Annotated in this window: 234 protein-coding genes, 4 tRNA genes, 2 pseudogenes and 3 riboswitches (2 of these 243 running past the window's edge); of the genes and pseudogenes, 190 read left to right on the top strand and 50 right to left on the bottom strand. The window is 41.9% G+C overall.

The window, feature by feature from the left end:
• From RCG21_RS02490 to rlmH, 26 genes and pseudogenes are all read left to right on the top strand, one after another.
• A protein-coding gene (locus tag RCG21_RS02490; RefSeq protein WP_133332797.1) for a mechanosensitive ion channel family protein crosses the window boundary here: on the top strand, window positions 1-224 show its final stretch. The gene continues 649 nt to the left of window position 1, outside the view; the window shows 224 of its 873 coding nt (coding positions 650-873); its start codon lies off the left edge, out of view; its stop codon occupies window positions 222-224.
• A gap of 18 nt (window positions 225-242) precedes the next feature.
• The gene (locus tag RCG21_RS02485; protein ID WP_133332798.1) at window positions 243-440 is read left to right on the top strand and encodes a DUF951 domain-containing protein; all 198 of its coding nucleotides are present in this window, start codon (window positions 243-245) and stop codon (window positions 438-440) included.
• Between the two features lie 64 nt (window positions 441-504).
• Window positions 505-2,509: pseudogene (locus tag RCG21_RS02480) on the top strand (molybdopterin-dependent oxidoreductase).
• A 133-nt stretch (window positions 2,510-2,642) separates the two neighbouring features.
• Entirely contained in the window at window positions 2,643-3,743 is a 1,101-nt protein-coding gene (gene ychF, locus RCG21_RS02475) for a redox-regulated ATPase YchF (protein WP_026573816.1), read from the top strand.
• A gap of 177 nt (window positions 3,744-3,920) precedes the next feature.
• Window positions 3,921-4,208 carry a 30S ribosomal protein S6 gene (rpsF, locus tag RCG21_RS02470; RefSeq protein ID WP_133332800.1) on the top strand — a complete coding sequence of 96 codons (288 nt, stop codon included), beginning with the start codon at window positions 3,921-3,923 and terminating at the stop codon, window positions 4,206-4,208.
• A 72-nt stretch (window positions 4,209-4,280) separates the two neighbouring features.
• Window positions 4,281-4,796: a single-stranded DNA-binding protein gene (gene ssb / locus RCG21_RS02465; RefSeq protein ID WP_133332801.1), complete on the top strand. Its 516-nt coding sequence runs from the start codon at window positions 4,281-4,283 to the stop codon at window positions 4,794-4,796.
• Window positions 4,797-4,843: 47 nt separating this feature from the next.
• Complete coding sequence (gene rpsR, locus RCG21_RS02460; protein WP_007088219.1) at window positions 4,844-5,083, top strand: 30S ribosomal protein S18; 240 nt, start codon at window positions 4,844-4,846, stop codon at window positions 5,081-5,083.
• Between the two features lie 129 nt (window positions 5,084-5,212).
• A complete protein-coding gene (galU, locus tag RCG21_RS02455) occupies window positions 5,213-6,100 on the top strand; it encodes a UTP--glucose-1-phosphate uridylyltransferase GalU (RefSeq protein WP_133332802.1) in 888 nt (295 codons plus the stop codon).
• Between the two features lie 118 nt (window positions 6,101-6,218).
• The gene (locus tag RCG21_RS02450) at window positions 6,219-7,160 is read left to right on the top strand and encodes a YybS family protein (RefSeq protein WP_133332803.1); all 942 of its coding nucleotides are present in this window, start codon (window positions 6,219-6,221) and stop codon (window positions 7,158-7,160) included.
• Window positions 7,161-7,184: 24 nt separating this feature from the next.
• Window positions 7,185-9,158, top strand: a complete 1,974-nt coding sequence (locus RCG21_RS02445) for a DHH family phosphoesterase (RefSeq protein WP_133332804.1) — start codon at window positions 7,185-7,187, stop codon at window positions 9,156-9,158.
• The gene (gene rplI / locus RCG21_RS02440; protein ID WP_133332805.1) at window positions 9,155-9,604 is read left to right on the top strand and encodes a 50S ribosomal protein L9; all 450 of its coding nucleotides are present in this window, start codon (window positions 9,155-9,157) and stop codon (window positions 9,602-9,604) included. Before RCG21_RS02445 ends, rplI begins: the two co-directional genes overlap by 4 nt.
• Before the next feature lie 143 nt (window positions 9,605-9,747).
• Window positions 9,748-11,103: a replicative DNA helicase gene (dnaB, locus tag RCG21_RS02435; RefSeq protein ID WP_133332806.1), complete on the top strand. Its 1,356-nt coding sequence runs from the start codon at window positions 9,748-9,750 to the stop codon at window positions 11,101-11,103.
• 189 nt (window positions 11,104-11,292) lie between these two features.
• Window positions 11,293-12,585 carry an adenylosuccinate synthase gene (locus tag RCG21_RS02430; protein ID WP_133332807.1) on the top strand — a complete coding sequence of 431 codons (1,293 nt, stop codon included), beginning with the start codon at window positions 11,293-11,295 and terminating at the stop codon, window positions 12,583-12,585.
• 283 nt (window positions 12,586-12,868) lie between these two features.
• Window positions 12,869-12,944: transfer RNA gene (locus RCG21_RS02425), tRNA-Lys, on the top strand.
• Between the two features lie 18 nt (window positions 12,945-12,962).
• Window positions 12,963-13,034, top strand: a tRNA-Glu gene (locus RCG21_RS02420).
• A 69-nt stretch (window positions 13,035-13,103) separates the two neighbouring features.
• Window positions 13,104-13,180 (top strand) — tRNA-Asp (locus RCG21_RS02415).
• Window positions 13,181-13,332: 152 nt separating this feature from the next.
• Window positions 13,333-13,405 (top strand) — tRNA-Phe (locus RCG21_RS02410).
• A 240-nt stretch (window positions 13,406-13,645) separates the two neighbouring features.
• On the top strand, window positions 13,646-15,082 hold the full coding sequence (locus RCG21_RS02405; RefSeq protein ID WP_308912876.1) for a peptidoglycan DD-metalloendopeptidase family protein: 1,437 nt from the start codon (window positions 13,646-13,648) through the stop codon (window positions 15,080-15,082).
• A gap of 157 nt (window positions 15,083-15,239) precedes the next feature.
• Window positions 15,240-15,950, top strand: coding sequence for a response regulator YycF (yycF, locus tag RCG21_RS02400; RefSeq protein ID WP_026573807.1), 711 nt, complete (start codon window positions 15,240-15,242; stop codon window positions 15,948-15,950).
• Window positions 15,951-15,958: 8 nt separating this feature from the next.
• Complete coding sequence (gene walK / locus RCG21_RS02395; protein WP_133332809.1) at window positions 15,959-17,785, top strand: cell wall metabolism sensor histidine kinase WalK; 1,827 nt, start codon at window positions 15,959-15,961, stop codon at window positions 17,783-17,785.
• Window positions 17,782-19,104, top strand: coding sequence for a YycH family regulatory protein (locus RCG21_RS02390; protein WP_308912875.1), 1,323 nt, complete (start codon window positions 17,782-17,784; stop codon window positions 19,102-19,104). The genes walK and RCG21_RS02390 overlap by 4 nt, the downstream gene beginning before the upstream one ends.
• Window positions 19,091-19,885: a two-component system regulatory protein YycI gene (locus tag RCG21_RS02385; protein WP_133332811.1), complete on the top strand. Its 795-nt coding sequence runs from the start codon at window positions 19,091-19,093 to the stop codon at window positions 19,883-19,885. The genes RCG21_RS02390 and RCG21_RS02385 overlap by 14 nt, the downstream gene beginning before the upstream one ends.
• Before the next feature lie 6 nt (window positions 19,886-19,891).
• Window positions 19,892-20,686 carry an exodeoxyribonuclease YycJ gene (gene yycJ / locus RCG21_RS02380; RefSeq protein ID WP_026573803.1) on the top strand — a complete coding sequence of 265 codons (795 nt, stop codon included), beginning with the start codon at window positions 19,892-19,894 and terminating at the stop codon, window positions 20,684-20,686.
• A 192-nt stretch (window positions 20,687-20,878) separates the two neighbouring features.
• Window positions 20,879-22,111 (top strand): S1C family serine protease, encoded by a 1,233-nt coding sequence (locus RCG21_RS02375; RefSeq protein WP_133332812.1) that lies wholly within the window; start codon window positions 20,879-20,881, stop codon window positions 22,109-22,111.
• Between the two features lie 67 nt (window positions 22,112-22,178).
• Window positions 22,179-22,403 (top strand): CxxH/CxxC protein, encoded by a 225-nt coding sequence (locus RCG21_RS02370; RefSeq protein ID WP_308912874.1) that lies wholly within the window; start codon window positions 22,179-22,181, stop codon window positions 22,401-22,403.
• Window positions 22,404-22,504: 101 nt separating this feature from the next.
• Window positions 22,505-22,984, top strand: coding sequence for a 23S rRNA (pseudouridine(1915)-N(3))-methyltransferase RlmH (gene rlmH / locus RCG21_RS02365; RefSeq protein ID WP_133332813.1), 480 nt, complete (start codon window positions 22,505-22,507; stop codon window positions 22,982-22,984).
• Window positions 22,985-23,053: 69 nt separating this feature from the next.
• Here the strand turns inward: rlmH and RCG21_RS02360 are convergent, their stop codons facing one another.
• Window positions 23,054-24,427: an aminotransferase-like domain-containing protein gene (locus tag RCG21_RS02360; protein ID WP_133332814.1), complete on the bottom strand. Its 1,374-nt coding sequence runs from the start codon at window positions 24,425-24,427 to the stop codon at window positions 23,054-23,056.
• Window positions 24,428-24,586: 159 nt separating this feature from the next.
• Between RCG21_RS02360 and RCG21_RS02355 the strand changes: the two genes are divergently transcribed.
• The gene (locus RCG21_RS02355; protein WP_308912873.1) at window positions 24,587-25,501 is read left to right on the top strand and encodes a DMT family transporter; all 915 of its coding nucleotides are present in this window, start codon (window positions 24,587-24,589) and stop codon (window positions 25,499-25,501) included.
• Window positions 25,502-25,715: 214 nt separating this feature from the next.
• Here RCG21_RS02355 and RCG21_RS02350 read toward each other — a convergent pair whose 3' ends face one another.
• A complete protein-coding gene (locus RCG21_RS02350) occupies window positions 25,716-25,874 on the bottom strand; it encodes a hypothetical protein (RefSeq protein WP_165976155.1) in 159 nt (52 codons plus the stop codon).
• Between the two features lie 248 nt (window positions 25,875-26,122).
• Here RCG21_RS02350 and RCG21_RS02345 point away from each other — a divergent pair, with 248 nt between their 5' ends.
• The 3 genes from RCG21_RS02345 to RCG21_RS02335 all read left to right on the top strand — a co-directional run bounded on the left by RCG21_RS02345 (window position 26,123) and on the right by RCG21_RS02335 (window position 30,125).
• Window positions 26,123-27,031 carry a LysR family transcriptional regulator gene (locus tag RCG21_RS02345; RefSeq protein ID WP_133332816.1) on the top strand — a complete coding sequence of 303 codons (909 nt, stop codon included), beginning with the start codon at window positions 26,123-26,125 and terminating at the stop codon, window positions 27,029-27,031.
• On the top strand, window positions 27,028-28,269 hold the full coding sequence (gene fabF, locus RCG21_RS02340; RefSeq protein WP_133332817.1) for a beta-ketoacyl-ACP synthase II: 1,242 nt from the start codon (window positions 27,028-27,030) through the stop codon (window positions 28,267-28,269). Before RCG21_RS02345 ends, fabF begins: the two co-directional genes overlap by 4 nt.
• A gap of 299 nt (window positions 28,270-28,568) precedes the next feature.
• Window positions 28,569-30,125, top strand: coding sequence for a malate:quinone oxidoreductase (locus RCG21_RS02335; RefSeq protein ID WP_133332818.1), 1,557 nt, complete (start codon window positions 28,569-28,571; stop codon window positions 30,123-30,125).
• Window positions 30,126-30,240: 115 nt separating this feature from the next.
• On the opposite strand, the gene RCG21_RS02330 is transcribed toward RCG21_RS02335, so the two are convergent.
• The gene (locus tag RCG21_RS02330) at window positions 30,241-31,203 is read right to left on the bottom strand and encodes a hypothetical protein (RefSeq protein WP_308912872.1); all 963 of its coding nucleotides are present in this window, start codon (window positions 31,201-31,203) and stop codon (window positions 30,241-30,243) included.
• Window positions 31,203-32,147, bottom strand: coding sequence for an ABC transporter permease subunit (locus RCG21_RS02325; protein WP_133332820.1), 945 nt, complete (start codon window positions 32,145-32,147; stop codon window positions 31,203-31,205). Before RCG21_RS02325 ends, RCG21_RS02330 begins: the two co-directional genes overlap by 1 nt.
• Before the next feature lie 197 nt (window positions 32,148-32,344).
• Between RCG21_RS02325 and psiE the strand changes: the two genes are divergently transcribed.
• Complete coding sequence (gene psiE, locus RCG21_RS02320) at window positions 32,345-32,788, top strand: phosphate-starvation-inducible protein PsiE (protein WP_133332821.1); 444 nt, start codon at window positions 32,345-32,347, stop codon at window positions 32,786-32,788.
• 63 nt (window positions 32,789-32,851) lie between these two features.
• Here psiE and RCG21_RS02315 read toward each other — a convergent pair whose 3' ends face one another.
• The 3 genes from RCG21_RS02315 to RCG21_RS02305 form a co-directional block, all read right to left on the bottom strand.
• Complete coding sequence (locus RCG21_RS02315; RefSeq protein WP_133332822.1) at window positions 32,852-33,586, bottom strand: anti-sigma factor; 735 nt, start codon at window positions 33,584-33,586, stop codon at window positions 32,852-32,854.
• Window positions 33,576-34,160 carry an RNA polymerase sigma factor gene (locus RCG21_RS02310; protein ID WP_133332823.1) on the bottom strand — a complete coding sequence of 195 codons (585 nt, stop codon included), beginning with the start codon at window positions 34,158-34,160 and terminating at the stop codon, window positions 33,576-33,578. The genes RCG21_RS02315 and RCG21_RS02310 overlap by 11 nt, the downstream gene beginning before the upstream one ends.
• Window positions 34,161-34,273: 113 nt before the next feature.
• Window positions 34,274-34,747 (bottom strand): COG4315 family predicted lipoprotein, encoded by a 474-nt coding sequence (locus RCG21_RS02305; protein ID WP_133332824.1) that lies wholly within the window; start codon window positions 34,745-34,747, stop codon window positions 34,274-34,276.
• A gap of 260 nt (window positions 34,748-35,007) precedes the next feature.
• Between RCG21_RS02305 and RCG21_RS02300 the strand changes: the two genes are divergently transcribed.
• The 7 genes from RCG21_RS02300 to RCG21_RS02270 all read left to right on the top strand — a co-directional run bounded on the left by RCG21_RS02300 (window position 35,008) and on the right by RCG21_RS02270 (window position 42,758).
• On the top strand, window positions 35,008-36,057 hold the full coding sequence (locus RCG21_RS02300; protein ID WP_308912871.1) for an LLM class flavin-dependent oxidoreductase: 1,050 nt from the start codon (window positions 35,008-35,010) through the stop codon (window positions 36,055-36,057).
• 81 nt (window positions 36,058-36,138) lie between these two features.
• Window positions 36,139-36,218, top strand: a riboswitch (ZMP/ZTP riboswitch).
• Window positions 36,219-36,359: 141 nt separating this feature from the next.
• Window positions 36,360-37,559, top strand: coding sequence for a phosphoglycerate dehydrogenase (locus RCG21_RS02295; RefSeq protein WP_133332825.1), 1,200 nt, complete (start codon window positions 36,360-36,362; stop codon window positions 37,557-37,559).
• Window positions 37,560-37,707: 148 nt separating this feature from the next.
• The gene (locus RCG21_RS02290; RefSeq protein ID WP_133332826.1) at window positions 37,708-39,081 is read left to right on the top strand and encodes a polysaccharide pyruvyl transferase family protein; all 1,374 of its coding nucleotides are present in this window, start codon (window positions 37,708-37,710) and stop codon (window positions 39,079-39,081) included.
• A gap of 77 nt (window positions 39,082-39,158) precedes the next feature.
• Window positions 39,159-40,322: a M20 family metallopeptidase gene (locus RCG21_RS02285; RefSeq protein ID WP_308912870.1), complete on the top strand. Its 1,164-nt coding sequence runs from the start codon at window positions 39,159-39,161 to the stop codon at window positions 40,320-40,322.
• Window positions 40,323-40,553: 231 nt separating this feature from the next.
• Entirely contained in the window at window positions 40,554-41,330 is a 777-nt protein-coding gene (locus tag RCG21_RS02280; RefSeq protein ID WP_133332828.1) for an ABC transporter substrate-binding protein, read from the top strand.
• Window positions 41,331-41,383: 53 nt separating this feature from the next.
• Entirely contained in the window at window positions 41,384-42,043 is a 660-nt protein-coding gene (locus RCG21_RS02275) for an amino acid ABC transporter permease (protein ID WP_133332829.1), read from the top strand.
• Window positions 42,036-42,758 carry an amino acid ABC transporter ATP-binding protein gene (locus RCG21_RS02270; RefSeq protein ID WP_026573790.1) on the top strand — a complete coding sequence of 241 codons (723 nt, stop codon included), beginning with the start codon at window positions 42,036-42,038 and terminating at the stop codon, window positions 42,756-42,758. The genes RCG21_RS02275 and RCG21_RS02270 overlap by 8 nt, the downstream gene beginning before the upstream one ends.
• 43 nt (window positions 42,759-42,801) lie before the next feature.
• Here RCG21_RS02270 and RCG21_RS02265 read toward each other — a convergent pair whose 3' ends face one another.
• Together RCG21_RS02265 and RCG21_RS02260 are read right to left on the bottom strand one after the other, a co-directional pair.
• Window positions 42,802-42,942 carry a hypothetical protein gene (locus RCG21_RS02265; RefSeq protein ID WP_165976156.1) on the bottom strand — a complete coding sequence of 47 codons (141 nt, stop codon included), beginning with the start codon at window positions 42,940-42,942 and terminating at the stop codon, window positions 42,802-42,804.
• A gap of 142 nt (window positions 42,943-43,084) precedes the next feature.
• Window positions 43,085-43,972, bottom strand: coding sequence for a DMT family transporter (locus RCG21_RS02260; protein ID WP_133332830.1), 888 nt, complete (start codon window positions 43,970-43,972; stop codon window positions 43,085-43,087).
• Window positions 43,973-44,198: 226 nt separating this feature from the next.
• Here RCG21_RS02260 and RCG21_RS02255 point away from each other — a divergent pair, with 226 nt between their 5' ends.
• The 4 genes from RCG21_RS02255 (at window position 44,199) to queF (ending at window position 49,699) form a co-directional block, all read left to right on the top strand.
• On the top strand, window positions 44,199-45,848 hold the full coding sequence (locus RCG21_RS02255; RefSeq protein ID WP_308912869.1) for an ATP-binding protein: 1,650 nt from the start codon (window positions 44,199-44,201) through the stop codon (window positions 45,846-45,848).
• A gap of 1,324 nt (window positions 45,849-47,172) precedes the next feature.
• Complete coding sequence (locus tag RCG21_RS02250) at window positions 47,173-48,348, top strand: ParM/StbA family protein (protein ID WP_133332832.1); 1,176 nt, start codon at window positions 47,173-47,175, stop codon at window positions 48,346-48,348.
• 14 nt (window positions 48,349-48,362) lie between these two features.
• Complete coding sequence (locus RCG21_RS02245; protein ID WP_133332833.1) at window positions 48,363-48,959, top strand: hypothetical protein; 597 nt, start codon at window positions 48,363-48,365, stop codon at window positions 48,957-48,959.
• Between the two features lie 115 nt (window positions 48,960-49,074).
• A riboswitch (PreQ1 riboswitch) is annotated at window positions 49,075-49,121 on the top strand.
• A 77-nt stretch (window positions 49,122-49,198) separates the two neighbouring features.
• Window positions 49,199-49,699 (top strand): preQ(1) synthase, encoded by a 501-nt coding sequence (gene queF, locus RCG21_RS02240; protein ID WP_133332834.1) that lies wholly within the window; start codon window positions 49,199-49,201, stop codon window positions 49,697-49,699.
• 62 nt (window positions 49,700-49,761) lie between these two features.
• Here the strand turns inward: queF and gdhA are convergent, their stop codons facing one another.
• Window positions 49,762-51,141 (bottom strand): NADP-specific glutamate dehydrogenase, encoded by a 1,380-nt coding sequence (gene gdhA / locus RCG21_RS02235; RefSeq protein WP_308912868.1) that lies wholly within the window; start codon window positions 51,139-51,141, stop codon window positions 49,762-49,764.
• A 148-nt stretch (window positions 51,142-51,289) separates the two neighbouring features.
• Between gdhA and gltC the strand changes: the two genes are divergently transcribed.
• A complete protein-coding gene (gene gltC, locus RCG21_RS02230) occupies window positions 51,290-52,195 on the top strand; it encodes a glutamate biosynthesis transcriptional regulator GltC (RefSeq protein ID WP_133332836.1) in 906 nt (301 codons plus the stop codon).
• Window positions 52,196-52,236: 41 nt separating this feature from the next.
• Here gltC and RCG21_RS02225 read toward each other — a convergent pair whose 3' ends face one another.
• Window positions 52,237-53,493 carry a GGDEF domain-containing protein gene (locus RCG21_RS02225; RefSeq protein WP_133332837.1) on the bottom strand — a complete coding sequence of 419 codons (1,257 nt, stop codon included), beginning with the start codon at window positions 53,491-53,493 and terminating at the stop codon, window positions 52,237-52,239.
• Between the two features lie 438 nt (window positions 53,494-53,931).
• On the opposite strand from RCG21_RS02225, the gene RCG21_RS02220 reads away from it, so the two are divergent.
• The 5 genes and pseudogenes from RCG21_RS02220 (at window position 53,932) to RCG21_RS02195 (ending at window position 59,792) form a co-directional block, all read left to right on the top strand.
• A complete protein-coding gene (locus RCG21_RS02220) occupies window positions 53,932-55,116 on the top strand; it encodes a carboxylate--amine ligase (protein ID WP_133332838.1) in 1,185 nt (394 codons plus the stop codon).
• Between the two features lie 114 nt (window positions 55,117-55,230).
• Window positions 55,231-56,712 carry a UDP-N-acetylmuramoyl-L-alanyl-D-glutamate--2,6-diaminopimelate ligase gene (locus RCG21_RS02215; RefSeq protein ID WP_133332839.1) on the top strand — a complete coding sequence of 494 codons (1,482 nt, stop codon included), beginning with the start codon at window positions 55,231-55,233 and terminating at the stop codon, window positions 56,710-56,712.
• A gap of 72 nt (window positions 56,713-56,784) precedes the next feature.
• Window positions 56,785-58,685 (top strand): annotated as a pseudogene (asnB, locus tag RCG21_RS33445) (asparagine synthase (glutamine-hydrolyzing)).
• Window positions 58,686-58,730: 45 nt separating this feature from the next.
• Window positions 58,731-59,456 carry a cysteate racemase gene (gene cuyB / locus RCG21_RS02200; RefSeq protein ID WP_235824699.1) on the top strand — a complete coding sequence of 242 codons (726 nt, stop codon included), beginning with the start codon at window positions 58,731-58,733 and terminating at the stop codon, window positions 59,454-59,456.
• 36 nt (window positions 59,457-59,492) lie between these two features.
• Window positions 59,493-59,792, top strand: a complete 300-nt coding sequence (locus RCG21_RS02195) for a hypothetical protein (protein WP_133332841.1) — start codon at window positions 59,493-59,495, stop codon at window positions 59,790-59,792.
• A 49-nt stretch (window positions 59,793-59,841) separates the two neighbouring features.
• On the opposite strand, the gene RCG21_RS02190 is transcribed toward RCG21_RS02195, so the two are convergent.
• Window positions 59,842-61,491 carry a M20/M25/M40 family metallo-hydrolase gene (locus tag RCG21_RS02190; RefSeq protein WP_308912866.1) on the bottom strand — a complete coding sequence of 550 codons (1,650 nt, stop codon included), beginning with the start codon at window positions 61,489-61,491 and terminating at the stop codon, window positions 59,842-59,844.
• Between the two features lie 185 nt (window positions 61,492-61,676).
• Window positions 61,677-61,858, top strand: a riboswitch (Lysine riboswitch).
• Between the two features lie 91 nt (window positions 61,859-61,949).
• On the opposite strand from RCG21_RS02190, the gene RCG21_RS02185 reads away from it, so the two are divergent.
• The 5 genes from RCG21_RS02185 to RCG21_RS02165 all read left to right on the top strand — a co-directional run bounded on the left by RCG21_RS02185 (window position 61,950) and on the right by RCG21_RS02165 (window position 65,662).
• Window positions 61,950-62,729 carry an ABC transporter substrate-binding protein gene (locus RCG21_RS02185; protein WP_133333214.1) on the top strand — a complete coding sequence of 260 codons (780 nt, stop codon included), beginning with the start codon at window positions 61,950-61,952 and terminating at the stop codon, window positions 62,727-62,729.
• Window positions 62,730-62,800: 71 nt separating this feature from the next.
• On the top strand, window positions 62,801-63,439 hold the full coding sequence (locus tag RCG21_RS02180) for an amino acid ABC transporter permease (protein WP_133333215.1): 639 nt from the start codon (window positions 62,801-62,803) through the stop codon (window positions 63,437-63,439).
• Entirely contained in the window at window positions 63,436-64,158 is a 723-nt protein-coding gene (locus RCG21_RS02175; protein ID WP_133332843.1) for an amino acid ABC transporter ATP-binding protein, read from the top strand. The genes RCG21_RS02180 and RCG21_RS02175 overlap by 4 nt, the downstream gene beginning before the upstream one ends.
• A 206-nt stretch (window positions 64,159-64,364) precedes the next feature.
• On the top strand, window positions 64,365-64,667 hold the full coding sequence (locus tag RCG21_RS02170) for a hypothetical protein (RefSeq protein WP_133332844.1): 303 nt from the start codon (window positions 64,365-64,367) through the stop codon (window positions 64,665-64,667).
• A gap of 86 nt (window positions 64,668-64,753) precedes the next feature.
• Window positions 64,754-65,662 carry a phosphotransferase gene (locus tag RCG21_RS02165; protein ID WP_235824700.1) on the top strand — a complete coding sequence of 303 codons (909 nt, stop codon included), beginning with the start codon at window positions 64,754-64,756 and terminating at the stop codon, window positions 65,660-65,662.
• Between the two features lie 33 nt (window positions 65,663-65,695).
• Here RCG21_RS02165 and pepT read toward each other — a convergent pair whose 3' ends face one another.
• Together pepT and RCG21_RS02155 are read right to left on the bottom strand one after the other, a co-directional pair.
• Window positions 65,696-66,928, bottom strand: a complete 1,233-nt coding sequence (gene pepT, locus RCG21_RS02160; RefSeq protein WP_133332846.1) for a peptidase T — start codon at window positions 66,926-66,928, stop codon at window positions 65,696-65,698.
• Between the two features lie 628 nt (window positions 66,929-67,556).
• Window positions 67,557-68,534 carry a nuclease-related domain-containing protein gene (locus tag RCG21_RS02155; protein ID WP_308912865.1) on the bottom strand — a complete coding sequence of 326 codons (978 nt, stop codon included), beginning with the start codon at window positions 68,532-68,534 and terminating at the stop codon, window positions 67,557-67,559.
• Window positions 68,535-68,708: 174 nt separating this feature from the next.
• On the opposite strand from RCG21_RS02155, the gene RCG21_RS02150 reads away from it, so the two are divergent.
• The 15 genes from RCG21_RS02150 to RCG21_RS02080 all read left to right on the top strand — a co-directional run bounded on the left by RCG21_RS02150 (window position 68,709) and on the right by RCG21_RS02080 (window position 86,497).
• On the top strand, window positions 68,709-69,332 hold the full coding sequence (locus RCG21_RS02150) for a TetR/AcrR family transcriptional regulator (RefSeq protein WP_133332847.1): 624 nt from the start codon (window positions 68,709-68,711) through the stop codon (window positions 69,330-69,332).
• Window positions 69,333-69,345: 13 nt separating this feature from the next.
• Entirely contained in the window at window positions 69,346-70,224 is an 879-nt protein-coding gene (locus RCG21_RS02145; RefSeq protein WP_133332848.1) for an ABC transporter ATP-binding protein, read from the top strand.
• Between the two features lie 4 nt (window positions 70,225-70,228).
• Window positions 70,229-71,026, top strand: a complete 798-nt coding sequence (locus RCG21_RS02140) for a DUF2705 family protein (RefSeq protein WP_308912864.1) — start codon at window positions 70,229-70,231, stop codon at window positions 71,024-71,026.
• Window positions 71,027-71,038: 12 nt separating this feature from the next.
• Window positions 71,039-71,839, top strand: a complete 801-nt coding sequence (locus tag RCG21_RS02135) for a DUF2705 family protein (RefSeq protein ID WP_308912863.1) — start codon at window positions 71,039-71,041, stop codon at window positions 71,837-71,839.
• Between the two features lie 350 nt (window positions 71,840-72,189).
• Complete coding sequence (locus tag RCG21_RS02130) at window positions 72,190-73,548, top strand: immune inhibitor A domain-containing protein (RefSeq protein ID WP_308912862.1); 1,359 nt, start codon at window positions 72,190-72,192, stop codon at window positions 73,546-73,548.
• Window positions 73,497-75,728 carry an Ig-like domain-containing protein gene (locus tag RCG21_RS02125; RefSeq protein WP_308912861.1) on the top strand — a complete coding sequence of 744 codons (2,232 nt, stop codon included), beginning with the start codon at window positions 73,497-73,499 and terminating at the stop codon, window positions 75,726-75,728. Before RCG21_RS02130 ends, RCG21_RS02125 begins: the two co-directional genes overlap by 52 nt.
• Window positions 75,729-75,851: 123 nt before the next feature.
• A complete protein-coding gene (locus RCG21_RS02120) occupies window positions 75,852-76,193 on the top strand; it encodes an ASCH domain-containing protein (protein WP_133333216.1) in 342 nt (113 codons plus the stop codon).
• Between the two features lie 166 nt (window positions 76,194-76,359).
• Window positions 76,360-78,084 (top strand): ABC transporter ATP-binding protein, encoded by a 1,725-nt coding sequence (locus RCG21_RS02115; RefSeq protein WP_308912860.1) that lies wholly within the window; start codon window positions 76,360-76,362, stop codon window positions 78,082-78,084.
• Window positions 78,085-79,947 (top strand): ABC transporter ATP-binding protein, encoded by a 1,863-nt coding sequence (locus RCG21_RS02110; protein WP_308912859.1) that lies wholly within the window; start codon window positions 78,085-78,087, stop codon window positions 79,945-79,947.
• A gap of 402 nt (window positions 79,948-80,349) precedes the next feature.
• Window positions 80,350-81,552 (top strand): MFS transporter, encoded by a 1,203-nt coding sequence (locus RCG21_RS02105; protein ID WP_308914238.1) that lies wholly within the window; start codon window positions 80,350-80,352, stop codon window positions 81,550-81,552.
• Window positions 81,553-81,851: 299 nt separating this feature from the next.
• Window positions 81,852-83,039: an ABC transporter substrate-binding protein gene (locus tag RCG21_RS02100; RefSeq protein WP_133332854.1), complete on the top strand. Its 1,188-nt coding sequence runs from the start codon at window positions 81,852-81,854 to the stop codon at window positions 83,037-83,039.
• A gap of 125 nt (window positions 83,040-83,164) precedes the next feature.
• Entirely contained in the window at window positions 83,165-84,043 is an 879-nt protein-coding gene (locus tag RCG21_RS02095; protein ID WP_133332855.1) for a branched-chain amino acid ABC transporter permease, read from the top strand.
• A gap of 14 nt (window positions 84,044-84,057) precedes the next feature.
• Window positions 84,058-85,011 (top strand): branched-chain amino acid ABC transporter permease, encoded by a 954-nt coding sequence (locus RCG21_RS02090; protein WP_133332856.1) that lies wholly within the window; start codon window positions 84,058-84,060, stop codon window positions 85,009-85,011.
• Window positions 85,008-85,790, top strand: a complete 783-nt coding sequence (locus tag RCG21_RS02085) for an ABC transporter ATP-binding protein (RefSeq protein WP_133332857.1) — start codon at window positions 85,008-85,010, stop codon at window positions 85,788-85,790. The genes RCG21_RS02090 and RCG21_RS02085 overlap by 4 nt, the downstream gene beginning before the upstream one ends.
• Complete coding sequence (locus tag RCG21_RS02080; protein WP_133332858.1) at window positions 85,790-86,497, top strand: ABC transporter ATP-binding protein; 708 nt, start codon at window positions 85,790-85,792, stop codon at window positions 86,495-86,497. Before RCG21_RS02085 ends, RCG21_RS02080 begins: the two co-directional genes overlap by 1 nt.
• Window positions 86,498-86,771: 274 nt before the next feature.
• Here RCG21_RS02080 and RCG21_RS02075 read toward each other — a convergent pair whose 3' ends face one another.
• Entirely contained in the window at window positions 86,772-88,559 is a 1,788-nt protein-coding gene (locus RCG21_RS02075) for a TIGR04190 family B12-binding domain/radical SAM domain protein (RefSeq protein WP_308912858.1), read from the bottom strand.
• Between the two features lie 184 nt (window positions 88,560-88,743).
• Here RCG21_RS02075 and ybaK point away from each other — a divergent pair, with 184 nt between their 5' ends.
• Window positions 88,744-89,220 carry a Cys-tRNA(Pro) deacylase gene (gene ybaK / locus RCG21_RS02070; RefSeq protein WP_133332860.1) on the top strand — a complete coding sequence of 159 codons (477 nt, stop codon included), beginning with the start codon at window positions 88,744-88,746 and terminating at the stop codon, window positions 89,218-89,220.
• A gap of 206 nt (window positions 89,221-89,426) precedes the next feature.
• Window positions 89,427-90,536: a PRK06851 family protein gene (locus RCG21_RS02065; protein ID WP_133332861.1), complete on the top strand. Its 1,110-nt coding sequence runs from the start codon at window positions 89,427-89,429 to the stop codon at window positions 90,534-90,536.
• An 84-nt stretch (window positions 90,537-90,620) separates the two neighbouring features.
• Here the strand turns inward: RCG21_RS02065 and RCG21_RS02060 are convergent, their stop codons facing one another.
• Window positions 90,621-90,779 (bottom strand): hypothetical protein, encoded by a 159-nt coding sequence (locus tag RCG21_RS02060; protein WP_165976157.1) that lies wholly within the window; start codon window positions 90,777-90,779, stop codon window positions 90,621-90,623.
• A gap of 134 nt (window positions 90,780-90,913) precedes the next feature.
• Between RCG21_RS02060 and RCG21_RS02055 the strand changes: the two genes are divergently transcribed.
• Both RCG21_RS02055 and RCG21_RS02050 read left to right on the top strand, forming a co-directional pair.
• Window positions 90,914-91,588 carry a DNA alkylation repair protein gene (locus RCG21_RS02055; RefSeq protein WP_133332862.1) on the top strand — a complete coding sequence of 225 codons (675 nt, stop codon included), beginning with the start codon at window positions 90,914-90,916 and terminating at the stop codon, window positions 91,586-91,588.
• A gap of 156 nt (window positions 91,589-91,744) precedes the next feature.
• Complete coding sequence (locus tag RCG21_RS02050) at window positions 91,745-91,978, top strand: hypothetical protein (protein WP_133332863.1); 234 nt, start codon at window positions 91,745-91,747, stop codon at window positions 91,976-91,978.
• Between the two features lie 18 nt (window positions 91,979-91,996).
• Here the strand turns inward: RCG21_RS02050 and RCG21_RS02045 are convergent, their stop codons facing one another.
• The 11 genes from RCG21_RS02045 to RCG21_RS01995 form a co-directional block, all read right to left on the bottom strand.
• Window positions 91,997-92,653, bottom strand: a complete 657-nt coding sequence (locus RCG21_RS02045) for a TetR/AcrR family transcriptional regulator (RefSeq protein WP_133332864.1) — start codon at window positions 92,651-92,653, stop codon at window positions 91,997-91,999.
• Between the two features lie 28 nt (window positions 92,654-92,681).
• Window positions 92,682-93,788 (bottom strand): ABC transporter permease, encoded by a 1,107-nt coding sequence (locus RCG21_RS02040; protein WP_133332865.1) that lies wholly within the window; start codon window positions 93,786-93,788, stop codon window positions 92,682-92,684.
• Window positions 93,785-94,507, bottom strand: coding sequence for an ABC transporter ATP-binding protein (locus RCG21_RS02035; protein WP_308912857.1), 723 nt, complete (start codon window positions 94,505-94,507; stop codon window positions 93,785-93,787). Before RCG21_RS02035 ends, RCG21_RS02040 begins: the two co-directional genes overlap by 4 nt.
• A 212-nt stretch (window positions 94,508-94,719) precedes the next feature.
• On the bottom strand, window positions 94,720-95,037 hold the full coding sequence (locus RCG21_RS02030) for a hypothetical protein (RefSeq protein ID WP_308912856.1): 318 nt from the start codon (window positions 95,035-95,037) through the stop codon (window positions 94,720-94,722).
• Between the two features lie 29 nt (window positions 95,038-95,066).
• Window positions 95,067-95,621, bottom strand: a complete 555-nt coding sequence (locus RCG21_RS02025) for a FixH family protein (RefSeq protein WP_308912855.1) — start codon at window positions 95,619-95,621, stop codon at window positions 95,067-95,069.
• A complete protein-coding gene (locus RCG21_RS02020) occupies window positions 95,618-96,295 on the bottom strand; it encodes an ABC transporter ATP-binding protein (protein WP_308912854.1) in 678 nt (225 codons plus the stop codon). Before RCG21_RS02020 ends, RCG21_RS02025 begins: the two co-directional genes overlap by 4 nt.
• Entirely contained in the window at window positions 96,292-97,089 is a 798-nt protein-coding gene (locus RCG21_RS02015) for an ABC transporter permease (protein ID WP_165976158.1), read from the bottom strand. The genes RCG21_RS02020 and RCG21_RS02015 overlap by 4 nt, the downstream gene beginning before the upstream one ends.
• Window positions 97,053-98,279, bottom strand: coding sequence for a nitrous oxide reductase family maturation protein NosD (gene nosD / locus RCG21_RS02010; RefSeq protein ID WP_235824702.1), 1,227 nt, complete (start codon window positions 98,277-98,279; stop codon window positions 97,053-97,055). The genes RCG21_RS02015 and nosD overlap by 37 nt, the downstream gene beginning before the upstream one ends.
• 112 nt (window positions 98,280-98,391) lie before the next feature.
• Window positions 98,392-98,970, bottom strand: coding sequence for a hypothetical protein (locus RCG21_RS02005; protein ID WP_133332871.1), 579 nt, complete (start codon window positions 98,968-98,970; stop codon window positions 98,392-98,394).
• A gap of 210 nt (window positions 98,971-99,180) precedes the next feature.
• Window positions 99,181-101,052, bottom strand: coding sequence for a Sec-dependent nitrous-oxide reductase (gene nosZ / locus RCG21_RS02000; RefSeq protein WP_133332872.1), 1,872 nt, complete (start codon window positions 101,050-101,052; stop codon window positions 99,181-99,183).
• An 18-nt stretch (window positions 101,053-101,070) separates the two neighbouring features.
• Complete coding sequence (locus RCG21_RS01995; protein WP_308912853.1) at window positions 101,071-101,523, bottom strand: cytochrome C; 453 nt, start codon at window positions 101,521-101,523, stop codon at window positions 101,071-101,073.
• 265 nt (window positions 101,524-101,788) lie between these two features.
• On the opposite strand from RCG21_RS01995, the gene RCG21_RS01990 reads away from it, so the two are divergent.
• Window positions 101,789-102,532 carry a Crp/Fnr family transcriptional regulator gene (locus tag RCG21_RS01990; protein WP_308912852.1) on the top strand — a complete coding sequence of 248 codons (744 nt, stop codon included), beginning with the start codon at window positions 101,789-101,791 and terminating at the stop codon, window positions 102,530-102,532.
• Between the two features lie 144 nt (window positions 102,533-102,676).
• Here RCG21_RS01990 and bshB2 read toward each other — a convergent pair whose 3' ends face one another.
• On the bottom strand, window positions 102,677-103,348 hold the full coding sequence (gene bshB2 / locus RCG21_RS01985) for a bacillithiol biosynthesis deacetylase BshB2 (protein ID WP_133332875.1): 672 nt from the start codon (window positions 103,346-103,348) through the stop codon (window positions 102,677-102,679).
• Between the two features lie 158 nt (window positions 103,349-103,506).
• Window positions 103,507-103,854 carry a YojF family protein gene (locus RCG21_RS01980; RefSeq protein WP_133332876.1) on the bottom strand — a complete coding sequence of 116 codons (348 nt, stop codon included), beginning with the start codon at window positions 103,852-103,854 and terminating at the stop codon, window positions 103,507-103,509.
• A gap of 286 nt (window positions 103,855-104,140) precedes the next feature.
• Here RCG21_RS01980 and mobA point away from each other — a divergent pair, with 286 nt between their 5' ends.
• The 6 genes from mobA (at window position 104,141) to RCG21_RS01950 (ending at window position 107,634) form a co-directional block, all read left to right on the top strand.
• Window positions 104,141-104,740: a molybdenum cofactor guanylyltransferase gene (mobA, locus tag RCG21_RS01975; protein ID WP_308912851.1), complete on the top strand. Its 600-nt coding sequence runs from the start codon at window positions 104,141-104,143 to the stop codon at window positions 104,738-104,740.
• 75 nt (window positions 104,741-104,815) lie between these two features.
• Window positions 104,816-105,280: a molybdenum cofactor biosynthesis protein MoaE gene (locus RCG21_RS01970; RefSeq protein ID WP_133332878.1), complete on the top strand. Its 465-nt coding sequence runs from the start codon at window positions 104,816-104,818 to the stop codon at window positions 105,278-105,280.
• Window positions 105,273-105,506: a molybdopterin converting factor subunit 1 gene (gene moaD / locus RCG21_RS01965; RefSeq protein WP_026572624.1), complete on the top strand. Its 234-nt coding sequence runs from the start codon at window positions 105,273-105,275 to the stop codon at window positions 105,504-105,506. The genes RCG21_RS01970 and moaD overlap by 8 nt, the downstream gene beginning before the upstream one ends.
• 21 nt (window positions 105,507-105,527) lie before the next feature.
• The gene (locus RCG21_RS01960) at window positions 105,528-106,547 is read left to right on the top strand and encodes a MoeB/ThiF family adenylyltransferase (RefSeq protein ID WP_133332879.1); all 1,020 of its coding nucleotides are present in this window, start codon (window positions 105,528-105,530) and stop codon (window positions 106,545-106,547) included.
• Between the two features lie 106 nt (window positions 106,548-106,653).
• Window positions 106,654-106,974, top strand: a complete 321-nt coding sequence (locus RCG21_RS01955) for a YwdI family protein (protein WP_308912850.1) — start codon at window positions 106,654-106,656, stop codon at window positions 106,972-106,974.
• Between the two features lie 288 nt (window positions 106,975-107,262).
• Complete coding sequence (locus tag RCG21_RS01950; RefSeq protein ID WP_133332881.1) at window positions 107,263-107,634, top strand: DUF423 domain-containing protein; 372 nt, start codon at window positions 107,263-107,265, stop codon at window positions 107,632-107,634.
• A gap of 291 nt (window positions 107,635-107,925) precedes the next feature.
• Here RCG21_RS01950 and gerQ read toward each other — a convergent pair whose 3' ends face one another.
• Together gerQ and hemQ are read right to left on the bottom strand one after the other, a co-directional pair.
• Entirely contained in the window at window positions 107,926-108,390 is a 465-nt protein-coding gene (gene gerQ, locus RCG21_RS01945) for a spore coat protein GerQ (RefSeq protein ID WP_133332882.1), read from the bottom strand.
• Window positions 108,391-108,624: 234 nt separating this feature from the next.
• Window positions 108,625-109,368 (bottom strand): hydrogen peroxide-dependent heme synthase, encoded by a 744-nt coding sequence (gene hemQ / locus RCG21_RS01940; protein WP_133332883.1) that lies wholly within the window; start codon window positions 109,366-109,368, stop codon window positions 108,625-108,627.
• Window positions 109,369-109,612: 244 nt separating this feature from the next.
• Here hemQ and pta point away from each other — a divergent pair, with 244 nt between their 5' ends.
• Complete coding sequence (gene pta / locus RCG21_RS01935; protein WP_308912849.1) at window positions 109,613-110,584, top strand: phosphate acetyltransferase; 972 nt, start codon at window positions 109,613-109,615, stop codon at window positions 110,582-110,584.
• A gap of 166 nt (window positions 110,585-110,750) precedes the next feature.
• Window positions 110,751-111,584: an octanoyl-[GcvH]:protein N-octanoyltransferase gene (gene lipL, locus RCG21_RS01930; protein ID WP_308912848.1), complete on the top strand. Its 834-nt coding sequence runs from the start codon at window positions 110,751-110,753 to the stop codon at window positions 111,582-111,584.
• A gap of 230 nt (window positions 111,585-111,814) precedes the next feature.
• Here the strand turns inward: lipL and RCG21_RS01925 are convergent, their stop codons facing one another.
• Complete coding sequence (locus RCG21_RS01925) at window positions 111,815-112,558, bottom strand: RsfA family transcriptional regulator (protein WP_308912847.1); 744 nt, start codon at window positions 112,556-112,558, stop codon at window positions 111,815-111,817.
• 289 nt (window positions 112,559-112,847) lie between these two features.
• Here RCG21_RS01925 and RCG21_RS01920 point away from each other — a divergent pair, with 289 nt between their 5' ends.
• From RCG21_RS01920 to RCG21_RS01910, 3 genes are all read left to right on the top strand, one after another.
• Window positions 112,848-113,069: a YuzB family protein gene (locus RCG21_RS01920; protein ID WP_026572633.1), complete on the top strand. Its 222-nt coding sequence runs from the start codon at window positions 112,848-112,850 to the stop codon at window positions 113,067-113,069.
• A 143-nt stretch (window positions 113,070-113,212) separates the two neighbouring features.
• Window positions 113,213-114,511, top strand: a complete 1,299-nt coding sequence (locus RCG21_RS01915) for an HD domain-containing protein (protein WP_308912846.1) — start codon at window positions 113,213-113,215, stop codon at window positions 114,509-114,511.
• 32 nt (window positions 114,512-114,543) lie between these two features.
• A complete protein-coding gene (locus RCG21_RS01910) occupies window positions 114,544-115,053 on the top strand; it encodes a YwgA family protein (RefSeq protein ID WP_133332888.1) in 510 nt (169 codons plus the stop codon).
• Between the two features lie 25 nt (window positions 115,054-115,078).
• Here RCG21_RS01910 and thmT read toward each other — a convergent pair whose 3' ends face one another.
• Complete coding sequence (gene thmT, locus RCG21_RS01905) at window positions 115,079-115,270, bottom strand: 2-hydroxymuconate tautomerase (protein WP_133332889.1); 192 nt, start codon at window positions 115,268-115,270, stop codon at window positions 115,079-115,081.
• A gap of 372 nt (window positions 115,271-115,642) precedes the next feature.
• Between thmT and RCG21_RS01900 the strand changes: the two genes are divergently transcribed.
• The gene (locus tag RCG21_RS01900) at window positions 115,643-116,236 is read left to right on the top strand and encodes a site-2 protease family protein (RefSeq protein WP_133333218.1); all 594 of its coding nucleotides are present in this window, start codon (window positions 115,643-115,645) and stop codon (window positions 116,234-116,236) included.
• An 8-nt stretch (window positions 116,237-116,244) separates the two neighbouring features.
• On the top strand, window positions 116,245-116,760 hold the full coding sequence (locus RCG21_RS01895) for a YwhD family protein (protein WP_308912845.1): 516 nt from the start codon (window positions 116,245-116,247) through the stop codon (window positions 116,758-116,760).
• 150 nt (window positions 116,761-116,910) lie between these two features.
• On the opposite strand, the gene RCG21_RS01890 is transcribed toward RCG21_RS01895, so the two are convergent.
• Complete coding sequence (locus tag RCG21_RS01890; RefSeq protein WP_308912844.1) at window positions 116,911-118,977, bottom strand: transglycosylase domain-containing protein; 2,067 nt, start codon at window positions 118,975-118,977, stop codon at window positions 116,911-116,913.
• Window positions 118,978-119,272: 295 nt separating this feature from the next.
• Between RCG21_RS01890 and speE the strand changes: the two genes are divergently transcribed.
• The 5 genes from speE (at window position 119,273) to RCG21_RS01865 (ending at window position 123,661) form a co-directional block, all read left to right on the top strand.
• Entirely contained in the window at window positions 119,273-120,100 is an 828-nt protein-coding gene (speE, locus tag RCG21_RS01885; RefSeq protein ID WP_133332892.1) for a spermidine synthase, read from the top strand.
• A 76-nt stretch (window positions 120,101-120,176) separates the two neighbouring features.
• Complete coding sequence (speB, locus tag RCG21_RS01880; RefSeq protein WP_133332893.1) at window positions 120,177-121,049, top strand: agmatinase; 873 nt, start codon at window positions 120,177-120,179, stop codon at window positions 121,047-121,049.
• Window positions 121,050-121,200: 151 nt separating this feature from the next.
• The gene (locus tag RCG21_RS01875; RefSeq protein WP_308912843.1) at window positions 121,201-121,620 is read left to right on the top strand and encodes a YwiB family protein; all 420 of its coding nucleotides are present in this window, start codon (window positions 121,201-121,203) and stop codon (window positions 121,618-121,620) included.
• Window positions 121,617-123,275: an arginine--tRNA ligase gene (gene argS, locus RCG21_RS01870; protein ID WP_308912842.1), complete on the top strand. Its 1,659-nt coding sequence runs from the start codon at window positions 121,617-121,619 to the stop codon at window positions 123,273-123,275. Before RCG21_RS01875 ends, argS begins: the two co-directional genes overlap by 4 nt.
• Before the next feature lie 203 nt (window positions 123,276-123,478).
• On the top strand, window positions 123,479-123,661 hold the full coding sequence (locus RCG21_RS01865) for an H-type small acid-soluble spore protein (RefSeq protein WP_133332895.1): 183 nt from the start codon (window positions 123,479-123,481) through the stop codon (window positions 123,659-123,661).
• 43 nt (window positions 123,662-123,704) lie between these two features.
• Here the strand turns inward: RCG21_RS01865 and RCG21_RS01860 are convergent, their stop codons facing one another.
• On the bottom strand, window positions 123,705-123,827 hold the full coding sequence (locus RCG21_RS01860; protein WP_081810635.1) for a DUF4023 family protein: 123 nt from the start codon (window positions 123,825-123,827) through the stop codon (window positions 123,705-123,707).
• Between the two features lie 140 nt (window positions 123,828-123,967).
• Between RCG21_RS01860 and RCG21_RS01855 the strand changes: the two genes are divergently transcribed.
• Entirely contained in the window at window positions 123,968-124,594 is a 627-nt protein-coding gene (locus tag RCG21_RS01855; RefSeq protein ID WP_308912841.1) for a YitT family protein, read from the top strand.
• Here RCG21_RS01855 and uvsE read toward each other — a convergent pair.
• Both uvsE and cls (RCG21_RS01845) read right to left on the bottom strand, forming a co-directional pair.
• On the bottom strand, window positions 124,584-125,540 hold the full coding sequence (uvsE, locus tag RCG21_RS01850; RefSeq protein ID WP_308912840.1) for a UV DNA damage repair endonuclease UvsE: 957 nt from the start codon (window positions 125,538-125,540) through the stop codon (window positions 124,584-124,586). The two genes, RCG21_RS01855 and uvsE, sit on opposite strands and share 11 nt — an antisense overlap.
• 24 nt (window positions 125,541-125,564) lie before the next feature.
• Window positions 125,565-126,767: a cardiolipin synthase gene (cls, locus tag RCG21_RS01845; protein ID WP_133332898.1), complete on the bottom strand. Its 1,203-nt coding sequence runs from the start codon at window positions 126,765-126,767 to the stop codon at window positions 125,565-125,567.
• A gap of 194 nt (window positions 126,768-126,961) precedes the next feature.
• Here cls (RCG21_RS01845) and RCG21_RS01840 point away from each other — a divergent pair, with 194 nt between their 5' ends.
• The 10 genes from RCG21_RS01840 (at window position 126,962) to pyrG (ending at window position 141,345) form a co-directional block, all read left to right on the top strand.
• Complete coding sequence (locus tag RCG21_RS01840; protein ID WP_133332899.1) at window positions 126,962-129,073, top strand: 4Fe-4S dicluster domain-containing protein; 2,112 nt, start codon at window positions 126,962-126,964, stop codon at window positions 129,071-129,073.
• 390 nt (window positions 129,074-129,463) lie between these two features.
• Window positions 129,464-130,651, top strand: a complete 1,188-nt coding sequence (locus RCG21_RS01835; RefSeq protein WP_308912839.1) for an acetyl-CoA C-acetyltransferase — start codon at window positions 129,464-129,466, stop codon at window positions 130,649-130,651.
• Window positions 130,652-130,829: 178 nt separating this feature from the next.
• Window positions 130,830-131,681, top strand: coding sequence for a 3-hydroxybutyryl-CoA dehydrogenase (locus tag RCG21_RS01830; RefSeq protein WP_308912838.1), 852 nt, complete (start codon window positions 130,830-130,832; stop codon window positions 131,679-131,681).
• Window positions 131,682-132,006: 325 nt separating this feature from the next.
• The gene (locus RCG21_RS01825) at window positions 132,007-133,137 is read left to right on the top strand and encodes an acyl-CoA dehydrogenase (RefSeq protein ID WP_133332902.1); all 1,131 of its coding nucleotides are present in this window, start codon (window positions 132,007-132,009) and stop codon (window positions 133,135-133,137) included.
• 68 nt (window positions 133,138-133,205) lie between these two features.
• The gene (locus RCG21_RS01820; protein ID WP_133332903.1) at window positions 133,206-134,345 is read left to right on the top strand and encodes an acyl-CoA dehydrogenase; all 1,140 of its coding nucleotides are present in this window, start codon (window positions 133,206-133,208) and stop codon (window positions 134,343-134,345) included.
• A gap of 127 nt (window positions 134,346-134,472) precedes the next feature.
• Window positions 134,473-135,120 (top strand): TetR/AcrR family transcriptional regulator, encoded by a 648-nt coding sequence (locus RCG21_RS01815; protein ID WP_235824705.1) that lies wholly within the window; start codon window positions 134,473-134,475, stop codon window positions 135,118-135,120.
• On the top strand, window positions 135,104-138,364 hold the full coding sequence (gene icmF, locus RCG21_RS01810) for a fused isobutyryl-CoA mutase/GTPase IcmF (protein ID WP_308912837.1): 3,261 nt from the start codon (window positions 135,104-135,106) through the stop codon (window positions 138,362-138,364). Before RCG21_RS01815 ends, icmF begins: the two co-directional genes overlap by 17 nt.
• 124 nt (window positions 138,365-138,488) lie before the next feature.
• Window positions 138,489-138,698, top strand: a complete 210-nt coding sequence (locus tag RCG21_RS01805; RefSeq protein ID WP_133332905.1) for a hypothetical protein — start codon at window positions 138,489-138,491, stop codon at window positions 138,696-138,698.
• Between the two features lie 236 nt (window positions 138,699-138,934).
• Window positions 138,935-139,507, top strand: coding sequence for a DNA-directed RNA polymerase subunit delta (rpoE, locus tag RCG21_RS01800; RefSeq protein ID WP_308912836.1), 573 nt, complete (start codon window positions 138,935-138,937; stop codon window positions 139,505-139,507).
• Between the two features lie 245 nt (window positions 139,508-139,752).
• A complete protein-coding gene (gene pyrG, locus RCG21_RS01795; protein WP_133332907.1) occupies window positions 139,753-141,345 on the top strand; it encodes a CTP synthase in 1,593 nt (530 codons plus the stop codon).
• A 345-nt stretch (window positions 141,346-141,690) separates the two neighbouring features.
• Here the strand turns inward: pyrG and RCG21_RS01790 are convergent, their stop codons facing one another.
• A complete protein-coding gene (locus RCG21_RS01790) occupies window positions 141,691-142,212 on the bottom strand; it encodes a DUF2529 domain-containing protein (protein WP_133332908.1) in 522 nt (173 codons plus the stop codon).
• 162 nt (window positions 142,213-142,374) lie between these two features.
• Between RCG21_RS01790 and RCG21_RS01785 the strand changes: the two genes are divergently transcribed.
• The 38 genes from RCG21_RS01785 to RCG21_RS01600 all read left to right on the top strand — a co-directional run bounded on the left by RCG21_RS01785 (window position 142,375) and on the right by RCG21_RS01600 (window position 176,064).
• Window positions 142,375-142,746, top strand: coding sequence for a response regulator (locus RCG21_RS01785; protein WP_133332909.1), 372 nt, complete (start codon window positions 142,375-142,377; stop codon window positions 142,744-142,746).
• A 233-nt stretch (window positions 142,747-142,979) separates the two neighbouring features.
• Window positions 142,980-143,834, top strand: coding sequence for a class II fructose-bisphosphate aldolase (locus tag RCG21_RS01780; RefSeq protein ID WP_133332910.1), 855 nt, complete (start codon window positions 142,980-142,982; stop codon window positions 143,832-143,834).
• A 148-nt stretch (window positions 143,835-143,982) separates the two neighbouring features.
• Window positions 143,983-144,633 carry a fructose-6-phosphate aldolase gene (fsa, locus tag RCG21_RS01775; protein ID WP_026572660.1) on the top strand — a complete coding sequence of 217 codons (651 nt, stop codon included), beginning with the start codon at window positions 143,983-143,985 and terminating at the stop codon, window positions 144,631-144,633.
• Window positions 144,634-144,837: 204 nt separating this feature from the next.
• Window positions 144,838-146,124: a UDP-N-acetylglucosamine 1-carboxyvinyltransferase gene (gene murA / locus RCG21_RS01770; RefSeq protein ID WP_133332911.1), complete on the top strand. Its 1,287-nt coding sequence runs from the start codon at window positions 144,838-144,840 to the stop codon at window positions 146,122-146,124.
• Between the two features lie 100 nt (window positions 146,125-146,224).
• Complete coding sequence (gene glpX, locus RCG21_RS01765; protein ID WP_026572662.1) at window positions 146,225-147,187, top strand: class II fructose-bisphosphatase; 963 nt, start codon at window positions 146,225-146,227, stop codon at window positions 147,185-147,187.
• A 293-nt stretch (window positions 147,188-147,480) separates the two neighbouring features.
• Complete coding sequence (rho, locus tag RCG21_RS01760) at window positions 147,481-148,746, top strand: transcription termination factor Rho (protein WP_026572663.1); 1,266 nt, start codon at window positions 147,481-147,483, stop codon at window positions 148,744-148,746.
• A 314-nt stretch (window positions 148,747-149,060) separates the two neighbouring features.
• Complete coding sequence (gene rpmE / locus RCG21_RS01755; protein WP_133332912.1) at window positions 149,061-149,273, top strand: 50S ribosomal protein L31; 213 nt, start codon at window positions 149,061-149,063, stop codon at window positions 149,271-149,273.
• A 104-nt stretch (window positions 149,274-149,377) separates the two neighbouring features.
• The gene (locus tag RCG21_RS01750) at window positions 149,378-149,992 is read left to right on the top strand and encodes a thymidine kinase (RefSeq protein ID WP_133332913.1); all 615 of its coding nucleotides are present in this window, start codon (window positions 149,378-149,380) and stop codon (window positions 149,990-149,992) included.
• Window positions 149,993-150,110: 118 nt separating this feature from the next.
• Complete coding sequence (locus RCG21_RS01745; RefSeq protein ID WP_308912835.1) at window positions 150,111-150,350, top strand: EexN family lipoprotein; 240 nt, start codon at window positions 150,111-150,113, stop codon at window positions 150,348-150,350.
• Entirely contained in the window at window positions 150,347-150,559 is a 213-nt protein-coding gene (locus tag RCG21_RS01740) for a hypothetical protein (RefSeq protein WP_308912834.1), read from the top strand. The genes RCG21_RS01745 and RCG21_RS01740 overlap by 4 nt, the downstream gene beginning before the upstream one ends.
• A 125-nt stretch (window positions 150,560-150,684) precedes the next feature.
• Window positions 150,685-151,758 (top strand): peptide chain release factor 1, encoded by a 1,074-nt coding sequence (prfA, locus tag RCG21_RS01735; RefSeq protein ID WP_133332915.1) that lies wholly within the window; start codon window positions 150,685-150,687, stop codon window positions 151,756-151,758.
• Window positions 151,751-152,605, top strand: coding sequence for a peptide chain release factor N(5)-glutamine methyltransferase (gene prmC, locus RCG21_RS01730; RefSeq protein ID WP_308912833.1), 855 nt, complete (start codon window positions 151,751-151,753; stop codon window positions 152,603-152,605). The genes prfA and prmC overlap by 8 nt, the downstream gene beginning before the upstream one ends.
• Window positions 152,606-152,831: 226 nt before the next feature.
• Window positions 152,832-153,842, top strand: a complete 1,011-nt coding sequence (spoIIR, locus tag RCG21_RS01725; protein WP_133332917.1) for a stage II sporulation protein R — start codon at window positions 152,832-152,834, stop codon at window positions 153,840-153,842.
• Window positions 153,843-154,213: 371 nt separating this feature from the next.
• On the top strand, window positions 154,214-154,660 hold the full coding sequence (locus tag RCG21_RS01720; RefSeq protein WP_308912832.1) for a GNAT family N-acetyltransferase: 447 nt from the start codon (window positions 154,214-154,216) through the stop codon (window positions 154,658-154,660).
• A gap of 185 nt (window positions 154,661-154,845) precedes the next feature.
• A complete protein-coding gene (locus RCG21_RS01715; RefSeq protein ID WP_308912831.1) occupies window positions 154,846-155,901 on the top strand; it encodes an L-threonylcarbamoyladenylate synthase in 1,056 nt (351 codons plus the stop codon).
• Window positions 155,902-155,932: 31 nt separating this feature from the next.
• A complete protein-coding gene (locus tag RCG21_RS01710) occupies window positions 155,933-156,085 on the top strand; it encodes a hypothetical protein (protein WP_308912830.1) in 153 nt (50 codons plus the stop codon).
• 130 nt (window positions 156,086-156,215) lie between these two features.
• Window positions 156,216-156,773 (top strand): manganese efflux pump MntP, encoded by a 558-nt coding sequence (locus RCG21_RS01705; protein ID WP_133332920.1) that lies wholly within the window; start codon window positions 156,216-156,218, stop codon window positions 156,771-156,773.
• Between the two features lie 48 nt (window positions 156,774-156,821).
• Window positions 156,822-157,268 carry a low molecular weight protein arginine phosphatase gene (locus RCG21_RS01700; protein WP_133332921.1) on the top strand — a complete coding sequence of 149 codons (447 nt, stop codon included), beginning with the start codon at window positions 156,822-156,824 and terminating at the stop codon, window positions 157,266-157,268.
• Between the two features lie 114 nt (window positions 157,269-157,382).
• Window positions 157,383-157,829, top strand: coding sequence for a ribose 5-phosphate isomerase B (gene rpiB, locus RCG21_RS01695; RefSeq protein ID WP_026572672.1), 447 nt, complete (start codon window positions 157,383-157,385; stop codon window positions 157,827-157,829).
• Between the two features lie 25 nt (window positions 157,830-157,854).
• A complete protein-coding gene (locus RCG21_RS01690) occupies window positions 157,855-158,421 on the top strand; it encodes a TIGR01440 family protein (protein ID WP_133332922.1) in 567 nt (188 codons plus the stop codon).
• 129 nt (window positions 158,422-158,550) lie between these two features.
• Window positions 158,551-159,792, top strand: a complete 1,242-nt coding sequence (gene glyA / locus RCG21_RS01685) for a serine hydroxymethyltransferase (protein WP_308912829.1) — start codon at window positions 158,551-158,553, stop codon at window positions 159,790-159,792.
• A 120-nt stretch (window positions 159,793-159,912) separates the two neighbouring features.
• Complete coding sequence (upp, locus tag RCG21_RS01680) at window positions 159,913-160,542, top strand: uracil phosphoribosyltransferase (protein ID WP_026572675.1); 630 nt, start codon at window positions 159,913-159,915, stop codon at window positions 160,540-160,542.
• Between the two features lie 179 nt (window positions 160,543-160,721).
• A complete protein-coding gene (locus RCG21_RS01675) occupies window positions 160,722-162,923 on the top strand; it encodes a S8 family serine peptidase (RefSeq protein WP_308912828.1) in 2,202 nt (733 codons plus the stop codon).
• A gap of 331 nt (window positions 162,924-163,254) precedes the next feature.
• A complete protein-coding gene (locus RCG21_RS01670) occupies window positions 163,255-163,479 on the top strand; it encodes an AtpZ/AtpI family protein (RefSeq protein WP_133333221.1) in 225 nt (74 codons plus the stop codon).
• Between the two features lie 2 nt (window positions 163,480-163,481).
• A complete protein-coding gene (locus tag RCG21_RS01665) occupies window positions 163,482-163,856 on the top strand; it encodes an ATP synthase subunit I (protein WP_026572678.1) in 375 nt (124 codons plus the stop codon).
• A gap of 23 nt (window positions 163,857-163,879) precedes the next feature.
• Entirely contained in the window at window positions 163,880-164,593 is a 714-nt protein-coding gene (gene atpB / locus RCG21_RS01660; RefSeq protein ID WP_133332925.1) for a F0F1 ATP synthase subunit A, read from the top strand.
• A 51-nt stretch (window positions 164,594-164,644) separates the two neighbouring features.
• Window positions 164,645-164,857 (top strand): F0F1 ATP synthase subunit C, encoded by a 213-nt coding sequence (atpE, locus tag RCG21_RS01655; RefSeq protein ID WP_026572680.1) that lies wholly within the window; start codon window positions 164,645-164,647, stop codon window positions 164,855-164,857.
• Window positions 164,858-164,980: 123 nt separating this feature from the next.
• A complete protein-coding gene (locus RCG21_RS01650; protein ID WP_133332926.1) occupies window positions 164,981-165,511 on the top strand; it encodes a F0F1 ATP synthase subunit B in 531 nt (176 codons plus the stop codon).
• Window positions 165,508-166,044, top strand: a complete 537-nt coding sequence (locus RCG21_RS01645) for a F0F1 ATP synthase subunit delta (RefSeq protein WP_133332927.1) — start codon at window positions 165,508-165,510, stop codon at window positions 166,042-166,044. The genes RCG21_RS01650 and RCG21_RS01645 overlap by 4 nt, the downstream gene beginning before the upstream one ends.
• A 24-nt stretch (window positions 166,045-166,068) precedes the next feature.
• The gene (gene atpA, locus RCG21_RS01640; protein WP_133332928.1) at window positions 166,069-167,577 is read left to right on the top strand and encodes a F0F1 ATP synthase subunit alpha; all 1,509 of its coding nucleotides are present in this window, start codon (window positions 166,069-166,071) and stop codon (window positions 167,575-167,577) included.
• A gap of 48 nt (window positions 167,578-167,625) precedes the next feature.
• The gene (gene atpG, locus RCG21_RS01635) at window positions 167,626-168,483 is read left to right on the top strand and encodes an ATP synthase F1 subunit gamma (RefSeq protein ID WP_133332929.1); all 858 of its coding nucleotides are present in this window, start codon (window positions 167,626-167,628) and stop codon (window positions 168,481-168,483) included.
• A gap of 173 nt (window positions 168,484-168,656) precedes the next feature.
• A complete protein-coding gene (gene atpD, locus RCG21_RS01630; RefSeq protein ID WP_133332930.1) occupies window positions 168,657-170,057 on the top strand; it encodes a F0F1 ATP synthase subunit beta in 1,401 nt (466 codons plus the stop codon).
• Window positions 170,058-170,078: 21 nt separating this feature from the next.
• Window positions 170,079-170,486 carry a F0F1 ATP synthase subunit epsilon gene (locus RCG21_RS01625; protein WP_026572686.1) on the top strand — a complete coding sequence of 136 codons (408 nt, stop codon included), beginning with the start codon at window positions 170,079-170,081 and terminating at the stop codon, window positions 170,484-170,486.
• 399 nt (window positions 170,487-170,885) lie between these two features.
• Window positions 170,886-172,163 (top strand): ABC transporter substrate-binding protein, encoded by a 1,278-nt coding sequence (locus RCG21_RS01620; RefSeq protein WP_133332932.1) that lies wholly within the window; start codon window positions 170,886-170,888, stop codon window positions 172,161-172,163.
• 96 nt (window positions 172,164-172,259) lie between these two features.
• Window positions 172,260-173,135 carry a carbohydrate ABC transporter permease gene (locus RCG21_RS01615; RefSeq protein ID WP_133332933.1) on the top strand — a complete coding sequence of 292 codons (876 nt, stop codon included), beginning with the start codon at window positions 172,260-172,262 and terminating at the stop codon, window positions 173,133-173,135.
• 2 nt (window positions 173,136-173,137) lie between these two features.
• Window positions 173,138-174,058 (top strand): carbohydrate ABC transporter permease, encoded by a 921-nt coding sequence (locus RCG21_RS01610; protein ID WP_308912827.1) that lies wholly within the window; start codon window positions 173,138-173,140, stop codon window positions 174,056-174,058.
• 89 nt (window positions 174,059-174,147) lie between these two features.
• Window positions 174,148-175,161 (top strand): SIS domain-containing protein, encoded by a 1,014-nt coding sequence (locus RCG21_RS01605; protein WP_165976161.1) that lies wholly within the window; start codon window positions 174,148-174,150, stop codon window positions 175,159-175,161.
• A gap of 45 nt (window positions 175,162-175,206) precedes the next feature.
• Window positions 175,207-176,064 carry a PfkB family carbohydrate kinase gene (locus RCG21_RS01600; protein WP_372512739.1) on the top strand — a complete coding sequence of 286 codons (858 nt, stop codon included), beginning with the start codon at window positions 175,207-175,209 and terminating at the stop codon, window positions 176,062-176,064.
• A 209-nt stretch (window positions 176,065-176,273) separates the two neighbouring features.
• Here RCG21_RS01600 and RCG21_RS01595 read toward each other — a convergent pair whose 3' ends face one another.
• Complete coding sequence (locus RCG21_RS01595; protein WP_133332937.1) at window positions 176,274-177,260, bottom strand: SIS domain-containing protein; 987 nt, start codon at window positions 177,258-177,260, stop codon at window positions 176,274-176,276.
• A 205-nt stretch (window positions 177,261-177,465) separates the two neighbouring features.
• On the opposite strand from RCG21_RS01595, the gene RCG21_RS01590 reads away from it, so the two are divergent.
• The 13 genes from RCG21_RS01590 to nuoN all read left to right on the top strand — a co-directional run bounded on the left by RCG21_RS01590 (window position 177,466) and on the right by nuoN (window position 190,511).
• Window positions 177,466-178,302 carry a TIM barrel protein gene (locus RCG21_RS01590; protein WP_308912826.1) on the top strand — a complete coding sequence of 279 codons (837 nt, stop codon included), beginning with the start codon at window positions 177,466-177,468 and terminating at the stop codon, window positions 178,300-178,302.
• Window positions 178,303-178,368: 66 nt separating this feature from the next.
• A complete protein-coding gene (locus RCG21_RS01585; RefSeq protein ID WP_133332939.1) occupies window positions 178,369-179,085 on the top strand; it encodes a GntR family transcriptional regulator in 717 nt (238 codons plus the stop codon).
• A 466-nt stretch (window positions 179,086-179,551) separates the two neighbouring features.
• Complete coding sequence (locus tag RCG21_RS01580; protein WP_026572695.1) at window positions 179,552-179,926, top strand: NADH-quinone oxidoreductase subunit A; 375 nt, start codon at window positions 179,552-179,554, stop codon at window positions 179,924-179,926.
• Window positions 179,917-180,429 (top strand): NuoB/complex I 20 kDa subunit family protein, encoded by a 513-nt coding sequence (locus RCG21_RS01575; RefSeq protein WP_026572696.1) that lies wholly within the window; start codon window positions 179,917-179,919, stop codon window positions 180,427-180,429. The genes RCG21_RS01580 and RCG21_RS01575 overlap by 10 nt, the downstream gene beginning before the upstream one ends.
• 3 nt (window positions 180,430-180,432) lie before the next feature.
• Window positions 180,433-181,902 carry an NADH-quinone oxidoreductase subunit C gene (locus RCG21_RS01570; protein ID WP_308912825.1) on the top strand — a complete coding sequence of 490 codons (1,470 nt, stop codon included), beginning with the start codon at window positions 180,433-180,435 and terminating at the stop codon, window positions 181,900-181,902.
• A gap of 3 nt (window positions 181,903-181,905) precedes the next feature.
• The gene (locus RCG21_RS01565) at window positions 181,906-183,006 is read left to right on the top strand and encodes an NADH-quinone oxidoreductase subunit D (protein ID WP_133332941.1); all 1,101 of its coding nucleotides are present in this window, start codon (window positions 181,906-181,908) and stop codon (window positions 183,004-183,006) included.
• On the top strand, window positions 183,006-184,010 hold the full coding sequence (nuoH, locus tag RCG21_RS01560; RefSeq protein WP_026572699.1) for an NADH-quinone oxidoreductase subunit NuoH: 1,005 nt from the start codon (window positions 183,006-183,008) through the stop codon (window positions 184,008-184,010). The genes RCG21_RS01565 and nuoH overlap by 1 nt, the downstream gene beginning before the upstream one ends.
• 162 nt (window positions 184,011-184,172) lie before the next feature.
• On the top strand, window positions 184,173-184,592 hold the full coding sequence (nuoI, locus tag RCG21_RS01555) for an NADH-quinone oxidoreductase subunit NuoI (protein ID WP_026572700.1): 420 nt from the start codon (window positions 184,173-184,175) through the stop codon (window positions 184,590-184,592).
• Window positions 184,589-185,107, top strand: coding sequence for an NADH-quinone oxidoreductase subunit J (locus tag RCG21_RS01550; RefSeq protein WP_026572701.1), 519 nt, complete (start codon window positions 184,589-184,591; stop codon window positions 185,105-185,107). Before nuoI ends, RCG21_RS01550 begins: the two co-directional genes overlap by 4 nt.
• The gene (gene nuoK / locus RCG21_RS01545) at window positions 185,104-185,418 is read left to right on the top strand and encodes an NADH-quinone oxidoreductase subunit NuoK (protein WP_133332942.1); all 315 of its coding nucleotides are present in this window, start codon (window positions 185,104-185,106) and stop codon (window positions 185,416-185,418) included. Before RCG21_RS01550 ends, nuoK begins: the two co-directional genes overlap by 4 nt.
• 195 nt (window positions 185,419-185,613) lie before the next feature.
• On the top strand, window positions 185,614-187,485 hold the full coding sequence (gene nuoL, locus RCG21_RS01540; protein ID WP_308912824.1) for an NADH-quinone oxidoreductase subunit L: 1,872 nt from the start codon (window positions 185,614-185,616) through the stop codon (window positions 187,483-187,485).
• Complete coding sequence (locus RCG21_RS01535; RefSeq protein ID WP_308912823.1) at window positions 187,482-188,993, top strand: NADH-quinone oxidoreductase subunit M; 1,512 nt, start codon at window positions 187,482-187,484, stop codon at window positions 188,991-188,993. Before nuoL ends, RCG21_RS01535 begins: the two co-directional genes overlap by 4 nt.
• 6 nt (window positions 188,994-188,999) lie before the next feature.
• A complete protein-coding gene (gene nuoN, locus RCG21_RS01530; protein WP_133332945.1) occupies window positions 189,000-190,511 on the top strand; it encodes an NADH-quinone oxidoreductase subunit NuoN in 1,512 nt (503 codons plus the stop codon).
• Window positions 190,512-190,544: 33 nt separating this feature from the next.
• Here nuoN and RCG21_RS01525 read toward each other — a convergent pair whose 3' ends face one another.
• A complete protein-coding gene (locus RCG21_RS01525; RefSeq protein WP_035423704.1) occupies window positions 190,545-190,715 on the bottom strand; it encodes a CsbD family protein in 171 nt (56 codons plus the stop codon).
• A gap of 140 nt (window positions 190,716-190,855) precedes the next feature.
• On the opposite strand from RCG21_RS01525, the gene RCG21_RS01520 reads away from it, so the two are divergent.
• Window positions 190,856-192,346, top strand: a complete 1,491-nt coding sequence (locus tag RCG21_RS01520; RefSeq protein WP_308912822.1) for a mechanosensitive ion channel — start codon at window positions 190,856-190,858, stop codon at window positions 192,344-192,346.
• A gap of 194 nt (window positions 192,347-192,540) precedes the next feature.
• Here RCG21_RS01520 and RCG21_RS01515 read toward each other — a convergent pair whose 3' ends face one another.
• Complete coding sequence (locus RCG21_RS01515) at window positions 192,541-193,248, bottom strand: TrkA C-terminal domain-containing protein (RefSeq protein WP_133332947.1); 708 nt, start codon at window positions 193,246-193,248, stop codon at window positions 192,541-192,543.
• Between the two features lie 47 nt (window positions 193,249-193,295).
• Window positions 193,296-193,562, bottom strand: a complete 267-nt coding sequence (locus RCG21_RS01510) for a YbyB family protein (RefSeq protein ID WP_235824706.1) — start codon at window positions 193,560-193,562, stop codon at window positions 193,296-193,298.
• 114 nt (window positions 193,563-193,676) lie between these two features.
• Between RCG21_RS01510 and RCG21_RS01505 the strand changes: the two genes are divergently transcribed.
• The 3 genes from RCG21_RS01505 to RCG21_RS01495 all read left to right on the top strand — a co-directional run bounded on the left by RCG21_RS01505 (window position 193,677) and on the right by RCG21_RS01495 (window position 196,226).
• Window positions 193,677-194,585 (top strand): magnesium transporter CorA family protein, encoded by a 909-nt coding sequence (locus RCG21_RS01505; protein ID WP_133332948.1) that lies wholly within the window; start codon window positions 193,677-193,679, stop codon window positions 194,583-194,585.
• 151 nt (window positions 194,586-194,736) lie between these two features.
• A complete protein-coding gene (locus tag RCG21_RS01500) occupies window positions 194,737-194,946 on the top strand; it encodes a hypothetical protein (protein ID WP_133332949.1) in 210 nt (69 codons plus the stop codon).
• Between the two features lie 137 nt (window positions 194,947-195,083).
• Complete coding sequence (locus tag RCG21_RS01495; protein WP_133332950.1) at window positions 195,084-196,226, top strand: fused response regulator/phosphatase; 1,143 nt, start codon at window positions 195,084-195,086, stop codon at window positions 196,224-196,226.
• Window positions 196,227-196,318: 92 nt separating this feature from the next.
• Here the strand turns inward: RCG21_RS01495 and RCG21_RS01490 are convergent, their stop codons facing one another.
• A complete protein-coding gene (locus RCG21_RS01490) occupies window positions 196,319-196,783 on the bottom strand; it encodes a Dps family protein (protein WP_133332951.1) in 465 nt (154 codons plus the stop codon).
• Window positions 196,784-196,985: 202 nt separating this feature from the next.
• On the opposite strand from RCG21_RS01490, the gene RCG21_RS01485 reads away from it, so the two are divergent.
• Together RCG21_RS01485 and RCG21_RS01480 are read left to right on the top strand one after the other, a co-directional pair.
• Window positions 196,986-199,712, top strand: a complete 2,727-nt coding sequence (locus RCG21_RS01485; protein WP_235824707.1) for a CHASE3 domain-containing protein — start codon at window positions 196,986-196,988, stop codon at window positions 199,710-199,712.
• The gene (locus RCG21_RS01480; protein WP_133332953.1) at window positions 199,709-200,560 is read left to right on the top strand and encodes a CheR family methyltransferase; all 852 of its coding nucleotides are present in this window, start codon (window positions 199,709-199,711) and stop codon (window positions 200,558-200,560) included. The genes RCG21_RS01485 and RCG21_RS01480 overlap by 4 nt, the downstream gene beginning before the upstream one ends.
• Window positions 200,561-200,587: 27 nt before the next feature.
• On the opposite strand, the gene RCG21_RS01475 is transcribed toward RCG21_RS01480, so the two are convergent.
• Complete coding sequence (locus RCG21_RS01475; protein ID WP_133332954.1) at window positions 200,588-200,767, bottom strand: hypothetical protein; 180 nt, start codon at window positions 200,765-200,767, stop codon at window positions 200,588-200,590.
• A gap of 270 nt (window positions 200,768-201,037) precedes the next feature.
• On the opposite strand from RCG21_RS01475, the gene RCG21_RS01470 reads away from it, so the two are divergent.
• Genes RCG21_RS01470 through sigB form a run of 3 tightly spaced genes read left to right on the top strand, consistent with a single transcriptional unit; the run spans window position 201,038 to window position 202,590 of the window.
• Window positions 201,038-201,352: an anti-sigma factor antagonist gene (locus RCG21_RS01470; protein ID WP_133332955.1), complete on the top strand. Its 315-nt coding sequence runs from the start codon at window positions 201,038-201,040 to the stop codon at window positions 201,350-201,352.
• Window positions 201,353-201,365: 13 nt separating this feature from the next.
• Window positions 201,366-201,848, top strand: a complete 483-nt coding sequence (gene rsbW, locus RCG21_RS01465) for an anti-sigma B factor RsbW (RefSeq protein WP_133332956.1) — start codon at window positions 201,366-201,368, stop codon at window positions 201,846-201,848.
• Window positions 201,814-202,590, top strand: coding sequence for an RNA polymerase sigma factor SigB (sigB, locus tag RCG21_RS01460; protein WP_133332957.1), 777 nt, complete (start codon window positions 201,814-201,816; stop codon window positions 202,588-202,590). Before rsbW ends, sigB begins: the two co-directional genes overlap by 35 nt.
• A 120-nt stretch (window positions 202,591-202,710) precedes the next feature.
• On the opposite strand, the gene RCG21_RS01455 is transcribed toward sigB, so the two are convergent.
• Complete coding sequence (locus RCG21_RS01455; protein ID WP_308912821.1) at window positions 202,711-203,580, bottom strand: SDR family oxidoreductase; 870 nt, start codon at window positions 203,578-203,580, stop codon at window positions 202,711-202,713.
• Between the two features lie 349 nt (window positions 203,581-203,929).
• On the opposite strand from RCG21_RS01455, the gene RCG21_RS01450 reads away from it, so the two are divergent.
• On the top strand, window positions 203,930-204,319 hold the full coding sequence (locus tag RCG21_RS01450; protein ID WP_133332959.1) for a KGG domain-containing protein: 390 nt from the start codon (window positions 203,930-203,932) through the stop codon (window positions 204,317-204,319).
• An 81-nt stretch (window positions 204,320-204,400) separates the two neighbouring features.
• Window positions 204,401-205,900, top strand: a complete 1,500-nt coding sequence (gene cls / locus RCG21_RS01445; RefSeq protein ID WP_308912820.1) for a cardiolipin synthase — start codon at window positions 204,401-204,403, stop codon at window positions 205,898-205,900.
• Window positions 205,901-205,940: 40 nt separating this feature from the next.
• Here cls (RCG21_RS01445) and RCG21_RS01440 read toward each other — a convergent pair whose 3' ends face one another.
• On the bottom strand, window positions 205,941-206,198 hold the full coding sequence (locus RCG21_RS01440) for a GlsB/YeaQ/YmgE family stress response membrane protein (RefSeq protein WP_308912819.1): 258 nt from the start codon (window positions 206,196-206,198) through the stop codon (window positions 205,941-205,943).
• Between the two features lie 155 nt (window positions 206,199-206,353).
• On the opposite strand from RCG21_RS01440, the gene RCG21_RS01435 reads away from it, so the two are divergent.
• A complete protein-coding gene (locus RCG21_RS01435) occupies window positions 206,354-206,704 on the top strand; it encodes a hydrolase (RefSeq protein ID WP_308912818.1) in 351 nt (116 codons plus the stop codon).
• 300 nt (window positions 206,705-207,004) lie between these two features.
• A complete protein-coding gene (locus tag RCG21_RS01430) occupies window positions 207,005-207,223 on the top strand; it encodes a YczO family protein (RefSeq protein WP_133332963.1) in 219 nt (72 codons plus the stop codon).
• 39 nt (window positions 207,224-207,262) lie between these two features.
• Here RCG21_RS01430 and RCG21_RS01425 read toward each other — a convergent pair whose 3' ends face one another.
• Together RCG21_RS01425 and RCG21_RS01420 are read right to left on the bottom strand one after the other, a co-directional pair.
• Window positions 207,263-207,517: a GlsB/YeaQ/YmgE family stress response membrane protein gene (locus tag RCG21_RS01425; protein WP_133332964.1), complete on the bottom strand. Its 255-nt coding sequence runs from the start codon at window positions 207,515-207,517 to the stop codon at window positions 207,263-207,265.
• A gap of 36 nt (window positions 207,518-207,553) precedes the next feature.
• Window positions 207,554-207,937 (bottom strand): IDEAL domain-containing protein, encoded by a 384-nt coding sequence (locus RCG21_RS01420; RefSeq protein WP_308912817.1) that lies wholly within the window; start codon window positions 207,935-207,937, stop codon window positions 207,554-207,556.
• Between the two features lie 197 nt (window positions 207,938-208,134).
• Here RCG21_RS01420 and RCG21_RS01415 point away from each other — a divergent pair, with 197 nt between their 5' ends.
• The 10 genes from RCG21_RS01415 (at window position 208,135) to RCG21_RS01370 (ending at window position 214,901) form a co-directional block, all read left to right on the top strand.
• Window positions 208,135-208,461, top strand: coding sequence for a YflT domain-containing protein (locus RCG21_RS01415; RefSeq protein ID WP_308912816.1), 327 nt, complete (start codon window positions 208,135-208,137; stop codon window positions 208,459-208,461).
• A 231-nt stretch (window positions 208,462-208,692) separates the two neighbouring features.
• Window positions 208,693-208,872, top strand: coding sequence for a hypothetical protein (locus tag RCG21_RS01410; protein ID WP_133332967.1), 180 nt, complete (start codon window positions 208,693-208,695; stop codon window positions 208,870-208,872).
• A gap of 147 nt (window positions 208,873-209,019) precedes the next feature.
• A complete protein-coding gene (locus RCG21_RS01405; protein ID WP_133332968.1) occupies window positions 209,020-209,250 on the top strand; it encodes a DUF1146 family protein in 231 nt (76 codons plus the stop codon).
• A 264-nt stretch (window positions 209,251-209,514) separates the two neighbouring features.
• The gene (locus RCG21_RS01400; RefSeq protein ID WP_235824708.1) at window positions 209,515-210,264 is read left to right on the top strand and encodes a YwmB family TATA-box binding protein; all 750 of its coding nucleotides are present in this window, start codon (window positions 209,515-209,517) and stop codon (window positions 210,262-210,264) included.
• Window positions 210,265-210,296: 32 nt separating this feature from the next.
• Entirely contained in the window at window positions 210,297-211,601 is a 1,305-nt protein-coding gene (murA, locus tag RCG21_RS01395; protein WP_133332969.1) for a UDP-N-acetylglucosamine 1-carboxyvinyltransferase, read from the top strand.
• A 414-nt stretch (window positions 211,602-212,015) separates the two neighbouring features.
• Window positions 212,016-213,044 (top strand): stage II sporulation protein D, encoded by a 1,029-nt coding sequence (spoIID, locus tag RCG21_RS01390; protein WP_133332970.1) that lies wholly within the window; start codon window positions 212,016-212,018, stop codon window positions 213,042-213,044.
• A 68-nt stretch (window positions 213,045-213,112) separates the two neighbouring features.
• A complete protein-coding gene (locus RCG21_RS01385) occupies window positions 213,113-213,349 on the top strand; it encodes a hypothetical protein (protein WP_308912815.1) in 237 nt (78 codons plus the stop codon).
• Between the two features lie 22 nt (window positions 213,350-213,371).
• A complete protein-coding gene (locus tag RCG21_RS01380) occupies window positions 213,372-213,536 on the top strand; it encodes a hypothetical protein (RefSeq protein WP_308912814.1) in 165 nt (54 codons plus the stop codon).
• Between the two features lie 20 nt (window positions 213,537-213,556).
• Window positions 213,557-213,712, top strand: a complete 156-nt coding sequence (locus RCG21_RS01375; protein ID WP_308912813.1) for a hypothetical protein — start codon at window positions 213,557-213,559, stop codon at window positions 213,710-213,712.
• Between the two features lie 169 nt (window positions 213,713-213,881).
• A complete protein-coding gene (locus tag RCG21_RS01370) occupies window positions 213,882-214,901 on the top strand; it encodes an NERD domain-containing protein (RefSeq protein ID WP_308912812.1) in 1,020 nt (339 codons plus the stop codon).
• Here RCG21_RS01370 and RCG21_RS01365 read toward each other — a convergent pair.
• Window positions 214,826-215,248 carry a VanZ family protein gene (locus tag RCG21_RS01365; RefSeq protein WP_133332972.1) on the bottom strand — a complete coding sequence of 141 codons (423 nt, stop codon included), beginning with the start codon at window positions 215,246-215,248 and terminating at the stop codon, window positions 214,826-214,828. The genes RCG21_RS01370 and RCG21_RS01365 overlap by 76 nt on opposite strands.
• Window positions 215,249-215,367: 119 nt before the next feature.
• On the opposite strand from RCG21_RS01365, the gene spoIIQ reads away from it, so the two are divergent.
• The 9 genes from spoIIQ to RCG21_RS01320 all read left to right on the top strand — a co-directional run bounded on the left by spoIIQ (window position 215,368) and on the right by RCG21_RS01320 (window position 226,738).
• The gene (spoIIQ, locus tag RCG21_RS01360; RefSeq protein WP_133332973.1) at window positions 215,368-216,231 is read left to right on the top strand and encodes a stage II sporulation protein SpoIIQ; all 864 of its coding nucleotides are present in this window, start codon (window positions 215,368-215,370) and stop codon (window positions 216,229-216,231) included.
• Between the two features lie 279 nt (window positions 216,232-216,510).
• Window positions 216,511-218,505 (top strand): penicillin-binding transpeptidase domain-containing protein, encoded by a 1,995-nt coding sequence (locus tag RCG21_RS01355; protein WP_133332974.1) that lies wholly within the window; start codon window positions 216,511-216,513, stop codon window positions 218,503-218,505.
• A 187-nt stretch (window positions 218,506-218,692) separates the two neighbouring features.
• Complete coding sequence (locus RCG21_RS01350; protein ID WP_133332975.1) at window positions 218,693-219,022, top strand: hypothetical protein; 330 nt, start codon at window positions 218,693-218,695, stop codon at window positions 219,020-219,022.
• A gap of 14 nt (window positions 219,023-219,036) precedes the next feature.
• Entirely contained in the window at window positions 219,037-220,200 is a 1,164-nt protein-coding gene (locus RCG21_RS01345; protein ID WP_133332976.1) for a hypothetical protein, read from the top strand.
• Window positions 220,201-220,231: 31 nt separating this feature from the next.
• On the top strand, window positions 220,232-220,567 hold the full coding sequence (locus RCG21_RS01340; protein ID WP_133332977.1) for a hypothetical protein: 336 nt from the start codon (window positions 220,232-220,234) through the stop codon (window positions 220,565-220,567).
• Between the two features lie 179 nt (window positions 220,568-220,746).
• Window positions 220,747-221,547, top strand: a complete 801-nt coding sequence (locus RCG21_RS01335; protein WP_308912811.1) for a YfjC family protein — start codon at window positions 220,747-220,749, stop codon at window positions 221,545-221,547.
• A gap of 61 nt (window positions 221,548-221,608) precedes the next feature.
• Entirely contained in the window at window positions 221,609-221,857 is a 249-nt protein-coding gene (locus tag RCG21_RS01330) for a hypothetical protein (protein ID WP_308912810.1), read from the top strand.
• A 71-nt stretch (window positions 221,858-221,928) separates the two neighbouring features.
• A complete protein-coding gene (gene essC / locus RCG21_RS01325; RefSeq protein WP_308912809.1) occupies window positions 221,929-226,494 on the top strand; it encodes a type VII secretion protein EssC in 4,566 nt (1,521 codons plus the stop codon).
• A complete protein-coding gene (locus RCG21_RS01320; RefSeq protein WP_133332981.1) occupies window positions 226,487-226,738 on the top strand; it encodes a ubiquitin family protein in 252 nt (83 codons plus the stop codon). The genes essC and RCG21_RS01320 overlap by 8 nt, the downstream gene beginning before the upstream one ends.
• 12 nt (window positions 226,739-226,750) lie before the next feature.
• Here RCG21_RS01320 and RCG21_RS01315 read toward each other — a convergent pair whose 3' ends face one another.
• Window positions 226,751-226,933 carry a hypothetical protein gene (locus RCG21_RS01315; protein ID WP_308912808.1) on the bottom strand — a complete coding sequence of 61 codons (183 nt, stop codon included), beginning with the start codon at window positions 226,931-226,933 and terminating at the stop codon, window positions 226,751-226,753.
• A gap of 84 nt (window positions 226,934-227,017) precedes the next feature.
• On the opposite strand from RCG21_RS01315, the gene RCG21_RS01310 reads away from it, so the two are divergent.
• From RCG21_RS01310 to RCG21_RS01290, 5 genes are all read left to right on the top strand, one after another.
• Complete coding sequence (locus RCG21_RS01310; RefSeq protein ID WP_026572740.1) at window positions 227,018-227,320, top strand: WXG100 family type VII secretion target; 303 nt, start codon at window positions 227,018-227,020, stop codon at window positions 227,318-227,320.
• A gap of 33 nt (window positions 227,321-227,353) precedes the next feature.
• The gene (locus tag RCG21_RS01305) at window positions 227,354-227,656 is read left to right on the top strand and encodes a pore-forming ESAT-6 family protein (protein ID WP_051590913.1); all 303 of its coding nucleotides are present in this window, start codon (window positions 227,354-227,356) and stop codon (window positions 227,654-227,656) included.
• Between the two features lie 99 nt (window positions 227,657-227,755).
• Window positions 227,756-228,820 carry a DUF6382 and FHA domain-containing protein gene (locus RCG21_RS01300; protein WP_308912807.1) on the top strand — a complete coding sequence of 355 codons (1,065 nt, stop codon included), beginning with the start codon at window positions 227,756-227,758 and terminating at the stop codon, window positions 228,818-228,820.
• 111 nt (window positions 228,821-228,931) lie between these two features.
• Window positions 228,932-229,699, top strand: coding sequence for a PP2C family protein-serine/threonine phosphatase (locus RCG21_RS01295; RefSeq protein ID WP_133332983.1), 768 nt, complete (start codon window positions 228,932-228,934; stop codon window positions 229,697-229,699).
• A 19-nt stretch (window positions 229,700-229,718) separates the two neighbouring features.
• Window positions 229,719-230,686 carry the 5' portion of a protein kinase domain-containing protein gene (locus RCG21_RS01290; protein WP_308912806.1) on the top strand. Its footprint extends 967 nt past the window's final position, so 968 of the gene's 1,935 nt are visible here — the first part of the coding sequence; the start codon lies at window positions 229,719-229,721; its stop codon lies off the right edge, out of view.

Here is a 230,686-nt window from a genome sequence, read left to right as displayed (position 1 = left end):
ACCATTATGAAGATATAATTAAAACGCCAGAGCTTTTGGGAATTCAAAATATGAGCTCAACAGAGGTAATTTTAAGAATAGTGGCAGAAACTCTGCCAATGAAGCAAGTCTATATATCAAGAATGATTCGCAAGGAAATCAAGCTCTTATTGGATCAGCATGGAATTGAAATTCCCCTTCCTAAACTTGTTGCCTATTCAAATAGTACAGAGCCTAAGAAATAAGGAAAGGAGTATTAAAACATGGAGCAAAAGGAATTTGCCCTCAATGATGTGGTCGAAATGAAAAAGCAGCATCCATGCGGAACCAATCGTTGGAAAATTATCCGAATGGGAATGGATGTAAGGATTAAATGTGAAGGCTGCGGGCACAGCGTATTAATCCCAAGAAAAGAGTTTTCCCGTAAAATGAAGAAAATTTTGGTGAAGCATGAGGAATAGTTCATGCTTCTTTTTTTTGTTATATTAATCTATAAGATAAAGAGATAAATTGGGGGTGGATAGTTTGGCAAAAGTTTATCAATCGGCTTGTCCGTTGAATTGCTGGGATAGCTGCGGCTTCCATGTGACAATTGAAGAAAATAAAGTCATCAAGGTGGACGGAGACCCAGCCCATCCCATTACAAAAGGGAAAATTTGCGGGCGCGGAAGGATGCTGGAAACAAGGACAAACTCACCGCAGCGCTTATTATATCCCTTGAAAAAAATAAATGGTGAATTCCAACAGATTTCTTGGAAACAGGCACTTGATGAAATTTCAAATAAATTAAAGGATATTAAAGAGACCTATGGGTCTAAAGCTGTATTTCACAGCCATGATTACGCCAATAACGGGATTCTAAAGAACCTTGATCAACGATTTTTTAACTGCTATGGAGGAGTTACGGAAATTGTAGGTTCTCTGTTGGGGGGCAGGAATTGAAGCCCAGGGCTGGGATTTTGGTGAAGCATGGAGCCATGAACCCAATGATGTATTAAACAGTAAAAACATTGTCATTTGGGGCAGAAATGTCACACGCACCAATATGCATTTTTTTGAAAAATTGCAGGAAGCAAAAAAGCAGGGTGCGAAGGTATTTGTGATTGACCCAATTTATAACGCGACGGCAAAAATGGCCGATGAATATATTTCGATAAAGCCCGGAATGGATGGCCTCCTCGCTGCCGGTATTATGAAAGAAATCCTTAGATTAAGCTTAGAAGACCGCAAATTCATCGACAGTTTCACATATGGGTTTGATGATGTACTCGTGCTTCTTAATGGTATTACTTTAGAAAAACTAAGCAAAATGACCGAGGTACCAATCGAGGTGATGACCAGGTTAGCAAAGGTATTTGCGGATAAACCAACAGCTGTGTTTATGGGGCTTGGAATGCAAAGGTATGAAAATGGAGGTAATTCGGTTCGGTTAATTGATGCACTTGTCGCCATTAGCGGTAATATTGGAATAGCTGGAGGCGGTGCCAACTATGCGAATCGTCAAGTGGGTCAAAGCTTTGCCTTTGATGAACTGACCCTTGCTGACCGAAAACAACAGCACCGACAGTTTCCGATTATGAAGCAGGCGGAGGAAATTCTAACGGCAAAAAACCCCGCCATTCAAATGATTGTCGTTACCTGTGGGAATCCGTTGACACAGGTTCCGGATTCTAATACGGTTTCTAAAGCTTTTGCCTCTGTTCCAACACTTGTCGTGATTGAACAATTTATGACGGACACAGCTAAACTAGCGGATTATGTGTTACCGACAACAACTGTTTTTGAGGAAGAAGATTTTTATTATTCCTCTATGTACCATCATTACGTGAATTACGGTCCGAAGCTTGTTGACGCTCCCGGGGAAGCGAAGTCAGATCTGTGGATTTGGACCCAATTAGCTGAAAGACTCGGCTTCGGTGAGGAGTTCCATTTAACAAGGGATCAATTTTTTGCAATGGCCCTTAAACCTTTAGAAGAAAAAGGGATTACCATTGAAAAACTAAAGGAAGAACAAACAGTAGAACTGCCGGTCAAAATGATACCATGGCAGGATCGTAAATTTAAAACGCCTTCAGGTAAGTTTGAATTCACCTCGACCTTAGAGAGGTTAAAAGGTAATAGTGGCTTATTAAAGTTGTCCGTACCGGATGAGTCGAAATGGAGCAATCCAGATTTAGCTAATCGATATCCATATCAATTATTGACGATCCACCCATTGCGTTCCAATCATTCACAAAACTATCAGGTGTGGAAGCAAACACCAAAGTTGAAAGTAGAAGTGGCTCAAAATATTGCAACACACTTGCAGCTTGAGGAAGGAGATTATGTCCGGATTTGGAACGACCGTGGTGAAGTGAAAGGGTATGTTTCGATTTTACAAAAATCCCATCCAAATGTAATCAATATCGATGAAGGAATTTGGAAAGAATTTGGCGGGTCTGTTAATAATCTGACCTCCAGCAGACCATCCGATAATGAACTAGGAAGTACGCTGTATGATTGTCTCGTTAATATTGGAAAAATAAACTAACTGCTGCTATGCCTGCGGCAGTTTTTCTTGTCCTTGTTTTTTTGCCGGTAGTTGCCTATAATTGTTAGAGGCTTTTTAATTAATTTTGAACTAATTTTTTATTATAGATAACATTTTTTGAGGAGTGACATGAATGGCTTTAACAGCTGGTATCGTTGGATTGCCGAACGTTGGTAAATCCACTTTATTTAATGCGATCACACAGGCAGGAGCGGAATCGGCAAACTATCCTTTCTGCACAATTGATCCAAATGTCGGAATTGTTGAGGTTCCAGACCACCGCTTAACAAAATTAACAGAGTTAGTACAACCCAAAAAGACGGTTCCAACGGCATTTGAATTTACCGATATTGCCGGAATTGTAAAGGGTGCGAGCAAAGGTGAAGGCTTAGGTAACAAATTCCTTTCCCACATCCGTGAAGTTGATGCAATCTGTCAGGTAGTGCGCTGCTTTGCTGATGAAAATATTACCCACGTATCTGGAAAAGTGGATCCGATTTCGGATATTGAAACAATCAATTTAGAGTTAATCCTTGCCGATATGGAAAGCGTTGAAAAGCGGATCAGCCGGGTTGAGAAATTGGCCAAGCAAAAAGATAAGGATGCGGCAGCTGAATTTGAGGCTCTTTCCATGCTTCGTGAAGCTTTTGAAGCGGAAAAGCCAGCTCGTACCGTTGAATTTACGGAAGAACAAATGAAATTTGTTAAGCAATTGCATCTTCTTACCATTAAGCCTGTTCTTTATGTGGCGAACGTTGGGGAAGACGATGTTGCTGATCCATCTGAAAATGAATATGTTCAAAAGGTTCGTGAATTTGCCGCTGCTGACAATGCAGAAGTGATTGTGATTTGTGCCAAAATTGAAGAAGAAATTGCGGAGCTTGAAGGGGAAGAAAAGCAAATGTTCCTTGAAGAGCTTGGAATTGAAGAGTCCGGATTAGACCAGTTAATTCGTGCAGCTTACAGCCTGCTTGGCCTAGCTACTTATTTTACAGCAGGTGTTCAGGAGGTTCGGGCCTGGACATTTAGAAACGGCATGAAGGCACCACAATGTGCCGGAATTATCCACTCGGATTTTGAACGCGGCTTTATCCGTGCGGAAATAGTTGCATATGAAGACCTGTTAGCAGCTGGCAGCCATAACGCAGCAAAAGAAGCAGGAAAAGTCCGCTTAGAAGGTAAAGATTACGTAGTAAAAGACGGAGACGTTATCCACTTCCGTTTTAATGTATAATTGAAGCTTGAAAATTTGACCCCGCACCTTTTGGCGGGGTTTTGTCATTCCAAATTTGGACAAACTGTGAAGGCCGTTGCTTTTAATGGACAGCTATGCTATAATCTTAACTTGTGAGTAATGAATAATTGCTCCTTGCCCTATTAGGGCCGTTTAGACCAAAAGGAGGTGACTGTGATGAACAAGTACGAAGTTATGTACATCATCCGCCCAAATATTGAAGATGAGGCTAAAAAAGCTCTTGTTGAGCGTTTTAACACAATTCTTCTTGAAAATGGCGCGGAAACTGCTGAATCAAAAGATTGGGGTAAGCGCCGTCTTGCATACGAAATCAATGATTTCCGTGACGGATACTACCAAATCGTTAAAACAACATCTTCAGCTGATGCAGTTCAAGAATTTTCTCGTCTTGCAAAGATCAGCGAAGATATCATTCGTCATATCGTAATTAAAGAAGAAGCGTAAGATTGATTTATATATATTTCTGGTACAAATGTTTCACATGAAACATAACCGGGAGAAAAGGAGTTGATTCTGATGATGAATCGTGTCGTTCTTGTGGGCCGTTTAACAAAGGATCCTGATTTGCGTTATACGCCAAGTGGAGTTGCTGTTGCTACTTTTACCTTAGCTGTGAATCGTCAATTTTCAAATCAGTCAGGTGAACGTGAAGCGGACTTTATTAATTGTGTTGTTTGGCGTAAACCTGCTGAAAATGTGGCGAACTTCTTGAAAAAGGGCAGCCTCGCAGGTGTGGATGGTCGTATTCAAACTCGCAACTATGAAGGTCAAGACGGAAAACGTGTTTACGTTACTGAAATTGTAGCAGAGAGTGTTCAATTCCTTGAGCCTAGAAATGCATCAGGTGGCGGCAGCAACAGAAACGATAACGATCTCTATGGAGCTCCTCCAAGGGAACCGCAAGGAAATCCTTATGGCGGTGGCAATCAGAATCAACGTCAAAACAATAATCAAGGTTTTACACGTGTGGATGATGATCCGTTTGCAGGTAATGGTCAAATTGACATTTCTGATGACGATCTTCCATTCTAAAGTAAACCTTAAGGTATGACTAATAAAACATGAAGGAGGGAATTTTCATGGCAGGAGGACGCAAAGGCGGTCGTGCGAAACGCCGTAAGGTTTGTTATTTCACAGCAAACGGCATCACTCGCATCGATTATAAAGATGTAGATTTACTTAAAAAATTCATCTCTGAGCGTGGAAAAATTTTACCACGTCGTGTAACTGGTACTAGCGCTAAATATCAACGTAAATTAACAGTTGCCATCAAACGTGCACGTCAAATGGCATTACTACCATTCGTGGCTGGAGAATAATAATATGAAGGCAGCAGGGGTTTCCTCCCTGCTGCCTTTTTTAATGTCTAATTTCTTTAAGAAAATATTAATGAAACAATGCTATGATAGAATATAATCAGATAAAGCGCTGCGAAGGAGGAGAAAAAGTTGAAAGTACGAAAAGCCATTATTCCGGCTGCTGGTTTAGGGACGAGGTTTCTGCCGGCAACAAAAGCGCAGCCAAAGGAAATGCTGCCAATTGTAGATAAGCCAACACTTCAATATATAATTGAAGAAGCAGTAGCGTCAGGAATTGAAGAGATTTTAATTATTACCGGAAGAAATAAAAAATCGATTGAGGACCATTTTGATAAATCGGTAGAACTGGAGCTTGAATTAGAAGCAAGAGGTAAATTTGATTTGTTAGCTGAGGTTCGACGAATTTCTGAAATGGTCAATATTCATTATATCCGTCAAAAAGAACCAAAAGGACTTGGGCATGCGATTTATTGTGCTAAAAGCTTTATTGGCAATGAACCTTTTGCTGTCCTCCTTGGAGATGATATTGTCTACTCTGAAAAACCGTGTTTAAAGCAAATGATTGAAAAATATGAAGAGTATAAAACGACCATTCTGGGCGTCCAAGAAGTGGCTGCTGAAGATACCGACAAATACGGCATTATTGAAGGCAAAGAAATTGAAGAGCGAATTTACAAGGTTAAGGGTTTAGTAGAAAAACCTGCTTCAGATTCTGCTCCTTCAAACATTGCCATTTTAGGAAGATATATTATTAACCCGGCAATCTTTGAACTTTTAGAGAAGACGGAACCAGGGAAAGGCGGCGAAATTCAGTTAACCGATGCCCTAAAAGAGCTCGCCCAAAAAGAAGCGATGTATGCCTATGTCTTTGAGGGAAAAAGGTATGATGTGGGTGACAAGCAAGGATTCCTCCAGGCTACCGTTGAATTTGCCTTACGCAGAGATGACCTTCGGGAAGAATTTCTAAATTACTTAAAGAAAGAACTAAAGTATCAGGATTTACTAACGATTAAATAAAATCTTTGAAAAGGCCGGAGAAATCCAGCCCTTTTTTATTTATCTTGATTTATTGAATTGATTTGTTTTACTAGCTAAAATAAAAGGTAAAGGTTTGAGAAATATTAGGGGTGAAGAAGTGAAAAATGCTCGTATTTTAACAGAGGGTGCAATCCTTTTAGCAGCCTTTACCGTTCTATTGTTATTAACGATTTATGTACCATTGCTTGCCGTTATCATTAACTTTGTTTTACCGCTGCCTTTTATCATGTTTACAGCGAAGAATCAGATTAAGTTTACGGCAGCATTCTTTGTTGCAGCCCTTTTTATTTCCTTTATTGCCGGTTCTTTAATGGGCTTGTCAATAACGCTGATATATGGAACAACTGGCGCTGTTATGGGATATTTTATTCAAAAAAATAAAGGGCGGACAAGTATCTTAATTTCAGGCACACTTACCTTTATGATTGGTGCAGTCATCCTTTATGTAATTAGCGTTGCCTTTTTCCAGTTCGATCTGTTTCATGAGCTGCTGAAGGCCTTTAAACAGTCAACCATCCAATCACAGGAATTACTGAAATCAGGGATGACTGAAGAGCAATATAAAAAAATCGTAACCCAAAATGAGAACATGCTGGACATGCTTCAGGTCTTAGCCCCAAGTGTGTTAATCATGAGTTCGATTTTTTCCGTATTTGTTATCCAACTCCTTTGCTTTCCGATTGCTAAAAGGTTCGGCATTCCGACGCCAACATGGGGGAAATTCAGGGAGCTTTCTTTACCGAGAAGCCTGCTTTGGTACTATTTAATCGTACTGGCGGCAAATTTATTATCTCATCCTCAAAAGGGTACTTACTATTATGCTGCCTTAATCAATTTAACGTACATATTAGAATTGTTCATGGTGTTACAGGGATTTGCCTTTTTATATTTTCTTTTTTATCAAAGGAATATTTCAAAAGGTGTCCGTGTCGTCGTAACTATACTGGCGTTCATTCCAATTTTTCTTTCTATTATAAGAATTTTAGGTATAATTGATTTAGGTTTGGATTTAAGAAAGCGATTTGAGAAAAAAGAGTGATGACTACTGTTAGGAGCTGAAAAAATGCCTGCATTTTTGGAAAAACGTTCCATCCGTTATCCCTTTTACGGGTTAATAGCCGTTACAGTGGTGCTGCTCATAATCCTGTTTTTATATAATTGGATTCTAAGTTTGGCCGGGCTGTTATTGATGCTTTTTCCGTTATACTTTATGTTTGTCATTGACATTCGACAAAGAAAAGAAATAGAAGAGTATATCTCCACCCTATCGTATCGAGTGAAAAAAGTCGGCGAAGAGGCGTTGATGGAAATGCCGATTGGAATTATGCTCATTAATGAAGACTATTACATTGAGTGGGCTAATCCCTTCCTATCATCTTGTTTTGATGAAGATACACTAAATGGGCGCTCCCTTTATGATATTGCCGATGCACTCGTTCCGTTGGTAAAGCAGGAAGTTGAAACTGAAATTATTACTCTTCATGACCGGAAGTTCAGGGTTATCCACCGGCATGAAGAACGTCTTCTTTATTTCTTTGATGTAACAGAGCAAACAGAAATTGAGAAGAAATATCATGATGAGCGAACTGTGATTTCTGTTATCTTTTTGGACAATTACGATGATCTTACTCAGGGAATGGATGATCAGATGCGCGGCAGCATCAATAATTTAGTTACCTCGATTCTAAATAAATGGGCTCATGATAATGGGATATTCCTAAAAAGGATTTCTTCCGAACGGTTTATGGCTGTCTTTAATGAAAGTATTTTACATATCCTTGAAAAAGGAAAGTTTTCAATTCTTGATGAAGTAAGAGAAATGACCTCCAAGCATAATGTATCCTTTACCTTAAGTATTGGCGTAGGTGCTGGGGTCTCCTCCCTTCCTGAACTGGGGTCTCTAGCACAATCCAGCCTTGACCTGGCACTTGGAAGAGGCGGTGACCAAGCGGCCATCAAGCAGCCAAATGGGAAGGTGAAATTCTTTGGCGGCAAGACGAATCCGATTGAAAAACGAACGAGGGTTAGAGCTCGGGTGATTTCTCATGCATTGAAGGATTTGATTCTGGCTAGTGATAAAGTCATCATTATGGGGCATAAAAATCCTGATATGGACTCAATTGGTGCCTCAATCGGTATTTATAAAGTCGCACAGATGAATCAGAAAGATGCCTATATTGTCGTGAACACTCAGGCGTTAGAAACAGGTGTCAGCCGACTGATGGAGGAAATTCGTAACCATGAACGGCTTTCGTCCCGTTTTATCGGACCGGAAGAGTCATTGGAGATTGCAACGGATAAAACGCTTCTTGTGGTGGTTGACACCCATAAGCCTTCTCTTGTGATGGAAGAACGGCTGTTAAATAAAATCGATAATGTGGTGGTTATTGACCACCATCGCCGCGGGGAAGATTTTGTCCATAATCCAATTCTGGTCTATATGGAGCCATATGCCTCCTCTACCTCCGAGCTTGTGACGGAGTTTCTTGAATACCAGCCCAAGCAGGTCAAAATCGAAATGCTTGAGGCTACAGCATTACTGGCGGGAATCATTGTGGATACGAAGAGTTTCACCTTGAGAACAGGATCGCGAACCTTTGATGCAGCCTCTTACCTTCGGGCACACGGAGCAGATACTGTGCTTGTACAGAAGTTTTTACGAGAAAGCATCGAAACGTATGTTAAAAGGTCCAAGCTAATTGAATCGGTATCCTTTTACAGGGATGGAATCGCCATTGCTGCCGGGGAAGAAAATGAGATCAATGATCAGGTTCTTATCGCCCAAGCTGCCGACACATTATTAGCCATGGAAGGCGTCATAGCCTCCTTTGTGATTTCCAAACGGGGTGAAGGAACGATTGGGATTAGTGCCAGATCATTAGGAAATATAAATGTCCAAATTATTATGGAAATCATGCAGGGCGGCGGACATTTAACAAATGCGGCAACACAGTTGAACGGTGTTACAATAGAGGAAGCAGAAAAACAATTGAAGCTAGCAATTGATGAATATCTTGAAGGGAGTAAGAAGGAATGAGAGTAATCTTTTTGAAAGATGTAAAAGGAAAAGGTAATAAAGGGGACGTCAAGAATGTAGCCGATGGCTATGCACAAAACTTTTTAATTAAACAGGGGTTAGCGATTGAAGCAACACAAGCGAATGTTAGTACATTAGAAGGTCAAAAGAAAAAAGAAGCTAAGGTTGCTGCTGAAGAGCTGGCAGAAGCAAAAAGATTAAAAGAACAATTGGAAAAGGTAACGGTTGAATTAACCGCAAAGGCCGGCGAGGGCGGCAGACTGTTTGGTTCGATTACCTCCAAGCAAATTGCTGAGGAATTACAGAAAAGGCATGGAATTAAAATTGATAAACGCAAAATGGAATTGGGTGATGCAATTCGTACACTAGGCCATACAAAGGTACCTGTGAAGCTGCATCATGAAGTTTTGGCTACATTGGATGTTCATGTAAAAGAAGTAAACTAATTTTTGACAGTGCGAACTCATCCATAAACATGTTAGAATAGAAAACGTGATGAAATGTTGTGATCGGTTTTTTACTGGTCACTTTTTTCTTTGTAAGATAAAATATTGTAAAAATATCCTTCTCTAAATAGGAGGTTTAATAGATGAGTGATTTATTTGCAGATCGTCTTCCGCCACAAAATATTGAAGCTGAACAGGCTGTTCTTGGGGCAATATTTCTAGAGCCTGCTGCTTTAACCTTAGCATCAGAAATTTTAATTCCAGAAGACTTCTACCGTGCCTCCCACCAAAAAATCTTTAATGTCATGTTAAAACTTAATGACCTTGGAAAAGCTGTTGACTTAGTCACGGTTTCAGAGGACCTTGCTGCTTCTAAGCTTTTAGAGGATATTGGCGGGGTAAGTTATTTAAGTGAATTAGCTGGTTCGGTTCCAACGGCAGCTAATATCGAATATTATGCGAGGATCGTAGAAGAAAAATCATTGCTGCGCCGGTTGATTCGCACAGCTACGACGATTGCCTCTGATGGGTATTCACGTGAGGATGAAGTGGAAACACTATTAAGTGAAGCCGAGAAAAGTATTCTTGAAGTGGCCCAAAGAAAAAACGCGGGTGCTTTTCATAATATTAAGGATGTCCTTGTACGGACGTATGACAATATTGAAATCATGCATCAGCGCGCCGGTGAAATTACAGGGCTGGAGACAGGTTTCGTTGATCTTGATCAAATGACGGCAGGCTTCCAGCGAAATGATTTAATCATTGTCGGTGCCCGTCCGTCTGTAGGTAAAACGGCGTTTGCGCTAAATATAGCGCAAAACGTTGCCCATAAAACGGGTGAAAATATTGCGATTTTTAGTCTTGAGATGGGTGCAGAACAGCTGGTAATGCGTCTGCTTTGTGCGGAAGGGAATATTGATGCGCAACGGCTTCGTACCGGCTCCCTGACAGAGGATGACTGGGGTAAGCTGACAATGGCAATGGGCAGCTTGTCAAGCGCCGGGATTTTTATTGACGATACCCCAGGTGTCCGGGTTGGTGATATCCGTTCGAAGTGCCGCCGTTTAAAGCAGGAACATGGCTTGGGAATGATCCTGATTGATTACTTGCAGCTTATTTTAGGAAGTGGCCGCTCTGGCGAGAACCGTCAGCAAGAAGTATCGGAAATCTCGCGTTCCTTAAAGCAGCTTGCTCGTGAGCTTCAAGTTCCGGTCATTGCCCTTTCTCAGTTATCCCGTGGTGTCGAACAGCGCCAGGATAAACGTCCGATGATGTCTGATATCCGTGAATCAGGAAGTATCGAGCAGGATGCCGATATCGTTGCCTTCTTGTATCGTGATGATTACTATGATAAAGAATCAGAGAATAAGAATATCATTGAAATCATTATTGCCAAGCAGCGTAACGGCCCGACTGGAACCGTACAATTAGCCTTTGTAAAAGAATACAATAAGTTCGTAAACCTGGAGACACGCTATAATGATCCGCCAGGTGCGTAATATATGGTTAGCCTTTTTATGGGGCTAGCCTTTTTATTTTTTACTAGATTACTATTTTATTACGAACATATTTTATTAAGTATATATAAAATGTTCGTGTTTCGTTTGATTTTTCCTCGGTAAATTGTTAAACTGTGTGATGGGATAAATAAAATAATTAATGGTAGTAAATATTCGGAGGTGCCTTACATGTCATCAGTAGTAGTTGTTGGTACACAATGGGGAGACGAAGGAAAAGGGAAAATTACCGATTTCCTTTCTGAAAATGCAGAAGTAATTGCTCGTTATCAAGGTGGAAATAATGCTGGTCATACGATCCAATTTAATGGCGAAACCTACAAATTGCACTTAATTCCATCCGGGATATTTTCAAAAGAAAAAATTAGCGTGATTGGTAATGGGATGGTTGTTGACCCAAAAGCCCTTGTGACTGAACTTGCTTACTTACATGAAAGAGGGATTGCAACCGATAATCTTCGCATCAGTAACCGTGCGCATGTCATTCTTCCTTATCATATTAAATTGGATGAAGTGGAAGAAGCCAGCAAAGGCGATAATAAAATTGGAACAACGAAAAAGGGAATTGGCCCTGCTTATATGGATAAGGCTGCACGTGTGGGTATTCGGATTGCTGATCTTCTCGACCGTGAGGTTTTTGAAGAAAAGCTTGAGAGAAACCTTGCAGAAAAGAACCGCTTATTTGAAAAGATCTATGAAACAGAAGGATTCACAAAAGAAGAAATCCTTGATGAATACTATGAATATGGACAACAGTTTAAACAATACGTCTGCGATACTTCTGTTGTGCTAAATGATGCATTGGATGAAGGCCGCCGTGTTCTTTTTGAAGGTGCTCAAGGTGTTATGCTTGATATTGACCAAGGAACATACCCGTTTGTTACCTCTTCAAACCCTGTTGCAGGTGGAGTAACGATTGGTTCCGGCGTTGGCCCGTCTAAAATTACTCACGTAGTGGGGGTATGTAAAGCATATACTTCTCGTGTTGGTGATGGTCCTTTCCCAACAGAATTATTTGATGAAATCGGTAACCAAATCCGTGAAGTCGGCCGTGAATACGGTACGACAACAGGACGTCCACGCCGTGTAGGTTGGTTTGACAGTGTTGTTGTTCGTCACGCTCGCCGTGTCAGCGGTTTAACTGATTTGTCGCTAAACTCCATCGATGTGTTAACAGGCATTGAAACATTAAAAATTTGTACGGCTTATCGATATAAGGATGAGTTAATTACCGAATATCCTGCAAGCTTAAAAGTATTGGCACAATGTGAGCCGGTATATGAAGAATTACCAGGCTGGACAGAGGACATTACAGGCTGCAAATCATTAGATGAACTTCCTGCCAATGCCCGCCACTATGTTGAGCGTGTAACGCAGCTAACAGGAATTCCTTTATCAACTTTCTCTGTGGGCCCAGATCGTAATCAAACAAATATTGTCCGCAGCCCTTGGAGACAAATCTAAAATGGTTATGAAAAGTCCTCCTCTTTAGGGGGACTTTTCAATTTTATAAAATTTTTTTAAAAAAAGTATTGCTTATTTTATAGAGTACATGATATTATAAAAAGCGTCGTCACGAAAGGTAACAACCCGATATTATAAATTAGTTTGAGCCATTAGCTCAGTTGGTAGAGCAGATTGCTTACATCATTCGAATTAGCTTCTGCGGCAATCTGCGAGAAAGAACGAAAGTTCTTTTGAGCATCTGACTTAAACTAGTATTTGTTTAGGGGACAAGCCCAAATACGAGCCATTAGCTCAGTTGGTAGAGCATCTGACTTTTAATCAGAGGGTCGAAGGTTCGAGTCCTTCATGGCTCACCATTCTATAATTTTTTATATGGCCCCTTGGTCAAGCGGTTAAGACACCGCCCTTTCACGGCGGTAACACGGGTTCGAATCCCGTAGGGGTCATTGGCATTTAGTGGTCAGTGAGTGACTGGCAAGGACGGTTTCCTTGCTGACTGCTATTAATATAAAATTGGTCCGGTAGTTCAGTTGGTTAGAATGCCTGCCTGTCACGCAGGAGGTCGCGGGTTCGAGTCCCGTCCGGACCGCCATATTATTTCCTCAGTAGCTCAGTCGGTAGAGCACGATCGAATAAGCTATTTTGAATCAGCATCAGCGCACCCATCGTACTGCTGCTTGAATAAGCGTTCTGAGATGGGGACGAAGGACTACAGCTATTTTGTTGTAGGGATAATATTAATATGGCTCAGTAGCTCAGTCGGTAGAGCAAAGGACTGAAAATCCTTGTGTCGGCGGTTCGATTCCGTCCTGAGCCATCCCAAAGAAGTTTGCGAAAGCAAGCTTCTTTTTTATTCCCCAAAAAGTAAAAATGTTCCTAACTACTACACACCCTATGTAGAAAAATGTCAGCAATTATACAATTTTGTTACATTACCAAGAAGAATCTCCTTTTTTACCTATATTATGGTAAGGTAAAGAAGTCGAAATTTGTAAGAAAATTTTTATTGATAAATAAATTTAAATAGTGATTGTTTTTGTGATTTAGGGGGTATTACATGTTTCATCTCAATAAAAAATTCCGAATACTTAAAATGGCTGCGATATCAGCTATTGTTACATCCTCTTTGCTCCTTGCAAATGGGTCCAATACTTTTGCCGATTCCTCAAATTTAACAACCATACACTACGTATACCTAAACAATACATATATTGGTACAGTTTCAGACCAATCAATCATTGAAAAATCCATTTCGGAAAAAATAAAGGACTTGAAGAAAACCTACAAGGACCTTGATTTAAAAATCAATCCGCAAATTGAGTACATATCTGAAGAAGTTTTCCATTCAACGGCAAACGATCAAGAGACCATTAGCAATCTTGAAAATAGCAATCTATTACAGGCCGATTCCGCTGTAATTTTAGTAGAAGGAACACCAGTGGCCTATTTAGACAGCACCAAAGCGGCTAAAAATGTCATCGAAAAGCTTAAACTACAATATGTATCAAAGGATCAATTGAAAAAGTTAGAGAAAAAAAAAGCTTCAAGGAAGGCCTCTCTTTCTCCATTAAAGCAAAATGAAACTCGGTTACTCGATGTACACTTTGCCGAGAATGTCTCCATTCATGCAGAAAAGGCAGCACCGGAAAAAGTGTTAACTGCGAAAAAGGCAGTTACCTTTTTGCAAAAGGGGAACGTTGAAGAAAAAAAGTATGAAGTTAAAAAAGGCGATGTCCTTGGTTCGATTGCCAATGACCATAAGCTAAAGCTTGAAGATCTTTTAGCCCTAAATCCAAAGCTGCAAGACGATTCTGTATTAAAAATAGGTCAAAGGGTGGACATCACTGTACCCAAGCCTTATATAAATGTGGTGGTTGAAAAAGAAATAAATAAGAAGGAAACCATTCCATATAAGAGTGAAGTTGTTACCTCCTCCTCTCTGCCTAAAGGGGAAACGAAGGAAAGACAAAAAGGTAAAAAAGGTTCACGAGCTGTAACGTATCAAATCTTATTAAAAAATGGAAAGCCCCTTAAAAAAGCGGTTATTGAACAAAAGGTTCTCCAAAAACCAGTAAAGCATATTGTTGTAAAAGGGACAAAGGTAATCCCTTCCCGCGGCGAGGGCAGTTTCGCCTGGCCAACCGTTGGGGGCTATATTTCCAGCAAGGTGGGATATAGATGGGGACGCATGCATAAAGGGATTGACATTGCCCGTCCTAGCAATCGAACCATTAAAGCGGCAGATAATGGTGTAGTTATTTTCGCAGGCATCGATGGAAGTTTCGGAAATAAAATTGAAATTGATCATCGTAATGGCTTTCATACCATTTACGCGCATATGTCCTCCCTTAAGGTAAGCGCAGGTCAAACGATTGAAAAGGGCCAAGCAATCGGCATAATGGGGGCAACAGGCGATGCAACAGGGGTCCACCTGCATTTTGAAGTATATAAAAATGGTGCATTAGAAAATCCTCTATCTTATTTAAGAAGATAAATTGAGAAATGGTCTCTAGTGGTCTAGAGGCTTTTTCTATTTTTGCCATTAATGATGGCATTTGTAGCAAATACTACTAATAGATGATTTAAAACGGATTACATGATAAAGTAAAATAGAGTATATATGACTTTATTTAGATAAAGGAGCAATGGGTATGGAGAAAAAAATTCTAGTCGTGGATGATGAAAAGCCGATTGCGGATATTCTACAATTCAACTTAAAAAAGGAAGGCTACAATGTCTATTGTGCCTATGATGGTAATGAAGCAATTAAAATGGTCGAGGAAATCCAGCCGGATTTAATTCTTCTTGATATTATGATTCCTCAAAAAGATGGTATGGAAGTCTGCCGGGAAGTCCGCAAAAAATATGAAATGCCGATCATCATGCTGACAGCTAAGGACTCGGAAATTGATAAGGTACTTGGGCTTGAGCTTGGTGCGGATGATTATGTAACAAAACCTTTTAGCACAAGGGAACTAATTGCCCGTGTAAAAGCAAATTTACGCCGGCATCAGCAGTTTAACACGCCGTCGGAGGAAGAATCCGAAACAAATGAAATTGAAATTGGCTCGTTGGTGATTCATCCTGATGCCTATGTTGTTTCGAAACGCGGCGAAACCATTGAGCTGACACATCGTGAATTTGAACTGCTCTATTATTTGGCTCAGCATATTGGCCAGGTAATGACAAGAGAACATTTATTACAAACCGTTTGGGGTTACGATTATTATGGCGATGTTCGAACCGTTGACGTAACTGTCCGGCGCTTGCGGGAAAAAATTGAGGATAGCCCAAGCCATCCAACTTGGATCGTGACGCGAAGAGGAGTTGGATATTATTTGCGCAATCCTGAACAGGAGTAATGGCCTTCATGAGAAAGGTTGGTTTCTTTCGATCTATAAATGTTAAATTTGTCATCATCTATGTGCTGTTGATTTTAGTTGCGATGCAAATTATTGGTGTTTATTTTGTGAAGCAATTAGAAGAAACACTAAGGACCAACTTCCAAACCTCTTTAACAGAGCGTGTCAATTTGCTTGCTTATAATATTGTTGAAGAAATGGAAAAGGAACGGACACCTGAGGACCCAACACTTGAAGAAGATATAAAAAAAATCCTCAGGGACTTCTCAGCAGTGGATATATCAGAGGTGCGTGTCATTGATGGGCGGTCGATGAAAATTCTTGGGACCTCTGACCCCAATAATCAGGGGGTCGTCGGTCAGCGTTCGACAGAGCTTCGGGTGAAACAAACCCTCACATTAGAAGAGGAACAAAGCAGTATTTTAATTGATCCGCAATCAGGGCACAGAATTTGGGTCCTCTCGAAGCCGATTAAATCGGGAAAAAAAGTGATTGGAGCCATTTATCTTGTTGCGAAAATTGAAAATGTCTTTGAACAAATGAAGACAATCAATGGCATTTTTGCAACGGGGACTGGTATTGCCTTAGCGATTACCGCTGTTTTAGGGGTTTTACTGGCTCAGACCATTACACGGCCAATTTCAGATTTGAAGAAGCAAGCCATAGCCATGACTAAAGGGAATTTCTCACGAAAGGTTAAAGTGTACGGAAATGATGAAATTGGTACATTAGCGATGACCTTTAATAATTTAACGAAGAAACTCCAAGAAGCTCAGGCGATGACTGAAGGTGAACGCAGGAAGCTCTCCACCGTTTTATCGTATATGACAGATGGAGTAATCGCGACAGACCGGAAAGGACGGGTAATTTTAATCAATGAACCAGCAGCCGAGATGTTGGATGTTTCACGTGAAACAGTTCTTTCGCAGCCGATTGTATCACTTTTAGGGTTAAGTGACACGAATACCTTTGAAGATCTGCTTGAGGAAAAGGATTCGTTAATTTTGGATTATAGTACAAAAACAAAGCCCTATATCCTTCGGGCAAATTTCTCAGTGATTCAAAAAGAGACAGGCTTTGTTAATGGATTAATTGCTGTACTGCATGATATCACAGAACAAGAAAAAATTAATACAGAGCGAAGGGAATTTGTGGCGAATGTGTCGCATGAGTTAAGAACTCCGCTTACAACGATGCGTAGTTACCTTGAGGCATTGGCGGATGGGGCATGGAAGGATGAGGAGATTGCCCCGAACTTCTTAGAGGTTACACGAACGGAAACTGAAAGAATGATTCGGCTTGTGAACGATCTTCTCACTTTATCGAAAATGGATAGCACGGATTATATGCTTTCTCCTGAGTGGGTAAATTTTGTAAGCTTCTTCCACAGCATCATCGATCGCTTTGAAATGTCGAAGGAACAAAATGTCACCTTTAAAAGGATGCTTCCATCTAATCCAATTTTCGTGGAAATCGACGAGGATAAATTAACACAAGTACTCTATAACATTATTTCCAATGCTCTAAAGTATTCCCCTGAAGGCGGACAAGTCACGTTTTCCATTCAGGAGGAAGAAGGTAGAATTATTGTGAGCATATCCGACCAAGGGATGGGGATTCCGAAAGAAAATATCGGGAGGATATTTGATCGTTTTTATCGTGTTGATAAAGCAAGAACCCGAAAATTGGGCGGTACCGGTTTGGGCCTTGCCATTGCAAAGGAAATTATTAATGCACATGGCGGGGGAATTTGGGCGACCAGCCAAGAAGGAAAAGGAACGGTTATCTCTTTTTCACTACCGTACGATGGGTCCGAAGAGGATGAGTGGTCATGAGATACGAAAATATAAAGTCTGTTATTTTAACGCTTTTGATCTTAATTAGCATTGTGTTAACTTGGAATTTATGGACATATCAGCCCAATTATGAAACGATGAAAAATGCGAATACGGTTGAGGAAGTATCGTTAAGTGAGAAGCAGGAAGTTCAAAAAATCCTAAGACCCGATCAAATTTTATATCATATCAGCGGTCATCATTATGGGACCTCTAACACAGATGAACTAGAGGAAATCATGAAACAGTTAGGTCAGTGGACCTTTTTAGATGTTGGAAATTATACGGAAAAGGCAGGAAATATAAATAATCTCGTTCATGGAAATGGCAAGACAGAAATTATTTTTCCTGGAGAGATTCCGATCGCCTTATACCGGAGCGTTCTTAATTTTGAAGGGCGTAAAATTCCATCCTTTAACTTTGATCGAATTGTAATTAATGTGGAAAATTCCAGCAAGGACTTCGGAACTGTTTACTTTGTTTCTTCAGAACATCAACAGGTGTTTATCAGTCATATTTCATCTGCATTATTGAAGGGATTTCAGAAGGACTTTTATAAAAAGGCAGTGAATTTACCGAGGTATTTTGCCTATAAGCCTACAGCAAAACGGACGATTTTTTTACCTGAAAGTGAAACGGAAATGATGGAGTATCGTTATTTACCAATCACTCTTGATTCCAATGAATTTAAAGAGGCATTGTTCAGCGACCCAAGCTTTGTGCAAAAAAGCATGCTTCCGCACGGTGAAGAATACACGAATGATTCAAGTAAAATGAATGTCTATTATGACAGCAATATGCTGGTATATGTAAATCCGACAGTAGAAAGCGAATATACGTCCAATTCCTATGATTTAGTAAAAAAGAGCATTGATTTTGTGAATGAACATGGCGGCTGGACGGATCCTTATCGTTATGTTTCAAAGGATGATTATGAACAATCCGTCGTCTTTCGGTTATACAGTATGGACGGATATCCTGTCCATAATGATCAGGGTGCATCAGAAATTAAGGAAGTTTGGGGAAAAAATGAAATTATGAAATATATAAGACCGAATATTTCCCTGGATTTGCCGCTTCGTTCTGAAACGAAGAAAATGATTCTTCCTTCCGGACGAGAAGCATTAAAGTTTTTAGAAGACAGGAAGAATTTTAATCCTGAATTATTGAAAAAGATTGAGCTGGGATACCGGATGGAACGGGATTCAAAGGAAAACAAAATAATCCTCTTAGAACCTGCCTGGTTTTATCAATATGATGATACTTGGGTGCAGATCACGATGGAAGACCAGGGAGGATTCAAGCATGGATTGGAGTAAAATAAAAACCATTTTTATTATAACCTTCCTAATTTTGGATGTTTATCTGCTCTTTCAATTCTTGAAAATCCGTGATGCGAACAAATATGAATTAATTACGGAAGCAACCTTTGAGGAAAAACTAAAGGCTGATGAAATTAAATATGGGGATTTGCCGAAAGCACCCATAAAGGCTCAATATTACAGTGCAAAGCCAAAGAAATTCAAGAAGAGTGATTTAAATCGTTTAGACGGAGAAGCCGCTGTTCTAAAGGATGAGACGACGATCCAGGCGAAACTCGAAAAACCATTAAAGCTGAGCTCAAAATTTGAACCAGCTGATCTTTCTGCTTTTTTAAAAAGCGATGTTCTTTACGGGGACCAGTATCAATTTTGGGAAGAAAATGATAAACAAAAAACGATTACCTATTTCCAACAATATGATAGTTACCCTTTATATCATAATATTAATGGTATGATTACGTTTCATTTGAATAAAGACAATCAAATTGTCTCCTACGAGCAGACTTATTTGGAGGGAATCGAAAAACTTACGGCTAAAGAGGAAATCCTCCCTCCTTTAAAGGCAATCGAAACCCTGCATCAAAAAGGGATTCTTAAACCAAAGAGTACGATTACAAAGGTTGAACTGGGATATTCCACCTTAATACAGCTTGCGGCCTCTCAAGTGCTGGCACCGACATGGCGCTTTGTTGTCGATGATAAAGAGAGCCTGTTTGTAAATGCATTTGAAGGACAGATTATTCAATTTAACAGCGACGAAAAAAATGTAGTGGAGTGAAATAGAATGTCATTGCGTTATAGCATATTAGCGAGTGGAAGTACGGGGAATGCACTATATGTTGAGTCCGATGAACATTCCTTTTTGGTAGATGCCGGGTTTAGCGGAAAACAGATGGAAAGCCTATTTGGGCAAATTGACCGGGATATAAGTAAACTTTCAGGGATATTTGTTACCCATGAGCACAGTGACCATATTAAGGGAGTCGGTGTCCTTGCACGTAAATATAAGCTCCCTGTTTACGCAAATGAAAAAACCTGGCGGGCAATGGATGGTTTAGTAGGAGAGATTCCAACTGAGCAAAAATTTGTGTTTAACATGGAAACGGTAAAAAGCTTTGGGGCCGTAGAGATTGAATCCTTTGGTGTTTCACATGATGCAGCAGAACCAATGTTTTACGTTTTTCACCATTCCGATAAAAAGCTTGTGTTGATTACAGATACAGGTTATGTCAGTGACCGGATGAAGGGAATTATCACGAATGCTGATGCGTATATATTTGAATCCAATCATGATGTACAAATGCTGCGGATGGGCAGATATCCTTGGAATATTAAGCGGAGGATTTTAAGCGATGTCGGCCATGTCTCCAATGAAGATGCAGCGGTGGCAATGAGTGAAGTGATTGGTGATAAGACGCGCAGGGTCTATCTTGCTCATTTAAGCCTTGATAATAACATGAAGGATTTAGCGCGGATGTCCGTGTCGCAAACATTACAAGGCCGCGGTTTGATTGTTGGGGAGCAGTTTGAACTTTATGATACCGACCCGAAAACCCCTACCACTTTAACTGCCGTATAGAATAGTTAATTAACAAGAGAGCGAGGCAACCCTCGCTCTTTTTGTGTAGAGATTAAGTCTAAAATGTGTCTAATAATGGAAAAATACTGTAAGAAATTGCATTTTTTTATAAATCGCTGTTTAGAAGAGTATAATTGTACATATAAGCCAAAATAAACGATAGCAGCTTTTCGAAAGAGAGGGAATCGGTAAATGGGTTATTATGATGATCATTCAAATGGACGTTATCGAGAAAAAAGAGGCAGAGGCGGCTTTTTCTTCTCCAGTTTGATTGGAGCGGTTATAGGAGCTGTTTTGGTAGTTATGTTCATTCCGAACTTAGCAAATTCGGGCGTTCTTCCCTACGATATTCAACCTAAAAATCAGGTTTCAACAGAAACAGGCACTAATAACCAACAAGGTTTTGTACAGCAAAATGTGTCCTATAATGTGACCACCAATACAACCAAGGCCGTTGATCAAGCAGGTCCGGCAGTTGTAGGAATTACCAATATTCAATCGACTCAATTTTGGTCTGACAATGGGAAAAAGTCAGAAGAAGCAGCTGGGACCGGCTCAGGTGTCATTTATAAAAAGGCTGGAAATAAAGCTTTTGTCGTCACGAATCACCACGTGGTGGAAGGGGCTACAAAACTTGAAGTGAGTCTTACAGACGGGACCAAAATCCCTGCAGACCTTCTGGGCAGTGATATTTGGACAGATTTAGCCGTTCTTGAAATTGACGCCACCCATGTTAAAAAAATTGCTCAATTCGGAAATTCCGATGAATTAAAAATGGGCGAACCGGTTATTGCGATTGGGAACCCGCTTGGTCCTACCTTCTCCGGTTCTGTGACACAGGGAATTGTTTCAGGATTAAAACGGACAATCCCGGTAGATATCAATCAGGATGGGATTATTGATTGGCAGGCAGAGGTTTTACAAACAGATGCCGCCATCAACCCTGGTAATAGCGGCGGTGCCTTAGTCAATATTGGCGGTCAAGTGGTTGGAATCAATTCGATGAAAATATCTCAAGAGGCAGTTGAAGGAATTGGTTTATCGATTCCGATTAATTCCGCAAAACCAATTATCAATGATTTAGAGCAGTATGGAAGTGTAAAACGGCCATATATGGGTGTTGATTTAAAATCCGTTTCTGAAATTCCAGCTTACTATCAAGAGGAAGCCCTCAAATTGCCGAGGAATGTAAACTATGGTGTAGCCCTTCGTGAGGTTGTACCAAATTCTCCTGCCGATCAGGCAGGCCTAAAGGAACTAGATGTCATTGTAGAAATGGATGGAAAGAAGATAAATGATGTCTTAGACTTGAGGAAACATTTGTATCAAAGTAAGAAGATTGGTGAGCAAATGAAAATTAAGTTTTACCGAAGTGGGAAATTAGACGAAACAACGTTAAAACTGGTCAGTGATAAAACACAGTAAGTTGTAAGGCAGGAGGTGAAGGACCACCCTCCTGCTTTATTTTGTGGTAACATGGATGAGGTTCAGTATGACTGATTGGTTTAAAGTAAAAAATAAGGTAAGAGAAAATATTTTTCAAAGGGTGAAGTTAGAGATGATTTATTGCTGCGAGGAACATGTGGATATTGCATTGGATACGGTTGTGAACGAACATGAAACATTTCCGTTATTAACAAAACTGGATGTGGATAATTTATCAACAAGCTGTGAATATTGTCGAAATAGCGCTGTATATATAGTGGCGAACAAGTGATTCCATACAAGATGTGGATAAAAATTGTGTATATGTGGATAACTTCTGTGGATATCTTGTTTGTAAGCTGTTTGTAATCAATTTGAAAAGGGCTGTGGATTGTGAATATCTCGATTGTGACGGTTGGCAAATTAAAAGAGAAATATTTGAAGCAAGGAATTGATGAGTATTTAAAGCGATTGTCCGCCTATGCAAAGGTGGAAGTAATTGAGGTTGCGGATGAAAAGGCACCGGAGGAATTAAGTGAATCGGAAATGCTTCAGGTCAAGGAAAAAGAAGGCGAACGAATTTTGGCGAAAATCAGCCAAGATGCCTATGTGATCGCCTTAGCAATTAACGGTAAAATGCAATCTTCGGAGCAACTTGCGGATACATTAGATAAGTTAGCTACATATGGAAAAAGTAAAATTGCTTTTGTGATCGGTGGTTCGTTAGGGTTGAGTGATGAAGTATTGCGGAGATCGAATGAACAGTTGTCTTTTTCAAAGATGACTTTCCCCCATCAACTGATGAGGTTGATTTTGGTGGAGCAGATTTATCGGGCGTACCGAATAAATCGAGGAGAACCGTATCATAAGTAAATGAGGTTTTTTAAAGGAGTTAAAGCAGCACCAGTCCTGTTTCGGATTGGTGCTGCTTTTTAAATTTTATCAAATGAGAGAGGTATGATTATGAAAATAATTCTTTTTATTTTTTAATAAGGCAATGGTTTGGGCTATTTTTTCTACTCCAAATTTTATTTGATGGTTTTGTACTTGAGAAATACATAAACGAATGAGATTATCTTTCTTATATTCAGCTAAGAACATTCTATCTGTATCATCAATTAAAATTAGTTCTTCAGATAATAAAAGAGCAAGTTTTTTTGCTGATACATTTTCAGGTAAATAAATTGAAAGATAAAATCCGCTATCAGGTTTAGTGAAATATGTGTCTTGGGGAAGTAATTCTTCGCAAGAACTCTTGAGTAGTTGCAACTTATTAAAATAAACTTCTTTTATTTTTTTTAAATGACTATTATACATACCACTTTTTAAATAGATATCTAATGCACCTTGTGAAAGGACGGAACTGTTAAAATCTGCACTAAATTTATAACGTAAGAAGTTTTTTATCATAATTGTTGGCAATACCACTCCAGCAATTCGTAGCCCAGGAAGAAATACTTTTGAAAAACTTTTAATATAAATGACTCTACCGGATGTGTCAAAAGAGAATAATGGATCGGATTTTTTATCTCGGTCTAATTCACCTAAAAAGTCATCCTCAACAATATAGACATCATATTTATTTGCTAACTCTACTATTTTCTTCTTCTCATTATTTGTATAAGAATGTCCAAGAGGATTATGAAATCTTGGAATGATATAGAAAAACTTAATATCATTATTTTTAAAAATATATTCGAGACGATCTAAATCGATTCCATTCATCGATAATTCAACTCCAAAGGTTGTAATTTGATGTATCTGGAGAGATTCAATCATGCCAAAATAGGTTGGTTGTTCAATAAGAATATTTTTTTTGCCATTTGGAAATGGGAGTGCTGCCAGTAAATGTATAGCTTGTTGTGAGCCTGAAACGATTACTACACGGTCGGGCTCGGTGAATACTTGTGAATTTTGAAGGTTTTTAACTATTTCTGTACGTAATGAGTGAAAACCTTGGTGATCTGAATAAGTGAAAATATCCTTCTTATACTTTTCGATTGCTTGATTTAAGCAATGTTGAAATTCAATATATGGTATTAAATTTATATCTGGTCCAGCAGATAAAAAATCAATAATAGTATGATCATTAGCAGAGATATTAAATTCATTTACGATATAATAGCCACTTTGAGGTATAGCATAAACTAAGTGTTCTTTTTCTAACTCACTGTAAGCCTTAATAACAGTATTTTTACTACAGCAAAACTTTTCAGATAGTTGTCGAACAGAAGGAAGTTTACTGCCGGCAACTAGGGTCCCATCAGTAAGTTGATTCTTAATTTCTTCTACGATTTTTAAGTATTTAGAACTCAAATAAACTCCAACCTCCTTAAACTGTACCATGACAGATTTAGAAAATAGAGATTTAATTTCATTTCTGTGTCCAGTATTATCTGAATTATAACAAAACTGTCATTGGATTTGATTTTCTTAAAACAGATTAAATAAGAAAATAGTTGAGGAGGAAAATGAATGAAAAGGGAAAAATCAGGATTATTGTTAGGCTTAGTAGGAGTAATTTGCTTTAGCCTAACCTTACCATTTACAAGTATTTCTGTTGAATATTTCGGTACTACGATAGTTGGGTTAGGAAGGACAGTTATTGCAGCGATTTTAGTTGGTATTCTCCTTATTGTTCGAAACGAGAAAATTCCAACTCGGCCTCAATTTAAAAGTATTCTAACTGTCACTGTAGGAGCTGTCCTTGCATTTCCACTACTTACTTCATGGGCAATGGAAACACTACCAGTTTCGCATGGAGCAGTTGAAGTAGCATTATTGCCATTAGCAACGGCAGGGATTGCGATGTTAAGGGCCGGGGAAAAACCTTCATTGAAATTTTGGATTTCAAGTTTAATTGGGGCAGGGGCAGTAATTTTGTATGCAATGGATTTAGGTTTTGGAAAGCTTCAATTTGCAGATTTTGCACTCTTGGCTGCAGTAATTATTTTAGGATTTAGTTATGCCGAAGGGGGCAAACTGTCAAAAGAAATAGGAAGTTGGCAAGTAATAGCGTGGGCAATTGTTATAGGCGCACCATTTTTCGTCATTCCAGTAGCTATGAATTTTTCCGTTGAAATGTTAAATGCACCAATTCAAGCTTGGATTAGTTTACTCTATTTAGCCATTGTAAGTCAGTTTTTAGCATATGTTGCTTGGTATGGCGGTATGGCTTTAGGGGGGGTTGCGAGGGTTAGTCAACTTCAATATATCCAACCATTTTTAATGATTGTATTTGCCACTATCTTTTTAGATGAGTCAATAACTATAGTAACAATGATAACAGCGATAATTGTAGTTATTTTAGTAATTGTTGGTAAAAATGCTCCGATATCTAAAAAGGAGTCACCAGCAGAAAAAATAAAAAATATTGATTTGATTAAATGAAGTAAAGAAGGAATCTGTTAATAGAAAACCGCACTTAGGCTAATTACGGTGAGCCGTATCATAAATAGAGGCTATTAATTTTTCCAACATAATAAAAAAACAAAATGATTAGACCAGCGGTAACTTTAAAATTATTTAAGCAAAAAGCCTCTCTGCAAATGCAGGGAGGCGAAAAAATTAAATAAATATATACTAATATTTTACTGTATTATCTTTAAGCGATTTCCTGCTGAAAACAAGGGTCGTTGAAATATACAACCTCAGAGATAATTTTACAGCCCTTCATGTTCTTAAGAGCCTCTCTTGCTTCTTCTTCCGTTTCAAATTCAAACATGGAAATATTTGAATCTAAATAACGAGTTATAATCCACATAAAAATTCCTCCTATTTTTTAAATTATTTCTGTCCCCCAGACAGGACATCTATAAATATGGTTAAAGAGAAAATATGCTATGTTAAACCATAAAGGTGATTGGGTTATTATGAATCTCAATCTAGGGTATAAAGACGATTATTAATTGCTACGGGTCAATGATAATGCAATAATGGAAATAAATAAAATGCTAAAAATTTATAATAAGATATAAAAAAAATCTATATGGCAAAAATTAGGAGGAAATCGTGGATTACCGTGATTGGGAGATACTGAAAGTCCTCTATAGTGAGAAGAACCTAACGAAAGCAGCAAGGCTTTTGTTTATTACCCAGCCTGCATTAACTAATCGATTAAAGCAAATGCAGGAGGAATTAGGTGTCAAAATTGTAACCCGTGAAAGCAGAGGGATCCATTTCACCCCAGAGGGAGAATATCTTGTTCAGTGTGCCGATAATATCCTTGCTCAATATAACAAAATAGTAGAGCATGTCCGGAATATGAGTCAAACGTCTGGCAATGAGGTTGTAGGAACAATGAAATTGGGAGTATCCAACTTCTTTGCCAATTATGAACTGCCCTATATTTTGAAATTATTTAAAAACCAGTATCCTCATGTGGAATTTAAAGTGATTACAGGCTGGAGTAAAGATGTAACGAAACTTATACACAATAAGGATGTTCATATCGGATTTGTTCGCGGTGACTATAACTGCAGAGGACTGAAGAAGCATTTATTATTTGAAGAAACCGTTTCTGTTACATCGAAGGAAGCAATTGATATTGCCGATTTGCCAAATCTACCCAGAATTGACTATAACGGAGATTTCTTATTAAAATCATTAATTGATAATTGGTGGGCCGAAAATTATTCACAGCCGCCGTTTATCAGTATTGAAGTGGACCAGGTTGATACTTGTAAGGAAATGGTTATAAATGGATTAGGCTATGGCTTCTTGTCCAGCCGTATACTTAATGAAATAGATGATTTATATAAAATAGTTTTAACCAGCCAAAAAGGAAATCCTATATTACGGAGAACATGGATGTATTACCATAAGGAATCCTTGGAATGGAATGTTGTGAAGGCTTTTGTGAACTTTATTGAGGGATTGAATGATCATTTGAATAATGAATTAAGGGAGAGCAATAGATGAATCGAAGAATAGTGGTTACTGGTATTGGGGCTGTCACTCCCTTGGGGAATGATGTGAATGCAACATGGAATAATATCAAAAATGGTGTATCCGGAATTGGTCCGGCAACGATATTGGATGCAGAAAAAGTTGATATTAAAATTGCTGCAGAAGTAAAAAACTTTGCACCGGAAGAATTTATGGATAAAAAAGAAGCAAGAAGAATGGGCCGTTATAGTCAGTTTGCTGTTGCTGCAAGCAAAATGGCTGTTACGGATGCAGGGATTCAGATCGGTGTGGATATTCAGCCCGAACGGGTCGGAGTTTGGATTGGGTCAGGAATTGGTGGTTTAGGTGAATTTGAGGAACAACATCGAAAATTTATCGAAAAAGGTCAAAGAAGGGTGAATCCGTTTACGATTCCAATGTTTATCCCAGACATGGCAGCAGGCCAAGTCTCTATCGAACTTGGAGCAAAAGGAATCAACAATTGTTCCGTCACAGCTTGTGCATCAGGCGCTAATTCAATTGGTGATGCCTTCCGAGTGATCCAAAAAGGCGATGTTGACATGATGATTGCCGGCGGGACAGAAGCAACGATTACAGATATGACCGTTGCCGGATTTTCGAATATGACTGCACTTTCGAAAAATCCAGATCCAACATCAGCAAGCCGGCCATTTGATAAGAATCGTGATGGATTTGTTATCGGGGAAGGCGCTGGAATTTTGGTATTAGAAGAATTAGAGCATGCCCTAGCTCGTGGTGCTCACATATATGGAGAACTGATTGGATATGGTGCTACAGGAGATGCTCATCATATTACAACACCTGCACCTGAGGGAGAGGGGGCACAACGGGCCATGAAACTAGCATTAGCGGATGCCGATATCCCTCCGGAGCAGGTGGACTATATCAATGCTCATGGCACATCCACGTATTATAATGATTTGTATGAAACATTAGCGATCAAGGAAGTTTTCAAAGAACATGCGTATTCTCTTTCGGTAAGTTCGACAAAATCGATGACAGGACATTTGCTTGGAGCAACGGGTGCTATTGAGGCGATCTTTTCATTATTAGCCATCAAGGAAGGGATCCTCCCTCCAACGATTAATTATGAAACCCCTGATGAACAACTTGATTTGGATTATGTCCCCAATTTTGCTAAGAAGAAGGATATTCAGGTCGTGCTTTCAAACTCATTAGGATTCGGCGGACATAATGCCACATTAATTTTTAAAAAGTTTAGTAAATAGGACAAATTAATACAGATGAAAAGACCAAGGACACAAACCTGGCAAGAAGCTGGGTTTAAACCTTGGTTTTTCTGCCTTCATAAGTCATGTGGATGGACTTTCCTCTTTTTACAAGCTTTTAAACACCTTAAAACCTATCAAAATATTTTAATCTTTAAATATTAGTGATACACTATAAATAGGTTATAAATGAAATCATCCAGAAAAGATGTGCGACTAGGTGCGCAGGCTTGCTGTAATGCCTAAGCGGAACCACCTACATCCTTTCTGCAATTCTTAGGGGATAAGGGACGGTAATAATGAGTAACAAACAAACTAATACAGACGTTATCTTAATTGGTGCCGGAATTATGAGCGCTACTTTGGGGACACTTTTGAAAGAATTAGTACCGGACTGGAAGATTACAGTGTTTGAAAAGCTCGACAAAGCGGGAGAGGAAAGCTCTAACGAGTGGAATAATGCAGGAACAGGGCACGCCGCTCTGTGTGAGCTTAACTACACTGTTGAAAAACCAGACGGATCAATAGATATTAGCAAAGCAATCAGAATAAATGAACAGTTCCAGCTTTCAAGACAGTTTTGGTCCTATCTTGTAAATAAAAATCTCATAGATAATCCGCATGACTTTATCATGCCATTGCCTCATATGAGTTTAGTACAAGGGGAAGAAAATGTAGAGTTCTTGAAAAAACGTTTTCAAGCGCTTTCACACATTCCACTGTTCGAAGGGATGGAATTTTCTGAGGATCCGGAGAAATTAATGGAATGGATTCCACTTATTATGGAAGGCCGTACATCGCAGGAAGCAATCGCGGCCACTAAAATCGACTCTGGAACGGATGTCAACTTTGGTGCTTTAACCCGCATATTGTTTGATCACTTAAAGAATCAAAACGTTGATATTAAATACAACCATCAGGTAAATGATATTAAACGTACTAGCGACGGCTCATGGGAATTGAAAGTACGTAATGCTAATGGCGAAGTTGAACGCCATACGGCAAAATTTATCTTTGTTGGCGGCGGTGGCGGTTCTTTACCTCTACTGCAAAAAACGGGTATTCCTGAAAGTAAACATATTGGAGGATTCCCGGTAAGCGGATTATTCCTGGTATGTAACAATCCGGAGGTAGTAAATCAGCATCATGCAAAAGTATACGGCAAGGCTAAGGTTGGCGCTCCTCCAATGTCTGTGCCGCATCTTGATACTCGATTTATCGAAAATAAAAAATCATTACTATTTGGACCGTTTGCCGGCTTCTCACCAAAGTTCTTAAAAACTGGTTCAAACATGGATTTATTAAGTACGGTAAAACCGAATAATGTCTTCACGATGTTAGCGGCAGGTGCAAAAAACATTCCATTGACAAAATACTTGATCCAGCAACTGATGTTATCGAAAGAACAACGGATCGAAGAGTTACGGGAATTTATTCCGAATGCGAAAAGTGAAGATTGGGATATTGTAGTAGCGGGTCAACGTGTACAAGTTATAAAAGATACTGAAGCTGGCGGTAAAGGGACACTTCAATTTGGTACGGAAGTGGTTAGTGCCGCTGATGGTTCGGTCGCTGCACTCCTTGGTGCTTCTCCGGGTGCCTCTACTGCCGTTCACGTTATGCTTGAGGTAATAAAAAAATGCTTCCCGCAACATCTAAAAGCGTGGGAACCAAAAATAAAAGAAATGATTCCATCTTATGGAAAGTCACTAGTGGAAAACCCAGAGCTCTTCCACGAAATTAATAGTTTTACAGCGTGGATGCTTGGTCTAAGCGATGGCCGTTCATCTATTGACAATGAAAGAGATTTACAGAAAGAGTTACGTGATTTAGAAAAAGAAACGGTATCAGTTTAAAACGGTTAGAAAAAGCATCTATATAGATGCTTTTTCTTATGTTTATAAAAGTAATCGTAAGTTTGCATTGATAGCAGCTAAACAGCGTAATACTGTAGAACGGCGGCGATCCATTCTATCCTTTTATATCCACCGTTTCCCTCCTGAACCGCGGTAAGAACGGCTTCCTTTGGACAATTAATCCCTTGTGTTTTCTCGAATGATATTCTAGTATCCCCTCACCTAATGAAACAAAGGATAACATGGATAGGGTAATAAATAATGAGCTAAATAGAGGGACCCATGGAAAAGCATCAAAATCGATTAGGACATCAAATAAAAACATCGGCCAGATCATTGCTGTGTTATCGATTAGGTAAGCGCCGTTGATTTGTTGGACAAGGTTCTGGGAGATAAAAATTCCAAAGATTCCAAGCTGGCCTAGCAAAAATAGCATGCTCCCTAAATGCTGTACAAAGTAGGCAACGCACTGAGGATAGCAGCCGGGCCAATAATATTGTTTCCATAGTCCGAATGGTTTCGAACCCACCACAATTCCAGCCTCGTAATAGGTTTCTTTTTGAATCAGTAAGACCCCTTTGTAGACAACCTCCCCTACCTTTCCTAATTCAAATAGAATAAGAAAGCTAATCATCCAAATAGTGCGGTGAGGAGAAAGGATAAAAAATGGAATCGTTGACACGATAATAAAGTAAAAAAAGACAGGTATCCTTGAAAACAAATAATTCCACGCCTGTAAAAGCACCCTGAAAAAGGTCAAATGGGCAGAAGCCACACCAAAAGGAATGGCAAATAAAAATGTAATTAATGAAATCGTAAAGACAATCGTTAAGGTCCCGCGCGTTCCCATAATGAGAGCACTATAGATATCCCTGCCGGATTTATCAGAGCCCAACAAGAATTCCTTATTTGGGGCAAAGGGAGGGAGGATAAAATCCAGATTGCTTTCAGGACCGACCACATATGTATGAGGAGTAACCTTTTTATCAACATTGGGCAGATAGGGGCCAAACATAAAAATGATGGCAAAAATACTACAGCCGATCAGACCAATCCACAATGAAGGTATTTTCCGCATTATAATCTTTCCCCCCTTTTGGGATTAAGAAAGAACTCAAGGAGCTGGTGAATCCATTGTGCAAATAATAAAAGAACCATGATTAATAAGCTAAAGCCGATGACGGCAGGTACATCAATCGGGAAAGCCTCCCCTGCCATAAACTTATTTTTAATATGGATGGCTGCGATTAACCGATAACCAATCCCGTGATACAGGGTTAAAAATTCTACGACAAACATTCCGGAAAATAAGATTAAGACAATCGGCATAAAATGCTGAAGCAGTTTAGGATAGCAGTTTTTTAGGATATGCCTCCAAAGGATCACTCGGTCCGGGACCCCTTTTGCTTTTGCTGTCTTTATATAATCCTTTTCATCTTCCTCTTCTAATGCTTGAAAGGTGTATTTGGCGATAATAAATGCTGGATACATGCTTAAAAATAGGATGGGAAGAAAGATACTGTACCATTTGTCATTTCCGTATAGGTCTACTCTTGGAAGAAGGCTGTGGCTTATGGCGAGAGATAAGAGGGCCTGAAAAAGGAAAATGAGGAAAAAGTCAGGAACAGCCTGCCCTAGCCAAGTAGATCCTCTTCCAAATAATCGCCCTATTTTATTATTTTGAAACCGATAATCGAAGACACCTTTATAGATTCCAATCATGATACTAAGCAAAAATGCTGGAAGGAGAATGGCAATGCTTCTTTTAAAATAAAGGAGAAGTTCTGTTTCGACTGGCTGATTAAACACCGTTGTTCCGAGGCTTTTCTTTGTTTTTACTCCTTCAACATAATCATAAATATTTTGTTTATAACCATCCCAAGTAAAATGGTAAGACATGACATCCTTAACACCTACCCGATGGGATTCTGTTTCCCGAGGCAATAAAATCACTAAAATTAAGATAATGGCCATACATCCCCATAGTAAAAGACTGCCGAATAAGCGTAAACAAAGATGCATTTATCCGTTTACCTCCAAAATTAATCAACTATGATTTTGTTAAATTTATACTGACTTTAATAATTATTACGTAAATTTTACTATAAAATAACATAATTTAATATTTTGATAATTTATAATTTTACTAGGGTGGAAATTTCTAAGATATAGAAGGTCAAAAAGGCAAGTTGTCTGATTGAATTGAGAGGAAGGTATGGATGTTTAAGATAAAAAACGGTGAAACTACGATTTTGTGCTTGATTCCAAAGATTCTTCAACTATTTTTAAATATGTCCCTCGTCTTACTAGGAATTATTTTATCTATTTTGCTAGTTAAGGAGTTAATTATTTTTATTCAGATTTTAGTTGAGGGAGGCAATAATGACTTTAAAATTTTCCTTGCCAATATCCTAATTTTCTTTTTATATTTTGAGTTTATTTCGATGATTGTAAAATACTTTAAAGAAGAATACCATTTCCCGATTCGATATTTTATCTATATTGGCATAACGGCAATGGTAAGAATCATTATTGTTGATCATGAACATCCAGTAAACTCTTTATTTTATGCTTTCATCATTTTAATCCTAATCATTGGGTATTTCATCATTAATTTTACTCCTCGTGAAAGGCCGGATAGCGCCATGAATAATAAAAAATAGGATTCATGTGAACCAGGACATGGAATTTGTACCCCATGTCCTGATTATTTAGATGGCCGGTTCCTAGGAAGTTCCCATTACTTTTTCACCTTTAGGTTGTGTATTATGCGGACTCGGTTCTAATGTAATGCCAATATCATCAAATAAATAATTTTCCGGCAGGCGGTAGGAAATTATGCCATTGCCGTTCTGATCAGGCTTTAAAGTACCAGCATTTTGACGAGTACCATTCTTTAACAGCCAAACCTGATACACTTCCTCATTTCTCGCCATTGGCATATTGGTTAACTCAATGACGAGGCTTGTATTCCGGCCTTCTTGAAGGAGATAGGCGATACCGTTTGCGGAAGAAGCTAAATCCTGCCCTTTTAAGTGATAGGTTCTAACAATTTGTGAAGGAGAAATTACTTTGTTTTCTAATGCAGTAATCGTGTTCCTTAAATGAAAATTACTCCATAAAATACCGATTAAACCTATAACTAAAAAGGCGGTAATACCAAAGGATAATGGTGAAAATTGCTTTGCTAAGAGGTTAAAGAAGGGTTGTTTTTTATCTTTCATATCTTGCGTTTGTGGTTCACTTTCATGAAAAATAAAGTCCATGACTTCTGATTTAAGTGATTTTGGAACGTCCACTTCTTTGAAATCGTACGAAAGCCTCTGCCATGTGTTTTGCAGGGAGTCTACTTCATTCTGACAGTTGAGACATGTTTTAAGATGACGCTCAAATTGATGTTTTTCATATTCAGTCAGTTCATCAATGATGTATAAAGACAGATTGTCACATTTATTTTCCATGACGAACCCCTCCTGTTTCTTCTTCAAATAAATTCCGCAGTTTTTTTAAGGTTTGATGCAGGCGACTTTTAATAGTGCCGAGAGGTTTTTTCTCCAGCTTGGCAATCTCACTTAAGGAGTACCCTTCCCAATATAATAAGTTAATAAGACGCTTCTGTGGTTCAGAAAGAAGCCGTTTTGCTTCTTGAATTTCTTGCTTTAAAAGATTTCTCGAGACTTGCTGGGATACATCCTCTATTTCTCGGTCATACATCTGCATCCATTCATGAGGCTCTAGTCGAACCATTCCTGATTGTTTTTGTTTTTTTCGAATGAGGTCAATTGCGATATTTCGGGTAATCGTGAGAAGCCAATTGGCAAATTTCCCTTGTTTCGAGTTGTATGTACTTTTTGTTGTCCATAGCCGAAGAAATACTTGCTGGACAATTTCCTTTGTTTCCTCCGCATCACCTTTTGTCATTTTTAAAGAAAAACTATAAACAAGTTTTACATAACGGTCATACAATTCTTCAAGTGCAGAGCGATGATTCTGGATAATTAATTCAATTAGTTCCTCATCTGTTTTCGATTTCAATTCCAAACGCTCCTCCTTTTTTAAAATTCTATCTATTCAGTATAAAATAAAAATAAATAAAGTTGAGCGAAAAAAAGAACCGCTGCAAAAGAACAGTTCTTTAGTAATATGAATTAGGGTGCCAATGCAGTAGTACTATTAACAAGGAACCAAACACCTTTTACTCCTTGCCCGTTAACATCGCCTGAAGCTTTATCTTTTACAAAGTAGTAAAGCGGGTAGCCCTTATAGGTTACTTGGTTTTTACCAGTGTCATCGCGATGAATCGTGCCAAAATCTCTTTTATTAAACCCTTTAGGAACCTCGAAGTGATCTGAATAAAAGGCAGGCCAGTTTTGAAGACATTCGCCTTTACAGTTTGTTATATTGGGCTCATCCTTGGCGAAGTAGTAAAGTGCCATGCCTTTAGAATCTGCAAGATATTCCCCCGCCTTTTTATTATCCATAACCTTCAAAGCCGTGGCAGGTTGACTTGCGGCCACCTTGACCTGGGTACTCGCCTCTTTGTCTTTTTTTTCAGTGCTACATCCAACTAAAAGGCCCCCTGCTAATAAAAGAAATGAGAATAACCAACTCCACTTTTTCATGCTTTATTCTTCCTCCTCCAAAATCATTCTTTACATTAAAAGAAACGAAGGAATGGCGAAAGCGGTTCGATTCAAAATAAACTTTTTTAAAATTAATTTGGATAATTTCAAAAAGGGTATAAATACCAAAGAGATAACAAAAAATTAGGAAGGTTTTAAGGCATAGTGCAGCTTGAAATGGATAAGCATTCGGATGGCGACAAGGATTAATTTTACGATATAGTGGAGGAAAGGATCAGATGAATGAGGAGGAATTATCATTGGAGATAGGTTTGAGCACGTTTGTGGAAACAACTCCGGACGTTCAAACAGGTGAGGTAATCAGCCATGCCCAACGTATACGTGAAGTAGTTGAGGAGATTGTCCTAGCCGATCAGGTTGGACTGGATGTTTTTGGAGTCGGTGAACATCACCGGAAAGATTATGCGGCTTCTTCCCCTGCCGTCGTGCTGGCTGCTGCAGCTTCACAGACAAAACGGATACGGCTGACAAGTGCCGTTACGGTGTTATCTTCAGCGGACCCGGTACGTGTTTTCCAGGACTTTGCTACGCTAGATGCGATTTCAAACGGGCGGGCAGAAATTATGGCGGGCCGGGGTTCTTTCATCGAATCATTTCCCCTGTTTGGTTATGATTTAAAAGACTATGATGAACTGTTTGAAGAAAAGTTGGAGTTATTATTGAGAATACGCGAATCTGAAAAAGTAACTTGGTATGGCGGACATCGACCAGCCATACATAATTTAGGGGTGTATCCATGTCCTGTTCAAGATCCCTTACCAGTATGGATAGGCAGCGGGGGGAATTCGCAATCTGTTGTTCGCGCTGGTATGCTCGGACTGCCGCTCGTTCTCGCCATTATTGGTGGAAGCCCGCTGCAATTTGCACCGCTTGTAAAGCTTTATAAAAGAGCTGCTGAGAAGGCCGGTCATGATGTATCGAAGCTTCCTGTTGCGTCCCATTCTCATGGATTTATTGCTGAGACTACAGAAATGGCAGCAGATAAATTCTTCCCATCGACCCAGCAAGCAATGAACGTGCTTGGGCGAGAACGCGGCTGGGGGCATTACAGCCGGGCGAGCTTTGATGCTGCAAGAAGCTTTGAAGGGGCACTGTACGTAGGCGATTCAAAAACTGTTGCTGAAAAGATTATTCATCTTCGCAAACATGTGGGAATCACACGTTTTATGCTCCATACGCCGGTTGGAACCATGCCGCATGAAGATGTCATGAAAGCCATCGAGCTGTTAGGGACAGAAGTGGCGCCACGTGTTCGTGAGGAAATTTCAAACTGGGAAAAGGAACTATAACTGGTAAAATCGAAATTTTTTAAATTTAAGAATTTTTTAGTTGAAGGTTTAAAGAGAACTTGATAAAATGGAAGAAATAAAAAGGCTATGTGTAACTGGCGAAGCGCGGAGAACCGTGAGGGAGCACATAGTATCGACAGCCGTTCGCCTGGGCAGAGGTAAGGGAATATACCCCTTGCCTCTTTCTGTTTATTAGGGGGAGATAAAAAGGAAATAACTGTTGACTAGCGTGAATATTTTTGATTATTTATAATAGTCTATAAGATTTTAAATCTAATAAAAAAAAAGAGGCGAAATTAAAAATGAGCACTGTAACTGTAGAAAAAATAAAAACGATTAAAACTTTAAATGCAATCGCAGAAAGCGGGCTAAAAGTTTTCAATAAGGATTCTTTTACAATCGACAATGAAAATGAAAATCCGGATGCCGTTGTAGTTCGAAGCTTCAATATGCATTCATTAGAATTCGGCGATCAATTAAAGGCGATTGCTCGTGCAGGCGCAGGGGTTAATAATATTCCGGTTGATAAATGTACGGAACAAGGAATTGTCGTTTTTAATACTCCTGGTGCCAATGCAAACGCAGTAAAAGAAATGGTTCTAACCTCTTTAATTGCTTCATCTCGTAATCTTTTTGCTGGTATTGCTTGGACAAAGGGGTTAGAAGTTGAAGGTAATCAAATTCCGAAGCTGGTGGAAGCAGGAAAGAAGCAATTTGTTGGAAAAGAAATTAAAGGAAAAACTTTAGGTGTCATTGGATTAGGTGCAATCGGTGCGCTTGTAGCAAATGATGCACTTGATTTAGATATGGATGTCATCGGCTTTGATCCGTTCATTTCTGTAGATACGGCTTGGAACCTATCCCGCAATGTACAGCGTGCTATGTCAATTGAACAGTTATTCGCGGAATCTGATTATATCACTGTACATGTGCCATTTACTCCTGATACAAAGGGAATGTTTAATAAAGAGACATTTAGCATCATGAAGCCGGGTGTGCACATTTTGAACTTCTCCCGCGGTGAGCTGGTAAATGAAGTGGATATGGCGGTTGCGCTTGAAGATGGAATCGTTGGCGAGTACATCACAGACTTCCCGAATGAAAATGTATTGCAAATGAAAAATACCATTGCCATCCCGCATCTAGGTGCATCGACACAGGAATCAGAAGAAAACTGTGCGATTATGGCATCACGCCAGGTGAAAGAATTTTTGGAGACTGGAAACATTAAGAACTCTGTGAACTTTCCAAATGCATCTTTACCATACACTGGAAAGACACGAGTAACAGCTTTCCATCGTAATGTTCCGAACATGGTTGGACAAATAACTTCTGCCATTTCAAGCTATGATTTGAACATCGCTGACATGGTAAATAGAAGCCGTGGTGACTATGCTTATACAATGATTGATATTGATAACGAAGTAAACAGTGATATTCTTCCTGCGATAGAAGAGAAAATTAACCAAATCGAAGGAATTGTAACAGCACGGATTATTTAATCGATAAAGCCTTAACTCTGCAAATGAGTTAGGGCTTTTTTCTCTTTTTAATGCCAAATAGTGGTTCTTAATGGTTTCTTAACTTATCCTATGGTAGCATTTAATGGTATTTTAATAAAAAATTAATTTAAGGGGTAAGTTTTTTATAATGAAAGAGATTCTAATCAGATCGGGCATATCGCCACTTGATACATTTGATGCACCACATATGATTGTGAATAATTCCATCGGCGGAAACGTAGGGAATCTCGTTTATGCCTTTAGTGTGTTCCGTACATTAATGACAGAAGAAACGATGATTACACCGGATTATTATGATATTGACCCGGATAAGGCTGATGAAATCAATGAAAAGTATAGTTGTTACATTATTCCATTGGCTGATGCCTTCCGAAATGACTTTGTTCCATCCTTACGCAAATATACGAAATTAATCAAAAAACTAACGATCCCAGTTGTGGTGATTGGTGTTGGTTTGCGTGCTCCATTTGAACCAAAGCTAAATGAGAGCTTCCCTTTTGATGAGGATGTCAAAGCGTTTGTTAGTGCTGTACTGGAAAAGTCAGCAATGATTGGTGTCAGAGGCGAAATTACCTCTCAATATCTATCAAAATTAGGTTTTCGCGAAAATATAGACCATACGGTTATTGGTTGCCCTTCCATGTATGCCTTTGGCAGAGAATTACAGATACGTGAAACGAATATCACAACCGATTCAATGGTTTGTGTTAATTCATCCCGCCTTTCTCCAAAGAATGTACTTGATTTTATTACAAGAGGTATGGAGGATTTTCCTAACCATTATTTTATTCCACAATGGTTGAAGGAAATGAGGCTTACTTTTGCCGGGGCGCCTGCTATAGCTGGATCGAGCAAAAATTACCCAGTGGCGATTTCACATCCAACTTATATGAACAATAGAGTACGTTTCTTTTTAAATGTATCTACTTGGTTAGATTTTTTAAAGCAAGCCGATTTAAGTTTCGGGGCCAGGCTTCACGGGAATATTGCCGCAACCATTGCCGGAACGCCTAGCATTTTAATTCCAAAAGACGCTAGAATGAGAGAATTAGCTGAGTACCATAATTTAACACATGTGAATGCAAATGAAATTACAAGTAAAACAAGACTGAGCGATTTAATTGAAAAAAGTGATTTTAAAGCGCCTATTAAAACACAAGCAGGAAATTTTGATAAATTCATCAGCTTTCTAAATAAAAATAACCTGGAACATATTTATAAAGATAATCACACACCTGCTAGAGTTCCTTTGGATGAGAAATTAGCGGAGATTCAGCCCCTCCCGCCTATTTCGCCAATTAGCAGCTGTGATTTGCAAGAAATTACAGAACGATGGGAAAACCTTTATCTGCTGGAATCTGCCAATAAAGATGAAAGGTTGAAAGAACTTCAAACAAAGCTCAGTGAAAAAGATCGAACCATTAAGAAATTGCAGGGGACATTAAATCGGAAATCGGTCCGATTCGCTCTAAAGACGGCAAATAAGTTTAGCTTTAGATAAAAAGTAAGTTCCTTGGAACTTGAAATTCGCTGCGGTAGGTTTCAAAATATATGTACACGACAAAGGGGGTTTTTACGATGAAAGATCAGTTAAAAAAAGAATTAGAATTCTTGCAGCATAGATTATGGGAAATTAGTGATCACTTGTATCATCACCCCGAATTAGGAGACCAAGAATTTGAGTCGATGGAGCTCTTAGTTGGTTTTCTTGAAGAGCATGGATTTACTGTTGAAAAAGGGATTGTTGGCCGCCCAACAGCCTTTAAAGCGGTGTATGACAGTAAAAAGGCTGGGCCTTCGATTGCTTATTTATCAGAATATGATGCATTACCCGGTGTTGGACATGGGTGCGGCCACAATATGATTGGAACGATGAGTGCAGGGGCCGGGGTTCTTCTAAGTAAAGTGGTCGATGAAATTGGCGGACGAATCGTGGTACTGGGAACTCCGGCGGAAGAAACGAATGGTGCAAAGGTTCCAATGGCGGAACAAGGGATTTTTGCGGATATTGATGCGGCCATGATCCTCCATCCTGCTGATGAATCGTATGAGAGCGGGGGTTCATTGGCAATGGATGCGATTCAATTTGATTTCCGGGGAAAATCAAGCCATGCAGCCGCATCTCCTGAAAAAGGGATTAATGCCCTTGATGCAGTGCTTCAATTATTCAATGGAATCAATGCCCTTCGTCAGCATGTGACATCTGATGTCCGGATCCATGGAATTATTAAAGAAGGCGGCGTTGCGGCCAATATTGTACCCGATAAGGCTGTAGCCCAATTCTATGTTCGCGCAGGCAACCGCAGCTATTTAAATGAGGTCGTTGAAAAGGTAAAAAATATCGCAAACGGTGCTGCGCTTATGACAGGTGCGGAAGTCCAAATCGATAATTATGAATTAAGCTATGATAATATGGTTACCAATCAAACCCTATCAGGGCTTTTTACAAAAAATCTATTCTCGGCGGGCATTAAGGAAGTCAAGAAGGCGAAGGAGTCGTACGGCTCAATTGATATGGGGAATGTCAGCCATGTCGTCCCGGCCATTCACCCTTATATTGGTTTAGATTCCCCAGGACTTGTTGCGCATACAACGGAATTTGCCGATACAACCATTACTGACAACTCCCATCGGATTCTTGCCAGCGGCGTCCTAGCTCTGGCTTATACAGGGTTTGACTTAATTATCGATAAAGAAGCGCTAGAAAACATAAAAAGTGAATTTTTATCCAATTGTAAATAAAGGAAATGTAAAACCAAGTACCTCTTTTTAATAGGGGTACTTTTTTTGGGTAAAATATTAATATAGGAAATTCTGGGGGGATTTTATTAATGAATAACGAATGTTTTCTGAATATTTTTATATTGGAAAAATATCTTTTCAAATGCAAAATTACGTGTTAATATTCATCTAATTGAATAAAAATTCAAATTTACATTCATAAAATACTTAATTTTTGTAGGAGGAGACATCATGAAGAAGACTTTATTATTTGCTACGATTATTTTTACTTTAGTGATAATGGCAGCTTGCGGTAAGAGCAATAATGAAGGAGCAGATAAAGAAAGTGGCAAAGCAAACAAAGTATTAACGATGGCGACATCAGCTGACTTTGCTCCATTTGAATCAAGAGATACAGCAGGAAATCCTCAAGGTTTTGATATTGATTTAGCGAATATGATTGCAAAAGAATTAGGATATAAGCTTGAAATTAAGGATATGAAGTTTGACGGTTTAATCGGAGCCCTGCAGGCTAACCGCGCAGACATGGTTCTTGCTGGTATGTCTGCTACCGAAAAACGTAAGAAAAATGTTGATTTCTCAACTGAATATAACCGCTCAGGTGAAATGTTTATTACCTTAAAGGGTTCTAATATTAAAACAGTAGATGATTTAAAAGGGAACACGGTTGGAGTTCAGCTTGGGACCATTCAAGAAGAAGGGGCAAAAGCACTTCAGAAAAAAGTTAAATTTGATGTGAAGCCACTAGATAATGCGACTACATTGATTCAAGAGCTTTTATCAAAACGTATTCAAGTAGCTTATATGGATAAATCAGTAGCTACCGGTTATATTAAAAAACAAAATTTGGCTGGATTTGATGATCCAACAAGCAGTTCTCCAGGAATGGCAGTTGCCTTCCCAAAAGGCAGCAAGCTTGTTGGTGATGTGAATGGTGTTCTTAAAAAGTTAGAAGACAACGGAAAGCTTCAGGAATTGAAGGATAAATGGTTGAAGAATCAACAGTAGTTTTTCATCAGTGTCAGACAGCTTAGAATAAATATTGAAGTGAGGTGTAAGGCATGAATTTGGATTTTAGCCAAATTGTGCCTTATATTCCTTTTATGTTAAAAGGAATATGGGAGACGCTTAAATTCGTTATTGTAGCGATTATTTTTGGTTTTGCACTTGGTACAGTTTTTGCACTGTTTAAAATTTCTCATATAAAGGCTTTAAATTGGATTGCAGGTATCTATACCTCGATTTTTCGTGGTACACCGTTAATTTTACAATTAATGATTATTTATTTTGCTGTTCCACAATTAACAGGTTATGATATCACTCCATTTTTATCCTCTATATTAGCTTTCGGTTTAAATTCAGCAGCCTATGTTTCGGAAATTATTCGGGCAGGAATACAAGCAGTAGATAAAGGTCAGACAGAGGCTGCGCAGGCACTTGGTGTTCCTTACCGTCTGATGATGAAGGATATTATTCTGCCCCAGGCGATGAAAAATATTTTACCGGCACTTATGAATGAATTTGTTTCCCTAACAAAGGAATCAGCACTTGTATCGACAATTGGTTATTTAGACCTTATGCGTCGTGCCCAAGTGGTTGGCGCAGATATTTATCGGAATTTTGAACCGCTTATATTTGTTGGTGTTATTTATTGGGTAATGGTCATGGTGCTGACAACGCTGGGCAAACGGGTTGAAAGAAGGTTGAAATACAGTGATTAAAGTAGAAAGCCTTTATAAGCAATTTGGCAATACAGAGGTCTTAAAAAATATTTCGACTACAATTGAACGTGGTGAGGTGGTTTCGATTATTGGACCTTCAGGGTCTGGGAAGTCGACCTTCCTCCGTTGCTTAAACTTGTTAGAAACACCAACAAAGGGAAAAGTGTTGGTGAATAACCAAGATATTACTGACCCAAAGACAAATATTATGAAGGTACGACAACAGATTGGGATGGTTTTTCAACACTTTTATTTGTTCCCGCATAAGACAGTTTTGGATAATCTAACGTATGCCCCAATGAAGGTAAAAGGGGAATCCCGTGAGGTTGCTGAAAAAAAGGCACGGAATTTGTTAGCCAGCGTAGGGTTAACAGAAAAAGAATCAGCCTTTCCGAGTAATCTCTCCGGTGGTCAGAAACAGCGTGTAGCGATTGCTCGTGCACTGGCAATGGAACCGGAGTTAATGCTATTTGATGAGCCAACATCGGCACTGGATCCGGAAATGGTCAAGGAAGTTCTGAATGTTATGAAGGATCTTGCTCAGTCAGGAATGACGATGGCGATTGTTACGCATGAGATGGGGTTTGCAAGGGAAGTGGCTGACCGGGTTATCTTCTTGGATGAGGGGCAGCTGCTTGAAGAAGGTTCCCCACAGGAGTTTTTCAGTAATCCAAAGACAAGTAGAGCAAGGGATTTTCTAGAAAAAGTTTTGTAAAAATGGAATCAACTAAAAAATCACTACATCAAAAAGCCAGCCCTTATTCTTGGGCTGGCTTAAATTGTGGATTATTATTTTTCTGCAGGCTAGAAACGTATTCAAATAAATGTGTAATGTATCTTGTAAGCTCAAACCCTTCATCACTAGTAAAATCCGTTAGCAACAACCTATTTCCCTCCATCACCAATCCCCCCAATATATTGTCCTATCCACATTATTCCCAAACTACTACTCTCATATACAATGAAAATAAAAAAACAGTAATATAGGTGTGGAACAAGAAAAATCGGGAGGTGACAGGCACCCCCCGATTTTTGTCGAATTTACGCTGTTGCTTTCCGCTTATTCCCTAATACATTCACGACGATGACGCCGGAGATGACAATGATGCCGCCAAGGATGGTGAGGTTGCTGGGCCATTCTTTTAGCCAAATCCAAGCGACGATGAGGACGACGACTGGTTCAATGTAGAGCATGCTGGTTACGGAGCCGGCTTTTCCTGCTGATAGTGCAAGCGCCCATGTGACGTAACCGATGGCTGTTGGGAAAATTCCGATATAAATGGCTGATAGGTTTGCTTCTAATGTTGCATGCTGGAGGTCTTGGAAAAGTCCAGGCAGAAACAAAAGAAATGGGATTGTTCCAGCCCATGAAAAATAAGCTGTTAATTCAATGGAGCTATACCGGCGTAAAAGCGGCTTTTGAAATGCAAATAATACAGAGGTTGCTGCGGCTGCCATTATCACTAAAAAGGCCCCTTTAGAAATTGTTAAAGAAGGTCCTGCTGTTCCGATGGTAATTACAGCAATCCCAATAAAGCCAATTGCTAATCCCAGCCAGCCGGCAAAACCCAAGCGCTCTTTTAATATAAACACGGCAATGAGTGCCGTAAAAATGGGTGCAGAGGCAACAAGCATCCCCGCGGTACCAGCCGAAACCGTTTGTTGGCCAAAGGTAACCCCAATATGATAGATGCTGATTCCAACCCATCCCAGTAATAAAATTCTTAATAGATCCTCTTTTCGCGGCAATCGGAATCTAACACCGGGAAGCAGCGCATAAATCGCAAACAACCCAGAAGCAATTAAGTAACGAATGAGAACTAGATGACCGGCAGAATAACCTCCATTCAAACCTGCACGGATTGCAGGAAATGTAGATCCCCAAATAGTGACTGTAATTAAGGCTAATACGAAAGCCCTGGTGTTCATATTCTCTCTCCCCCAAACATACATAATCACAAGATTATCACGGAAGTCGAATTGTTGCAATTTTTCGGCAGGGTGGAAAACATTTGTATATTGAATAGGTATATCTAATTAAAAAGTAAACGGAGGTAAAAGTTTACAAAGGCGATTTAGCTTATTTAATGGCGAATTTTCACGATATAATTGTATTTATAAAATTGTAAATATAAATCCGAAAGGACCAGTATCTATGTGGAAACGACATGTGAACGATTTACCTCTATATCGCAAAATCTTAATTTTTTCTTTTTTGATAACATTTATGGTAGTAGCGTCAACAGCAGGATTCACATTTTATTATGTAACGAAGCATTTAGCTAATCAACTTACTGAGCGGGCAGAAGGAATTGCTAGTCTCTGGAGTTATACGATTCCATCCGAGGACGTGCTTGATGCAATTCATTCCCAGGACCCGAATAATCCAAGCTTAAAAAAGCTGAATCATTTGGTTGGATTAGTGCGAGAAAGAAATGCAAAATATTTAGAGGGATATTTAATGGATTCAAGAGTTGAAAAAGGGAATAAATTACACTTTTTAGCTGTTACTGATGTGGACCGATTGGATGGAATCGAAAATTTTAGTTCTTATCAAGCAGGGGAAGAATTTTTTCAAGCTTTTGAACGGTCCATGAAAGAGAAGAAAGTAACTAGCAGCACTCTTTATCATGACCGTTACGGGGTTTGGATTACGGCCTTCAAGCCGATTACGGACCATAACGGCAAGGCGATTGCTGTACTTGCTGTAGATGTGGATGCTTCAGTAATTAGTCAATTTAAGGAGAAGATTGGAATCTACGTCCTTATCTCTTTAACCATTGTTACCATGTTAGTTTACTTTACATTAAGATGGGGGATTAGAAGGGCCCTTGCTCCGGTAAATGAAATTATTTTAGGAATAAATGCTGTTAGCTCAGGTGATTTTAATGTGAAGCTTAATATCTCCAGCCAATCGGATATGGTCAAGCTTGGCGAAAAATTTAACCATATGACTTCCCAGTTGACCGTTTTGTTTGAACGACTGGCGGATACCTATAAAGAATTTGGCTCTATTCCTAAAAACTTAGGCAGTGTTCATCGAGTTGAAGAAGCGATTGGCGAAATGGAAAAGATTATTGAAAAGACAAAAATTCAAAAAGAATTGCAGCGGGCAGAGAAAATGAATGCAATTGGTCAGCTGGCTGCATCGGTTGCTCATGAAATACGCAATCCCATGACCGTAGTGCGTGGATTCTTGCAGATTTTTTTAACAAAGGATCATTTAGACGAAACCGAATTAAGCTATATTCAATTAATGATTGATGAATTAAACCGGGCGGAGAAAATCATTAATGATTATCTTTCGCTGGCGAAACCGGACCTTGAACATGTTGAAAAGGTAGATATAAGCGATCTATCAAAAAAAGTTGCAGATTTAATGAACACCTTTGCCTTTATGTCAAAAAATATTTCCTTGAAAACTATTTTGGAAAAGGAAGTTCTGGTAAAGGGAAATCAAAGTGAATTAAAACAAGTCATAATCAATATTGTCAAAAACGGCATTGAGGCTATGAGGTCTGGCGGAGTTTTAACTCTGACTGTTAGGAAAAATAATCGATATGGAGAAATTGTGGTAACCGATACGGGGATTGGGATGTCCCCGGAAGAATTAGAAAGATTAGGAACCGCCTTTTATTCGTTAAAGGAAAAAGGAACCGGAATGGGACTAATGGTCTGCTATCAGATTGTGGAAAGAATGAAGGGCAGGATTGATGTGGAAAGTGAAAAGGGCGTAGGTACCACCTTTAATGTCTGCATCCCTCTATGGGAAGAGGAAAATGGAGAATATAAAACAACGAAGTAAGAGTTGGCAGCCGTTATTGGCTGTCTTTTTTTTGATTTTTTGCATGTTTACAAAAACGTTTGCTTGTGTACTTATTGTAAACATTTGTAGACAAATCTGTGTACGTGTATACAAACGCGTATACATGGCTGTATGACAGTAAGTGTACGGATTTGTTTTCGTTGTTTACATAACATTAATTTTATCAAAAGACCTATTGGGACTATGAAGTATGGATCGTAACTGAACTAATTAAATTACGGTAATGGCTTTGAGTAATGTATTGGAAAAGGTAATTCAGAAATAAAAGGACACCCTTCTATACCTTTAAGGATTAGGAACATGGATGTCCGCTATCAGTTTATGAAAGAATGAATTGCACAATTGATATAAAACGGGAAAAAGTTGTTAATACCATCTATAGAGACTACAGCACATTCTGGTTAGAGGGGATGTAATTTTAGTGGCAATCATATCAGGCTGTCATTTTATAGGGGATATCGTATGTTTACAAAATTGTTTGCTAGTGTACTATTTGTAAACAATTGTATACGATTTTGTTTACGTGTACTCAATAGTGTTTACATAGCTATGTAACTGGTATTTGTACGGATTAATTAACATTGTTTACAAGATATTACTTTTTACAATAGGTTATATTTTAACCTCATTGTTGGTATTGCCACTATGCTAATTGGAGCATTAAATGATTGGCAAGTTTAATAGAGCCTTTCAAAAATGATATTATGTCCATTAGGAGTGGTCTGTGTTGCCCCCTTACTGGCGTAAAAAATAATCGATAAAGAAACTGCATGAGGACGGATAAGAAAATAGAGGTGCCACCAAGGAAGAATAAGGCTTGGAAAAGCATTCTACTCTTTTATATACGTACTAGGCAGGAGGTGAATAGTTTGCTATCAGATTGTGTAGATGGTTTTGGTAATAACATTTTACACAATCTATATTCGCTCTGGTATGAGAAAATTTTCAATAATTATTAAAGATTGCCTTGCTAAGCTGTCGAACTCACTAGAATTTTGTATGTCTACAAAAGTGTTTACTTGTATACTATTTTGTAAACGAACGTATACGTATTTGTGGACATGTAAACAAATACGTATACACAGCTCTGCAATAGTATGTATACAAAGTTGTTACTGATGTTTACAAAAACGTGTACAAGCAAGTCTTGGTTTACAGGTTGTTTACAGGTTTACAGTTTTGTATCTTTTCACAAGATACTATTGAAGAATCTATGGTTCCCCTTTATCCTTTATATAGGCAAACTTGAAATACATACCTTTTCATAATACTAATCTATTAACCTATAAGGAGAGATAAACAGATGTCGAATGCTAGAATTGCTGCTGTGGATGTAGGAAATGATTCAATTAAGGCTATTTTTGGGGAATTAGATTTCCAATTAACGGTTCCCAACATTATTGCAAGGGATACAGAAGACCGCCCGGTAATCGGGATTGAAGAATTAGACAATAAAAACCCTCTTGATGGAATCCATATTAAGGTACACTCCCCTGCCCTGAAGGAAAACAACGCAATTTATCGTATCGGTAATTTAGCGACTAAAAGCAATAATGCTGCAGAATTAGATCCAGGCAGCAGCAAATCAGAGGAAGACCAAACATTAGTTATGCTGTTTGCAACACTAGCTTTAGATGCTGTAAGAGCAGAAAATGAAAAGATTTTTCCGCGTATGAAAAATGTGATTGATGCAAACTACAATCTTGGAACTGGTCTCCCCCTTCGTGAGGTGAAAGAGGGAAAGGATGTGGGCTACCGTTCTAAATTGATTGGTTCAGTCCATCAAGTAGAATTCCTCGTAACACCAAAATACCAAGGTTTAAAGGTAAATATTAAATTTAATGAAGTAAAGGTTTACCCAGAAGGCTTTGCCGCCTTTATTAACCTTGTTATGGATAATAATTTAAAAATTATCAATAAAGATTTAATTGATAAGAGAATACTAATTCAAGATATCGGAGGATTGTCGACAGATATTGCTGTCATCAAGAACCGTAATGTCGATGATGATAAGGCACAGGGTTTTAACCTCGGTGTGTCCGAATCATTGGAGTCGATTCGTGAGGAAATTCGGACAAAACATGGCGTTGAACTAGACAGCCGCCGCGATGTGGTTGAAATTATTACAAGAAAAAATGACCGCAATCACATTATGGTAAAAGGTAGCCGGACAAGTGTTCATGATATCACAGACCGCATTCTTGTCGAATTAGCCAAAAAGCAATACCGCTTATTGCGCAACGTTTGGCAAAGGAACTCACAAACCGAAATTTGCTATTTTGTTGGCGGGGGTTCAATTGTTCTAAAGGAATATATTAAAACCTTAAATAATCATTTAGATGGTTATAATATTGAATTTTTTGAAGATGAGAAAGAAAGTATTTGGATGATGGCAAATGCTTATTACAAGCTCATCACTGATTTTGTTAAAAAGAGCGAAAAGCCTAAAGTGGTTCAAGAGCCTGTTAAAAAAGCCTAAAATAGGGTGATCCTATGAAAAAGTCCACTTTAAGTGAAATTAAGAGGGGTCAAGCCATCTCCTTTCGTATCCCTTCGGATACACCCGATCATTTAGTTAAGCAACTGCAAAGTTTAAAGGAGACGGAGAGAAGAAACTTCTCAAGTAAAATCGCTGACTTTGTCATGCAGGGTGTGGCGAGTTCTTATGCAAGGGAGAAGGAAACCATCACGATTCCCCTCCCCCATAAGCTAAGTAAGTCACAGCGGGATTGGCTGAAGCATGAACATTCCCTTGCCCTAATGGGAAGCATTGTTTATCATCTATTATCTGACCCTGTAAGGTCAACCGCACTGCTTGCATCGTTAAATAGCAGCTCATTAGATATTGATGAGGCGTTGTACCTTCAGGAAGAACCAGAAGAGGTCATCTCTCCTGCCAGATCCGCTTTTCCAGTAATGGAAGAAACAGCAACTGCCTCGGAGTCAGACCTTGAAGATGACTTAAGCACATTTGATTGGGATAACATATCGCAAGGTCAACCGCACGACGCCAAAGAAGAAACAAAACAAGAAGTGGAGAGTAACCTGGACGACCTGCTCGGTGATTTCCTTGCGAGTATGAATAAATAATTCGACAAAATTCGGGTGGTGCCTGTCACCAGCCGAATTTTGTCGAACATCAATTTCCAGTTGACGTTTTTCCACATGTTCTTTATGATTAGGAAGAATTATATACTCGTGTTTGACGAGAGAGGTTCATAGCGGAAACCCTCTATAAAAAACTATGGATACATGACGATTATGCCATGTCCATATGGGACATGGCTTTTTTGTTTTTAATATTGATATTTTTTACAGGAGGTCTTTTTATGTCTGGCAGAAACCATGAAGAAGGTTTAAAGGATTTAACTTTATTAGGAAATCAGAATACACAGTATTCCTTTGAATATGCACCTGAAGTTTTAGAGGCAGTAGATAATCTCCATGTCGATCGGGATTACTTTGTGAAATTTAACTGTCCGGAGTTCACAAGTCTTTGTCCATTAACAAAGCAGCCCGATTTTGCAACCATGTATATTTCTTATATTCCAGATAAAAAAATCGTCGAAAGCAAATCATTGAAATTATACCTTTTCAGCTTCCGAAATCACGGTGATTTCCATGAGGACTGCGTCAATATAATTATGAACGACTTAATTAAGTTGCTTGATCCACGCTATATCGAGGTGTGGGGGAAATTCACACCGCGCGGCGGCATTTCGATTGATCCATGGTGCAATTATGGCAAACCAGGAACGAAATATGAAGAAATGGCTCAATTCCGCTTAATGAATCATGATCTATATCCGGAAAAAGTGGATAATCGATAAAACAAAGACAGTCACCAGTTTTAAAAGCTGGTGACTGTTTTTATTCATAGCTTCAGGTCGTTTTAAATACCATGTGCAATCATGGCGTCTGCTACTTTTATAAAACCTGCAATATTTGCACCGACAACCAAATTGCCTGGATAGCCGTATTCCTCTGATGCCTTTACACTGGTATGGTAAATATTGACCATAATCCTGTGCAGCTTTTGATCGACTTCTTCAAACGTCCATGCTAGACGTGCGCTGTTTTGCGACATTTCTAATGCAGAAACAGCTACACCGCCGGCATTTGCAGCCTTTGCCGGAGCGAAAAGAACATCATTTTGAAGGAATACATCAATCGCTGCAAGAGTCGATGGCATATTGGCTCCTTCACCGACTGCTTTAACACCATTGGAAACAAGAATGTTTGCAGAAACTTCATCGATTTCATTTTGTGTTGCACATGGTAAGGCAATATCACATGGTATTGACCAGATTCCATTGCAGCCCTCATAATAGTGGGCATGAGGGTGCACATTTACATATTCACTAATTCTTTTTCTTTCGACTTCTTTTAACTGTTTTACAGTTTCAAGGTTAATTCCGTTTTCATCATAAATATAGCCGCTCGAGTCGCTGCAGGCAACAATTTTTGCACCCAATTGTGAGGCTTTTTCCATTGCGTATATTGCAACATTTCCGGAGCCTGAAACAACAACTGTACTTCCGTTTAGGCAAAGACCACGGTCTTTCAACATTTCTTCTACAAAATAAACCAACCCGTAGCCTGTTGCTTCTGTACGCGCTAAACTTCCGCCATATCCAAGACCTTTACCGGTTAAGACACCTGCCTCAAAGCCGCCGCGAATTTTTTTATACTGGCCAAAAAGGTAGCCGATTTCTCTTGCGCCAACGCCGATATCACCTGCCGGAACATCTACATCCGGCCCGATATGCCGATAAAGTTCAGTCATAAAACTTTGGGTAAAACGCATGATTTCTCCGTCAGACTTACCCTTAGTGTCAAAATCTGAGCCGCCTTTCCCTCCGCCAATAGGCAAACTGGTTAAGGAATTTTTAAGAATTTGCTCAAAGCCTAAGAATTTAATAATACTGGCATTTACGGAAGGATGAAAACGCAATCCGCCCTTATAAGGGCCGATGGTATTGTTAAACTGAACTCGGAAACCTCGGTTTACTTGGACTTTTCCTTTATCGTCAACCCATGGAACCCGAAAACTAATCGTGCGGTCAGGTTCAACCAGTCTTTCAAGAATGCCATGCTGCATGTATTTTGGATATTTTGCGAAAACAGGAATAAGTGATTCTGTGATTTCCTTTACCGCTTGATGAAACTCATCTTCATTTGGATTTCGCTTTTTTACCATTTCAAATACTTCTTTAACATATTCTTTTGCCAATAGGAGTTCTACCTGATTGACCTCTTCAATTGCTGCCATTCCTTTTCTCCCCTACCCCAATTTTTCTTTTTATTTTTTAAATTATTGGAATTATTATTATAAAATATTTTATAATGGAGAAATAATCGAATCAATATAGATAATAGATTAGAATCATGCTGAATTGAGATGAATGGTGGTTAGTGCTGTGGAATTAAGGCAAATACAGTATTTTATCGAAGTTGCAAAGCGTGAACATATGACAGAGGCTGCGCAGAAATTAAATGTCGCACAGTCCGCAATAAGCCGGCAAATTGTTAATTTAGAATCAGAGCTTGGGGTTGACTTGTTTTTCCGAGAAGGCAGGAATGTTCGATTAACGCCAATAGGGAAAATATTTCTTGAACATATGGAACAGGCATTAAAGGTGATTGAAAATGGGCTGAGAGAGGTTGAAGAGTATCTTGACCCGGAAAATGGGGTCATTCGAATTGGTTTTCCCAGCAGCCTTGCAGCCCATACACTGCCAACTGCCATATCGGCTTTTCGCGAACGCTATCCACTAGTGAAATTCCACCTGCGGCAAAGCTCCTACCATTCTTTAATTGATGGAGTGATCAAAGGTGATATTGATATGGCCTTAATTGGCCCGGTACCAAAACATGAGGCGAAAGTACAGGGAAGCACCTTATTCACGGATAGTATTGTTGCACTTTTGCCGGTGGATCATCGTCTTGCAGGGCAGCGTACTTTGAAGCTAAATCAACTGCGGGAGGAATCATTTGTTTTGTTCCCTCCGAAATTTATCTTAAATGAAATCATTGTAAATGCGTGCAGACAGCTAGGGTTTGAGCCAAAGGTGTCATTTGAAGGAGAGGATATTGATGCAATTAAAGGCTTAGTTTCTGCTGGTTTGGGAGTGACGTTGATTCCTGAGATTACATTAGTGGACAGCCTGCCGCGCGGAACAGTTAAAATTCCCGTGATGGAACCGTCAGTGACTCGTTCCGTTGGGGTCATCATCCCCCGTGACCGTGACTTACTTCCAACAGAGAAATTGTTTTATGAGTTTTTAAAGGAATTTTTCTCGATGTTGGAAGGATATCAAAACTAAAAAAGACCCTGTACCAAATTAATTGGCCAGGGTCTTCCTTTTTATACAAGCTGGTGGTTTGTTTCGCTTACTTTTGCTCCATTCGCCGACGATAAACGGTTTCTGCCTAACTGTTTCGACTGCAGCAGCAATTGATCAGCATACACATATCCTTTTTCCATTGAGACTATTTCATTTACTTTAAAGAAATACAGTCCAAATGAAGAGGTATAGTGTATCGTGGCTGTTTCGCCCTTATACTCAACATTAACTTCACTAGTTTCAAGGCTCTGCAGGATGGTTTCAACTAAAGCGGCACATTGTTCAAAATGCCGATGCCGAAGAAACAACGTAAATTCTTCTCCGCCGCTCCGAAACAAATAATCGTCCATCAAAATATAGCTTTTTAATGTGGCTGCAAAATGCTGAATAACCTGATCACCGACAGCATGGTTATAGTTATCATTAATTTGCTTAAACTTATCAATATCAGCGACAACAATTCCGAGATATTCACCAGTTTGATTCAATTCCTCCATCTTTTTGTCCATAAAGGCCCGGTTAAACACCCCAGTCAAAAAGTCGGTATAGGCCATTTGCTCAAACCGATCCCGTTCAATCTTATTTTGAATATGTTGTGATTTTGAAACGAAGGAAAGGCTAACTAGATAATTAAGAATAAACAGACTGATCAGCATCTCCCATTTTTGTTCCTGGAGAAATAGAAATAATAGACCGTTTGTGAACGATAATTTCCCCATATCAAGCACGCTTCTGCTTTTGAAAAAATCGATCGCTTCCTTGCCCGTCTTAATATCCCCTAGGAAATAGAAGATTAAAATGAGATAAAGATCAGACAGGACTGAGGTAACTGTTACGAGTAAAAACATTAAAATCCAAAAGCCGAATGGGACTCCCTGAAATTTTGGATAGTAAGTATGAAATAAATAAAAAGCAATTGAATTATTCAATACAAAAGCACCGATATTATAAAATGTATCGGTAAATTCATGGGGATCGGCTGTTTTAGTTATTTTCTTATAAAAAAAGACAATAAAGCGATAAAAGGTTTCAAAAATAAACAACCCTAGTGGGCCGGTAAATAATCCAATCGATAAGCTATAGGAAATTCCATAATCAACGGATGTACTTCCATTTTTGCTTGTAATCCGCAGGTGATGATAGAGGCAGGAAAATAACAAATACAAAAGGAAAGCCTTCATGTAGAGGTTATTTTCAATGCTAATAGGTCTGGAGCCTATTGCGGCAGCCAATGAAGCAAAAAAAAGTAAAAACGTTAAGATATTGGCCTTTAACATCGTAATTTGCTTCCCCTTCCCCAGACTATATCTCCCATTTTACCGTAAATCACCTTAGGGTGCATAAGTATTTTCAGATAAATCAAACTTTCAATTTGTGGAATATATCCAAAAGCCATTCATATATATTGACGGTGCGTGCCGCCAATATATAGTCGGAATATTAATACGAATAATGGTTCTAGGCATGATTATTGTGCTATGATTAGTGCTAATCTTTATTTTAAGGATTTTTCCTAAATAATTACAATTCTATTTTAGTTAAATTACTTTATAATAATGGAGTAACGTCATATAATATAGATGCTAAATTTTTCGAGCGTTTTTGCAAAAAGAATTATAAATCTTGTAATCTACCTCCAGATAGTGTTGATATAAATCGAATATTGTAGAATGTGAGAACGGACTAGGGAACGAAGGAATGAGGAGATGGAAAAAGTGAGTAATAAGGCAGTCATTTTGGGGTGTAACTATTATATCGGATTAAGTGTCATCCGCTGCTTGGGTGTGCACGGGATCCAAACAGTTGCGGTTGATTATTCAGAGGAAAATACGTATGGAGCGAAATCGAAATATACATCAGAGCGGCTGATTGCTCCTCATTATAAAAATGAATCGAAACAATTCATTCAGTTTTTAATTGATTACGCGAAAAAACAAAGTGCGAAACCGGTGTTATTTCCATGTCATGATTCCTATTTGGAAGTCATTGATGAATACTTAGATGAAATCAGAAAATACTACTTGATCCCGCAGACGGAACAAGGCTTATATACGAAGGCCATGAATAAAGAAGTATTGCACCGTATTGCAATGGAAAAAGGTGTGAATGTACCGGAAACGGTTCGGGTAAACGAAGAAAATCTTTTTGAAAAAGTAGAAAGCATCTTGAAATACCCATGTATCGTAAAACCAACCGATTCCCCTACCTTCGTGGCCAAATTTAGAAGGAAACTTTTTAAGGTCCATAATCGTCAAGAATTACAGGAAGCATTGGCCAAAGCAGAAGAAGCGGGCTTAGAAGTCATTATACAAAGAATTATTCCAGGATTCGATGATCATATGCACACCTTTGATGCGTATTTAAACCAGGATTCGAAGGTGTCCCACTGGGCAACCTTCCAAAAGTTCCGCCAGTATCCGATCAATTTTGGCGCATCTGTTTATACCGGCCAAAAATATATTCCGGAGCTGTATGAAATTGGCGGGAAATTTTTAGAGGAAATCGGCTGGAAGGGGTTTGCCGAAATTGAATTTAAAAAGGATGCCAATACAGGCAAGTTTTATTTAATTGAAATCAATGCACGTACGACAAATTTTAATACGTTAATTAATAAAATTGGCTTGAATATGCCATACATTGCCTACCGCGAGCTAACCGGCAATCCACTGCCGCCTAAGGCAATCAAAGAAAATACCGGTCAGGTTTTCTGGTATGGCTATGAAGATATGCTTGCTGTGAAGGATTATATTAAAACAGGACAGTTGACCGTCCCGCAGGTTGTGAAATCGCTGTTTAAAAAACATGCCTACGCAATTTGGGATTGGAAGGATCCAAAACCAGGGATTTCTTATGCGGGAATCATAGCCGGTAAATTTACGAAGAAATTTTTGAAAAAGTAAGCAAGGTGATTGGAGCGGAAATCAACACAATCAAAAAACTGGACCTTATTTGGTCCAGTTCATCTTTTTATTGTTTTTCTTAAAACTTACTAGAATAAAAATGGAGTTGATTACATGTTATTAACGGATGTTGTTAAAGACCTTGAATTTGAACCAATTAAGGGAGAATTAGACAGGGAAGTAAACTCCATTGCCTATGATTCTAGGGAAGTAGTGGAAAATGGTCTCTTTGTAGCGATTTCTGGTTTTAAGGTCGATGGCCACCAATTTATTGAAAAAGCAATTGAAATGGGTGCGACAACTATCATTGTAGAAAAGGATATTTGGGTTGAGGACTATGTAACCATCTTAAAGGTGGCAGACTCCCGCAAGGCGTTAGCCAGAGTTTCAGCTAACTTTTACAATAATCCAACAGAAAAATTAAATTTAATTGGGATTACGGGAACGAACGGAAAAACCTCGATTACCTATTTTCTGAAATCCATTTTTGAAGAAGCTAAAAAATCAGTAGGGCTTATTGGTACAATTGGAACGGTCATTGACAATAAACTCATGAAGAATCAAAATACAACACCGGAGTCGTTAAACCTGCAAAAAATCTTTACCGATATGGTTGAAGCTGGTACGGATGATTGCATTATGGAGGTCTCCTCCCATGCGCTCAGCCTAAACAGGGTTGCCTATAGCAACTTTAATACAGGGATTTTCACCAATCTTACCCCAGATCATTTAGAGCTGCACCATAATATGGAAGATTATTTCCAAGCGAAGGCTCTTTTATTTGATATGACGCAGGATTACAATATCATCAATAACGATGACCCTTATGGAAAGCGGCTTATTGATAAAATAAAGGATTATGATACGACCCTGATGACGTATGGAATGGATTCCGATGCCGATATCTATGCATCTGATATTCGCTATTTTGCTGACTATACTCTTTATACTGCCAATACCCCAAGAGGAAACATCGAAGTTAGAGTGAACATTCCCGGGGATATTTATGTGTATAACAGTTTAGCTGCGATTGCTTGTGCGTACTGTCACAAGATTGATCTGCAAACTATTCAAAAGGGAATCCGCAACCTTGAAGGGATTAAAGGCCGGATGGAAGTGGTCTTTAAGGACAAGGATTATAAAATCGTAATTGATTTTGCTCATACAGAAGATGGATTGGAAAAGGCCCTCACATCCCTTAGACCTTACACAAAAGGCAAATTAATTGTGGTCTTTGGTGTCTATGCGCCTGATAGTGAAATTGGTAGATTGAAGCGTAAGGCGATGGGTAAAACAGCGGCCAAATTTGCTGATTTAGCCATTGTCACTTCCGATAATCCAAAGGATTTAGATCCAAATTTCATTATTGACGAAATTGTGGAAGCAGTTGAGGAAGAGAATGGAAACTATAAAGTTTTTGTTGACCGTTTAGAAGCTATTCAATATGCGATTCATGTCAGCACGGAAGAAGATACGATCCTCATTGCCGGAAAAGGACATGAAACGGCCCAAATCGTCGGCAAAAAGGAAATTCCTTTTAATGAAGCGGAAATTGTAAAGGAAACGTTAAAGAATCGTAAACTATTAGTGTTTTAATAGAGATGGATAAAAAAACTTTTACTCTTATTCCATAATTATTCAAAGCAGAACGAAAGGTGATAATTAACTATGTGTGGTTTTGTAGGCTTTGCCGATACAAGCACGACTGTAGATAAAGTAACGACAGTGAATAATATGATGGACACAATCATCCACCGCGGACCGGACAGCGGCGGTGTGTTTACCGATGACCGTGTAGCCTTTGGCTTTAGACGACTTTCGATCATCGACTTATCTGACGAAGCAAGTCAGCCAATGTACAATGAAGACAACAGCGTAGTGCTGATTTTTAACGGGGAAATTTATAACTTTGAAGAAATCCGCAAAGACCTTGTTGCAAAAGGCCACCAATTTAGAAGTCATACTGATAGTGAAGTCATTCTTCACGGTTACGAAGAGTACGGCGTGGATTTACTGCAAAAAGTGAGAGGAATGTTTGCCTTCTCAATCTGGGATCAGAAAAAACAAGAGATGTTCTTAGCGCGCGATTTCTTTGGAATCAAGCCGCTTTACTATACACAGAACACAACAGATGGCTCGTTTATCTTTGGTTCGGAAATTAAAGCATTTTTAAAGCATCCATCCTTTAAAAAGGAATTAAACAAGGATGCCCTTAAACCATACCTTACGTTCCAATATTCTGTACTTGATGAAACCTTCTTTAAAGGTGTATTCAAGTTAAAGCCTGGCCATTACATGATCTATAAAGACGGTAAGGCCGACATCAAGTCATATTGGGATGTTAACTTTGATGAAAATCAAGACAGTTTAGAGCATTATGTGGAAAAAATAAAAACCACAGTCGAAGAATCAGTGAAGTACCATAAGATTAGTGATGTGAAAGTCGGCTCATTTTTATCCGGCGGGATCGATTCCAGCTATATTACTTCCCTGTTAAAGCCAAATAAAACTTTCTCTGTTGGCTTCAGGACCATGAGGGAATCTTCAACGAAACGAATCTTGCCAAAGATTTATCGGATATTCTTGGAATTGAAAATCATAAATCGGTTATTAATGCGGATGAATGCTTTGAGAAGCTGCCAACGATCCAATACCATATGGATGAACCGCAATCCAACCCATCCTCTGTTCCGTTATATTTCTTAGCGGAGCTTGCTAGTAAGCATGTTACCGTCGTGTTGTCTGGTGAAGGTGCCGATGAAATTTTCGGTGGTTATGAGTGGTACCGCCCTACGCCGGCAATGGCGAAGTATGAAAAGATCCCATTTGCCCTCCGCCGCGCGGCTTCCAATGTGGCGAAGGCATTACCACAGAACCGCATTACGGGCTTCCTTGTCAAAGGCGGCCAAACGGTTGAGGAAACCTTTATTGGTGAAGCCAAGGTTTGGGATGAAAATGATGCGTTAAAAGTATTAAAGGATGACTTTAAGAAGGGGCCTTCCGTTCGAAGCATTACACAAAAAGTCTATGATAAAGTGAAAAATAAAGATGATGTAACGAAAAAGCAATATCTTGATTTGAAGCTATGGCTTCCTGGGGATATTCTGTTAAAAGCAGATAAAATGAGCTGTGCGCATTCGATCGAGCTCCGTGTTCCGTTCTTGGATAAGGTAGTGATGGGAATGGCTTCACACATTCCAACGCCGCTTCGTGTGAATCAGGAAAATACGAAATATGCACTGCGTACTGCTGCGAAGGAAGTATTGCCGGAAGAATGGGCCAATCGTCCAAAGGTCGGCTTCCCTGTGCCAATCCGCTATTGGCTGCGTGAAGAAAAGTATTATCATTTAGTCAAAGAAATGTTTACCTCTGACATTGCGAAAGAATTCTTTAACACCGATGAATTGGTGAAATTTTTGGACGACCATTACCATAACAGACACAATTATGCCCGTTATATTTGGACAGTTTATGTATTCTTAGTTTGGTATAAAAAGTTTTTCATAGAATTAGAGTCTGATGCGCCTTCTCATAAGGCAAAACAGCCCGACGAGTTGGTTACCGTTTAATCCTTTTAACGGAACGATAATTTTCAAGAAATGGAAGGTGGTTGAATGAAAAGTTTAGGTGTAATCGGTGGAATGGGTCCCAAGGCTACCTCTGTATTTTTCGATAAGGTGGTTGAAAATACAGTCGCTGATCGGGATCAAGACCATATCGATATTATGATCCTGAATCACGCCACCTTACCGGATCGTACCGAAGCCATTTTAAATGGACGGGATGATTTATTTTTAGATGCAGTGAAAAAGGACTTCAAACTATTGGAGTTTGCCGGTGTTTCTCATATCGCGATTCCTTGTAATACTTCGCATTATTTTTACGATCAAATGCAGGCCATGACAGAGATTCCAATTATTCATATGGTGGATGAAACATTAAAAGTGATTTATCAAAAATACGGCGAAAACGCCAAGGTTGGACTGTTAGCAACAAAGGGAACCATCAGCAGCGGTATTTACGAAAAAGAATCCAGCAAATACAAGATGCAGATGTATGTTCCGAGTGAAGCCGTTCAAAAACAGACGATGGACATTATTTACAGCATAAAGGCTGACAAAATGATTGACCCGCTGGAACTCGAAGAGATGATCCATCAGCTTATTTTTGACGAAGGCTGTAACTGTGTTGTTCTTGCCTGTACGGAGCTTTCTTGTGTAAGGATTGGTGATGAGGCAGCGCAGTACTGTGTGGATGCATTGGAGGTTCTCGTTGAACAGTCGATTGCCCTTTCAGGCGGCACCTCGAAAAAACAAAATAGTTCAGCCGTGTATTCTTAATAGATTTGCATGTTACGAGCGGAAGGTGGGATTTTCATGGCACCAACTGAATTGGAAAAATTAGAAACGTTTTTAGCAGAGTCGTTCTCGGACGGGGTAAGTTTTCGCGAGCTACGATTATCAGACGAGGAAGTAGATTACTTATTAAGAAGGTATCCAAATGCCAGTGTTTTGAAGAGCGCTTCTTTGGAGTCCGAGGATCATAAAGCATGGTATGAAGTCAACCTATTGCCCGCTTATGATGCTGAATCGAAGTTTGAGGACATTCAAAAAGAAAATGAACGGTTAAAGCAAGAAGTGGAAGCATTGAAAAAAGCATTGGTTACACAGGGATAATGAATTAAAAACACCTAGCCGCAAGGAGATTGGCTAGGTGTTTTCTAATTTATGCTAGAAGCTTACGGATAACAAGGTTGGTTAAGTTCGGCACGACTTCTAGAGAGTAGGTCATTTCCATTCGTTCAAGTTTTTTATGAGCATCTACACCATAAGGCCCAATATTGATAACCGGAACATTTAACTCGCGGATATCCTGGTATTCTACATAATGCTTGGTTCCCCAGCCGGGGTTATTTTTCGAAACCGCATTAATTCCTTCTTGATCATCACTTAAAGCAACAAAGCTCATATCCGAAATATATGGGAAAAAGTTCCTTGTTACAATGGGGTGCTGGTAGCTTGGCTGTACAGCCTCTACTGCCTCATCCAAGGCATCAATTAAAGCCTGTTCACGGCTTGTTTTCCCTGTTAATTCAATTCTTGGTGAATACAGTGAAGAATAAAACAGAATGATGGCAGGATTTTTATCCTTCATCCATTTCCAGGCTTCCTCTACTACTCGTGCCGCAAACATCCGCGTATCAAGTTCTTGATTTTGCAACAATATCTCTTTAAATTCATTCATATGACGAACGAATGCATCCCCATGTTCCGCCACAAGCATTTGTTCCATTTCCTCGTATGTAAACACTCGAGGTGCCCATGGCAGTTCTACATAAGGCTCGCCACTCGCCGCACTGTAACGTTTATAGCGCTCATCAAAGGATGCAAGCGCCCTTTCAAAGGCAATTAGTGCCTGCTCCTTTAACTTTTCCAGCACATCCTTTGGAGACCATGAATGGATAAAAAAGTTATAGTAAACATAGGCAGATAGGGCGGTCTGTACGGTATAGGATGGTTTAAGGTCGGTTTGCTTTAAGGAAACAGGCGGTACCGTCGTCTCCCCAAATGCCTCGTTACAAAGCTCAGGGTTATAATTAATCTGCTTGGTTAATTCTGCCGCAATAAAGTTCGGGTCTAAGCCCTCAAAACAGGATCCGACATGGGTTTCTGCACCAGTAATAAAAAAAGATGGCAGGAGCTTCCCAACCGTGCCTTTATAAATATAGCGGTTTATATCACCGGCATAGCGGGGCGATACGAAATCAGAATTAATGGCCGCAACATAATCAAAGCCATGTTCCTCTTTCCAACTTTTTAATACTTTTAAGGCAGATAAAACACCGTGGGAGCTGTCTTCTTCATCACATTCTGCTAAAAGGACAAGATTTCCGTCTAATTCCTCAGGATACTCTGAATAGTATTGTAAAAGAAAAAGATGGCTGGCGACACCGCTTTTCATATCAAGGACGCCGCGTCCAAACAGCCAGTCCCCTGATTCCAAATGTTCTTTTGCAGAAACAGGGAGCTCTTCCTGCTTTAGTGCTTCCATCAACTCATCAGGAAAACACGCCCGGTCTTTTAATTGATTAAAATCATCGATTCCTACCGTATCCATATGACCCATTAAAATAACTGTTCGATTGCTTGTACCTTTTGTTCCCTTCACAAAGGCAAGCACATTGTAGCGTTCATGAATATCATTAATTGTCTTCTCTAATGTTAAGTAGGATGTGTTTTTGGAGAAATAAGGAAGATCTGCGATAATTTTATATAATGAATTGGCAATTGTCTTCTCGCCAGCTGTATTAACGATACTTTCAACATTCACGAGCTGAGTGGTTAAAGCAAGAACCGCTTCCCGGCTTTCAAGCATGGTACATTCCCCTTTTTGAATAAAATGTTTTTACAAAAATGTATACCTAAAGGTTTTTGGCGTCAAGTAGTTTATTAATATAATATTTTTTGAATATTTATTATTGATTTTATCATATTATTTCGCTATACTAAAAACTGTTATTTGAAAAATAAAATAATAAATCCTCATCTTTTCAAGTTTTGAGATGGGGTAGAGGTCGCGATTTTTAAGAGTATCCTATTGGAGATTTAGTGAAATCTATGAAAATAGGAAAAAGGAATAATCGCCGAAGTCACTGAAATCACTAGTTTCAGGAGGCTGGGTCTGCACTCAAACAGGGGCAGAACTGTCACAATTTAGTGAATTGTGGAGAGCTATCTTTTTCAAAGCTTAAAGATGAGGGTGTGTCAGGCACCGTCATAATATTATGGCGGTGCCTTTTTTAATTTAAAGGAGGGAATATTGTGAAAAGAATAATGATTCTGCTAACAGTTGCGCTTGTATTTGTTTTATCAGCATGCGGAACGAAGCAAAATAACGAAACGGCTAAAGCGAAAGGTTCAGATCTAAAACTAGTAAAGGGTGGTTCGTTAACCTTTGCGATGAGCGGTTTATACCCGCCGTTAAACTATAAAAAGGATGGCAAATTGACGGGTTTTGATGTGGAAATTGGGAACGAAATTGCTAAAAGAATCGGTTTAAAAGCAAACCCTGTAACGAACCCATGGGAAACAATTATTCAAGGATTAAAAGCGAACAAGTATGACGCCATTATTGGAAGCATGACCGCAACGCCTGAGCGGGACAAGCAGGTTGATTTTACAAACCCATACTATTTATCAGGCGCGCAAGTTTTTGTTGCAGACAGCAATAATGCTATTCAATCAAAAGACGATTTAAAAGGCAAAACCATTGGAGTTATTCAGTCCAGCACATGGAAGGATATGGCCGTTAAATTATCCGATAAGGTAAAAGGCTATCCAAGTGATGTTTACGCCCTTCAAGATTTAGCGTTAGGCCGTATTGATGCAGTGATCACGGATAAAATTGTTGGTCTGAATGCCAAAAATGAAAAGCATCTAAAAATTAAAGCGGTTGGTGACCTGTTAAATGAGGACCGCGTTAGTGTAGCGGTAACAGAAGGAAACAAAGCGCTCGCAGATAAAATCAACAAAGCCATTGCTGACATGCAAAAGGATGGAACTTACGAAAAAATCAGTAAGAAATGGTTCAATGAAAATCTTTTAGAAAAATAAAGAAGCTTTTTAGGGAGGCTGTAACATTGACGTTTTTACACAATGTGACGGGAATTTTAAGTGAAAATGGTATGGCCTTCTTGAAGGCCACCTGGATGACCATCTCGATTACGGTAATTTCTTTAGTGTTTGCCATGATTATTGGAGTGATTTTTGCCGGATTTAAAATTTCTTCTATAAAACTGTTAAATCGCGTGGCAGACATCTATATTGGCCTTATCCGTGGTACACCGTTAATTGTTCAAATCATGTTTTTATACTACGGAATTGCCAATTTGGTAACGCTGGACAGCTTTACCGCAGGCGCGTTGGCATTAAGTATTCATACCGGTGCCTATATTGCTGAAATTTTTAGGGGGGCGGTGCAGTCCATTGACCGAGGTCAAATGGAAGCGGCGAGGTCGTTAGGGATGCCGCTGCCGCTTGCAATGAGGAGAATTATTTTCCCACAAGCCTTCAAGCGCTCGATTCCTCCACTCGCAAATCAGTTTATTATCAGCTTAAAGGATTCATCACTGGTCGCCTATATTTCTGTTACAGACCTATTCAATACGGCACTGACGGTACAAGGTGAAAACTATATGCCGTTTGAAACTTATTTCGTTGTCGGTTTTTATTATTTAATCATTGTGCTAATCTTTACATGGTTAGCAAACAGGGTTGAGAGGAAGCTGGATGTCAGTAAACCGAAGGAGGCGGCAGTAGCGTGATTGAAATTAAACAGCTATCCAAGTCCTTCGGTGAACTTGAAGTCTTAAAAAATATTAATTTGAAGGTTCAAGAAAAAGAGGTTGTCGTGCTGATTGGTGCCAGTGGTTCTGGAAAAAGTACACTGCTTCGTTGTATGAATTTCCTGGAGACCGCGAATAACGGCGAGATTATCATTGATTCGGAAAAGGTTGACCATGGGAAATCCAATCTCAATAAAATAAGGGAAAAAGTCGGAATGGTTTTTCAACATTTTAACCTGTTTCCTCATAAAACCGTCCTTGAAAATATCATCGAGGCACCAATCTATGTGAAAAAAGAAACGAAGGCCCAGGCAACTGCTAAGGCATTGAATCTTTTGAAAAAAGTTGGCTTATCCGATAAGGCTAATTTTTATCCGGATCAGCTGTCAGGCGGGCAGAAGCAGCGTGTTGCGATTGCCAGGGCATTGGCGATGGAACCAAAGGTGATGCTTTTTGATGAACCGACCTCTGCACTTGACCCGGAGCTGGTTGGTGAAGTCCTTCAAGTCATGAAGGAATTAGCAGAAGAGGGCATGACAATGGTGATTGTCACACATGAAATGGGATTTGCCCGCGAAGTGGCAAGCCGGATTATCATGTTGGCAGATGGGAATATTATTGAAGAAGGGTCTCCAGATGAAATTTTTTCAAATCCAAAGCATGAGCGGACCCAGAGATTTTTAAACAAAATTCTATAATGAGATTGCCCCTTATTGGGGGGGCAATCTTTTTAATTTGCATATCTAAAAAAATACGTAATAAATATAATATGAGGTTAAATAAAAAAAGTAAGGTCAAAAAAAAAGAAAAATAGCACTGATCCTTCCTTTTCTACGTTAATACGATGCCGAAAATGATGTCGTGATTAGCCATTTGAATAGTCAAAATGGAGGGTGAGAAAAGGATGATTTTTAAAGAAATGGAGAAGTTTGAAGAGTTCTTATCGAGATCTTTTGCGGATGGAGTCAATTTTCGTGAATTAAGGCTTTCACAGGATGAAGTTTCACTCGTAAAAAAAAGATATCCTAAAGCGAATGTTAAGCAGTGTCATCCAATGGAATCTATAGATGGAAAGAATTGGTATGAAATCAATCTATTATTCCCTGTCGTTGCAAAGGACGAAACAGAAATTGAAGCCGTTCAAAGGGAAAATCGAAAGCTGCGTCAAGAGCTTGAGGCGTTGAAAAAATCAGTGGCGCTTTTTTAAAATGGAAAGTCCAACAAATTGTTGGGCTTTTTTTAATGAATTGGATTTCACTGAATAAAATGTACTAAAAGTGAGTTGGAGGAATTATGGAGCGCCTTAAAAATCTAGTCCTTTTGAATGGGACGTTAAAAAGTGAAAAAATCTATAAAAGTGAAACACTTTATCAAGGGATGAATGGCAAACTTGTTGAGCGATTTTATCTGTCACCGACTGAAAGTTACATTTTTAAGCCCTTAACCAATAACGGGCAGTTAGGGAAAGAGGTTTGGGTGTATGAGCATGTCCTCCCCGCTTTTCCGGAGATCTATCCCAAACTGCTGGCCTGCTCGGTTGCTGAGAAACTGGATGAGAATTGGATGATTTTTGAGGATCTTGGATCGCTTGATCATGATTTTCAGGAGGATACAGTTTTAGAAGTGGTTAGGCTGATGGCAGGATGGCACTCCCTCTCTGTTGAAGGAATGGTGGGACTTCCTGTGACGGGACTTAAACCGAAAATGGAGCACATTCTTTTAGAACTTACTGAGAAAAGGGTTTTGGTACAGGATTTGGGGATAGAGGAGATTTTTCCACTGCTTGATGGGGTTAATTTTTCAAAGAAGCTCGTGTTATCACACGGCGATCTTCATATTGGCAATATTGCAAGCGCGGGTGAGAAAGTGGTGGTGTTGGATTGGGAGCATACCCATCTGAATGCACCCTATTGGGATTTGTATCATCTGCTTGATCTAGCCCACCCTATTTTTCCGAAGCAGGTACCTCATCCGTTTCGGGAGTTGGCCTTAAAAACGTATTGTGACCATGCGGGAATAGCAGATGAGGCCTTTATAAGGGAATATTATCTATTCTCCGCTGCGTTTTCGATTTGGATGTTGTTATTGATTCGAAGTGACTTGGATTCGGGGCAGAAAAAATGGCCAAGAGAGCAGTTGGAGGCGCAGTTCGAGGAGACGGTTGCTACTTTAAGGGATTGTATCGGGGCACTGTTGAATTGAAAAAAGCTAACCGCGGGGTTAGCCTTTTCCTATTTACGCTTTTTTCTCAAAGCTTTGCGCAATGCCAACGATTACATTTACGGCTTTTTCCATGTTATCGACAGAAATAAATTCATATTTCCCGTGGAAGTTTTCGCCGCCGGTAAAGATATTAGGTGTTGGCAGACCCATAAAGGATAGTTGCGAACCGTCCGTTCCGCCGCGGATTGGTTTAATCAGCGGCTTAATGTCAAGAGATTCCATTACTTCCTGGGCAATATCAACGATTTGCTTAACCGGTTCAATTTTTTCACGCATGTTGTAGTATTGGTCATTCAGTTCAAGAAGAACATTGTCCTCGCCGTATTTTGCTTTAAACTCATTGATTAGGTTTGTAATGACTGTTTTGCGATTGTTGAATTTTTCTCGGTCATGATCACGGATGATGTAGTATAGCTTGGTTTGTTCAACATCCCCGTTGATTGAAATAAGATGATAGAAGCCTTCGTACCCTTCGGTGTATTCAGGTGCTTCTTTGGCCGGGAGCTGGTTGTTGAACTCCATCGCAATTTTGGCAGAGTTGATCATTTTACCTTTTGCTGAGCCTGGGTGAATATTGTTTCCTTTAATGGTAATCTTCGCTGCAGCTGCGTTAAAGCTTTCGTATTCTAATTCTCCTAGCGGACCGCCGTCGACGGTGTAGGCGTATGTAGCGTTAAATCGGGCAACGTCAAATTTATGCGGCCCTCTGCCGATTTCTTCATCAGGAGTGAACGCAACGCGGACCTTGCCGTGTTTGATTTCCGGATGGTTGATTAAGTATGCCATTGCGGTCATGATTTCAGCCACGCCGGCTTTGTTGTCGGCGCCGAGCAGGGTTGTGCCGTCGGTGGTGATTAAGGTATGACCTTTGTATTCTGGGAGGCTTGGGAAGTCTTTTGGTGATAGGACAACTTTTAAGGCCTCGTTTAATGTGATGTCGCCGCCGTCATAGTTTTCGTGGATTTGCGGGTTGACGTTTTTGCCGGTGAAGTCTGTAGCGGTGTCGACGTGGGCCAGGAATCCGATGGTGGGTACGTCTTTTTCTGTGTTGGACGGAAGCGTTGCCATTAGATAGCCGTTCTCATCGATGCTGACTTCTTGCATGCCAATGGACTTTAATTCTTCTTCAAGTTTGTGGAGCAAGGTCCACTGCCCTGGTGTTGATGGACAAGTGCTGCTGCTTTCGTCAGATTGGGTATCAATTTTTACATAGGAAGTAAATCTTTCAATGATTTCATTTTTCATGTTTGTTTGCACTCCCTTATTTTGGTTTTGCTACATGTTTATAATAGCACTTTCGTTGGATGGGTACACGTTTTTAGATAAGTCGATGTGCTACTCTCAGATGAGCGTAAAATACTCTCAAAAGTGAATGCTACTCTCGGATGGGGTGGCAATACTCGTGAATGAGAGTTAAATACTCTCGGATAAGTTGAGAATACTCTCAAAAGTGAATGCCACTCTCGGATGAGGTGGTAATACTCATGGATGAGCGTAAAATACTCTCGGATAAGCTGAGAATACTCTCAAAAGTGAATGCTACTCTCGGATGGGGTGGCAATACTCATGGATGAGCGTAAAATACTCTCGGATAAGCTGAGAATACTCTCAAAAGTAGATGCTACTCTCGGATGGGGTGGCAATACTCGTGAATGAGAGTTAAATACTCTCGGATAAGGTGAGAATACTCTCAAAAGTGAATGCCACTCTCGGATGAGGTGGTAATACTCATGGATGAGCGTAAAATACTCTCGGATAAGGTGAGAATACTCTCAAAAGTGAATGCCACTCTCGGATGAGGTGGTAATACTCATGGATGAGCGTAAAATACTCTCGGATAAGGTGAGAATACTCTCAAAAGTAGATGCTACTCTTACCTGACTTTGCTTAAATCCATAATATATGACCTATTTTTAAACGTTCCTTCCATATCCATATTGGAGCTTTGCAAAATTCGGGTTGCAGTATGGATATTGTCAACCCGCAAAAACTCCCGGCACTCTCGATTCGTAATTGTTCTTTTAAAAAGCAGAAACCATTCCTGTAAGTTCCTCACATGGGCCAAATGATCAGTCGCCTCACAATAAGGGCAGTACCAGGTCCTACAGTGTTTCACCATCCCAATCCGGTCACATACCTTACAAATCACCCCTGGCTGAATGTCCTCAAATGGTATTTGATAAGCCTCACAGATTGGCTTTGGAATATAACGTTGATGACTATTAAGCAATTCTGCAGAAAGCCACTCAAAACAGTAAGGATCTAACTTCTTTGTTAGCTTTGGGATACTGTTAATAAAGGCGGGAATCGAACTGGGGAATAGGACTTTTGCCTTCGAAGGCGGGACTTCCACAATTTGTCTTGGGTAGGCAAGAACAACAGCCCCATAAATAGGAATATAAATGTTTCGGGACCTTAGCCAGGCACTCAATAATTCACGATTGTGATCCAATTGAACGACAGGGCTTTCAAACCCATCCTTTTGTCCATTTTCCCTTGTGCGGATCAGTTGAGGCGGATTTTCTCTGAACTCCAAACTTCCGCCAATATTCTTCGTTTCAAAAACTAACCCATAAGAAGGAGTCATAAAATAGGTATCCATTTGGAATTTCTCATCAGAGCTGGGGGATAAATCGTGGAAAATGTGGTGATCAAATGGAAACAAGTGTCTTCTGGAAATTTCAGATACCTTTTCTTCTCCGCCAATTCCTGCTTCTACTGATGCCTGCTTACTAGATAAAACAGGAAGAAACGGATGGTTCGCAGCTAACCAATTTTGAGCAGAAATGACGCCTGTCAGAGTAAGTGACAGGTCTCTTTCTTTTAACGTAAAAATATCTTTCACCTCCATATATTCAGCCTCGTATGTATCTTAGCACAACCCGCGGACCCATAATAACCTTACAAAGAAATGTTCTGAAAAATGTAAAAAATATCCGTTGACCGCTATTGACCTAGTTGGTCAACGGAGTTACAATGTCATTGACTAATGTGGTCAACGCAATAAAGAAAGAGGGCAGCCACTATGTTTTCTAAATTTCTCAACCTAGATCAAGAAAAACAAGACCGAATAATCAATGCAGCCATAAAGGAATTCGCCCTGAAGGGATATGATAACGCCTCAACAAATGAAATCGTAAAAGAAGCGGGTATATCAAAGGGCTTGCTGTTTCATTATTTTGGCAACAAGAAGCAAATGTTTTTATTTTTATTTGATCACTGCTGCAAAATCATTGCCGATGAATTTTATATAAAAATCAATTTACAGGAAAAAGACCTTTTTAACAGAATTCGCGGAGCCATCTTAATTAAGACAGAATTATTAAACCAATATCCCAACCTATTTAAATTTATTGAAGAGGCTTATCTAGACGAATCATCTGAGATTAAAATTGAGATTGAAAAAAAGGTAAAGGAACTAAATGACATCAATTTTGGCAAAATCTATGATGGCATTGATTTTTCAAAATTTCGATCGGATATGGATATCAAAAAGGTCTTAAAAATTATTACCTCTACCTTTGAAAAACTGGGTGAAGAGGAAATGAACAAGGTAAAACTTTCCCCCTCTCACCAAATTGATTACGAAAGAATTCAAGTAGAAATCGAAGAGTATTTTGAGATCTTGATGAAAGCTTTTTATAAATAAGGGGGTTCACGCGATGAATGTGATTGAACTGAATAACTTAACAAAGACCTATGGCAATTCGCGAGGTATTACAGATATCAGCTTTCATGTCGAGGAAGGAGAAGTTTTCGGGTTTATCGGGCCGAATGGCGCCGGAAAGTCGACGACCATCCGCACACTTCTTTCACTCATCTACCCAACAAGCGGCAGTGCCACAATTTTTGGCAAGGACAGCGTGAAGTATGCACCAGAAATCAAAAAAGAAATCGGTTATTTGCCATCAGAAGTTTTTTATTATGACAACATGAAAGTCAAAGACCTCCTCAAGTACTCGGCAAGTTTTTATAAAAAGGATTGCAGTAAACGGATGAAAGAATTAGCCGAAATCATGGATCTTGACCTTAATAAAAAAATCGATGACCTCTCATTTGGAAACAAAAAGAAAGTTGGAATCGTCCAAGGGCTCCTTCATGATCCGAAACTCATCATCCTTGACGAACCGACAAGCGGGCTTGACCCGTTAATGCAGCAAAAATTCTTTGATCTATTAAAAGAAGAAAATAAAAAGGGCAAGACGATTTTGTTTTCCTCCCATATTTTGAGTGAAGTGCAAAAAATGTGCGATCGTGTGGCGATTATTAAAGAGGGCCGACTTGTAAAGGTGGAAAAAATCAGTACCTTACGTGAAAACAATCATAAAAAGTTCAAGTTAGAAACCAAGGCCCCTCTTACGAATCTAACAATAGATGGGGTCACGAATTTCGAGGTGAAAGACAATATCACTAGCTTCCTATACAGCGGCAATATCAACTTGATTTTGAAAAAACTCTCGGAGCTTGAGCTTGAGAACCTTTGGATTGACGAACCGGATCTTGAGGAAATCTTTATGCACTATTATGAAAAGGAGAATTAAAACGATGAATATCTTTCTCCATGAACTAAAGGCATATCGGAAGTCGACGGTAATCTGGACACTTTCTTTAGCAGCGTTGATTGTTTTTTTCCTCTCGATGTTCCCTGGCTTAACACAGGATGCGGATCAGTTTAAAAAGCTGCTGGAGAACTATCCCGAAGCGGTCCGGAGGGCGCTAGGTGTTTCGCTTGATAGCATTACATCGTTATTAGGGTTCTATTCCTACGGTTTTACCTATGTGCTTTTGTGTGGTTCCATTCAGGCTATGAATCTAGGAACCTCGATATTATCAAAAGAGGTTCGGGAAAAAACAGCTGATTTTTTGCTCACAAAGCCTGTTACAAGGAAGCAAATTGTCACAGCTAAACTATTGGCAGTAGTAGCCTCCTTGATCATTACGAATGTTATTTACATTGTCATTGCAGTCAATACAGCATTGGCCGTCAGTGAGAATTCATTTGATTTAACGACCTTTTTGCTGATTTCACTAACCGCTTTTTTAGTAGAATTGATGTTTGTCGCACTGGGAATGCTTATTTCAGTATCAGTCCCAAAAATTAAATCCGTTTTGCCGATTTCACTTGGTACCGTATTTGGCTTTTATGTCTTAAATATGTTAGGTTCAGTGATTGGCGAAAAGGCGATTCGCTACCTCACCCCATTTAAGTATTATGAAACAACTTATATTATCAAACATTCAAGCTATGACGCTTCTTTTATTATCATTGAAATGGTCTTTATTTTTGCAACGATTGCCGCCAGTTATGTGATTTATACTAAAAAAGACATTCATGCGGTATAAGGAGGTGTGGTCATGAATTTATTTTTCCGAGAAATGAAGGCAAATCGGAAGTCATTGATCATTTGGTGTTTTGGTATCCTGTTTATGGTTGTAGCCGGAATGGGAAAATATGAGGGTTATTCTTCCTCATCAGGTCAATCGATTAACGAACTGATGGCGAGTATGCCGAAATCCTTACAGGCGATGATGGGCGTCGGAGAGTTAGATTTTTCAACCCCAATCGGGTTTTACGGGATGCTATTTGCGTACCTTCTTTTAATGGCTGCGATTCATGCATTAATGATTGGCGCCAATATCATTGCAAAAGAAGAGCGGGACAAAACAACAGAATTTTTAATGGCAAAACCCATCTCGCGTCAAAGGATTCTCACGGTGAAGCTATTGGCTGCCCTTGTGAATGTAGTTATTTTCAATCTTGTCACGTTAGTTCTTTCGGTAGCGATGGTATCCAAGTTTAATAAAGCAGGTGATCCGCTGGATGTGATCTATACCTTAATGGCCGGAATGTTTATGCTGCAGCTTATTTTCCTGCTACTAGGTTCGACAATGGCATCTGTTCTCAAAAAACCAAAACGGGCTGCATCCATCGGAACAGCTATTCTTTTAATCTTGTATCTTTTATCGATTTTTATCGATCTAAACCATAAGCTGGATGGATTAAAGTACTTGACCCCCTTTAAATATTATGATGCGAAAAAGGTAATGGCGGATGCAGCACTTGACCCTGTATATATGTGTGTTTCTATCGTAGCAGTAGCTGTTTTAGCGGCAGTTACCTATGTTTCCTATCAAAAAAGGGATTTGAATGTTTAAAGGCCAAATCCCTCGGTTATTTTTATGGAGTCGTGAAATTAAGAATATATAAAGTGCTTATTCAACAACTGTATCTAAAAAACTACTATATTAATCATTTCTTTAACACTCGGAAGAATTTCATCCGGGTGTTTTTTTAGCATTTTAGTGGGAGAAATAGCGGAAAAGGAAGTATTATAGCTAAAAATAATATCCAAAATTTACAAATTATCCGTAAATTCGCATATCTATGATGATAGAATACTATTTGATCATTTAAAATCTACTGCTAAAGACCTATATTTGTAGATTTTAAAAAATAAAAAAAGGAGGAGCATTTTTATATAGTTTAAAAATGGGGGGATAGGTAAATGGTTAAGTGGAAAAAGATGCTCGGTTCTTCATTGCTTTCGGCCGGGCTGGTATTTAGTTCTTTTGCACCGATCACATTTGCAAAAGAAGTAAAGGGAAAAGATATTCAGTTAAAGAACCTTCAAAAAATGGAATTCCATCAAACTAACAGTGATACTGGTAAATTGCCTTTTCTAGATCAACATACTGGTGGTCCATTTGATAAAGGGATCATCAATGAAAAAAAAGTACTTAAGCTTTTAATTAAACAGGGAATTGTTGACAAGAATGCCTCCGAAGAGAAACAGCACAAGCAAATGTATGATTATATTGCCAAACGGGCTGAAAAGGCGGAAGTGAAAGGTACCAATCAACAAGAAGTTAAAAAGGTTCGGGCAAAAATGCAAGAAAAGAAGAAGTTAAAGCTTAAGCCTGCGGGAGCGCTTAAGGAAGAGAAAAAGGTAAATCCAAAAGTATTCACAGGCAAGAAAGTTGGTCCGATTCAGAAAGAGCCATGGACCGGGGCGGTAAGAAAAGATAAGGTACTTGTGCTATTAATCGATTATCCCAACTATCAGAATAGCAACATTGGAGAAGATGAAACCTACCTTTACTATGATAACTATACCCAGCAGCACTATCAGGATATGATTTTTGGTGACAATGGATATACAGGACCGAACGGCGAAAAATTGCTATCCGTTAAACAATATTATGACCAGCAATCAGGTGGAAGCTACACAATTGATGGCCAGGTTTCTAAATGGTATACCGCTCAACATAATGCAGACTATTATGGCAAAAATGATCCACAGCAAGGAGACAGCGATGTTAACCCGCGTGCATTAGTGGTAGAGGCTTTGGCAGCAGCGGCCAAAGATCCAGCTATTAAGTTTAGCGACTATGATATAGAGGATCAATATGATTTAGATGGAGATGGAAACTATCGTGAACCAGATGGAATCATTGACCATTTAATGGTCATCCACTCCGGTGTTGGCGAAGAAGCTGGGGGCGGCGCACTTGGTGCAGATGCAATTTGGTCCCACAGCTGGGATTTAGGAGGGCCTGTTCAAATTCCAGGTTCAAACTATTATGGATACACTTACACCATTGAGCCGGAAGACGGTGCAGCGGGTGTCTTTTCCCATGAATTTGGCCATGATTTGGGTTTGCCTGATGAATATGACACGGCATATACCCAAAATGCTGTGGGTGCCGCAACGGAATATTGGACGATTATGTCCTCAGGAAGCTGGGCCGGAATAATTCCTGGACGGAACCAACAGGTTTTAGCCCATATGATAAGGAGTATCTACAAGGGACTATGCCTGGGTCCAACTGGTTTAAAAATGCCGAGTATAAATTGGATGATCTGAAAGGCGGAAAGACGGTTCTTTTGGATCAGGCAAGTGTCAAGGGAACAAACCAAGATGCGGTAAAAATTCAATTGCCGAAAAAATCAACAACCGTTAATGCACCTGCAAGCGGCCAATATGAGTACTTTAGCGGCAGTGCTAATAATCTCACAAATGGAATGGTAGCACCTGTGAATTTAACAGGAAAGTCATCAGCACAGTTAAAAATTAAAACTTGGTATAATATTGAAAAGGATTTTGACTATGCTTATGTTGGCGTATCGTTAGACGGGCAGAATTTTTCTCCGCTGCCGGGTACCATTACAACCAACTCCAATCCATATGGCGCGAATCTTGGAAATGGTATTACGGGTAATTCCAATGGGTGGAAGGATGCAACATTTGATCTTTCCGCACTTGCAGGGAAACAATTTTATTTAGTCATTGCTTATGTAACGGACCCGGGAGTTGCCATGCCTGGTTTTTATCTGGATGATATACAGATAACTGCAAATGGCCAAACGGTTTTAAGTGATAATGCGGATGGAGCGCAATCACCGTTTTTGCTTCAAGGTTTCACGAAAAACAATGGGAAATCCCTAACGGATCAATATTATTTATTAGAATGGCGTAACTATGCGGCTGCAGATGTGGCGCTAAAACATTTATGGGAAGCTTATGATATAACTTATGATCCAGGTGCGGTGCTTTGGTATGTGGATAACAAGTATACCGAAAACTGGGTCGGAGATCACCCTGGGGATGGATTCTTAGGGGTTGTGGATGCCCATCAAAAAACAGCTGATTTCTATGATGCTTCGACATCAGCCAATCTTGGGGCAGTCCCTTATTCACGGTACCAAATTCAAGATGCAGCATTTTCGTTGAAACCTACCGACGAAACCTATATCGACCTCACACAATATGGGGCCTCGTACTATGTTAAGTTAGATGCGCAGTCAGCCGTCAATTTATTTGATGATTCAAGGGATTACAGCAATCCAGGGCTGATTTATGCTGGCCGTAATGTACCGAAATTAGGATTAAGCTTCCAGGTTACGGAACAAGCAAATGATATGTCAGTCGGAGCCGTTAAGATTTCTGTAAAGAGTAATGACTCTGTAACACTGAATTCACTTAGCAAAACGGTTTATTCCAATAAAACGGGATACAACAAAGTATCAATCTCTGGTAAATTACAAGGAACAGTCGGGGGCACGGTTAAGTATGAGATAATAAATAGTACCGGCAAAGCCGTTACTTCAATCTCTGAAAAGTTAACGGCAGCCAGCCAGTCGTTCAGTAAAACACTCACCTTGCCTGCTAATACTCCGACAGGAGCTTATACGGTGAAGGTAACGGCAGGGTCAGCTGTAAAGCAAGCCTCATTTAAAGTGGATAATGATGCACCAAAGGTAACAGCTTCACCGAACGGCAGCAAGACACTTGCGAAACAAGCGGCTACAAAAGTAACGGTTACGGATTCTAATCCTGGAACATTAGAGTATTATTGGTCACAAAGCACGAAAGCACCAGCTTCAGGTTATAAGACATTCAAGAGCGGTTCAACATTAACACTTTCAGGTAAAACAGGCTCATGGTACCTGCACGTCCGTGCAAAAGATAAAGTTGGAAATTCCACGGCTTGGAGAACAAATTCTTTCAATCTGGACGGGGTAAAGCCAACCGTAACGGTTTCGCCAAACGGCAGCACGAAACCGGCAAAATCAGTATCGCCTAAGGTAACGGTTAAAGACTCGAACCTCAGCAGCTATGGATATGCCTGGACGAAGAGTGCAGCCGCACCGAAGTCAGGGTTTAAATCCTTTAAAAATGGTACGAATCTAACTTCTCCTAAAGGTGATGGAAAATACTACCTGCACATCCTTGCAAAAGATAAAGCAGGAAACACGGTGATCTTTAATTCTAAATCGTTCCTCTTAGATAACAAAGCACCAGCCAAACCACAGGTTGATAAAATCGTAAGTAAAGAGAAATTGGTTACCGGTCATGGAGAAAAAGGTGCAAAGATTACCGTTAAAGCAGGGAAAACCGTTGTGACTGGCTATGTCAACAGTAAAGGGAAGTATTCGATTAAACTGAAAAATGCCTTAAAAGTGGGGACGACTGTCTATGTAACGGCAACGGATACAGCAGGAAATAAGAGTTCCGCCGCAAAGACGACGGTAAGAAAGAAATAAAATTATAAAATAAGAGGGCAGGAACCGATTGGTTCCGCCTTTTTATTTAGATTTTAGGCGTGAACTTTTCTTATGGTTACAATAATGCTAAAATGGAAAAATAATCTATGCAAGGAGGAAATGATGATGACAGAAAACAATGCATTACCACCAAAGACATGTACAATTGACCGCATGATAACGGTAGCGGAAGACGTACAAAAAGTACTCTCAGGAGAAAAAACAGCAACGCGCCGTAACGGACGTTATGCCGATCCAGGGGAAATCATGACACTAGAGGGACGTCAATTTGTCGTCGAAAAGGTCTACTCGCAATCTCTAGGTGAATTAACTGATGACGATGCACGCCGCGAGGGCTTCAATTCTTTAGAAGATTATAAGCAATCGATTCTTTCGATGCATCCAGGAATGCCATGGCTTCCACAAATGCGCGTCTGGGTTCATGAATTCCGCCCTGCAGAATAAGTACATACTAAAAAACGAAGCAACATTCCGTATACGCGGAGTGTTGTTTTTTTATTTGAATAATATTAAGTCCTAAAATTTGTTTAACAACCCGTAGCCTCATTATAATAAACATATCTAAATTTGATACTTCCTACATTTCCAGCAATTAGAGGTGAACAATGTCGTGAAATTTTTAGGCAAATATATAAGGAAGTATTGGAAATTCTTTTTAACTGCCGTATTATTTCTAACCTTCGAAGCCATATGTGACCTGCTGCAGCCGACCATTATGTCCAAGATCATTGACGTCGGTGTTGCCAAGCGGGATATCCATTACGTATTAAAAATGGGCGGCATAATGCTGCTGGTTACGGCCATTGGTGCAGTGTCTGCCTCTACGAGAAGCATCGTGGCCAGTACAGTTTCACAAAATTTTGGTGCTGAACTTCGGTCGGATCTATTTAAAAAAATCCAATCGCTGTCCTTTAAAAACATCGATCGTTTTGACCGCGCGTCGTTAATTACAAGGCTGACCAATGACGTGAACCAGGTACAAATTTTTGTAAACGGGCTAATGAGGATGTTTGTAAAAGCTCCCCTACTTGCCTTTGGCGGGTTAATTATGGCCTCACGGTTAAATCTTCGCCTCACGGTGGTCCTTGCGGTCGTGGTACCAATCGTTGGAGTGCTGATTATGATGAATATGAGGCTCGGATTTCCTCTATTCACCAAGGTGCAAAAGGCATTAGACCGGGTGAACAGTGTAATGAGGGAATATTTATCAGGAGTCCGCGTGGTAAAAGCCTTCAATCGAATGGATGTAGAAATTGCTAAATTCACGAAGGCCAATCATCAATTTCAGCACCAATCGATTTCAGCGACAAGACTAATGTCTATTTTCGGCCCCTCTATTATGCTGACAGTAAATCTGGGGATTGTCGCGGTTCTCTGGCTGGGAGGATTAGGAGTCGAATCAGGCCAAATTCAAGTCGGTCATATTATTGCATTTACCAACTATATGACACAAATTTTATTTTCATTGATGATGATCTCTATGGTATTTAATATGTTCGTCCGTGCCAAGGCCTCGGCGGGAAGGATTGGCGAGGTATTTCAGCAGGAAGACTTCCAGACCTGGAAGGACGAAGTGAACGAAAATGCAACAGAAAAAGGCAGAATTGACTTTGAAAACGTTTCATTTTCATATGAGGGAACAAATGAACCTGTTTTAAAGGATATTAATCTTACCTTCCTGCCCGGGGAGACCGTTGGAATTATTGGTTCAACCGGATCAGGAAAAAGTACGCTTGTCGGCCTCATCCCCCGCTTTTATGATGTCAGCTCCGGGACCATCAAGGTAGATGGAGAAAATGTTAATGAGGTTGATCCAAAAAGATTGAGAGAAAAAATCGCGATTGTACCGCAAAAGACAATTCTTTTTACCGGCAGTGTTGCTGAAAATATTAAATGGGGTAAAGAGGATGCCAGTGACGAGGAAATTGAAGCGGCAGCTGTGATCGCCGGTTCCCATGATTTTATATCGGCGTCTCCAGAAGGTTATCAAACCATCATTGGCCAAGGCGGCGTGAATTTTTCCGGTGGACAAAAACAGCGGATATCCATTGCCAGGGCATTAATTAAGAAACCGGAAATTCTTATTTTGGATGATAGTACGAGCGCAGTTGATGTGGCAACAGAAGCAAAAATAAAGGAGTCCTTGAAAAAGTACGCAAAAGGTCTCACTTGTCTGCTAATTGCCCAGCGGATTACTTCTATTATCGATGCAGATAAAATTGTTGTGATGGAACAAGGTAAGGTAGTTGGAATCGGAACACATGAAGAACTGATTCATGAATGCAAAGTCTATCAGGAAATCTTCCAATCGCAGATTGGCAAGGAGGTGGAGTAGATGGCGAAGGAAACAGAACAATCGCGTCCCACCCCGCCGCTTCCAGGTCCAGGTGGACGACCAGGCGGATTTGGCGGCGCTCACCGAAGAGGACCTGTCGTGAAGCCAAAGAATTTTAAAGGAACGCTCAAACGGCTATGGCACTATGTCGGTAAGGAAAGAAACATGCTTTCAATCATTTTTATATTTATTGTGATTGATTCTGTCCTTACATTGATTGCCCCTTACCTAATCGGAAGAGCAATTGATGCGATGAGCCTTCATAGCAGGGTTGATTTTGGATTGTTAGAAAAAACAATCATTATTCTTACCTCCGCATATGTCGCCGATGCCGCCCTAACCTTTTTACAGGGCTGGCTGATGGCTGGAGTTTCGCAGCGAATTGTAAAAAACCTCAGAGATGCTCTTTTCAAAAAGCTGCAAAAGCTCCCTGTTGCGTTTTTTGACACAAGAACACACGGAGAATTAATGAGCAGATTGTCCAATGATGTTGATAATGTCAGCAACACTATTTCCCAATCCACAACTCAGCTTATGTCCGGGGCAATTGTCATTATTGGGTCCTTAATCATGATGCTGGTTTTGAGCCCGATTTTGACCTTAGTAAGTTTAATCACGGTTCCATTAGTTTTTTTACTTACGAAAACGATTGCCAAAAAGACAAGTGTGTTATTTAAGGACCAGCAGATAAAGTTAGGAAAATTAAATGGTCATATTGAGGAGACTATATCTGGTCTCCATGTTGTAAAAGCCTTTAATCATGAGGATAAGGTCATCGAGGAATTTGATGAAGTCAACACCAAGCTCCGTGAGGTCGGCCTTAAGGCACAAATTTGGTCGGGATTTTTGATGCCGATTATGAACGTAATCAACAATTTAGGCTTTACTCTTGTAGCGGTTGTCGGGGGAATTCTTGCCGTTAAAAGCTTGATTACCATTGGTGCAATTGCCAGCTTTATCACGTATTCCCGGCAATTTGTCCGCCCGCTGAATGATCTCGCTAATATTTTTAATATCCTGCAGTCTGGTGTTGCAGGTGCCGAGCGGGTTTTTGAAGTTCTCGATGAACAGGAAGAGCCGGAGGATGTGCCTGATGCTGTGGAATTAAACAATCCGAGAGGCCATGTTGTTTTTGAAAATGTAAGCTTTGGCTATCGGCAGGATGTCCCGATTTTAAAAAATGTTCATTTTGTATCACCTGAGGGCAGCAGTACGGCACTTGTCGGGCCGACGGGTGCAGGAAAAACGACGGTGGTGAACCTGTTAACTCGGTTTTACGATGTGACGAGCGGCCGGATTTTACTCGATGGCCGGGATATCCGCGAATATACAAGGGATAGCCTGCGGCGATGCTTTGGTTTTGTGCTTCAAGATACCTATTTATTCTCCGGAACGATTAAAGAAAATATCAAATATGGAAAACCGGATGCGACCGATGATGAGGTGGCGGCAGCTGCACGGATGGCCAATGCTGATGGCTTTATCAGACGCCTGCCAAAGCAATATGATACGGTGCTTGCGGAAAATGGCGGTAATTTAAGTCAAGGCCAACGCCAGCTGCTCGCAATTGCCAGGGTGATATTAGCGAAACCTTCCCTGTTGATATTGGATGAGGCAACCTCGAGTATTGATACCCGTACTGAGCTTCATATTCAGGAAGCACTGTTAACGTTAATGGAGAACCGCACAAGCTTTATCATCGCCCACCGCTTAAATACGATTCGGGATGCTGATACCATTATGGTGATTGATCTAGGGCAGATTATTGAAAAAGGCAGCCACGATGAATTAATGAAGCAAAACGGAAGATACTATCAAATGTTTTTCAATCAATTTAAAAATATCGAAGGAGCACTGGACTAACAGTGCTCTTTTTTGCCTTAGGCTGTGTTAATGGCCATTCAAATTTTAAACTTGTTGATTGGAGCGGAAGGTGCGAAGACTCCTCAAAAATGCTACGCATTTTCTTTGTGCGTGGGCGATTCAAGGAAGCAATTTAGTATCCTGCGGGAGCACGGAACTGGGGAGACCCCACAGGCGCTTAAGCGCCGAGGAGGCTCCCGGACCGCCCGCGGAAAGCGAAGCGCCTGGAGCGGAAATCAACAAGCAAGTTTATTTGAAAAATGTAGTGACTGATGTAAAGACACCTGTTAGAATACAGTTGGACTTATTAAAAGAATGAGGTATTGGAAATAGTAAAAATATATTTAGATCAGGAGGGTCCATATGATTAACGAGCAGGATGTTTTTAACAGAGGCGCTGCGATGAAAAACAAGGATGTCTCCAGCCGGAAATTGCTGACCATTGCCGGTACGGGTTGGATGTTTGATGCCATGGATGTGGGGATGCTTTCCTTCATTATCGCTGCCCTAAAAGTAGAATGGAATTTATCTGCGGAGCAAATGGGCTGGATTGGCAGTATCAATTCCATCGGTATGGCAGTCGGCGCCCTTATTTTTGGATTAATGGCGGATCGGGTGGGCCGGAAAAGTGTTTTTATAATCACGCTATTATTATTTTCAATTGGCAGTGGTGCCTCCGCCTTTACCACAACAATCACCATGTTTTTAGTATTGAGGTTTTTCATTGGGATGGGTCTTGGCGGCGAGCTTCCAGTGGCCTCCACCCTTGTTTCGGAAAGTGTTCCGGTTGAAAAGCGCGGAAGAATTGTTGTACTGCTTGAAAGCTTTTGGGCAGTCGGCTGGTTGGTTGCTGCGGTTATTTCCTATTTTGTCATTCCAAAGTTTGGCTGGCAGGTAGCATTACTGATTAGTGCAATTCCTGCCATTTATACTCTCTATTTACGCATGGGCTTACCGGATTCTCCCCGTTTCACCGAAGCGAAAAAGAGAGAGAAAATTTCAGTATTTCAAAGCATGGCAAAGTTATTTTCCAAGGAATATGGCCGCCAAACCACGATGCTCTGGGTTGTCTGGTTCTGTGTCGTATTTTCCTATTATGGAATGTTCCTATGGCTTCCAAGTGTAATGGTCATGAAAGGCTTTAGTTTAATTAAAAGCTTCGAATATGTGCTGATTATGACTCTTGCCCAGCTGCCTGGTTATTTTACCGCAGCATGGTTTATTGAGAAATTTGGCCGGAAATTTGTATTGGCTGTCTATTTAACCGGAACGGCGATCAGCGCTTATTTCTTTGGAAATGCGGATACAACAGCTTTATTAATGCTTTCAGGAATTCTGTTATCCTTCTTTAATTTAGGTGCATGGGGCGGACTTTACGCTTATACACCAGAACAGTATCCAACCATTATCCGTGGTACCGGTACTGGGATGGCAGCATCCTTTGGTCGAATCGGCGGGGTGCTTGGACCGCTGTTGGTAGGATACTTGGTGGCTGGAAAAACATCCGTTTCCATGATTTTTACCATTTTTTGTATTACCGTTCTAGTAGGGGCGGCTGCGGTCGTTTTTCTAGGAAAAGAAACGAAAAGTAAAGTATTAGAATAATTTTTTCACAAAAGGAGAATTCCATTTCAGGAGTTCTCTTTTTCTCTCTCTATTTCTTGAAAAATATTTTTGAAGGGACTTATTTTTGCATTCTATAGGAATTTTAACGCTTCACAGTGCGAAAATCCTAATGGAACAAAGATTAGCTTGTAATATTCATTATTTTAAAAATTATTTTAAAATAACGGACAATAGTACTAGACGAAAGGAAAATAATTTTGTACAATGTTTTCAGAATATTAATTGTTTTAGAAACAATAAGAAAACTATTGGAAAAATTATCTAGCAGGGGGTATTCCATGAAAAAGAAGAAAGTAGTAGGTGTAGTTGCATCCTTTTTAGTTGCAGCAAGTGTTATGGCTGGATGCAGCAGCAGTTCATCAACCAGCGGCAATGCTTCAAGCAGTGACAGCAAAACGATTAAAATCGGGGCCAACCTCGAGTTATCCGGCGGCGTTGCTTCTTACGGCCAATCGATTAAAGAAGGTGTTGATCTCGCTATCAGTGAAATCAACAAAAAAGGAATTGATGGTAAGAAGTTGCAGCTAGTAAGTGTCGATAACAAATCAGATGCTGCTGAAGCAACAAACGGCGCAATCAAATTAATCACACAAGATAAAGTATCAGCTGTTATTGGTGCAGCAACAAGTACAGACACCCTTGCACAAGTACAAATTGCTAATGATAATAAAGTACCAATATTGACTCCAACAGGAACAAACCCTACGGTTACGGTTAAAGATGGTAAATTAAATGATTATGTATTCCGTACTTGTTTCATTGACCCATTCCAAGGTACTGTAGCGGCTAATTTCGCTTCCAATGAATTAAAAGTGAAGAATGCAGCAGTCCTTATTGATAGCTCAAGTGACTATGCAAAAGGTTTAGCGGCTTCTTTCAAAGATTTCTTTAAGAAAAATGGCGGCAATGTTGTATCTGAGGAAGCATATGTTGCAAAAGATACTGATTTCCATGCTACATTAACTCGTATCAAAGCGAAAAACCCTGACTTTGTGTTTATCCCTGGATATTATGAAGAAGTAGGCTTAATCGTGAAGCAAGCGCGTGAAATTGGTCTAAATGTACCAATGATGGGTGCTGACGGCTGGGATTCTCCTAAACTAGTAGAAATTGCTGGTGCTAAGGCATTAAATAACACTTACATCACAAACCACTACTCTTCAGGCGATTCAGATGCAAAAGTACAAGAGTTCGTAAAAGCATTCGAAGCGAAGTATGGAGGGAAAACTCCAGATGCTTTCAACGCATTAGGCTATGACTCAGCTTACTTTATCGCAGATGCAATTAAGCGTGCAGGCTCTGGTGACCCGCAAAAAATCCAAAAAGCTCTTGCTGAAACAAACAATTTATCACTTGTAACAGGATCAATGAAGCTGGACAAGAACCATGATCCAATCAAATCAGCTGTAATTCTTGAGTACAAAGATGGTAAACAAACATTTAAATCAAAGGTAAATCCTCAATAAGATGAAACGAAAATGAATAGGGAGATTCATGTCTCCCTATTCCAATTTAATAGACTTGAATTTGATAGATTCAGCACTTAAATGCGTTTTTGAAGTGGAAAGTCCTTTTAAAAGGAGTGTAATACATGGAAATAATACAGCAGCTAGTCAACGGCATTTCCTTGGGCAGTATCTATGCTTTAATTGCCTTAGGGTATACAATGGTTTACGGTATTGTAAAATTAATCAACTTTGCCCATGGAGATGTCTTCATGGTGGGAGCCTTTATCGGCTTTTATTCAATCACATTTCTTCATTTGAATTTTTTCCTTGCTTTAATTATATCAATGGCAGTTTGTGCGATTTTTGGAGTTCTAATTGAAAGAATTGCTTATAAACCTTTAAGAAATGCAACAAGAATTGCCGCTCTTATTACGGCAATCGGTGTATCATTATTTATTGAGTATGGAATGATTTATATTAGAGGTGCGCAGCCAGCTGCATATCCTGACAATCTTGTTCCTTTTAAAAGTTTAGAAGTATTTGGCGTAAAAATTAGCGGCCAGTCCTTACTGATCTTAGCGACATCTATTTTCTTAATGATCTTACTACAATTTATCGTTAAGAAAACTAAAATTGGGAAAGCAATGCGTGCTGTTTCACACGATATGGATGCAGCGCGGTTAATGGGTATAAATGTAAACAACACAATTTCAGCAACTTTTGCAATCGGATCAGCCCTTGCAGGTGCAGCAGGTGTAATCTTTGGTATGTACTATACAAAAATTGAACCGTTGATGGGAATTATCCCAGGTCTGAAAGCCTTCGTAGCCGCTGTATTAGGCGGAATTGGAATCATCCCGGGTGCAATGGCCGGCGGTCTTGTCTTGGGTGTAATCGAATCACTTGTCAGTGCGTTAGGTTTCTCCTTATGGCGTGATGGCGTTGCCTTTGTTGTTCTTATTTTAATCTTAATCTTCCGTCCGGCAGGGCTATTTGGTAAAAATGTCAGGGAAAAGGTATAGGGGGTGGCTAAGCGATGAATACAATTAAACATACAAAAGGCTTCTGGAGTTCAATCGTTTTAGCCGTTGTTTTTTCAGTTGTAATCCAATTTTTAATTAATGGTGGAACACTGAATCAGTTTTATGTAAACACTTTGTTTTTCATTGGAATTAATATTATATTAGCAGCAAGCTTGCACTTAATCATTGGAATTACCGGCCAGTTTTCGATTGGACATGCCGGGTTCTTGGCAGTTGGTGCATATGCATCAGCGATTGTGACAATGAAATTAGGTCTTCCCTTCCCGGTAGCCATTTTAGCGGGAGGAATTGGCGCAGCGATTACAGGTCTAATCATCGGTATTCCAACTCTAAGACTTAAGGGAGACTATTTAGCGATTGCGACACTTGGCTTTGGGGAAATTGTCAGGATTGTCTTGTTAAATATCGACTATGTCGGCGGCGCTAGCGGGATGACTGTATCCCATTTCACTACATGGCCATGGCTTATAGGCTGTGTAATTTTAACCATTGTAGTAATTGTAAACTTTACGAATTCAACACACGGACGTGCTTGTATTTCCATTCGAGAAAATGAAATAGCTGCCGATGCTATGGGAATCAATACGACGTACTATAAGGTTGCAGCATTCGCCATCGGTGCTTTTTTTGCAGGGGTTGCCGGTGCATTGTATGCACATAACTTCTATATTATCCAGCCAACGAACTTTGGTTTCTTGAAATCCTTTGATATCTTGATTTTCGTGGTACTTGGCGGATTAGGAAGTATGTCCGGAGCAGTTATTGCCGCGATCTTACTTACGATTATCTCTACGTTCTTGCAGGGCTTCCCTGAAGTTCGGATGATTGTATACAGCTTAGTTCTCGTGATCATGATGCTTTACCGTCCACAAGGATTGTTAGGAACAAAAGAAATAACCTCATTCTTTAAAGGTGGTAAATCCGTTAAAGGAGGAGTAAAAGGATGAATGCAAACGCACCGTTGCTTAAAGTAGATAATGCCGGAATCCGATTTGGCGGCTTAAAGGCTGTTTCCGATGTTAACCTTGAATTAAACCAAGGCGAGCTTGTCGGATTAATTGGACCAAACGGCGCCGGAAAAACAACTTTTTTTAACCTCCTAACAGGGGTTTATGTACCAACAGAAGGAAGTATTTCTTTAGACGGGGAAAAATTAAATGGTTTGGCGCCCTATAAAATAACCAAAAAGGGAATCAGCCGTACCTTCCAAAATATTCGTTTATTTAGTGAATTATCTGTGCTTGATAATGTTAAGGTAGCCTATCATTCGCTTGCAAAGCATTCGATGTTAAGCTCAATTTTCCGTCTTCCGTCTCATTTTTCCGGTGAGAAGGAAATGGAGGAAAAGGCGATTGAATTCTTAAAGATTTTTAACCTGGAAGGATTTATGCATGAAAAAGCGAAAAATCTTCCTTATGGTCAGCAGCGCCGCCTTGAGATTGCGCGTGCCCTTGCGGCCAACCCTAAATTGCTCCTTTTAGATGAGCCGGCAGCTGGGATGAATCCCCAGGAAACAGAGGAATTGATGAATCTAATCGCGTTAATCCGTGAGCGTTTCTCCTTAACGATTTTGTTAATTGAACACGATATGGGACTGGTCATGGGCGTATGTGAACGAATCTATGTACTTGATTCCGGCCAACTTATTGCAGAAGGAACTCCTGAGGAAATCAGGAATAATCCAAAAGTCATCAAAGCATACCTCGGCGAGGAGGTCATTTCATAATGTTAACTATTAATGATATCAATGTATACTATGGTAATATTCATGCCTTAAAAGGTGTTTCCCTTGAAATCAACCAGGGGGAAATTGTTACTTTGATTGGGGCGAACGGTGCTGGGAAGAGTACACTATTAAAAACGATCTCGGGTTTACTAAAACCAAAGAATGGTGAAATCCTATTTGAGGGAAAGCCAATTGGTGGTAAAGTGGCCCAGTCCATCGTAAAAATGGGTTTATCCCATGTTCCGGAAGGACGCCGTGTGTTTGCTAATATGTCAGTGGAGGAAAACCTTGAATTAGGTGCCTATCTTCGAAATGATAAGCAAGGAATTCGCGAGGACTTCGATAAGGTGTATCAGTTGTTCCCGCGCCTTCATGAGCGCCGCAAGCAATTATCTGGAACATTATCCGGCGGGGAGCAGCAAATGCTCGCAATGGGGCGTGCATTAATGGCTCGTCCAAAGCTGTTGTTATTGGATGAACCATCAATGGGACTTGCACCGCTTTTAGTTAAAACAATTTTTAATATTATCGAGGAAATAAATAAAACAGGCACAACGATTCTCTTGATTGAACAAAACGCCAATATGGCCTTATCAATCGCTGACCGTGCCTATGTCATTGAAACAGGGAAAATTGTTGCATCAGGTTCTGCAGAAGAACTCACGGCAAGTGATCAAATTAAATCAGCCTACCTTGGGGGGCATTAGAAAAGGTATTGGGGAAACCCCAGTACCTTTTCTTTATTATAAGGCTTTGTTAAAGAACAATGTTGATTGGAGAGGAAGGTGCGAGACTCCTCGAAAATGCTAACGCATTTTCTTCGTGCGTGGGCGGATTCGAGGATGTAATTCAATGTCCTGCGGGAGCAGCGGGACAGGTGAGACCCCACAGGCGCTTTCAGCGCCGAGGATGCTCACCGCCCGCCCCGCGGAAAGCGAGCATCCTGGAGCGGAAATCAACAACCAAGTTTAACACAGTCTATTATAAATCCAGATTCACTTGCTCCCTTAGTTTCGGGCTCAATTGATGTCTGATTTTAATTGCATAATCCTCACACAGCTGCTCGATTCCGACAGAGACAAGTGAAAAAATATTGGCATAATTCTTTTGGACTTCCCATTTCAATTCATTCTTTCCGCAAATACTATAATGGTTTAATTCCTCTATTTCTTTTTTTAGTTTTGCAAACTCTGCTGCTTGCAGCTCATCAGGCAGTTTAAGGATTTGATCAATTTTTTCAATATAATTTAAAGATTGCACAATTTTCCGCTTAATATCACAATAGGCTGCTCCGTCAATTAGAGCATATTTTAATTTAAACTCATTGAGTTGGTGAGCTGCAGCGTACGTTGCGGCAACGATGTCATCCCTCGTCATCTCAGTAGTCTCATAGCTCAGCATATGCTTCCATGATGGCTGAGTGATCGCCTTGCGGTGGTCCTCAAGCGTATGACAGAGCTTTTTGTAACCGTACCTTTCTGGATGCTCAAAAGCAGGACTTGCCGGGTCTAAAAAGGGAGCCAGCGGTGCTACAAAATAAAACAGCCTTGGGTCTCGCCCGCAGGCAAGATGAATTTGCTTGCAAAACGATATGTTTTTTAAGGCGCTTTCATACGTCTGCCACGGTATCCCTACCATGAAAAACAAATCAATTTTCTTACAGCCATGCTTTAAGGCAAAATTTAATGTGTCGATAACCTTCTGATTTGTACAGCTAAACTTTCCATTGTTCCGTCTTAGATTTTCATCAAAGGTTTCAAGGGTAATTTCAATACTGTATTTCGGGACACTTTTCTGTAGCTTTTGGAAAAAGTGTTCATCGGCATATTGGAATAATTCAAAAACAATTTCATTTTTTAGATGGATGTTTTTCAGAAGGCGTAGGAATTCTTTAACATAGTCATCTCCGCCCTGGCGGATATCGTGCAGAATAAAAATGGGCGCCCGGCTGAAACGTTGAATAAATTGAATGTCTTCGACCAGCTTAGCGGGAGACCTAAGTGCAAGATGGCTGCGCTTACAATTTTCATTGTAGGCATCCCGGGATCCACCGCAAATCAGGCAATTTTGCGTGCAGCCCCGCGCTGTAAGCAAAGCCGTATTGGGGTATTGCAGCCAGCCATTATAGGGAAGCGGGTCCATAAAGTTACGGTATTTAAAAACGGAACGAATCGTGTAGCGATAGCCTGGGACATCAAACTCATCTAAATCCTTTGGTACATACGTAATCGGATTAAAGCCCTTTTGGTTGTCTCTTTTCCAAGTAAGGTTTGGGATGTCTGCGTAATGGGTGTTCCCTGCCACGAGTTTATTCATTAGGAGGAGCATCAGCTTTTCAGTCGAATCCCCGCGCATCACGAAATCAATAAATGGATATTCAATTAATTCTTTGTGGTAGTAGGTGGCAGATAACCCGCCGAAAATGATAGGGGTATCTGGATGGAGTTGTTTCACTACTTTGGCGAGTTCAATGCTTCCATGAGCATGGGGCAGCCAATGCAGGTCAATACCAAACGCTCTTGTGTTCAGGCTGCGTAATTTTTTTTCAACATTAAAGCTCGGATTCATCAGCATCCGATTGGCAATATTAATAATTCGGACTTTAAATCCATATCGTTCTAAATAATCGGCGATACTTGTTAACCCGATTGGATACATTTCGAAAACCGGTGTTGACGGAACAACATCACTAATGGGTCCAGCAAGTAAGGCATTTTCCCGAAAATCATAGACACTAGGTGCATGTAAAAGAACCAAATCGTATTTCAAACCAACCACCCTCAATCCAAATTGTTTGCAGGAATCTTGGAAGTTTTCTAATTTACTTCAGTTTACTACATCCATTGTTTTAGAGAGTGACAATCAGGTGACAGTTTTTGGAGCATTGTGTGAGCAGGGCCATCTATATTTGGTATAATGGCAATAAAAAAGTTCCTTTTAAGGATGATGGAAAATGGCACAGATAAAAACAAACGCAATGCGGATTCTTGATGCAAAGAAGATTCCGTATGACATGCATACATACGATAACAAGGACGGAAAAATCGATGGGGTTTCGGTTGCCCATAAAATCGGCAGAGATCCTGAAGAAGTATACAAAACCCTCGTTGCCCATGGGGCATCGAAAAACATCTATGTCTTTGTCATTCCCGTTGAGGCAGAATTGGATCTAAAAAAAGCTGCAAAGGTTTCCGGTGAAAAAAAGATTGAAATGATTCCGGTAAAGGATATCCAAAAATGGACAGGTTACATCCGCGGCGGCTGCTCACCGATTGGAATGAAAAAGGAATATAAAACCTTTATAGCAGTGGCCGCAAAACAGCTTGAAGTAATGGTCGTCAGCGCTGGGAAAATTGGCGTACAAATTGTATTAAAGCCCGAGCATTTACATGAAACGGCCAAGGCCGAATTTGCCGATCTCTTAAAATAAACCAAACATAGGTTTTAATCAAATTTTAATCTCCTCACTTCCAATAGGCATTCACCTATAAAAGACACACGCATATGATAAGGTGAAAATGTCAGAAAGAAACCTCGCCGACTACAAATCCGTAAGGCAGTTCATGGGGCGAAGTTGCACTTAATGCCGGATAGGAGGTAAGCTTTCCTATTGGCTGATAAAGGGAGTGTTGTTAAGTGGTAGGGAAAGTTAAAAATTATTTCGCCGGTGGCAATACAGCAAGAGGATTTCACAGTCTTTATGATTCCAACCTCCAGGGGCTTGATCGCTTATTTATTTTAAAAGGAGGGCCAGGAACAGGAAAATCCTCTTTAATGAAAAAAATAGGCAATGAATGGCTGGAAAAAGGCTATAATATTGAATTCCTCCATTGCTCCTCTGATAACAACTCGATCGACGGTGTAATTATTCCAGCCTTAAAAGTGGGAATTGTCGATGGAACGGCTCCGCATGTCATTGAACCGCAGGCACCGGGGGCAGTAGAAGAGTATATTAATCTTGGAGAAGCATGGAATTCCCAAAAACTCCGCTTTCATAAAAATAAAATTCAACGCCTGACCAATCAAATCAGTGAATCCTTCCAAACGGCCTACGCTACGTTTAACGAAGCATTGGACATTCATGATGATTGGGAGAAAATTTACATCGGAAGTATGGATTTTAAAAAGGCGGATCAATTAACCAATAAACTCATTGAAAATTTCTTTGGAAAAATGAAATTGAATAAAAAGTCCGATATTCGCCATCGCTTTTTAGGAGCAGCCACACCAATGGGTGCTGTTGATTTTGTACCGAATTTAACCGAAGAGATTACGAAACGTTATTTTATCAAAGGCCGGCCCGGTTCCGGAAAATCAACGATGCTGAAGAAGCTTGCAGCAGCGGCAGAAGAAAGAGGGGTCGATGCCGAAGTTTATCACTGTGGTTTTGATCCGAATAGTCTGGATATGGTCATTTTAAGGGAGCTTGGGATTGCCATCTTTGATAGCACCGCCCCGCATGAATATTTCCCAAGCCGCGATGGCGATGAAATTATTGATATGTACGAACTTTTAATTGAACCTGGAACAGATGAAATTTACGCAGATTTTATCACTGAAATTTCCGGGAAATATAAAACAAAAATGACAGAGGCTACCTCCTATCTTGCAAAGGCAAAGGATTTGCATGATGAGCTTGAGGAAATCTATGTTTCCGCTATGGATTTTACAGTAGTAGAAAAAATCCAAAGTGAAATTCGTGAGAAGATCAATGAGTTGGGGGACTTGGCTGAAGTTAATGCATAAGAAAATGAAAAAGGTTAGTAAATCAGAAAAAAACATCAATATAACTCCTCAAAACAGTAAGCCAGGCGGTGACCGCCTGGCTTTTTATTGATGGGGATTGGTTTTACTTTGCTGGCTTTTTACGTTCTTTTTGTTGCCCTTGCTGTTATCTCCGCTGACAAATTCACTGGCGAATTCCGCTTCTGCATGCCCATCCTGTGGAGAATTTTGATTGCCGCTGCCTTTGTTATATTTCTTTGTCATAGTTAAGCTCCTTTCCTATTCATAATCTATAGTTTGGCATGTGATCAATTGTTTATGCGCAAGATTGTTTCTTCCTAATAGTGGCAATAACTAGACTAACTATTTTAGAATGATAGAAAGATCAATGCCGGGGGATGAGAAATTTGAGCGATGAAGTCGCGTTATTAACCAATCTATTTGAAAAAAGCCGCAATGAAGCAAATGCCAAACCGATGGAAAAATACTTGAAGAATCATTTTCCCTTTCTCGGAATTAAAACACCGCAAAGAAGAGAGCTTGAAAAACAATTTTTCAATGAAACAGGAATTTTAAAAAAACCGTTTCATCCTGGTTTTGTCCTTGAGCTTTGGGAAAAAACAGAAAGAGAGTATCAATATACGGCATTAGGGTATCTCGAAAAATTACAAAAGAAACTGCAAAAGGAGGATTTGGCTTTTTTGGAGGGGCTGATTACTACTAAATCTTGGTGGGATTCGGTTGATGCATTGGCACCAAAGCCGGTTGGTACGATTGCTCAAAAGTTTCCAGAGGTAATGGGTGAAACGATTGAAAGCTGGACTGTACATGAAAATATGTGGCTGCGCAGGGCCTCGATTCTTTTTCAATTGAAATACAAAAAAGAAACAAGGGAAGAAATTCTCTACGAATACATAAGAAGAAACGCCGACAGCAAGGAGTTTTTTATCCAAAAGGCAATTGGCTGGGCCCTACGCGAATATTCGAAAACCAATCCAGAATCGGTAAGAAAGTTTATTGAAAGCCGCAAGCTGGCTCCACTAAGTGTCCGTGAAGGGAGTAAGTATATATAAAGGGATGTAAGCAATAACAGCAACGGCAGGGGGAAATCGCGTACAAAACGGCGATTAACTCTATCGTGTTCGGATTAGCAATTTAAAATAAACAATTGGACTGTGTTAACAAGGCGCAAGCTTTGTTATATAATTTACCAAAAAGGCAGGGTAAGGATGAGTACAAAAAGCAATAAATTATCACATGGCTGGACCATTATTTCGCACCCATCGTATCAAATTTTTTCGAATAAAAATGCTTACGTGATCATCGATGAAGACCATGACGTAGTTCTTCGCTTCTCCCTCCAGGAAAGTGAGATTGAAATTCTGGGCGGGAGCTGGAATTTAAATTACAAAATCAATCTCGGTTTTAAAACAATCAAAATCTTGAATGCACCTGAAGAGTAAAAAGAAAGGCACGCTGAGTCAGCGTGCCTTTGTTGTTCCCAGTCCGTGCATAATAAATTGGATAATTCGTTCCGTCTCGACTTCATCATCCCACTCAGCATGGGGGAAAAGTAAGTATTGAGCCATCAATGAGCCGAAAATGGTGGTAATGGCAAGCCTAGCAGCACTTTCCGGTGGCATTTCAATCATTTGCCCCTTGGCTTGGTAGTGTTGAATGACATTAACGAATCGGTCAAACGTTTTTTTCGCCACATGCTCGAAAAATTGCTCCCTTAATTCCGGCTGAAAGGGAATTTCCTGGAGCATGATTTTTAAAATAGAGATATGCTTTTTTAAAAATTCACGGCGGTTCTCCATCATGGCTCTGATAAAATCCTCAACGTGGTCAAACTCACGGTCTAAAACCTTATTTAAATCATTGATGATGAAGGGGCCAATCAATTTTGCCATCATCGGGGCGACGATGGACATGAGCAGGTCCTTTTTTGTTTTATAATGGCGGAAGATGGTGCCCTCGGCAACACCCGCCTTTTTAGCAATTTCATTTGTCGAAGTACCGGCATAGCCTTTTTCCGAAAAAGATTCAATTGCTGCGATGAGAATCTTCTTTTGCTTATCGGTTAGTTCATCTTCTTCAGCAAACAGCTGCTGGATTAACTCTTCTTCCTCTGACATAGGAGACTCCCTTCGGATTTATAGACTGTTATATTTTTCGATATTTTTTCAAGGCAAATACATTCAAGACAATAAAGACAAGGGCGAATCCGAGTAAGACGAAGAGGTCGCCGCTAATGTTTCTAAGTCCTTCCCCTCGATACATTACGCCTTGCAAAGCATCGCCTCCATAGTACATGGGCATGCACCTGGCAATGACCTGCAGCCAGTCTGCCATCCCCTCAACCGGAAAAATACCGGCAAAAAAGATTTGCGGAACGATGACAATCGGGATAAATTGCATCATCTGGAATTCAGAATTGGCAAAGGCAGATAATAAAATCCCAAGCGACAAGGCGACCAGGGCTAATGTTAAATTAATGAGAATCACATTCCAAATGGAGCCAACCAACATGATATCTAAAACTTTAACGGCAAAAAAGACAACAATGACCGTTTGAATAACGGCAAAGATTCCGTATCCGAGTAAATAGCCAAATACGATATCTCTTCTTTGAATCGGAGTGGCCATAAGCCGGTCCAATGTCCCGGTGGTTCTTTCCTTTAACAGGGCAATCCCGGAAATCAGAAAGACAAAAAAGAAGACAAAGAAGCCGACAAAAATCGCTCCGAGTTTATCAAAAAAGGTCGCATTCTTACTGCCATATACATAATCTGTCTGGATAGTCGGGGCCTTCGCCGAATCTAGTTTGATTGGCACACCCGGAAGCTTACTTTGGACAGTTTTGATAAATGTTTTCAGTTTTTTGGTCTGTTTTTTGGCATTTTCAGCAGCGATGGATTGCTGAATTTTTATTTGCAGCGGTTTTGCTGCAGAAGGGTCATCGTTTTTAAGCGTGAGATTGAACTCTTCATCCTTGAGCTGCAGCAGGGCATCTAAATCATCCTCGATGACCGTGTCCTTTGGATTATTCACGTGATCATATTGTTTGACGATAAGGTCCTTACTTTTTAATTGCTTTACTAAGGAAGCGTCTGCGCCTGTTATACCGACCAGGGGCTTTACCGTGTTTCCGTTAAATAAATAATGGAGGAGGGTCATGATTAATAAAGGGGCCACCATCATTAATGCCAGTGCCCGTTTGTCACGGAGCATCTGCCGGAAAATCCGTTTTACGAGGGCTGTAACTCTCATGATTTTTTACCCCCTGCCTTTAAAAATACTTCTTCTAAACTGGTAATCCCGTATTGTTCCTTCAATTCCTTCGGTGAGCCGCTGGTAAGGATTTCTCCATCACGGACCATGGCCAGATGGTCGCATTTTTCAGCTTCATCCATGACATGGGTTGTGACTAAAATGGTCTTGCCGGCGTCCTTTAAACGGTAAAGTTCAGACCAAATTGACAAGCGCAATTCGGGGTCAATTCCAACGGTTGGTTCATCCAAAATCAGGACATCTGGGTCTTGAATCAAGGCCACGGCAAGTGAAAGGCGGCGTTTCATTCCCCCTGAATACGCATGGACCTTCTTTTTTAAATCTGCTGTAAGATTGACTAGATCGGCTGCATAAGCAATCCGCTTTTTTTGTTCTCGCTTTTTTACTTTAAAGAGAGCGGCAAAAAAGGCTAGATTTTCTTCACCAGTCAGGTCGTTGTAGAGGGCATCCGCTTGAGCCATATAACCGATTTTCTGCAAGAGTGTGAGACTGGGAACCGGAGTGCCCAATACACGGATATTTCCTTGTGTTGGACTATCCATGCCAACAATCATCTTTACTAAAGTGGTTTTTCCCGATCCTGAAGGGCCGATTAAGCCGTATATTTGGCCTGGTTCAATGGTTAAGCTTACATCGATTAAGACTTGTTTTTTTCCAAAGCTTTTGCTGACTCCATTCACAACAATTGAGGCTGTCATTTGTACTCCTCCTTTAGAAGTGAGTAATCACTCATTTATAGAATATGCTCTCGCTATAAAAATGTAAAGTGAGTAATCACTCACAAATTTGGAGGAAAATCGACAAATGTGAAAAACTAAAAGGTAGATTCACAATTTCACAAAGGTGCCAGGCACCGTGTGAAATAGGTAACAATGTAAAAGGCATCATGCGGACATGATACCTTGGAATTTTATAAAATTATAATTTTTAGTGAGTTAACTTGGGAAACGAGGAGGTCTTCGTATTTTTGCTGGGCCTCGTAGTAAACTTCCTGGTCACCGGCTTTTGGGTTATCCTTTTTCGCCTGAGCAATTAAGTCCTTCTGTACTTGCTGGATGAGGACGATCGATTGATATTGCTTGCGCTCCTTGGCCCAAAATTTCTCCTCGCCATACTCTTTGATTAACTTTTTAGCAGATGTGTATTGGCTGTATTGATTTCGAACCTTTTGGATTTGCTGCTCTACGTTGGCAGGGTCAGCTTTATGGCCTTTTTCTTCAGCCAGCATCGCCATTGATCGCATGCGGATGATTTGGGTTAAAAGCTGGTTCTTATCATCAAGTATTTTTTCCTGGATTTCAGGTAGGTAAGCTCCTCCTCTAGTTGCTGTCCGCTATATTGTTTCTTTGCTGACTCACGATTAATCTCGAGTTGAAGCTGGTTTATAAATCGGTAAAAAGCTAAATCGTCATTTGTAATCCATTTACCATTAATGGAGGCAACACCCTGAGGTTTCTTCACATCGAGGTTGATGATCTTCTCGGTTTTCTCGCCGCCTTTTTCTAACGTAAACGCGGCTTCATATTTCCCGGGCATTTCCAGCTGAATATTTCCAGCATAAGTACCTGCTTTACCCTCTGTCAGTTTTGCTTTATAGCTGCCATGGTCCATATTGGCCATCGATAATTCAACCGTTACTTTTAGTCCTTTAACCGAATTTTTGTTTTCCAATACTTTAATTTCAAATGGCATCGCTTTGTCCTTTTGGAAATAAAGCGGTTTTGTACTATCAATCTCATAATCAGGGCCGGAGCTGCAGCCCGCAAGCAGTGCAGCCAGTAGAACCAAAGCGAGCATGATCCGCTTTATCATGATCCCATTCCTCCTAAGTTTTGTGTTTGTAAAAATTCCTTAACAGTGTATTTTTCTATTTTTCCATTGTTTAAATAAGCAACATGAGTGCAAATCTGTTTGATTTCATCCAGGTGGTGCGAGGAGAGCAGGATGGTTTTATCAGGAAGCTTTTCCAGCACTTTTAAAATTTCCTTTCTTCCCATTGGGTCAATCCCGCTTGTAGGCTCATCAAGGATGAGCAGGCTGGAATCCTGATATAGCGTGACCGCTAGTCCCAAACGCTGGAGCATCCCTTTTGAATATTGTTTCACCTGGATATCGCGGTCGTCCCACAGACTAACCGACCGCAGCACTTCCTCGATTCGTATCGTATCAGCTTTTCCAGAAACGGCTTCGGCGAAAAATCTCATGTTTTCCAATCCGGTTAGCATCGGATAGAGCATGAATTTTTCCGGAAGATAAGCAATCGCTTTTTTCCATTCGTTATTTTTCTTGGATACTTCCATTCCATTTATTTTAATCGAGCCCTGTTTCACCGGGAACAGACCTAGCAAACTGTTGATTAACGTTGATTTTCCTGCACCATTTCGTCCGACAAGGGCACAGACTTCCCGCTCATGGATTTCAAGAGCAACTGAATCCAGGACCATTTTTTTCCCGAAGGATTGTTTTAAATTCGTAACAGAAATCATTCATAACCCTCCTTGCGATGGAAAATAACAGCCGTTATTGATGAAAGTGCAAGCCAGAATACGAGATTTCCGAGAAGGAAAAAGCCCGGCTTTGTCCACATGAAGGCCTGCAGTAGTCTTGACATATGGCCAAAGGAATATACCCCTGTTCCCGTTTCGATAAACATCCTTATCGCTTGCAAAGGATTTAAAAAGTAGACAGCCGAAAAGAGTTTTACATTTTCATGGGATACGTCTGGAAGAAACGATAAAAGAATAAAATCATGCAAGAAGAAAAAGTAAAACCAGATAAAGATCGTATAGCCGATAATTTGCATTCTTGAGCGGCTAAAGCTTCCAATCGCTGCCCCTATTTGCAGAAAGACGAGTGCCATACAAACAATTGCTAGTATAAAAATAAAATACCCTTTAAAATCAAGCTGGAAATTAAATTTCAATAAAAGTAAGTAGATGAAAAACCATACTAGTAGGGGAGCAAGAACGACCCCATAAATTCCGATGCTTTTTTTCATCAAAAAGCTTGCGTAATGTTCCTTTTTTGTCAGTAGCATGATGAGTGTTTTTTGTTCTTTTTCCTGAAAGATTGAAAAGGCACCGATAAACAAGCAGAGAATCGGAATAAAGTAAATAATCGTATCAAACAGGTTGATGATTAAAACATAAAAGCCATTATCGTAGGAAAGGGCAGTGGAACGAAACAAAATGCTGATTGAAATCAGTACGATAATACTAAGCGCGAGCCAGAGCCCTTTTCCTCTTATATTTTCCTTCCATTCCTTCCAAATGTAATGCATAGTCGTTTTCTCCCCTTTATAAGCAGCCATAAAACAAGTAAAGCAAAGGCGATTAACCAAATTTTTGTGTGGCTGCCTTTTGCACTCCCAACTAATGGGTGTGAATCACGAAACATCAATGCTTCCCCTGACAGCGAGGCATTCAATTTTTCATAGATTTTAATCGCCGGGCTCTTTAAAAATAAATTCGTTAATTCCTGGTCCTCAATCAGTTGGTGGAGGGAAGAATGATAGGTTACCGGAAAGTCGCCAATTCGGTCCTGATTTAAATCGGTAACCGGAAAAGCTGAGCCCCAGTCATTTCCTTTGCCATCCATGCTCCAGGAATTGTTTTCCCCCGTACCGCCAAGGGTAACAGCGGGAATCGTGTTATCAGTAATTCGGTTTAACGTAAAGGTCTGATCATTGGAACTGGCCCAAAGCTCAATCCCGATTTGATTTTGAATAATGTGGTTGTTCCGAAATACATTTCGGGTTGCTTGATCTATATATAAACCCCGTTGGTTCATGTAAAAGGTATTATTTTCAATTTTGTTATCATTTGCTTGAAGCAGCATCAAGCCGAACGATTGATTTCCATAGTTTACGATAAATTGGTTTCCATCCAATGTGAGATGGTTTGAATTCATAACAGCAGCCCCGCCCTGATTCATCGTGAAAATATTATTTTTAAAAACATTTTTGTCAGAATACATGTAATGCAATCCGTAGCGGGTATGGCTGATTTTATTGGCAATGCTTCTATTTTTGTGCGCATAATCGAAGAACATCCCGTCACGCGTGCCTTCGATGGTGTTCGCGATCAGCAGGTTATCATGTGCGTAATAAACATGGAGCCCATTGCCCTGGGCGGCAATTTCACCCTTGCCCATCCCTTTAATATGATTATCTCGAATGGTATTATAGTGGGCCTTGCTTAAATAAATACCGTGAAAGGAACGGCTGATGGTAATGTGCTCGACAAGATTATGATTACTGTAAATCTTAATGGCTGCGTATTCCTCCGCAGAATTACGGTTCATGCTGCTATCTGTCACGGTTAGATGGCTTAGCGAAACACGCGGTGCCTTGATGGAAATGACATTTCCGCTTCCGTCTCCCTTGATCACAGTGTGCTTTGAGCCAATCAATGTAAGGGGCTTATCGATGACGATATTGCCTTCATAGGTTTGATTTTCAAGCTTTAGCACCGCTCCCTCTTTCGCGGAGTCGATCAAGGCTTGCAAGCTTTCGGCTGCCATATTTTTCTCAGGTTTTATTAGAAAAAGAGAGAAAAAACGAAAAGAAAGAGCGTCAATTTTTTCATTTTCTTTTTCGATCCTTCCATAGCGGAATGAGTAATAACACAAAGGCTGCTAATAAGAAATAAGTACCCGGTCCAAGCAGGCTGTGGGTAATAAAGTTTGCTACCTGGTTTTTCCCAATAATCGGTGGTACGAATGGAGCAATTTTAATTGGTGCATGCGGGCTTAGGTTGGTACCGAAATCATGCAGTGCATTATGAAGGTCTAGGACACCAAGAATGCCGCCAATCACAATGACACCAATCAATATATAAAGAACAATTTTTTTTCTTAGGATCGCAGTTAAAAGGGTGATAGCCGCTAGCCCCCATACAAGATAGGAGAGATAGGAAAGCTCAGGGAAGTTTTTTTCACTGAAGTTTCTCATTCCAATATAGTGGTTCAACCCATTCACAATATCAATTTGTCCATCAAGCTTGTTCGGATAAACGATAATGTTTAATCCTTCAGGATATTGTGGAGCCCAAAACACCATCTTCCACCATGGAAAAAAGATGGAGACAACAAATAATACAGCGGCTAAAGCAATCAATAATGAAGACGTGATTGATAATTTATTACCTGTACTATCATTCAAGTTAACCACTCCTAACGGAAAAGCGGAAGCGCCAGTCTCAGCCCCGACAAGCATAAGACGAGCCGGCAGGAAGGTTGTTCTTTAACCTTCATGACGGATTGGCTTTAGACCATCGAGGGGCTTGGCGCTGCAGCTAGACACAAAAATTTGTTGAAAGCACAGAAATGGATGAGGGTATCAATGGTTGAATTGATACCCGTCACCAACCTTTTATTTTTTAGGCTTCACAAGGAAATAGCCATTCATTTCCTGATGCAGCGCAGAGCAGAAGTTTGTGCAATAAAGCGGGAAGGTACCGGCTTTATCAGCTGTAAACTCTAACGTATTCGTTTCACCAGGCTGAACTTCCATGTTTAAGTTGTAGTCATTGATGGCGAATCCATGAGTAATGTCCTCATCAAAGTCAATATCGGTTAAGTGAATAAACACATGATCTCCCTGATTAACCTCAATCACGTCAGGACGTTTTGCTTTTGCGTCAAAGATAAATCTTGAGCGCATGGCAATTCCATATACGTGGACTTCATTGCCTTTACGAACAATCCGTGCATCCGATTTTTTGTATACGGCATCCGGATTTTTTGTATCTTTCGGATAAACATTGATCGACTTAATTTTGTCTGCCTTAATCATTTGTGCATAGTGCGGTTCAGGGTTAACCGGAACGGTATCCACTACATTCATCTTGCCGCTGATATCAATTAACTGCATCGTTTCAGGGTGAGAAGGTCCCACAGATAAGAAGTTATCCTTTGCCAATTTGTTTAATGCGACAAGCCATTTTCCATCAGGTGCAACGGTGTCACCTTCAGCCGCAACAGAGTGTCCCGGAGAATACTGGACTGGTACGCGGTCTAATGTTTCACCCGTCTTAGGATTCCATTTTACGATTTCAGAAGAGATAAACATGGTTGTATAGGCCATACCCTTATTATCAAACTGAGTATGAAGCGGTCCAAGTGCATTTTCTGGGTTCACTTCACGTTCCATAACCGATTTATAGTTTAGAATAGGAATGCCGTTTCTTTCACCAGAGAAATCCTTGTTTTCAACTGCCTTAAATGCCTTTTCAAATGAGAAGACAGTCATCGCAGGTGCTAGTTTTCCAGAAGCAATGAAATATTTTCCGTCCGGAGTTACATCCACACCGTGTGGCGACTTAGCAACAGGAATTAAATAGATTCCGCCTTTTTGTTTTTCCGGGAAAATCATCTTTTGCCCGTTCACATCTGTGTATTTGCCTTCTTTGACCATTTTCGCAAGCTCTTTCCAGTTAAAAAGAACAATATAGTCGCGGTCTGCTTGGGACGCGTTGATTTCCATCGTGGTTGTTGATTCTTCTGTATTGTAAGTAGTCAACACTGCCCAATCTTTAGAGCTCTTCTTACCGGCATCGGAAAGGTCATAAGACCATGGCGGCAGGGCAACTTGATAAGCAATATTTAGCTTTTCTTTGTTTTGGTCAAAGGTGACAGCTGACATTACGCCACGGTATTTTGAATGATACTCATCAAGAGATTCATATTTTTGCCCCAGTGGAACAGCAAAACGAGTTGGTAAAAACATGTACTCGGTATTTTCCGTTACGAAGGCGGCACAGTGCGGACCTGCTGTATTTGGAACTTTAATAATGTCCCTTGTAGTCCACGTTTTTAAATCAACTGCAGCGGCACGACTGTTTCCTACATCGGTTGCAAATAGGAATTTACCATCGTAGTCCCCATTTGTTTCCGAAAGGGCTGGGTGGTGGAGGTCACCCCATGTATATCCGCCGAGCATTTTCTTTGTTCTACTGTCAAATCCATAACCTGTTGCCGAATCAGGCGAGAAAACCGGAATCGTTCGAATTTCCCGCATCGATGGAACACCATAAACAAACAGTTGTCCAGAGTGACCGCCGGAATCAATCAGGTAATAATCATCTTTTTGCCCAAATGGGACATACACCTTCTCTGCATTGCTCTTTGTGCTGCTATTTGCCGCTTCCGTTGTTTTTGGACTTGATGAAAGGTCGGCGAAGGAGATGGTAGCTGCCACAAAGCCGGCAACAAGGCCGGAAGCAATTGGAATCCATTTTTTCATTTGGTTGCACCACCTTTTTTATTTAGCTTCTGAAGCTTTTTTTAGAATATCAAGAACTTGTTTTCGTTCTTCGTCTGTTAAAGGGTTTTTACCAATAACGCCTGACATAACAGCTGAGTCTGGTTTGGTTAAGAATTGTTCAATCGGCATGCCGTGTTTATCCTTAACTTCAACGAAGGCATGGGAAAGGTCCGGACCTACTTGGCCGCCTTTGAGGTTTAATGCTTCAACAGAGTGACAGCCTAAGCAGCCTCTTTTTGAAAGAATGTTGTCCTGGTCCACTGATGTTGTCGTTGCCGCTGTCTCTTTTGATTGTGAACCCTGATCCTTAGTGGTTGAGTTTGTACTTGTATCTGATTGCGCCGCTACCTGAGGCTGTGATCCGGAATCCTCCATTACATCAAACACTAAGTAACCAAGGCCAAATCCTATGACAAGACTAATAACGAAGCTAATGATTGCCTTATTCACTTTTTTCCCTCCTTTTATTTCTAATGAACAGTTTTATCCTATTCTGAGAAGGCTTTCAAAAATGTGACGTTTCTCACATCTATAATAGGGTGTGTGAACGTTCTGTGAAACGGCCCGTCAGGTATTGTAATGACGCGGTTTCTGAAAAATGAACGTTTTGTGAAACCATTTAGTGAAACTTGTCACTTCTTTTAAAAAAGAAATTTTATACAATGGGGGGAAGAATGGTTTCTAAGTTTTCAAACATGAAAAGGTGGTGGGAAAAATGGATGGAAATGAATGTGTAAATGATCCACACTTAGTTGTCTTAAGGACCACAAAAACAGAGGATTTTTTACGGAAAATCGGTATTTTCCAAGACTTATCGCCAAGCTCACTGAAGCTGGTCGAGAAACGGGTTCAAACCTTTTCGTTTAAAAAAGGGGAAAGGATCATGTCGGAGGATGATGTTGCACGGGGAGTTTATTTTGTTTATTCCGGTACAGTGAAGTTAACAAAGCAGGATGAAAATGGAAACGAAATCATTGTCTGCATCAAGCAAAAGGGGGATATGTTTGCGGAGGCGTGCTTATTTACGCAAAGAACACAATGCTATCCGGCAACGGCATCGATGCTTGAGGATGGGAAGATTCTCTTTTTGGATAAAAATGAGTTAGAAAGGGATTTGTACGACTATCCGGAGCTTTCGATCCAGATGATTCGTTATATGAGTGATTCGTTGCGGGAGATGACCGCTCAATTGCGCGATGTGGCCTTGCTCGATGTATACGCAAAAACAGTTAAGACCTTAGAGCGCTTGGGGAAAAAGTTTAATACCGGGCAAAACCGTTGGGATATTGAAATTCCGCTAACCGTTCAGGAGTTTGCCACGGTTGTCGGGACTTCAAGGGAAAGTGTTAGTCGTGTATTTTCAAAATTAAAGAAACAAGAAATGATTGATATGAAATCAAGGAAAATCGTGATCCTTGACTGGTGCCGGTTCTGTACTTTGCTGCATCCGGATTTATAAGGTGTGGTGGTTGCTTCGCAGATAAAAAAGTGATTCTCGCAGATAACAACAGCGTTTACGCAGATAAATTGGTCCGGAACGCAGATAAATGTTCCTTTTTCGCAGATAATTTAAAAAAACTGCCCCCAATTGCTGGGGCAGTCTTTATTTTGCGAATTTATAAGTCCAAAATCGTTCATTGTTGATCCATGCCAGAACTTGCGGATCTTGATTTTTGAGTTTTTCGGTCATATCGCCCAGCATTTGCTCGGTTTGTGATCGGTGTGCGCGCATGGCGGCAAGTTTTTTATCGGCAACAGCGGAGATATTATTGATAATATCGGCTTCACCAAGCTCCTCTAAGCAATTATTGGAAAAGGCTACGCAGTGTAATTTTGGCCGTGCGGCAGCAGGAATTTTTTCGACAGCCCGAACGACGGCCGCACCGGTGGCCTCATGGTCGGGATGAACGGAATAGCCTGGATAGAACGTGATAATGAGCGATGGGTTCAACTCATCAATTAACGACGAAATGACATTTGTCAGCTTTTCTTCATCCTCGAACTCAACGGTTTTATCACGGAAGCCAAGCATCCGTAAATCCTGGATGCCAAGGGCGTTTGCTGCGTTTTTCAGCTCTTCTTTTCTGATTTTTGGCAGGTTTTCTCTGTTTGTGAAAAGGGGATTCCCCATGTTACGTCCCATTTCCCCTAATGTTAAACAGGCATAAGTGACAGGGGTTCCATTTTCGACATGGGTGGCAATAGTGCCGGATACCCCAAATGCTTCGTCATCTGGATGCGGAAAAACGACTAAGACTTGACGCTCTTTTTCCATTACGGTGTTTCTCCTTTCTGGAATATCAGAATTTATTTAATGTACTTTGAGAATGGTCCAGCGCAAGTGTCCAGACCCTGCCAATGAAGTCAAAGAACGGCTTCACTGTCAGGACCTTCAGCACTTGCCTTAGGCTGAGCAAGGCGCTTCCGCCTTTCTTATTCAAATGGAGTGGTGCTGATTTCTAAGGCAACGGCAAGTTTTCCTTTACTGTCGTGGCCGGCAAGCAACAGGCGGTTTTGTTCATCGATTTCAAAATGGGTGAGCCCTTCTGCATAGACCCAGCCAAGGTTGATTTTTAAGCCAATCCGATATGGGCCGTTTCCGGTGATTTTTCCTAGTTCATATTGAACAAGGGCATTGCGGATATAGGCACCAGCTGAAAAAAAGGATTGATCAAAGTGTGAGGCATAGGCACCATTTGTGGTTTCTAGGTGAAGATAGACATCTTTATGGGCATAGTGGTTGATTGCTTCCTGGACTTTGGCTACATCAATTGTTTCCATAACCTGAGGCTCCTTTCCCGATATTAAATGTATGATTTCTACTTTTCTATTGTAATTAATAATGTAACTATCATACTAAAATCAATTGAAAAAAGCGAAGGGAACGCTTAAAAAAGTGGTGTGGGCTGAGTATGAGAGCCAATGGTTGTTTGAAGTGCTTCGATTGTTGTTAAGCGAGTTGGAATTGTCATATAGAGCGCTGCAATTGTCAAGGAAACCTTTTTCTGCTGTTAAATAGGTAACAAGTGTATTAAAATGGGTAAAACAAATACTTATGGGGTGCACTATGAAGGCGGCATCAATTATTTTATCCGGCGGTAAATCAAGCCGGATGGGTACCAATAAAGCCCTTTTAAAAATAAACGAAAAAACCAACATCGAGCGGTTGGTGGAAGAATTGAAGAGGGTTTTTTCAGAAATCATCCTTGTGACCAATCATCCTGATGAATATCGGTTTTTAGGAGTAAAGATGGTTTCTGACCGATTTCCCGGGCTGGGACCGTTAGCCGGTCTTCATGCGGGGCTGCAAGAGTCGACACAGGAAGTGAATGTGGCCGTGGCCTGCGATATGCCGTTTGTTTCTGGCGAACTTGCTGAAAAAATTGCAGCAAAACTTGGCAGCTTTGATGCAGCCATCCCTGTCATTGACGGAAAGAAACAACCATTATTCGCAGCCTATCGCAGATGTATTTTACCAGTGGTAGAGGCAAGTCTTGAAAAAAGAAACCTCCGGATGACACAGTTTTTTGACGACCTTCAGGTTCTATATTTAACGGAAGAGGACCTTCCGGGATACAGCAAACCGAGACTTAAGCGTACTTTTTTCAATATGAACTACCCGGAGGAATACGAAAAAGCAAAAAACTGGGCAGATGGAGATAACTGACAATTAAGATTATTTGCCGAGGCTGGTCTAAAGCAATATAATAACGATAAAATGCCGTGCAAAAGGGGTGATAAATTGAACTATAAAATATCGAAGGAGCCGATTCAAATTCAGGCGGTGATCGATAAGGTGATCCAACGTGAAGCTGGGGCGATTACCACTTTTATCGGTACAGTCCGTGAATTAACAAAAGGCAAGAAAACCTTGTTTCTTATATATGAGGCCTATGAGGCGATGGCCGTGAAAAAATTAGAACAGATCGGTCAAGAGATTGAACAGCGCTGGGAAGGCTCAAAGGTAGCCATCACGCACCGCGTTGGCAAGCTGGATATTACCGATGTCGCGGTCGTCATCGCCGTTTCAACGCCGCACCGTGCTGACGCCTATGAGGCGAACCGCTATGCAATTGAACGAATTAAAGAGATCGTTCCTATTTGGAAAAAGGAACATTGGGCAGATGGAGAAGAGTGGATGGGAAATCAACTTGAAACCGTTGAATACCCATCCGGAAAACCGGAGGAGGAAGACTTACATGAATAAGGTGCTGTTTTTTGCACATTTACGTGATGTTGTGGGGGAAGAATCATTAGCATTAAACGCGGCTGGTAAAACGGTCTCCGATTTGAAAATTGAACTGACCGCAATCTATAATTTGCCGAAAATGGAAACCGTGATGACGGCAATAAATGAAGAATTTGCATCAAATGATGAGGTCATCAGCGAAGGTGACGTTATTGCTTTTATCCCACCCGTTAGTGGCGGTTGATTTCTAGGAAGGGGTTTACAAATGAATGATCGTTATTCGCGGCAGATTCTCTTTCCAGGAATCGGACAAGATGGTCAGGAGAAGATTCGCCGTAAGCATGTGCTGATGGTTGGCGCCGGAGCTCTTGGTTCCGGGAACGCCGAAATCTTGGTGCGGGCTGGTGTCGGGAAACTGACCATCATTGACCGTGATTATGTCGAGTCTAGTAATCTTCAGCGTCAGCAGCTATATACAGAGGAGGATGTTGCGGCAAAGCTTCCGAAGGCGGCGGCGGCTGAAAAACGCTTAAAAGCGGTTAATTCGGATGTTGAAATTGTCTCTGTAATTGGCGAAGCAACCGCCGAATGGCTCGAAGAAACAGCCCGTGAGGTCGACCTTATCATCGATGCTACGGATAATTTTGAAATTCGCATGATTATCAATGATATTTCGCAAAAGTACAAGGTTCCATGGATTTATGGGGCCTGCGTTGGCAGCTTCGGAATGAGTTTTTCAATTCTTCCTGGAGAAACACCTTGTTTAAATTGCTTGCTGCGTACGATTCCACTCCAGGGGATGACGTGTGATACAGGCGGGATTATTTCACCAGCCGTGCAGATGGTGATTGCCCATCAAACGGCGGAGGCATTAAAGATCCTTGTCGAGGATTGGGCAGCTGTTAGATCGTCGTTTGTCAGCTTTGATTTGTGGCGGAATCAATACACCAGCATGAAAATGTCCAAGGCGAAATTTGCCGGTTGCTTGTCCTGCGGTGAGAGTCCGACCTATCCTTATTTGGATCAGGAAAATACCACGAAAACGACTGTGCTTTGCGGCAGGGATACGGTACAAATCCGTCCAGCAAGTCAAAGGGAGCTTTCACTTGAAAAATTGGCGGATCAGCTTCGTTCATTGGGATATACAGTAAAAGGGAATCCGTATTTGTTATCGGTTGAAATGGGGGAAGAGCGCATGGTGGTCTTTAAAGACGGCCGTGCCCTTATTCATGGAACAAAGGATTTGATGCACGCAAAATCCATCTATCAGCGGATTTTAGGATAGGAAGGGGAGACTGAACAATACAGTCTCTTTTTTATAGGATGCTAAAATCTGACATGTTTCACGTGGAACATTAAGGATTTTGTCGTAAGATGTTAGGAAATGAGAGGTGTTAGGATTTTTGAATATTTCTGTTCAAAAGCTATTAGAGAAAATGGAAGATGAGTTGCAGTCTGCCAAGCGAAGCGCCAAGGGTGAAAGCTTGCGGGAACGGGTTTACTCTATTAAAATATTATGCGAACTCATCCTCGAAGAAAAAGCGGATATGCCAGTACAGGCAGCTGTATCTAATCCTCCTGTTGTTCAACAGCCGATGGTGGTACAGCCTGCTTTTCAGCAACCTATGTTTCAACAACCGGCCGCGATTAATCAGCCAAAGAAACTGGATATGGGTGATGATGCGAACGGAGATTCACTGTTTGACTTTTAAATGTTTGGCTTTTGCATAAAGAGAAACTGTGTGAATAGTCATTGTTAATGTAACTATATTGATTGGAGCGGAAGGCACGAAGACTCCTCGAAAATGCTAACGCATTTTCTTCGTGCGTGGGCTGATTCAAGGAAGCAATTCAGTGTCCTGCGGAAGGACGGAGCAAGGGAGACCCCGCAGGCGCCAAAGCGCCGAGGAGGCTCCCAGGACCGCCCGCGAACCGCTTGTGCCTGGAGCGCAAATCATTAAGCAAATTTAACACAGAGGAAAGGAAAGAGGGAAAATAAGATGAAGGCTTTCATTATTGTAGGGGCAATTAATGCCTTTTTGGCGGTGGCGCTGGGGGCTTTTGGGGCTCACGGACTGAAGGATAAGCTAGATGCGCATTATTTAGAAATTTGGAAAACGGGCGTTACCTATCAAATGTTTCATGCAATTGGAATTTTGGTTGTCGGTCTTCTGCTTGCAAAGGTGGCGGACAGTTCATTATTTACTTGGTCCGGCTGGCTGATGCTGATTGGGATCATTTTCTTCAGTGGCAGCTTGTATGTGTTAAGTGTAACGAAGATTGGTATTTTAGGGGCGATTACACCGATTGGCGGCGTTTGCTTTTTAGCAGCATGGATTCTAGTAATAGTCGGGGCTGTAAAACATTTATAAGAAACGGACATTGGGGCAAGCTCCAATGTCTTTTTGAAGGCTAATACATAGTACTGTACTAGCAAGAAAAATCTACTGGTAACCTCTTTCAAGGGTTTACTAAGCATATTGATTGGAGCGAAAGGCGCGAGACTCCTGCGGGATTACGGGGCAGATGGGACCCCGCAGTCGCTTAAGCGCCGAGGAGGCTCACCGAACCCGCCCGCGAACCGCTTGTGCCTGGAGCGGAAATCAACCCAAGCCTTCTAAAAAAGAAAACACCAATTGAGGACCAATTGGTGTTGTTTAAGTTTATCTTGGCGGGTAGGTGCCTAGGTTCGGCCCACTTCCGAATGGGTATTCATATTCAATTTCCTCACTGAAGGTAATGTAGTCAACGGCTACCATTGGGATGAGGAAACGGGCGCCTGATTGTGGATCGCTAAGGATAACATGGTCCCGCCCTGCGGCCTCAATGATGCCTTTGAAGGTTTTGGCATTCCACTGGCTGTTGCCTTCGAAGGTGGCATACACGGTGACAAGTTTGCCCTTATTTAACCGTAAAATGTTTTCGATGTAGGATTGCTCAATCGGCAATTGGCCAGGCAAGCTTGTTCCTGGTCCACCAGGTGTGGGTGTTAATCCACCTCCAGTGCCAGCTGGCGGAAATGAGGTTACGCCAGTCTGCGGGAAGAACGCTTGCTGCTGCGGCTGTGCTCCCGGTTGTCCGGCTGCTCCTGTATAGGGCTGAAACCCTTGTGGATAGTATTGACTCATTATTTTCCCCTCCTAAATATGAATAACTCTAGGCTCAACATTCTATTCATACTCCACCCACCCCCATGTGGTACCAGTGGGGCAAGTGCAATTTTTATTGTCACCTCTCTTTACGAGATGGATAGAGTTTTTCTTAGACTCGCTGTTTTATAAGTATGTGGAGAGGAGAAAAAATATGACTTGCTTTGATTGATGAAAAATAAAAAAGTCCCCATGGCTGAGGACCTTTTTTGCTTAGACGTGAAAGAAGCCGGTTACGCGTTCTTCTTCAAGGATATTTCCGACGAAGAAGGTGCCGAATTCGCCATAGCGGGCACTGACTTCATCAAAGCGCATTTCATATATAAGCTTTTTAAATTGCAGGGCATCGTCCGCAAACAGGGTAACACCCCATTCGTAATCATCAAAACCAACGGATCCGGTAATGATTTGCTTCACTTTTCCAGCATATGTACGGCCAATCATTCCATGGCTGCGCATTAAATTTTTGCGCTCCTCCATCGGAAGCATGTACCAGTTATCATTGCCTTCGCGGCGCTTATCCATTGGATAGAAGCAAACATGCTTTGCTTTAGGCAATTTTGGATAAAGGCGAGCTACCATTTGCGGGTTCTGGTATGGATCTTCGCCCTGTGGCAAATAGTTGCTAAGCTCAACAACGGATACATAAGAATGTGCTGGAATCGTGAATTCAGCTAATTTTGTTTTGTTGAATTCGTTTTCAATTTCGTTCAACTCTTCCATACTTGGGCGCAGGATCATCATCATAAAATCAGCCTTTTGACCAACGATTGTATATAAGGCATGGCTGCCTTCATTGCGTTCTTGGGTGGTGTTCCACTTTTCAACTAGACTTAAAAACTCGTGGATGGCTGCTTGGCGTTCGTCGCTGGAGAGCATTTTCCAGGTTGTCCAATCAAATGTACGGAAATCATGAAGGCAATACCAGCCCTCAAGTGTTTGTGCTGCTTCACTCATTCATATCACTCCTTAATCAATTTTAACAATTTATACTATATCATAGTTTCACCAAGGGGCTTGGATAAAACACTTCATTTATAATAAAAGTGGTTAAATTTATAAAAAAGTGCAAATGCTAAAAATTAGATTGTTTTGAAAACAAAAACATTTATTTTGAAAACGTTCTCTATAAGGCTGGTCCTTGAATTTTCATTTTGGTTTTGTATGCTAAAAGAAGTAGGAGATAAAGGGAGGATTTATCGTGAGTGATTTATTTGATGGTTTAAAGCAAAAGGTTGCTGGCCGTGATTTGAAAATTGTGTTCCCAGAAGGACTGGATGAGCGGATTATCCGGGCTTGCGGCCGCCTTGCAGCGGAAAAATTAATGACACCGATTTTGGTGGGCAATATTGAACAAGTTCAAGCGAAGGCGAAAGAGCTTGGGGTTTCATTGGATGCGGCGGAAATCTATGATCCTGCGACATATGCCGGAATGGATGAGCTTGTATCGGCGTTTGTGGACCGCCGTAAGGGTAAAGCTACTGAAGAAGATGCACGCAAGATCTTATTGGATGAAAACTACTTTGGCACGATGCTTGTGTATTTAAACAAGGCGAACGGACTTGTCAGCGGTGCGGCCCACTCTACGGCCGATACGGTGCGCCCTGCGCTGCAAATTATTAAAACAAAGGAAGGCGTTCAAAAGACGTCCGGTGTGTTCATCATGGTTCGCGGTGATGAGAAATATGTGTTTGCGGATTGCGCAATCAATATTGCCCCAGATAGCCAGGATTTGGCTGAGATTGCGATTGAAAGTGCGAAAACAGCGGCAATGTTTGATATCGATCCCCGCGTCGCGATGTTGAGTTTTTCAACAAAGGGTTCGGCGAAGTCTGAAGAGACTGAACGGGTGGTTGCTGCGGTCGAGGAAGCAAAGCGCCGCGAGCCATCGCTTGTTTTGGATGGTGAGTTCCAGTTTGATGCAGCTTTTGTACCGTCTGTGGCAAAAAGTAAGGCTCCGGGTTCTGTGTTGCAAGGGGATGCGAATGTATTTATTTTCCCAAGTCTTGAAGCAGGAAATATCGGTTATAAAATTGCGCAGCGCTTAGGCGGCTTTGAGGCAGTTGGGCCGATTTTACAAGGCTTGAATCAGCCGGTAAATGATTTGTCCCGCGGCTGTAATGAAGAAGATGTCTATAAGCTTGCGCTGATTACAGCGGGGCAAGGATTATAATAGATTGTGTGCGCTGGTCTCCATTAGGGGGGCCGGCTTTTTTACGGCTTAAATGGGGAATTGTTGGAATAGATCTTATAAGTGTCGATATCGTTCCTGGATGGCTAATCCACCGCATCATTTGATATACTAAATAAAGATTTTTGATTAAAAAGGAGTGACGTTGATGGAAAATACACTCCATTTACTGCACCAGCCGCAGTGGCGGGTCATCGATCAGTCAGCTGCAGGTGTTCATTTCAATGCTTTGCAGTCATTTGGCACAGATGACACCCTTTGTGCCTCAGTTGGAACCGGTAATGCACCGGCAACCGCCCGAACATGGGTCCATCATAATACTGTTGTCCTCGGAATCCAGGATACAAGGCTGCCTTTTTTGGAACAAGGCAGACAATATCTCGAGCAGGAGGGCTTCAAATCCATTGTCCGAAACTCCGGCGGCCTGGCAGTCGTTCTTGATGAAGGAGTTCTGAATATTTCTCTCATTCTTCCAGAAACAGAAAAAGGGATTGATATTAACCGCGGTTATGATACGATGTGGCATCTGATTCAGCAGATGTTTGCGGATTTCCCCGATCGTCATATTGATGCGAGGGAAATCGTTGGTTCCTATTGCCCCGGAAGCTATGACCTTAGCATCGGCGGAAAGAAGTTTGCCGGCATTTCCCAGCGCAGATTAAAAAAAGGTGTTGCAGTGCAAATCTACCTATGTGTTAACGGAAGCGGCAGTAAACGGGCCCGGCTGATTAAACAATTTTACGAGATTGCCCTGGGGAGTGAGGAGACGAAATTTGCTTATCCAAAAATTGTCCCGGAAGTCATGGCCTCTCTATCAGAACTGCTAGATCAAAATTTTACGATTTCTGATGTGATGCTGCGGCTGTTAAACGAGTTAAAGCGGAACAGTGACTTTTTGTATGCCGGTCAGTTAAATGACTATGAGCTTGAGCTCTTCCCCGGTTACTATCAACGGGTCATCGATCGAAATGAAAAAATGTAAAAAGCCGTAAACCATGAGTTGGATTTACGGCTTCTTTTATAACGAGAATGTTGCACTTTTCTCCCTTTGCTTTTCTAATGTCTAGCTCAAGCGTCCTGCCCCTCGAGGGAAAAAATGAACTGCTTTTTTCCTAGGTCGCTTCGGCCCAGCTGATGAAGTCAAAGAACGACTTCACCTTCTGGTCCTCCATGGCTTGCCTTAGGCTGACCAAGGCGCTTCCGCTTTTCGTTCTACTCAGCTACCTTTTCTAGGTTGCCATTACGGTCCATTTTGAATTTTGTAGCTGGGCGTTCTTCTTCTTCAAAAAGAACGAGCTTTCTGGCGCGGTTCATAATTTTCATTAAGGTTTCATAATCTTCTTGAATGGTTTCGGTATTTTGCTCTAAACCTTCAATTTTCTTTGACATTTCATCGTTTTGGCGCTTCAATTCAGCGATTTCACGCTTTAATCTTTCATTCTCACTTTTTAGTGCTTCATTTTGAAGATTGGAATGATTAAAGTTTTGCAAGAAATCAATGACATGATCAATGGAAATTCCTGACGCTGATACTGGTGCGCTGCGGTAGGTTGTTTGTACCGTCGGCAAGGCAAACGTCTCTTCCGCCATTTCCATGGTTAATTCCGGTAATTCCGGAAGTTCATATGACTCTGCTTCCTCAACTGGAACCTCCATGGTCACGAGCTCCTCTACTACCGGTGGATTGTAGAGCAGTTTTTTCTTGCCGCCCTGGTCTTTACCTAAAATCCGCTGGCGCTGTTTGCGTTGTTTTTTCGATAATTGCAGGGCCTTTTCATAACGGTGGCGTACAACGGCATTCCATCTGAAACCACAGGCCGCAGAAGTCCGATTTAGTTTATCGCCAACCTCTTCGAATGCGTTCAGCTGGGTACTGCCTTCCCTTACATGACGAAGGACCGTTTCGGCCAAAAGTAGATCATTTTCATCTGTCCATGCATCTTGACGAACTTTCATTTTTTCAACTCCCTTAAATATTTAGTACGATTAACTCGCTTGTGACGAGTTTTTAAAAGTTCTAGTCTTAGGATGGACAAGTTTCCCATGCTTTATACCAAATTGTTGCAAGGATAGTAGATTTTTTTAGAGTTTACTAAGGAGATGCACCTTGCATTCAAAAACAAGAAACTGTAAAATACCAATGGAGTTACATGTCGATTTTTTTAATAAAAGTCTGATTTTCACTGCTAATAGTTGGTTAAAATAATATAAAGCTTTTGTTTAAAATGGAAAGAGGTTGTAAAAAATGTCCAATGAATTTCGTGTTTGCGATGATTGCCAGGCCGTAAATTTAAAGACATTAATCCCTCGTTTGAAAGAGATTGACCCGGATGCCGAGGTTAAGATTGGCTGCCAATCTTATTGCGGACCAGGCCGGAAAAAGACCTTTGCGTTCGTGAACAACCGCCCGCTTGCGGCCTTATCGGAAGAGGAATTAATGGAAAAGATAAATAAAAAACTAAAATAAAATCACCTTTGACAACGTACCTGGGTGATTTTTCTTTTTGGTTGAGATTGTCGAAAAATACTGGGGGATCTTGCTGAAATTTGGGTGATTATCCCATAAATTGGAGATATAATAGAAAGAAGAAAAGAGGAAGAGGGAATCAAATGGCTTATTCGACGGAAAAACTGAGTGAAGAAAAAGTGTTTAAAGACCCGGTTCATCGCTACATCCATGTCCGTGACCGTGTGATATGGGATTTAGTCGGAACAAAGGAATTTCAGCGCCTGCGTCGAATTAAACAGCTAGGAACGACCTTTTTAACCTTTCACGGTGCAGAGCACAGCCGTTTCAATCATTCTCTCGGAGTTTATGAGATTGTCCGCCGCATCATTGATGATGTGTTTGCCGGACGTCCGGAATGGAACGACGAGGACCGCTTGCTCACGCTTTGTGCCGCACTCCTCCATGACTTAGGGCATGGCCCTTTTTCCCATTCCTTTGAAAAAGTGTTCGACTTCGACCATGAAGATTTTACCCGAGCGATTATTTTAGGAGATACAGAGGTAAATAAAGTGCTATCAAAGGCAGGAAAAGATTTTCCTGAAAAAGTAGCCGAAGTAATTGCGAAGACCTCTGAAAAAAAGCTGGTTGTTAGTTTAATATCCAGCCAGATTGATGCCGACCGGATGGATTACCTGCAAAGGGATGCCTATTTTACCGGGGTGAGCTACGGTCAATTTGATATGGAACGGATTTTACGCGTGATGCGGCCAAGGGAAGACCAGGTCGTAATTAAAAAGAGCGGGATGCATGCGGTAGAGGATTATATTATGAGCCGCTATCAAATGTATTGGCAGGTCTACTTTCATCCTGTTTCCCGGAGCGCCGAGGTTCTTTTATCAAAAATCCTCCACCGCGCAAAGGATTTATTTGAGAGAAACTATACCTTTAAAAATAAGCCTGTTCATTTTTATTCGTTTTTTAATAATCAAGCCAAATTAGAAGACTATTTAAAATTGGATGAGGCTGTGATTTTATATTATTTTCAGATCTGGCAGGAGGAAGAGGATGCGATTCTAAGCGACCTTTGCCGCCGCTTTGTTAACCGAAATCTGTTTAAATATGCCGAATTTGATCCGGCGAAGGAATACAAAAAGCTGGCGCAGCTGACGAAGCTATTTATCCAGGCCGATTTGGATCCGGAGTACTATTTGGTGGTCGACTCGTCGTCTGATTTGCCTTATGACTTTTATCGCCCAGGCGAAGAAGGGGAGCGCCTTCCCATCCATCTATTGATGAAAAACGGGGAACTGCGCGAGCTTTCTAGAGAGTCGGAGATTGTTGATGCCATCTCTGGAAAAAGAAGAACAGACCACAAGCTCTATTATCCTGCTGATTTTCTTTTTGATGACACTGAAAATAAAGAGATAAAACAACAAATACGTGCCCTTTTAGAAATATAGAACGATTGAGATTCGGAGTAGGAGATGTGAAGATGTTAAAAGATCACGCCAAGCTGATGCAGGCCGTTCTGGTATCCGGTGAAATTATCGGAAGAAAAAAGCTGCAAAAGATGATTTATATTGCAAAAAAAGTGTCTTTCCCATTCCATGAAAAGTTTCAATTTCATTTTTACGGCCCTTATTCGGAGGAACTGACTTTACGAGTAGAAGAATTGTGTAATATGGGATTTTTGAACGAGGTAAAGGAGAAAAAGGGAGGGTACTTCCAGTATCGCTATACGTTAACGGAAAACGGCCGCGAGTTCCTCAGCTTAAATGAAGTAGAGATGCCTTATTTGCAAGATTGCCTCGAGGATATGAACGATCAAAATGCTAGATTTTTGGAGCTTGTCTCAACGGTTTTATATTTTGATAATCTTCCAAAGGAAGAGGTTGCGAATAAAGTTTTTACGTTAAAAAGCAAGCAGCGCTATACGGAAGCGGAAATTGATGAGGCATATCAATATATTGAAACATTAAAAGAAAAAGCTAAGACCCATTGATGATGGTCTTAGCTTTTTTCATGGTTTATTTATCAATTGCGCGGACGCCGGCGACTGCGTAATGATTTTTGGACATTTCCTCGATAATAATGGAAATATTCTCCTTTGGCGCACCCGCTGTTTCACTTACTGCTTCGGTAACTTTTTCTACTAGCGCACGTTTCTGTTCATCGGAACGGCCTTCAAGCATTTTTACTGTAATGATTGGCATATGTATATTCCTCCTTTCTCTAATATTAAATCTTAAAAAGTGCTTTGAGAATTGTCCAGCTCCAGCGCCTAGCCCCTCGAGGTTGCTTCGACCCTGTCGATGAAGTCAAAGAACGACTTCACCGTCAGTGCCTCCAGCACTTGCCTTAGGCTAAGCAAGGCGCTTCCGCTTTTCTTATGTAGTTTTTCATAAAAAATCAAAAAATTCAAGTTGGGTTGTTTTTTTCATTTTTCCAGCGGTTTCATGTATACTAAAAGGAAAATGAATACAGTGAATGGAACTATATAGACAGAGAATCGAAAACGTAAAAGGAGAGGAGAACCCAATTTGAGTTTAGCTTACTCACTTAAGGAAATTCCGTATGTGGCAATTACGCTGATGATTGCCTTTACGTTCCATGAGTTTGCCCATGCCTATGTGGCTTATAAGTTCGGGGATATGACGGCAAAAAATCAGGGGAGGCTGACGTTAAACCCGCTCCAGCATCTTGACCCAATTGGAACCATCCTGATTTTTATTGCGGGGTTTGGCTGGGCTCGCCCTGTGCCGGTTAACCGCTTTTTCTTTAAGAACCCAAGGCTTGCAGGAATTCTTGTTTCGGTGGCCGGGCCGCTGAGCAATTTTATTTTGGCATCGGTTGGTTTTATCGTTTGGTATGCGTTGTTACGCAGCGGGATGAATTTCCCGGATCAACTTTATGGGTTTTTTGACTTATTTGTCAGGCTTAATGTAGTCTTGTTTGTTTTTAATCTTTTACCGTTTCCACCACTGGATGGTTACCGCATTATAGAGGATTTGGCTCCAAATGGAGTACGAGCAAAAATGACGCAATATGAATCGTATGGTTCATTTATTTTTTTAATTTTAGTCATTACCCCGCTTGATCGTTATACGATTCAGCCGCTCATGTATGGGGTGATTCCATCCGTGTTGAAGGGGTTAAATGACTTTTATTATGGACTATTTTTCTAGGAGGACGTTTGAAAAATGGAAGAAAAAAGAAAAAAGTTGGTTTTAATATTATTAAAAGCGACCCAACAGACGGGCACCGCGGATATGGCAAGGGAGCGCTGAGCCTTGATAATGTTTCCCCGGTAATGATTGATGTGGATGCCGGTGAGGCGGAAATTGATGTCGGTGCCATGCATGCCCGCAGCGCAGTTGAAAAGGGAATCAAGTTTTTGCCAAATAAGGATGAGGTGCCAAACGGAAAGCCCTACTGGCTTGTCTGGGTAACGATCGACCGAAACGAAGAAGGACCATATTATGCCGGTGTGACGGCTTGTGAAATGACAGTGGACCGCGAAATCCGCCGCGGCTACAAATTGCTTCCTCTTCATGTAAACTACATGGATAAGTCGCTCAAACGCCATATTATTGTTGACCAAATGGATGAAAAATCAAAAAAAGTGCTGGCTGAATTTTTGCGTAATCACAATGCGAATCTGTGGAAAAATTCATCAGAAGAACTAAAAAAAGGTTTAATGGATGAGTAAATTTTGGTAAATCACTTGTAGTTTTACTGGAAAAAAAGTAAACTAATAGACAGCGTGAATACACGTAAAACTAGGACACGAAAAGCTCCGGAGGCATCCGGAGCTTTTCACATTGGTGCTGATTTAGTGGCTTTAAGTGCCGTAAAAATACTAATTCGCCCATTTAAAAATTCGTTTGTACCACGGGTCCTTGTGCTCGGTGTTCTTTTTCAAAGGATTTGATTCGGAACGATCCATATGTTCGGTACAATATTCCGTCGGCTCGGTGCCTTTCACAAAGTAAGTGAACCTCCGCACTGGGCAGTCCTTAGTCGCGAGCTTGCCGTTTTCCGGATTGACATAGACGCCAATGACACCTTCCTTCGGCGGTTTAAAGGCCTTAACCGTCTTATCCTTCAATGCTTCCTCCATAAACTGCGCCCAAATATTTTTTGAATAGGATTTTTCCGCTACATAATCAATCGGTTTACTGTCATCATAGCCTGACCAGACGGCAGTCACGAGCTGGGGTGAAAATCCAATCATCCAGCTGTCCGTTTCCGTCGAGCCGGATTTACCGGCATAAGGCCGGGTCAATTCCTTGATGACCGTGCTGCCGGTCACTCTTGAATAGCCGTCAAGCTTCGGATCAAAAATTCCCGTCAGCATTTGCGTCATAACATAAGCTTTAGCAGGATCTAATACCTGTTTGTTGTCCAGCTCTTTTTCATAAAGGATCTTTCCATTATAATCTTCAACGCGCGTAATCAAGGTTGGTTCCACCTTTTTTCCGCCATTGGCGAAAAGGCTGTAGGCACCTGCCATGTCAATCACGCGAACCCCGGATGTTCCAAGGGCAAGGGACGGCACCTTCGCCATTTTCGTCGAAATCCCAAACTTTTTTGCCGTTTTGATTAACGTGTCTTCTCCTAAAAATAAATGCGTTTTGACTGCATAAATATTATCAGATAACGCCAGTGCCTGGGCAAGAGTGATTTCCCCACCCGCATACTTATTATTAAAATTATGCGGTGTATATTGGGAACCATCATCAAAATGAAAGGTCGTAGACTCGCTTCGCATTGTCGACGATGGTGTAAATCCATGGCTCAGCGCTGCGTAATAAAGAATCGGCTTAATGGTTGAACCAGGCTGCCTTTTCGCTTGAATTGCACGGTTATACTGGCTCTTTTCATAATCACGGCCGCCAATCATCGCTTTGACACCGCCGGTTTTTGGATCCATCGCGACGAGGGCCGTTTGGATTTCTGAGCCGCTGGCGATGACGCTTTGTACCTGCTTTTCAGCTGCCTCCTGCTGCTTCAAATCGAGTGTCGTATAGACCTTTAAACCGCCAAGCGCAATTGTGCGGTCATCTAAATGTAATTGACTTTTTAACGCATTTTTGACTGCATCCTGAAAGTAGGGAGCAACCTTAACTTGCTGGTGCGGGTGTGCGGCCACAAAGCTCAGCGACTTCCCGGCAGCTGCTTTTGCCTGACTTTCCTTGATATAGCCGTTTTTCACCATAGTCCTAAGGATGATTGTCTGGCGGTGCTTTGCATTTTTTATCGAAACGAGTGGGGAGTAATACCCTGGACCCTTTGGAACTCCTGCCAGCATCGAGGCTTCAGCAAGTGTTAAATCGGCTGCCTTTTTTCCAAAATAAAATTGACTGGCTGCCTCAACACCATAGGCCCCATTGCCGTAATAAATCGTGTTTAGGTAGCCTTCAAGTATTTGCTTTTTCGAATAATTCATTTCCAGGCGGATTGTGTAAAAAGCCTCCTGCAGTTTCCGAGACCAGGTTTTATCGTGCTCGAGAAATAGATTTCGGGCGTATTGCTGGGTGATGGTGCTGGCTCCTTGGACCTTTCCAAATGCCTGGATATCGGCCACAACTGCCCCAGCAATCCGCTTCATATCAAAGCCATGATGGTGGTAAAAATTTTTATCTTCAATTGATACGGTCGCATCCACTAAATCCGGAGAAATATCCTTTAAGGATACCCAGTAGCGCTTCTGGCCGCTGTTGCTTTCTCCAATTAATGTCCCGTCATCGGAAAAAAACAAGGTCGATTGCGGCACGGCAAGCGGCGGCGCTCCTAAAATTTTTGCATAGCCAAGAATGCCGAGAAAGAGAATGAGCATACAAACCATGCCGATCAAACTGATGATAATAATCGCACGCAAATACTTAATTGTTTTCCGAAACCCGTGATTCGTCATGATTTCCATAATATTCACCCCTTGTGCATTCAACGTTAGTCCCTGGAATTCATTCCGAGACCTTTTATCTAAAAATATTTATAGTAACAGTATGAAAAAAATGGATGCATTTTAAACATTTCCCAGAGAGAAATGAAAATTTTTCTTGAAATTTTGCTAGATTCCTCTATACTTTTTCTTGTTTGTAATTTAAGTGTTTGGGTAGGATAAAATGGAGTGGTACCTTCGTGATCAGATAAGTGAATAAATATTAGCTTTAGTGATTACTTAGTTAAAATTGAAAATAGATGAGAGGAAGATGAACATGACAATTTGGTTTACAGAAAAGCAAACCGAAAATTTTGGCATCACGATGAAAGTAAATAAGACTTTACATACAGAGCAAACAGAATTTCAAAAGCTGGATATGATCGAAACAGAGGAATGGGGTAACATGCTTCTTTTAGATGACATGGTGATGACTTCTGTTCGTGACGAATTTGTTTATCATGAAATGGTGGCGCATGTACCTTTATTCACTCACCCAAATCCTGAAAATATTTTGGTTGTCGGCGGCGGAGATGGCGGCGTTATTCGTGAAGTATTGAAGCACCCAAGCGTGAAAAAAGCAACGCTTGTTGATATTGATGGCAAGGTAATTGAGTATTCAAAGAAATTCCTTCCGGAAATTGCCGGCAAGTTAGATGATCCTCGTGTGGATGTTCGTGTTGACGACGGCTTTATGCATATTGCAAAAAGTGAAAATGAATATGATGTCATCATGGTGGACTCAACAGAGCCAGTTGGACCTGCTGTAAACCTGTTCACAAAGGGCTTCTACGCTGGAATTTCAAAGGCGCTAAAAGAAGACGGTATTTTCGTGGCGCAGTCTGATAATCCATGGTTTAAGGCGGATTTAATTCGCAATGTTCAACGCGATGTACGTGAAATCTTCCCAATCACCCGCTTATATGTAGCGAATATTCCTACCTACCCAAGCGGCTTATGGGCATTCACAATCGGCTCAAAAAAATACGACCCACTAGAAGTAAGCGAGGACCGCTTTCACGAGATCGAAACAAAATACTATACTAAAGAACTTCACAAAGCAGCATTCGTACTGCCTAAATTTGTGGGCGATTTAGTTAAATAATAAGTGGGGGCCTGACCCCCGCTTGATTAACCGTTAAAGTGATGGGGTGCTGACCCCATAAAAGAGGAGTGTTAAGATGCGTTTCGATGAAGCCTATTCTGGAAATGTCTTTATTAAGAGTCATCCGAATTTTGAGGAGAGTAAGGCGGTTCTTTACGGGATGCCAATGGATTGGACAGTGAGTTACCGACCTGGTTCTCGGTTTGGTCCGACTCGTATTCGTGAGGTTTCGATTGGTTTGGAAGAGTATAGTCCATACCTTGATCGGGAGCTTGAGGATGTTAAATATTTTGATGCCGGGGATATTCCACTGCCGTTCGGGAATCCGCAGAAGAGTTTAGATATAATTGAGGAGTATATCGACTCCTTGCTGGATGCCGGAAAATTCCCGCTTGGAATGGGTGGCGAACATCTAGTTTCATGGCCGGTGATGAAAGCTGTCTTTAAAAAATATCCGGATTTGGCGATCATTCATTTTGATGCTCACACGGATTTACGTGAGAATTATGAAGGCGAGCCGTTATCGCATTCGACACCAATTCGCAAAATTGCGGAATTAATCGGGCCGAAAAATGTCTATTCCTTCGGGATTCGTTCTGGTATGAAGGAAGAGTTTGAATGGGCAAAGCAGGTTGGCATGCATATTTCGAAATTTGAGGTGCTTGAGCCGCTTAAGGAAATCCTTCCAACGCTTGCAGGCCGTCCTGTTTATGTGACGATTGATATTGACGTACTGGATCCTGCCCATGCACCGGGAACAGGTACCGTTGATTGCGGCGGAATTACCTCGAAAGAGCTGTTGGCATCCATCCATGCAATTGCTCGTTCCGAAGTTAACGTCGTCGGCGGCGACCTCGTAGAAGTAGCACCAATCTACGACAACTCCGAACAAACCGCCAACACAGCCAGCAAACTCATCCGCGAAATGATCCTTGGCTGGGTTAAATAAGAAAAGCGTGCCTGTCCTTTTGAAGGGGCAGGCTTTTTGTTTCGACAAAATTCGGGTGGTGACAGGCACCACCCGAATTTTGTCGTTTTAAATTGCAACTTAATATGGGTATAATAGAAAAAGTGAATTTGATTAGAGGAGTGCGGTTGGTTTGTTAACGCCTGAGATACCGGTAAGGATTAATGTGAGAACGACGATTGATCAGCAGGAAAGTTTTGAGCTGCGGTTGTTTGGTCAATATTTTGAAAAGGGGAATGCCTCTTATCTGAAGTATGAGGAAGCGATGGAGGAGGGGAGTGTTCGGACGATTGTAAAGATGACTGCTGGGGAAGGTTTGATTTTACGTGGCGGTTCCGTCAAGATGCGCCTTCCATTCGAATTGAATCGGAAGCTTAACGGTAGCTATGAAATGCCGTTTGGTCAATTTGAAACAACAACTCTAACGAAAGTCCTTGAACATTCCTTTGAAAATGGCAAAGGCCTTATTGACATACTTTACGATTTTACCATGCAGGGCTCGCCCGCAGGTACATACCATTTACAGATTACCTTCCAGGAGGATAAAAAATGAATATAGTGGAGCAGGTTCAAAATAAAATTAAAGAAGAAATTAGAGCGGCCGTTTTGAAGGCAGGCCTTGCCACAGAAGAGCAAATTCCCGATGTCATTCTGGAGACCCCAAAGGAAAAAGCGCACGGCGATTATTCTACTAATATGGCGATGCAGTTGGCACGCGTCGCAAAAAAGGCGCCGCGAATGATTGCAGAAGCACTGATTGAAAACCTCGACCGTTCGAAGGCATCGATTGAAAAAATTGAATTAGCTGGGCCGGGCTTTATTAACTTTTATATGAACAATAGCTATTTAACCAATCTAATCCCAACGGTTCTAAAAGCGGGGGAAAAGTACGGAGAAACAACGGTAGGTAATAACCAAAAAATCCAGGTCGAGTTTGTTTCCGCAAACCCAACTGGTGACCTGCACCTCGGACATGCCCGCGGTGCCGCTGTCGGTGATTCACTCTCCAATATTTTGGCGAAGGCCGGTTATGATGTGTCCCGTGAATACTATATCAATGATGCCGGCAACCAGATTAATAATCTTGCTAAGTCGGTGGAAGCACGTTACTTCCAGGCATTAGGTTTAGAAAAAGAGATGCCTGAAGACGGTTATCATGGTGAAGATATTATCAATATTGGAAAAACACTCGCCGAAGAATATGGCAATAAATATGTCGAAGTGGATGAGGCTGAACGTTTTGATTTTTTCCGAGAATACGGTTTGACATATGAAATGGAAAAATTAAAGCGCGACCTCGAGGATTTCCGTGTCCGTTTTGATGTTTGGTTCTCGGAAACCTCTCTTTATAAAAATGGGAAAATTGACGAGGCGCTCGCCGCACTGCGTAAAACCGGCTATATTTACGACGAAGAGGGTGCAACCTGGCTCCGTTCAACCGATTTTGGCGATGATAAAGACCGCGTACTCATTAAACAGGACGGATCTTACACCTACTTAACACCAGATATCGCCTATCATAAAGACAAACTGGACCGCGGCTTTGAAAAACTAATCAATATTTGGGGCGCAGACCATCACGGCTATATTCCGCGGATGAAGGCGGCCATTCAGGCTTTGGGCTATGCCCGTGATGCCCTCGAGGTCGAAATTATCCAGCTTGTTCACCTCTATAAAAATGGTGAAAAGATGAAGATGTCTAAGCGTACCGGAAAAGCGGTCACGATGCGTGATTTAGTCGATGAGGTCGGCCTCGATGCCACCCGTTACTTCTTTGCGATGCGCTCATCCGATACGCATATGGATTTTGATCTGGATTTAGCGGTTTCTGAGTCGAATGAGAACCCAGTGTATTATGCGCAATATGCCCACGCAAGGATTTCGAGCATTTTACGTCAGGGCGGAGAGGTAGACATGGAAGCGAATTTCTCTTTAATTGATTCCGAAAAGGAAATTGATTTATTGAAGAAGCTTGGCGAGTTTCCACTGGCGGTAGGGGAAGCGGCTGTGAAACGTGTTCCGCACCGCGTCACAAACTATATCTTTGAACTGGCATCAACATTCCATAGTTTTTATAATGCGGAAAAGGTTCTTGATCCGGAATATCCAGAGCGTTCCGCCGCTCGTTTGGGACTGGTAAAAGCCGTAAAGATTGCCTTACGCAATGCGCTCGCATTAATCGGAGTATCCGCTCCAGAAAAAATGTAAGTGTTGCATCCCCCTTTCAGTTGAAAGGGGGATTTTTGAATTGATATAGGGAGTGACCAGTAAAGCGAGGAAATCAGCCAGTAACTTAATGAGAGCGCCAGTATTGGCCAGTAAAATTTAACACCTATAAAAAACCAAAAACATGAATACCATCCAAAAAGTAGTAAATATTAAAATAGACTTTTTAGTTAGGAGTGAGCTTCATGAATATAGGAAGAGCGAAGGAAATCGTCGAGTCTGCGGATGTGATACATGTTACCTATGAGGGAAACCCAGTAATCATTCAGCATGTGGATGAAGCAGCAAAAACAGCGAGAATTTATTCACGGAGTAACCCGGAAGAGGAAAAAGATGTTCCCGTCCTCAACTTAATTGAAGAACAATAGAAAAGCATCGGTGCACATACCGATGCTTTTCGCTTGTCCAGCTTCAATTATGCTGGTTATTTGGAAGCTTTTTATCCGGATGTCCCTTGCCTTGGTGCGTTTTATTATAGTCTTGTTTCTTTTTGTCCTCAGCTAATTTTTTTACAAATTCACTTGTGTTCTCCATCATAATCCCTCCTTGATATTTGTTACTTTAACCATTCACGGTTGAAATCATGCCCAGGAACATGTCTTATTTTTTTACGGATAAAATCAGGAATTCCACCATACATAATGAATAGGACAATTGAACGGATGGGGGCCTATATGTTTAAGGAGCGAATTAAAAATTATATAAATGAAAAAAGAACAGCCCATTTCTCCTTGTATAAGCGGGGTGGTGGGGTCTTAATCGGGGTATCGCTTGTGGCGGCAGCCCTGCAGCTACTATTAGTGAAAAATTATATTATTGATGGCGGAATTGTAGGAATTAGTATTTTGCTCGCTCATATCACCGACTATAAAGTGGGCTTCTATATTTTCCTGTTAAATACGCCTTTTTTACTGCTTGGCTTATTTTATCTTGGAAAAAGGTTTCTGCTCATCAGCCTCTGTGCCCTTCTTTTTTTAAGTCTGGAATTGTACATGCTTGAGCCATTTCCGGCGCTTACCAAAAACCCCATTCTCGTCATCCTCCTCGGCGGGATTTGCTTGGGAATGGGGGTGGGAATGATTATTCGCTTCGGCGGGTCCCTCGACGGTACGGAGATTTTAGCCATCATGTTAAGTCAGCGGACCCCTTTTTCGATTGGGCAATATGTGTTGTTTTTTAATTTCTTTATTTTTTTTAGTTCGATTTTTGTCTTTGGCCTACTTGAGGCGGTATACTCGTTGGCAACCTTTTGTATTGCCTGTAAAACGATTGATTTGTCCCTTAAAAATATTAGGTTATAGCAATGGCCGCACCGCGAACCCTTTTAAAGCCGCGCAGCCTGCTCATGTCCTCCACCAGCTTTAAGCAGGCTTGGTCCTTTGCTTTTGCTTCAATCATAAAATCTACATCCCGTCCGAACCCGGTAAGTAACTTTACAAATGGCAAGATAAATTCCAAATCGACATAATCGGCATGAGAACGAAATTCCTTTTCTGATTTCGGGGAGGAAATGTGGACCTTCGGCGGAATTCCTACTCGCTCCCATGTTTGAAACATTCGCGGCAGCAACTCCTCTAAAGAAGCCTCGCATAAATTCGCCATATGATGATGGTAATCAAACACAAATGGAACCTGCTCTTTTTCACAGGCAGCCAAAGTTTCCGCAGTGTGATAGGTTTTATCATCATTTTCTAAGGTCATCACCTGTTTAATCGGAAGCGGAAGGGCAGTCAAGTTTTGATGAAAGCGCGCGAGTGCCTCCGCTTTATTCCCATAAGCACCGCCAATATGAATATTAATCAGTGACTCCCGTTCAAGCCCCATTGCCTCGAGCATCCGAAAATGATACTCCATATCGATCACGGCATTTTCAGTAATTTTTCGATCTTTTGAAGTAAACAATGTAAATTGATTAGGATGAAAACTTACCCTTAGCTGGTTTTTACGGACAACCTCTCCAATTTCCTGCCATTCCTTTTGAAACGGAGTGACAAAATCCCAACGTACCTCCGGATGGGTGGCAAGGGGGACTAGGGAGCTGGAAAAACGGTAGAGTTCAATTTCATGGGCAATATTGTAGTAAAGCATTCGTAAGGTATGATCAAGGTTTTGCTTCGTCACTGAAAGTAGCTTTTCCAGTTGCTCCTTTTTTTGTAACTCCCTGTAACGTGTAAACGTAATCGTTTTTGATGGAGAGGCATCCCATAGGGTCGTCGCCTGCGAGACATATCCGAAACGAATCTTCATTTTTCAAACTCCTGTCGTTTGCTGCTATAAAAAATAAGAAAAAATTCCGGCGATGCCTTCTTTCACGGATCTGAAAAGGTTGGGTTTCGTTAATTCCTTCAGTGTCAATGGCCGTGAATCCTCGATATCTTTTTGCAAAACGGCCTTCAGCCGTTCAATGAATTCAGGATTATAAATATAGCAGTTAATTTCTTTGTTTAAAAATAAACTTCTTTTATCAAAATTGGCGGTGCCGATATCGCAAAGCTTATCGTCGATGACAATTGTTTTTGCATGGTAGAAACCATTTTTAAATTGGAAAACCTTTGCGCCCTCGCGCAAGAGTGTCTTTAAATAGCGATGGGATGCCTCCTGTACGAGAACATGGTCTGAGGTATAGGGGACAACAATCGCAAGTTGAACGCCTCTCTTCAAGACTGCACGTAATTCCTGAAAAAGCGGCTTGCTCGGAATAAAATAAGGGGTCCCAATAATAATTGACTCTTTTGCCATTTGAAGCAGTCCAAGATACTTTTTCTCCAGAGTAACAGCCTCTGTCGGCATCAATTGATGGCGAATCAAACCTTTTGAAACTTCAGGGAAATATTTAGAGTGGTTCAATAAGTCTTCACTGGTATTTTCCCGCCAGTCAATTAGAAATTCGCTTTGTAAAAAGGTTGCGCCTTCACCGAGCAGTTTTAAATGGTAATCCCGCCATGGGCTGAGTTTTGGATCCTCGTTGATGTATTCCTTGCCAATGTTGTATCCGCCAAGATACCCAATTTTTCCATCTATAATCGTGATTTTCCGATGATTGCGTACCTGTGCCGAGTAAAAAAGATAGGGGAGCTTTACTCGATTGCAATACGAAAAGTGGACGCCAGCTTCACGGAGTTCATTTATCGAATGTTTTTTTAAACGGATGCCGCCGATGCGATCAAGCAGAAGCCTGACTTCTACACCTTCCTTTGCCTTTTCTTTTAATAATTTTAAAAAAGTATGGCTAAACTTGTCATTTTTGATAATATAAAAGAGAATGTGAATATGCAGTTTGGCTTCTTTTATTTCTTTGAAATAATCGGCAAACAGTTCAGGACCATGCGGGTAGATGTCCAGCTGGCCATGAAGCATGGGAGTTTCACAATTTTTCATCTGTGAGTGATGTTTCTTTCTTCCTAGTCTAAAATCGAGGACTAGCCATATGATGATAAGAAGTAGTACTCCAATAAAAGTAACCGCAAATGTCATCTGGTATTTCCCTCCTCATCATATTTTTATGGTTTCCAATTGAAAACGCTTCTATGAATTTGAGTTTCTGCAATAAAGTTTGAAAAATTTCATTGACTGAATGCTCATTCATTATATAATAGAGATAAAGGATTCTGAAAATTTACTCGGTTTAAAATTTTCTTAAACATGAAGTGAGAAAGGGGAGTTTTGATGTGACAGGTCTTTTATGGGTAAACCTCATTGCCTTCTTAGTTGTAACCGCTTACGGAGTTAGTCTATTCGCTTATGTAGTCAAAACACGGATTGCGTACATTAAGCTCGGCAAAAAGGTTGAGTTTGACAACAACGTCAAAGAGAGGCTGCAAAAGATTTGGGTCAATGTGTTTGGTCAGAGTAAATTATTAAAGGACAAAAAGATGGGTGCCATCCACGTGGCCTTCTTTTACGGGTTCCTTTTAGTCCAATTTGGCGCGATTGATTTTATTTGGAAAGGCATTCATCCGGGTTCACATCTGCCACTTGGTCCGTTGTATCCGGCGTTTACCTTTTTCCAAGAGATTGTCACCCTTGTCATTTTAGTAGCAGTGCTTGGGGCATTTTATCGCCGTTATATTGAAAAATTGGTCCGCTTGAAGCGGGGCTTTAAGTCAGGTCTAGTTTTGATTTTTATCGGGGGCTTAATGATTTCCGTTTTGCTCGGTAATGGGATGGGAATCATTTGGCACGGAGAGGACCCGTCTTGGTCTGAACCGATTGCCTCTATCATTTCCCTAGCGTTTTCATGGGTAGGGAAAACTGCGGCGATTGTCGTTTTCTACTTTGCATGGTGGGTACATTTAATTTTCTTATTATCCTTCTTAGTTTATGTGCCACAAGGAAAGCACGCTCACTTAATTGCAGGTCCTGCGAATGTTTATTTTAACCGTTTAGAAAAGGCAGGTAAGTTAAAGAAAATTGATTTTGAAGATGAATCACAGGAATCATTTGGGGTTGGAAAAATTGAAGACTTTACCCAGCTGCAAATGATTGATTTCTATGCCTGTGTAGAATGCGGACGTTGTACCAATATGTGTCCGGCAACCGGAACAGGCAAAATGCTTTCACCAATGGATTTAATCGTGAAAATGCGTGATCACCTTACGAATTACGGGGCTGCAGTTACCTCGAAACAGCCGTGGGTGCCAACCTTCGCATTTGCGAATACAAAAGGAAATCAACTGGCACTTGCCGCAGCGGGTCAGGGCGCAGAAGAGGCAGCAGCAGCGGGCCTTTATAGCCCAAGCCTGATCGGCGATGTTATCACGGAAGAAGAAATCTGGGCATGTACGACTTGCCGTAACTGTGAAGATCAATGTCCGGTTATGAACGAGCACGTGGATAAAATTATCGACCTTCGTCGTTATCTTGTGTTAACAGAAGGAAAAATGGATGCAGATGCGCAGCGGGCGATGACGAATATCGAGCGCCAGGGAAATCCATGGGGACTTAACCGGAAAGAGCGCGAAAATTGGCGTGAGGTCCGCGAAGATGTTCATGTTCCTACGGTAAAGGAAATGAACAAGGCTGGTGAAGAATTCGAATACCTATTCTGGGTAGGTTCGATGGGGTCTTACGATAACCGCAGCCAAAAAATTGCCCTTTCGTTCGCAAAATTAATGAACGAAGCTGGCGTGAAATTTGCCATCCTCGGCAATAAGGAAAAGAACTCCGGTGATACGGCACGCCGTCTCGGAAATGAATTCTTGTTCCAAGAGCTTGCAACGAAAAACATTGAAGAGTTTGAAAAGGCGGAGGTTAAGAAAATCGTTACGATTGACCCGCATGCCTACAATATTTTCAAAAATGAGTATCCGGATTTCGGATTAACGGCAGAGGTGTACCACCATACGGAGGTCCTTTATGAGCTTGTCCGTGATGGCAAATTGGTGCCAAAGCATTCTGTGGAGGAAACGATTACGTTCCATGATTCATGCTATCTAGGCCGTTACAATGACGTCTACGATCCACCGCGGGAAATTCTGAAAACAATTCCGGGTGTGAAGCTTATGGAAATGGAGAGAAACAGAGAAAAGGCGATGTGCTGTGGTGCCGGCGGCGGTTTAATGTGGATGGAAGAGGAAACAGGAAACCGTATTAACGTAGCAAGAACCGAGCAGGCTCTTGAGACGAATTCAACTGTGATCAGCTCTGCATGTCCATACTGCTTAACAATGATTTCAGATGGAACAAAGGCAAAAGAAGTGGAAGAAAAGGTATCCACTTACGACGTTGCTGAACTTCTAGAAAAAGCAGTGTGTGGAGGTCCGGAGGCATTAGTTTCATAAAACATTTATTGAATTTTTGCTCCGATGTTGATTGGAGCGTAAATCAACAGAAAAGTTTATAGTAGAGGTTGATTGTTTATTAAGAATTCATGAAATTTTAAAAATTTTGTGTAAAACAATTCAACTTCTACTGTTTTTTATGTAAAATAGAAGAAGGAATAAAAGCGCTTTCATATACGTAATAAAAATCAACTTCATTTATTTTTCCACAGAATTCACACATCAAAGACCTACAACAAGCATGACAGCTAAATTAATCAAATCAATTTTTGCAGTAGATACTTTTTGTCTGCGTCATTTTTTCGGCATTTTTCGAGCGAGCGTTCAGTCGCTTTCGAAAAACAAATTATTATTTTTGTTAATAACATAGGAAATGGGAGAGTGTTTGGAATGGGGAAAACGGTCATTTTAAGCGGAGTTCGCACACCTTTTGGAAAAATGGGCGGTACTTTGAGCAGCTTCACAGCTTCAGAGCTTGGCGGAATCGCTGTAAAAGAAGCGTTAAACCGTGCGAATGTAAAGCCTGAAGAAGTCCAAGAAGTAATCCTTGGAAGTGTCTTACAGGGAGGACAAGGACAAATTCCATCACGCCAGGCGGCAAGACATGCAGGTCTGCCATGGGAAGTGAAAACGGAAACCATTAATAAAGTCTGTGCATCAGGAATGCGCAGTGTTACATTAGCTGATCAAATTATTCGTGCCGGTGATGAGGAACTGATTGTGGCAGGCGGCATGGAATCGATGAGCAATGCACCGTATATCCTGCCAAAAGCAAGATGGGGCTTTAAAATGGGCGACTCTTCCGTTAAAGATTTAATGATTCATGACGGTTTAAGCTGCAGCTTTACGGGCGCGCACATGGGAACATACGGAAATGGAACAGCAAAGGAAATGGAAATCAGCCGCGAGGCGCAGGATGAATGGGCTTACCGCAGTCATGCACGGGCGATTGCTGCAATTGAAAGCGGGAAGTTTGCCGAGGAAATCGTGGCAGTTGAAGTGCCGCAGCGAAAAGGAGCGCCTGTTGTAGTTGAACAGGATGAAGCGCCGCGGAAAGATACTTCTTTAGAAAGATTGGCAAAGCTGGCACCTGTATTTAATTTTGATGGAACGATTACTGCTGGGAATGCACCGGGTGTGAATGACGGTGCAGCGGCACTTGTGCTGATGAGCGAAGAGCGTGCAGAACGTGAAGGTCGTAAACCGGAAGCGGTTATTTTAGGGCATGCGGCGATAGCGGTGGAAGCAAAGGATTTCCCTAAAACACCGGGACTTGTCATCAATGAAATTTTACGAAAAACCGGAAGAAGCTTAGAAGAAATTGACTTGTTTGAAATCAATGAGGCTTTTGCAGCAGTTGCATTAGCGAGCAGCCAAATTGCCGGTCTTGACCCGGAAAAGGTCAATGTGAACGGCGGTGCGGTTGCCCTCGGTCACCCAATTGGGGCAAGCGGCGCACGGATTATCCTGACATTAATGCATGAATTGAGGCGACGCGGCGGCGGAATCGGAATTGCTGCTATCTGCAGCGGCGGCGGCCAGGGTGATGCTGTAATGATAGAGGTTCCGAAGGCATAAAAGTTTGACCGGTTTCTGGTGGTAATTTCACATCGCAGATAAAATGGGGGGTTACGCAGATAAATTCCCCTGTAACGCAGATAAAACCCATTTTTCCGCAGATAAAAGGCTAGTTTCATAGATTTTATAAAAAAGGGGCTGACCTATGGAGCGGGCAGCCCCGCTTGGAGGGAAAAACATGAAGGTTGAAAAGGTAATGGTCATTGGTGCAGGACAAATGGGCTCAGGAATTGCTCAAGTTTGTGCCCAAGCGGGATATCAAGTGTTTTTAAATGATTTGAAACCGGAGTTCGTCGAGCGCGGTTTAGGCGTAATTAATAAAAACCTTTCAAGAAACGTGGACAAAGGCCGCCTATCGGAAGAGCAAAAGCAGGAAGTGTTAGCAAGACTGACGCCTTCTACCGACCTTCAGGATGCAAGCGGTGTCGATCTTGTCATTGAAGCTGCGGTTGAAAACATGGAAATCAAGGCGAAAGTCTTTGCCCAGCTTGATGAAATTACGCCTCAGCATGTCATTTTGGCCAGCAACACCTCCTCATTGCCGATTACGGAAATCGCTGCGGCAACGAAGCGCCCGGAAAAAGTCATCGGTATGCATTTTATGAATCCGGTGCCGGTGATGAAGCTCGTTGAAATTATCCGCGGGTTGGCAACCTCAGATGAAGTGTATCAGGTAATTGAAGATATGACGAAAACCTTGAGCAAAGTACCGGTTGAAGTGAATGATTATCCAGGATTCGTGTCAAACCGCATTCTGATGCCGATGATCAATGAGGCGATTTATACGCTATATGAAGGTGTGGCAACGAAAGAAGCGATTGATGAAGTGATGAAGCTTGGTATGAACCATCCAATGGGACCGTTAACACTGGCCGATTTTATTGGCTTGGATACATGCCTGTACATTATGGAAACCTTGCATGAAGGCTTTGGCGATGACAAATACCGTCCATGTCCATTGCTTCGCAAATACGTAAAAGCAGGCTGGCTTGGCAAGAAAACCGGACGCGGGTTTTACACATATGAATAGATAGAGATGATAAACGCAGGATTGGTTTAAACAAAGGCTTTGTTAAAGAACAATGATGATTTAAACAAAGTTGATTGGAGCGGAAGGAGCGAGACTCCTGCGGGAGCAGTGGGACAGGTGAGACCCCACAGGCGCTAAAGCGCCGAGGAGGCTCACCGCCCGCCCCGCGGAAAGCGAGCATCCTGGAGCGGAAATCAACAACCACGTTTAACACAGCCCAAACAAAAGAGAACACTTTAGGATGGTCTTAACTGCAAACACCACAGGATTGGTTCGAAACATAGCCATGTAAATACAATCAAAATCCTCGGGAAGGGGAATGGACATGAACCTAACATTCACAGAAGAACAAGAAATGATGCGAAAAATGGTCAAGGATTTTGCAGCAAATGAAATTGCTCCATTTGTCGAGCGGATGGAGCAAGGTGAATTCCCACGTGAGGTCCTCCGCAAAATGGGTGAACTCGGCTTAATGGGGATTCCGGTTCCGGAAAAATACGGCGGTGCGGCGATGGATTTCACCTCCTACATCATTGCGATTCACGAAATTTCCAAGGTGAGTGCGACTGTTGGGGTAATTCTTTCCGTTCATACTTCGGTGGGCACAAACCCAATTTTATATTTTGGCACGGAAGAACAAAAACAACGGTATATACCGAAGCTTGCAAGCGGGGAGTATTTAGGGGCGTTTTGTTTAACCGAGCCCAGCTCGGGTTCTGATGCCGCCAGCCTGAAATCGCGGGCTGTCCGCGATGGTGATTACTATAAAATAAACGGCACGAAGGCGTTTATCACCAATGGTGGCGAAGCCGATGTCTATATCGTGTTTGCGTCCACAAATCCAGACAAAGGCGCGCGTGGAATAACAGCCTTTATTGTGGAAAAAAACACCCCGGGTCTGATTATTGGTAAGGACGAAAAGAAAATGGGGCTGCACGGTTCAAGAACGGTTCAGCTTACATTTGAAGATATGTTGGTGCCGGTTGCCAATCGTCTTGGCGAAGAAGGCGAAGGCTTTAAAATTGCGATGGCAAACCTAGAGGTTGGCCGTATTGGGATTGCGACCCAGGCCCTTGGAATTGCCGAGGCAGCTTTAGAAGCGGCTACGGACTACGCAAAGCAGCGTCAGCAGTTCGGTAAGCCAATTGCAGCGCAGCAAGGGGTTGCTTTTAAGTTGGCAGATATGGCGACAAGTGTGGAGGCAGCAAAACTATTAATCTATCGAGCAGCGGATTTGCGCAAACGTGGTGTGAAATGCGGCTTCGAATCGTCTGTCGCTAAGCTGTTTGCTTCTCGAACTGCGGTGGAAGTGACGACGGAGGCGATCCAAGTGTTTGGCGGGTATGGTTATACCGAGGATTACCCAGTTGAGCGTTATTTCCGCGATGCGAAAATTACCGAGATTTATGAAGGAACAAGCGAGATTCAGCGCATTGTTGTGAGCAAGCATCTGTAAATTGCTTGATAGGTAGATAAAATTTTAACTTTGTAGATATCGAACTGTATACCCAAGGAGGACTCGTAATGAACTTTCAATTATCCGAAGAGCATGAAATGATTCGCAAAATGGTCCGGGATTTTGCCCGAAACGAGGTTGCACCGACTGCGGCCGAGCGCGATGAGGAAGAAACTTTTGACCGCGCCATTTTTGACAAAATGGCGGAGCTTGGTTTAACAGGAATTCCGTGGCCGGAAGAGTACGGCGGCATTGGCAGTGATTATCTTGCTTATTGTATCGCAGTTGAAGAACTTTCCCGCGTTGATGCATCTATCGGGGTAACACTTTCTGCCCACACCTCGCTTGCGGGCTGGCCTCTTTACAAGTTCGGATCTGAAGAGCAAAAACAAAAGTATCTTCGTCCCATGGCAGAAGGATCAAAAATTGGTGCCTACGGCTTAACGGAGCCTGGAAGCGGCTCTGATGCAGGCGGGATGAGAACGACCGCTCGCTTGGAAGGCGACCATTACATCCTGAATGGTTCAAAAATTTTCATTACCAATGGCGGGATTGCAGACATCTATGTCGTGTTTGCGTTAACGGACCCATCTAGCAGACAAAGAGGAACAACCGCCTTCATTATTGAAAAGGATTTTCCAGGCTTCTCCGTTGGCAAAAAGGAAAAGAAGCTTGGTATTCGTTCATCGCCGACAACAGAAATCATTTTTGAAGATTGCAAGGTTCCAGTTGAAAACAGACTCGGCCAAGAAGGCGAGGGCTTTAAAATTGCGATGATGACGCTTGATGGCGGCCGCAATGGCATTGCAGCGCAAGCGGTGGGAATTGCGCAGGGCGCACTTGATGCAGCGGTTGATTATGCAAAGGAACGCCACCAGTTTGGCAAGCCGATTGCAGCGAACCAAGGAATCAGCTTTAAGCTTGCGGACATGGCAACAGCGATTGAAGCTTCAAGACTATTAACCTACCAAGCAGCATGGCTGGAGTCAAACGGTCTGCCTTACGGAAAAGAGTCGGCGATGTCTAAATTAATGGCCGGTGACACGGCAATGAAGGTGACCACCGAGGCAGTTCAAGTGTTTGGCGGTTACGGGTATACGAAGGATTATCCGGTAGAACGGTTTATGCGCGATGCAAAAATCACGCAAATTTATGAAGGAACACAAGAAATTCAACGCCTTGTTATCTCAAGGATGGTAACGAAATAGAAAAGCAGAAGTGCAGCACTGAAGAACAATCATAAAAGGAATTTGAAGGCTCCCCCGTTAAAGAAGGCAGGAAAACTGGAGCACCTGCTTTTTAGGAGGGTGCCGGGATCAAAAGGCGGTTTTAAACGTGACGATAAAAAGGGAAGTACAGGCTTCGGTCAAGGATGAACGTCTGGTTGAAAAAAGACGTGATCAAATGATTAAAGGGGCCGTTACACTGTTTAAGGAAAAGGGGTTTCACCGGACGACAACGAGGGAAATTGCAAAAGCGGCTGGGTTCAGTATTGGTACGCTTTATGAATATATCCGCTCGAAGGAAGATGTCCTTTATCTTGTCTGTGACAGCATTTACGAGCATGTCAGTGATCGCCTGCAAAAAGACCTCGACAATAAACAGGGGACATTAGCGAATCTAAAGCAAGGGATTGCGAACTACTTCCGGGTGGTAGATGAGATGCAGGATGAGTTTCTCGTCATGTACCAGGAAGTAAAATCGTTAACGAAGGACGCTTTGCCATACGTACTGAACAAAGAAATGGAAATGGCCGCGATGTTTGAAAAGCTGCTGGTCTTATGTGTGGAAAATGGTGAGCTTGATTTATCAGAAAGACAGTTAAAGCTTATTTCCCACAACATAATTGTCGACGGGCATATGTGGAGCTTCCGCCGCTGGTCCGTTCAGAAATTATATACCATCGATGAATACATTGAACTGCAAACCGAGTTAATTTTATCCGGAATGAAGCTAAAGGGGGAGCATGATGGAGATTTATAAGCCAAAACATCACATCCGATTTGTCACCGCATCCAGCCTCTTTGACGGGCATGATGCCTCAATCAACATTATGAGAAGAATTCTTCAATCAAGCGGGGCCGAAGTCATCCACCTCGGCCACAACCGTTCGGTAGAAGAGGTGGTAAACGCAGCGATTCAAGAGGACGTACAAGGAATTGCCATATCCTCTTATCAAGGCGGCCATGTGGAATATTTTAAATACATGTATGATTTACTAAAGGAAAAAGGCGCACCGAACATCCGCATATACGGCGGCGGGGGCGGCGTTATTATCCCAAAAGAAATCAAGGAGCTTCATGATTATGGAATTGCTTGGATCTTTTCACCGGAGGACGGCCGGAAGATGGGCCTACAAGGGATGATTAACCGCATGCTTGAGGAATGCGATTTCCCTACCGTCACAACCAATGCGGCGGAGCAGATTGAAAAATTACAAACTGGCGATGTTAATGCGATTGCCAAGCTGATCACGCTTGCGGAGCTTCATGTGGATGACAATAAAGAAGTTGCTGCAGCGGCAGAGCTTGTTCTCGATCAAGTTAAAACATTAACAAAGGCCATTCCGGTTGTCGGGATTACCGGTACAGGCGGTGCTGGAAAAAGCTCGCTGACAGATGAACTGATTCGTCGTTTTATTAACGAGCTTCCAGATAAAAGAATAGCGGTATTATCCGTTGATCCAACAAAACAAAAGACGGGCGGGGCGCTGCTGGGTGACCGGATTCGGATGAATGCGATTTTTTCACCGAATATCTACATGCGCAGTCTTGCGACTCGATCATCGAAAACGGAATTATCCTTGGCGATAAAGGATGCCGTGTCAGTGGTAAAAGCAGCCGGATTTGATCTCGTTATAGTGGAAACTAGTGGAATCGGCCAAGGAGATGCGGAAATCACTGAGATTTGTGATCTATCCATGTATGTGATGACAAGTGAATTCGGAGCGCCATCACAGCTTGAAAAGATTGATATGATCGACTTTGCCGATCTTATTGTAATCAATAAATTTGAACGTAAAGGTTCAGAGGATGCGAAGCGCCATGTGCAAAAGCAATACCAGCGCAGTCATATGCTGTTCGAAAAGGATCCATCCGAAATGCCGGTATATGGAACAATCGCCAGTCAATTTAATGACCTCGGTACCAACGCACTTTTTGCAGCATTAGTTGAAAAAATTAATGAAAAAATGGCTTCAGATTGGGAAACATCCTTTACTAAGGATGCAAAGGTCGAAAAACAAAGTGTCATTATTCCAACCGACCGCCGCTATTACTTACGGGAAATTTCCGATACCGTGCGCCGTTACCATAAAAAGGCGGAAGAACAGGCTGACTTGGCTCGAAAACTGTTCCAGCTTGAAGGGGCCATTGCTGCTGTGAAGGAACGTGAGGCTGGCAGTGAAATTGTTGCTTCTTTAGAAGCAATCAAACAAGAAACGGAAGAGATGCTGACACCGGAATCGAAGAAAATCCTGAACAGCTGGTCAGCAACAAAGGAAGCGTATTCGAAGGATCAATTCATAACGAGAATTCGTGACAAGGAAATTATTACAGTATTAAAATCGAAGAGTCTTTCTGGTCTCGATATTCCAAAGGTGGCTTTGCCGAAATATAAAGATTATGGCGAAATCCTTCGCTGGGTGTACCGCGAAAATGTACCTGGTTCCTTTCCGTACACTGCAGGAGTATTTCCGTTCAAGCGCGAAGGAGAGGATCCAAAACGGCAGTTTGCCGGGGAAGGGACACCGGAGCGCACGAACCGCCGCTTCCACTATTTATCAAAGGATGATCCGGCAAAACGCTTAAGTACAGCGTTTGACTCGGTTACCCTTTATGGGGAGGATCCGGATCACCGTCCGGATATTTATGGGAAGATCGGTACGAGCGGCGTCAATGTTTGTACGCTTGACGACATGAAAAAGTTGTACGATGGATTTGACTTATGTCATCCGTCCACATCGGTTTCGATGACGATTAATGGTCCGGCGCCGATTATTTTGGCGATGTTCATGAATACAGCGATTCACCAGCAGGTTCAGAAAAAAGAAGCGGAGCTTGGCCGCGTGTTGACGGTAGAAGAATTTGCTGAGGTTAGAGCCTATACGTTGAAAACCGTCCGCGGTACGGTGCAGGCTGATATTTTAAAAGAAGATCAGGGACAAAACACCTGTATTTTCTCCACGGAATTTGCACTAAGAATGATGGGAGATATTCAGCAGTATTTCATAGACCATCAGGTGCGCAATTATTATTCCGTTTCCATTTCAGGCTACCATATTGCCGAAGCAGGGGCGAATCCGATTTCACAATTGGCGTTCACCCTATCCAACGGGTTTACGTACGTTGAATATTATTTGAGCCGCGGCATGAAGATTGATGATTTTGCAGCAAACCTTTCGTTCTTCTTCTCGAATGGTTTAGATCCGGAATATACGGTAATTGGCCGCGTTGCCCGCCGCATTTGGGCAACGGTGATGCGCGATAAATATGGTGCAAATGAGCGCAGTCAAAAGCTGAAGTACCATGTCCAAACATCCGGGCGTTCACTGCATGCGCAGGAAATTGACTTTAATGATATCCGAACAACACTTCAGGCGTTAATGGCACTCCATGATAACTGTAACTCGCTTCATACGAATGCGTATGATGAAGCGATCACGACTCCAACCGAGGAATCTGTAAGAAGAGCGATGGCGATTCAGATGATTATTACGAAAGAGCATGGTTTAACTAAGAATGAAAATCCGCTTCAAGGTTCGTTTATCGTTGAAGAGCTGACAGATCTTGTCGAAGAGGCAGTTTTACAGGAATTCGAGCGGATTAATGACCGCGGCGGGGTGCTCGGTGCAATGGAAACGCAGTACCAGCGCGGAAAAATCCAGGATGAGTCAATGTATTACGAGATGAAAAAGCATACGGGTGAATTGCCAATTATCGGGGTCAATACGTATTTGAATCCAAATCCTCCATCTGAGGAAGAGGTAGACAACATGGAGCTGGCCCGAGCAACGGAGGAAGAAAAAGAGCTGCAAATTCATAATTTGCGCGAGTTCCAAAGAGCCCATTCGGGTGAGGCAGAACAGGCATTAAAGGCATTAAAAGCTGCAGCGGTCAACAATGGCAACATTTTTGCGGCATTAATGGAGACAGTCAAAGTAGCGAGTCTTGGACAGATTACAAAAGCGCTATACGAGGTTGGCGGGCAGTATAGAAGAAATATGTGACTTTGGTAGACAATGGCTTATTTAGTGGCCATTGTCTATTTCTGTCAAAAAGTTTTTTTCCAAATGAAAAATTTTCTTATATAATCATAGTTGTTACATAATAAGGCTCCGGGTGGTGGAACAAATGAAGATGACGTATATGATTGGAATTCTACTTGTTTTTGCCTGGCCCTTATATTATCTCTATGAGCTCCAGCTAGGGGCGGTTTCGTTTCTGCTGCTGGCGATTTTTTTTCTGGTGGTCTCGGTCAAAGAGACGAAAAAGCTGCGATTGAATAAGGAAATGAATCCAGAGAGGCAGAAAAGGCAAAAAATCAAGCGAAACAACAGATAGAACTAGCATAAACGGTAGGAATTTGTTTATAATGAAGAATATGTTATTTTGATAGAAAAGTGGAAGCGCCTTGCTCAGGGGCGACAAGCATAAGACGAGCCGGCGAGAAGGTTGTTCTTTAACCTTCTTGACGGATTGGCTTATGACCTAGAGCCCCTAGGCGCTGGAACTAGACAAGGACAAATGCCCGTTATTCACTCTATTAGAGTGTTAAATAGAGAAAGGAAGTGCCAATATTGAGTTTAGCACAATACTCAAAAGAGGAATTAAAAGAGCTTTCCCTTATTGAAATGGCTTTTGAATTTTTAAAAAATACCAAGCAGCCGATTTCATTTCATGAATTAGTAAAAGAGATTTCAGCTGCTGCCGGTATTTCGGAAGAGGAAATACGGTCAAAGCTTGCGCAATTTTACACTGATATTAATATTGACGGCCGTTTTCTATCGTTAGGGGAAAACCGCTGGGGACTTCGCGTTTGGTATCCGGTTGATACGCAAGAAGAAGAAGTTGTTACAGTTGTGAAACCGAAGAAGAAAAAGGCGAAGAAAGTTGTCGACGAGGATGAGCTTGACGATTACGATGAGATCGATGAAGAGGAATACGATGATCTCGACGATTATACCGACGATGAGGATGAAGTTCTTGAAGATGAAGATGTCTTTGATGAGCTTGACGACGTCGATGAGCTTGATGAGGATGAAGAGGTCATTGAGGACGATGAGGAATTTGAACTCGACGATGAAGAACTCGATGAGGACCTGGACGAAGATGAGGATGAATTAGCAGATGAGGATGAGGACTTGAAATAGTCTTGACTTTTCATCGCCACCCTTGTATTATCTTTTTTGGGCTCCTTAAAAAAGGAACGATTCAATTTTTGATGATATGCGCTCCCTTACATTATGTAAGTGGAGCGCTTTTTTGTTGTTTTTAGGGGTAAAAAAGTTTCACTTCCCCGTCAACCAATCACCTTAGGGTAAGGCGAATTTTTTTTGAAAAATGCCTTAAACTATCTGGATAATGTACAAACTGTAAATATGAGGGGGAATCATTTATGACAAAGTATATTTTTGTAACAGGCGGCGTAGTATCCTCGCTTGGAAAAGGGATTACTGCAGCATCTTTAGGACGTTTATTAAAAAATCGTGGATTGAACGTAACGATTCAAAAATTTGATCCGTACATCAACGTCGACCCGGGAACCATGAGTCCGTATCAGCATGGTGAAGTGTTCGTAACGGATGACGGTGCGGAAACAGATTTGGACCTAGGCCACTATGAGCGTTTCATCGATATTAACTTAAACAAGTATAGCAATGTAACGACCGGAAAAATTTATTCCAGCGTGCTGCGCAAAGAGCGCCGCGGCGATTATTTAGGCGGAACGGTTCAGGTTATTCCGCATATTACCAATGAAATTAAAGACCGCGTATTCCGTGCTGGCAACGAAACGAGTGCGGATGTGGTTATTACCGAAATCGGCGGAACAGTTGGTGACATTGAATCACTGCCATTCCTTGAAGCCATTCGTCAAATTAAAAATGATGTCGGTCGTGACAATGTTCTTTATGTTCACTGTACATTGATTCCGTATATCAAAGCAGCTGGTGAAATGAAAACCAAGCCAACACAGCACAGTGTAAAAGAACTTCGCAGCCTTGGAATTCAGCCAAATATTATTGTCGTTCGTACGGAAATGCCGGTTTCACAGGATATGAAGGATAAAATTGCCTTGTTCTGTGATATTGATTCAAAAGCAGTAATTGAGTGCCGTGATGCGGACACGCTTTACTCTGTACCGCTCGCACTTCAAGAACAAAACATGGACCAAATTGTCTGCGATCACTTGAAATTGGTGACTTCGGAACCGGATATGACCGAGTGGAATGCATTGGTGGATAAGGTTCTTCACTTATCAAGCAAGACTCGAATTGGCCTCGTCGGAAAATATGTGGAGCTTCAAGATGCGTATATTTCCGTTGTCGAAGCGATGCGCCATGCCGGTTATGCGTTTGATGCAGATGTAGAAATTAAGTGGATTAATTCTGAAGATGTGACAGCTGAGAATGTTGCTGAGTTATTGAGTGATGTTGATGGTGTTCTTGTTCCTGGCGGCTTTGGTGACCGCGGTATTGAAGGGAAAATCGAAGCGACCCGCTATGCACGTGAAAATAAGAAGCCGTTCCTTGGAATTTGTTTAGGTATGCAGCTGGCAACAGTTGAATTTGCCCGTAATGTTCTTGGACATAAGGGTGCACATTCTGCTGAGTTTGTTCCAGATACTGATTATCCAATTATTGATTTACTTCCTGAGCAGAAGGATGTTGAGGATTTAGGCGGTACATTGCGTCTTGGTTTGTATCCGGCACGTCTTGTGGAGGATACGAAGGCGTCTAGTGCTTATGAAGAGAAAGTGATTTATGAGCGCCACCGTCACCGTTATGAGTTTAATAATCAATATCGTCAGGAGATGGAGGAGGCAGGTCTTGTGTTCTCCGGAACAAGCCCTGATGGCCGATTAGTGGAGATTATCGAGCTGAAAGATCATCCTTGGTTCGTGGCATCCCAGTTCCACCCAGAGTTTGTTTCAAGACCAACTCGTCCACAGCCGCTTTTCCGCGACTTTATTCGTGCGACGTTGAAATAAGTTTTTTTGGACCATTCCTTGTTGTAGGGAGTGGTCCTTTTTTGTGGGGGAAGGGTTGTGGTACGTACTTTCCATTTGGAGGTTTTTACTTTCCGGTTTGTATGAAATACTTCCCACTTCACTTGTTTTATGGACAAATACAATGAAAATGCCAGGCAAAAGCCTGGCGAAGGTAACTTTCTATCCTAATTAAAGATGGATTTACTAGATTTCGTTCAATAAAATACTATTTTTGAAAAGGAATTTGTGTTTACTTTCCAGTTTTCCGATAATACTTTCCGCTTTTGGAAAAATACTCTCCGGTTCCATCAAAATACTTTCCACTTTAAAAGAATCCGACCAAAACTACTCCTCATATTCCCCTAAAATCTCATCAATCGTAAACTTCAAACCATAATAGACGAACAATCCGGCCATCGAAGACGGATATCCGTAGCGTCCGCCAAATTCATCGGGAAGCAGCGCCTTTTTCATCCCCAAATCAATATGAACATCCGCTAGTTCTACAAGCGGTCCCGCTTCCTCCCCCACACTTGAAACCGCGACAAACGGAATTCCTTTTTCCTGAAGCACTCCAGCAAGCGTAATGGCCGCCTCATCTGCTGAAGTTCTTGTAAAAATTAACACGCGGTCCGCATCGGTTACCGAAGTCAAATTACCCAGTACTTGGGCACTCTTAAGCGGCTCCGCACCCTCCAAGGCTTCAAACTCTACCGCCTTCATCTCACGAAATCCGACAAGATAGATGGTTCCATCGCCAACAGGTGCCTGGGCCAGCAATCGTGCCCCATCCTCAAAGGAAAACTCTTCTTTTTCATCAATTTTTTTAAACAAACCCGTTAATTGAGTAGTAAACATTTTTAACATAAAAACCCTCCTTTTAGCACTTTCATTATAGACTTTTTTGCATAAATGCAAAAATAACAATTGATATTAGCAGGAATTTCAAAATAAATGTAGAATTATATATGGAATTGAACTAATATATAGTATTTAAAAGGAACACATCAAACGGGAAGAGGTGGAGTTATGAAAGAGAAAATATTAATCGTAGACGATCAATTTGGAATTCGAATTTTACTTAATGAGGTATTCCAAAAGGAAGGGTATCAAACTTATCAGGCAGCGAATGGCATCCAGGCCCTTGATATTGTAAACAAGCATGACCCAGATCTCGTTCTCTTAGATATGAAAATCCCTGGTATGGACGGAATTGAAATTTTAAAAAGAATGAAAGTGATTGACCCGGAAATTCGCGTCATCATCATGACCGCTTATGGTGAATTGGACATGATTCAAGAAGCGAAGGATCTTGGGGCCATCACTCATTTTGCGAAGCCCTTTGATATTGATGACATCAGGGCTGCAGTGAAGAAACACATGCCGCAAAAAGCGAATTAAGCCTATTATTATACTGAAAAAACTGTACTACTATTGTTTGCGCTTTCATTATGACAGTTTTAAAAATTGGGATAGATTGATGGTAATTCCTCCTTCTTTTTGATATGATACATATGAACTTTTTCTGGTAGTCAAATCTTTTCGAAACATACATAATCCTTAAAATAGAGGGAAAACCTTTATATGGAAGTCTATTGCGAAAAGATACCAGCCTAAATTAAGGAGGAAGAAAAATGCCTTTAGTTTCTATGACCGAAATGCTCAAAAAAGCAAAAGCAGAAGGCTATGCTGTTGGGCAATTTAACATTAATAACTTAGAATTTACTCAAGCTATTCTTCAAGCTGCTGAAGCAGAAAAATCACCGGTTATTCTTGGTGTTTCTGAGGGTGCAGGACGTTATATCGGCGGGTTCAAAACTGTTGTAAAAATGGTAGAAGGACTATTGGAAGATTACAATGTTACCGTTCCTGTTGCGATTCATCTTGACCACGGCTCTAGCTTTGACAAATGTAAAGAAGCAATCGATGCAGGCTTTACTTCTGTCATGATTGACGCTTCTCATGATCCATTTGAAGAAAACATCGCAACGACTACTAAAGTGGTTGAGTATGCTCATTCAAAAGGTGTTTCAGTTGAAGCTGAACTTGGAACAGTTGGCGGTCAGGAAGATGATGTTTCCGGCAGCATTATTTATGCGGATGCAAATGAGTGTGTGGAATTAGTGAAACGTACTGGTATTGATTGCCTTGCTCCTGCTTTAGGTTCTGTTCATGGTCCTTACAAAGGGGAACCAAACCTTGGATTTAAAGAAATGGAAGAAATTGGAAACCTTACAGGTGTGCCATTAGTTCTTCATGGTGGTACTGGAATTCCAACAAAAGATATTCAAAGATCGATTTCGCTTGGAACAGCGAAAATTAATGTAAATACAGAAAACCAAATTGCTTCTGCGAAAGTTGTTCGCGAAGTATTAGCTGCAAAACCAAATGAATATGACCCACGTAAATACTTAGGACCTGCACGCGATGCCATTAAAGAAACCGTTATTGGCAAAATGCGTGAATTTGGTTCCTCTCAAAAAGCTTAATTCTTGTATACCCTTGAAATAGGCTATTGAAATAGTGTACGATTGTCAATGAAAGCGAAACCGCCCTTCCTAAAGAGGGCGGTTTCAGTGTGTTCGACAAAAACTGAAAATTTTGCCGAAATTCATCGAAAAATTGGAGGGAAACGTTGTGAAATTTTTTATTGATACAGCAAATCTAGATGAAATCCGTGAAGTACATGAGCTTGGTTTACTTTCAGGTGTTACGACAAATCCAACACTTGTCGCAAAAGAAGGAAATATTTCATTTCCCGATCGGATTAGAGAAATTGCCAGCCTTGTTCCTGGTTCTGTAAGTGCAGAAGTTATTGCCCTTGATGCAGAAGGGATGATTCGTGAAGGGAAAGAACTTGCAACCATCGCACCAAATGTAACAATTAAAGTTCCAATGACACCTGATGGGTTAAAAGCGGTTCATGCTTTCTCACAAGAAGGCATTAAGACAAATGTAACATTGATTTTCAATGCTAATCAGGCACTTCTAGCAGCTAGAGCAGGAGCTACATATGTTTCACCATTTCTCGGAAGATTGGATGATATCGGTCAAGTGGGACTAGACCTAGTTTCACAGATTGCTGAAATCTTTGCTGTACACGGTCTTGAAACCGAAATTATTGCAGCATCCATCCGCAACCCAATTCATGTGACAGAAGCGGCTTTAAGAGGGGCACATATTGCGACAATTCCATATAAAGTATTGATGGGCTTATTCCACCACCCATTAACCGATAAAGGAATTGAAGCCTTCTTAAAGGATTGGAATGCTCGTTCTAACGCGTAATTCGGCAAAATTTCCAGTAATTTGATGTAACTTTTTTTAATATTAATACATGAAAATAGAATTTTCGTGTAAACTAGAGGATAGACAAGCTGTCGAAATATGCTTATTGTTATTGGAAAAAATTACCTAAAGCCGTTATTGGCATTAATTAAAATATGTCGACCCATGTGTAGGACGTGAGAAAGGCTTAGAAGGGAGTCGAAAATGGAAAAGCTAAAGATTGCGGGCGGTTACCCACTTCGTGGTACCGTAAGGATTAGTGGAGCCAAAAACAGCGCTGTTGCCCTTATTCCAGCGACGATTTTGGCGGAATCACCAGTAACCATTGAAGGATTGCCACATATTTCGGATGTAGACATTCTTAAAGACTTGCTCGAAGAAATTGGCGGAAAGGTTGAGCTGTCTGAGGATGAAATGACCATCGATCCATCGAAAATGATCTCGATGCCACTGCCAAACGGGAAGGTTAAAAAGCTTCGTGCATCCTATTATTTGATGGGTGCGATGCTGGGCCGCTTTAAAAAGGCAGTTATTGGGCTTCCAGGAGGCTGCCATCTAGGCCCGCGCCCGATTGATCAGCATATTAAAGGGTTCGAAGCATTAGGTGCTAGTATCACGAATGAACAAGGCGCCATTTATTTACGGGCGGACGAGCTCCGCGGTGCACGGATTTATCTTGATGTCGTCAGTGTCGGCGCAACGATTAATATCATGCTTGCAGCCGTTCGCGCAAAAGGGCGGACCATCATTGAGAATGCGGCAAAAGAGCCGGAGATTATTGATGTTGCAACTCTTTTAACCAATATGGGTGCGAAAATTAAGGGTGCTGGAACCGATGTGATTCGGATTGACGGTGTTGACAGTCTTCACGGTTGCCGTCATACGATTATTCCTGACCGGATTGAGGCGGGGACTTATATGATTTTAGCTGCCGCGGCTGGCGACGGGGTTCTCATTGATAATGTGATTCCGCAGCATTTAGAATCATTGATTGCCAAGCTTCGAGAAATGGGTGTTGAAATCGAATCCGGTGATGATCAAGTGTTTGTCTCGGGTGCTTCTAATCTAAAGACGGTGGATATTAAAACCCTCGTCTATCCTGGATTTCCAACCGATTTGCAGCAGCCGTTTACTACGCTATTAACAAGGGCCACAGGTTCGAGCGTTGTAACGGATACCATTTATGGTGCCCGTTTTAAACATATTGATGAGTTAAGAAGAATGAACGCCAATATTAAAGTAGAAGGGCGTTCGGCAATCATCAACGGTCCTGTTCAGCTTCAGGGGGCGAAGGTGAAAGCAAGCGACTTGAGAGCAGGGGCAGCTCTTTTCATCGCTGGTCTGATGGCGGAAGGAATTACTGAGGTAACCGGGCTCGAGCATATCGACCGCGGCTACAGTGAACTTGTCGAAAAATTAAACGGCTTGGGCGCTACGGTTTGGCGTGAAGCGTTAACGAAGGAAGAATTAGAACACCATAAGAATACATGATTTTTAAAAAATAGTTTTTTCGGCCATTGGAACAAGAAACTTACAGTACTAGTACACAACTTAGGCAGCTCTCGGGTGAGAGAATTGGGGGATGGAACTGATGGAAAGAAGTTTATCAATGGAACTTGTCCGTGTAACAGAAGCAGCAGCACTTGCTTCCGCTAGATGGATGGGCCGCGGAAAAAAAGACGAAGCAGACGGTGCTGCAACAACAGCAATGCGTGACGTGTTTGACACCGTTCCAATGAAGGGAACCGTCGTTATTGGGGAAGGCGAAATGGACGAGGCACCGATGCTTTATATCGGTGAAAAACTTGGAAATGGTTATGGACCCCGTGTGGATATCGCAGTCGATCCGCTTGAAGGAACCAATATTTTAGCATCAGGCGGTTGGAACGCCCTTGCCGTTCTTGCGGTTGCTGACCATGGTAACCTTCTTCATGCACCGGATATGTACATGGAGAAAATTGCGGTAGGACCGGAAGCAGTTGGTCTTGTCGATATCAATGCATCTGTTCTTGACAATTTAAAGGCAGTTGCTAAAGCGAAAAATAAAGATATTGAAGACGTGGTTGCAACGGTTTTAAATCGTCCCCGCCACGAACATATTATTCAACAACTTCGTGAAGCCGGTGCAAGAATCAAATTGATTAATGACGGTGATGTTGCGGGAGCAATCAATACAGCTTTCGATAATACCGGCGTGGACATCCTATTTGGTTCCGGTGGCGCACCTGAAGGGGTAATCTCCGCTGTTGCCCTAAAATGCCTTGGCGGCGAGTTAATGGGAAAATTAGTGCCGCAAAGCGACGCTGAAATCGAACGCTGTATAAAAATGGGGCTTGATGTCAACAAAGTTCTTCGCATGGAGGACCTTGTAAAGGGCGATGACGCGATTTTTGCTGCGACCGGTGTAACGGACGGAGAATTATTGCGCGGTGTTCAATTTAAAGGATCTCATGGTTCTACTCATTCCGTTGTCATGCGGGCGAAATCAGGAACAGTCAGATTCATCGACGGCCGTCACAGCTTGAAAAAGAAACCGAATTTAGTCATTAAATAAAAATGATAGGGAGGCTGGACCCGCAAAGGTCTAGTCTCTTTTCTAAAAACTCCTCCTCTCTAAAATTTTCCAATTCCTAAATAATAGTTGATTAATTTTTCGCAAAGGGGGTACAATAGAAATTGTTTTAGACACAAAACTTTCTACAATTCTATTCATTTCTTCATTTACTTTCTCATCCTCCAATCACATATAACTCAAATTGGTGTGAAGAAAATCATAACAATTCCCCGCCGATTTTATTAATATTAATATAACCTGCGGACGAAAAAATCAAATAGAGTGGTGTACAAATGGACTTAACAATATCAAGTTTAGAAAACATGAAGCTGAAGGAGCTTTATGAGCTTGCGCGCGAGTATAAAGTGACCTATTACAGCAAATTAACGAAAAAAGAATTAATTTTTGCCATCCTAAAAGCTCGTGCCGAACAGCAGGGTTATTTTTTCATGGAAGGTGTTCTGGAAATTATCCAGTCAGAAGGATTTGGATTCCTCCGGCCGATTAATTATTCGCCGAGTTCCGAAGATATCTATATTTCTGCATCGCAAATCCGCCGCTTCGATCTTCGGAATGGTGATAAAGTTTCAGGTAAGGTTCGTCCTCCTAAAGAAAATGAACGTTATTACGGGTTATTACATGTAGAAGCTGTAAATGGGGAAGACCCGGAATCCGCGAAGGAACGCGTTTATTTTCCAGCGTTAACACCTCTGTATCCAAATAGACAGATGAAGCTTGAAACTACCCCAAAATCCCTTTCAACAAGAATCATGGATTTAGTTGCACCCGTCGGTTTTGGTCAAAGGGGCTTGATTGTTGCTCCGCCAAAGGCTGGTAAAACAATGCTGTTAAAAGAAATCGCTAACAGTATCACAACGAACCATCCAGATGTGGAATTAATTGTCTTGCTCATTGATGAACGTCCGGAAGAGGTTACCGACATTGAACGTTCCGTTGCCGGAGATGTTGTCAGCTCAACCTTTGATGAAGTGCCGGAAAACCATATTAAAGTGGCCGAGCTTGTGTTAGACCGCGCGATGCGCCTTGTTGAACACAAACGTGATGTCGTGATTTTGATGGATAGTATTACTCGTCTGGCTCGTGCTTACAACCTGGTGATTCCGCCAAGCGGAAGAACGTTATCCGGAGGTATTGACCCGGCTGCCTTCCACCGTCCAAAGCGTTTCTTCGGTGCCGCTCGTAATATTGAAGAGGGCGGAAGTTTAACGATTTTGGCTACAGCGTTGGTAGATACTGGATCACGTATGGATGATGTTATTTACGAAGAATTTAAAGGTACCGGTAATATGGAGCTGCACCTTGATCGTTCACTTGCTGAGCGCCGGATTTTCCCTGCACTCGATATCCGTCGTTCTGGAACACGGAAAGAAGAGCTTATTCTTCCAAAAGATCATTTGGATAAATTATGGGCGATTCGTAAATCGATGTCTGATTCACCAGATTTTGCCGAGCGCTTCTTGAAAAAACTAAGACAAACAAAATCAAACGAGGAGTTCTTTGCGCAGCTGGGCGAGGAAATGAAGTCCCGCCGTTCGTAGGGCGATTTTCAAAAGACAGTATGATTTTTAACACAGTTGATTGGAGCGGAAGACGCGAAGACTCCTGTGGGAGTACGGAACAGGGGAGACCCCGCAGGAGCGTAAGCGACGAGGAGGCTCCCCGGACCGCCCACGGACCGCTTGCGCCTGGAGCGGAAGTTAACTACAGTTTTTCCAAAAAATCCTTGCTTGCAAAAATAAACGCTCGTTGTTATAATGGGTACAGTGTGTTTTAAGTATTTCAGTGCCTGTTTAAGACAAGCACTTATGATAACTCTGTTTCGAAAGATTCAGGGCGGAAGGAGCTGAAAAAAATGAAAGCAGGAATTCATCCGAATTATAAAACAGTTAAGGTGACTTGTGCATGCGGTAACACATTTGAAACTGGTTCAGTAAAAAATGAGATCCGTGTTGAAACTTGTTCTGAATGTCATCCATTCTACACTGGTCGTCAAAAATTTGCTGAAGCTGGCGGACGTGTTGACCGTTTCAACAAAAAATACGGCCTTAAGTCACAACAACAGTAATTATGAACGCCCAAAACAGGCAAGAGAAATTTTACTTGCCTGTTTTTTATTGAAAAAATATAGATTTTTATTAGGTTTTGCTTTTAGGAAGGAGAGGCCGTTTTATGTATGTAATGAAACAAAGCGGATGGGTTGAGGTTATCTGTGGCAGTATGTTTTCTGGAAAATCAGAGGAATTGATCCGTCGCGTAAGACGCGCTCAATTTGCCAAGCAAAAAATAGCTGTGTTTAAACCAAAAATTGATAATCGCTACAGTGAGCAATCTGTAGTCTCCCATAATGGCTCTTCTTTTATTGCGAAGCCCATTTCCCACTCCATTGAAATTCTGCACCATATCGAGTCAGACATCGATATTATTGCGATCGACGAAGTTCAATTTTTTGATGAAGGAATTGTTCGCATTGTTCAGCAGCTAGCCGACAGCGGCCACCGTGTAATTGTCGCTGGCCTTGACATGGATTTCCGCGGTGAACCCTTTGGACAAGTACCAGCCATCCTCTCCATCGCTGAACACGTCACAAAACTCCAAGCCGTCTGCACCGTCTGCGGTTCCCCATCAAGCCGAACCCAGCGCCTAATCGACGGCCGGCCTGCATCCTACCACGACCCCATTATCCTGGTCGGTGCATCCGAGGCCTACGAACCACGCTGCCGTCACCACCACGAAGTCCCAAAAAACGCCTATCGTGAACAGGAAGAAGCAGCTTCAAAAATGTAAATATTTGTTTCGACAAAATTCGGGTGGTGCCAGGCACCACCCGAATTTTGTCAAATGGAAAGAATTCTCTTGAGAAGTTAGTGAGGGCATGGGAATGATAGTAATGGAGGTGTAAACATTGAGAAAGTTTATTGTTCCTTCATTATTGCTTACCATGCTTTTTGCGGTGACGGGGTGTGGAAATGAGGCTGCAGATTATGATTTGCGCAAGGATCGCAGTGCCCCAAATGAGATGTCTAATAAGTATAAGAAACCTCTTGTTGGCCAGGATGTTCAGAATCAGAATCCCAATTTTCTTAACCTGGAAGGTACGAGCACCCGTGGTACGGGGGAGGGCAGGATACTGGGATTGATGTGAGGAAGGCGAAAAAGGTCATTCGGGATACGCATGAATTCAGAACGGATTCGGTTTGGATTAATGGTGACCGAATGTGGGTGAATGTTTATAAAAACGGCATGCTGAATGATCAGCAGCGAGAGGATGCGGAAGCGCGCCTTCATAAGAAACTAGTCCAAGCCTTGCCGCGCTACAATATTGAGGTTCGAGTACAGGAAGACCGCAGATAACATGCTCTGATTTTTAGGGCATGTTTTTTTATTAAAATTTTTCCCGTAATATTTGGTTTTGACGCATGCATTTCACCTATACTATAATTAGAATGTTATGGACTAAAATTTGAGGTGAAGTAACTGTGTTTGATCGTCTTCAATCTGTTGAAGATCGCTACGAAAGGTTGAACGAACTTTTAAGCGATCCGGAAATTATTAATGATTCAAAAAAACTGCGTGATTATTCAAAAGAACAATCTGATATACAAGAAACTGTACAAACTTATCGTCAATATAAAGAAGCGAAGGAACAGCTTCAAGATGCGAAAGCCATGCTTGAGGATAAACTAGATGCTGAAATGCGCGAAATGGTAAAAGAAGAGGTTCATGAACTTGAAGCGCAAATCGAAGAATTGGAAGAACGGCTTAAAATTCTTCTCATTCCAAAAGATCCGAACGATGATAAAAACGTGATCATGGAAGTCCGCGGTGCTGCGGGCGGGGATGAGGCAGCGTTGTTTGCAGGTACATTATATCGAATGTACAGCCGTTATGCTGAATCACAGGGCTGGAAAACAGAGGTAATTGATGCCAACGAAACCGGCCTCGGCGGCTATAAAGAAATTATCTTTATGATTACCGGGACAGGTGCCTATTCCAAACTAAAATATGAAAATGGTGCCCACCGTGTGCAGCGCGTTCCGGAAACTGAGTCAGGCGGCCGCATCCATACCTCTACTGCAACCGTTGCTACGCTGCCGGAAGCAGAAGAGTTTGATATCGAGATCAACGATAAGGATATCCGCTTTGATACTTTCGCATCAAGCGGTGCCGGTGGACAGAGCGTTAACACGACCATGTCAGCGGTTCGTTTAACCCATATTCCGACTGGTATCGTCGCAACCAGTCAGGACGAAAGATCCCAGCATAAGAACAAGGATAAAGCCATGAAGATCTTAAGGGCACGTGTATATGACAAGTTCCAGCAGGAAGCTCAGGCGGAGCTTGACCAGGCGAGGAAATCTGCGGTTGGTACCGGTGACCGTTCAGAGCGGATTCGAACTTACAACTATCCGCAAAATCGCGTGACGGACCACCGAATCGGTTTAACGATTCAAAAACTTGATCAAATCATTGAAGGCAAGCTTGAGGAAATTATTGATGCTTTGGTTTTAGATGACCAAGCAAGAAGATTGGAAAATGCCGCAAATGAGTAAAAAAATTTACGAAGCTCTTCAATGGGCTTCTTCTTTTTTAAAAAAATCTAACCGAGATGAGAACGCAGGGGAACTTCTCCTCCGCCATTTCACCGGAATGTCGCGGGCACATCTATTTGCGAATGTCAGAGAGGATTTGGACCCAACCGTTTGGGACCAATTTGAAAAAGCAGTGCATGAGCATGTGAAAGGAACTCCAATTCAATATATCATCGGCTCAGAGGAATTTTACGGCCGAACGTTTATCGTGAATGAAGCAGTGCTGATTCCGCGGCCGGAAACGGAAGAACTTGTTTATGAAACATTGAAAAGAGTAAAAAGGCTTCCGAAAGACACGAAAAAACTTGCGGATATTGGGACTGGGAGCGGCGCGATTGCGATTTCGCTAAAACTTGAGGACCCAACATTAAATGTTTCCGCCTCCGATATTGCCGAGGATTCACTGAAGGTGGCAAAAGAAAATGCCCGGCTGCTTGGGGCGGACGTCAAATTTTATCTAGGAGACCTGCTTCAGCCTTTTCAAGAAGAGCTTGATGTCGTAATTTCCAATCCGCCTTATATTCCTACTGGCGATATAATAACAATGTCTGAAGTGGTAACGGAGCATGAGCCGCACCGGGCGTTGTTTGCTGGTGAGGACGGCTTGGATTTTTACCGCCGCTTTATGGAAGAGCTGCCTCGTGTACTAGCGCCGGTCGCGCTCGTTGGCTTTGAAATTGGGGCCGGTCAGGGCGAAGCGGTAGCGGAGCTTTTTCAAAAAGCCTTTAAAGACGTAAAAGTGGAGATTGTGAATGATATAAACGGTAAGGACCGGATGGTGTTTGCGGAAATTGGCTTCGGGGTGTAGGGGCGTTTTTTCAACTTTGAGAATTGTCCAGCTCCAGCGCCTAGCCCCTCTAGGTCACAGGCCAATCCGTCCAAAAGGTTAAAGATCAACCTTTCGGCCGGCTTGTCTTGTGCTTGTCGGAGCTGAACGAGGCGCTTCCGCTTTTCTTTTAAAAATATTAAAAATTACTAGTTTAAGATTCTTAGTTTCTGTCCACAATGAGGATATCGAAGGGACGGTGCTAAGAATGCATAGTAAAACATTGATTTGGGCGTATCTTCTAATTTTATCGTTTGGGACGATATTAAGTTTATATATACCGAAAAATGAAGCGATTGCGAAGGAGTCAGTGGTGATTCCGGGGGAAGCGATCCGCTTAAGGATTCTAGCAAACAGTGATGTGCCGGCTGACCAGCAGTTGAAGCGTGAAGTAAGGGATGCGGTGAATGCGAAAATTACCGTTTGGGTGAAGGATTTAACTTCGATTAATAAAGCAAGATCGGTAATTAAGTCAAAGCTCCCGGAAATTCAGGACATTGCGGAAAAAACGGTTGCGGCTAAAGGTTCGAAGCAAGCAGTGCATGTCGAGTTCGGTAAGGTTCAGTTTCCAACGAAGTTATATGGCGAGTTTTTATATCCTGCAGGTGAGTATCAAGCGATTTTAATCACGCTTGGTGAAGGAAAAGGTGCAAACTGGTGGTGTGTGCTATATCCGCCATTATGCTTTCTTGATTTTTCAAATGGGGTTGCGGTGAGCGATGGGTTTGATGAAAAGGTAAAATCGGAGTCGGAAGTTCAGAGGGATTCGGAGAAAACTAGTGAAAAAGTGGAAGACCAAGGAGAAGAGCAAAAGGCTGTGGCGGCAGGGAGTGACGAAGAGCAAGAATCGACGGATTCTGAGCGAAGATTTGTGACCTCTACTAGTAAAGTTGAGAAAAAGCATGTAGAAACAGATAGTAAGGTTGAGCAAAATCCTGTAACACGAACTAGCGAGGTTGAGGAAAAGTCTACTACAACGACTAATAATACTGAAGAAAATCCTACTGCAGTTACTAGTGATGTTAAGGAGAAATCTGCACCGGCTACTAGTGGTGTAGAGCAAAAGGCTGAAACCACTGATAAAAATACTGTGGAAAAGTCCGTGGATGTAAGCAAATCCGAACAGACAGCTCAAGCGCCTGTTTATACCTCTAAAGACGAGGATCCTGTTCAAGTGAAATTTTTCGTAGTAGAATTGTGGAAAAAGCTTTTTGACTAAGAACCCTTTCAATGGGAAGGGTTCTTTTTTGTTTTAGTCTGTGTTAAAGGACATTGTTGATTTTTTAACCCTGTTAAGTGGAGTGGAAGGCACGGAGACTCCTCGAAAATGCTAACGCATTTTCTTCGTGCGTGGGTGGATTCAAGGAAGCAATTCAGTGTCCTGCGGGAGTACGGGGCAGGGGAAAGACCCCACAGGAGCGAAGCGGCGAGGAGGCTCCCCGGCACGCCCGTGAACCGCTTGTGCCTGGAACGGAAATCAACAGATAAGTTTAACATAGCCTTGTTTTAAAAATAATAGAGTTCATTGTTCTACTTTTCCTATTTTCTCATATTCATAGAATAGAATTTAAAAAAATGGGGTGGAACACGATGCAGGCATTGATTCGCACGGCAAATAAGCAGGATTTGGGGAAATTAAGAGAGTTCTTGATCAAGGCAAACCTTGGGACCGACGGACTAACAGACGAAACGATTGAATACTTTTTGCTGCTAGAGGATGTGGAAGGACAATTAAAGGGCACGCTTGGAATCGAGGCGTTTGAAGGCTTTGGCCTGCTTCGCTCATTGGTGGTCACCCCAGGGCAGACGGAAAAAGAAATCTTTATTCTTGTGGAACAAATGATGAAGCTTGCGAAGGAGAAGGGGATGGAAAGTTTATTTTTGGCGACGAATAAGCGGGCGGCCCTGCCATTTTTCAATTTGCTAGGGTTCCAGGAGATTGAACGTGCGGAATTACCGTCTGAAATGAACGGGTCTGAGCATATTCGACATATTTTAAATGTGGATAACTCGATTTTTCTGAAATTTTTATTGTAGATGTGGATATTTGGGCAAAGTTATCCACTATTTCCACTAAGTTATACACAATTTGTGGACAAAACTTGTATTTTTCCACACCTTCTTTTATACTTGCAAACGTATAATGTGAAAAATATGAGTCTAGGTGCCTAGATTCGGCAAATTTCGATAGAAGTTTTGTTTTTATATAAAGGTGGATAACTATGAACACAAAAGTTTGGAAAGTGGATAACTATGTGGATATCTTAGAAAATAATCCACATATTGTGGATGCAGCACATTTTTTACGAGAAAATGAGGTGGTTGCGCTCCCGACGGAAACGGTTTACGGCCTTGGCGGGAATGCGGAGAGCGACGTGGCGGTCGCGAAGATTTTTGCGGCAAAGGGCAGACCTGGGGATAACCCGTTAATTATTCATATTGCGGATTGGGAGCAGTTGTGTCGATTTGTGGCGGAAATACCGGAAACGGCAGAGCGGTTGATGGAGGCATTTTGGCCAGGTCCATTGACGATTATATTTAAAAAGAAGCAAGGCGTGCTTTCGGAAAAAGCAACTGCGGGTCTTGACTCGGTTGGAGTGAGGATGCCGGACCATCCGGTCGCCATCTCGCTGCTAAAGGCGTGCGGTCTGCCGATTGCTGCACCAAGTGCGAATAGTTCAGGAAAGCCAAGTCCGACTCATGCTGAGCATGTGATTGAGGATTTGCAAGGGAAAATTGCCGGGGTGCTGGATGCGGGTCCGACCGGTGTTGGTGTCGAGTCGACCGTTGTGGATTGTACGGAAGCGGTTCCGGTTATTTTGCGGCCAGGTGGTGTGACAAAGGAGCAGCTTGAGGAAGTGATTGGGGAGGTTCGGATGGATCCGGCGCTTGAGAGTGGTGCCGGCGAAGGTGGATTGAAGCCGAAATCGCCTGGGATGAAATACCGTCATTACGCCCCGAATGCTCCGCTTTATTTAATCGATGGGAGCCGGTCGTTTCTTCAGGAGCTTGTGGATGAAAAACGGCGTGAGGGTTTGCGTGTCGGCGTGCTGACAACGGAGGAGAATAAGAGTGAATTTTCGGCGGATGTTGTGATTGCTTGTGGACAAAGGGCTGAGCTCGAAACGGTTGCAACGGAGCTTTATGATACATTGCGGCGATTTAATTTAGAAAAGGTCGATGTAATTTTTAGTGAAATGTTCCCGAGGGGCGGAGTTGGTCTGGCAATTATGAACCGGCTGGAGAAGGCTGCGGGGAATAAGGTTATTTCGGAATAATTGTTTTTGGGGGAGCACCTGGGGGGACTGGGTGCTTTTTTTGGTTGCTGGGAAGGCTGATATATGGGTGGAAGTGGTAAATAAAGTGACGAAAGTGGCAAATAATAGAATACCAGATACAAAAGTATCGGTGCCAAGGTTCAAGGCCCTGCTTTTAAATGAAAATAACATGAATGGAAAATAACTCATAAAAGTGGCAAATAAAAAGGCCCAAGTGGACAATAAATCTAATTCCCCAATTTCTCAGGTCTGACTTCTAAACGGCAGTGGACGTGCATATGTTGAAATAGCAAGTCCAAGGGGGCGGAGAAAGAATGTCAGCAATGATTGGAGAAATCCTTACACTCGTAATAATGGCACTCGCGCTAGGTATGGATGCCTTTTCTGTTGGCCTCGGCATGGGGATGTACAACCTCAGACGACGGCAAATTTTTAAAATCGGTCTGACCATCGGACTTTTTCATGTATGGATGCCGCTCGTAGGAATCCTGGCCGGAAAATTTTTATCGGCAAAATTCGGTACCTTTGCGTCCCTAATCGGCGGTCTGCTGCTCATCATTTTAGGAGTGCAAATGATCTGGGGCAGCTTCAAAAAAGGCGATGAAAAAGTGATGACCCCAGTTGGGTTTGGTTTAATTGTTTTTGCCCTCAGTGTGAGCCTCGATAGTTTTTCCCTTGGCCTTACTCTCGGAATATATGGTGCCAAAACCATTATGGTTATTATATGCTTTGGGATTGTAGCAACCTTGCAAGCATGGGCGGGTCTCTTGCTCGGCAGAAAGGTACAAGGCTGGATAGGCCCCTATAGCGAGGCGCTTGGCGGTACGATCCTGCTAGCTTTCGGGGTAAAACTGCTTCCACTTTTTTGGTGATGATGGCAGTAATTTGTTAAAATACTAGAAAGAAAGGGGGCAAGTAACATGCGGCGCATCTTATTTGTTTGTACGGGAAATACATGTAGGAGTCCAATGGCGGAAGCAATTTTGAAAAATAAAAACCTCGAAGGCATTGAGGTTCGCTCAGCAGGGGTTTTTGCGGTGGACGGCAATGAAGCTTCGGCACACGCCAAGCAGGTGTTGGAGGAAAATCAAATTGTACATAATCATCAATCCAGTATGCTGACGGGAGAAGAAGTGGGCTGGGCGGATCTGATTTTAACGATGACCGGTTCCCATAAGGGCGCGATTTTGAATTATTATCCGGAATCGGCGGCGAAGCTTTTTACCCTTAAGGAATATACCGGAGAAACCGTCTTTCAAGATGTAAGTGATCCCTATGGCGGGAACGTCTCTATTTATCGCGAAACCTTTCAGGAGCTTGAAAAATTAATTGATATCGTTATTGAAAAAATAACGAAGCATACGTAAGGCTGGCTCTCCATCTTAATTGGAGGGCCTTTTTTGTGATGGTAAGAAACTTTATCTTTTTCTCCGGGTATGTCAAAATGTAGGCAGAGTAAATTTAAATCTGGGGGTATTTTTATGAAGGTAGCATTGGCATCAGATCATGGCGGCGTGAATATTCGCAAGGAAATCGCTCATTTACTAGATGAATTGGGCATCGAATATCAGGACTTTGGCTGTGACTGCGAAACATCCGTCGATTATCCCGACTATGCCCTGCCGGTTGCGGAAAAAGTAGCAAACGGCGAGTTTGACCGCGGCATTTTGATTTGCGGCACCGGCATTGGCATGTGCATTGCGGCAAACAAAGTAAAAGGAATTCGTGCGGCAATTGTTCATGATACATTCAGTGCAAAGGCAACACGTGCCCATAATGACAGCAATATTTTAACAATGGGAGAGCGCGTGATTGGCCCCGGTCTTGCGAGAGATATCGCGCAAATTTGGCTGACAGGCGAGTTTGAAGGTGGCCGACATGCCAATCGTGTCAACAAAATTACTGAAATTGAAAATAAGCATCTTTAATATCCCAAAATAAGGGGCGAAAATCATGATAAAGAAGTGGGAACAGGAATTAGAAGCGATACTGTCAGAGTTTAACGACCAGGCCGACTTAAAACCGGGTCAGCTCTTGGTGGTCGGCTGCAGTACAAGCGAGGTCATGGGCGAAAAAATCGGCACATCCGGTACGTTAGAGGTCGCGGAAATGATTTTTCGCCAGTTAAAACAATTTCAGGAGAAGACTGGAATTCGTTTGGCCTTCCAATGCTGCGAGCATTTAAACCGTGCATTGGTGATCGAAAGGGCAACAGCGAACGAACGGAAATTGGACGAGGTTTCGGTTGTGCCCGTACGAAAAGCAGGCGGGGCAATGGCAACGTACGCATTTGAAAAAATGACGGATGCAGTCGTCGTGGAATTTATCAAGGCGGATGCGGGAATTGATATCGGCCAAACCTTTATCGGCATGCATTTAAAACATGTCGCTGTACCCGTTCGCGTGAAGCAAAAAATGGTGGGACATGCCCACGTAACGCTTGCACGGACACGGCCAAAACTCATTGGTGGGGAAAGAGCCGTATACGAGCGTAAAAGTGAGAATTTGAGCTGTAGCTAATAAGCATTTTTTCATGAAAGCAATTCCAAAAATTCAAATATTCTTTCTTTTTCGATAACCAAAAAACTATGTTAAAATGAGGTTGATTTTAACTGAATAGCGGATTTTAACCAATAAAGGGGGATCTTTATGAAGCACTTATCACAGCAGGACGAGCAGGTATTTCAGGCAATTCAACAGGAATTAGGACGTCAGCGCGCGAAGATTGAATTAATTGCATCAGAAAACTTTGTAAGCGAAGCGGTTATGGAAGCACAGGGGTCTGTTTTAACTAATAAATATGCCGAAGGATATCCGGCAAAACGCTATTATGGCGGCTGCGAATATGTTGATATCGTAGAAGATTTAGCGCGTGACCGTGCGAAAGCAATCTTCGGTGCAGAGCATGCGAACGTACAGCCACACTCCGGTGCACAAGCAAACATGGCTGTTTACTTCACAATTCTTGAGCAAGGCGATACCGTTCTAGGGATGAACCTTTCACACGGCGGTCACTTAACACACGGAAGTCCGGTAAACTTCAGTGGTGTTCAATATAATTTCGTTGAGTACGGTGTAGATGAAGAAACACACCGCATCAATTATGAGGATGTTTTAGAAAAAGCTCGCCAGCATAAGCCGAAATTGATTGTTGCGGGTGCCAGCGCATATCCTCGCGAAATTGACTTTAAAAAATTCCGTGAAATCGCTGATGAAGTGGGCGCCTATTTAATGGTGGATATGGCTCATATTGCAGGTCTTGTTGCGGCAGGTCTTCACCCAAATCCTGTTCCATATGCAGATTTTGTTACGACTACTACGCATAAAACCTTAAGAGGCCCACGCGGCGGGATGATTCTTTGCCGTGAAGAGTTTGCGAAAAAGATTGATAAGTCCATTTTCCCTGGAATCCAGGGCGGTCCATTAATGCATGTGATTGCTGCAAAAGCGGTTGCTTTTGGCGAAGCATTGCAGGACAGCTTTAAAGAGTATGCAGGAAACATTATTGCGAACGCAAAACGTCTTGCTGAAGGTCTGCAAAAAGAAGGCTTAAAGCTTGTTTCCGGCGGAACGGACAACCACTTATTATTAGTGGATGTAACGACTCTTGGCTTAACTGGTAAAGTGGCTGAGCATGTCCTTGATGAAGTAGGAATTACCGTTAACAAAAATACCATTCCTTACGATCAAAACAGCCCATTTGTAACAAGCGGTGTCCGTATTGGTACTGCAGCTGTTACAAGCCGCGGTTTCGGTTTAGAGGATATGGATGAAATTGCATCGATTATTGCGTTTACTTTGAAAAACCATGAAGACAAAGCGAAGCTTGAAGAAGCTAGCAAGCGCGTTGAAGCGTTAACGAGCAAATTTGTTTTATATCCTGAATATTAAGATTTTTGGGAATCGGCCTTTTTATAAAAAAGGTCGATTTTTATTTGCTCTATTGGGGGTTTTTCTGTAAAATTAGACGAAGTGTTTGATGTTAAATTTTTTATAAAAGGGGCGATTTTTGTGGCAAAGGTTTACGTCTTCGACCACCCACTCATTCAGCATAAGCTTACATACATACGTGATAAAAACACAGGAACGAAAGAGTTCAGGGAATTGGTAGACGAAGTGGCAACACTTATGGCTTTTGAGATCACGAGGGATATGCCGCTTGAAGATATTACGATTGAAACACCGGTTTGTCCGGCCCAATCAAAGGTTCTTTCCGGGAAGAAAATCGGTCTTGTTCCGATTCTGCGCGCAGGGATTGGAATGGTTGATGGGATTTTGAAATTAATTCCGGCAGCGAAGGTAGGCCATATCGGTCTTTACCGTGATCCGGAAACACTTAAGCCAGTTGAATACTATGCAAAACTTCCAAGTGATGTGGAAGAACGTGATTTCATCGTCGTTGATCCAATGCTGGCAACTGGCGGTTCAGCCAATGAAGCAATCAACTCGTTGAAGAAGCGCGGCGCGAAACATATCAAGTTTATGTGCTTGATTGCTGCACCAGAGGGAGTCGAAGCGGTGAAAACGGCTCACCCGGATGTTGATATCTATATTGCAGCGTTAGATGAAAAGCTAAATGACCACGGCTATATCGTACCAGGACTAGGCGATGCTGGAGATCGGTTGTTTGGAACGAAATAATTTTTTGAGAGATCTTTTTTTGAAAAAGGTCTCTTTTTTTATTGGGGAAATGGGTAGCGGAAGGTATTTTGGTAAAAGTGGAGGGTAAACTCCACCACAGATATCCCCTCCCCAAAAAATCCTCCTGCATATTTCCTTCACCCAAAGAAAACCCTATGAAAAAAGGGGAAATCAGCAAAATGAAGAAACTTATTCTAGCCATTATTCTAATTACATCCATCACCATACCCGCACCAATCCAATCCCAAACAAGGAAACTGATCACACCGCCGATCCCAAATCAGCAAACCGTCGCCATCGTCGTTACAAAACAACCACAAACTAAAGAACAAATCAAACAGTTCCTCACATCATACAAGGACATCAAACTGCGCCGTATTTTTACGGAAGCCATCACAGGATTTTCCATTGAGGGCAACCGCGCGGCCATCACAAAACTAGCAGAAAACGTTAAAATTCTAAACGTGTCTCCCGTAACCAGTTACCAGGCCCAGACTGAGGAGAGCGTCAAAATCATTGGAGGGGAAGAGGTACGCGGATTATTTTCACCGAAAAATCAACGCCTCACTGGCAAAGGAATCACTGTCGCGGTCATCGATACCGGTGTGGATTACACCCATCCCGACCTTCGGCGCAACTATGGCGGTGGACACGACCTTGTTGATAACGACAAGGATCCTATGGAAACCCGTGCTATTGGCAAAGCGACCATTCACGGTACACATGTTGCGGGAATCATCGCCGCTAATGGTAAAATCCGCGGTGTTGCCCCAGAGGCGAAGATTATTGCTTATCGGGCACTCGGACCAGGAGGGGGCGGAACGACGGAGCAAGTTATTGCTGCGATCGATCAAGCCATTAAGGATAAGGTCGATATCATGAATCTTTCCCTTGGAAATGATGTCAACGGTCCGGATCTGCCGATTAGCCTCGCGCTCAACCGCGCCGTCGACAAAGGAATTGTCGCGGTGGCGGCAAATGGCAATGCCGGCCCGAATATTTGGACAGTCGGTTCACCCGGAACGGCATCAAAAGCAATCTCCGTCGGGGCCTCGACACCCACCATGAAAATACCGTCCTTATTAATAGAAGGAACGCGGAAAAAAATCCGAATTCAGCCAATGGAAGGTTCGGAAAAATGGGAGTTGGACCGCTCGTATACAATCGTCGATGGTGGAATTGGCAAGAAGGAAGACTTGAAAAATGTTGCGGGCAAAATCGTTCTCATTAAGCGCGGCCGCTTAACCTTTACTGAAAAGGCTAAAAACGCCCAAAAGGCGGGGGCCAAGGCTGTACTCATCTACAATAATATGAGCGGAAATTTTATCGGAAATTTAGAAACGTTGCTACCGCTTCCCGTCGGGTCCATTTCAAAGCATGACGGGGAGCAGTTATTAAAAGAAACGTCTATCACAATGCGGATTATCCAAAAAGAAGAAAAGGACCGGATGGCAGAGTTTAGTTCTCGAGGTCCAGTAACCGGAACATGGGAGGTAAAACCAGATATCGTGGCTCCCGGGGTTGCGATTAACTCAACCGTACCGGGCGGCTATCTTTCGTTACAGGGCACAAGTATGGCAGCACCGCATGTCGCCGGTGCCTGTGCCTTAATCAAACAGGCCCACCCAGACTGGACGCCACAGCAAATAAAAGCTTCCTTGATGAATACAGCCAAGACACTGTTTAAAAATGCAAATACTCCGTATCGGACTTACGAGCAGGGAGCAGGGAGGATTCAAGTGCCCGAGGCGGTAAAAACGGAATCGCTTGTGACACCGAGCTCGATTCACTTTGGTAAATTTACAGAACAGCGGGATGTTCATAAAACCCTTTTACACGTTGAAAATACAAGCAATGCAACAAAGAGATATTCCTTTGATGTTCCAGAGCGAACAGAGGGACTATCGTGGAAAATTCCGCTTTCGTTTACCTTGGCACCTAAGGAAACCAAGGATGTTGCAATTGAACTGAGGGTCGACCCGCAAAGCATTAAAAATAAAATTCATGATGGTTACATCAAGCTTAAGGCGGGATCCACCCTCATCCATATTCCATATATCTATGTACTCGAAGAACCAAATTACCCGAGGGTAATGGGATTTTCCTTTGGGGAAGGTGATGCTCCGGGGCAGTACTTATATGAGGTTTACCTTCCGGGGGGAGCCGAGGAGTTCGGCATTGCCTTGTTCGATCCCGGTGATTATCGCTTTGTCGGTTTTTTAGATTCCATTGAAAATGTCAAAAAAGGATTGATTCAAAAGAAAATTGAAAATGAGAATCTTCCGGAGGACGGGGTATACCTTGCCAAAGTTTTTGCGAAAAAGGCCGGTAAAGAGGATTTCATTGAAACGATGTTAAAAATCGAAAAACGGCAGCAGTAAATTTTTAAAAAGAAAGTGAAACCTTTTTAAAACTTGGCCGTATTAACTAACTGTGTGTCCTCCTAGGTAAGTTTTTTCAAAAAAATTTCTAAGGGGAAGAGTATAGGTATATATTAAATTTTCTGATAATTTTTAGTATCCTAATATATCGTGAAAAGCTGAAAATTGCAAGTGAATATTTCGTGGAAACTCATTGACTTTACATATTGCCTATTGTATGCTTACAAAGGGTGTAAATGATAAGGTTTTCACATTCAAGAAAGTGTTAATTTCCTTGGTGATTTGCCATAAAGCCCGGTTCACATTCTCTTATGGTGAGGATGCGATAATGATGCGTAAAAACAACCGCAATCCATTTCAAGCTATGGCTTTAATGTCCGCAATTGTCTCCCAGTTAGTAGGTTCCATTCTCATTGGTATTTTTGCAGGAAGATGGTTGGACCATCAGTGGGGTACCGAGCCAATTTTCTTAATTATCGGATTGTTAATCGGATTAGCAGCGGGAACCTATGCCATGCTTGTTTCGATTCGCCATTTTTTCTCGGGAGATAAATGATTATGCCGGATTTTAGAGAGATATTTACTAGGCAGCGAAAATGGAATTTGTACTTGTTATCTATATTCGTGCTTGGATGGGGGTTTACCTCCTACAAAACTGTATTTTTAGGATTAATTCTTGGGACATGCTTTAGTTTTCTGAACATCTGGATGTTAACCAAGAAAACAGAGAAGTTCGACAAGGCCTTTGATAAAGGTAAAAAAATGAAATCGCTCGGCTCGCTGCAAAGAATGGCGACAGCCGCGATCGCAGTGATTATTGCCATGAGATGGCCCAATTACTTTCATGTAGTCAGTGTGGTTATGGGACTAATGACATCCTATATTGTCATTATGATAGATTATTTTTATCATGCATTGCATTTTCATAAATGATAAGGGAAGTGAGGTGAACATAGATGCATCATGAAGCTCCTTTAGTAACATTTGGGGGACTAACCTTTAACTTGGCGAATGATCTAATGATTCTTGTAGCAAGTCTCATTGTTTTTATCATTGCTGTTCTATCTACCCGGAAGCTTGCGATGAAGCCGACAGGCATGCAAAACTTCTTTGAATGGGTGATGGACTTCGTCAAAGGAATCATCAACAGTACGATGGATTGGAAGGAAGGCGGAAGATTCCACATCCTTGGACTTACCTTAATTTTGTATATCTTTGTATCTAATATGCTAGGTCTTCCATTTTCTATCTCCGTTGATGGTAAGCTTTGGTGGAAATCACCAACAGCCGATCCTGCTGTCACATTATCGCTGGCCGTAATGGTCGTTGCGCTTTCCCATTATTATGGTGTAAAGCTAAAAGGTGCAGCTGGATATGGAAAGGGATTCTTCAGCCCAATGGGATTCTTGTTCCCGTTGAAAATTATTGAAGAATTCGCGAACACATTAACGCTTGGTCTGCGTCTTTATGGGAACATTTACGCAGGTGAATTGCTTCTATCGCTTTTAGCGGGAGGCTTAGCTTGGACCGGAGTAGCTGGTATGATAGCAGCCGTACCATTAACCCTTGTTTGGCAAGGTTTCTCCGTATTCGTCGGAACGATCCAGGCATACATTTTTACCATGTTAACAATGGTTTACTTGTCTCACAAAGTGAGTCACGACCATTAATATATTTTTAAACACTAAATTATTCATACATTTTTAAGGAGGAACATTATAATGAATCTTATAGCAGCAGCAATTGCAATTGGTTTGGCAGCAGTAGGCGCAGGTATTGGTAACGGTTTAATCGTTGGACGTACAGTTGAAGGTATCGCTCGTCAACCAGAAGCTCGTGGTTTATTACAAACAACAATGTTTATCGGGGTTGCGTTAGTTGAAGCATTACCGATCATCGGCGTTGTTATCGCGTTCATGGTTTTAGGACGTTAATTAGTAGAGAGAAAAATCCCAAGTGGCGGAGAGGAAGAAGAGACACCTTCGCCATTTATGTTTGTGCAATAGAGAACATACTTTTTCGAGTAGCGAACGACTCTTGAAGGGAGTGAACCCGTGGTGTTATCAGGCAATCTATTTGTCCTAGGTGCTGCAGAAAGCGCAGGCCATTTCAATGGTGGAGATAGTATTTTCCAACTAGTAGTTTTCTTAATTTTGTTAGCATTGCTTAAAAAATTCGCGTGGGGTCCATTAATGGGCATCATGAAGCAGCGTGAAGACCATATTGCAGGTGAAATTAATGCGGCTGAAGGAAGCCGTGTTGAAGCGCAAAAGCTTTTAGAAGAGCAAAGAAGCCTTTTAAAAGAAGCACGTACAGAAGCACAAAGCTTAATCGAAAATGCAAAAAAACAAGGCGATGTTCAGCGTGAGGAAATCATTGCGATTGCCCGCACAGAAGCAGAACGCGTGAAAGAAGCTGCAAAGCTTGAGATTGATCAGCAAAAGGAAAAAGCAATGGCCGCAATTCGCGAACAAGTTGCTTCCTTGTCTGTATTAATCGCCTCTAAGGTTATTGAGAAAGAGTTGAATACCCAAGATCAGGATCAACTCATCAACGAATATATTAAAGAGGCAGGAGAACGCCGATGAGTAACTCCATCGTAGCAAAGCGCTATGCGTCGGCACTTTTTCAAATTGCTAAAGAACAACAGGTTCTAAGTCAAGTAGAAGAAGATCTTCGTGTAGTAAAAGAAGTAATCCAAACGAATAAGGATTTAAAGGCTGTTCTCAGCTCTTTAAAACTTTCAAAGGAAAACAAAAAAGCCATTTTAAAACAGGCTTTTGCAAACATTAATGGATTTGTTGTTAATACATTAATGATTCTAATGGACCGCCACCGTGAAGGTGAAATTGTTGAAGTGGTCGACCAGTTTATTGAGCTTGCATATGAAGCATCCGGTGTTGCTGAAGCTGAAGTCTCCAGCGTGCGCCCGCTTTCAGATGCTGAGCGTGAGGCGATCTCTGCTACTTTTGCAGCAAAAGTTGGCAAGCAGTCTCTCAGAATTGAAAATATCGTGGATTCCGAATTACTTGGCGGCGTGAAGGTCCGCATCGGAAATCGTATATATGACGGCAGCTTGCGCGGCAAGCTCGATCGTTTGCAACGTAAATTGTTAAGCTAAGATTTGTAGATAGGGGTGAAACTCATGAGCATCAAAGCTGAAGAAATCAGTGCCCTGATAAAAAAGCAAATTGAAAACTATCAGGCGGAAATTCAAGTAACAGATGTTGGTACGGTTATCACCGTTGGTGACGGTATCGCTCGTGTTCACGGTCTTGACAACGTTATGGCTGGAGAACTAGTTGAATTTTCAAACGGCGTTATGGGTATGGCACAAAACCTTGAAGAAAATAACGTCGGTATTATCATCCTTGGACCTTTCACTGATATCCGTGAAGGTGACGAAGTACGCCGTACAGGCCGCATCATGGAGGTTCCGGTTGGTGAAGAGTTAATCGGACGTGTAGTAAACTCATTAGGACAACCAATTGATGGTATGGGTCCAATCAATACAACAAAAACTCGCCCTATTGAGCAAGTAGCAACGGGCGTTATGGCGCGTAAATCCGTTCATGAGCCATTACAAACAGGTATTAAAGCGATTGACGCACTTGTGCCGATCGGCCGTGGTCAGCGTGAGTTAATCATTGGTGACCGTCAAACAGGTAAAACTTCCGTTGCCATCGATACAATCTTGAACCAAAAAGGCCAAAACATGATCTGTATCTATGTTGCCATTGGGCAAAAGGAATCAACAGTACGCGGTGCGGTTGAAACCCTTCGTAAAAATGGCGCATTAGATTACACAATCGTTGTGTCTGCATCTGCATCACAACCAGCTCCAATGCTGTTCTTGGCACCATATGCGGGCGTATCAATGGGTGAAGAATTTATGTTCAACGGTAAGCACGTATTAATCGTATATGATGACTTAACAAAACAAGCATCTGCATACCGTGAGCTTTCCTTGTTACTTCGCCGTCCTCCAGGTCGTGAAGCATATCCAGGGGATGTATTCTACTTGCACAGCCGTTTATTAGAACGTGCAGCGAAATTGAACGACAGCCTTGGCGCGGGTTCAATCACTGCACTGCCATTTATCGAAACACAAGCAGGTGACGTTTCTGCCTATATTCCAACAAACGTTATCTCCATCACAGATGGACAAATTTTCTTACAATCAGACCTTTTCTTCTCCGGTGTTCGCCCAGCGATCAACGCAGGTCTTTCCGTATCTCGTGTAGGTGGATCGGCACAGATCAAAGCGATGAAGAAGGTTGCAGGTACACTGCGTCTTGACCTTGCTTCATACCGTGAGCTAGAAGCATTTGCTCAATTTGGTTCTGACCTTGATAAAGCAACCCAAGCGAAGCTGAATCGTGGTGCACGTACCGTTGAGGTGCTAAAACAAGACTTGAACAAGCCGTTATCTGTTGAAAAACAAGTAGCGATCCTATATGCATTAACACGCGGCTTCTTAGATGATATCCCATTACAAGATATCCGTCGCTTCGAAGCTGAATTCCTAACATGGTTAGACCACAATCGCAAAGAGTTGTTAGACCATATTACCAAAACGAAGGATCTTCCTTCTGATGACGATTGGGCATCTGCGATCAACGCCTTCAAAAAGACGTTTGCAGTTTCCGAGTAATTCATGGCTAACATTGAACACTTTTAGTGAGGGTGGTGAGAACTTAAAATGGCATCATTACGCGATATAAAAACTCGTATTAATTCAACGAAAAAGACGAGTCAAATTACCAAAGCAATGGAAATGACCTCTGCTGCAAAATGGAACCGCGGGGTGATGAATGCGAAATCATTCGTCCCTTACATGGAAAAAATCCAAGAGGTAACCGCAGCGATTGCGCTTGGCAGTAAGGGTGTAAATCACCCAATGCTACAGGCACGTCCTGTTAAGAAGACAGGCTATATCGTTATGTCATCTGACCGTGGTCTTGCGGGTGCGTTTAACAGTAACGTCTTAAGACGTGTAAACCAAACCATTCAACAAAATCATAAGTCTAATGACGAATTTGCGATTATTGCCATCGGTCGTGTTGCCCGGGACTTCTTCGTGAAGCGCGGCATCAAAGTAGCACTTGAAATCATTGGTATTTCAGACCAACCTTCATTTGCTGACATTAAAGATATTGCATCGAGCACAGTTGGCATGTTTGCTGATGGTACATTTGATGAAATTTATCTATATTACAATCATTATATAAGCGCAATTTCGCAAGAAGTAACCGAAAAGAAGCTGTTGCCGCTTTCGGAAATTAAACCGACTGGCAAGCTGATTTCGTATGAATTCGAGCCGTCTGCCGAAGAAATTCTCGAAGTTCTCCTGCCGCAATATGCCGAGAGCCTAATCTATGGCGCGCTGTTAGACAGCAAAGCCAGTGAGCATGCTGCCCGGATGACGGCAATGAAGAATGCAACCGATAATGCAAAAGAATTAATTCGTAACTATACACTTATGTATAACCGTGCCCGCCAGGCAGCGATTACGCAAGAAATTACCGAAATCGTCGGCGGTGCGGCGGCACTTGAATAGACCGTTTTTTGAAAAATGAACCTTATTTCGTGTCTGTGACTTGTAACAGTTGATGGATCGTGATTCATTGCTGTGAACAAGTTTCAGGCCGAAATCAGAGTTCGGTGTGATTCGATAAGTTCCTTTTTAAAAAAGGGGTTTTGGATCAAAAAAGTAAGTAAGGAGGGAAAATGATGAACAAGGGACGCATTGTTCAGATTATGGGTCCGGTTGTTGACGTTAAGTTTGATAACGCCCAATTGCCTGAGATCTATAATGCATTGAAAATTAGTTCTGAATCAGTCAACCTAACCCTTGAAGTAGCCCTTCATTTAGGTGATGATACAGTTCGTACGATTGCAATGGCTTCTACTGACGGGTTAACTCGTGGTTTGGAAGTATTGGATTCAGGTGCACCGATTTCTGTACCGGTTGGGGAACCAACTCTTGGCCGTGTATTTAACGTATTAGGGGAAGTAATTGACCTTAAGGATGAAATTCCTGCAGGCGCTCGCCGTGATCCGATTCACCGTGAAGCACCAACCTATGAAAATCTTTCAACTGAGGTTGAAATTCTTGAAACTGGTATTAAGGTAGTTGACCTTCTTGCTCCATATATTAAAGGTGGTAAGATCGGTCTGTTTGGTGGTGCCGGTGTAGGTAAAACCGTATTAATCCAGGAATTGATCAATAACATCGCACAAGAGCACAGCGGTATTTCCGTATTTGCTGGTGTAGGGGAGCGTACTCGTGAAGGGAACGACCTTTTCCATGAAATGACGGATTCCGGCGTTATTAAGCAAACTGCGATGGTATTCGGACAAATGAACGAGCCTCCTGGTGCACGTATGCGTGTTGCCTTGACTGGTTTGACCATGGCTGAATATTTCCGTGATGAGCAAGGCCAAGACGTGTTATTGTTCATCGATAACATTTTCCGTTTCACACAAGCAGGTTCTGAGGTTTCCGCGTTACTTGGCCGTATGCCATCTGCCGTTGGTTACCAGCCGACACTTGCTACTGAAATGGGTAAATTACAAGAACGTATTACTTCAACAACAAAAGGTTCTGTTACTTCGATCCAAGCGATTTACGTACCAGCCGATGACTATACTGACCCGGCTCCGGCTACTACTTTCGCTCACTTAGATGCAACAACAAACCTTGAGCGTAAGCTTTCTGAGATGGGTATCTACCCTGCGGTGGACCCGTTAGCATCGACTTCTCGTGCATTGTCACCTGAAATCGTTGGTGAAGAGCACTACAGTGTTGCTCGTCAAGTACAGCAAACCTTACAGCGTTACCGTGAATTACAGGATATCATTGCGATCTTGGGTATGGACGAACTTTCTGATGATGATAAGTTAACCGTAGCTCGTGCTCGTCGTGTCCAGTTCTTCTTATCACAAAACTTCCACGTTGCTGAGCAGTTCACTGGCCAGCCTGGATCTTATGTGCCGGTTAAAGAAACGGTTAAAGGATTCAAAGAAATCCTTGACGGTAAATACGACCACCTTCCTGAAGATGCATTCCGTCTTGTCGGCCGCATCGAAGAAGTGGTTGAGTCTGCTAAACGCATGGGCGTAGAGGTCTAATTCCAGCCAGGAGGGTAAAAAATGAAGACGATTAAAGTCAATGTTGTTACTCCCGATGGCCCGGTGTATGAATCAGATGTGGAAATGGTTAGTACAAAAGCTAAAAGTGGCGAACTCGGTATTTTGCCTGGCCACATTCCCTTGGTTGCCCCGCTTGAAATTGGTGCTGTTCGTCTGAAGTTAGGCGGCGGTAAACAAGAGCAGATCGCAGTGAGCGGCGGATTTTTAGAAGTTCGTCCGGATCAAGTGACGATTTTAGCTCAAGCAGCGGAAAATGCAGCTGATATTGATGTTGATCGTGCCCTAAGGGCGAAGGAACGCGCTGAACAGCGTCTTCAACAAGCACAGCAGGAACATATTGATTTCAAGCGTGCTGAACTAGCTCTTCAACGTGCCATCAACCGCCTCGCCGTATCGGATAAAAGATAATTATGTTTTTAGATAAGAACCCCTCCTTTTTGGAGGGGTTTTTTGTTACTCTATCTGGTGTATAGAGTATTTTGAAAAAAGATAATATTATTACTATTAAATTTGCTGATTTTGTGGTATTTATAGATAGGAAAGAATTATTTTGATATACCGTTTTCTAATGAGAAGAGCTGGAATTAATGGTTCTTTTTAAATTTACAATAAATAGTTTGAAAGTTTAAGCTATTTTGATATTGACGTGAAACGTTATAGAATGTAATATTATATTATAATACATTAAGTGATAGGAAAATCGCTGAGACAGTGGGGTGTAATGATACTTAGAAGACATATTTTGAAATTGTAAGCGGTTAATCTGGTAATTTGATAGTTTATAGACTAATTAGGGGGATCTTGTATATGAAACGTTGGCTTAATCTAGCAGTTGGTATCCTTTTGGTAATGTCCATATTTTTAGCCGGATGTTCCTCGAAAAGCACGAGTTCAAATTCAGCAAACGGAAAGACAACCATTACATTTTTTTACCGTTGGCCAAATGAGCCATACAAGTCTTACTTTAAGAGTGTGATTGCAGATTTTGAAAAGCAGCACCCTAACATTCAAATTAAAGAAGTAACCGCATTAAATGATGATTATAAGCAAAAAGCAAATGTTCTTCTTGGAAGTCAAAATCCGCCGGATGTTTTCTTTACTTGGGCAGGAGAATATGGTCAAAAGTTTATCCGGGATGGTGTAGCATTAGATCTCTCGAAATACTATGACGAGAACAAAGATTGGTCAGGTAAATTAATTGGTTCACAAGTAAATTTCTTTAAAAAGGATGATAAAGTCTATGGTGTTCCACTATTTACTGACAGTAAGTTATTCTTCTACAACAAAGACTTGTTTGACAAGCTAAATTTAAAGGCACCAACGACATGGGATGAATTTATTCAGGACCTTGCTGTCATTAAAAAGAGCGGAACGACACCACTTATTTTAGGGAATAAAGCACCATGGGCTGCTGCTCACTATGTAACAGCATTGAATCAGAGACTAGTACCGAAGGAAGTTTTAGATAAGGATTTAAGCTATAAAGGGGCCCAGTTTACAGACCCTGGATATGTAGAAGCATTAAAGAAATTAAATGAATTAAAAACGTATATGAATGATAATCCAAATGCGATTGCCCATGACGAAGCAAGAAACCTATTCCTTGGCGGCAAAGCAGCGGTAACATTCCTTGAATCATTGGAAATTACCTTTATGAAAGACGCTACATTTAAATGGGGAACCTTTAAAGTACCGACCATTGCAGGAGCGAAAGGTGACCAAGAAGGCTTAATTGGTGCACCTGAAGGATTTATGGTTCATAGTAAATCGAAACATCCGAAAGAAGCAATGGAGTTCTTGGAGTTTATGACTTCTAAAGTTAATGGAGAGAAACTAATCAAAGATACAGGTTTGGCAAGTACGGTGGATGGTGCGGTGAATGCGAATAGCGCGACGGATCATGAAGTCGAAGCAATGGATTTAATCAAGAGCGCAAAGAATATGGCCATTTGGACTGACAGCGCATTAGACAGCAGAGTATTTAAGCCATATGGTGATGGGGTACAAGCTATGCTTGGCGGCAGCATGACACCAGAACAAGTCATGAAGAATGTTCAGGATGCAGCGAAACAAGTAAATCAATAAAGGAAGACATGAAATCTATTAAAATGTCGGTTTAGCGGAGTCCTTGATCCTCTTAAACCGACATATTTTAATAGATATTGATGGGAGGGGTATAGAATGCACAAGTCACGAGTTGTCCCAGTTTTATACATAGCACCGGCCATTCTTATGCTTGCATTATTTGTTTATTATCCATTAGTTCGAAATGTAATAAATGGCTTTTATGAATGGAATCCATTTACTTTAGATCGAAAATTTGTAGCACTACAAAATTATGTACACCTCTTTAAAGATCCCGTCTTTTTTACAGTACTTAAAAACAATCTATTTTACGCTTTTATCTCCGTTATTATTCAAGTTGGTCTTGGATTAGTGATTGCAGCGATATTAGAAGACAAGATCTTCAGAAGATTTTCCACATTCTTTCGAACAACTTTTTTTATTCCTGTTCTTATTTCCATGACCGTAATTGGGATCCTCTTTAGTTTCATCTATAATCCAGAGGTTGGGTTACTAAATGGTTTTCTTAAAGCAATTGGCTTGGGTGACTGGGCAAGAGGCTGGCTTGGGGATCCGAAAACATCAATTTTCGCTGTTATAGGTGTTTCTCAATGGCAAAGCCTTGGCTACACCGTTATGTTGTATGTGTTGGCCGTCCAAAAAGTCCCAGGGGAATTATATGAAGCAGCTACCATCGATGGAGCAGGAAAAATCCGCACATTTTTTAGCATTACAGTTCCACAGGTAAAAGAAATGACCTTTGTGCTATTAATCTATACCGTAACAGGTTCATTCTTAGTGTTTAGTGAAGTATACGTATTAACGGCTGGCGGTCCAAATAACTCTTCACAAGTCTTTAGTACCTATCTATACCAAAAGGCGTTTATTGACAATCAACCGGGATTTGCTTCTGCTATAGCAAACGTAATTTTGGGTATCACATTAATCTTCTATTTTCTACAAAATAAGTTCGTAAAAACAGGGGAGGAGTAAAAATGAAACCGATTGAATCACAGGGAGATTCAGGAGTGGTGAGTCCGAATGCAACGATCGCAAAGCCTGCGAAAATCAGTGCGAAAGCGAAAAAACATAAACAAGGCTTCTCCATCGTCGTTGGGATCATCTTTCTATTTCTACTTCTTTACTTTGTTGCGATCGCCTATCCAATCTTTTGGATGGTTGTCAATTCCTTTAAAAATACAACAGAAATTTATAACGATACTTGGGGGCTTCCAAAAGAATGGCTGTTTTCAAATTATAGTGCTGCGTGGGAACAAGGGGTTTCGAGCTACTTCGTTAATAGCTTGATCATTACGATTGGCACATGTATTTTAACGGTTTTGATTAGCTCGTTATGTGCATACGGTTTGACCCGTTTCCAAATAAAAGGAGGAAAGTTCCTGCTCCTATTTGTGACAGCTGGTCTGATGTTTTCCCCGCAAAGCGGTTTAATTCCACTCTATGAATTAATTCAAAAGATGGGGATTTTTGATACCTATTGGGCACTGATTTTAACGTTTACAGCCTATCGAATTCCATTAACGGTTCTGTTGATTCGTTCATTTTTCCTCGGAATTCCGAAAGAATTGGAAGAATCAGCTTATCTCGACGGGGCTACGAGTATAGATGTTTTTGTGAGAATATTTCTTCCAATGAGCAAACCGATCATGTTTACGGGTGTCATTTTAACTGCTTATTATTCATGGAATGAGTTTTTATTCTCAATGCTTTTCATTCAAACAGAAGAGGTAAAGCCGATTACTTCCGGTTTATTAGTTTTCAAAGATGCATTAAATACAAACTGGGGAGTCTTACTAGCTGGACTGGTCATTTCCGCCATACCATTGATTGCCATCTTCCTGATGATGCAGAAGTATTTTGTCAGAGGCTTGGCCGAGGGAAGTGTAAAAGGATAATAAGAGACCGGGGACAATCAGTGCCCCACTATTATTATCTTGTATATAACGTTTTATAACATATTAATTTTAATAAGGAGTGAATGAGATTGTTAAACTTTAGTAGAGAGAAGTATTTGAAGGTAACCGGCGGTGCAGTAGGGCTGCGCGAAGAAATTGAAAAGGTAGTGGACGAGGTTTATGAGAATGGGTTTAAAAATATTTTCTTAATTGGATCAGGCGGTGCTGTTGCGACCTTTTATCCATTTGAATTTATGATTAATTCAACATCTACGATTCCAGCCTATGCCGAAATCGCAGCAGAAGTTGTCCTACAGAATCATAAACAACTAAGTGAACAATCGCTTGTCATTCTATCTTCTCTATCAGGTACAACGCAGGAGACAGTAGCAGCAGCGAAATATTGTAAAGAAAAAGGCGCAACAACAATTGGATTGACAGGTGAGTACAATAAACCGCTTGCTGACACAGTTGATTTTCCAATCGTTAATTTTGCAGAAAATGACTTTGCCAGCGATGGGAATCAACTAGTTCTCTATTTACTTATTTTTAAATTAATGAATAAAAATGGAGATTTCCCTCGTTATGAGGAGTTTGCAGCACAGTTGGAAGCTCTTCCAGAACGATTAATCGAGGCAAAAGAACAGTTTGAAGACAAGGCGGAAGCTTTTGCTGTCGCTTATAAGGATGAGCCTTATCATATGGTAGTTGGTTCCGGAAATACCTGGGGACGTGCCTACTCCTATGCGATGTGTGTATTGGAAGAAATGCAATGGATTAAAACAAAATCGATTCATGCAGCAGAATTCTTCCATGGCACCTTGGAACTAGTGGAAGAAGACACGAGCGTTCTTTTACTTAAGGGTGAAGATGAATCACGCCCGTTGATGGACCGTGTTGAGGCTTTTGCTGAGAAGTATACAAAGAAATTGACCGTAATCGATACAAAGGCGTTTGAGCTAGAAGGAATTAATGAAGAGTTCCGCAAATATTTATCACCAATCGTTACATCGACGCTTCTCCAAAGACTGAGTGTCCATTTAGAAGATAAACGTAATCATTCTTTAGAGATTAGAAGATATTATCGTACAGTGGCTTATTAATAAGATTTAGAGAAAGATACAAGAGGTATCTTTCTCTTATTCACCATATGGGAGGTTTCAATTATGAGATTGATAGCAGTAGGAGATAATGTAGTAGATTTTTATGATGACCTTGGTGAGATGTTTCCAGGCGGGAATGCTGTAAATGTGGCGGTCTTTTGGAAACGTTATGGTGTTGATGAGGTTTCCTATATTGGGATTGTCGGCAATGATGAAGAGGGCGATCATATTGTTAACTCGTTAAAGTTGGAAAATCTCAATGTTTCAAGGGTACGAAGAGCGATTGGTCCGTCAGGTGAAGCGCTTGTCACACTCGATGATCTTGGGGATCGGAAGTTTGTCGGCTCCAATAAAGGCGGAGTCCAACAGCAGCTAAAATTGAATCTTACCGATGAGGAACTAGAATATATTCAAACCTTTTCGCTGCTGCATACAAGCGTTTTTAGTCATTTGGAGAAAGAGTTGCCATTATTGCAAAAATACATCGATATTTCGTTTGATTTTTCAACCAAATATGATGATGACTATTTAAAACAGGTTTGTCCATATGTGAAATATGCAATTTTCTCTGGTGGAGATTTAACCAAAGAGGAATGCAATGCGTTAATTACGAAGGTACACAAGGCAGGTACACCAAATGTTGTCGTTACTAGAGGCTCTGAAGGATCATTGTTCTCGGATTCCCTTCAGGTTTATGATCAGGGTATTGTCGAGACCGATGTAGTGGATACACTTGGAGCTGGGGATACGTTTGTAGCGATCTTTTTAAAAGAATATGTCGCACATGGAAATGCCCAGGTTGCAATGGAAAAAGGTTCCGCAGCTGCAGCTGAAACGTGCCAGCGCTTTGGCGCCTTTGGTCATGGAAAGAAGCGGGAGAGTAAGATTGTCATTGGCCATTAATAAGATGAACCTGTTCTGTTGAAGAGCAGGTTATTTTTTGGGGCTCTTTGTTGCTTTTATAATAAATTTGCAAATAAAACACTGGATTTGCTAATAAACTATTAAAACCCGCTGTTAAGATGACTATCAGAAGCTTGAACGTAGGTATAAACAACAATCTAAATGAAAAAAGCTCCTCGAGTTCAAACTCGAGGAGCTAATTCTTACTATTAATATTCAACTTTCCACATATATCTTCTTTGTGATAGTGGATGATTGCGCGCCTCTGCTAATTGTTCAGCATATTTACGAAGAACATGATTCAATACAAGCGGTGCGATATAGCCCCTTAACTCTTCGTCAACACCAGTTAAATCAAGATCTTTAGCATCTAATACAACTAGTTTTTCACCATATTTTTTCGAGAAATCTAATGCTCTTTCATCTAGTGGGCGTGTTTCATCCAAGCCAAGCAGGATAATGAATGGTACGTCTTTATCAATAATCTCAAACGGACCGTGGAAGTACTCACCAGAGTGAACGGCATTGGAGTGGATCCATTGCATTTCCATTAGAATACAAATGGCGTAAGAATAAGCAATTCCGTAGTTTGCCCCACTTGCCATTGTATAGATCACTTTTTCATCCTTGTATTCCTGGCCAAATTGTAGTGCTTTGCCTTCATATTGCTTAGCGGCTTTCTCAAACACAGATTGGAGATTGGATAAGCTGTTGACCATTTTGTCAAACTTATCATTTCCTTCTAATACGTTTAAAACGCCGAATGTTAATTGATAGAGTAAACCTAAGTTTGTATTAAAAGCAACGGATTCAGCGCCCCACTCATATTTCACAACAAATTCACTTTCTTGTGCAAGAGGTGAGGTTGGCTGGTTTGTAAATCCAACTGTTAATGCTCCTTTTTGACGGGCAAATTCTGCTGCTTTAACCGTTTCAGGAGTTGTACCCGACATAGAGCATAATACAACGAGTGAATTTTCTCCAAGTTTTCTAGGGTTGCGATGAATGAATTCATTCGAACTGTAAACATCAGAAGTAAGATCTTTTGCTTCACGGTCCAATATGTACTTATTTGGATACATAATGGCAGAAGAACCTCCACATGCAACAAAATATACGTGGTTGATGGTACGTCCTTTCAAAGCATCTAAAACATTTTGAACTTGCTGATCGACAACTACTTGTGAATTAACCATTCATGTTTCCTCCCTTAAAATCTTTTGTATTGAATATAATAATACATTATATAACATTATATTAAGTGTCAAAAGATAAATTGTCAATGTTTTTCGAACATTTAATTTTCTGAAACCCGAAGAAATTAATATTACATTGACTTATAACATAATATAATGTTATGTTGATTTTGATAATGAGCTGAAAAAGGAGGGGGTTGAGTACATGGCAAAAATCAGACGGGACCAAGTTACAGGGATGAACTTCCATTATAAACACTATTCTTTCGAATACTTTTTAGATGCAATGGTTCGATACGGGTTTAAAAATATTGAATTATGGGGTGCCTCTCCGCATTTTTATGTGGATGATATGAGTATCCAAGACATTAGACAAGTAAAGAAAGAGATTGATAGAAGAGATTTATCGGTTGTCTGCTTTACACCAGAGCAGTGTGTATATCCAATCAATCTTGCAGCAAAAGAGGATCGAATCCGGGAAAAAAGTATCCAATACTTTATTAAATCAGCCCAAGCCGCGAAAGAGTTAGATGCGCCCATGCTGTTAGTTACTCCAGGCTGGGGCTATGAAAATGAGAACTGCAATGAGGCATGGAAAAGAACAAGAGATTCATTGGAACGATTAACAACGGTTGCCGCTAATTTAGACTTAATCCTTGCGCTTGAACCATTAACAAGGGTAGAGTCAAATTTAATTTACAATGCGAAGACACTTAAAGCCATGTTAGATGAAGTGAACAGCCCATATCTTAAAGGAATGATTGATAGTATTCCAATGGCATTGGCGAACGAAGATTTCCATGATTATTTTAGCTTATTAAAGGAAGATTTAGTTCATATTCATTTTATTGATGGAAAACCTGAAGGCCATCTTGTCTGGGGTGATGGGGTCCTTCCTCTACAGAAATACATCGAACAATTGAATGAAATTGGCTACAAGGGCTCTCTAACATTAGAATATACTTCTTATCAATATGTGCAAAATCCGGATGCTGCAATTGAAAGGACATTGAATGTTTTTTCCGATTTTTTTAGAAATTGATAGGGTGAATGAAATTCTATATACTTGAATGTAGACAGAATGACGTAATGAAGGCAGGTGAAACAAATGTTAAAACAAGATAATCAAATTCCTTTATACATCCAATTAAAGGAATCCATCCGCAGTTCGATTTTAAATGGGCAATTAAAGTTCGGAGATCAAATTCCCACTGAATTAGAATTGAGCGAAGAGTATAAGATTAGCAGGATTACGGTAAGAAAGGCAATCCTCGATTTAGTAGAAGAAGGCTATTTAGTTAAAAAGCAGGGGAAAGGTACGTTTGTAAACAAAAGGAAAATTGAAAGAAAAATCGTTCATTTTTTAAGCTTTACGGATGCTTGTAAAGCAAATGGTATGAAAGCCAGCAGTAAAGTCTTTAAAAAGGAAATCATTCAACCAACACCCAAGGATAAAGAAAGACTTCAACTCGATGAGGGAGATGCATTGTTATTCATTCAGAGAGTAAGATATGCGGATGAATCACCGATTATGATTGAAAATAACTACTTTTCATATAAAGATTTTCATTCATTATTAAATGAAAACTTGGACGACTCTGTCTACAAGATATTGGAAGAAAAGCTGAATGTAAAACCAGATCGTGCGGGAGAGTTAACATTGGAGATTGTTCGTGCCACTGAGGAAGAAGTCAATTTACTTCATACATCGAGCGGAGAACCTCTTTTTTACATGGAAACAACGGTCTATGATGAAAACGACAGACCTGTGCATATTGGAAAACAGTATATTTTGGGTGATAGTTATAAATACAACTTGAAGTAATGAAAGCGATTACCCTTGTGCAGACGGAGCCCCTCTTTTTTGAGGGGCCTTTTGTTTTTAAAGCGGGAAAAGTGAAGTGACCAGAAAATAACGGTGGTTCAAGTATCCTACACTCCTTTTTACTCATTTCACTATTCCAAGCATGAAATCACCGTACAAGAATATGATTGTAGTAGTGAAAATGATAACAAGTCTAGTTTTTAAATGAAGAAGATGAACAATTAATGACAAATCTCACTGACAGTATGGAGGTTTTGTAGTTAAATAGGGGTTGTTGTCGAATTATTGAAGCATAATAGCTTGATTTATCAGAGTTTCTACGTCTTTTATTAGAATAAAAATGACCTTTTTTGTATTTCCAATTTAAAGGCGGAGGCTTGTCGACACCGGTATATATCAATGCTATAATGTATTCGGTTACAAATATTTACTAGTAAGAAAATTTTCAACATTGGAGGGGATAGACATGGAACTTCTAAATGTGTATCAGAATAACTATCTGATTGTTTTTGTGTTTCTGTGTCTCGGGGTATTGCTGCCTGCGGTAGCATTATATTTAGGTAAGCTTTTGCGTCCTCATGCACCAAGTGATGCAAAGAATACCACATATGAGAGCGGTGTTGAGCCATTTCACGATTCCCGTGTACAGTTCAATGTCCGCTATTATATTTTTGCCCTAATGTTTGTTATTTTTGATGTAGAAACTGTATTTTTATATCCATGGGCTGTTGCCTATGATAAACTAGGCATTTTTGCATTGATTGAAATGTTAATTTTCGTTGTCATGCTGCTAATTGGCCTAGCCTATGCTTGGAAGAAGAAGGTGTTAAAATGGACCTAAAACTAGACAACGTATCGCCTCAGGAAATGGAAGAGTTACAGAGGAATGTATTTATGACAACACTAGAGCAGGTGAAGGCGTGGGCGCGAAGCAATTCGATCTACCCGCTGACATTTGGTCTGGCTTGTTGTGCGATTGAAATGATGGCCGTTGGTTCCTCCCACTATGACTTGGACCGATTCGGATCGTTCTTCCGGACGTCGCCGAGGCAGTCGGACTGTATGATTGTGTCAGGGACCGTGACGAAAAAAATGGCACCTATTCTTCGCCGTTTATATGATCAAATGCCGGAACCGAAATGGGTAATTGCGATGGGATCGTGTGCGACAGCGGGCGGACCGTATGTGAAATCCTATTCCGTTGTTAAAGGTGTGGATCAAATCGTCCCGGTAGATGTTTATATCCCGGGATGTCCTCCAAACCCGGCTGCTTTAATATATGGAATCAATAAGTTAAAGGAAAAGATTCGTTACGAAGCGAAGACTGGGAAGAAGGTGATGTAATCCATGAGCGGGGAGAAAGATCTCGAACAATTAAAGCGAGAAGCCGCTGAAAAGGCAAAGGCGGACGCACTAGCGAGACGCCAGGCGAAGGAAGCCGGAGAAAACGCACCGAAGCCTGAAGACACGCCAACCCCAGCAGGCGACGCTGACGATCTTGCCAAGAAAAAAGCTGCAGCAGCAGCGAAAGCAAAGGCAGCCGCACTTGCCAAAAAGCAACGAGAAGGTATTGTTGAGGAACCGGTTGCACCAGCAGAGGAAGCCCCAGCAGAAGGCGATGACCTAGCGAAGAAAAAAGCCGCAGCAGCAGCGAATGCAAAGGCAGCCGCATTGGCGAAAAAGCAACGAGAAGGCATTGTTGAGGAACCGGTTGCACCAGCAGAGGAAGCCCCAGCAGAAGGCGATGACCTAGCGAAGAAAAAAGCCGCAGCAGCAGCGAAAGCAAAAGCTGCCGCATTAGCGAAAAAGCAACGAGAAGGCATTGTTGAGGAACCGGTTGCACCAGCAGAGGAAGCCCCAGCAGAAGGCGATGACCTAGCGAAGAAAAAAGCCGCAGCAGCAGCGAAAGCAAAAGCTGCCGCATTAGCGAAAAAGCAACGAGAAGGCATTGTTGAGGAACCGGCGGAAGCACCAGCAGCGGAAGCGGGCAGCGACGATGATCTAGCGAAGAAAAAGGCAGCCGCAGTGGCCAAAGCGAAAGCCGCAGCAGCAGCGAAGCGAAAAGCAGCGGAATTAGCTGGTGGAGCTTCGGATGCTCCTGCAGGCGATGACGAAAAGGCAAAAGCAATTGCAGCCGCCAAAGCGAAGGCCGCAGCAGCAGCAAAAGCCAAAGCAGCAGCCGCAGCGAAAGCGGGCGGTGCAGCAGCAGGCGGCGATGACGAAAAAGCAAAAGCCATCGCAGCAGCGAAAGCAAAGGCCGCAGCGGCAGCAGCCGCAAAGGCGAAAGCAGCCGGCAAAGCGGGCGATGCACCAGCACCGGCAGCCGAGGAAGCTGCGTCACCAAATCAGCCATTCCTGGATAAATACCGAAAAGTAATTGAGGAAAATTTGGGCGCAGAGGTTTTAGAAGATTCTTATATTAATAAACTGTCCAAAGACGTTCCAACCCTCGTGGTAAAACGTGAATCCTACTATAAGCTTACACAATTTTTAAAATACAATGAGCTGTTAGGATTCGATTATTTATCCGAGATCCATGGAACCGATTTTCAATCACATATGGAAGTTTATGCTCATCTTTACTCATACAAAAACCGTCAATCTGTCGCTGTCATAGTGAAAATTGACCGAGATGAACCAACGATCGAGTCCGTCACGCCAATTTGGGCAGGTGCGGAATGGGCAGAATGTGAAGCTTATGATTTGCTAGGAATTAAGTTTACAGGACATCCGAATTTACGCCGAATCATGCTCGGAGAAGATTGGGTTGGCCATCCACTTAGAAAAGATTATGAGCCGTACGATGTGGAGGTATAGCCAATGATCAGAACAGAAGAAATGATGTTAAACGTAGGTCCTCAGCATCCAAGTACGCACGGAGTATTCCGGCTTGTTGTAAAAATCGATGGGGAAATTATTACCGAAGCAAACCCTGTTATCGGTTACTTACACCGCGGAACAGAAAAACTTGCTGAAAACCTGCAATATACTCAAATCATTCCCTATACAGACCGCTTGGATTATGTATCAGCGATGACGAACAACTATGTTCTCTGTCATGCAGTCGAAACGATGATGGGAATTAAAGTACCAGAACGGGCTGAATATTTAAGGATTCTTGCGATGGAATTAGGGCGGATTTCAAGCCATATCCTGTGGTGGGGAACCTTCCTCCTCGATATGGGGGCCGTCAGTCCATTCCTATACGCTTTCCGCGACAGGGAAATGATCTTGAATTTCCTAAACGAATTATCTGGTGCCCGCTTAACCTTTAACTATATGCGTGTTGGAGGCGTCAAATGGGATGCTCCAGAAGGTTGGGTCGAAAGAGTTAAAGACTTTGTCCCTTACATGAGAGAACAAGTCAAAGGCTACCATGACCTAGTTACCGGAAATGAAATTTTCCTTAGCCGTGTAAAGGGCGTTGGAAAATACACAAAAGAAGATGCACTCAATTATTCCCTTAGCGGTGTAAACCTTCGCAGTACCGGTGTTAAATGGGATCTGCGCAAGGACGAACCATATTCGATTTATGACCGTTTTGATTTTGATGTTCCGACCCTTGACGGCGGGGATGTCTGGGCACGCTACCAGCTGCGCCTGAAGGAAATTGAAGAGTCCTTGAAAATTGTCGAGCAGGCCTGCGAACAATTCCCGGCAGAAGGGGACATACTCGCGAAAGTGCCAAAAATCATCAAAGCGCCTAAAGGTGAAGCATATGTCAGAATCGAAGCACCACGCGGAGAGATTGGCGTTTATATTAGCAGTGATGGTAAGAAAGAGCCATATCGCTTAAAGCTGAGAAGGCCATCCTTCTACAATCTGCAAATTCTCCCTAAACTATTAAAAGGAGAAAATATCGCAAACCTCATCGCCATCTTAGGGGGCATAGATATTGTCCTTGGGGAGGTTGACGGCTAATGATTAATAATTTGCTCCAATCAAGTCCTGGATTGTTCAATTTTCTCATCTTCTTTTTACTCGGAGTCATTTTACTTTTAGTCGTGCTTGGCTTCGTTACCTACGGGATATTAGCAGAGCGGAAAGTCATGGGGTACATGCAGCTCCGCCACGGTCCGAACCAAGTCGGCGGCCGCTGGGGACTCTTGCAAACCGTTGCGGACGTCTTGAAACTATTATTAAAAGAAGATATTATTCCGACACTTGCGGACCGTCCATTATTTATTTTGGCGCCGGTCATTGCGTTTGCACCATCGTTCATGGTGCTGGCAACGCTTCCGTTTACCGACAAATTTCAATTTGCTGATATCGGTGTCGGCTTGCTTTACTACATTGCGGTTTCCGGGTTAACCACACTTGGAGTCGTAACCGGCGGCTGGGCTTCAAACAACAAGTACGCCCTTATCGGAGGAATGCGTGCGGCAGCCCAAATGATTTCCTATGAAATCCCGCTTGTCATGTCAGTGGTGGGAATCATCCTTATCACCGGCAGCTTAAACTTAAACGATATCGTGCACCAACAAAGCCATGGCTGGTTTATCCTATTACAGCCAATCGCTTTTATCGTCTTTTTAATCGCATCGGTCGCAGAATTAAACCGGACACCATTTGACCTTCCGGAATCGGAATCAGAGCTTGTCGCTGGATACCACGTCGAGTACTCAGGTTTCCGCTGGGCATTCTTCATGCTGGCCGAGTATGTGTACCTATTTGCGATGACGTCACTCATTGTGACCATCTTCCTTGGCGGATGGCTGCCACCATTCCATTTCCTTGGATTTATCCCAGGAGCAGTTTGGTTCGCACTTAAATTTGCTGTCGTCCTATTCGTCTACATCTGGTTCCGTGTAGCGTTCCCGCGTCTGCGTGCCGACCACTTGATGGAAATGGGCTGGAAAGTATTACTGCCAGTATCCCTGGCAAACATCTTCCTAACCGCCCTAATCAAAACCTTATTTTTTTAAAGAATGTGTTAAAGGCTGATTGGAGCGGAGATTAACACCAATTGATTAAGACCTTTTTAAAAAGGAACCCATTTCTCGTTGCGAGACTTGAGTTGTCCCATACTTGACTGCCTCACGTTTGGCAGAAAAGCAAACTTTAAAATGATAAAAGGGGTGAAAAACGTGCTTGGATTAGCAAAAGGCTTGAAATATACCCTAAAACAATTAACAAAAGAAAAGGTCACCTATGACTATCCAAATAAGCCGCTGCCACTGCCTGACCGGTTCCGCGGCATTCAAAAATTCTATCCGGAAAAATGTATCGTCTGTAACCAGTGCATGAACATTTGCCCGACCGAATGTATTGATTTAGTCGGTAAAAAACACCCGGATCCAACGAAAAAAGGGAAAATCATCGATACCTATGATATTAACTTTGAAATCTGCATCCTTTGTGATCTATGTACAGAGGTGTGCCCGACAGAAGCGATTATCATGACCAATAACTTTGAGCTTGCTGAATACAGCAGGGATGCTCTATTTAAAAACCTTGAATGGTTAGATGAAAACGACGAAAACATACGGCAGGTGAATAAACCATGACATTTTCAGGCGAGTTTCTCGCATTTTTGGGTCTTGCCTTGGCTGCGGTCATCGGTGGTGTGCTGCTTTTAAACCTGACAAAGGTTATGCACATGGTCGTTGCCCTCATATTCACTTTCGTTGCCATTGCCGGCATCTATGTTATGCTGTCAGCAGAATTCGTTGCAGGTGTCCAAATCTTAATTTATTCAGGTGCGATTACCATCATTATGCTTTTTGGAATCATGTTAACGAAGCATGATGACGAAAGTGAACCAACAACTGGCAAACTCCGAAAGTTTCTATTGTTCTTAGGGGTTGTAGGCTTCGCATTTGCCGTATACATTGGGATCTATAACTTCAATATCGAACAAGTTCCTACCACTTTGCATGAAAATAACACCATGCAAATCGGTAAAGCTCTTTACTCAAAATGGGTGATTCCATTTGAGTTAACCTCTGTTTTACTTTTAGTGGCATTGGTTGGGGCGATTGTTTTAGCGAAAAAAGACAAGAAGGAGGCGGACGACGAATGAGTTCAGTTCCTGCTTCAGCCTTCCTGGCCCTTGCGCTGATTCTATTTTGCATCGGATTGTACGGTGCCTTAACAAAACGCAATACCGTAATTGTCCTAATCTCAATTGAATTAATGCTGAATGCTGTTAACATCAACCTGGTTACTTTTAGTAAATACGGCTTAGCACCGTCCATCACCGGACAAATCTTTGCCCTATTTGCCATCTGCGTAGCCGCAGCCGAAGCAGCCGTCGGATTAGCCATCCTCATTTCGCTTTACAACAACCGTAAGACGGTAAACATTGACGAAATGGACAAATTGAAAAACTAATCAAACAAGAGATTTTCAACTGGGAAATCTTGAATATTTTGTGAATGAATGCGCAGGTAGTGTTTTATAACCTGTGAGGAGGTAAGTGGTCTTGACCACACCTTTATCTGTCCTGCTATTTTTAGCGGGCCCAATCTGACGCGCAATTTTATAAAATTTACAGCGGTAGCGCGTTTAAAAAAGGGGATCGTGATATTGATGGAAAATGCATGGATCATACCGCTTTTCCCGCTATTATCGTTTGTGCTCCTTCTTCTTTTCGGGAAGCGCCTGAAGGAGGCGAGTGCATATGTGGGAATTCTGCTCACATTGGCATCGCTTGTTTATTCGGTGTTAGTGCTCTTTGAACGCTTCACAGAGCCAACCTATATGACAAAGGCAGACTGGCTGACGATAGGAGATCTTCATTTAACAGCGGGCTTTGAAGTGAACCAATTAAATGCATTAATGCTAGTGATTGTATCGCTCGTAAGTTGCTTAGTACATACCTACTCAAAAGGGTACATGCATGGTGACGAGCGGTTCCACGTATTCTATGCCTATTTAGGACTATTTACCTTTGCAATGCTTGGTCTGGTCATTTCACCAAACCTATTGCAAACCTATATTTTCTGGGAGCTTGTCGGTGTCGGTTCCTTCCTCTTAATCGGTTTTTATTTTTACAAAGAAGAGGCAAGGGCTGCTGCCAAAAAGGCCTTCATCATGACCCGTATCGGGGACGTTGGGCTATTAATCGGGATGATCCTCTTGTTCTGGGAAACGAAAAGCTTTGAATATAGTGAAATTTTTGCTGCCGTCCAAAACGGTGCTGTTTCACAATCGATGATCACCTTAACAGCTATTCTGATCTTTATCGGGGCTGTTGGTAAATCAGGTCAGTTCCCGCTTCATACGTGGCTGCCTGATGCGATGGAAGGCCCGACACCAGTTTCGGCCTTAATCCACGCCGCAACAATGGTTGCTGCCGGGGTTTACTTAGTTGCAGCACTATTCCCATTGTTCTTAGCAAGTAAAACAGCGCTGCTTGTCATTGCCGTGATCGGCGGGATTACAGCGATTTTTGCCGCAAGCATCGGTCTTGTGCAAACAGATATTAAGCGGGTATTAGCCTATTCAACCGTCAGCCAGCTTGGCTACATGATGCTTGCCCTCGGATCTGCCGGCTATGTGGCGGGTGTGTTCCACTTAATGACACATGCATTCTTTAAAGCATTGCTGTTCCTAGCAGCAGGTAGTGTCATCCATGCGGTACATACGCAAAACATCGAGGAAATGGGCGGCCTTTGGAAAAAGCTTCGTCTGACAGGACCATTATTCTTAATCGGAACGCTTGCCATTAGTGGGGTTCCACTTTTATCAGGTTTCTTTAGTAAAGATGAAATTTTAGCATCCGCATGGGAAGGCGGCCATCCAATCCTTTTCGTATTGGCGCTGATTGCGGCTTTCTTTACAGCATTTTATATGTTCCGCTTGTTCTTCATGGTGTTTACCGGTGAAGCGCGCGGTGACCAAAAGCATGTTCATGAATCACCATCCAATATGACGATTCCAATGATTATTCTTGGCGTGTTAGCGGTAATTGGTGGTTATGTTAATACACCATGGTTCGGAGAATTTCTTGGCGACTGGTTAGTGGATGGAAACGAAACCTTGGCAGCACACGCCCATGTAGAAGCGCCTGTGTGGATTATGATTGCCGCAACCGTTGTCTCCTTGCTCGGAATTTACCTTGCATGGTTGATCTACGGTAAACGCTCAGTATCACGCAACTGGTTGAGTGGAACTGGCGATATGCTGCATACAATTTTGTTAAACAAATATTACATCGACGAATTTTACCAAATGACAGTGGTTGCTGTTACAACCGGAATCAGCTACTTCCTTAAGTTCATTGATACCTTTATTGTTGAGGGAATTGTGAAGGGGGTTGTCGGGTTTGTACAGGGACTTGGAGCATCCGGTTCGAAAATGCAGACCGGACAGGTTCAAACCTATGGTGCAGTTGCCTTCGTGGGTCTTGCCGTTCTAGCTGTCATCTTTGCGTTAACAGGGGGGTACTTAAAATGAATTTAACATCCGTTCTTTCAATCCTAGTATTCTCCCCGTTACTAGGGATTGTGATTTTAGCATTCATGCCAAAGACAGCGGAAAAAGCAATCAAAGCGATTGGCTTCCTTGCTACATTGCCGGCCTTGCTCCTGGCACTTGCCGTGTATTTACATTATCAAGCAGGTAAAAACCTAGCGGACTTTTCCGTATCGGTTCCATGGATTAAATTTGGGAATCTAACTGGTGCCGCAAAGGATTTGTTATCGGTTCGTTACGAGCTTGCGATCGGTGGCTTCCAGCTGTTATTAGTCGTATTAACAGCGGTGATTGCGACGTTGTCAGCGATTGGTGCGGCACAATTTGTGAAAAAAGAATGGAAAGGCTACTTCATGCTGTTCCTTCTTTTAGAAATTGGCATGCTCGGCGTATTTACAGCGGAAAACTTAATTTTGTTCTTTATCTTCTTCGAGGTAACCCTAATTCCAACCTTCTTCTTAATCGGAAAATGGGGTTATTTTGAAAAAGAAAAAGCCGCATTCAGCTTCTTAATCTACAATGGATTAGGTTCTGCGGTATTATTAATCGCGATTATGATCTTGTTTTCAAAAACAGGAACCACGAATATTGAGCAATTACAGCATATTGTTAATGTCAAAGGCGGTCCGATTTCGGGAGATTTAAAGATGGGCTTGTTTATTGCCTTGCTCATTGCCTTTGGTGTAAAATTACCAATTTTCCCATTGCACAGCTGGATGCTCCGCGTTCACGTACAAGCACCGCCGTCAGTGGTGATGATTCACTCTGGTATTCTACTAAAAATCGGTGCATACGGTTTGATTCGTTTCGGAATGGGAATCTTCCCGGCGCAGTTTGATAAGCTTGCCGTCATGCTGGCCATCCTTGGGGTAATCAATCTCTTGTATGGTGCTTTCTTGGCATTCATTCAATCCGACTTCAAAATGGTTTTGGCCTATTCTTCGATTTCTCACATGGGAATCGTGTTAATCGGTCTTGCGGCGATGAATGAAGCGGGGATTCAAGGGGCGATTTTCCAAGTGGTTTCCCACGGGTTAATCTCAGCTTTATTGTTCTTCCTTGTCGGTGTGTTCTACGAGCGCACGGATACATCTTTAATTGAAAATCTTGGCGGGATGGCGAAAGGGATGCCGCGAGCTGCAGGCTTCTTGCTTGCCGGTGGTCTTGCCTCACTCGGACTTCCTGGTATGTCCGGATTCGTCAGCGAATTCATGGCGTTCCTTGGCTTGTTCAAAGAAATGCCAGTGATTGCAGCCGTTGGGACCATCGGGATTATCATGACTGCCGTTTATTTACTTCGTGCCGTTCTCGGGATTACCTATGGCCAGGCACATCGCGAATTTACCGGTGTTGTCGATCTAAAAGGTGTTGAAATTGTACCGGTTGTTGTTTTGATTGCTTTAATCGTGTTAATCGGTGTTTATCCAAGTGTTCTAAGCTCACCACTTCATGCCACACTTGAAACTATATTGCTTGGGATAGGAGGGTGATGAAGGATGGATATCAAAGCATTGGAATCATTTAACTGGGGCGCTATGACACCGGAATTCATCATCGTTGGCGTTGCTGCCGTCCTAACCCTTCTGGATTTATTTATGCCGAAAAATCAGGATCGCAGAATTCTTGGCTGGATTGGGATTGTCGGTATTTTTGCCGCTTTGATTTCGGTAATGGGAATGATTGACCAAGGAACGGTTTCGATTTTAAATGACACCTTCCGTCTTGATGGTTTTGGCAAGGCGTTTAAAGTTTTGCTTCTTGTTGGTGCCGCTCTAGTCATGTTCTTAGCGGTCAGCTATGAACCGAAAGACGGAATGAAGGAATATCACGGCGAATTTTTCTATCTGTTTTTAACAGCCTTGCTCGGCGCGATGGTTATGACTTCAAGCGGAGACTTGATTACATTATTTATCGGTCTAGAATTGCTCTCGATTTCATCTTATATCCTTGCAGGGATGCGCAAACGAAATGACGCCTCGAATGAATCGGCAATGAAATACGTCATCAATGGCGGCATTTCCACTGCGATTACCTTGTTCGGGATGAGCTATGTGTATGGTTTAACTGGCACAACGAATTTACTCTCGATTGCCGGACAGCTGCAAAGTCTTGCGGACGGGCAGCATGTCTACTTGCTAGGCTTAGCATTTTTGATGATTTTCGTTGGTTTATCCTTTAAGCTTGCGGCTGCACCTTATCATATGTGGGCACCAGATGTTTATCAGGGAGCACCAACACCTGTTACCGCATTTTTGAGCGTTGTTTCAAAAACAGCCGGTTTCGTGATTGTCATCCGTATTTTGTTATCCGTATTCGGCGTGGCTGCATCGGAAGGCCCTGGTTCTGCACCAATTTTATATAAAATGCAGGATTACATCAGCTTTATCGCGGCAGCAACGATGATTATCGGGAACGTCGTTGCCTTGAAACAGACGAATATTAAAAGAATGTTTGCTTACTCAAGTATTGCCCATGCCGGTTACATCCTTGTGGCATTTGCATCGATGAACTTTATCATGTTCGATGCCATCTGGTTCTACCTGCTTGCCTACTTATTCATGAATCTTGGCGCATTCGCTGTGATTCAATTGGTTTCGGAAAAAACAGGTACTGAACGGATTGCCGATTATGCCGGTCTTTATCGCCGTTCGCCGGTTCTTGCAGTTGCGATGGGAATTTTACTTGTTTCGTTAGCAGGTTTCCCGGGCACGGCCGGATTTATCGGAAAGCTTAATATCTTTATCGGAACCTTTGCGGGTGAATCCCACTATGTATTAGCGTCGATTATGATCGCAACAACGGTTATATCGTACTTCTACTATTTCGGTGTCATGACGCAAATCTTCTTCCGTCCGGCTGCTGACGAAAGCAAGTTCAATATTCCATTTGGAATTTTGGTTGTCTTAATCGTCGCTGTCGTGGCATCTGTGCTATTTGGAGTTGCGCCAAACCTGGCTCTAGACTTCCTGCACAACCACTTCAATCAGTTTGCAGACTTTTTGCAATAAAAAAAGAGGCCCGCGGGCCTCTTTTTGTGTTATTTAGCGTTCGATTTCATCCTTTACTTCACCATAGCCTTCTTTTATTTTCCCTTTTACTTTATCCACTTTTCCTTCTGCTTCCTTCGAATGATCATCCGTTAATTTGCCCCATTGCTCCTTGGCTTCACCTTTGACCTGATCAAGATTGCCTTTTACTGTTTCTTTATTCATGTTAACTTCCTCCTTTGTTTTGGTTTCAATTGGTAAATACCCGCTTGGAAAATGGGCTAAACCTGATAGTGGAAATGTTTAAAGATAATATGACGGGGTATGACATATAGCAAGCAAATGCGAGAAAAGGAGATGGAAAAATGAATCTAAATCAAATGATGAATGGCTGGTCCTACTACCTCCAGCAAATCCCGAATGTATTGCTTGCACTTCTCGTCTTACTGGTAGGCTGGCTTGTCGCAAAAGCGATTGGTAAGGCAGTCGAAGCGGGGCTAAAGAAAACAAATCTCGATAATAAGCTATTCTCCAATATTGGAAAAAGAAAGGTTTCATCGGAAGTCATTATCGGAAAAATCGTTTACTATCTTTTACTAGTCTTTGTCTGGATCATCTTCTTTAATATGCTGAACCTCGGCTTAATTGCAGCACCGCTTGTCAAAATGGTCTCCACTTTGACAGGGGCGATTCCGAATCTATTAAAAGCAGCGCTGATCCTCTTGCTGGCTTGGGTCGTTGCCTATCTAGTTCGTATGCTCTTTATTAAAATGGCTTCCATGTTTCATTTCGAACGCCACCTTGTAAAATGGAAAATGAACAAGAGTGAAGTGGATGCATTTAATGTTATTAATAGTATTGCAAAAGGGCTATTCTATTTTATCCTATTGTTATTTTTACCGGCTGTATTAGGGGCATTACATATGGAGGGGATTTCGGACCCATTCTCACATGCCCTAAGTTCGATGTTATCATTTATTCCAAAGCTGTTTGCTGCAGCACTGATTGGATTCATCGGCTGGCTGATTGCGAAGATCGTGCGTGATATTGTAACGAATTTATTAAAGAGTATTGGAATGGATTCAATTGGCCAGCGAATGGGGCTGATGGACAATCTATCGGGTGTGATTGGGAATATTGCGTTTGTACTCGTGTTAATTCCGGCGATTATATCAGCACTGGAAAAGCTGGACTTAAAAGGGATTTCCGATCCGGCAATTGCGATGTTGCATCATGTATTGACACTGATTCCAAATGTTTTGGTGGCCATTGTCTTTATTTTAGCAGGTCTATGGGTTGGAAAATGGTTAGAAAAAATGGTGGCACGAATGCTATGGCGTTTGAAGTTTGATAGTCTATTTCATCAAATGGGCATCGGTTCACTAACTCCGGAGAAATCAAGATATACGCTTTCACAAGTGGTTGGATTGCTTGTTAAAATCATTGTGGTATTGTTGTTTACGGCAGAGGCCTTGCAAATTGTCCATTTAAATTTCTTAGTGACCTTGGCTTCGGGTGTGATTGCTTATTTACCAATGCTATTGGCGGCGATGGTCATTCTCGGGGTTGGCCTATATTTAGGTCAATTAGTCGGGCGTGTCCTGCAAAATGTTCTGCAGCACCGCTACGCACGAACACTGGCAGCGGTAGCGAAATATACGATTTTTGCGATTACCGTGTTTATGGCATTGGATCAATTGGGTGTGGCTCATTCGATTGTGAATGCTGCATTTATCCTTGTCTTAGGCGGCTTGGCGCTCGCGTTCGGTCTTGCGTTTGGGATCGGCGGAAAAGAGTTTGCTGGGAAATATTTGCGGAAGCTTGATGAGAAGCTAAGTGAGGGGAAAAATAATTAGTATTATATTCCGGACTTGGAGGGGTCCGGATTATTGTTATTGTAGATTTATGATTCGCTGATAAACGCGCTCAATTCGCTGATAAAACCCTTTAATTCGCTGATAAACCACTCCGATTCGCTGATAAAACTCAAAAATCGCTGATAGAGCGTAATTTTATACCCAAAATACTAAAAAAGAAGCTGAAAAAGTCCTCAAAGGAGTTCTTCTTCAGCTTCTTTTTCTTTCATTATCGTTAAATCTTCATGAACTGCTTCATAAATTGCCTTTTTCGTGCCAAATAACAGGACTTGATCGCCTTCATGGAGGGGTGTATCCAATAAATTTCTTCTAATTTTCACCTTGCCGCGTTGGATAAACAAGATATTGAGCTCTAGTTGATCCAAGTCTTCTATCATTTGATTAAAGGTATGTCCAGCCAGCTTGGATTCTCTGAAAATATGAAGATAAAGCAAAACATCTTCTTTACTTTTCAAAAAAATCTCCCGAACTGGTAAATCAGCGAGCTCTACTTTCTGCTGCATTTTTCGATTGAATAAACTTGATAATTTTCGTTGCAGCCAGGTTAGCTTTAGGACCAGATAAACGAGCATGGTCATAGCTGCGAGGAAAAAAATCTCTTTCGCCTGCAGCCCCTTCGATAAAAATTGGCTGATTGATGAGATAATCACGGCTAAAGAAAACGCTCCAAACAAAATGAGAAAGGTCGCCAGTTTGCGGCGGATCGGGTGTCCCAATATAAGTTCCGATTCATCGGTGGTAAATCCAGTGCCGGTCATCAAGGAAATAACTTGAAACCGCGAAATCTCTACCTTCAGGCCGGTTAGCCGAAATAAGATCACGAAAATTTCAATGACGGCGACAATAATGATGAAATAGATCAGCAAAAAGAGTAAAGTCATTTTTCACCTCTCATAAAAAAAGTTGGGGCAAAATGCGCCCCAACTATTTATTGGATTTTCTCATTATAAAATTTCACTGAATACATCGCGCCTTCATCCACCATCTTATTATCCTCTATATCATGTGGATGCGGGTGACCGCCTTTATGAATTGGTAGTTGTTCGCTTTTTTCAAAAACAGTCGGCATAATCTTTCGTTTCCATGTCCTTAAAAAATTCTCTGCCTTAATGCGATTCGGTTTATTGGATAACCACATTGCCGAAGCGCCAACTCCTGCCACCACGAGTGAAGTCATTCCAATACTTCGTTTCATATTATCCTACCTCCTCAAAATTTTGAAGCTTACTTATCCATACCCGCTCTTTTAGCTGATGAAACGTTTTAATCTACATCAAAACGGGGATTAACTAGAAAAAAGGAGATTGCGATGGAAAAAGTATTGGGTGAGAACAAGTGGAAGTGGATTCAGTTAAATAAATGCGAGATTGAACGTGGGGCGATGGAGGGGCTTCAAAGTGAATGGCTGGAACGGGTTCGGAAAAATAAGAGTAACTGCCTTCGGGTGGAAGTGCTCGAAAATGGAGAAAAGGCGATGCATGCCTCGCTGATTTATCAGCAAAGCTTTAAAGAGGAACAAGATAATAAGATTTTCCATTTCTATTTAACGAATGAAAAATGGGTAACGGTTGATCTTGAATGGAGCACTTTTCCGTTAAAAGAAATGGACAAGTCGGAAACGGCGGTTGATGGCTTTTTATTATTTTTAGGAGAGTTATTGAATGAAATGTTAGGAGAGGTTGACCAATTTGAAGAATCGCTTAAAACCTTAATTTGGAGCGTCCGTAAACGGAATGAAACGAGGATTCTTGAACTGTTGTATCGCCAAAGACATGAGTTATTGGTGTGGAAAAATCTCTTAATCCCTATAAAGGAGTTGATCATGGCAATCGAGGAAGTCAATCTTCATAAGGGTGGTAATGAGGAGATTTATTTCTGCAGCTCTAAGCGGATGGAACGGGCCTTTGCGCTTCTGAATGAGTATGAACATGAGCTCGATTCGATGATTAATTTGGAAGAAGTCATCTCCTCCCATCGTGGTAATGAAATTATGAAAACTCTAACCGTGATTACGACGATTTTTACCCCGATTATGGCATTTGGGGCCCTATGGGGAATGAATTTCAAGCATATGCCTGAGCTTGGGTGGAAGTATGGCTACCTTTTTTCGATTATCATCACGATTGTCTCAACACTTTTGCTATACGGTTATTTAAAGATAAAAGGCTGGACAGGCGATTTGTTGAAAGGAAAAAGAAAGGGTTCGTTTTTTAAATAATGTGTTTAAGTACTGGAAAAGGGGGGTATTACCCTAATAAGGCTAGCAAAGGAAAGAGGGTGGTTGAAATATGCAGCTGCAAATTCAGTAAGTGCTCGTGAAAAGGCAGGAAATGAGAGGCAGCAATTTAAAAAAAGAGGAGGAATGGAAAATGGCTAAGAATTTATATGATGAAAAGAGTATCGAGGAAGCAGGTCTTCAAGAGGGACAAGATGCTGTTAACCATCATGATAGAGAAGTAGATGAGGATAGAATGAGAAGAACCGCTTCACAGTATGATAATGAAAAATATCAATATCAGAAAAGTCAAAATGGCGGGGGATCCGATTCTGGTTATAATATTGAGCAAAATAGGGATTAGGAAATATTCTCTGGGATTTCCTGGAGTTGAATAAATAGATAAGCGAGAGACCGAGCTGTCTCTCGCTGTTTTCGTACGGTTGTCATGCTAAGATAAAACTAGATACATAGAAGGTGTGAACGAAAAGGGGGGAGACGATGAATATTGTCATTGTGGACGATAATCTGACGAATTTAATGATTATCGAAAAAATCCTGCAAAAAGACGGCTATGATCGCATCGTCAAGCTTTCATCTGCCAAAGAATTATATGAATATTTGCAGCTGGATGGACCGAAAACGGCGGAGGTCCCGGTCGATTTAATTTTGCTGGATCTGATGATGCCGGAAATTGATGGTGTCGAGGCGTGCCGGACGATTCTCGCTCAGGAGCGGTATCAGGACCTACCGATTATTTTTGTAACGGCAATGGGTGATTCCTATAAAATGGCGGAGGCGATGGATGCTGGTGCCCTTGATTACGTGATGAAGCCCATCAATAAAATTGAGCTGCTGGCAAGAATTCGTTCTGTTCTCCGGTTAAAACAGGAGAAGGATTTACGAAAGGAACGCGACCGGCGGATTCAGTTTGAGTTGGATTTGGCGAAACAGGTACAGTTAAGTATGCTCAGTCATCCAATTCAGGATGAAAAGGTTTCGATTTCGGCGGTCTATCGTCCGTCTTTTGAACTTGCCGGTGATTTGTATGCCTGGCACCAGATTAGCCCTAACCGCTATGCGGTGATTTTGCTTGATATGATGGGGCATGGGATTTCTTCTTCGCTCATGTGTATGTATATCTATTCGGTTTTAAAGGATACGATTGTAGAGTTTGGCGATCCCGAGTCGGTGATGAAGGAGTTGAATCGCCGGATGAATCAGCTTCATTTCCCGGATAGTTTGATCAACTATTATTTTACAGCGATATATTTTGTCCTTGATACGGAGCAGCAGACCATTGAGTATGTGAATGCGGGCCATCCGGCGGGGATTGCGATTGTCGATAATGAAGTGAAGCTTTTGACAGAAGGATGTTGTGCGATTGGATTTTTTGAGGATATTGAGGTAGCCAAAGAGGTTATTCACTATTCAGAAGAGGCGAGGCTGTTATTGTTTACGGACGGATTGTCGGAATGGTTGGAGGAGGAGTATGAGGATGCGACTTCGAAAATTATTCGCACGTTGCAGGAAAAGGAAAATGATACTCCTGCCTTGATCCTCCAGCAAATCCAGCAAAGCGCCGAGCCGCTGAATGTGCCTAAGGATGATATGTGCTTGGTGATGATTTCAGCGAAAGCGTGAGCCATGGGGACGGTTCTGGTTTAAAAAGTCACAGAACCGTCCCCATGTCAACAAAAAAAGCACACGACCCCTCGTGTGCTTTAATCAATCCTTTACCCTTCCAAAAATGCCTCTAGCATCCAGCGGTGTTTTTCTAACGAAGTTCGGATTGCAATAAACATATCGGCTGTCGGTTGATCATCATGATCCTCTGCGACCGTAATCCCCTCCGTCAACTCACCGCAAATCATCTCAAAGTCTTCGGCCAGCGTCTTCACCATTGCCGCTGTATCCTCATCACCGGATGCCTCTTTAATTGAAGCCAGCCCCAATTGTTCCTTCAAGGTTGCCGTTGGCAGCGCGCGCAGCGACAGCATTCGTTCCGCAATCGTATCAAAATGAAGACCAGCTTCCTTATACAGCTCTTCAAATTTTAGGTGAAGCGTGAAAAACTGCTCTCCTTTGACATACCAGTGATAATGATGCAATTTCATGTACAGAACCGAGAAATTCGCCACCTGCTGATCCAGTGCCTTTGTAAGTTGGGCGGTTTTGTCTTTTGTTTTTGTATTAGCCATAAAAAATCCCTCCATTCACTTGATATCTATTCAGTACCCGTCCATCACCCAGACTAAACAAAAAGCAAGTTTACAAGAATGTTTCATAAATTTTTCAAATTGGTAAAATTCGCCTAACAATAGTCGTAAACGCCAAAATTAATATGAAAAATATGGTAGAGTTATGGCGTTATCCTTGTCGAATGATACCGGGAAGAGGGCGATGATCATAAAAAATATTAAATTCAATATTCCAGCAAAAATCATTACAGGCTATTTAACCATCCTGATTTGCCTCGGGATCTCTCTACTAATCGTCAATGATAGAATGACAGATTTACAGAAGGAGGCAGACCTCCTTTCCAGTCATGATATCCAAGTCCACGACTTGGTCAATCAGCTGCAAAAAAATGTTCTCGACATGGAAACAGGCATGCGAGGCTATGTCATCACGGGAGATAACCAATATCTCGACCCCTATGAGGACGGAAGCAGAAGCTGGCTGATTAATTATAATAAGCTTCACTCGCTATTAATGCATAACACGAACCAGAAGCATAACCTCGAGGAAATCAAACCGCTGATCCAAAGCTGGATCAAAAACTCTGGGGAATATGTGATTGAGGCGAAAAAGGCAAATGATACAGCCGCATTAAATCGGCATTTTAAAGAAAATACCGGAAAAAAACTGACCGACCAGCTGAATACACAATTTGATTCCTTTCTCAATGAAGAAAAGCAGTTGACGGCGCAACGGATTGATAAACTGAATCAAAATAATATAAATTTAAAAATTACTTTTTATACGATTATCATCTTAGTGTCCATCATCACATTAGTAACAGCATTTTCACTGGGGAACTCGATTGTAAAAACGATCAGGCAGGTTGTAAGAACGATTCAAAGCATCACTGAATCCAAAGTCGACCTTTCCACACGCATAAAAGTGAAAACCCGTGATGAGACCCGTGACCTGGCCGATGCGATGAACAATCTCCTCAGCAGTTTGGAGAAGCAAAGCTGGATCCAGAAAAGTATGACGGAAATCTCGACAATGTATCAGGGAATCACGGATATCACCGTGCTGGCACAAACCTTTATCACAAAGCTTGCCCCGTTGCTCGATGCTGTTTATGGTGTCGTCTATTTGCGGAAGGCGGATGGTCAAGGCGTTCATTTTGTCAAAACAGCGGGCTATGCGATTAAAGATCAGGATGTTGCCTCAAGCTTTCGCCTAGGGGAAGGGATGGTGGGACAATGTGCCCTGGATCAAAGAATTTTTCTTATCGACACTTTGCCTGAAGATCATATCAAACTAACCTCCGGCCTCGGAGCTTCCTCACCGACCCATTTACTAGTTGCTCCTATCGTGGTGGACGGCAAGGTCGAGGCAGTCGTTGAGTTCGCTGCACTGCAGCCGTTTCAAACGCAGCACCTCACCTTATTGGACCTGCTTCAAGATAAATTTGGTTCATCGATTACGAGTGTGCTCGGACGGATGGAAGTAGAGAGACTGCTTAGTGAATCCCAAGTAATGACAGAGGAATTACAAGCACAATCGGAAGAACTTCAAGCGCAATCGGAGGAATTGCAAATGCAGCAAGAGCAGCTGCAAATCTCCAATGACTTTTTAGAGGAGCAAAACCATCATGCCGAACAACGGGCCGCAGAGCTGAAAAAAGCGAAGGATGAATTAGTGGAATATTCGTTGAAGCTTGAGCAGAGCTCGCAATATAAATCGGATTTTCTTGCGAATATGTCACATGAGCTGCGTACACCGTTGAACAGTATTCTCATCCTTTCGCAAATGCTGATAGAAAATAATCAGGAGATGGACAATGCTGAGGTCGAGGAATATTCACGTGTGGTGTACACGGCCGGCGAGGATTTGTTGAGGTTAATCGATGATATCCTCGATTTATCAAAAATTGAGGCGGGAAAAATTGAAATTTTAACAGACGAAGTGAATGTTACAGAGCTTCCGCAGTTATTAAAAAACATGTTTGACCCGGTTGCAGCAAAAAAGAATGTGAAGTTTGAAGTGGTAACGCATCCGGATGTCCCTCCAGTCATCTCGACAGATGGACAACGATTGCAGCAGATTTTAAAAAATCTTTTATCGAATGCTTTTAAATTTACTGAACAAGGGTCAGTAACGGTACGAATGGAGCTTGCCCCACCAGACTTTGCAGAAAAATTAGAGGTGGAGGGACCGGTTATGGCGATTTCCGTGACGGATACGGGTATTGGAATTCCAGCTGAAAAGCAGCAAATTATCTTTGATGCCTTTCAACAAGTGGACGGGACGACGAATCGTCAATACGGCGGCACCGGCTTAGGCCTTTCGATTTGCCGCGAATTTACCCGCTTACTTGGCGGTTTGATCAAGCTAGAAAGTGAACCGCAGAAGGGAAGTACATTTACCATTTATATTCCGAGCAGACTCGAGTCTGAGGTGCAGCAAGAAGAACAGGGGCTTAAGGAGGCAGCGGCAGGGATCAACGAAGTAGCAGCGACGCAAATTCCTTTTGAAAAAAAATCTCCGTCGTCTGAACACTTATTTAAAGGGAAAAAAGTTCTCCTTGTGGACGATGATGCCCGTAATGTTTTCGCCCTTGTGACGGCGCTTGAACGAAAAGGAATGCTGGTGCAAATTGCAGAAAATGGGCAGCAGGCATTAGATATTTTGCGGGACAACACCGACTTTGACCTTATTTTTATGGATATTATGATGCCGGTGATGGGCGGCTATGAGGCGATGAAGGCAATCCGTCACGATCTGAAGATGGTTCATTTGCCGATTATTGCCTTGACCGCGAAAGCGATGAAAGGGGAACGCAGCAAATGTATGGAAGCAGGAGCATCTGACTATATTATGAAACCATTAAATATTGATCAGCTGTTCTCGTTGATGCGGGTATGGCTGACTGAGCAGGTGAATCAATCATGAGTGAATTAATCGTAGAAACCGAAGAGTTTTCGCCGACAGAGCTGCAGAATATTGAAATGAATTTGCTGCTTGAAGGCATCTATCAGATGTATGGCTATGACTTTCGCGACTATGTCCGGGCCTCATTATTCAGAAGGGTTACCAACCGGATGAAAATGGAGAGGCTTAAGACGATTACGGCGCTATTGGAAAAAGTGCTTCATGAACCGGATTGTTTAGAGCGGCTGCTCAATGATTTGTCGATTCGGATGACAGAAATGTACAGGGACCCAAGCTTTTTTGCGGCGTTTCGCCAAGAAGTGGTTCCATTGCTGCGCGCGCTTCCGGAAGTTCGGATTTGGCACGCGGGCTGTGCGACTGGGGAAGAGGTTTACTCCATGGCTATTCTCATGCAGGAGGAGGGGCTGGCGGAAAAAACGACCATCTATGCAACGGATATGAATGATCGAGCGCTTAAGGTGGCGCAAAAGGGAGCGTTCCCGCTGAAGAAAATGCAGCAATATACGAAAAATTATTTGGCTGCGGGAGGAAGTAAGGCTTTTTCCGAATATTATACGACGGATCATCAGTTTGCTTATTTTTGCCCGATGATGAAGGAGAAACTGATTTTTGCGCAGCATAATTTAGTAACGGATAGTTCGTTTAATGAGTTCCATGTCATTTTGTGCCGGAATGTTATGATTTATTTTAACAGCGACCTTCAGCAGAACGTCCATCGCCTCATGTACAACAGTTTGGCAGATGCGGGCTTCATCGGCCTGGGCAGTAAGGAATCGATCTTGTTTCTCCCGAAAGACATTCATTATGAGGAATTCAATTCGCAGGAACGAATTTATCGGAAAAAGTAAAACGGCCCCGTTTAAGGGCCGTTTCGATTAATCTTGCAGCGGGTCCGGGGTGAGATTTTCTTCCCGTAACTCACTGCCCGTTTTTTGCTCCTTCATTTCTTTACCAAGCTTTTTCATTTCGTCCAAATTCTGAGCCATCGAGCTGTTATTGTTGGATGCAGCCTTCAAATCCTGAATGAATTGAGCAGATTTAACCTTTTCATCCATTGCTATCACTCCTTTCTTTTTATATACCACCTATATTTTTATTGAAACATTTTAAACTTATTGATTGGAGCGGAAGGTGCGAAGACTCCTGTGGGAGTACGGGGTAGGGGAGACCCCGCAGGAGCAAAGCGACGAGGAGGCTCCCCAGACCGCCCACGGAAAGCGAAGCATCTGGAGCGGAAATAAACTTGAAAAAATTTTTTTAAAAAAGGTTTAAGGTTCTGAAGAGGCGGGTATGTAACAAATAAATAATCCAGAGGTGATCATGAAATGAATCTAAAAATAGATAAACATCAGAATAATGAAGAAACCTTTGTCCAAGTTTCCGGCGAAATTGATGCCTATACGGCACCACAGCTAAGAGAAGAACTGTTGCCGCTAGCGGAAGGAAAAAACAAGACGCTAACCGTCAGTTTAAAGGATGTTTCTTATTTAGACAGTACCGGACTTGGAGTCTTTATCGGTTTATTTAAACAATTGAAGAAAAATGAAGGAGAGCTGAAGCTGATTGATTTATCCGATCGGTTAAAACGACTCTTCGAAATTACAGGCATAAGCAACATTATTCATATTTCTGCAGAATAAAGGGTGGGGGACGATGAAACAAGTGATGGATTATATTGAAATGAAGATTCCTGCAAAACCAGAATATGTGGGTGTCATCCGATTAACCTTATCGGGGATCACGAGCCGAATGGGCTATACATATGAGGAAATTGAGGATATTAAAATTGCTGTAAGTGAGGCTTGTACAAATGCCGTTCAGCATGCCTACCGTGAGGACGAAGCAGGAGAAATGGTGGTAGGATTTGGAATTTATGAGGACAAATTAGAAGTGATGGTAGCGGATTATGGAAAGAGCTTTAATTTTGCCAAGACGAAACAGGAACTTGGCCCATATACAAAGTCAAGCACCGTGGATCAACTTGTAGAAGGAGGGTTGGGTCTCTATTTGATTGAAACGCTCATGGACGAAGTCCATGTAACGAACACGTCCGGCGTAACCGTCTTCATGGTGAAGCATTTAAGTGGGGAGCGTGATAATCATGACACAACCATCTCAAGCCATGAAGCGAACTAAGGAAGAAATCAATGAGCTGATTCGCGAGTATCAGGAGAATGAGAGCCCGTTAGCTCAAACCGCGCTAACAGAACAATACACGGCCCTGATTGCGAGTCTTGCAAGGAAATATTCAAGGGGGAAACACTTTCATGAAGATCTCTTTCAAGTAGGGATGATTGGGCTATTGGTATCGATTAGAAGATATGATGAAAGTTTTGGCAAATCTTTTGAAGCGTTTTTAATTCCAACCGTCATTGGTGAAATAAAACGGTTTTTACGGGATAAAACGTGGAGTGTCCATGTCCCAAGGCGGATCAAGGAATTGTGGCCAAAGGTAAAAACTGTGGTGGACGAGCTCACTACTCTGTATCAGCGTTCACCGAAAATCCAGGAAATTGCAGATTATATAGGGATTTCGGAAGAAGAGGTCCTAGAGGCCATCGAGATGGGGAAAAACTATCAAGCTGCATCTGTTGATCAGCCAACGGAAACGGGGTCTGAGGGCAGCACGGTGACGCCGCTTGATATTATCGGTTCGCCTGATGAAGGTTTTGAAAGGGTAGACCAAAAGCTGGTACTTGAGAGCAGTCTTCATGTGTTATCGGATCGGGAGAAGGAGATCCTGAAGTGTACGTTTTTGGAGAATAAGAGTCAAAAGGTGACAGCTGAGCAATTGGGAATGTCGCAGATGCATGTTTCCCGCCTGCAAAAGAAGGCGATTGAAAAACTGCGAAGGGAAATCGAAAGCAATGTCCATTAAGAATGAACCTAAGCCGTACGACTATTTTTAAGGGAAATAGTTGTGCGGCTTTTTTATTTTAATTTTAGGTCCTTATCAAAAACACCTCCGAAAAATTTGGAGGTGTTTTTACAGGCACTATTAACTTGTCATAAATTGACCGCCGTTAATATGAATGATTTGTCCTGTTATATAGGACGAATCGTCAGACGCGAGTAGCACGTAACTAGGGGCAAGTTCTTCCGGTTTTCCCGAGCGGCCCATTGGCGTGTTTTTTCCAAAGTTTTCAACCTTTTCTTCGGGAAAGGTGGATGGAATTAATGGGGTCCAAATCGGACCTGGAGCCACACCATTCACTCGGATTCCTTTCTTCACAAGAGATTTGGCCATTGATCGAGTAAAGGAGACGATGGCTCCTTTTGTTGCTGAATAATCAATCAACTGTTCATTGCCCTCATAGGCTGTAACGGATGCCGTATTAATAATTGCACTACCTTCTTTTAAATGTTGAAGAGCGGATTTGGTGAGATAAAACATCGAAAAAATATTCGTGCGGAACGTTTTTTCCAACTGTTCCGAACTAATATCTTCAATACTTTGCTGTGGATGCTGCTCAGCGGCATTATTGACTAAAATATCTAAACCGCCCAACTCTTCTACCGTCTTGGAGAGCGCCTCTTGACAGAAAGCCTCGTCTCCAATATCCCCTGGAATCAGAAGACAACGAACACCTTCCTCTTTTATTTGGGCCTGTGTTTCTTCAGCATCCTTATGTTCATCCAAATAGACAATGGCGACGTCCGCGCCCTCCTTTGCAAAGGCAATCGCAACGGCTTTGCCGATTCCGCTATCCCCGCCGGTAATAAGCGCTGTTTTTCCCTTTAATTTCCCACGGCCCTTGTATGAGGAATCTTTATCACGCGGTTTAGGTTCCATTTTAGAGGTTACTCCCGGCTGTTGATCCTGATGCTGGGCGGGTTGTCCATTTTGCTGTTGATTTTTAGAAGTCATGTTCATCTCCTCCTTTAAAATTTAATCTGTATCATAGTCATACCTACCCGAATCTATCATTCATAAACCTATTAAAATTAAAACAAATAAAGGGGCAAAAAAGAGTTTTGCGCCGATAAAAAGGTGGTATATCATAACCAAGGTTACAAAAACAAGCTAACCTGACGAAGTCAATTTAGAAGGAGGTATATAGGATGAACCTGTTGAAAGTTGCTGATAATACCTCAGTTTCTATCCAAAGCAGCGGGGAGACCTAGTGCTATAGGATTCATATTCCAATCTGAAAATGAGAGCGGCACTTGTTACTGAAAAGAAAAAGACCAATCAAAATTTAAGGGAGGAAATAAAAATGGCTAACAATAATAATGATAATATGAGCATGGAAGAAAGAGGACGTAAGGGTGGACAAGCCACTGCAGAAAAACATGATAAAGAGTTTTTCCAAGAGATCGGTCGAAAAGGTGGAGAAGCCACAGCCGAGAATCATGATAAAGAGTTTTATCAGGAGATTGGCCAAAAGGGCGGAGAAGCCACAGCCGAAAATCATGATAAAGAGTTTTATCAGGAAATCGGCAGAAAGGGCGGAGAGGCCACAGCCGAGAATCATGATAAAGAGTTTTATCAGGAGATTGGCCGAAAAGGCGGAGAGGCAACCTCCGAAAACCATGATAAAGAATTTTATCAAGAAATCGGAGAAAAAGGCGGAAAGTCCCGCAGTAACCAACGTGATGATGATTAACCCTTTTAAATAGATGAAAACGACCAGAAAAGAGCTTGCACAAATTTGTGCAAGCTTCTTTACTATAGGGGGATTGCCTGGATGAAAAAACAAACAATCGAATTTGTCTTTGTGATATTCATCGTGATTCTAGGATATTTGGTGGTGTTGACAGACATTTCATTTAAGTGGAAAGTATTGTGCCTGTCATTCTACGGAGTAATTATTTTGATCACGATATTTTCCTTAATGCTTGAATATCGCTCGGCACAAAACACACTATTATGGATTTATATTTTATTGTTTTTACCGGTAATAGGGTATCTATTTTATTGGTATTCCGGTCAACTTTTATTAAAAGGGACTCTTTTTAAACGTAAGCGTGCGAATGATCGCGAAGTACTCGAAACAATTAGTAAAAGGGTTAGGAAGACAGACTTTTCAAAGCTGAATAATCACCAACAGTGCTTCGTACGTTATCTTAATAAAGTAAGTGTCACGCATTCAGATCCCCATACAAAAACCACGATATTAAAAGACGGGACAGAAACATTCCAAGAAATAAAAAGAAGGCTGAGGGAAGCAAACGAGTTTATTCATATGGAATATTACATCTTTCGGTCTGACCGATTAGGCAAGGAGATTATCGAGATTTTAATGGAAAAGGCAAAAGCAGGGTTGGAGGTACGCCTTATGTATGATGCGGTCGGAAGTGTATCCTTATCAAGCTCCGATGTGAACAGGATGAAGAACGCCGGTATCCATGTCCATCCCTTTAACCCGATTAGGAGCGGATTATTTAATCAAAAGTTTAATTTTCGTAATCATCGTAAAATCATGGTTATTGACGGGAAAACCGGCTTTGTCGGGGGCTTGAATATCGGGGTGGAATACCTCGGAGAAGACGAAGATATTGGTTTCTGGCGGGACACGCATGTCCTTCTTAAAGGGGAAGCTGTTCAAACACTCCACGCGGTTTTTTTATTAGATTGGATGGATGTTACCGGAGAAATGCTTTTGAAGGATGAACGGTATCAGAGGGTAATACCGGCAGAAGCGGATGGACTGGTGCATGTCGTGGCCACTGGGCCTGAAACGGAGGATATGAGTGATCACTATTATACGATGATCTCATGTGCAACAAAATCGATTTGGATTGCCTCGCCTTATTTTGTTCCCAATCAGGCAATCCGGACGGCCCTAAGAATTGCGGCACAAAAGGGAATACAGGTCCGCATCATGGTGCCGGAGAGAAATGATGGTTTCCTCACGCAATATGCTTCGCAGTCCTATTTCCCGGAGGCATTACGAAATGGAATCGAAGTGTACCTGTATCAAAAAGGATTTTTACATGAAAAAATCATCATCGTCGATGGGGACCTGGCTACGATTGGAACAGCCAATATGGATATGCGAAGTTTTCGTCTGAACCTGGAAGTCAATTTGTTTTTAACAGGAACGGAATCGATTCAGGATTTAACCCGGCATTATGAGGAAGATTTACAGGAGTGCTGCCGGCTTCGTCCTGTGGAATTTTATAAAAGAGGAATGGAGGAGAGGGTAAAAGAATCCTTTGCCCGGCTGTTTTCGGGAGTATTATAAAAGCGAAAGAGAGGCTGCATTTGCAGCCTCTCTGTTATTTTTAATGTGCTTCTCGTCGCATGCCTTTTATGACAAAGCTTACGATTAATACGAGAATAATCGCTCCAATTAATGCGGGGATAAAAAAGAAGCCTCCAATTTCCGGACCCCAATCTCCAAAAATGAGTGAGCCGAGCCAGGCACCAATAAATCCTGCAATAATATTCCCAATGATCCCTCCTGGCAGATCACGATGCATGATTAGACCCGCTAACCAACCGATAACGCCCCCAATAATTAATGACCAAATAAATCCCATACAGATTCTCTCCCTTCAATTTTAAATAATGTCTATGGTATATAAGTACCCGAAATTTCACTGAATAAACTAAAACGATGCTTAAAAGGGGGTTAAATGATTAACTCGCCATCGTTGGGGGTACAGGATAATAAAAGAGGTGGGAGGCGAAATAAGTGGAACAACAAAAACAGAGCTACTTTATTAATATTCAATCACATGAAATAGCGAGGGAGCCTTTTGAGTTGGAATGGGATTTTAAAGTGGAGGCGACAGACAGTCAAATCAAAAGTCTTAAACAGTTATTCGATGAAAACTACCAGACAGATTGGGAAAGCTATATCCGGTCCCATGTTCCTTTTCTTGAATATCATCATGACCCACAAAATAAAGAATATGATGCACGAATGGTTATAATCTATGCGTTCATTTATCAGCTCGGAGATGAAAAAACTCGTGATCATATCAAGGAGATGGGGATTCTAAATAACGACTTTTTAAGGATACGAAACCAAAATTTTAGATAAATGAAATTAAGAGCCTTATAGGATTAGGCTCTTTTTTCATTTTCTAAAATCGCTAAACGAATCAGTTTTATCTTAATTTCCTTGCTAAGTAAAAGCCATTCACGTGTATAGAATTTCATTTTTAATTCCTCCCGGTTATAAAATATTTGAATTTTCTATCATATTTATTTTTTCCCCTTTCTTGAAGGATGTAACATAGTTTTGTGTGGCAATTTCTTTAGATTTTCTACATTTTTCATCATTCACGAATTAGTTTGGAGTTCGGAACAAGAGGGTATGTAACCAATGGGGTGATAGGAAATGAATGAGAAGAAAAAAGTGTATTTGGTGGAATCAAGGGACCATCCTGAACAATACCCTACAGAGAATGAAAGCTTGTTCGATCGATTTGAAAGCGAACAAAACGTGGACCCGATTCCTGTAGAGGATTTGAAGGAAGAGCAGCGGGAAGAAAAGGCAAAACATGATTCAAAAGATACTTCCTCAAGTGAAAAAAAATATAAGACAGGGATGGAATGAAGAAATGAAAAAAGACTGCATTTTCTGCAGTCTTTTTCATTATGTTCTACTTCTTACACCTCTTAAGATGAGACCAACAACGAGGACAAGGATGATGGCACCAATAATTGCCGGTATAATGTAAAAACCTGCAATGACAGGTCCCCATGTTCCTAATAAAAGGGAACCAAGCCAGGCGCCGATGAATCCAGCAATCATATTTCCGATAATTCCTCCGGGGATGTCACTTCCAAGAAGAAGCCCTGCCAGCCAGCCGATAATTCCACCAATAAATAAAGTCCAGATAAATCCCATAATTGTTCGCTCCTTTCGATTATGAAAAGGTGGTGATTAAATACCCTTATCTTCAAACAGTAACCCTTTTTTCTGTCCTTCCTGTTTAATCTTATCCTTGAAACGAGTTTGAGCCTCATTTCTTCCTGTTTTTAAAAAATACTGGCACACCCTTAATTCATAGGTTAACTGTTTAAATTTTTCTTGATCTCGGTCGTCGAGACATTGGTCAATTTTTCGCTTTAACAGGCTGATTTTTGAAATAGTTTCCGCCTGCCGTTTTGTTTCTAAATACAGCTGCTCTTTTCTATGCTGTGACTCCTCCCTAAGGTAGTCACTTGGTTGGGTTAACCGTAACCCGCATTTTTTGCACAGTGTTTCACGAACATTTAACACATAAAATTCAGCATTGCCACAAGCTTTACAAACCAGTTTCCTCATATATATACCTCCAATCAAATTTTCGTTGTTGAAAGAATGAATTAGATGTTACGTATTTACCCCTAATCGCCTGCTATGTAACCTAACCAATAAAAATAAATAGAATTTTAGAAAAATAGGTTTTAATTTTTCAAGAAGCGGTTACATAAAAGACAAGTCCACTAAGGGCAAACTAATTTTTCTGGAGGGATTTACAAATGGAAACCGTTAAAATTGTAGAAAATGGCGTGCAGGCAAAAAAGGAAATTGAACAATTAATGGGTAAAGGGTTCAGCAAAAATGAAATTTATTTACTGGCGCATGACAAAAATCGCTCAGAGGATTTAACCGATGCCTTAGACATTTCCGATATCGGTGTTGCCGAACAGGGTGTATTCGATTCCCTTGCAAATGTATTTCGCTCTCGGGGAGACGAACTTCGAACGATGCTCGAGTCATTAGGATTATCAAATTCGGAAGCAGAGCGCTATGAGGAAGAAATGGACCACGGTAAAGTCGTAGTAATCGCTTCAAAATCAGCTTAATAGAAAGCGGGTCTTGAAGGCTCGCTCTTTAAAAAAAGTTTTGTTAAAGATCATGTTGATTGGAGCGGAAGGTGCGAGACTCCTGCGGGAGCAGCGGGACAGGTGAGACCCCACAGGTGCTTTCAGCGCCGAGGAGGCTCACCGCCCGCCCCGCGGAAAGCGAGCATCCTGGAGCGGAAATCAACAACCATGTTAAACACAGCCAAAAAAATAAAAGAGAGGAGAATTATAATGAAATTTTCAAATCAAAGCTTAGAAAAATTACGGGGTATTCACAAGCGGGCCCGTCATAAAGTGAGCGGAAAACGGAGCCTGGACCAATTTTTCGAAGACCCGATCATTCACCGAGAAATTCAGGGGGATCGAATCTATGTGCCCTTAAATTTAAATAAGATTTGGAATGGGCTTTAACTATTTTTATTAACTGCCTAAACACCGTTTAATCACTGTAAACTGTGTTTAGGCAGTTAATTTTTTTTTACTTTGGTACAAAATGAAACTTTTCCGATTTTCATTCGTCAATATGTTAGACTATCATCAAGGAGGAGTGATGACAGAGTGGATTTCGGACAAATTGCGTTATTAAGTATTGCTTCACATTTGGTATTTATTGCCTTGTCCTGGTGGGCGCTGCAGGCGATCCGCTTGGAAAAAGTGCTGAAGGCGAATCATGTCTTTCAGGCACGGCTGTTATACATATTATTGGCAATTTTCCTCGGGTCAACAGTTAGTAACTTTTTCCTAGACTATCTACAATGGTCACAGCAGCTCCCGATGATGTTTCAGTAATGTAAGGCTTTATGAATGGTCCAGCTATAGGAATTGAAATCTCGAGCGAGCAAATTGGTAAATATTTAGGTCTTCATACATGTTCCAATTTGTCCGGTTTTTGAGTACAATTCTCTTTGTGTGATTACATACGGTAATGTTGTAAAGCACGACTTTGTGAAAAACCGAACTTGATAGAATTTACGTATTTGTCTAAAAGTGACGAGAATTCCCAAGTATGCTCTTCCCATCATTGGAAACACTGGTAGTAAGGGGGAGAGTCGGTTGAAGAAATATATTTTTGGCATCCTTGCCATTTTAAGTTTGATTACAGTTGTTTTGGGGAATCGAAATACAGAAGCGGCAAAAAATGAAAGCCTGGATTTGATGAAGATTGGTTCTATTTTTCAAACAAAAAATATTATGCCGAGTGAATGGACTTTATATGCACGGGAACATTTGGTTGACCTAAAAAGTGAAAAAGACGTACAGGTTTATGCAGAGGAGCTTAAGCGGAAGTTTCCAGATTGGGATTGGTCCACAGCAAACACCAGCCAAAAATGGGAAGTGACAGCAGTATCTCCAGCTTCAAACCACCACATAGAAACACTTCAAATTATGTCGTCCCGCACAAACCAACCGATCGATGCGTATATAGTATATAAGGTCAGCGGCAAGGAGTGGAATAAGGCTACAGAGTCCTTTTTCACAACGAATCAATTCAAAAATAGGCTAAGCGATGTATTTCGAGGAAAACCGACAGTTTTTTCTTGTATGAAGGGTATTGTCGGTGATAAGATGGATAAGGCTTTACCTGCAACAGTGAATGAATTGCTGTCTGCCTTGAATGCGAAAAAAATCGAAGCGTTAAAAGAGGAGACGTTCATGTCTGTAACGGCATTTTCACCTGACTTCTCAGAGTCGATTGGGGATGCAAAAACAGATCTGAATCTACAAATTGGGGTACGCTCCGAAGGATTGGGCGCAGAGACTACCGTAGTAGTTGGCACACCAATCATAACGATTGAATATTAATATAGAGAAAATGGACGCGGAGGGGAATACTCTTGGAAAAGATTATCGTCCGCGGCGGACAAAGGCTTCATGGAACGGTGAAAGTAGAAGGTGCAAAGAATGCCGTTTTGCCTGTTATCGCTGCAACATTATTAGCAAGTGATGGAAAAAGTGTAATTCGTGATGTACCTACACTCTCCGATGTATACACAATTAATGAAGTATTACGTAATCTAAACGCTGAAGTAGTGTTTGAAAATAATACAGTTGTCGTTGATGCATCCAGAGTGTTAAAAGAGGAAGCGCCTTTCGAATATGTTCGGAAGATGCGTGCGTCTGTCCTTGTAATGGGATCATTATTAGCCCGAAATGGCCGGGCTCGGGTAGCTTTGCCTGGCGGCTGTGCCATCGGATCCCGCCCAATTGATCAGCATCTTAAAGGCTTTGAAGCCATGGGTGCAAAGGTTAAGGTTGGAAATGGCTTTATCGAGGCGGAGGTTGATGGCCGCTTAAGAGGTGCAAAGATTTACTTGGACTTCCCAAGTGTTGGTGCAACAGAAAACATTATGATGGCGGCATCGCTAGCGGTTGGAACGACCGTCATCGAAAACGTCGCAAAAGAACCAGAAATCGTCGATTTGGCAAACTTCTTGAACAAAATGGGCGCAAAGGTAAGAGGCGCCGGAACAGGCACGCTTCGTATTGAGGGTGTCGATCGTTTATTTGGGGCAGATCATAACATTATTCCTGACCGAATCGAGGCAGGTACGTTCATGGTGGCTGCGGCGATTACCGGCGGAAATGTGCTTGTTCGAGGAGCAGTTCCAGAGCACTTGTCTTCTTTGATTGCCAAAATGGAAGAGATGGGTGTTAAGATTATAGAAGAATTTGACGGAGTTCGTGTCATTGGACCAGAGCGCTTGAAGTCAGTCGACATTAAAACGATGCCGCATCCAGGTTTTCCAACGGATATGCAGTCGCAAATGATGGCGTTATTGCTTCGCGCAGAAGGTACTTCGATGATTACGGAAACGGTTTTTGAAAATCGCTTCATGCATGTGGAGGAATTCCGCAGAATGAACGCTGATATTAAGATTGAAGGACGTTCGGTTATTTTAAATGGCCTGTCTAATTTACAGGGCGCCGAGGTGTCTGCAACCGATCTTCGTGCAGCAGCAGCCTTGATTTTGACTGGCTTAGTTGCAGATGGTGTGACACGTGTGACCGAATTGAAGCATTTAGACCGTGGATATGTAGATTTCCATGAGAAGCTAGCTGCATTAGGTGCAGATATCGAGCGTGTGAAAGAAGAAGATGAGATTTATATCGAGAAATTAATTTCGGATATGAATGCTTAATTTTTAGTGGGAGTCGCTGTTGTGAGTGTGGTTGTGGTAAGATTGTGAACTATTCACAATGGTGACAGGCACTATTGTTTAGGCACTTGAGTTAGAATCAAGGATCAGCGGTATGTGAAGAGTGCCTGGAAATGAATAAATACGGGTAAACCGGAGAAAGTGGCTGTCTGATGTCCGACAGGTGCATTCTTCGGTTTTTGCTTTTTGAGAGCTTTTAATCAAGTCCAAATTTAATCATTTAAAAGTCATAAATGCTTGTCCACCTCCATATGATGAAATGAGTAAGATAGGTACAGGGGACTGTTTAGCGTTGCCTTGCGAAAGGGAAATCTATGTCCATTCCACACGGACAAAAATGCTGAAAAGTCCACGGACGGTGCCTGTCACCATAAATTTCACACTGGAGGCACTTTCATGAAAAATTTCAAACCACTCATCGTACTAGCGTCTATTCTATTTGCCGTGACTTTGCTTATCCCCGCGGTTCTGGTGTTGCCGTTTGCGCAAGGTGAGGCAAATGGGAAACTGGGCGAGGATCTAACAAAGGCCAAGGCAAAGGAAACTTCGACCGTGTCTGCAGATTCTGCGGTGGAAGTGTCGGTCTACCGTGCAGCGAAGGAAAAAATTGAAACGGTACCGCTTGAGAATTATCTTGTTGGAGTTGTGGCAGCGGAAATGCCTGCAGATTTCAAGGAAGAAGCCCTTAAGGCTCAGGCTTTAACCGCAAGGACATATATTGTGGAGAGATTGAGGAGTAAAAAGCCTCTTGGTGTTCCAAAGGGTGCAGAGGTAACAGATACTCAGATGCATCAGGTGTACAAAAGCGATGATGAGCTGAAGCGAGAGTGGGGAATGGATTATTCTTGGAAGAAGAAAAAGGTACTTGAGGCAGTCAGGGCGACCAGCGGCCAGATTATTACATATAAAGGCGAGCCCATCGATGCTTCCTTTTTCTCCACTAGTAATGGCTACACGGAAAATTCCGAGGATTATTGGCCGGACGCCTACCCATATCTACGCAGTGTTGCAAGCCCGTGGGATAAAAATTCACCGAAATTCTATAACCAACAGGTGGTCTCTGTAGCACAATTTCAGGCGAAGCTAGGTGTGCAGCTTGGGTCTGGATCAACGATTGGAAAAATTATTGACCGGACGGCGGGGCATCGTGTTGGAAAAGTTGATTTTAATGGGAAAATTCTAACCGGTAAAGATATCCGCGATAAGTTGGATTTAAAGTCGTCTGATTTCACGTGGAGCCGGAAGGGCGACAATATCATTATTGCGACCAAAGGTTTTGGCCACGGTGTCGGAATGAGCCAGTACGGAGCGAACGGAATGGCGGCGGAGGGCAAAGATTATAAGCAGATCGTGAAGCACTATTATCAAGGTGTACAGATTACTTCGGCCCAGAATATGTTAGCGACGATTACAGCGGCGAAGTAGTGGGGATTGGGGGAGCCAGGCAAATATTTGTCTGGCTTTTTTTGTGTTGTGGTTGGGGAGAGGGGAGTTTGGAACATAAATCCAGGTCAATGGAGCATAAACAAGGTGAATCGGAACATAAAATGAATGCAATGGAACATAAGTTGGAGATCCCATTGAAAAAGGTAATTAAAAAGGGTGGGATCAACGAGAAAAGGTCTTCTAGATTAAAAATGGGGTGGGAAAATGAGTTGAGCCAGGCGAGGCCTGGCTTTTTGAAAGGAAAAAAGTTGATGGGAACATATAATGGTGGAGTTAGAACATAAATGAGGTGAATCGGAACATAAAATGAATGCAATGGAATATAAGTTGGAGATCCCATTGATAAAGGTAATTAAAGAGGGTGGGATCAACGAGAAAAGGTCTTCTGGATTAGAAATGGGGGAGGAGAGTGACCTGAGCCAGGCATGCGCCGGGCTTTTTGAAAGGAAAAAAGTTGATGGGAACATATAATGGTGGAGTTGGAACATAAAATGAATGCAATGGAAAATAAGTTGGAGATCCCATTGAAAAAGGTAATTAAAAAGGGTGGGATCAACGAGAAAAGGCCTTCTGGATTAGAAATGGGGGAGGAAAGTGACCTGAGCCAGGCATGCGCCTGGCTTTTTGAATGGAAAATAGTCGATTGAACATATAGCGACACGAATGGAACATAAACCAATTGAAATGGAACATAAATAAGAGTCCTTTGAAAAACTAACCTCAAACCGACACAAATTTGTCATTGAAATAAAGCGATTTTTGCAGGGAAACTCATAACAAAGAAGAAATAATACAAAAAATGAAAGGAAGATGCTTATGATCCTAAAACCATGCACAATTCCCCCAATCATTCCTAAACTTGAGGCCTTGATTAGAGGACTACCTTCAGATTCCCCAACATTGCCGGAAATTCTCCAAGAATATAGTAGTAAAATGAGAGGGTATAAAGGGGAGAAGTCACTAGTTTTCTATTTAAGTCAGCTCTCTATGAAAAAATATGATATCATCCACGACCTCCGCCTCTTCGATGGAGAATACTATTTTCAAATTGATATTCTGATTTTATGTACCTCATTCTTCCTCGTCCTTGAAGTAAAAAATAGGGGTGGTGAAATTATTTTCGAAAGGAATTTTAACCAAACCACGCTTAAACAAAACAATAAAAGGACCAGAATAAAGAACCCGGTCCTACAGGCCAAGACACAGGCGCGGAAGCTGAGGAAATGGTTAGAGGACCGTAATCATCCAGTACCGCCGACTATGTACCTTTTTGTAAACAGTAAAGAAGAAACGGTCATCATCACGGACACCAATAATTACGAGATTAATCGGAATATCTGCAATAGCGAAGGTCTGCTTGGCAAAATTGAACTGATCGAAAACAGTTGTCAGGAAAGAATGGAGGCAAAGGATTTAAAGAAAATCACGCGCCTATTACTTGCGAACCATGTTCCGGATGATCCAGATATCCTTGAAAAATTCAAGATTTCCCCCAAAGAACTTCTTTCAGGAGTACGCTGCCCCAACTGTCATACACGTCCAATGATTTATCAAAGAGGTATTTGGTATTGCCGAGATTGCGGGAAAAAGTCTAAAGATACCCATGTTCAACTTATCAACGATTATTTCCTTCTGATTAAACCCACGATCACAAACGCTGAACTATGTGCGCTTCTACATATTTCATCCCGTAAAGTGGCTTATACGATTCTAACTTCCATGAATTTACCTTTTAATGGGGCAAACAAGGGGCGAGTCTATTATGCTCCCACAAGCCCCAGTACCTTCCGCAATCCGGCAAACCTTCCCTTAAACAAAGCACCATGCACAAAATAGAAGCAAACCCCAATCCCGACAAAGTCTTTAAATAGATCAAAAAACGAGGCAGAGCGGGTCGGATTGAACGATTGATGAATCTCGTCGCTGATGCCGTAAAGCGCAGCAAACACCGCACAGGCTATATTCAACCGCACACTCAAACTGGATCGGCGCGTCAAAAACGCCAACACTAGTAAAACATACAAAATCGCAAACTCAACCAAGTGCAGCGATTCTTTAATCGTGTTATCGAGACTCTCCTTGGGCAGGGTGACAAAATGATCCGAAGAAAAACTCGACTGGATCCAAATCACCGCCATATAAGCAATGGGCAGCAAACGGAGCACCCACTTAAAAAACTTCATAAAAGAATTCCACCTTTCCATGCATAAAAACAAAACCCTTGACAAAAACTAAAAAAATTTTTCCACCTCGTGTATATAATTCTACTTATCTGTTCAGAATGATTGCTGAGGTGATGAAAATGAGAGAGGAAGAAAACAAACGATCTTCTCAGAAAAGCTTTTTCAAAAAGCGTTGGGTATTTCCAGCCATTTATATCGCAAGTGCAGCAATCATTCTGACCGGTGTACTTTGGTACACGAACCTTACCAGTTCGACTAAAGACAACAAAGCTACAGACATCGCTCAGAAAAAATTCAACGAACCATCTGTTGAAGTCAACAAAGCAATGGAAAACTTTAAAATGCCAGTGGCAAATTCCGACACCGCCGTTATAGAAAAGAAATTCTATGATTTCAAAGCGAGCAAGGAAGAGCAAGTCGCAGCATTAGTTCATTACAACAATCAATACGTTCCAAACACCGGTATCGACATCACGATGAAAAACGGGGAAACATTTGATGTAGTTGCTGCCTTAAGTGGAACAGTTACAAAAGTAAACGAAGATGCTACTTTAGGTAACGTCATTGAAATCGAACATGAAAAAGGGGTAGTAACCCAATATTCATCCGTTAATGACATGAAGGTCAAGGTTGGCGAGCAAGTGAAACAAGGCGAAGTCATTGCCAAAGCTGGACAAAGCCTATTCAATGAAAAAGCTGGTACCCATGTACACTTTGAAATCCGCAAAGATGATGTTCCAGTCAATCCTGATAACTATTTTAACAAAACGTTAAGCGCGTTACAGGAAGAAAACACAACACCAGCAGCGGACACAACAGAAAAAGTAACGGAAGATAAAGCTAACAATCAAAAGATCGATGACAGCACGAAAACTCCAGACGATCAAAAGATTGATGACAGCACAAACACTCAAGATGACCAAGGCACATCTTCTGAAGAAGATGGCACACCATCTGACAGCTCTTCCGACACAAATTCATAATAATGGAACTGAGGGGAAAGGGGAATAAACTTTCCTCTTTTTTGTGTTTTTTTTAGAAAGGCTGTGTTAAAGGACAATGTTGATTTTAAACAACGTTGATTGGAGCGGAAATCAACAACCAGGTTTAAAAGAGCCTTTAGAAAAAGGAACCTAGTGCGGCTTCCAAGATGAGGGTAGTCCTTAACATAGCCTCAGCTCCTTTTTCCTTTTTTCACCTCCTAAAAATTGGTCGGGAGCTCCCTTCGATGGTAAAATAATAGAAAAAAGGGGGGAGTATCCGTGAAAAAACTAATCGGGGTGCTGCTGCTTGGATTCGTAATCATCCTTGCCGGCTGCAACAAAGAACCGGCGCCGCAGGACCGATTTGCTGCATACATAAAATTATGGAACCAACAAAAATTTGACCAAATGTATGATTACCTTTCAACGAGCGCGAAAAAATCCATCTCCAAAGAGGAGTTCACCTCGCGCTATGAAAAGATCTATAAAGACTTGCAAATTACGGACCTCAAAGTCAATTTCAAAAAGCCGAAAGAAGATAAACAAGCAGATGAAGAGAAAGCAACCTATTCTTTTAATGCCAAGATGAATAGTGTGGCTGGACCGATTAACTTCACTTACAAGGCGAAGTTGAAAAAAGAGGAAAAGGACGATAAGAAAAACTGGTACGTCGACTGGAATACAGGGTTCATTTTTCCAAAATTGCAGAAGGGCGATAAGATTGGTCTCAGCACGACAAGCCCTGAACGCGGGGAAATTCTTGACCGCAATGGCAATGGGCTCGCGGTAAATGGCGATGTGATGGAAGTCGGTGTCGTTCCTGGCAAGATGGGTGACAAAAAAGCACAGATCGTCGCACAACTGGCGAAGCTGTTAGATATCTCAAAGGAACAGATTGAACAGGATCTTGGGGCAGGCTGGGTGAAGCCGGAGCTGTTTGTGCCGCTGAGAAGGATTCCGCTTGATGATCATAAGACGATCAATCAGCTGATGAGCATCCAGTCGGTCGTCACAAAGGATGTGCCAGCACGGATTTATCCATATAAGGAGGCGGCGGCACAGCTCGTTGGTTATGTCGGTGCTATTACCGCGGATGAGTTGAAGGAGCTGGAGTCGAAGGGCTACACCGCTCAGGATCTTGTTGGGAAGCGCGGCCTCGAGCAGGTGTATGATCAGGAGCTCAAGGGCCAGACAGGTGTGAAGATTACAATTAAGAAGAATGGCAAAGAAGAGGTGCTTGCGGAGAAGCCGGTCGAGAACGGCAAGAGGATCAAGCTGACAATTGATGCGGAGCTGCAGGCAAGTATTTATGATGAGATGCAGGGCGATGCTGGGACAGCGGGGGCAATGAACCCGACGACAGGGGAAACACTCGCACTCGTGAGCAGTCCGTCGTTTGACCCGAATCAGGCGTCGCTTGGATTCTCGGCATCCGAGTGGAAGGCACTGCAGAGCAATAAAAAGATGCCGCTGACGACACGCTTTAAACAGACGTATGCACCGGGCTCGGTGATGAAGCCGATTACGGCGGCGATTGCGCTTGAGAACAAGGCAATCACACCGGGGCAGTCGGTGGCGATAAAAGGGCTGAAATGGCAGAAGAGCAAGTCATGGGGCGGCTATTATGTGACACGGGTCCACGAGGCTAGCCCGGTTAATCTTGAAAAAGCATTTGTATACTCCGACAATATTTACTTTGCACAAGCAGCGCTGAAAACAGGCCGGACGGCGTTTGTGGACGGGTTGAAGAAATTTGGGTTTGAAAAAGAACAAGACTATCCGTTCCCATTGGAAAAACCGACGATTGGCAGTCTTGGCAGTGAAATTTCACTAGCCGATTCAGGCTATGGTCAAGGGCAGATTCAGATGAATATCGTGAGTTTGATGGACGCTTATACGCCGCTTGTGAACAGTGGCAATATGATCAAGCCAATATTGCTTGCAGGTGATAAGAAGAGCCAGGTGCTTCAGGAGCAGGCGATGACACCGGATGCGGTGGCAACAATTGCACCGATGTTACGGAAGGTTGTGACGGACCCAGGCGGAACAGCACGTGCTGCGAATATTCCTGGTTATCCGCTTGCCGGTAAAACGGGGACCGCTGAAATTAAGCAGAAGCAGGGTGAGCTGGGAACGCAAAATGGCTGGTTCATTGCGTACAATCCGAAGAAACCGAATCTGATGATGGCGATGATGATCGAGAACGTCGAGAAGCGCGGTGGCTCGCAGGTACCGGTGAAGAAACTGACGAAGGTCTTTAAGATGTGGAAATAGAGCGAAAAACCAGGTGGGAAACTGCCTGGTTTTTTTTATTTGAAGATTTATCTAAAGGTGGGAATTTATACCCTCTTCCTACCGGGATGAATTACCCAACTTTTCCCTATTGTATAGAATAATAAATTGATAACTTTTATAATGAATAAAAAATAGGGAAGTTTTTAACAGTTAAGTAGGTGATTTAGTGGGAATTAATGTTCATGCCGCCCATTCCCAGGCCAATAAAATAAGCCATTATGCCTCAACACTTCGTGATGTGCAGCAGCATTTAGTAAGGGCAAGAGGCAATTTAAATAATGGCTGGCAAGCGGAGGAAATGTTGTATGTGAATCAGGCGATCGAGCAAATGAGCCGGGATATGGCGGCTCTGGCCTCCAAATTAGAGGGGATCAGTTCGGATGTAAGGAGCGCCGCAAACGATATTAATCGGGAAGAAGAAGCGAAGGCAGAGCGAGAGGCGAAAGCAAAAGCTGAAGCGGAGGCAAAAGCGAAGAAAGCACATGACAAAAAGTAAGGGAGGTGTGAATCGTGTCGCGGATTAAAATTCAACCTGATTTTGTAAAAAGCACCGGTGCTGGCCTCGCACCAGATTCCTCAAAATTGTTGGATATGAAGGACGGATTATCCACGCTCATGTTTTCCATCAATTATAAAATCACGGGAAGAAACAACCTTCTCTCGAGAATGGATGGGGCGGTAAAAGAAATAAGTAATCTCGAAAGACAGGTAAAGGCGTTAGAGCAGTTTATTGACCATTCAGCAGAGCAGTATTGGCGGGTGGAAAGGGGACTGACGGAGAAATCTTTTGATGCGATCTCCACGAAGAAAGGGAAGCCGACGTTCCTGGCGATTATTAATTTTTTAAATTCATTTAATAGTAATTTAAGTAAAAGTGACGCTGCTTTGATTGCAACGCAGCTTCTTTCCGTTGCAACGACTGGTGCCCTTTCACGTAAGCTGAAGATCAATTATATTAACGGCAAGCCATCCTTCCTTCAGAAAATAAAGGGGGACTACAAATTTACCGTGAAAGCGGACCCTTCCTGGACAAGCAGAGGGGGGTACAGCTCGAAAGTTGCCCGGATGATTTATGACTTTTCCAAATCCAATCCTTCGAATCCACTTGTTAAACAACTCCATAAGTTTGTCGCATCCTATTCAAGCCCATCGGCATTGTTGAAACACGTAGCCGGTTTTCCAAAGAACGTTAATTCGATGTTAAAGGGAAAAACGCTATCCTCCACCTTCAAAAACCGAATTACAATTGGCACAAAGGAAGTAGCAGAAGAGGTCTTGAAGGCGAGAGGATTGTATGGTGCTGCGAAGAAGATTCCAGTAGTAGGCTGGGGCATTTCTATTGGAGCAAACTTATCGGAATTATGGAGTGACGATAATGTCGGGAAAAACACTGGCGAAAAATTAGGGAGGGCGTCTGCCGGAATTCTTGCCGATTTTGGTGCCATTACCGGAGGTGCCCAGCTGGGGGCAATGATTGGGTCGGTCGGCGGCCCAGTAGGAATTATCGTCGGCGGTGCCGTGGGCGGTTTGGTCGGCGGTGTCGGCAGTATGGTGTTTGAAAACCAAATTAAGGATGTCGGCGAGAAGATTGGCGGAGCTGCCGAATCCGGGGGAAGATATCTCGGCAGTAAGATAAGCAGTGGCTTCAAATCAGTCAAGAGCTGGTTTAACTAAGTACATATCAAATGAAGGTTAGGGTTGGAATATGACACCTGAAACAGTAAGAGTAATTTTAGATATTGTCGCCTATTATTTTTGTGTCCAAATGTCATTTAGTGCATTGGTATTGGTCATGGGCAGGGTGATCCTGGGTCCGTATGAAGCATGGGTTTATGAAAACCCGCGAAATCTATTTCAACGTGTGTCCACATTTTGTATGGTCGCTGTACTTGGGGTCGGACCGTACCTCAATAATAGATTTATGAAGTTTTCTTGGATCGTCAGAAAGATCCTGCTGCTCATCTCAATCAGTATTTTGTGTGTGGTATGCGTGATTATCTACTATGTAATTAAAAATATATTGGAAATGATTTTTTTATAAAAAGATGATGTGAAGCTCTCTTTTTTGATTGGAGTGGAAGGTGCGAAGACTCCTGTGGGAGTACGGAGTAGGGGAGACCCCGCAGGAGCGTAAGCGACGAGGAGGCTCCCCAGACCGCCCACGAACCGCTTGCGCCTGGAGCGGAAAAACAAAGCCAAAAATTAAAGGACTGTGAAACGATGGACTATTTGATGACCTGTACGTCGGAGGAACTGGCCCTGTTGGTTACCGTAAATGGGTATCCAAGTGTGGCCAAAACGATTGCGGAAGCTTCTTTTGGGAAGAAAAGTGAAAAAGAATGGCAGGCGATCATGGAAGCGGCCGTCCACCAATTAATCCAGAAACAGCTCTGGGACGAAGAAAAGGATGCAAATGGCGAGAGCCCGATAAGCGTGGAAGTCCAAGAATTTATACGTTCCTATGTCGAATCGAAATGGATGATTCGCTGCTCGAATCAAGCGAAGTCCAATATTTTGATGCTTCACCATATTGAAGGGAGCACGTGGATGACCCATGTGATTGACCGGGACATCATTCATGAATTTGCCTATATCCACCGCGAGGAGATTCCGGCGATTGTCCGGGATTATTATTCCTTTTCCGATGCGCCGCTTGAAAAAAGGCTTGAGTTTAATCTGACCGACAAGGCGTTTGATTTATTAAGCAAGCCCGGTAAGGAAAAGAAGGTAAGAAAGATGTGCCGCTTTACAGCGGAAGAAGAGGAAGGCTTTGAACAGTTTGTGAGCGATTTGCAAGCAGAAGACTGGTCGTTGTTTAATATTTCATTTTTCCAGCTGGAAGGCCTTGAAGCCGATCCCTACCTTGAAAATATTGTATTCTTTCTTCCTTCGAAACAAGGAATCTGGCTGATTGAATACAGTGATCATGCCGTTAAACCGGTAAAAATTCAGTTAAGCACCCATGAAGAGTGGTGCGATTTGTTGGATGGAGTAGGGATGGCCGCGGCGAATGTGGAATAAAAGGGTAAGTCGGTTCATGCTGAAAAATACGTAGAAGAGTGTCTCCGCTTGGAGTGCGGGTTTGACCATTCTATTATTCAGTGCAGCGCTGATTAGGAACCCGCAATTTTTTACTAGGTTTTATAATATTGCCATGGCAATTGGTTCCATGTTTATTGGCAGCTTTTTTATTCTAATGATTGTAGTGACAATTCTTCACCTGATCAAGGAATATCGCATGGCCGATAAACGCGGAAAGCGGCTTTTCCTTGTACTCTTAATTATCGCAATCATTATTTATGGCCCAAGAAATATCGCAGATTTTAGATAGAGAGTGCTCGTTTTTTTATTTAATGCTATTTTAATATAATTTCGTGCTGTCACGTTAAGGAGAGAATGGTTGTGATTTTAACGCTTTTTGATCGGGGCAAGGCTTTCACACTCGTACTTCCCGAAAAAATTACCGGAAGATATATTCTGACAACTGAAGACAACGCGGGTAATCCGAAAGATTTAATGGCGGTCGAAGCGGAAGCGGGTAAATGGTATGTTAAGTCGAATAAATATGCCCATTTGAAAGATTCCGATCCGAAAGCGCTGCTTGAACCATTCATGACCTATACCATCGACCGGGACGGCGATCCCTCGGCCCTTCTCTATGCTGAGCCGTTCAGCGAGGACCGCAACGAGTTTACAAGACATATTGTGACCCGTGACGTGGTGAAGATTGGCCGTGCCAAGGATAATCATATTTGTTTTACGAATAAACTCGTTTCCAGCACACACGCATTGATTGAATACAGCAGCGATGGACAGGCGAAGCTGCGCGATCTAAACAGCTCAAACGGCACGTATGTAAACGGAGAAAGAATTAGCGAAAAAGTTCTCGCAATCGGCGATGTCATCTCGATTATGGGCTTACGGATTATCTTTAATGGCCACATGCTTTCATTAAATAATCCGCATCAGCTTGTGTTTTTAGACATGGGCAGTTTTCAGCCGTTTGCAGTGCAGAAGCCGGTTATCGAAGAAGACGACGAGCTCGATGATTTTTTAATAGAAGAAAAGAATGAAGATCTGTTCTATCGCTCGCCGCGATTTAAGCGGGAGGTTGAGCGGAAAACGATCAAAATTGACCCGCCGCCGCAGCCGCAGGCGCCGGATGAGACACCGCTCATGTTAATGCTCGGCCCATCGATTACGATGGGGATGGCCTCGCTTGCAACCGGGGTGTTCGCTGTGCTCAATGTCATGCGGACAAACGGTGATATGATGTACGCGATGCCGACTTTGGTGATGTCGGTCAGTATGCTGATTGGGATGATTCTTTGGCCGATTTTAACGAAACGGTATGAAAAGAAACGGCGGATTGCTCAGGAGAAAATCCGCCAGGAAAAATACTTACAATACATAGAAGACATGAAAAGAGCGATTACGGCAGAATGCTCACATCAATGCGAGATTCTCCACGAAAACCATGTTTCGCTTGAAAATTGCTTGCAACGGATTGACCGGCGCGAACGCAATTTGTGGGAACGGGTCATCGGGCAAGAGGATTTCTTACGGGTCCGTGTCGGGATTGGCGATTTATCGATGGTGGCGGAAATCAAGTATCCTGAAAAGAAATTTACATTAGAGGATGACAATCTTCAAGAGGCATTGTACCAATTGGTCGATGCTCCGAAAATTCTCCCGCAGGTGCCCGTCACCCTGTCGTTGATCGAAGAGCGAGTGAGTGGGATCATCGGTCCCCGAGAAAATGTCATCGATTTAGTCAAGGGGATTATTTTTCAATTAGCGGCGTTACATAGTTATGACGAGCTTAAGCTCGTGTTTATTTACGATCCATCTGAGCCGTGGGAGTTTGTGAAATGGCTGCCACATGTGTGGGATGATGAGAAATCCATTCGCTTTATGGCGACGGATGACAATGAAATCAAGGAGCTTTCGGCTTATTTTGAGAAGGAGCTTGTGCTTCGGGAAGAGCAGGAGTGGGAGCCCGCACCGCCGCATTATGTCGTGTTTTCAATGAACAAGGAGCTGGCGGGAAAAGCGGAAATGGTCAATTTGCTTTTAAAGGGGAAACTGGGCTTCAGCTTGATCACCCTTTATGATGACCTTGAAAAGCTGCCGAAGGAATGCACGAATGTTGTCGAGTTGGATGGTATGACTGGAAAAATCTATGACAAGGATGACCTCTCAGGTAGATATCAGGCATTTGAGCCCGATATTTATTTCAAGAAGGATGCCGAGGAGATTGCGGTCAAGTTGGCCAATATCCAGCTTGCTTCATCCGTTGAAGCCTTCACTTTGCCGGAGATGATGACGTTTTTAGAGATGTTTGGGGTCGGGAAAATTGATCATTTAAACGCGTTGACACGGTGGAGTGAAAATAATCCGACTCTCGCGATGAGGACTCCAATTGGGGTCAACATGCGCGGTGAACACTTTTCTATTGACCTTCACGAAAAATATCACGGTCCTCACGGGCTGATTGCCGGGATGACCGGTTCGGGAAAAAGTGAATTGATTATGACGCTGATTTTATCGCTTGCGGTCAATTACCATCCAGACGAAGTGGCGTTTATTTTGATTGACTATAAGGGCGGCGGCATGGCGAATGCCTTCTGGAACCTGCCCCATCTCGCCGGGACGATTACCAATCTGGACGGTGCGGCGGTGAAGCGGTCGCTGATTTCAATTCAAAGTGAATTGAAGCGGCGCCAGGCCATTTTTAGCGAAACGAGCCGGCGCTTGAACGAGAGCAATATTGATATTTACAAATACCAAAAGCTGTACCGCGAGGGCGTTGTCACGGAGCCTTTGCAGCATTTATTGATGATTTCCGATGAGTTTGCTGAGTTAAAGACGCAGCAGCCGGAATTCATGGACCAGCTGGTCAGTGCGGCGCGGATTGGCCGGAGCCTGGGCGTGCATTTGATTTTGGCGACGCAGAAGCCTTCTGGGGTTGTCGATGATCAGATTTGGAGTAACAGTAAGTTCCGGATCAGCTTGAAGGTGCAGGAGAAGGCCGACAGTATGGAGGTCATCAAGCGCCCGGATGCCGCGGAATTATCGCAAACCGGTCGTTTCTTCCTGCAAGTCGGCTACAACGAGCTGTTTGAGCTTGGGCAGTCAGCGTGGGCTGGGGCGCCGTATTATCCTGCTGATCGAGTGGAGAAGCGGAAGGATGATGGGATTGAGATTATCGACCATTTAGGGCGTGTTGTGAAGAAGGCGCGGCTTGAGCGGGAGCGTCGTGTGAAGAATCCTTCGAAGCAAATTGATGAAGTGGTGAAATATCTTGCAGCGCTTGCGGAGCAGGAACGGATTCAGGTGAAGCCACTGTGGCTTGAACCAATACCAGCTGATATTTATGTGGATGAATTGAAGGCGAAGTACGGCTTTGTTTCGGCTGCTGACCTCGGATTGAATCCGGTTATTGGTGAATACGATGATCCGGCGAATCAACGGCAGAGTGTTCTGAGGTTGCCGTTTGAAGGCAATACGGTCGTCTACGGGGTGGCCGGCAGCGGGAAGACAACGCTGTTAACTACTCTCATTTACTCGTTGATGGAAGAGCACACGCCGGACGAGGTCCATCTTTATCTCCTCGATTTTGGCTCTGAGACTTTGAGCTGGTATCGCGAGGCGCCGCATGTCGGCGATGTTATGCTTTCGCATGATGCGGAGAAGATTGATAGCCTCTTTAAAATGATTACAGCTGAAATGGCTGTCAGGAAGAAGCGATTTGCTGAGTACGGGGGCGACTTCAGGGCCTTTAATAAAAGGTCGCCAGAGACGGTTCCGTCATTGGTGGTAGTCATCCATAATTATGCGGCGTTCGCTGAAACGTATGAGCAATATGAGGAAACGATTTCCTACTTGACGCGCGAGGGTCTGAAATATGGGGTTTATTTTGTGGTGACGGCGTTGAATACAGGGGCGATAAGGTACCGCCTGTTGCAGAACTTTAAACAGTTGTATGTGCTGCAGTTGAATGATGCTTCTGAATACTCCGGGGTACTGGGACATGTTGATGGGGTTTATCCATCGAAATTTAAAGGCCGGGGGATATTTAAGACGGATGCCGTTTACGAGTTTCAGGTGGCGCAAATTGGGCGTGCTTCGTCCGACTTGTATCGCTTTGTGACCGAGTATTGCCGGAGTTATCAGTGGCAGGGCACTCGGGCGAATCGGGTGCCGCTATTGCCAGAGAAGGTAGATGTTCACTATTTGGCTGATTTCGATGGCGTTTCGGGTGTGCCGATTGGGATTGAAAAAGGGTCTTTGGCGGTTGCCGGGTATGATTTTGATGCCTCGTTTGTGAATTTTGTATCGGCGTTGAGTGTGGATGATTGCTCTGGGTTTATGCAGGGACTTGCTGAGGTTGTGTCGCGCGATACGGACGGTGAGGTCATGGTTCTCGATGCTGGGGCAGGCTTTGCGGCCGACCTTTATAGCGGGTACCAATATGTGGTTGAGTCGGAACGACTAGAAGAGATGGTTGTGCACTTGTTTAATACGTTGGTGTATCGCAACAACACAACGAAGGATGCTATTGCTGAAGGCTTAGCGCCGCCGGTGTTTGAGAAAATTACCTGTTTGGTGAATTCATTGAGCGGGTTAATGGCAGAGTTGTCAGAGGATGGCAAGGATAAGCTGAAGGTCTTTTTAGAAAAAGGCGACGGGCTGAATGTGACGATGATCATCGCTGATGCAGCGGATAAAATCAGTCCGATGATGTATGATGCGTGGTTCCAAAAACAGGTGTCGCTAAATCAAGCGATTTGGGTTGGCAATGGGATTGCTGAGCAATATGTCTTTAAGATTGGCAAAATCACGAACGACCTATATGGAGAGCTGCCGGAGGGCTTTGGCTATGTCATCCAGAAGGACAAAGTGAAGCTTTTGAAGCTTGTGACTGCTGCAGAGGTTCTTGTAGAGGGGGCGGTGCAATATGCGTAAGATTTTAGTTGAAGTCTATAACCCCGCCGCCTCACGTTCCTTTGATGTGTTTATTCCGGTAAAAAGTAAGCTGTATGAAGTTTTAATGTTGTTGTCGAATACGGTTTCTGAGTTATCTCAGGGCTATTATAAGGCGTCTGAGCAGACAATTCTTTGTGACCGGAAGACGGGGAATGTTTTGGACTTAGGCAGGACGATTGAGGAGCTTGGCTTGAAGAATGGGGCGAAGTTGATGCTGCTGTGAATGGGTTTGGCTTTAGGCTTGGCTTATTGTTGGATAAGGTTCGCCGCCCATTGTCGGATAGCGGTGTCCAATTGTCGTATAAAGTTCGCCAATTGTCGGATGGCGGTGTCCAATTGTCGTAAAAGCATCGCCAATTGTTGGATAGGAGTCCAATTGTTGTATAAAGCTCGCCCATTGTTGGATAGCGGTATCCAATTGTCGTATAAGGTTTGCCCATTGTCGGATAGGTGTCCAACCGCCAAACAGCGAACGAAAACACTTTAAAGGAGGTGAAAAAACATGGCAAGATCCATTATGGTAGATCCGGCTAAGCTGGAAGACGCAGCAAATAAGATTGATCAGCAATCAGCTGAATACGAAAGACTTTATAAAGCACTTTTTCAAGAAGTAGACGGAATGCAGGCTGCTTGGCAAGGGCAGGATAACGTTGCATATACGACCCAAATCAAAGGATTTACGGATGATTTCCAAAAAATGACTCAGCTTATGAGACAATACTCCGATTTCCTAAAAGTTAGCGCAAAAACTTACAGAAACACACAGCAAGATATCATTTCTGGAGCGAAACGTCTGACAAACTAATAAGTAGATTGCTAGGAAAGAGAGGTGGAACCCATGACAATTGAAGGAATTAAAATTGGCCTTAATGAGGTCACTAGTACCGCCAGCCAAATCCGCACGTTAAACCACAATTTAACAGCGAGACTGGACGAAATCAAAAAAGAAATGAACGCCTTAGCCAATGCGTGGAACAGTGATGCATCCAACACAATCAGAAACAACTTTAACTCACTAGTACCAAAATTCGATAACTTCCGCGAAATCGTCGAAAGCTACGGAAAATTCTTAGACCAAACCGTAAACTCATACGACAGCACAGAAACAGCCATCAACAATAACGCCAGCGCATTCAAATAATTTAGATTGTGGAACATTCTGTGGAACAAGAAAATTCGGGTGGTGCCTGGCACCTGTCGAATTTTGTCAGGCACCACTAACATAGGGAGGGGAGTTTAGATGATTAGAAATATGGAGCTTAAGCTAGAGGATTATGGGTTTTCGAAGTATTTTTATTTTCCGGTTCCGGAGGGTATGGAGTTGGATGCTGAATTGGTGGCGGATAAGGCGGAGACGGATTTGTTGACGAATAATAAGATGCGGATTTCCGGGCTGCTGCCGTTTGGTGTGGTGAAGAAGGATGGGGCGGCTGCGCTGCGTTATGATATGATTTCGCAGGTCAATTTTGAGCAGCTTTTCGCGAGTACCCTAACGAAGGCGCAGCTTGTGGACAATCTTTTAATGATGATGGAAGGTCTCGAGGACCTCAAGAAACATGGCCTCAATCCCGAGAAAATCCTGCTCAACAAGAAATATATCTTCCTTGATGACTTTTCAAATAGATTAGTATTTTTGTACGTTCCGGTGAAAGTTAATGTTTTTGAAAAGGTATCAATGAACGAGTTTCTTAAAACGTTGATCGCCGAGACTTCGTACGATGAAGCAGATGATTTGTTATTTTTTATCAAGCTCCACAATTATCTAGTCAAAAACGCTGACCTTCATTTACCGGATTTTAAAGAAAAGCTGAAGGAGTTTGCTGCGGTTGGTGCGGGCCCTGGGGCGGATTCAAGCAAGGCGGTTCCACAGGCTCATTTTTATAGTCCAAGCCATGGTAATGTTGTCAGTGAAGCGGCTGCCGCATTGGAAGAGGGTACGACGGTTTTAGGTGCGCTCAACATTCAGGAGGAAGAGGGCACCACGGCATTGGGGGTTGGACCGCAATCTTTTGCAAGGCCGTTTCTATTCGAAGCAGCTACAGGTGAAAAAATCTTTCTGAGGAAGGATGTTTTTAAGCTGGGCAGGGACCCGGAGCAGGTTGATTTTGTTGCGAAAAATAAAGTGGTCGGCCGGGTTCATGCGGAGATCCTTACGGTGGATGGAGAATATTTCTTTGTGGACAAACAGTCTCGAAATGGCAGCTACTTAAACGGGGTAAGGCTCGTTCAAAACAGTAAAACCAAGCTGAAGCATGAAGATAAAATTAAACTCGCAAACGAAGAGTTTGTTTTTAGATTCTTTTAAAATAATAGATTTTGAGATTCGCGGATAAAATTTTTAATCTGAGGATAAGGGGTAATTTTGTACCTCTTTCAGGGATATATAGGTGAAAAACAAAAGAATGAGGTTTGAAATATGGCCATTTTAACCGCATTCCATACCGATGTGGGAATAAAAAAGAAAACCAATCAGGATGGATTATTACTAAAAACGGCCCGGACACCCAAAGGGCAGGTCGGCCTGTTCGTGGTCTGTGACGGCATGGGGGGCCTGGCCCAGGGAGAACTCGCCAGCGCAACCGTCATCAGGGGGATGGCCGATTGGTTTGACTCCGAGATGCCGAACATCGCTCAATCCGAGCACATGGAGGAAGACATTCGCAGGGAGTTAGAAGCCTGCATTCAACAATTAAATGAAAAAATCTTGGGCTACGGGGAGTCTGAAAAGGTAACCTTAGGGACTACCGTGACGGCACTGCTCATGGTTCACGACAAATACTATATCGTCCACATTGGCGACAGCAGAGTCTATCACATTTCGAGTACCCTAACCCAATTAACGACAGATCAAACGTTGGTCGCAAGAGAAGTGGCCCGTGGCAACCTCACAGAGGAGCAGGCTAAATCTGATCCGCGCCGAAATGTGTTGCTGCAATGCGTTGGGGCGACGAAGAATATTGAGATTGCTTTCTCTTCGGGGGAACTTAAGGAAAATACGGTATTTATGTTGTGCTCAGATGGATTTTATCATCAGATTTCAGAGGAAGAACTGGCGGAGAGCTTTCATCCGGCCAAACTGATAGATGAAGTGCAGATGAAGGAAAAGGTAATCGAGTTAGTAGAGTTAGTGAAAGCACGAAAAGAAGTCGATAACATAACGGTTGTGGCGGCAAAAGTGGTCTAAGCTACGGGGGGAGTTTTTCTTGATACAGATTGGAACAGTAATCGATGGTCGCTATGAAATATTAAAAGAGATCGGCCGCGGCGGGATGAGTATCGTCTACCTTGCCATGGATAACCGCCTCAATAAATCCTTGGTCGTAAAAGATATCCGCAAGCGTGAGCCGAGCAACAACGAACTGCTTATCAACAGCTTGATTATCGAAGCCAACATGCTGAAGAAACTCGACCACGGGGCCTTGCCGAAAATCTATGACATTATCGATGCAAAAGGCGACATCTACGTCGTTATGGACTACATCGAAGGCGAGTCGCTAAAGGAAAAACTGAAACGAGAAAAAACGATTCCCGCAGACAAAGTCATTGAATGGGCGAAGCAGCTCGGTGAAGTTTTAGAGTATTTACATACGAGAAAACCCCACCCGATCATTTACAGGGATATGAAACCGGACAACATCATGCTCACTCCAGAAGGAAAAATCAAGCTCGTCGACTTCGGGATCGCCCGCGAGTTTAAGGCGGAAAGCACAACCGATACGACCAATCTTGGGACGAAATCCTATGCAGCGCCAGAGCAGCTCTCCGGGAAGCAAACCGATGCAAGGACCGATCTTTATAGTTTAGGAGTTACCTTATATCATCTCGTCACTGGAAAAAGTATCAATGAACCGCCGTTTGAGTTGAAGCCGATCCGCCACTGGGATCCGGCCCTGCCGGAAGGGCTTGAACATATTATCCATAAGTGTACCCAGTCCGAGCCAAATAACCGATATCAAAGCAGTAGTGAGCTGCTCTATGATCTTTACAATATTAACAAGTTGACGGAAGGATACAAACAACGGTTGCGGAAAAAATTGTCGGTGTATCTGATCCCTGTCATACTGTTTTTTATTTTTACAACGACAGCTGTTGCTGGGTTTCAGGGCATCAAAAATACGGAATTCCAGGATTATATGAAGCTAGTAAATACTGCAGACGTCTCGCATATGAA

Origin of the sequence: Bacillus salipaludis, assembly GCF_030938565.1 — a bacterium.
In the GTDB taxonomy this organism is placed as follows: Bacteria; Bacillota; Bacilli; order Bacillales; family Cytobacillaceae; genus Neobacillus; species Neobacillus salipaludis_A.
Note: the sequence above shows the minus strand (reverse complement) of the source record. Positions and strands in the feature narration are given on the sequence as shown.

Excerpts from the sequence above, each read along its gene's own strand:
- RCG21_RS02485 (WP_133332798.1), top strand. The coding sequence starts at position 243 with ATGGAGCAAAAGGAATTTGCCCTCAATGATGTGGTCGAAATGAAAAAG.
- ychF (WP_026573816.1), top strand. The coding sequence starts at position 2,643 with ATGGCTTTAACAGCTGGTATCGTTGGATTGCCGAACGTTGGTAAATCC.
- rpsF (WP_133332800.1), top strand. The coding sequence starts at position 3,921 with ATGAACAAGTACGAAGTTATGTACATCATCCGCCCAAATATTGAAGAT.
- ssb (WP_133332801.1), top strand. The coding sequence starts at position 4,281 with ATGATGAATCGTGTCGTTCTTGTGGGCCGTTTAACAAAGGATCCTGAT.
- rpsR (WP_007088219.1), top strand. The coding sequence starts at position 4,844 with ATGGCAGGAGGACGCAAAGGCGGTCGTGCGAAACGCCGTAAGGTTTGT.
- RCG21_RS02445 (WP_133332804.1), top strand. The coding sequence starts at position 7,185 with ATGCCTGCATTTTTGGAAAAACGTTCCATCCGTTATCCCTTTTACGGG.
- rplI (WP_133332805.1), top strand. The coding sequence starts at position 9,155 with ATGAGAGTAATCTTTTTGAAAGATGTAAAAGGAAAAGGTAATAAAGGG.
- dnaB (WP_133332806.1), top strand. The coding sequence starts at position 9,748 with ATGAGTGATTTATTTGCAGATCGTCTTCCGCCACAAAATATTGAAGCT.
- RCG21_RS02430 (WP_133332807.1), top strand. The coding sequence starts at position 11,293 with ATGTCATCAGTAGTAGTTGTTGGTACACAATGGGGAGACGAAGGAAAA.
- RCG21_RS02405 (WP_308912876.1), top strand. The coding sequence starts at position 13,646 with ATGTTTCATCTCAATAAAAAATTCCGAATACTTAAAATGGCTGCGATA.
- yycF (WP_026573807.1), top strand. The coding sequence starts at position 15,240 with ATGGAGAAAAAAATTCTAGTCGTGGATGATGAAAAGCCGATTGCGGAT.
- walK (WP_133332809.1), top strand. The coding sequence starts at position 15,959 with ATGAGAAAGGTTGGTTTCTTTCGATCTATAAATGTTAAATTTGTCATC.
- RCG21_RS02390 (WP_308912875.1), top strand. The coding sequence starts at position 17,782 with ATGAGATACGAAAATATAAAGTCTGTTATTTTAACGCTTTTGATCTTA.
- RCG21_RS02385 (WP_133332811.1), top strand. The coding sequence starts at position 19,091 with ATGGATTGGAGTAAAATAAAAACCATTTTTATTATAACCTTCCTAATT.
- yycJ (WP_026573803.1), top strand. The coding sequence starts at position 19,892 with ATGTCATTGCGTTATAGCATATTAGCGAGTGGAAGTACGGGGAATGCA.
- RCG21_RS02375 (WP_133332812.1), top strand. The coding sequence starts at position 20,879 with ATGGGTTATTATGATGATCATTCAAATGGACGTTATCGAGAAAAAAGA.
- RCG21_RS02370 (WP_308912874.1), top strand. The coding sequence starts at position 22,179 with ATGACTGATTGGTTTAAAGTAAAAAATAAGGTAAGAGAAAATATTTTT.
- RCG21_RS02355 (WP_308912873.1), top strand. The coding sequence starts at position 24,587 with ATGAAAAGGGAAAAATCAGGATTATTGTTAGGCTTAGTAGGAGTAATT.
- RCG21_RS02350 (WP_165976155.1), bottom strand. The coding sequence starts at position 25,874 with ATGTGGATTATAACTCGTTATTTAGATTCAAATATTTCCATGTTTGAA.
- fabF (WP_133332817.1), top strand. The coding sequence starts at position 27,028 with ATGAATCGAAGAATAGTGGTTACTGGTATTGGGGCTGTCACTCCCTTG.
- RCG21_RS02335 (WP_133332818.1), top strand. The coding sequence starts at position 28,569 with ATGAGTAACAAACAAACTAATACAGACGTTATCTTAATTGGTGCCGGA.
- RCG21_RS02330 (WP_308912872.1), bottom strand. The coding sequence starts at position 31,203 with ATGCGGAAAATACCTTCATTGTGGATTGGTCTGATCGGCTGTAGTATT.
- RCG21_RS02325 (WP_133332820.1), bottom strand. The coding sequence starts at position 32,147 with ATGCATCTTTGTTTACGCTTATTCGGCAGTCTTTTACTATGGGGATGT.
- psiE (WP_133332821.1), top strand. The coding sequence starts at position 32,345 with ATGTTTAAGATAAAAAACGGTGAAACTACGATTTTGTGCTTGATTCCA.
- RCG21_RS02315 (WP_133332822.1), bottom strand. The coding sequence starts at position 33,586 with ATGGAAAATAAATGTGACAATCTGTCTTTATACATCATTGATGAACTG.
- RCG21_RS02305 (WP_133332824.1), bottom strand. The coding sequence starts at position 34,747 with ATGAAAAAGTGGAGTTGGTTATTCTCATTTCTTTTATTAGCAGGGGGC.
- RCG21_RS02295 (WP_133332825.1), top strand. The coding sequence starts at position 36,360 with ATGAGCACTGTAACTGTAGAAAAAATAAAAACGATTAAAACTTTAAAT.
- RCG21_RS02290 (WP_133332826.1), top strand. The coding sequence starts at position 37,708 with ATGAAAGAGATTCTAATCAGATCGGGCATATCGCCACTTGATACATTT.
- RCG21_RS02285 (WP_308912870.1), top strand. The coding sequence starts at position 39,159 with ATGAAAGATCAGTTAAAAAAAGAATTAGAATTCTTGCAGCATAGATTA.
- RCG21_RS02280 (WP_133332828.1), top strand. The coding sequence starts at position 40,554 with ATGAAGAAGACTTTATTATTTGCTACGATTATTTTTACTTTAGTGATA.
- RCG21_RS02275 (WP_133332829.1), top strand. The coding sequence starts at position 41,384 with ATGAATTTGGATTTTAGCCAAATTGTGCCTTATATTCCTTTTATGTTA.
- RCG21_RS02265 (WP_165976156.1), bottom strand. The coding sequence starts at position 42,942 with ATGGAGGGAAATAGGTTGTTGCTAACGGATTTTACTAGTGATGAAGGG.
- RCG21_RS02260 (WP_133332830.1), bottom strand. The coding sequence starts at position 43,972 with ATGAACACCAGGGCTTTCGTATTAGCCTTAATTACAGTCACTATTTGG.
- RCG21_RS02255 (WP_308912869.1), top strand. The coding sequence starts at position 44,199 with ATGTGGAAACGACATGTGAACGATTTACCTCTATATCGCAAAATCTTA.
- RCG21_RS02250 (WP_133332832.1), top strand. The coding sequence starts at position 47,173 with ATGTCGAATGCTAGAATTGCTGCTGTGGATGTAGGAAATGATTCAATT.
- RCG21_RS02245 (WP_133332833.1), top strand. The coding sequence starts at position 48,363 with ATGAAAAAGTCCACTTTAAGTGAAATTAAGAGGGGTCAAGCCATCTCC.
- queF (WP_133332834.1), top strand. The coding sequence starts at position 49,199 with ATGTCTGGCAGAAACCATGAAGAAGGTTTAAAGGATTTAACTTTATTA.
- gdhA (WP_308912868.1), bottom strand. The coding sequence starts at position 51,141 with ATGGCAGCAATTGAAGAGGTCAATCAGGTAGAACTCCTATTGGCAAAA.
- RCG21_RS02225 (WP_133332837.1), bottom strand. The coding sequence starts at position 53,493 with ATGTTAAAGGCCAATATCTTAACGTTTTTACTTTTTTTTGCTTCATTG.
- RCG21_RS02215 (WP_133332839.1), top strand. The coding sequence starts at position 55,231 with ATGTTATTAACGGATGTTGTTAAAGACCTTGAATTTGAACCAATTAAG.
- cuyB (WP_235824699.1), top strand. The coding sequence starts at position 58,731 with ATGAAAAGTTTAGGTGTAATCGGTGGAATGGGTCCCAAGGCTACCTCT.
- RCG21_RS02195 (WP_133332841.1), top strand. The coding sequence starts at position 59,493 with ATGGCACCAACTGAATTGGAAAAATTAGAAACGTTTTTAGCAGAGTCG.
- RCG21_RS02190 (WP_308912866.1), bottom strand. The coding sequence starts at position 61,491 with ATGCTTGAAAGCCGGGAAGCGGTTCTTGCTTTAACCACTCAGCTCGTG.
- RCG21_RS02185 (WP_133333214.1), top strand. The coding sequence starts at position 61,950 with ATGATTCTGCTAACAGTTGCGCTTGTATTTGTTTTATCAGCATGCGGA.
- RCG21_RS02180 (WP_133333215.1), top strand. The coding sequence starts at position 62,801 with ATGGCCTTCTTGAAGGCCACCTGGATGACCATCTCGATTACGGTAATT.
- RCG21_RS02170 (WP_133332844.1), top strand. The coding sequence starts at position 64,365 with ATGATTTTTAAAGAAATGGAGAAGTTTGAAGAGTTCTTATCGAGATCT.
- RCG21_RS02165 (WP_235824700.1), top strand. The coding sequence starts at position 64,754 with ATGGAGCGCCTTAAAAATCTAGTCCTTTTGAATGGGACGTTAAAAAGT.
- pepT (WP_133332846.1), bottom strand. The coding sequence starts at position 66,928 with ATGAAAAATGAAATCATTGAAAGATTTACTTCCTATGTAAAAATTGAT.
- RCG21_RS02155 (WP_308912865.1), bottom strand. The coding sequence starts at position 68,534 with ATGGAGGTGAAAGATATTTTTACGTTAAAAGAAAGAGACCTGTCACTT.
- RCG21_RS02150 (WP_133332847.1), top strand. The coding sequence starts at position 68,709 with ATGTTTTCTAAATTTCTCAACCTAGATCAAGAAAAACAAGACCGAATA.
- RCG21_RS02145 (WP_133332848.1), top strand. The coding sequence starts at position 69,346 with ATGAATGTGATTGAACTGAATAACTTAACAAAGACCTATGGCAATTCG.
- RCG21_RS02140 (WP_308912864.1), top strand. The coding sequence starts at position 70,229 with ATGAATATCTTTCTCCATGAACTAAAGGCATATCGGAAGTCGACGGTA.
- RCG21_RS02135 (WP_308912863.1), top strand. The coding sequence starts at position 71,039 with ATGAATTTATTTTTCCGAGAAATGAAGGCAAATCGGAAGTCATTGATC.
- RCG21_RS02130 (WP_308912862.1), top strand. The coding sequence starts at position 72,190 with ATGGTTAAGTGGAAAAAGATGCTCGGTTCTTCATTGCTTTCGGCCGGG.
- RCG21_RS02125 (WP_308912861.1), top strand. The coding sequence starts at position 73,497 with ATGCCTGGGTCCAACTGGTTTAAAAATGCCGAGTATAAATTGGATGAT.
- RCG21_RS02120 (WP_133333216.1), top strand. The coding sequence starts at position 75,852 with ATGATGACAGAAAACAATGCATTACCACCAAAGACATGTACAATTGAC.
- RCG21_RS02110 (WP_308912859.1), top strand. The coding sequence starts at position 78,085 with ATGGCGAAGGAAACAGAACAATCGCGTCCCACCCCGCCGCTTCCAGGT.
- RCG21_RS02105 (WP_308914238.1), top strand. The coding sequence starts at position 80,350 with ATGAAAAACAAGGATGTCTCCAGCCGGAAATTGCTGACCATTGCCGGT.
- RCG21_RS02100 (WP_133332854.1), top strand. The coding sequence starts at position 81,852 with ATGAAAAAGAAGAAAGTAGTAGGTGTAGTTGCATCCTTTTTAGTTGCA.
- RCG21_RS02095 (WP_133332855.1), top strand. The coding sequence starts at position 83,165 with ATGGAAATAATACAGCAGCTAGTCAACGGCATTTCCTTGGGCAGTATC.
- RCG21_RS02090 (WP_133332856.1), top strand. The coding sequence starts at position 84,058 with ATGAATACAATTAAACATACAAAAGGCTTCTGGAGTTCAATCGTTTTA.
- RCG21_RS02085 (WP_133332857.1), top strand. The coding sequence starts at position 85,008 with ATGAATGCAAACGCACCGTTGCTTAAAGTAGATAATGCCGGAATCCGA.
- RCG21_RS02080 (WP_133332858.1), top strand. The coding sequence starts at position 85,790 with ATGTTAACTATTAATGATATCAATGTATACTATGGTAATATTCATGCC.
- ybaK (WP_133332860.1), top strand. The coding sequence starts at position 88,744 with ATGGCACAGATAAAAACAAACGCAATGCGGATTCTTGATGCAAAGAAG.
- RCG21_RS02060 (WP_165976157.1), bottom strand. The coding sequence starts at position 90,779 with ATGACAAAGAAATATAACAAAGGCAGCGGCAATCAAAATTCTCCACAG.
- RCG21_RS02055 (WP_133332862.1), top strand. The coding sequence starts at position 90,914 with ATGAGAAATTTGAGCGATGAAGTCGCGTTATTAACCAATCTATTTGAA.
- RCG21_RS02050 (WP_133332863.1), top strand. The coding sequence starts at position 91,745 with ATGAGTACAAAAAGCAATAAATTATCACATGGCTGGACCATTATTTCG.
- RCG21_RS02045 (WP_133332864.1), bottom strand. The coding sequence starts at position 92,653 with ATGTCAGAGGAAGAAGAGTTAATCCAGCAGCTGTTTGCTGAAGAAGAT.
- RCG21_RS02040 (WP_133332865.1), bottom strand. The coding sequence starts at position 93,788 with ATGAGAGTTACAGCCCTCGTAAAACGGATTTTCCGGCAGATGCTCCGT.
- RCG21_RS02035 (WP_308912857.1), bottom strand. The coding sequence starts at position 94,507 with ATGACAGCCTCAATTGTTGTGAATGGAGTCAGCAAAAGCTTTGGAAAA.
- RCG21_RS02030 (WP_308912856.1), bottom strand. The coding sequence starts at position 95,037 with ATGCTGGCTGAAGAAAAAGGCCATAAAGCTGACCCTGCCAACGTAGAG.
- RCG21_RS02025 (WP_308912855.1), bottom strand. The coding sequence starts at position 95,621 with ATGATAAAGCGGATCATGCTCGCTTTGGTTCTACTGGCTGCACTGCTT.
- RCG21_RS02020 (WP_308912854.1), bottom strand. The coding sequence starts at position 96,295 with ATGATTTCTGTTACGAATTTAAAACAATCCTTCGGGAAAAAAATGGTC.
- RCG21_RS02015 (WP_165976158.1), bottom strand. The coding sequence starts at position 97,089 with ATGCATTACATTTGGAAGGAATGGAAGGAAAATATAAGAGGAAAAGGG.
- nosZ (WP_133332872.1), bottom strand. The coding sequence starts at position 101,052 with ATGAAAAAATGGATTCCAATTGCTTCCGGCCTTGTTGCCGGCTTTGTG.
- RCG21_RS01990 (WP_308912852.1), top strand. The coding sequence starts at position 101,789 with ATGGATGGAAATGAATGTGTAAATGATCCACACTTAGTTGTCTTAAGG.
- bshB2 (WP_133332875.1), bottom strand. The coding sequence starts at position 103,348 with ATGGAAAAAGAGCGTCAAGTCTTAGTCGTTTTTCCGCATCCAGATGAC.
- RCG21_RS01980 (WP_133332876.1), bottom strand. The coding sequence starts at position 103,854 with ATGGAAACAATTGATGTAGCCAAAGTCCAGGAAGCAATCAACCACTAT.
- mobA (WP_308912851.1), top strand. The coding sequence starts at position 104,141 with ATGAAGGCGGCATCAATTATTTTATCCGGCGGTAAATCAAGCCGGATG.
- moaD (WP_026572624.1), top strand. The coding sequence starts at position 105,273 with ATGAATAAGGTGCTGTTTTTTGCACATTTACGTGATGTTGTGGGGGAA.
- RCG21_RS01960 (WP_133332879.1), top strand. The coding sequence starts at position 105,528 with ATGAATGATCGTTATTCGCGGCAGATTCTCTTTCCAGGAATCGGACAA.
- RCG21_RS01950 (WP_133332881.1), top strand. The coding sequence starts at position 107,263 with ATGAAGGCTTTCATTATTGTAGGGGCAATTAATGCCTTTTTGGCGGTG.
- gerQ (WP_133332882.1), bottom strand. The coding sequence starts at position 108,390 with ATGAGTCAATACTATCCACAAGGGTTTCAGCCCTATACAGGAGCAGCC.
- hemQ (WP_133332883.1), bottom strand. The coding sequence starts at position 109,368 with ATGAGTGAAGCAGCACAAACACTTGAGGGCTGGTATTGCCTTCATGAT.
- lipL (WP_308912848.1), top strand. The coding sequence starts at position 110,751 with ATGGAAAATACACTCCATTTACTGCACCAGCCGCAGTGGCGGGTCATC.
- RCG21_RS01925 (WP_308912847.1), bottom strand. The coding sequence starts at position 112,558 with ATGAAAGTTCGTCAAGATGCATGGACAGATGAAAATGATCTACTTTTG.
- RCG21_RS01920 (WP_026572633.1), top strand. The coding sequence starts at position 112,848 with ATGTCCAATGAATTTCGTGTTTGCGATGATTGCCAGGCCGTAAATTTA.
- RCG21_RS01915 (WP_308912846.1), top strand. The coding sequence starts at position 113,213 with ATGGCTTATTCGACGGAAAAACTGAGTGAAGAAAAAGTGTTTAAAGAC.
- RCG21_RS01910 (WP_133332888.1), top strand. The coding sequence starts at position 114,544 with ATGTTAAAAGATCACGCCAAGCTGATGCAGGCCGTTCTGGTATCCGGT.
- RCG21_RS01900 (WP_133333218.1), top strand. The coding sequence starts at position 115,643 with ATGATTGCCTTTACGTTCCATGAGTTTGCCCATGCCTATGTGGCTTAT.
- RCG21_RS01890 (WP_308912844.1), bottom strand. The coding sequence starts at position 118,977 with ATGGAAATCATGACGAATCACGGGTTTCGGAAAACAATTAAGTATTTG.
- speE (WP_133332892.1), top strand. The coding sequence starts at position 119,273 with ATGACAATTTGGTTTACAGAAAAGCAAACCGAAAATTTTGGCATCACG.
- speB (WP_133332893.1), top strand. The coding sequence starts at position 120,177 with ATGCGTTTCGATGAAGCCTATTCTGGAAATGTCTTTATTAAGAGTCAT.
- argS (WP_308912842.1), top strand. The coding sequence starts at position 121,617 with ATGAATATAGTGGAGCAGGTTCAAAATAAAATTAAAGAAGAAATTAGA.
- RCG21_RS01865 (WP_133332895.1), top strand. The coding sequence starts at position 123,479 with ATGAATATAGGAAGAGCGAAGGAAATCGTCGAGTCTGCGGATGTGATA.
- RCG21_RS01860 (WP_081810635.1), bottom strand. The coding sequence starts at position 123,827 with ATGGAGAACACAAGTGAATTTGTAAAAAAATTAGCTGAGGACAAAAAG.
- RCG21_RS01855 (WP_308912841.1), top strand. The coding sequence starts at position 123,968 with ATGTTTAAGGAGCGAATTAAAAATTATATAAATGAAAAAAGAACAGCC.
- uvsE (WP_308912840.1), bottom strand. The coding sequence starts at position 125,540 with ATGAAGATTCGTTTCGGATATGTCTCGCAGGCGACGACCCTATGGGAT.
- cls (WP_133332898.1), bottom strand. The coding sequence starts at position 126,767 with ATGACATTTGCGGTTACTTTTATTGGAGTACTACTTCTTATCATCATA.
- RCG21_RS01835 (WP_308912839.1), top strand. The coding sequence starts at position 129,464 with ATGGGGAAAACGGTCATTTTAAGCGGAGTTCGCACACCTTTTGGAAAA.
- RCG21_RS01830 (WP_308912838.1), top strand. The coding sequence starts at position 130,830 with ATGAAGGTTGAAAAGGTAATGGTCATTGGTGCAGGACAAATGGGCTCA.
- RCG21_RS01825 (WP_133332902.1), top strand. The coding sequence starts at position 132,007 with ATGAACCTAACATTCACAGAAGAACAAGAAATGATGCGAAAAATGGTC.
- RCG21_RS01820 (WP_133332903.1), top strand. The coding sequence starts at position 133,206 with ATGAACTTTCAATTATCCGAAGAGCATGAAATGATTCGCAAAATGGTC.
- icmF (WP_308912837.1), top strand. The coding sequence starts at position 135,104 with ATGATGGAGATTTATAAGCCAAAACATCACATCCGATTTGTCACCGCA.
- RCG21_RS01805 (WP_133332905.1), top strand. The coding sequence starts at position 138,489 with ATGAAGATGACGTATATGATTGGAATTCTACTTGTTTTTGCCTGGCCC.
- pyrG (WP_133332907.1), top strand. The coding sequence starts at position 139,753 with ATGACAAAGTATATTTTTGTAACAGGCGGCGTAGTATCCTCGCTTGGA.
- RCG21_RS01790 (WP_133332908.1), bottom strand. The coding sequence starts at position 142,212 with ATGTTAAAAATGTTTACTACTCAATTAACGGGTTTGTTTAAAAAAATT.
- RCG21_RS01785 (WP_133332909.1), top strand. The coding sequence starts at position 142,375 with ATGAAAGAGAAAATATTAATCGTAGACGATCAATTTGGAATTCGAATT.
- RCG21_RS01780 (WP_133332910.1), top strand. The coding sequence starts at position 142,980 with ATGCCTTTAGTTTCTATGACCGAAATGCTCAAAAAAGCAAAAGCAGAA.
- murA (WP_133332911.1), top strand. The coding sequence starts at position 144,838 with ATGGAAAAGCTAAAGATTGCGGGCGGTTACCCACTTCGTGGTACCGTA.
- glpX (WP_026572662.1), top strand. The coding sequence starts at position 146,225 with ATGGAAAGAAGTTTATCAATGGAACTTGTCCGTGTAACAGAAGCAGCA.
- rho (WP_026572663.1), top strand. The coding sequence starts at position 147,481 with ATGGACTTAACAATATCAAGTTTAGAAAACATGAAGCTGAAGGAGCTT.
- rpmE (WP_133332912.1), top strand. The coding sequence starts at position 149,061 with ATGAAAGCAGGAATTCATCCGAATTATAAAACAGTTAAGGTGACTTGT.
- RCG21_RS01750 (WP_133332913.1), top strand. The coding sequence starts at position 149,378 with ATGTATGTAATGAAACAAAGCGGATGGGTTGAGGTTATCTGTGGCAGT.
- prmC (WP_308912833.1), top strand. The coding sequence starts at position 151,751 with ATGAGTAAAAAAATTTACGAAGCTCTTCAATGGGCTTCTTCTTTTTTA.
- spoIIR (WP_133332917.1), top strand. The coding sequence starts at position 152,832 with ATGCATAGTAAAACATTGATTTGGGCGTATCTTCTAATTTTATCGTTT.
- RCG21_RS01720 (WP_308912832.1), top strand. The coding sequence starts at position 154,214 with ATGCAGGCATTGATTCGCACGGCAAATAAGCAGGATTTGGGGAAATTA.
- RCG21_RS01715 (WP_308912831.1), top strand. The coding sequence starts at position 154,846 with ATGAACACAAAAGTTTGGAAAGTGGATAACTATGTGGATATCTTAGAA.
- RCG21_RS01705 (WP_133332920.1), top strand. The coding sequence starts at position 156,216 with ATGTCAGCAATGATTGGAGAAATCCTTACACTCGTAATAATGGCACTC.
- RCG21_RS01700 (WP_133332921.1), top strand. The coding sequence starts at position 156,822 with ATGCGGCGCATCTTATTTGTTTGTACGGGAAATACATGTAGGAGTCCA.
- rpiB (WP_026572672.1), top strand. The coding sequence starts at position 157,383 with ATGAAGGTAGCATTGGCATCAGATCATGGCGGCGTGAATATTCGCAAG.
- RCG21_RS01690 (WP_133332922.1), top strand. The coding sequence starts at position 157,855 with ATGATAAAGAAGTGGGAACAGGAATTAGAAGCGATACTGTCAGAGTTT.
- glyA (WP_308912829.1), top strand. The coding sequence starts at position 158,551 with ATGAAGCACTTATCACAGCAGGACGAGCAGGTATTTCAGGCAATTCAA.
- RCG21_RS01675 (WP_308912828.1), top strand. The coding sequence starts at position 160,722 with ATGAAGAAACTTATTCTAGCCATTATTCTAATTACATCCATCACCATA.
- RCG21_RS01670 (WP_133333221.1), top strand. The coding sequence starts at position 163,255 with ATGCGTAAAAACAACCGCAATCCATTTCAAGCTATGGCTTTAATGTCC.
- RCG21_RS01665 (WP_026572678.1), top strand. The coding sequence starts at position 163,482 with ATGCCGGATTTTAGAGAGATATTTACTAGGCAGCGAAAATGGAATTTG.
- atpB (WP_133332925.1), top strand. The coding sequence starts at position 163,880 with ATGCATCATGAAGCTCCTTTAGTAACATTTGGGGGACTAACCTTTAAC.
- atpE (WP_026572680.1), top strand. The coding sequence starts at position 164,645 with ATGAATCTTATAGCAGCAGCAATTGCAATTGGTTTGGCAGCAGTAGGC.
- RCG21_RS01645 (WP_133332927.1), top strand. The coding sequence starts at position 165,508 with ATGAGTAACTCCATCGTAGCAAAGCGCTATGCGTCGGCACTTTTTCAA.
- atpA (WP_133332928.1), top strand. The coding sequence starts at position 166,069 with ATGAGCATCAAAGCTGAAGAAATCAGTGCCCTGATAAAAAAGCAAATT.
- atpG (WP_133332929.1), top strand. The coding sequence starts at position 167,626 with ATGGCATCATTACGCGATATAAAAACTCGTATTAATTCAACGAAAAAG.
- atpD (WP_133332930.1), top strand. The coding sequence starts at position 168,657 with ATGAACAAGGGACGCATTGTTCAGATTATGGGTCCGGTTGTTGACGTT.
- RCG21_RS01625 (WP_026572686.1), top strand. The coding sequence starts at position 170,079 with ATGAAGACGATTAAAGTCAATGTTGTTACTCCCGATGGCCCGGTGTAT.
- RCG21_RS01620 (WP_133332932.1), top strand. The coding sequence starts at position 170,886 with ATGAAACGTTGGCTTAATCTAGCAGTTGGTATCCTTTTGGTAATGTCC.
- RCG21_RS01615 (WP_133332933.1), top strand. The coding sequence starts at position 172,260 with ATGCACAAGTCACGAGTTGTCCCAGTTTTATACATAGCACCGGCCATT.
- RCG21_RS01610 (WP_308912827.1), top strand. The coding sequence starts at position 173,138 with ATGAAACCGATTGAATCACAGGGAGATTCAGGAGTGGTGAGTCCGAAT.
- RCG21_RS01595 (WP_133332937.1), bottom strand. The coding sequence starts at position 177,260 with ATGGTTAATTCACAAGTAGTTGTCGATCAGCAAGTTCAAAATGTTTTA.
- RCG21_RS01590 (WP_308912826.1), top strand. The coding sequence starts at position 177,466 with ATGGCAAAAATCAGACGGGACCAAGTTACAGGGATGAACTTCCATTAT.
- RCG21_RS01585 (WP_133332939.1), top strand. The coding sequence starts at position 178,369 with ATGTTAAAACAAGATAATCAAATTCCTTTATACATCCAATTAAAGGAA.
- RCG21_RS01580 (WP_026572695.1), top strand. The coding sequence starts at position 179,552 with ATGGAACTTCTAAATGTGTATCAGAATAACTATCTGATTGTTTTTGTG.
- RCG21_RS01575 (WP_026572696.1), top strand. The coding sequence starts at position 179,917 with ATGGACCTAAAACTAGACAACGTATCGCCTCAGGAAATGGAAGAGTTA.
- RCG21_RS01570 (WP_308912825.1), top strand. The coding sequence starts at position 180,433 with ATGAGCGGGGAGAAAGATCTCGAACAATTAAAGCGAGAAGCCGCTGAA.
- RCG21_RS01565 (WP_133332941.1), top strand. The coding sequence starts at position 181,906 with ATGATCAGAACAGAAGAAATGATGTTAAACGTAGGTCCTCAGCATCCA.
- nuoH (WP_026572699.1), top strand. The coding sequence starts at position 183,006 with ATGATTAATAATTTGCTCCAATCAAGTCCTGGATTGTTCAATTTTCTC.
- RCG21_RS01550 (WP_026572701.1), top strand. The coding sequence starts at position 184,589 with ATGACATTTTCAGGCGAGTTTCTCGCATTTTTGGGTCTTGCCTTGGCT.
- nuoK (WP_133332942.1), top strand. The coding sequence starts at position 185,104 with ATGAGTTCAGTTCCTGCTTCAGCCTTCCTGGCCCTTGCGCTGATTCTA.
- RCG21_RS01535 (WP_308912823.1), top strand. The coding sequence starts at position 187,482 with ATGAATTTAACATCCGTTCTTTCAATCCTAGTATTCTCCCCGTTACTA.
- nuoN (WP_133332945.1), top strand. The coding sequence starts at position 189,000 with ATGGATATCAAAGCATTGGAATCATTTAACTGGGGCGCTATGACACCG.
- RCG21_RS01525 (WP_035423704.1), bottom strand. The coding sequence starts at position 190,715 with ATGAATAAAGAAACAGTAAAAGGCAATCTTGATCAGGTCAAAGGTGAA.
- RCG21_RS01520 (WP_308912822.1), top strand. The coding sequence starts at position 190,856 with ATGAATCTAAATCAAATGATGAATGGCTGGTCCTACTACCTCCAGCAA.
- RCG21_RS01515 (WP_133332947.1), bottom strand. The coding sequence starts at position 193,248 with ATGACTTTACTCTTTTTGCTGATCTATTTCATCATTATTGTCGCCGTC.
- RCG21_RS01510 (WP_235824706.1), bottom strand. The coding sequence starts at position 193,562 with ATGAAACGAAGTATTGGAATGACTTCACTCGTGGTGGCAGGAGTTGGC.
- RCG21_RS01505 (WP_133332948.1), top strand. The coding sequence starts at position 193,677 with ATGGAAAAAGTATTGGGTGAGAACAAGTGGAAGTGGATTCAGTTAAAT.
- RCG21_RS01500 (WP_133332949.1), top strand. The coding sequence starts at position 194,737 with ATGGCTAAGAATTTATATGATGAAAAGAGTATCGAGGAAGCAGGTCTT.
- RCG21_RS01495 (WP_133332950.1), top strand. The coding sequence starts at position 195,084 with ATGAATATTGTCATTGTGGACGATAATCTGACGAATTTAATGATTATC.
- RCG21_RS01490 (WP_133332951.1), bottom strand. The coding sequence starts at position 196,783 with ATGGCTAATACAAAAACAAAAGACAAAACCGCCCAACTTACAAAGGCA.
- RCG21_RS01485 (WP_235824707.1), top strand. The coding sequence starts at position 196,986 with ATGATCATAAAAAATATTAAATTCAATATTCCAGCAAAAATCATTACA.
- RCG21_RS01480 (WP_133332953.1), top strand. The coding sequence starts at position 199,709 with ATGAGTGAATTAATCGTAGAAACCGAAGAGTTTTCGCCGACAGAGCTG.
- RCG21_RS01475 (WP_133332954.1), bottom strand. The coding sequence starts at position 200,767 with ATGGATGAAAAGGTTAAATCTGCTCAATTCATTCAGGATTTGAAGGCT.
- RCG21_RS01470 (WP_133332955.1), top strand. The coding sequence starts at position 201,038 with ATGAATCTAAAAATAGATAAACATCAGAATAATGAAGAAACCTTTGTC.
- rsbW (WP_133332956.1), top strand. The coding sequence starts at position 201,366 with ATGAAACAAGTGATGGATTATATTGAAATGAAGATTCCTGCAAAACCA.
- sigB (WP_133332957.1), top strand. The coding sequence starts at position 201,814 with ATGACACAACCATCTCAAGCCATGAAGCGAACTAAGGAAGAAATCAAT.
- RCG21_RS01455 (WP_308912821.1), bottom strand. The coding sequence starts at position 203,580 with ATGACTTCTAAAAATCAACAGCAAAATGGACAACCCGCCCAGCATCAG.
- RCG21_RS01450 (WP_133332959.1), top strand. The coding sequence starts at position 203,930 with ATGGCTAACAATAATAATGATAATATGAGCATGGAAGAAAGAGGACGT.
- cls (WP_308912820.1), top strand. The coding sequence starts at position 204,401 with ATGAAAAAACAAACAATCGAATTTGTCTTTGTGATATTCATCGTGATT.
- RCG21_RS01440 (WP_308912819.1), bottom strand. The coding sequence starts at position 206,198 with ATGGGATTTATTTGGTCATTAATTATTGGGGGCGTTATCGGTTGGTTA.
- RCG21_RS01430 (WP_133332963.1), top strand. The coding sequence starts at position 207,005 with ATGAATGAGAAGAAAAAAGTGTATTTGGTGGAATCAAGGGACCATCCT.
- RCG21_RS01425 (WP_133332964.1), bottom strand. The coding sequence starts at position 207,517 with ATGGGATTTATCTGGACTTTATTTATTGGTGGAATTATCGGCTGGCTG.
- RCG21_RS01420 (WP_308912817.1), bottom strand. The coding sequence starts at position 207,937 with ATGAGGAAACTGGTTTGTAAAGCTTGTGGCAATGCTGAATTTTATGTG.
- RCG21_RS01415 (WP_308912816.1), top strand. The coding sequence starts at position 208,135 with ATGGAAACCGTTAAAATTGTAGAAAATGGCGTGCAGGCAAAAAAGGAA.
- RCG21_RS01410 (WP_133332967.1), top strand. The coding sequence starts at position 208,693 with ATGAAATTTTCAAATCAAAGCTTAGAAAAATTACGGGGTATTCACAAG.
- spoIID (WP_133332970.1), top strand. The coding sequence starts at position 212,016 with ATGAAAAATTTCAAACCACTCATCGTACTAGCGTCTATTCTATTTGCC.
- RCG21_RS01380 (WP_308912814.1), top strand. The coding sequence starts at position 213,372 with ATGAATGCAATGGAATATAAGTTGGAGATCCCATTGATAAAGGTAATT.
- RCG21_RS01375 (WP_308912813.1), top strand. The coding sequence starts at position 213,557 with ATGAATGCAATGGAAAATAAGTTGGAGATCCCATTGAAAAAGGTAATT.
- RCG21_RS01370 (WP_308912812.1), top strand. The coding sequence starts at position 213,882 with ATGATCCTAAAACCATGCACAATTCCCCCAATCATTCCTAAACTTGAG.
- RCG21_RS01365 (WP_133332972.1), bottom strand. The coding sequence starts at position 215,248 with ATGAAGTTTTTTAAGTGGGTGCTCCGTTTGCTGCCCATTGCTTATATG.
- spoIIQ (WP_133332973.1), top strand. The coding sequence starts at position 215,368 with ATGAGAGAGGAAGAAAACAAACGATCTTCTCAGAAAAGCTTTTTCAAA.
- RCG21_RS01340 (WP_133332977.1), top strand. The coding sequence starts at position 220,232 with ATGACACCTGAAACAGTAAGAGTAATTTTAGATATTGTCGCCTATTAT.
- RCG21_RS01335 (WP_308912811.1), top strand. The coding sequence starts at position 220,747 with ATGGACTATTTGATGACCTGTACGTCGGAGGAACTGGCCCTGTTGGTT.
- RCG21_RS01320 (WP_133332981.1), top strand. The coding sequence starts at position 226,487 with ATGCGTAAGATTTTAGTTGAAGTCTATAACCCCGCCGCCTCACGTTCC.
- RCG21_RS01310 (WP_026572740.1), top strand. The coding sequence starts at position 227,018 with ATGGCAAGATCCATTATGGTAGATCCGGCTAAGCTGGAAGACGCAGCA.
- RCG21_RS01305 (WP_051590913.1), top strand. The coding sequence starts at position 227,354 with ATGACAATTGAAGGAATTAAAATTGGCCTTAATGAGGTCACTAGTACC.
- RCG21_RS01300 (WP_308912807.1), top strand. The coding sequence starts at position 227,756 with ATGATTAGAAATATGGAGCTTAAGCTAGAGGATTATGGGTTTTCGAAG.
- RCG21_RS01295 (WP_133332983.1), top strand. The coding sequence starts at position 228,932 with ATGGCCATTTTAACCGCATTCCATACCGATGTGGGAATAAAAAAGAAA.